The sequence below is a fragment of the Streptomyces sp. GLSS-08 genome, from assembly GCF_056387915.1.
Map to the genome: position 1 here is coordinate 171496 of NZ_JBWJAQ010000001.1, position 230686 is coordinate 402181.

Consider the following 230686-nt stretch of genomic DNA (forward strand, 5'->3'; position numbering starts at 1 on the left):
CGCGTCGCCGGCCCGGCCCGCCGTGCCGCCTTCCGGCCCGTCACCATCAGGACGGCCCGGGACGCCGTCACCGCCGCCGCCCTCTATCTGCGCTGGCTCGGGTACCGGGATGTCAGGCGGGCGGACCAGCGGCCGCCGTCAGGAATCGGGCTCGCGGCCCGGGGCTTGGTGGCTCAGGTGGATCCGACCGTGCGTCCGGCCGCGCCGCGGGACGTGGAGTGCCTGTGGCTGACGGCCATGACGGAATCCGCGCAGTGCGTGTACTTCTCGCTCGCCGGCTACGAGGACGAGGCCCGCAGCCGCGCCGACGCCCTGCACGTCGCCCTGTTCGTCCTCGACCTCACGGGCACCCCGCAGCCGGTCAACGGCAGCGCCGACGAACTTCTCGCGCCGCGGGCCTGACCGCGACGGCGGCCCCTTTCACTGCGGCGCGGGCCGGGCCGCGCGCGGGACGGTCCACTCCCCGTGTGCGGGCCGGCCCGCGCACACGGCACGGCCTACTCCCCGTACCCCTGCCGCAGTTCGATCTTCCGCACCTTGCCCGACACCGTCATCGGGAAGGACTCCAGGATCCGCAGCCGGCTGGGGATCTTGTAGTGCGCGAGCTGCCCCTCGCAGAAGGACCGCAACTCCTCCAGCGTGAGCGGGTCCCCGGGGTCGCGGGGGATGACGCAGGCGAGCACCTCCTCGCCGTAGCGCTCGTGCGGCACGCCGACCACCTGGACGTCGGCGATCTTCGGGTGCGCGTAGAGGAACTCCTCGATCTCGCGCGGGTACACGTTCTCGCCGCCCCGGATGATCATGTCCTTGATGCGGCCGACGATCTCGACGTAGCCGTCGTCGCGCATCACGGCCAGGTCGCCGGTGTGCATCCAGCGCCCCGGGTCCACGGCCTCCGCGGTCTTCTCGGGCTCGTCCCAGTAGCCGAGCATGACGCCGTAGCCGCGGGTGCACAGCTCGCCCGCCGAGCCGCGCGGCAGCGTCACTCCGTCCACCGGGTCCACGATCTTCACCTCGATGTGTGGCAGGACCCGGCCGACCGTGCCCGTGCGGTGTTCCAGATCGTCGTCGTGGCGGGTCTGGAGCGACACCGGCGAGGTCTCCGTCATGCCGTAGCAGATCGACACCTCCGCCATGTGCATCTCGGCGACCACCCGCTTCATCACCTCGACCGGACAGGGTGAGCCCGCCATGATCCCGGTGCGCAGCGACGACAGGTCGTACGCCGCGAAGTCGGGGAGGTTCAGCTCCGCGATGAACATGGTCGGTACGCCGTACAGCGAGGTGCAGCGCTCCTGCTGCACCGCCCGCAGTGTCGCCGCCGGGTCGAAGGAGGGGGCCGGGATCACGATGCAGGCGCCGTGCGAGGTGGCGCCCAGGTTTCCCATGACCATGCCGAAGCAGTGGTAGAAGGGCACCGGCAGGCAGACCCGGTCCTGCTCGGTGTAGCCGACCGTACGGCCCACCCAGTAGCCGTTGTTGAGGATGTTGTGGTGGGACAGCGTGGCCCCCTTGGGGAAGCCCGTGGTGCCCGAGGTGTACTGGATGTTGACCGGGTCGTCGCAGCTCAATCCAGCTTCCTGCGCGATGAGTTGTTCCTCCGTCACCGAGGCGGCCGCCGCCGTCAGCGCGTCCCAGGTCGGGTCGCCGATGTAGACGGTCTCGCGCAGTCCGGGGCACTTCCCGCGGACCTGGTCGACCAGGGCGCGGTAGTCGCTGCCCCTGTGCCGCTGCGAGGCGATCAGGACCGAGATCCCCGCCTGCCTCAGCACGTACTCCACCTCGTGGGCACGGTAGGCCGGGTTGATGTTCACCATGATCGCGCCGATGCGGGCGGTCGCGTACTGGACGAGCACCCACTCGGGGCAGTTCACCGCCCAGATGCCGACCCGGTCGCCCTTGAGCACACCCTTGGCGAGCAGGCCGCGCGCCACCTCGCCGACCGCGGCGCCGAACTCGGCGTACGTCCAGCGCCGCCCCGACTCCACGTCCACCAGGGCGTCGCGTGCGGGGTGCGCGGCGACCGCCCGGTCCAGGTTGGCGCCGATGGTGTCGCCGAGCAGCGGTGTCGTACTGGTGCCGTGGGCGTAACTCGCTTCGACGGCCGCCGAGTTCGTCATCGAAAGTCCTCCTCGCGGTACTCCGCTGCGGAACCCGCGGCGGTGGCCTCGCGCAGCTCGATCCGGCGGATCTTGCCGGAGACGGTCTTGGGCAGCGCGCCGAACTCCAGCCGGCGGATGCGTTTGTACGGGGCGAGGACGCGGCGCGAGTGCTCGAAGAGCACCTTCGCGGTGTCCGGGCCGGGCTCCCAGCCCGCCGCCGGCACCACGTACGCCTTCGGGACCGCGAGCCTCAGCTCGTCGGGGGCGGGGACGACGGCCGCCTCCGCCACCGCCTCGTGCTCCAGCAGGGCGCTCTCCAGCTCGAAGGGAGAGATCTTGTAGTCGCTCGCCTTGAACACGTCGTCCGCGCGGCCCACGTACGTGATGTATCCGTCGGCGTCGCGGGAGCCGATGTCACCGGTGCGGTAGTAGCCGCCGGCCATGACCTCGGCGGTGCGGTCGGCGTCGCCGTGGTAGCCGGTCATCAGGCCCACGGGACGGGCCGAGAGGTCCAGCGCGATCTCGCCCTCCGACGCCCCCGGCGCACCCGACACCGGGTCGAGCAGTTCGACGCGGAAGCCCGGGCTCGGCCGGCCCATCGAGCCCGGCTTCAGGGGCTGACCGGGACTGTTGGAGACCTGGACCGCCGTCTCGGTCTGCCCGAAACCGTCCCGGACGCTCACGCCCCACGCCCGGCGCACCTGCTCGATGACCTCGGGGTTCAGCGGCTCCCCCGCGGCGAGGGCCTCGCGCGGCGGGGTGCGCAGCGCGGTCAGATCGGCCTGGATGAGCATGCGCCACACGGTGGGCGGAGCACAGAAGGTGGTGACACCGGCGCGGTCCATCTCAGCCATCAGGCGGGCCGCGTCGAAGCGCGTGTAGGTGTGGATGAAGACGGTCGCCTCCGCGTTCCAGGGCGCGAAGAGGTTCGACCAGGCGTGCTTGGCCCAGCCGGGCGAGGAGATGTTCAGGTGCACGTCGCCGGGCTCGAGCCCGATCCAGTACATGGTCGCGAGGTGGCCGATCGGATACGAGGTGTGCGTGTGCTCGACCAGTTTGGGCCGGGCGGTGGTGCCCGAGGTGAAGTACAGCATCAGCGGGTCGTCCGACCGGGTCGGCCCGTCCGGCTCGAACGCGGCGGAGGCGTCGTACGCGTCCTCGTACGGGCGCCAGCCCCCGCGCTCGTACGACTGCCGCTGCCCGGGCGGGCAGCCGACCGCGATCCTGGTGTAGTCGCCCGGCACCTCGGCGAACTTGCCGGTGTCCTCGGCCCGGACGACGACCTGCCGGACCCGGCCGCGCTCGACGCGGTCCCGCAGGTCCGCGGGGCCGAGCAGCGGGGTCGCCGGGATGACGACGGCGCGCAGCTTCATCGCGGCGAGCGCGGTCTCCCACAGCTCGACCTGGTTGCCGAGCATGACCAGGATGCGGTCCTCGGCACGGACGCCCTGGGCGCGCAGCCAGTTCGCTGCCCGGTCGGAGCGCTCGGACATCTCGGCGAAGGAGACGAGGGTGCGCCGGCCGTCCTCCTCGACGAGGTGCAGGGCCGTCCGGTCGTTGCCCTCCGCGATGACGTCGAACCAGTCGAGGGCCCAGTTGAAGTACTCCGGGCGGGGCCAGTCGAATCCCTCGTAGGCGCCCGCGTAGTCCTCGCGGTGTGCCAGCAGGAAGTCCCGTGCGCTCCGGAAGTCGTCCGTCGCGCTCGTCTTCGCCGTCATGTGTCCTCCTCGTTGCCGGACAGCCACCTAACATCGTGTAATCCGTGATGCAGGTCTCACCACCCCCGAACGGGGGTGCGCCGCGATGAAGGGGCGAGCACGTGGCAGCTGATCCGGCCGAGGCGGCCGAGATGCGGGGTGCGCTGATCCGGCTGCGGCGGACGACGGGGCTGCCGGTCGCCTTCGGCGGCCTGGTCGAGCCGGGGCGCCGGCAGGTGCGCATCAGCGTCCTCAGCGGTACGGCGACGGCCGCGCTCAGCGCGCTCGCGGTGTCGTCGGGCAACGGCCTGGGCGGCAAGGCGGTCGCCCTCGCCCGGCCGTGCGCGGTGACGGACTACTCGTCGTCGCGCCACATCAGCCACGAGTACGACGCCGCGGTCGCCACGGAGGGGCTCTGCTCCGTCCTCGCGGTGCCCGTCGTCGTCCGGCGCCGGGTGCGCGGTGTCCTGTACGGCGCCCTGCGGACGGCCCGGCCGCTGGGCGACCGGACGCTGGCCGCGGCGGTGGAGGCGGCGCGGGACGTGGAGCAGGCGCTGTTGTTGCGAGAGGAGGCGCAGGGTCTGCTGGCCGCCACGCGTGCGGCCGGTACGGCCTCCGGGGCGGTGTGGGAGGAGGTGCGGGAGGCGCACGGTGCCCTGCGGGCCCTGGCGCCCCGCGTCGAGGACCCGGCGCTGCGCGCCGAGCTGCTGCGGGCCTGCGGCCGCCTGGCCCACGCGGCCTCGCGCGAGTCCGCCGGGCCCGGCGGCGCCCCGGGCCCCGGGCTGGCCCCCCGGGAGGTCGACGTGCTGGCGTGTGTCGCGGCGGGGTCGACCAACGCGGCGGTCGCCGAACGTCTCGGGCTCCGCCCGGAGACCGTGAAGGCCTATCTCCGCTCGGCGATGCGCAAGCTGGGCGCCCATTCCCGCACGGAAGCGGTGGTCGCTGCACGGCGGGCGGGGCTGCTGCCGTAGAGGCACCGCGGGGCGCGGGCCGGGGTAGGCGGCGGGACGGCCGACGTGGCGCCACGTTGTCATTCGGGTCCTGGCTGCTGACGGGACGCGCGTCCGCTCTCGGCGACGCGGGAACTTCCCGCGCCGGGCCGGGCCGGGACCGACAGGGGCTGCGGCTGCCGGGCCCGGGAACGGTAGGCGTTCAGGGCCCGGGGCCCGGTCGGGTGCGCGCTCCGGGTGCGGGTGCGGGTGCGGTGGTGCGGACGCGGGTGCGGTGGTGCGGGACCGGGCTGTTGCTGGGACGCGCGTCCGCGTTCGGCGCGGGCCCCTCACCGAGGCGGGCCAGGATCGGCAGCGGCTGCCGGGCCCGGGAACGGTGTGCGCCCCGGGCCCGGGGCCCGGTCGGGTGCGCGCCGATGCGGGTGCCGTGGGGGCCGGCGCGGGTGCCGTAGGGGTCGGCGCGGGTGCCGTGGGGGCCTGCGTGGTTTCCGGAATGCCCCTTGTTCAGCCGGTGCGGCACCGAAAGGCGTTATGCCGAGCTCTTGTTATTTCCCTCACCTCCGCGACCGTCCGAAATCAAGCGGTCCGTTGCCTAATATTGGCCGGACGCGACGCACGAGGGGAGCGGTGACCCGTGACAGGGGACTTCAAGGAGCCTGTGAGACCCCGCCCCGACCTGGTCATCGGCCGGAAGGACCTGTTCGCGGGCGCCCGCGAACAGCTCTCCCGCGGGGGCAGCGTGCTCGTCCACGGACCGGCGGGAATAGGAAAGTCGACCGTGCTGCGGGCCCTGGCGGCGGAATACGCCGACGCGGCCCGGACCGTCCTGCGCTGCTCGGCCACCGAATCCGAATCCCATCTGCCCTTCCTCGCCCTGGCCGACCTCCTCGGCCTCGTCCTCGACGAGGTGTCGGACACCCTGCCCGCCCCGCAGCGCACCGCCCTGGAGTCCGCGCTCACCGGCCGCGGCGAGTCGACCCTTCAGCGCGGCGGTCTCGCCCTGCGCCTCGCGGTGCTGTCCGCGCTCCGCGCCCTGGCCGCCCGCGGCCCGCTGCTGATCGTCGCCGACGACCTCCAGTGGCTGGATCCCGCCAGCACCGAACTCCTCGGCTTCGCCGCCCGGCGCCTCGGCGAGATGCCGGTGCGGATGCTGTGCGCGGTCCGCACGGAGGCCGAGCCCGAGACCCACCGGCACGACCCGCATCTGCGCGTGCTGCCGCCGGACACCCTCGCCGTACGCGTCGACGCGCTCTCCCACCCGCAGGTCGCCGAACTGCTCGGTCACCGCGGTTACACCGGCCTGCCCCGGTCGGCCGTGCGGGACATCCACCGCACCAGCGGGGGCAATCCCCTCTTCGCACTGGAACTCGGCCGGGCCCTGGCCGAGAATCCGGCCGCCCCGCGACCGGGCGAGCCGCTTCCCGTGCCGACCTCGCTGCGCGCACTGGTGCTGCACCGTATCGGGATGCTGTCGGCCGAGGCCCGCCGCACCCTGCTCGTGGCGAGCGCGGGCGCCCGTCCCACCCAGGCCCTGCTCGCCGCCGCGGGGCGCGAGAACGCCGAGACGGAGACCGCGTCGGCCGCCGCGCTCGGACTGCTGGCTCCGGAGCGGGAGGGTCCGGGAATCCGGTTCGCGCATCCCCTCATCTCGGCCGCCGTCTACGCGGAGGCCACCCCCCAGGAGCGGCGCGCCGCCCACGCCGCGCTGTCCACCGCGGCCTCCGACCCCATCGAGCGGGCCCGGCACCTCGCCCTGGCCACCACCGGCACCGACTCCGAGGTCGCCGCCCGGCTGGGCGAGGCCGCCGCCGCGGCCCGGGACCGCGGCGCGCCGTCGGTCGCCGCGGACCTCGGGCTGCTGGCCGCCCGGCACACCCCGGCGGACACCGTCCCGGGCCCGGACGAACGGCGGCTGCAGGCGGCGGAGGACGCGCTGACCGCCGGCGAGACGGATCTCGCCCGGGACATCGCCCGGGAGGTCCTCGGCCGTGCCACCGGGGCCGCCGATCGCGTACGGGCCTGGATGGTCGTCATCGACGCGGCCGGGCAGGCCATGGCCGAGGTGGACGCGGTCTTCCCGCAGGCCCTCGCCGACGCGGGCGAGGACCCCGGTCTGCTCGCGCTCGTGCGCTACCAACTGGCGTGGCGGGCACTGCTCCTGGAGGGCGAGACGGCGAAGGGCCGCGAGGAGGCGGCCCGCGCCGCGGAGCTGGCCGAACGGGCCGGGGACCGGCGCACCGAGCTGCTCGCGCTGGCGTTCCAGGCCCAGATGGAGACCATGATGGGCCACCCCGACGCGCCCGAGACCATCAAGCGGGCCATGCGGGAGCCGCAGGACCCGCGGGTGGCCTGCGACCACAACGGCGCCGGCGCGGCCCGCTTCCGCTGGCTGATCATGGGCGACCGGCTCGCCGAGGCGCGGACGACGATCACCGCGCTGCTGCGCGAGGTGCGCCGGCGCGGGATGGTCGAGAGCGAGGTGCACTTCCTGCGCGGGCTCGCGGAGACGGAACTGCGGGCCGGGCACTGCGGCCGGGCCCTCGACCTCGCCCGGGAGAGCCTGCGCCTGGCCCGGGACACCGGGATCGGGGAGGCGGCCACCGCCATGTTCACCTCACTCGCGGAGGCCGCGGGCGGCGACCTGGACCGGGCGCTCGCGCTGGCCCGGGAGGCGGTGGAGCGCGCCGAGGAGGACGGCGACGTGATCTACCTGTCGCGTGCGCTGGGCGCCCTCGGGCACGCCCACCTGGTGGCGGGGGACGCGCCGGCGGCCGTAGGGGCACTGCGGCGGGTCAGAGAGCTGGAGGAGAGTCTCGGGGTCACCGATCCGGCGCGCGGCCGCTGGCACGGGGACCTCGCGGAGGCGCTGGTCCTGATCGGCGAGCCGGCGGAGGCGCAGGACGTCATCGACACCACGCGGGTCCGTGCGCTGCGGCTGGGGCGGGCGAGCGTGCTGGCCCTGCTCGACCGGGCCGAGGCCCTGGCGCGCGCGGCCCGCGGTGAAGGCGGCGCCGCCGTACGGCAGTTGGCGTCGGCGCAGGACCGGCTCGCCAAGCTGGGCTACGGACTCGAGGAGGCGCGGGCCGCGTACGCACTGGCCGGGCTGCGCCCGCAGCGGCCGGGTCCGGCGTCGTACGACGAGGCGGTGCGGCTGTTCCGGCGCTGCCGGGCCCTGCCGTGGCTGCGCCGGGCCGAGGCGGCCGCCACCGCGCCTGCGGCCCCGGCCGCGCCGGTGACCGCCCCCGTGGCGCTGGACACGCTGGCCGCGACGGAACGCCAGGTCGCCGCCCTCGTCATGGAGGGCGCCACCAACCGTGAGATAGCGGGGCGCCTGTTCATCAGCGTCAAGACGGTCGAGGCCACCCTCACCCGGGTCTACCGGAAGCTGGGGATCCGGTCGCGGGTGGACATCGTCCGGCTGGCGGCCGGGGGCCGCACCGGGTGAGGGCCGGGCGTACGGGACGTGCGAACCCGGCCGGCGGGAGAACCCTCTCGCCCCGGGGCGCGGCCGTGCGGAGGTTTGCCCGGCACGACCGAGGGTTTTCCCTTCAACACCCGGCTAGGGGCGCTCCCCCCTTGGAACGGCCGGGCCCTGCCTTCTAGCGTGAGGGCGTGCCGCTCGGGCACGGGGAGCCGACCACTTCCGTCAACTCATGGCGCCCACAGACATCCTGAGTACCGCTCAGGTATGAACCGGGGGGCGTCGCGGGCCTCCACGAGCGGCCCGCGACGCTCCCCTTCCACCTCCCCGGCCGTCCCGCGAGCGCGGACCCGGACGGCCCTACGACGTCACGGCGCCGAAGCGGATGGCGTGGGGCCCCTCGCCGGACATCACCCCGAGCATCCGCTCGGCCTCCGCCACGACCTCGTCCCGCTGGGCCCCGCTCAGCGTGCCGAAGGGCTCGATGGTCAGCGCGTCGCCCTGCTGCCGCCACACGCCCGCGAGGAAGCCGTCGACGAGCAGGGTGCAGTAGGCCTGGTTGCCCTGCCAGGTGCGCCCCTTGAGGTCGCCGGGCACCACCCGGGACCGGTCGGCGTGCGAGAGGAGCAGGTTGTCGAACTCGGGCAGGAAACGCGGCGGGGCCGGGGTGTCCGCTTCCGGGCGGGGCGCGTCGGGGAGGTCGAAGAGCTCGACGCCGTTCTCGTCCCGGAAGGTGACCAGCTCGGGGCGCAGCCGGTCGAAGACCTCGCGCAGCCGCGTCAGACCGGCCCAGGTCTGCATGTCCTTGACCGAGGCGGGCCCGAAGGCGGCCAGGTAGCGCCGTACGGTCGCGTCCGGCGCGGGCACCGGTTCCGAGGCGCGGCCGAACCAGCGTTCGGCGGTGGTCAGCGCGACCTGACCGCTGCGGCCCCACAGCCCGCGCGGGGTGACCTGGACGAGCGGCAGCCGGCAGCGGGCGGCCACCGACAGCGCGAACGGGTCGGCGTCCGGCCACTCGACGAGCAGCGCCTCCCGCAGCTGCTTCATGGTGCGGGGTTCGGCCTCGACCAGCTCGCGGCCGACGGCGGCCAGCCGGTCCAGGTCGACGCCCGCGAGCCCCTTGCGGAAGCCGTTCAGCTCCCGGTCGCGGGCGGCCTGCACGAGCGGCCGCAGGGTGAGGCAGTCGTCCGCGGTGTGGGTGTGGATGGTGGAGCGCATGGTGACGATCCGTGCGACCTCGCGGTCGGCCATGAGACGGGACAGATCCTGCGGCGTGAAGTCGGCAAGGCGGGCGGCGAGGGCGTAGTACGGCGGTTTCACGTTCTGCGCCTGGAGCCCCAGGAGGTGCCCGACGGCGTCCTTGGCGCCGAGTCCGGAGCGGCGCAGCAGAAGCTGCCGGTCGAGGGTGGCACGGTTCAGCGCGCGGACGCCGAGCACGGGCGCGGACCTGCCCGCCCCGCGGGCGGTGGCCCTGCCCGCCCCGCCGGGAGTCGCCCTGCCGGTCCCCCCTGCGGGCCTCCCCGCCCCTCCGCACTCCGACCTGCCCGCCCCGGCGCGCGCGTTCACGTCCGTCCCGCCGGGCGCGGAGCTGCCTGTCCCCCCTGACGCGGCCGTCCTGGCCGCCGCACCAGTCGCCCCCGGCGTCTTCGGCGTCCCCGGTCCGCTCGGCGTGCCCGGCTTGCTCGGCGTGCCTGTCGTGCTGGGCGTCTTCGTCATGCTCCGCACGCTAACGCTCCTCGCGGACACCTTCTGTCCGCAACGGGCGGGTGTCCCGTCCCGAAGGCCGCCCGTACGCCTTCCGTACGGCCCCCGGCCCTCGCACCGACGCCATATACCCCGTATATCCTGCTCCGTGATCATACCTACGCACGGCGAGGGCGGGAGGCAGCACGATGTCGGAACGCCGCGTACGCCCGGACGCGCCGAGTGCCGGGAAGTCCGGCTGGCGCCGGGCGCTGACGCCGACGTCCTCGCCTCCCGCGAAACGGCGGCCCCCGGAGCCCGCCCCGCAGGCGGCGGAGACCGCCGAGGTCGCCAGTGTCGTCCAGGCGGCGCTGTACCGGGACGGGGTGCGCGTCTCGACGCCGGCTTCACTCGCGGACACGTTCCGCGAACTGCGGGACGCGCCCGACGGCATGGCGTGGATCGGTCTCGCCCGCCCCACGGAGACCGAACTCCTCTCCCTGGCCGCCGAGTTCGATCTGCACCCGCTCGCCGTCGAGGACGCGATGGAGGCGCACCAGCGGCCGAAACTGGAGCGTTACGGCGAGACGCTCTTCGTCGTGCTGCGGGCCGCCCGCTACCTGGACGCGGCGGAGGAGGTCGACTTCGGCGAGCTGCACGTGTTCGTGGGCCCCGACTTCCTGATCACGGTCAGGCACGGCGCCGCGCCGGACCTCTCCGCGGTGCGCCGCCGCATGGAGGACACCCCGGAGCTGCTGAGGCTCGGCCCGGAGGCCGTGCTGTACGCCATCCTCGACTCCGTCGTCGACGGCTACCTCCCGGTCGTCACCGGCGTCCAGAACGACATCGACGAGATCGAGACGGAGGTCTTCCGCGGCGACCCGGAGGTCTCCCGCCGCATCTACGAACTGTCCCGCGAGATGGTCGAGTTCCAGCGGGCCACGCGTCCCCTGGTGGGCATGCTGCACAGCCTGATGGCCGGTTTCGCCAAGTACGGCACCGACGAGGAACTCCAGCGCTACCTGCGGGACGTCGCCGACCACGTCACCCACACCAGCGAGCGCGTGGACGGCTTCCGGCAGGCCCTCGCGGACATCCTCACGGTCAACGCGACTCTGGTCACCCAGCAGCAGAACGCGGAGATGCGTGCGCTGGCGGAGGCGGGCTTCGAGCAGAACGAGGAGATCAAGAAGATCTCCTCGTGGGCCGCCATCCTGTTCGCCCCGACCCTGGTCGGCACGATCTACGGCATGAACTTCGACCACATGCCGGAACTCCACTGGCTGCTCGGCTACCCGTTCGCGATCGTCCTGATGGCCGTGGTGTGCACGAGCCTGTACGTCATCTTCAAGCGCCGCGACTGGCTCTGAGCAGGCACCGCGGGAGCCACGACGGGGTCGGGCCGTCGGTCAGGCGGTGATGTCGGTAGCGGTTCCCAGAGGCAGCCAGCGGAAGCTGTCGCGGATGTCGGCGGGTGCGGCGGCCAGGTGTCGCTCGACGGCGGCGCGGCCTTCGCGGAAGTGCTGCCAGCCCTCGTAATGGACGGGGATGGCCGTGCGGGGCCGCAGCAGACGGCAGAGGTCCAGGGCCTCTGCGGCGGTCATCGTGTACCGGACGGGGCCCGTGACCGGGAAGCGCACGCCTCCCAGGTGCAGCAACGCGGTGCCCACCGTCAGCCGCCGGGCCACCTCCCGCAGACCGTCGTACAGCACGGTGTCCCCGGAGATCCACAGTGCGCCGTGCTGCTGGCCCTCCCAGGTGAGGGCGAAGCCGGTGACATGCCCGGTGATGGGGCGGGACAGCGGCAGACCATGCCGTGCGGGAGTGGCCGTGACGTGGATCGTGGGGCGGTCCGGCGCGTGCAGGCTGGTGCCCGACCAGGAGGCCAGGCCGCGGGCGTTGCCGCCCAGGCGCCGCGCACCGGCCGGCGTGGTGAGGACGACGTCCGCCCTGCCGAGCAGCGCACGGCCGGCGATGTCGAGGTTGTCGCCGTGCTGGTCGTGGCTGAGCAGAACGGCGTCGATGGGCGGCAGTTCGGAGGCGGCGACGGCAGGACCGGTCTGTTTGCGGGAGAACGCGCCCCAGCCGAAGCTGTAGCGCCGGCCTGCTTCGTCGAAGGTCGGGTCGGTCAGCAGCCGCCAGCCGCCGACCTCGATCAGAGTGGTCGGGCCGCCGACGTGGGTGATGCGCAGATCGCTCATGAAGATGCTTCCTTCCGGGGCCGGGGCGGGAGCACACGCCCCGGGGGGTGACTGTGCGGCTCGGACGGGGTGAGCCCCCGGCCGTGGGCCCGGGTCCACGGCCGGGGGCCGGACGTTCCGGGCGGGCAGCCGGGGCGGGCGTCCCGGAGCGCGAACTCCTCGCCCGGCCGGGGCCGTTGCTTGCGTACCGTCCCGGGCGGCAGCGGTCGGGCCGCCCGGGACGGAACCGGGTTGCCGCGCGGAGGCGTCGCGGTCGTCAGGGTGCGTCCTCGGACTGTCGGGGCGGAGCCGGCGAGCGCCCGCCCGGATGAAGGCTGAGGCAGGGGCATCGTAGCGGCGGCGGACGGCACGGGCCGGGCCTTCGGTAAAGGTGGCGTCGGGGCCAGGGCGGCCGGTCGCAAGGGACTCCTCCGCGCCCGGCAGCCCGGCCTGCGGGGCCGCTCCCCGTGTTCCGCGGAGCCCGCCCGCTTCCTCGCGTCGGCGGCGGCCCGGTTCAGATCTGCCGGGAGCGGCCGGTCCAGTACCGCTCGCGGACGGCCCGTTTGAGGACCTTTCCGTTGGCGCTGCGGGGCAGCGAGTCGACGAACTCCACGAGCTTGGGGGCCCGGACGCTGCCCAGCCGCTCCCTGCACAGGGCGATCAGTTCGTCGCCGCCCACGGCGGCGCCGGGGTTGAGCTCGACGACCGCGGTGACCATCTCGCCCCAGTCGTCGTGGGGTATGCCGATGACGGCGCAGTCCTGGACGGCCGGGTGGCCCCAGATCACCTGCTCGACCTCACTCGGGAAGATGTTCAGCCCACCGGAGATGATCATGTCCTTCTTGCGGTCGGTGATGAAGAGGTAGCCCTCCTCGTCGAAGTGGCCGACGTCGCCGGTGTGCAGCCACCCGTCGACGATGGCCTCAGCCGTCTTGTCGGGTGCCTTGTAGTAGCCCTTCATCACGAGGTCGCCGCGGACACAGATCTCCCCGGACACCCCTGTGGGGACCGGACGCCCGTCGCCGTCCCGGATCTCGACGTTGATCAGGGGGTTCGGGCGGCCGCACGACGCCAGCCGGGAATCGGGAGCCACCCTGCCGTCGACGAGGTGTTCCTCGGGGCGGATGAAGGAGATCGCGGCGAACGCCTCCACCAGGCCGTAGCCCTCCGCCATGACCGGACCGAACAGATCGATGGCGCGGCGGAGCTTCTCCGTCGACATGGGCGCCGCGCCGCAGGTCAGGAAGCGCAGGGAGGAGAAGTCGCGGTCCGCGACGCCGGGTGCCTCCATGAGCCGGTAGATGACGGTGGGCGCCAGGAACAGTTCCGTGACGCGGTGGCGCTCGATGGCGTCGAGGACGGCGCCCGGTTCCCCCTTGGGCAGGATGACGACCGTGCCGCCGCGTGCCGTGGCGGCGAGGCTGAACACGCCTGCGGCGTGCGTCATCGGCAGTGCGGCCAGGTTGACGATGGGTTCGTCGGCCCGGTACTGCATGGCGATCATGAAGTGTGCCACCGACACCCCGAAGGACCGGTGGGTGTTCATCACGCCCTTCGACGCCCCGGTCGTGCCGCCGGTGGAGAAGATGGCCACCACGTCGTCCATGTCGTGGCGCACGTCGGGCGGCGTGTCGGGCAGACCCGCCGTCCAGTCGGCCAGCGCCGGGTGGTCCGGCGACTCGTCGAGGCACACGTAGTGCTTGACCGTCGGCAGCGACGGTGCCAGCTCGGCGACCGTCGGCGCCATCGACGGGTGGTAGAACAGCACCTCGCAGTCGAACTCCTCTATCACGCGGTGCAGTTCGGGGGCGGCGGCGGTCGGGTTGAGCGGCACCCAGGACAGACCGGCGCGCCAGATGCCGAGCACGCAGATCCAGGCCCGGGGGTCGTTCGGAGACAGCACGCCGGCCTTGGTCTCCTTCGGGAGTCCGGCCGACAGCAGCGCGTTGGCTATCCGGCACGACAGCTTCCGCGCCTCGTCGAAGGTCCAGCTCCGCTCACCCCCGACGTACGCGGGCGCCTGCGGGGCGTTGCGCCAGCCCCGGTCGAAGAAATCGATGATCGCCATGTCAGACCCCCAGTACCGTGATGGCGGCGACCGCTTCCTCGCCGCCGTAGAATCCGCCGCCGTTCTCCGCCATCGCGATCCGCGCCCCGGACACCTGCCGGGCTCCGCTCTCGCCGCGGAGCTGCTGGACCAGCTCGTACACCTGCGCCAGCCCGGTCGCGCCGAGCGGATGTCCCTTCGACTCCAGGCCGCCGGACGGATTGACCGGCAGGCGGCCGCCCAGCGACGTCACGCCGGTCTCCGCGGCCCGCGCACCTGCGCCGGGCTCGAACAGGCCGAGCGTCTCGGTCAGCTGGATCTCGGAGAACGCCGTCGCGTCGTGCACCTCGGCCACGTCGATGTCCGCGGGCCCCACGCCCGCCTCCTCGTACGCCCGCCCGGCCAGGAGCCGGGTGATGTGCCGGTCCGTGGCGTCCAGTTCGCGCTGCTCACCGGTGCCGATCGCGCAGGCCAGGACACGTACGCTCCGGTCGGCACCGGTCAGCCGCCGCAGCCCGCGCTGCCCGCACACCACGACCGCCGCCGCTCCGTCCGTGAGCGGTGCGCACATCGGCACCGTGAGCGGAAACGTCACGGGCCGGGCGGCGAGGATGTCCTCGACGGTGAGCGGCGTCCGGTGGTACGCCCGGTCGTTGTGCAGGGCGTGCCGGTGGTTCTTCTCCGCGACGGCCGCGATCTGCCGCTGCGTGGTGCCGAACGTTTTCATGTGCGCCCGTGCCATGGCCGCGTAGACGTCCATGAAGATGCTGCGCCTGCCGGTGTCGGCGTCGGCGACCTCTCCGCCCAACGCGGTCAGCGTCGCCGTCAGCCCGGCCGGATCCGACACGTCGTAGGCCCCGTCGAAGACCGCGAACGCCTTGTCGCGGTCGGCCACGTTCATCTTCTCCGCGCCGACGGCCAGCGCGATGTCGACCGCTCCGGCGCGGACCTGGTTGACCGCCAGATGCAGCGCGGTGGCGCCGGTGGCGCAGGCGTTCTCGACGTTGAAGACCGGGATCCGCTCGAACCCCATCCTGCGCAGCGCGATCTGGCCGCCGACCATCAGCTGGCCCTCGAGCGCGGCCTGGGTCGTGTTGCCGAAGAACGCCGCCTCGACCTGGTGCCGCTCCAGCCCCGCGTCGGTCAGCGCCTCGTGGACCGCCTCAGCCGTCAGGTCCGGCACGCCGCGGTCGCTGTGGCGGCCGAACCGTGTCATCCCCACCCCGAGAATCCAGACCGACTCCCCCACGACCCACTCCTTCTGCGTGAACGCAACAGCCGACGGTGCAACGATGTCCCAGGTGCCGAGCGGGGTCGATGTCCGGACGCCCAACGCACACCCGTCCGTCGTTGTGCGGGAGGACAAGCGTCGTCACCGGTGCGGTGCCTCCAGTTCGAGCGCCCACACCAGCTCCACGAGCACATGGGTGGACGACAGGGACGCCCCGGTGATCTCACCGAACCGGCGCAGCCGGTACCTGAGGGTGTTGACGTGGATCACCAGTGCCTCGGCGGTCTCCCTGATGCTCAGTCCGTTGTCGACATACGCCCGGACGGTGTCCTCCAGCAGCAGCCCGAACTCCCCCTCGGCGCGCAGGGGCTCGAGATAGCGGGTGACCAGATGTCTCCCGACGTCGGGGTGCGAAGCCGCCGCCAGCCGCCAGGTGAGTTCCTCCACTCCGAACACACCGGTGCGGCCCATGTGCGCCGCCACGTCCAGCGCGCGGGTCGCGGTACGGAACGAGCTCGCGATCTCGGTGAGGGGTACCTCGGCACCGATGCCGGCCACCCAGTCCTCTCCCCCCTCGGGCCGCCGCACCACCACGCCGACGCAGTCGCCGCCGAGCACGCCGGCCAGGGCCGGCCTGCCCGGGGCGCTGCCGCTGCGCTCCAGCATGCGGCGCAGTTCCTCGGCGCCTCGGCCGCCGCGGACCCGGACCGCGCGGTAGGACGCGCCGGGATCCAGCCCGTACAGGGTGCAGCCACGGTCGAGTTCGGCGTGGTCCAGCGTGCCGGCGAGCAGGGACCGCACGAACGCGGACCGGCGCTGCGCGTCGTGCAGCGCACTCTCGAAGTTCAGTTCCTGGTAGGCGAGCGCCAGCCGTACGGTGAAGGCGTCGCTCACCGACCACAGCAGCCGCGCGCCGTCGAGCGCCGTCTCGGCCGGGACGCTGTTCAGCGCGGCCAGATCGAGGAAGCGCCGCTGCACATTCCCGATGTTCAGCCGGTACGCCCGCATCATGTCCTCGATCGGCACGCCCTGCCGGGCCCGTTCGCGCCCGGTGATCTCCGCCGCCAACAGTTCGCCCGGTGCCGGCGCGACACCCGTTCTCAGGGCGCACAGCGCGATGTCGAGGTTGCGTTCGATCGACGCGCGCAGCGCGGACGTGGGCACCCCGGCATAGGTGGGCAGCTCCCGCAGGCCCTGCGCGATCGTCTGCTCGGTCAGCGTTTCGAGATCACCCGCGAGCTGGCCGATGGTGCGCACGAGCCGCGCGGGTACGGCGGTGCCGTCGTCCCCGCCCGTTCCTTCCGTTCCCCGGCGCGGCTGCCGGTCGGTGCCGAGGGACATCAGCTCTCCTGCGCGCCGACGAGGAGTTCGCGCAGGATGGCGGTGCCGTTGCGCGTCAGGGCGGACGCCGGATGGAACTGGACGGAGGCATAGCCCGGACCGCGCAGTGCGTGCACCTCACCACTGCCCGGGTCGTGGCAGACCCGGATCTCGCCGTCCCGGAACGGGCAGGTCAGGGTGGCGGCGGCCGAGTGCGCGGCGAACGTGTTGTAGAAGCCGACGAGTTCCGGCCGCCCGAAGAAGTCGATCTTCTGCTGGGATCCCTGGTTGGGCTCCGGTCTGCGCACGATGTCGAGCCCCAGCAGGGAACTGAGCACCTGATGGCCGAGGCACACGGCGAGGAACGGGATGCGGGAACGCAGCAGCCCCCGGGTGAGGTCGCGCAGGTGCGTGATCTTGGCGTCGCTGTGCAGCCCCGGATCTCCGGGGCCGGGCCCCACGATCACGAAGTCCTGGTCGTCGAGCGTGTACGGCTCGTCGAAACGGCGCACCGTCACGTCCAGGCCCAGAGCGGCGAGGCAGTGCCGGGCCATCGAGGTGAAGGTGTCCTCCGCGTCGACGACGAGCAGTCGCCGGCCGGTCAGCAGGCGGTCCGGACGGTCGCGCTCCGCCGGGTCCGTCAGCCAGAAGGGGGCCAGGGTGGCATTGCGGGTCGCGAGCGCGGCCACCACGTCGGGATGGTTTCGCAGCCCCGGTCCGCGCGTCGGCGCCGCGGCGCCGGGCGACGCCGGGTGGCCGGTGTCGGGATCGCTGCGCAGGGCGGACAGCAGCCCCGCGGCCTTCGCCCGGGTCTCGGCCACCTCGGCCTGCGGGGAGGAGTGCCTGACCAGGGTGGCGCCGACTCCGATGCCGAGTCCTCCGCTGCGGTCGATGTCCGCGGTGCGGATGAGGATGGACGAGTCCAGGGAGGTGCCACCGGCGCCGTCCCGGCTGATCAGGGCGGCCACCCCGCTGTAGTAACCCCGGCCCTCGGGTTCGTACTTGTCGATGACCCGGCAGGCGCTCTCCAGCGGGCTGCCGGTCACCGTCGGCGCGAACAGGGTGTCGAGCAGGATGTCGCGCACGTCGCGGCTGCTGGAGCCCTCGATGAGGTACTCGGTGTGGGCGAGGCGCTGCATCTCCTTGAGGTAGGGGCCGCGCACCCGTCCTCCGCGGTCGCAGACCCGGCCCATCATCTTCAGTTCCTCGTCGAGGACCATGAACAGTTCGTCGGACTCCTTGGTGTCCCGCAGGAAGGCCATCACTCCGTCGGGATCGGCGCCGCCTTCGGGATAGCGGTAGGTGCCGCTGATCGGGTTCATCGACACCGCGCCGTCGACCAGGCTCACGTGCTGTTCCGGGGTCGCGCCGACGAGGCACCGGTCGCCCGTGTGGATCAGGAACGTCCAGTAGGCGCCGGGTTCACGCTGCAGCAGCCGGCGGAAGAACGCCAGGGCGGTGGCCGCGCTCCAGTTCTCCAGCTGCGCCCGGTAGGTGCGCTTGAAGACGAAGTTGGCGCCCGTGCCGCGGCCTATCTCGTCCCGGATGATCCGGCGCACCGTGCCGGCGTACGCCTCGTCGTCGATGTCGAAGCCGTGCTCGTCCATCCTGATCGGCATGTCCGGGGCCTGCTCCAGCAACTCCCGCAGCGAGAGGCCGCACCGTTCCTCGACCGTCAGGGCGAGCAGCGGGGTGCCGTCGTCCGGGCAGGAGTAGCCGCGCTCGGCCAGCAGCCGGTAGGGCAGTACGGCGAGGACGTCGTGCCCCGGCGCACCGGGGTCCTGCGGGAGGGGGAGTTCGGCGAGCGAGTCCGGATGGGTGACGGTTCCCGTCAGCAGCTCCAGTTGGTCCGCTCCGGTGGTCTGCGGCCGGTGCAGCAGGGCGAACGGCGGCGGGTCGTCGGCGAGGATCCGCCGCAGCAGGGGGTGTTGTCCGCCGGGGAGTGCCTCCTCGGCACCGGGGTTCATGAGCGGCCCGCCTCCTTCAGCTGCCGCAGCAGGGTCTCGGTGGGCAGCGTCATGCCGCAACGCGTCGCGACGTACTGGAGCGTCATGCGGTGGTCGTCCAGGTTGAAGTCGGCGACGGCGTCCCCCACGACGAACGTCTGGATGTCGTGTGCGTAGGCCTCACCGGCGGTCATGAGGATCCCGACGTGGGCGTACACGCCGCACACGATCAGCTGGTCCCGGCCCGTGTCGCGGAGCAGTTCCAGCAGGCTCGTGTTGAAGAAGGCGCTCGGCCGCCACTTGGTGAGCACGGTGTCGCCGGGGCCCGGCGTCAGTTCCTCGACGACGGCGCGGTCCCGCGGCCCGGCGGTCATGCCCGGCCCCCAGAAGTCCTTGAGCAGTCCGCGCTGCCGCTCGGTCATGTCGCCCGGCTGGGCGGTGTAGGCGACCGGCACGTTCAGCCGGGCGCACGCCTGCTTGAGCCGGACCGCGTTGCGGACCAGGGGGCCGACGGGTGACCGGCCGGCCGGAAACGGCCGCAGGAAGTAGTTCTGCATGTCGTGCACGAGCAGGACGGCACGGGACGGGCTCACGGACCACGAGGCCGTGTTCGCGGGAAGGTCGTCCTCGGTGGGCATCGGGTAGGGCTCGATCGCGGGTATGGCCACAACCGACTCCTTTCCAGGTCAGGGGTCACGCGCCGAGCGCGGCCCCGCCGTCGACGGTGAGGTGGTGCATGGTGATGTGCGCCGCCTCGTCGGACAGCAGGAACAGCACGGCGTCGGCGACGTCCCGGGGGCGGGCCAGCTTCGCCAGCGGGATGCCGACGCGGAAGGCTTCCTGGACACCGTCGATCGAGGCGCGGGCCGCGGACTCGTCGTCCCACAGCGAGGTCAGCATGGGGGTGTCGGTCGAGCCCGGGGCGACCACGTTGCAGCGGATGCCGTACGGGGCGCTCTCCAGGCCGAGGCACTTGGTGAAGGTGGACGCCGCGGCCTTGGACGCCGCGTACGCGGCCATCTCCATGCGCGCGACGCCCGCGGCGTTGGAGGCGATGGTGACCAGGGCACCGCGCCGGCGCGGCATCATCGCGCGCACGACGGCACGCGACACGTGGAACACGCCCGTCGTGTTGACGGCGAAGGTCGCCTGCCAGTCCTCGTCCGTGAAGCCGTCGACCCGGCCGTGGTGCAGCACTCCGGCGGCGTTGACGAGCCGGTCGACCGGGCCGAGCCGCTCCTCGACGGCCTCGATCACCGCGTCGACGTCCGCGCTGGAGGTGACGTCGACCGGGAAGGCCGTCGCCCGGTGTCCGGCTCCCCGCAGCTCCTTGGCGAGAACGTCCAGCCGGCCGGGGTCCCGGTCCAGCAGGGCGACGGAGGCGCCGCGTTCGGCGAGTGCCTCGGCCACCGCGCTTCCGATGCCGCCTGCGGCACCGGTCACCACCGCGATCGTGTCCCTCATCGCGGAACTCCTCTCCCTCGGGGTCCTGGTGTGTCGTGGTGCGTCATCGGTCCCGGCCGTGCCACGCGGAGATCACCTCGAACGCCTGCCAGGGGTTCAGGCGCGGGTCGCACAGCGTCGTGTAGGCGGTGTCCAGCCCGGCCAGTCCGGAGGGGTCGGCGACGCACTCGGTGACGGCGTACGGTGTCGTCTCCAGGTGCAGGCCCCCCGCGGTCCCGCCCGCGGCGGCGACGGCGTCCTGGAAGCCGACGACCTCGCGCACGATGGTGTCGACGTAGCGCGTCTTGAGTCCTTTGGGCGCGGTCACGGTGTTGCCGTGCATCGGGTCGGACAGCCAGCTGACGGGATGTCCCGCGGCCCGTACGGCGGACACCAGCGCGGGCAGCCTGTCGGTCACGGCGTCGGCGCCCATCCGGGCGATCAGCGTGAGCCTGCCGGGTGTCCTTTCGGGGTCGAGCAGTTGGCACAGGCGCACCACGTCGTCGGTGTCGGCGGACGGTCCGACCTTGCAGGCGACCGGGTTGTCCACGGAGGCGAGCAGCCGCACATGTGCCCCGTCGGGCTGCCGGGTGCGCTCGCCGATCCACGGCCAGTGCGTGGAGGTCAGCAGCAGCCGGCCGTCGCGGGTGCGGCGCAGCAGGGGCAGTTCGTAGTCGAGGACGAGTGCCTCGTGGCTGGTCCACACGCCGGCGTACGGCTCTCCCAGGCCGCCGCTGCCGCGCAGGCGCAGTGTGTCCGCGGCCTCGGCCGCGGCGTCGTAGCACATCACCATCTGCGAGGGCGCCGGTCGCCGCGCCAGCGCGTCGGGTTCGGGACGGTTGACCATGTGCCCGCGAAAGACGGGAAGTTCGCGACCGTCGACCTGTTCCACGGGCCGGGAGCGGGGCTTGGCGAACTGGCCGGCGATGCGGCCGACCCGCAGGACGGGCCTGCCGGAGCGGGCGCCCATCGCCTCGGCGAGCTGGTCGAGCAGGTCCGCCTTGCGGGACACGGGCCCGGCCGCGCACTCCGCCGGGTCCTCCGCGCAGTCGCCGGCCTGGATCACCTGGAGCCGGCCCCGGGCGACCTCGGCCAGCAGGTCGTGCAGCGTCGCCACTTCGTCCCGGGTGACCAGTGCGGGCCGGTCGGCGAGGAGCCGGCGTACCGGTTCCAGTTGCGGATCGTCGAGCCAGTCGGGCTGCTGCCTGTTGGGCAGCGCCCGCCATCGGCGCATCTCGTCGCAGGAGAGAGCGGCGCCCTCGTCCTCCGCGAGCAGCAGAGCGGTGTTGTCGGACATCGTTGCGCTACCTCCGTACAGGGCGCGAGCGGGACAGGCGAGAGCGCGGGATGCGGCGTGGCGCCTCAGACCCGGAGGGCGGCCCGGGCGGTCCTTGCCGTACGCAGCCGGGGATTGTCGTCGAACAGTGCGGTCAGCTCCTTCTCGGCGACGCCGAGGGCCCGGGCGGAGAAGGAACGCAGGGCGTGCAGGTAGGCGTCCTGCAGACCGGCCTCGTCGACGTGCGGTGCACGGCCGTGCTCCAGCAGGATCCGGCCCGCCACCAGCACCGTGTGCACGTCCGCGGTGCCGCCGAGGGTCAGATAGCCCTCCAGCGGACGGGGGTTGAGCAGGTAGCGCCAGTCGTCGACGGGCACGAGCACCAGGTCGGCCTGCTTGCCCACCTCCAGGCTGCCCACCTCCTGCTCCCAGGCGAGGCCGCGCGCGGCGATCCGGGTGGCCATGGCGAGCGCCTCACTGGCGGGCAGGGTGGTGTGGTCCGCCGCGAGCTCGTTGTACATCTGCCAGGCGGCCCGCATCTCCTCGGCCATGCCCATGACGGGGAACACGCCCCCGTCGGTCGACAGGGACACGTCGAGGCCGGAGCGCCTGAGGCCGGGGATGAGACCGGTCTCGGTCAGGGTGGATTCCCCGGTGGGGCCGTACTTCGCGGGCGAGTGGCTGATGTGGACCCCGGCGTCGAGCAGCATCTGCCGCTCCTCGGGGTCGGCGAAGGCGCAGTGCACGGCCATGAGCCGGTCGTTCAGCAGTCCCAGCCGGTCCAGCCTGCGCACGGGGGTGGTGCCGAAGTGCGCGCGCACCGCTTCCGCCTCGTGGCGCAGGGCGCCGACGTGCGTGGCGAAGGGAACGTCGTACTCGGCGGAGAGGCGGGCCAGGCCGCGGCCGAGCTCGTCGCTCATGTTGGTGAGGTAGGGGGCCGTGGGCCAGGCGCGCAGGCGGCCCGTCCGGTCGGCCGCGCCGCGGTCCAGGACCTGCCGCATCCGGGCCAGTTCGGTGTCGGCGTCGCGGGTCCGCTCGGGTGCCCCGCTGCCCGTCCCGCACACCGTGTCCGCCACCCAGGCGCTCACCGAGCAGCGGATGCCCAGGCCCAGTGCCGCGTCCGCCAGTGCTTCGGGACGGTTGACGGAGCCGAGGTCGCCGAGCGTGGTGGTGCCGGAGCGCAGCTGGGTCCAGAGCGCGTACCGGGCGACGGCCTGTGCCTCGTCGGGCTCCAGGGCGTCCACCAGGCGGCGGAATCCCTCGAACCCGGCGGAGACCTTGGCGATGTCCCCGCCCAGGGCCATGAAGCCGGGCTCGTCGGCCCGGTCGGACGGTGGGCGCAGGGCTCCCTTGAAGGGGAGACGGAGCGCGAACAGATCGTGCCAGTGGTTGTTCACGAAGCCCGGCATGACGAGCATGGACCGGGCGTCGAGGGTGCGCAGCCCCGCCCGTTGCCCGGGGGTGAGCCCGGCGACGGCCTGCGCCACGTCCTCGACCGGGCCCACGGCGGCGATCAGGTCGCCGACGACGAGCACCGACCCCGTGGGGTGCACCCGGGCCTCGGCGTCCGCCGTACAGACGTGTCCGCCGTGGATCAGGAGCGCCGGCGGGCGGTCGGGAAGCCCCTCGTCGTCCAGCTGCGGGGCCGCGCTCATGCCGGGGCCTCCCCGGTCCCGGCCGCGACGGAGTCGAAGTGCCGCTGCCAGGCGTCGAGCGTGGGCACGGCGGCCAGTTCACGGAACTGCACCGGCACGCCTTCCCGCCGCCACCGGTTGACCAGCCGCATCATCTCCAGGGAACCGAGCCCCAGATGAATGAGGTTGGCCTCCGGCTCGATCGCGTCGGGTTCGGTACCGATCATGGCCGCGACGGCTTCGCGCAGCGCGGCGGACACCTCCGTCGGTGTCCCTCCCGAGCTGTCCCCTGTGGTTTCCATCGTTGTCCTGGGTCCTTCGGCTTCGGTGGGATGAGGGTGGGCGGGGCCGGCGCCGTCGTCCCGTCGCGGGGTGGCGTACGACGTCATCGGCCGGCCGCCTGTCCGGACGGGGCGGTGTCCGCAGCGCTGAGCCTGGCCGCCACGTCGGCCGCCAGGGTCTTCTTGTCGACCTTGCCGAGCCCGGTCAGCGGGAGGTTCTCGACGATCGCCAGCCAGTCGGGGAGCTTGTAGTCGGCCAGACCGGCCGCGTGCAGGGCCTCCTTCAGCTCCCGCAGGCCGGGCGGCGGACCGTCCGGGACCACATAGGCGCCGACCCGCTCGCCCAGGAACTGATCGGGTACGGGGACGACGGCGACCTCGGCCACCGACGGATGCGCCAGCAGGTGTTCCTCCACCTCCCCGGCGGACACCTTGTCGCCGCCCCGGATGATGACGTCCTTGATGCGGCCCTCGATGACGAGGGCTCCGTCCCCGGTCAGCCGTGCCAGGTCCCCGGTGCGGTAGAAGCCGTCCTCGGTGAAGGCGCGGGCGTTGTGCTCCGGTGCCCGGTAGTAGCCCTGCAGGGTGTACGGGCCCCGGGCCAGCAGTTCACCCGTGCTGCCCGGCGGCAGGTCCGCGCCGTCGGGGCCGACGATCCGTACCTCGTCGTCGGGCGAGAGCGGCCGGCCCTGGGTGGTGACGACGGCCTCCTCGTCGTCGGCCGGGCGGGTGAGGGTGAGCAGTCCCTCCGCCATTCCGAAGACCTGCTGCAGTCTGCACCCGAGCCCGGGGGTGACGCGTTCGGCGACGGAGCGGGGCAGCCTGGCCCCGCCGATCTGCACGAGCTTCAGGCTCGACAGGTCGGCCGTCTTCCACTCGGCGGCCTCCAGCCACAGCTGGGCCAGGGTCGGCACCAGTGAGGTGAAGGTGACGCGTTCGCGCTCGATGGCCTCGAAGCACTCGTCGGCGATGGGCGTGTCGATGAGGACGACGGTGCCGCCGGAGCGCAGGGTTCCCACCACGCCGGGGCAGCCCCAGGTGAAGTTGAACTCCGCCGGGAGCACCGCCAAGTAGACGTCGTCAGGCCCCAGTTCGAGCAGGTCCGCGGCGGCCCTGGTCTGGTACGTGTAGTCGTCGTGGGTCCGTGGGATCAGCTTGGGCAGCGCCGTCGTGCCTCCGGACAGCAGGAAGAACGCAACGTCGGACGGGTCGGGCCGGGGCAGCGGCGCGGGCTCGGCGTCGACCTCGTCCAGCGCGACGAGTGCGCCGTCGGGGGCGTCGGCCGCGTCCAGTGCCGCCCTGTCCAGGACGAAGACCTTCCGCAGGGTGTCGTACTCGCTCACGAGACCGAGGCCGAGCCGCACGTGATCGAAGCCCTGGTACGTGCCCGGCACCACGTAGGCCACGGCTCCGGAGAGCTCGACGAGGTGGGAGATCTCGCTGGCCCGGTGCGAGACCAGCGAGAACACCGGTTTGGCTCCCATGCGGAACAGGGCGAAGCAGACGATGACGAACTCGGGCACGTTCGGGAGCTGTACGACGACCCGGTCGCCGGCGGCGATGCCCTGCTCGACGAAGCCCGCGGCCGTCCGGGCCACCCGGCGGTCGAGTTCGGTGTAGGTCAGACGGTGCCTGCCCTGCACGAGCGCGGTGCGTTCACCGTGTGCCGCCGCGGCGGCCGACAGCAGGTCCGCGAGGTTCTCCCCCCGCCAGTGGCCCGCCGCCCGGTAGTGCCGTGCCCTTTCCTCCGGCCACGGCGTGCATCCCTCAAGCACGGTCGCCCTCCCCGTCGGCGTCACGGGAGGCGGTGATCTCGACGATGGCGCAGCCCGCCTCCATGCCGGGCGAGGCGCCGATGACCATCACGAGGTCACCGGTGTCGACCTGTCCGGTCGTCCAGAGGTGTTCGAGACCGGCCACGGGGTCGGCGGCGCCCAGGTGGCCGGTGGTGCGGGTGAACTCCCAGATCCCCCGCTTCTCGTCGATCTCCAGCGGGTCCAGGAAGGACGCCTGCAGGGGCAGTTGGGAGAAGCCGATGTGGCAGACCCGGGAGATCTCCGCCATGGTGACGCCGGCCTCCGTCAGCGACTGCCGGGCGGCGGCGGCGACCGTGTCACCGAAGTTCCCCATGGGCGGCGGGACTCCGCGGGCCCACTCCCGGCGCCAGAACTCCCGGCGCTCCTCCAGGTTGAGGGTGCGTCCCACGGTGGGGCCGGGCGGGAACATGGGCTCCCCGCCGCGGTGCAGCTCCTCCATCGCCGGTGCGGACACCGAGCCGACGGACAGCACCCGGGCGAAGCCGCCCCGGCGGGACACCACGGCCGCCGCGCCGGCGTCGCCCAGCAGGAAGAGCTTCGAGGCCCGCCAGCGGTCCACCAGGGGGGTGGAGAAGTTGTCGCCGGAGGTCAGCAGCACCGCCGGCGGCTCGGACGCGGTCATGAGACGGGCGGCGGCCATCTCCAGAGCGGAGAGCATGCCGAGGCAGCCCTGCCGTACCTCCACGGCGGTCACCGGGCGGTCGATCGTGTGCCGCAGGACGTAGTGCTGGGCGGACCAGCCGTCGGGGCCCTGGAAGTGGACGCTGCTGTGGAGCAGCGCGCCGAAGTCCCCGGGTCCGTGACCGGAGCGGGCCAGCGCGGCCTGCGCGGCGCGCACCGCCAGGTCGGGTGCGAGGGTCTCGCCCGCGACGGGCACGGACTCGATCCCCGCCTCCTCCCGGCTCTCCTCGTCGAACAGCCCTTCCTCGACGGCGCGTCGGGTCAAGAACCGCTCCGGCAGGTGGGTCGCGATGCCCGCGAGGTGGATGCCGCTGACCTTCACGAGCGGGCCCCTCCCGCCAGCGCGCCGGAGCCCGCGCCGACCGGCTCGGCGGCAGGCACGAGGAAGCGTCCGACGCTGCCCAGCTTCTCGCAGGTCTCCTCCAGCTCCCGTTCGGGACGGGACTGGCCGACGATGCCCGCGCCGGCCCGCAGCCAGGTGCGGCCGTTCTGCCGGTAGACACTGCGCAGCACCAGGGCCGCGTCCATGCCGCCCGTGTGATCCACGGTCAGGACGGCCCCGCTGTAGAGACCCCGTGCCTCGGACTCGTTGGTGCGGATGCTGTCGTACGCGGCGTCCTTTGGTACGCCGGAGGCGGTGACCGCGGGGAACACCGCCTTGAAGGCGTCCCAGGCCCGCCGGCCCTCGGCGAGCTGTCCGCCCACCCGGGAGGCCAGGTGCTGCACGGTGCCGCGTTCCTTGACGACCATGAACTCCTCGACGTCTATGGTGCCCGGGACGCACACCTCGAGCAGTTCGTCGCAGGCGATCTTCACGGAGATCGCGTGTTCGTAGATCTCCTTGGGGTCGGAGAGGAGTTCGGCGCGCAGCCGGTCGTCCTCGGCCCGCTCGCCGGTCAGGGCCCGGGTTCCGGCCAGGGGCTGGCTGACCACCCTTCCGTCCGGGTCGACCTGCACGACGATCTCCGGGCTGAAGCCCGTCGCCTCGATGCCGCCGAGGCTGAGGAGGAACGAGCGTGCGGGGTTGTTCCCGCGCCGGCCCGCCAGGTACGTGCCGACGAAGTCGACTTCCTGGTCGACCGGGACCACCCGGGAGAAGATCACCTTCTGGAGCTGGCGGTCGTTGATGGCGTCGACCGCGGCCCCGACTGCCCGGCGGTAGTCGTCCGCTCCGGCCTGCCGTACGTCGACGGGGTTCGGCGCGGTCCGCGTTTCGGTGTCATCTGCCGCCAGCACGTCCAGCACGGCCGTGAGGGCGGCCTGGTCGACGGAGCGCAGATACGCCTCGCCGCTCTCGATCCTGACCTCGGTGTGCGGCACGACGAGGTGGAGCAGTCGCTGGTCACCTACATGCCGAAGGTCTCCGCCCTTGGCGTAGGACAGCTCGAACGCCGCCCAGCCGTAGGCCCGCCAGTCCTTGACCTGAACGGCGTCGAGCAGGTTCTGCACCTGCTGGAGGGGGCGGCCGTCCCACGGCAGGTGCACCTCCTCCGGTTGCCGCAGCCGGGCGCCGGTACGGTCCAGCGTGATCTCGGCGAGCGCACCGCCGGCGTAGGACCAGGTGCCGGCGTTCTCGTAGACGACGTAGTCCGGGTGCAGCCCGGACGAAGCCAGGCGGGCGGCCGCGGTCATGGGGTCCGAGGCGAGCCGCAGCCTGGTCTCGAAGTAGTGCCTGGGGGACTGATACATCGCGAGCGTCCTCTTTCTCAACAACCGAAAGGAAAATGCGTGGCGAGGGGTTCACCGCGGCTGCGGGCCGGCTCGCGACCCTGCGGACAGCCGTGCGATCAGTGAGACCGCGGGGGTCGTGAGCACGGTGGAGATCAGCGCCATGACGACGAACATCGTGAACACCGTGGGCGTGATGACACCGAGGTCCAGACCGATGTTGAGCACGACCAGCTCGGTCAGGCCGCGGCAGTTCATCAGGGCGCCGATGGACAGCGAGTCCGTCCAGCTCATGCCGCAGCCGCGGGCGGCGAGCGTGGTGCTGCCCCACTTCGCGGCCGTCGCCGTCAGGACGACGGCCAGGCACCAGCACCACGCCTGCCAGTCGCCGAGCAGTCCGATCGAGGTACGCAGCCCGGAGAACACGAAGAACAGCGGCAGCAGCAGCATCTCGGTCACCGACCGCAGGCGCCCCACGGCCCACTCGACCGGGGCGGAGCCGCGGGGCGTGACGGCGCCGAGCAGGAAGGGCCCGAAAATCGCGTGGATGCCGATCCGGTCCGTGGTCAGGGCACAGAGGAGAATGCCCGAGAAGAGCACCGGCAGCATCGGTCCGCGCGGCCAGGTGCGTCCGTTGAGCGTGCGCTCCAGCAGGGGCCGTACGACGAAGTGCAGCAGGGCGCAGAACAGGGCGGTGAGGCAGGCGATCCGCACCGCCCCGAACGGGGAGGAGTGTCCGGCCACGGCGACGACCACGGCGAGAAGACACCAGGCCGTGACGTCTCCCACGGCCGCGCAGGAGAGCGCGACGGGCCCGACGGTCACGGTCTCGGAGCGTCGCTCCGCGAGGATGCGGGCCAGCACCGGAAAGGCCGTGATGCTCATGGCGACGGCGATGAACAGCCCGAAGGCCGTGAAGTCCAGGCCGTCGGGGGCATAGGGCCGGTACAGGCCGAGCGCCAGCAGCGCCCCCGCGAGCAGGGGCAGGGCCACGCCGACATGGCTGATGGTCAGGACGGTCTTCCCCCGCCCGCGCACGGCCCCCAGGTCCAGCTCATGGCCGACCATGAACATGAAGCACACCAGCCCGAGCTGGGCGAGCGTGTTGATCGGTGATGTCAGTTCCTCCGGGAACAGCCAGTGGTACCCGGACGGCCACAGCAGGCCGAGGAGCGAGGGGCCGAGGAGCGCGCCGGCGACGATCTCGCCGATGACGGCGGGCTGGGACAGTCGCTTGAAGAGACTCGCCGTCAGGTGGCAGACGAGCAGGATCACCGGCAGGGCGAGCAGCAGCGCGCCGAAGGTTCCCGGCGCCGCGGGCGCCTTGTCCGGGCCGGCCGCCGCCTCGTCCGCGCCGGTGATCGTGCCGCCGAGGCGCAGCACGGCCGCCACCAGGACCACCGGGACGAGTACCAGGAGTGCGTAGAGGTGTCGGGTGCGGGCACGCCGCGGAGGCGGCGCCAGCCTCAGATCGCCGGCCATGACGCGTACTGCCGCAGGCCGTAGAGCAGGGGGGCCGGTGTGGGGTTGAGGAGGACGTCGCGCACCTCGGCGAAGACGACGATGTGATCGCCGTGCGTCACCTGCCGGACGACCGCGCAGTCGGCGACCGCGTGGGCGTCGGTGTGCAGATGCGGTCCGGCGGCGCCCGGCTGCACGTTCCAGTCGACGCGGTCGAACCGGTCCGGCGCGCCCGAGGCGAACAGTTCCGCGGTCGACCGCGCCTCCTGGTGGAGGAGGTTCATGACGAACTCACCGCCGGTGAGTGCGGCACCCAGGGTGGGGCTGCCGCGGCGCAGGCACACCAGGAGGGTGGGCGGTTCGAGGGCCACACTCGCCAGGGAGGTGCAGGTCATCCCCCAGGGACGGGCCTCGGCGTCGAACGCGGTGACGATCGCGACGCCCGTGGGGAATCCGGCCATCAACTGCCGCAGCCCCTCGGACCCTTCGAGGCGGAGGTGGCCGCCCGCCTCCGCACGTGTTGCCGGCTTCATGGAAGGTCTCCGCGCTCTACTTGCCGTGCAGGGCATGCAGGATGTCGTACGTGGAGGGCAGCTCCTGGAGCTGTTCGGCCGCGCGGCGCGGTACGTCGGCGAAGAGTGCTTCCGCGCCCGCCACCGAGGCGGGCCTGTACTGCAGGGCGGGCAGCACGTTCTCGGGCAGGAAGCCGAGGCCGGCGAACATGCACCAGTAGTTGGTGTTGTTCCAGAAGTTCTTGTTGCCGAGTTCGGACCTGCCGTGCAGCACCTGCTCACCCGAGGAGTACGGGTTGACCGGCAGACCGGCCCGGTAGAGCTCGACCTTCTCGCGCAGGTCGTCCCCGAGCGGGATCTTCTTGTTCGCCCGCCAGAACTCCGTGTCCGTGCGGGGCGAGAAGGCGAAGTGGGTCTGGATGAAGTCCACCGTGAAGTCGAACATGCTCTCGATCTCGCGGTTGAACCGGTCGATCAGCGTCGGGTCGAACCGCTTGTCCGGGAAGTGCTTGGCGAGCTGCTCGATGGCCGTGTAGATGAAGTAGATGCCCGTCGACTCCAGCGGTTCCACGAAGCAGGAGGACAGACCGATGGCGACGCAGTTGCGCACCCAGGCCCGGCGGTTGCGGCCCACCCTGAAGGACACCTGGTTCAGCGGCGTGTCCTTCGGGTCGAGCCCCCACAGCGCGCAGAACTCCTCGGTCGCGTCCTCGCGCGTGGTGAACTTGCTGGAGAAGACGTATCCGGTGCCGAACCGCGTCAGCATCGGGATCTTCCAGGTCCAGCCGTTCGACATGGCGATCGACGAGGTGTACGGCTCGACGCCGTTGGCCTCGTCGTCGTGCGGGACCGCGGTGGCCACCGCACTGTCGCACAGCAGCTTGTCCCCCATGTCGAGGAACGGCTCGCTCATCGCCTTGTTGATCAGCAGGCCGCGGAAGCCCGAGCAGTCGACGAACAGGTCGCCTTCCAGGAGCTGGTCGTCCTTCGTCCGCAGCGCGGTGATGAACCCGCGCTCGTCCTGGATCACCTCCGCCATCTCTCCCTGGACATGACGCACGCCCTGCTTCTGGGTGGCGAAGCGGCGCAGGAAGTCGGCGACCAGCGCGGCGTCGAAATGCCAGGCGTAGTCCATGGCCGGCGTTCCGTCCGCCTTCCAGGGGCCCTTGTTGGCGTCGAGGACCGCGGTCTCCGGGAAACAGGCGCGGTCGAACGGCCCCGGGTCGTCACCGCGCTGCTGCTTGAGGTACCAGTACTGCGGCAGCGGGACCCCGTCGTGCTGCTGGAGGTGCGCGAAGTGGTGGTAGAAGTAGTCCGTCTCGGCGCCCAGCGGGCGGGGCTCAGGCACCCCGCGTCCCGGTGTGCGCCAGTTCACGAACTTGATGCCCGCCTTGAAGCTGGCGTTGACTTCCCGCATCCATTCGTGCTCAGGAATCCCCAGGAAGTCGAAAAAGGCGGAGTGCAGGTTCGGGACCGTCGCTTCCCCCACGCCGATACGCGGAATGGCCGGTGCTTCGAGCAGGGTGATGTCCACCTCTCCCTGCAAGGCCTTCCCGAGATACGACGCCGTCATCCAGCCGGCCGTTCCCCCGCCGAGGATGACCAGACTCCTGATTCGCCCGTCACTCATGGCACTCCCCCATCGGCATTCGAGTCAGCGGGATCTCCACCCGGCTGTTCACTCAGGTCCACATCTTGCGGACGGTTTCTATATCGAGGCGGAGGGGAGCTATAGCCCTCCTATACCGCGCAGGTCAGCGAGGCCTCCGAGACCTCGGGTGGAGCGTCCGGAACACGCGACGACCACGCACGGGTGCATATCTCATGTGCCGGGATGAAGAACACAGGCATGCGAAACACACGGGCTTTCATGCGGAAATCACGTTCTGCGGGCGGATCTCCGGCTGGTACCCTCGGGGTCGCTCCGCACCATTCCCCTCGACCTCATGGGACCGAACCCTTTCGGTCGATCCGGACCGTGAACACACAAGGGGGGTACGCGTGGAATTCCGGGTTCTGGGGCCTGTCGGAATACATCGAGCGGGGCGCGGTCCCACGCCGATGGCGGAGAAACCGATGACGGTGCTCGCCGCGCTGCTCCTCGCGGGCGACCGCGTGGTCTCCGACGCGCAACTGCGCGAGGTCACCTGGGGGCCGACGCCTCCCGCCACGGTCGACCAGCAGCTCTACACCTACGTCTCACGGCTGCGCAAACTGCTGTCCCCCGGAGCGGCGATCCTGCGTCACCGGCCGGGCTACCGGCTCGTCCTGACCGACGCCACACTCGACTACGCCGAGTTCGAGCGACTGGCCGGCCTCGGCTACGACGCCCTGCAGGCCCGCCGCCACGCCGTTGCCGCCGAACATCTGGCCGCGGCACTCGCGCTGTGGCGCGGCCCCGCGCTCAGCGGTGTGACCGAGCACCTGGCCAGGGTCGAACTCCCCCGGCTGCAGGAGACCCGCATGGCCGCGCTCGAGGGCCGGATCGCCGCGGATCTCGCGCTCGGCCGCCACGACGCGCTGGTCTCCGAACTCGTCGACCTGGTCCAGGACCACCCGCTGCGCGAACGGCTGCGCGCCCAGCTGATGACGGCGCTCTACCGGGTGGGCCGGCAGGCCGACGCCCTGGCCGAGTACCAGCGCGGCCGGGTGATCCTCGCCGAGGAACTGGGCATCGATCCCAGCTCGATGCTCACCGACGTCTTCCAGTCCATCCTGTCCGGGGACCCCGGGCTCGCCGCCCTCCCCCAGGAGATCCGCGTCCATGCCCGGCCCCGGGTGCGGCCGGGCATGCTGCCTCCGGCCGTCGCCGACTTCACGGGCCGCGAGCCCCAGCTGCGTGAACTGTCCGGACTGCTGCGCGGCGACCGCATCGGGCCGGCACCGGTCATCGTGACCGGCACCGCGGGAGTGGGCAAGAGCGCCCTCGCCGTCCAGGCCGGGCACCGGTGCCTGGACGCCTTCCCCGACGGCCAGTTGTACGCGGACCTGGGCGGGCCGCAGGATCGTCCACGAGATCCCTACGACGTCCTCGAGTGGTTCCTCCAGGCACTGTGCGAGCCCGGCACCCCGATGCCCGTGACCCTGGAGGCGCGCACCCAGCTCTACCGCAGCGTGCTCGCCGAACGCCGCTGCCTGGTCGTCCTGGACAATGCCGACTACGAACAGCAGGTGCGGCCACTGCTCCCGGGGGCCACCGGCAGCCGGGTGGTCGTGACGACCCGGTCACGCTTCACGGCCCTGGAGGGCGCGCGGTCGCTGGAACTCGATGTCTTCACCCGCTTCGAGGCACTCGCGCTGCTGCGCCGCGTGATCGGTCCCGACCGCATCGCGGCGGAGCACGACGTGGCCGACTCCCTGATGGTCCGATGCGGTCGGCTGCCGATCGCCGTCCGGGTGGTGGCCGTACGGCTGGCCGCCAAACCCCACTGGCCGCTGGCCGAGATGGCGCGCAGGCTGGCCGGCGGCGACCGGCGTCCGCTGGACGAACTGCGCCTCGCCGACATCGACGTCCGGTCCTCGCTGCGCCCGAGTTACCTGCGGTTGCCGGTCAGGGCGCGGACCGCGCTGGGCCGGCTGTCGCTGCTGCCCACCGCGGAGATACCGGCCTGGCTTGCGGCCTCCGTACTGGAGACCGACGAGTCCCGGGCCGAGGACCTCCTGGAGACGCTGGTCGACGCCCGGCTGCTGGAGGTGCGCGAGACGCACCGGCACGGGCAGCTGCGCTGCCGGATGCCCCCCGTGGTCCGCATGTTCGCCCGCGAGTGCGCGGAGTCCGAGACCGACGCGGCCGACCGCAGGTCGACGGTCGACCGGGCGCTCACCGCATGGCTGATGCGGGCCCGCGCCGCCGTCAGCGCCCTGGCCGACGGACGCCAGGTGGCCGCGGCCGGCGCTCTGCGGTGGTTCGACACCGAGAGGCACGGCCTCGTCGCGGCGTTCCGTCAGGCCGACACCGAGGGGCACGGCACCGCGGCCCGCTCACTCGCCCGTACCGTCACGGAGCTGACCAGACTCAGCGCTGCCGCGGACGGCCGCCTCACCGCCCCGCACCGGCCGGCCCCGCCGCCCCCCGCCCTGACCGGGGCCGACCCCGCGGGCACCGCCTCGCCCCGCCCCTGAAGGACTGTCCCGCCATTCCCGGTGGGCGAACGGCGACAGCTACCGCACCTCCCCGTGTTGCCGGATCGCCCGAATACGCCCGGTATGAGGACGACCCTCGGCCTTGCGATGCACGCATCTGACGCCGCGCGCTGCTCCACCGGGAATTGCGGGGCAGGCCTCAGACGAAAATGCCCCGGTGCTGCGGCCGTACGAGGCCCGCAGCACCGGGGAGACGCGGCCGCCGGTGCTGAGCGACGGGGGATGAAACCCAGCACCTGACAGCGACCGCGCGTCCTGGGGGCCGCCGCTACGTCCTGGCGTCGGCCCGGGTCTCCTGCGCCGGCGCCTTCCCGCCGGCCTGCGGCGCCCGCTGCTGCGCACCTCCCGCCGGGAGGCGGACCGTCGCGAAGGCGAGGACCGCCGCCACGGCCGCGAGCGCGGCCGCCACCCACAGCATGACGTTCAGACCGGATGTGAACGCCTCGCGCACCAGATGCTCCACACCGGCGCGCTCACCCGCCGGTGCACCGGAGATGACCGACTGTGCCTGTCCGCCGCTCAGCGCGACGGCCGTGTCGTGCGGGCCCTCGAGGTCGCTCCTGTCCCTGAGAACACTCTCGATCCGCGACTGGAAGATCACCCCGAACACCGCGATGCCCAGCGCGAATCCCAGCTGCCGGAACGTGTTGAGCGCACCCCCCGCCATGCCTCCGCGCTCGGGCGGCACCGAGGCCAGCGCCGCGGCCGCCAGGCTCGGCGTCACGAGGCCCACGCCCATACCCGACACGATCAGCCCGGCGACGAGGGTGTTGGCCGAGGACCCCGCGTCGAGCATGGCCTGGAACGCGGAACCGACGGCGACGAGAGCGAGCCCCGCGCCCATGGCCGTCCGGGGCGGCAGGGGACCGAACTTTCCGGCCAGCGTCGAGACGACGAAGGCGGCACCGCACATGGGCAGGATGTAGAGGCCCGCCTTGACGGGCCCGTAGCCGAGCACGGTCTGCATCCACAGCGACTCGAACAGCAGGTAGGCGAACGCGGCGCCCTGAAGGATGAGCCCGCTGATCATGATGCCGGTGAACGACGCCCGGCGGAACAGGGACAGATCGAGGATGGGGTGCTCGTGCCTCAGCTCGACGACGACGAAGAGCGCGAGAGCCACCACGGCGACCGCGAACATGCCGAGCGTGAGGGCGGAGCTCCAGCCGTCCGAATGGGCGTGGATCAGCGCGAAGGTGAGGGCTCCGCTCGCCACGGTGAAGCTGAGCGTGCCGAGGACGTCCGCGCGCTGCCCGCCCGTGGACTTCTCCTCGCGCACGACCCGCCTGGTCAGCACGACGGCGGCCAGGCAGACCGGCAGGTTGACGAAGAAGATCCACCGCCAGTCCAGGTACTCGGTGAGCAGTCCGCCGATCACCGGACCGGCCGCCGCCGCGATGGCGTTGGTGGCACCCCACACCGCGAACGCCACTCCGCGTTCCCGGCCGGCGTAGTGCATGCCCAGCAGAGCGATCGTCGTACCGAACATCCCCGCGGCGCCGAGTCCCTGGACTGCCCTGGCCGCGATCAGCACGCCCGTGTTCGGGGCGATGGCGCACAGCAGTGAGGCTGCCGTGAAGATGATCAGTCCGCCGAGGTAGACCTTCTTGCGGCCGATCCGGTCGGCGGAGGAACCCACCCCGAGCAGCAGCGCCGCCAGTGCCAGGGCGTAGATGTCGACGACCCATTCGAGGTCGGCGAGTGTGGTGTCGAAATCCGCCGCCATGTCGGGGAGCGCCACGGTGACGATCGTCACGTCCACCAGCAGCATGAAGGTGCCCAGGCTGATCGCCGCCAACGGCCACCACTTACTCGTACGCATACGAACCCCTTCCCAAGTACGAGAGCCCCGGGGGCCCGTCGACCTGCCCAGCTTCCGGGCCGGGGGCGTCGCGGCCTACGCAGGGCGGGACAGGTGACGGATATCGACGCCCAGGCGGCTACCGTGGAGGAAAGAGGGGGTTTCTCGTCGGAACGAGACGGCCTGCCCGCTTGATCGACTGCAGCACCGGCGCGGTCTCCACATGCTTCACGCTGCTCAGTGCGCCGATCCGCGTGCTCAGGTAGTCGTAGAACTCGTCGATGTCCCGGAACACGGCGATCGCGGCCAGGTTCGACTGGCCGGACGTGGCTGCCGTGAAGCCCACTTCGGGATGCCGGGACAGCTCCTCGGCCACGCTCACCAGGTCCGCCGGCGGCACGGTGAGCCAGAGCATGATCTCCGTCTCGTACCCGAGAAGTCCCGAGTCGATCTCGACGTCGAAGAAGAGTGCCCGCATCTCCCGCAGTTGCTCCAGCCGGCGCCGGACGGTCGACTCCGACCATCCCGTGGCGGCGGCCAGCTCGGCGTAACCGGCCCGGCCGTCCGAGGCGAGCATGGCGAACAGGCTGCTGTCGCCGTCACGCATCTGCACGCGCACTCCTCGCGGCGGTGGCTCGGGCAGCCGGGGCCGGAGCAGCTCGGCCTCCTTGTCCGTCAGGGCGTGAGTCTTTCCATGCCAGCCCGTGGGGCCTCCGAAGAAGGTGTGCAGCAGGTAGTGCGCGGAGATGTCGACCACCCGGGGGGTGCGGGGGAGTTTCTGCAGCAGCAGGGACGCGCCCTCCGCACGGTGCGGGGCCCGGGTGAGACAGACGATTTCGGTGCCGCCGGCGGTGAGACTCACCCAGGACGTGTCGTCACGCCGTGCCAGGGCGCCGGCGACGCTGCTCGCGGTGTCCGGCGTGCACCGGACCCGCACCAGCCATTCGATGTGGCCGAAGCGGGCGGCGTCGGGCAGCCCCAGCACGCGCATCGCCCCGGACCCGCGCAGCCGGCGGTAGCGCCGCGCCACGGTCTGGTCGGACACGCCGAGGACCTCGGCGATGTACTTCAGCGGAGCCCGCCCGTCGAGTTGCAGGGCGTGCACGAGGCGGAGATCCAGCTCATCCAGACCATGAGATTCCATCTGCAGCACGCTAGTTGACGTCGTCATCCGGCAGGAGGGGCCTTCCGAGTCGCGTTTTCCGACAGAAGGGACACGCTGGATGGCGTGCCCCGGCAGAACTGCCGAACAATGCGGAACACGTGGCACCGACGGGGGCACGGTGCCCGTCGGACACCCGCCGCGGCGGCCGACGACATGCGAAGGGGCATGCTTGTGGACACGGCGTACTCGCAGTGCGGCCGGAGGGTTTCCGTGCCGGGCCTCCCCCGGGGCGTCGGTCTGACGGCACTGTGCACGGCGGGCGAACGGGAGGCGGAGAGCCGGCGCCCCGACCGGTTCTTCGAGGACCCTCTCGCCCGGGTGCTGACCGAGGTCATGGGCGTGTCTCCTCGCACGAGGGGCCCGTGGGACGGGCATGTCGTGAGGGACCCGGCACCGGTACGGGACTTCGTCGCCCTGCGCACCCGGTTCTTCGACGACGCCCTGCGTGCCGCGCCCGCGCGGTGCCGCCAAGTGGTGATGCTGGGTTCGGGGCTGGACTCCCGGGCCTTCCGCCTCGACTGGTCGCGGGGCACCGTGGTGTACGAACTCGACCGGAGCGACGTCCTGCGTCTGAAGCACGACATGGTGACCATGGCGGGCCAGGCTCCCCGCTGCACGCGGGTGGAGGTGGTCGCCGACCTGCGAGGTGACTGGCCGGGGGCGCTGCGGGCCGCGGGCTTCAATCCGTGGCGGCCAACGGTGTGGGTCGTCGAGGAGTTGCTCCCCTATCTGAGTCGCGCCGAGAACGACCGGGTGCTGACCGGGATCACGGCGATGTCCGCCGCGGGCAGCCACCTGGTGGCCGATCACTTCGACCGGGCCCTGCAGCGTTCCGTGAACTTCTCCGCCATGACCGAGGCCCGGTGCGCGGTGGGTGCGGTCTGGCGCTCCACGCTCGAAGCCCCGGACGGATGGCTCGCCCCCTACGGCTGGTCCTGCGGTCTCACCGACCCCGGTGAACTCGCCCTTCGCAACGGACGCAGACCCCCCGGCCTGTTCGCTCCGCACACCGGGGGCAGCGGACATCTGTGGCTCATGAGCGCGGTCCGCTGACCGCCGCCTCCATAAGCACGGAGACGGCGGGGACATCGGCCGGGAACCGAGGGACACGAGTGAAAAGCACGCACCCGGTTACCGGGGTCGCATTCGGCTCGGATCAGCCACGGATTGCTGGCGGAGCGCATTCCACAGGTGGCCCCGCAGGTGATTGAACTCGTTATTGCATTACCGGAATGCCGGTGGTACACCTTGGCTCGGTGCTTTTCCAGAGAATGCGGCAGCAACTGCGGAAGGCCTCGTTGCTGATACCGTCCTCCTGCCTCCGCGTTCTTCGTGGAAGCCCTGCCTCATTGGGCGGCATCGGGGCGGAATGCGACCTTCAGATCCATTGCGCTTCGCGCGCGATCCGCAACGCGTCGATGCGGTTGCGGGCCCCGAGCTTGGTCACCATGGAGGAGAGGTAGTTGCGCACGGTCCCTCCGGAGAGGTGCAACTGCGCCGCGATCTCTCCCACCGTGTCACCCCGGGAGACATGCTCCAGCACGGAGAACTCCCGCGGGGTCAGCGGGCAGTCCTCGTTACCCAGCGCGGCGATCGTCAGTTCCGCGTCGAAGACCCGCTCGCCGCGGTGGACCCGGTGGATGACCTCGAAGAACTGGTGAGGTGGCATGCTCCGTTCCGCCAGGCCGCCGATCCCGGTCGCGAAGGTCCTGCGGACGATCGACCGGCTGAACGTCGTGGCGAGCAGCATGCTCCGGCACCCCGGGAGCCCCGCTATCTTGTCGGCGATGGCTATCGCGTCGCCGTCCCCGCCCTCCAGGCTGATGATCACCACGTCCGGCTTGTGCGACTCGGCGAGCTCCAGCGCTTCCAGATGGCTGTCCGCCGACCCGATCACACGGATCTCCTCGTGTCGCTCAAGCAGCGCAGTGAGCGCGAAACGGGACAGATACAGGTCGTCGGAGACCAGCACATCGATTCCCACTCGATCCCCCATTTGTTCCTCGAGAGGCCCGGAGGCCACAACACCCGATCCACGCCAAACAATAGCACCGGTGTGCGAGTTATTGAAGCGTGATCCTAAATTGCGCAGACGCCGAGTGTAAATGCAGAGTAAAGTCGGAGCCGCTTGGTGAAGTCCCCGCGCACGGTGGTCGTCCGGCGCGTGTATGGCCATTATCGGACAGCTCGACTGGGTAAATTATGTAGGCCGTCTATATGAATCACCGCCGCCGTCCACACCGGCACGGGCAGCGGCCGGGGGACGAACTGCGCCGTCCCGTTCCCCGGGCGCCTGCCCTCCCGCCGGCATCGCGGCGGGGCCTCAGACCTGGTTGAGGCCGCCGTCGACGAAGAGCTCCGCCCCGGTGGTGAAGGAGCTCTGGTCCGAGGCCAGGAAGACCGCAGCGGCGGCTACCTCCTCCGCTTCGGCCAGCCGGCCGAACGGCACCATGGCGGCGAGGGCGTCCGCCACCTGCCGCCCGCCCGGCGCCGAGAGGCTGCGGATGCCGGGGGTCTCGGTCGGGCCGGGGCTGAGGGCGTTGACCCGGATGCCGCGGCGTGCGAGCTCGGCGGCCCAGGTCCGGGCGAAGTTGCGGACGACGGCCTTGGTGGCGCTGTACGTGGTCATGCCTGCGACGCCCCTGGAGGCGTTGGTGGAGGAGAGCACGATCACCGAGGCGCCCTTCCGCAGCAGGGGCAGCGCCTTCTGAACGGTGAAGAGTGTCCCCTTGACGTTGGTGTCGAACGTCTTGTCGTAATGCTCTTCGGTGATCTCCCCCAGCCGGGCCAGTTCACCGAATCCGGCGTTGGCCACGACGACGTCCAGCCGTCTGCTGCGCTGCTCGATCGTGGCGAACAGGCGGTCGAGGTCGGCCAGGTTCGACACATCGCCGTGAACGCCGTAAGCCCGTTCCCCGACGGCCTTCACAGCCACGTCCAGCTCCTCCCGCCGCCGGCAGGTGAGGTAGACGGTGGCCCCCTCGGCGGCGAACCGCCTGGCAGTGGCCAGTCCGATCCCGGTCGACCCACCGGTCACCAGGGCGACTTTCTCATCCAGCTGTCCCATGATCTCCACTTCCTGAAGGGCAGGTCCGGTACCTACGCGGTGACTGATCCCATTTGCAGCAGCCGGTTGCGGGCCTCCTGGCGGTGGGCCGGCGGTTCCCGCTCCGCGCACTCGGCGGCATAGACGCCGATGAGGCTGTGGAAGCGGTACTGCTCACCCGGCTCCTCCTCCAGCAGGTGATGGGCGACCAGGACCGAGAGCAGTCTGCGGGCCGAGTCCCGGTCCGTTCCCGAAAGCGCCTGGGCGATCGGAACCGTGAACGGGCCGCTGCACAGGCCCAGATGACGGAACATGCGCGCCGCGTCCACGGGCAGCGCCTGGTACGACGCCTCGAACACACTGCGCATGCTGGCCGCCGCGTCGCCCTTCACCGTGAGCCGGTCGAGCCGCCCCTGTTCCGCCACGTACTGCTCGACGAGCGCGGCCACCGGCACGCCGGGGTTGGCCGCCAGCCCGTCGGCCACGATGCGCAGCGCCAGCGGCAGTCCCCCGCACAACGTCACCAGGCGCTCGGTGGCCACGTCCCGCGCCCTGAGCCGCCCTCCGCTGAGACCGGCGAGCAGGTACGCGGACTCCTGTCCGGACAGCGGCCCGAGCGTGACCAGATGGGCACCGTCGCGCACCGCGAGCCCCCGGAAGCGCTGCCGGCTGGTCGCGAGGACACCGGACGAGCCCCCGGGGATGAGGGGCCTGAGCTGATCGGCACCGGACGCGTCGTCGAGCACCACCAGCATCCGCCGGCCGTGCAGCACGCTCCGGTAGAGGGCGGCGCGGGCGCCCACACCCGGGGGTATCCGCGAACTCTCGACCCCCAGGCTTCCCAGGAGCTGCCCGAGCGCGTCCGCGGCGTCCACCGGCGGGCCCTGGAGTCCGGTGCCACGCAGGTCCACATACAACTGGCCGTCGGGAAAACGGTCGGCGAGCCGGTGCGCCAGCTCCAGGACGAACGCCGACTTGCCGACCCCGGCCGGCCCGTCGACGACCGTCACCGAGGCCGTCCCGCCGTGCCGCAGGCTGTCGTCGACCAATGTCCGCGCCAGGTGGGCCAGTTCCTGGAAACGCCCGATGAACCCGCGTACCAGGGGCGGTAGTTGGAGCGGTTTGAAAGCTCCGCGGAAGGGGGTCTCGCGGGGGACCGCGAGGAGCACCGGGGTGCTCTCCCCGGCGGGAGACCCGAGCCCCGGGTGGCCGGACAGGATCTGCTGGTACAGGTCGCGCAGATCGGCGCCGGGCTCTATGCCCAGCTCACTGCTCAGCAACTGCCGGGTCTCCTCGTACATGTGCAGGGCGTGCGCCTGCCGTCCGCTGCGGTACAGCGCCAGGATCAGCAGCCAGCGCAGCTTCTCCCGCAGCGGTTCCTCAGCCACCGCGCACGTCAGCTCGGTGACCATCTCGGCGTGCCGTCCGGCCACCAGCATGTCGGCGGCCCTCTCCTCCACGGCCGTGAGCCGCAGGTCCCGCAGCCGGGCGCGCTCCATCCCGGCGAACGGCCCGGGGACTCCGAGGTACGCCTCGCCGTGCCAGAGCGACAGTGCCTGTTCGTACAGCTGCAGCGACGCGTCGCAGTCGCCCTCCCCCCGTGACCGGCGCGCGTCAGCAAGACCGCGGGTGAAGAGGGTGACGTCCACGCTCTCGGGGTCCAGCCGCAGGCAGTACCCGCCGGATTCGGAGGTGAGCACCGCGCCGGCCGCCCGCCTGCCGCGCCCGGGCTCCAACACCCTGCGCAGCCCGCCTATGTAGGTGTGCACGCCGTTGGCGGCCGTCTGCGGCACACCGCCTCCCCATACGGCGTCCACGATGGTCTCGACGGCGACGACGTCGTTGGCGCGGCTCGCGAGCAGGCCCAGCACGGCCCGCTGCTTGGGCGGGCCCAGCGGCACCTCCGACCCGTCCCTCCACGCACGCACCGGTCCCAGGAGCTGTATGCGCAGGGGTCTCTCCATGGCCATGGGCCGTTCGCCTCCTGAAGTCGTGTCCCGTCCGTTCGCCCAGCCCTGGCCCGCGCGGTCTCCGTCCGGCAAGTCCGAGTACACCGGGATATGCGCAGGACTTCAGTTCCGTATCCGCCGCGCAGGAGAAATCCACAGGGTTCCTCGTGAACCCGTTACCTGGTAAAATTCTCCGGAAGCCGCGGGGCCGACTGCGCTATCGCGGGGACCCGCGCGGCATTCCCGCCGCGACCGTGGGGTCACGGAATCTCATATCTCTCCTCCGAATCGGGCAAGCGCGTCGAGGATCTTGCCCCGGCGGGGGCCTGTCCAGCATGGAAAGACGTGCCTCATAAGCGGACCGGAGCGCGTGGTTCGCCTATGCGAAAAGAGACGCATCGCCGCAGCTCACCGTTGAGACAACAGCGCAGAAATGAGCGGAGAGTCGGTGCACGGGGCCGGTCGGGGCCAGGCGCCGGGCGCCGGGCCCCCGGCCCCGCTCACGGGCGCCACGGGTCACCGGAAACCCCGCACGACCCGTCCGGGATGAATTCAGGCCGACAGTCCTGTTCGAGCCGGAGTCAGATTAGCCACGGGGCGTCCGCGGGCTCAACACCGATATGGCGTCGCCATTGCGCGTTCACGGCGGGCGGCGGTGCGGTCGAATACCACCCCGGCTGCCGGTCCCCTGCGGGTCGACCCGGGCAGAAAGAAGTCCACGACTAAACCACTGGTCGAAGATTGACTGAGCATGGTTCCCCCGTCTTTCTGCCCGTCTGATGCACGCGTAAAGTCCAGAAAGTGCACGCGGTGGGTCACGATAGCTGCGGTATGGCCGGTTGTCACCCCACCCTCGCGCCGCCCCTCGGGCAGGCGTGGCACCACTCCGGCGCCACGGATGCACACCTCGCCACTCGATCTTGAAACACGCGGGCACGTGGGCCCCCGGCTGCGGTACAGTCAATATTCGAACGCGTTTCAAAACCGATGGGAGACCGATGAGCGCGATCGACTCTGCCGAGCCGAAGGAGCGGTCCGCACCACCTCCGGACGTCGGCCCCGCAGCTGACCAGAGCACGGGACGACTCCTTCGCCCCTACGCAAGGAGCTTCGCGGCCGTCGTGGTCCTCCAGGTCCTGGGCGCTGTCGCGGGCCTGGTCCCGCTGCTCGCGGTCGTCGAGCTGGGCCGGAGCCTGCTCGCGCCCGGCCCGACCGATCACGATCACGTCTGGAACGTCGTGATCGCGGGGGCCGCGGGTCTCCTCGTCCGGCTGCTGTTCACCGCCGCGTCCGCAGCGATCGGCCACATCCTCGACGGTCAGGTGCAACTGACCTTCCGCAGGCGGCTGGCCGAGCGGCTCGGACGCGTGCCGATCGGCTGGTTCTCACGACGCCGGACCGGTGAGCTGGCCAAGGTGGTCGGTGAGGACGTCAGCGCGGTGCACCCGTTCATCGCCCACGCCCCCGCCGAGCTCACCGCGGCCTTCGTGGTGCCCCTCGTGTCACTGGTCTACCTGTTCACCATCGACTGGCGGCTCACGCTGATCACCCTGGCACCCGTGGTGGCCGCCGTCGCACTGGTCCCGCTGATGGAGACCGAGGCCCGCAAGCGCGAACAGCAGGAGTTCGACGGGGGCATGGGCCGGATCTCGAGTTCCGTCGTGGAGTTCGTGCAGGGCATCGCGGTGGTCAAGGCGTTCGGCGCGTCCGGACGTGCCCATCGTGAATTCCTCGCCGCCGCCGACGACTTCGGGGCCGTCTTCTACCGGTGGGTGCGTGGTATCGCCAGGATCGGCGCCGCGATGCAGACGGTGCTGTCGCCGCCGTTCGTCCTGCTCGTCGTACTCCTCGGCGGTACGCCCCTGATCACCGGCGGCGACATGCCCCCGGCCGACCTGCTGCCCTTCCTGCTGCTCGGACTCGGTCTCACCGCCCCCATCGCGGCCCTCAGCCACGGCTTCGACGACCTGCAGGCCGCCGGCCGCGCGGTCGGCCGGATCAAGGAGGTGCTCCAGGAGCAGCCGCTGGCGGAGCCCGCACACCCGGTCGCACCCCAGGGTCACCGGGTCGAGCTGCGTGACGTCCGGTTCGGGTACGAGGACGGTCACGAGGTGCTGCGCGGGATCGACCTGGTCCTCGAACCGGGCACGGTCACCGCGCTCGTCGGGCCGTCGGGAAGCGGTAAGTCCACCCTGGTCCAGCTGTTGCCGCGGTTCTTCGACCCGACCCACGGTTCCGTCGTCCTGGGCGGTGCCGATCTGCGGGAGATCGGCAGCCACAACCTGTACCGGACCGTCTCCTTCGTCTTCCAGGACGTTCGCCTGCTGCGCGCCTCGATCGCGGAGAACATCGCGCTCGCCGTACCGCACGCCGACCTCGACGACGTGGTCCGCGCCGCCAGGCTGGCGAACATCCACGACCGGATCCTCGAACTGCCCCGCGGCTACGAGTCGGTGGTCGGCGAGGACGCCGGACTGTCGGGAGGCGAGGCGCAGCGGATCTCGATCGCACGCGCGCTGCTCGCCGACACACCGGTCCTCGTGCTCGACGAGGCCACCGCCTTCGCCGACCCGCAGACCGAGCAGGCGCTGCGCCAGGCCCTGGCGACGCTTCAGGGCGACCGGACGCTGCTGGTCATCGCCCATCGACTGGAGACGGTCGCCGACGCCGACACCGTCGTGATGCTGGACGACGGACAGATCGTCGAACGCGGCAATCCCGCCGAACTGCTCGCGCGGGGCGGCAGGTTCGCAGAGTTCTGGCAGACCCACCGATCCGCGGTCGGTGACGAGGCCGAAACCCACGGTGGCGTACTCCAAGGAGACGAACGTCGATGATCCGCCTGCTGTTGCGCGTGCTGGGACGCGAGTACGCCCGGCCGTTGCGTCGCACCGTGGCCCTGATGGCGACGACCGCCGTCGTCGAGGGTCTGTCCTACGCCCTGCTCGTGCCCGTGCTGCGGGAGTTGTTCGGCAGCACGCCCGACGACGCCTGGCCCTGGCTGATCGGGTTCGCGGGTTCGGTCGCCCTCTACGCGGTGCTGCGCTATCTCAGCGACCTGTCCGGGTTCCTCGTCGCCGCCGGGATGCTGCGCGGCCTGTACCACCGGTTCGGCGATCACCTCGCCAAGCTCCCCATCGGCTGGTACAGCACCGGGCGGCTCGGTGAACTGTCCGTCCTGGCCAGTCGCGGTGTCCTTCAGGCGATGGGTGTGATCGCGCATCTGCTGGCGCCGTTCGTCGCCGCCAGTGTGACCCCCCTGACGATCGTCGCCGTGATCTTCGCCCTGAACTGGCAGATGGGTCTGGCCGCACTGGCCGCCGCGCCGGTCGTGGCGGCGATCCAGGTCTGGACGGGACGCTCGATGGCCGCCAGCGACGCGGAACGCGCCGAGCGCGACCACGAGGCCACGGGGCGGGTCATCGAGTTCCTCCAGGCCCAGCCGGTGCTGCGGGCCGGCGGCCGGACCAGCGAGCGCTTCGAGCTGCTGGACGACTCGTTGCAGGGAGTGCAGCGGGCGTCCCGCCGGTCCACGCTGTCGTCGCTGCCCGGCACCCTGGGCCTGACGCTCACCGTGCAGGCCATGTTCACCGGACTGCTGGTCCTCGGCGCCTACCTGGCGCTCGGCGGTGACATCGGCGTGGCAGAGGTGCTGACGATCCTGGTACTGGTGGCCCGCTGCGCGGATCCCCTGCTGTCGCTGTCCGAGACCGGCGGCAAACTCCGCGGGGCGCGCTCCGTGCTGGCGGGACTCGACGCGGTGTTGCGCGCCGAGCCGCTGCCGGAAGCCACCGACCCGGTCCGGCCGTTGCGCCATGACCTGGAGTTCGAGTCCGTCGTGTTCCGGCACGGCGACCGGACGGTGATCGACGGGATGTCGCTGTCCGTACCGCAGGGCCAGCGGCTGGCCGTCGTCGGACCGTCCGGCACGGGCAAGAGCACCCTGCTCCAGCTGCTCGCGCGGTTCTACGACGTCGACGCGGGCGTGGTGCGCGTGGGCGGGGTGGACGTGCGTTCCATCGACACGGAGGTGCTGATGGAACAGATCGCCATCGTCTTCCAGAACGTCTACCTCTTCGACGGCACGATCGAGGAGAACGTGCGTCTGGGCCGGCCCGACGCCACCGAGGCCGAGGTGCGGGCGGCGGCGAGCGCGGCGCGGCTGGACGAGGTGATCGAGCGGCTGCCCGACGGCTGGGAGGCGAAGGTCGGTGAGGGCGGCGCCCTGCTGTCGGGCGGTGAGCGCCAGCGTGTCTCGATCGCGCGGGCCCTCCTGAAGAACGCGCCCGTCGTGCTGCTGGACGAGGTGACCTCCGCGCTGGACCCGGTGAACGAGGCGGCCGTCCACGAGGGCATCGAGCGCCTGATGGCGGGCCGGACCGTGGTGATGGTGGCGCACCGGATGCGGACCGTCCAGCGCGCCGATCGCGTCGTCTTCCTGGAAGACGGCCGGATCGCGGAGCAGGGCGGCCACGACGAGCTGCTGCGCCGCGGTGGCCGCTACGCCGATTTCTGGAACATCTCCATGGCACCGGTGGCCACGGACTGAGCCGGCGTCCTTCGGTTCCCGCCGTGCGCGGCAGACGAATGGGGCGGGCCGTACGTGAGTCGCGTACGGCCCGCCCGCGGATGCGGGTGCGGCCGGCTTCCGCGGTGGCCGGGCGAGCGCCGTGCGCCCCCGGCGAGGGGCGCACGGACGAAGGCGAGGCCGGGCGCGGGAGTGCGCACTGGCGCACGAAAGCTCCGGTCCGCCGGGTCGTGGCCCGGCGGTCCGGAGCTTTCGTGCGCCTCAGCCGTGAGGTTCCGCCGTCCGGTCACGGCCGGGGCCGCGGCGTCCACCCTTCGACGAACTTCTCCCGCGCCTTCGACCGCTGCAGCTTCCCGCTGGTCGTCTTCGGGATGCTCCGCTTCGGTACGAGGTGGATCGCGGCGGGCCGGACACCGGTACGCGAGCTGACGGCTGCCAGCACGGACCGGCGCAGCTCGTCGTGCCGGTCGCTGCCCAGCTCCGTCTCCACGATCAGGTGGAGTTCCTCCGAGTCGCTGTCGTCGTGGCAGTATCCGACGGCGATCACGGCGCCGAGGCGGACCCCGGGCACGGTCTCCGCGGCCTGCTCGAAGTCGGAAGGGAAGTAGTTGGCGCCCCGGATGACCACCAAATCCTTGGCCCGGCCGGTGATCCGCAGGCCGCCGTCCCGCAGATAGCCGATGTCACCGGTCTTCCACCAGTCCGGCTCGTCGATCGCCGCGGCGGTCTCCTGCGGCAGATCGAAGTACCCGACCGTGCGCGAGGGGCTGCGGAACTGGACGTGGCCGATCTGGTTCTCCTCCAGGCGGTGACCGGCCCCGTCCACGATGCGCACCTGCGTGCCGGCGACCGGCTCACCGCAGTCGACGACGTGGAGCGCGTCCTCGCAGGCCGGGTCGACATCGATCACTCGCGCGTCGGCGACGGCGGCCTGCCGGTCGATGGTGTCGGACCCGAACCGGCCCTCCGGCCGGGTGCTGGTGATGACCAGCGTGGCCTCGGCCATGCCGTAGGCCGGGGTGAACGCCGTGGAGGGCAGGCCCCACCGGGTGAAGCGGTCGGCGAAGCGCCGCACGGTGCCGGGCTGGATGGGTTCCGCTCCGCAGAGCGCCACCCGCCAGGACGACAGGTCCACTCCCTCGAGTTCCTCGTCGCGTGCCCGGGCGGTCACATAGCCGTAGGCGAAGTTCGGCGCGGCCGAAACCGTGCCGCGGTGGTTGCTGATGTGCCGCAACCACTCGGCGGGGGCGCGCAGGAAGCGCGTGGGCGGCATGAGCACCGCGCTCCCGCCGGAGTAGACCGGGCACAGGATTCCCGTGATCAGGCCCATGTCGTGGTAGAGCGGCGCCCAGTTGACGGTCGTGTCCGTGCTCGTCCAGCCCAGCGCGGCGACGAACTGCTCGCAGTTCGCGGCGAGATTGGCGTGCGAGATCATGACGCCCTTGGGCCGGCCCGTCGAACCGGAGGTGCACTGGATCAGCGACAGATCGTCGCCACCGGGCAGGCGGATCGGGTGCATCGGCGCTCCACTCGCGGTGGCGCGTGCGTAGAGCACCTCGCTGTCGATCAGGTGGGTGTCGTCGACGAGATTGGGCAGCACCTCGATCACCGCCGGGGTGGTGATGATCGCCGCCGGCCGCAGATAGCCCACGAGATCCTTCAGCTGGCCCTCGAACCCCGCCGCTCCCCCGAAGGAGATGGGCAGCGAGATCGCCGTCGGCATGGCTCCGAGCAGCTGGGTGCCGAAGAAGGCGGTGAGGAACTGCGGTCCCGTCGGCAGGCAGAGGACCACTCGGTCGCCGCGGCCGACACCCTGGTCGGCCAGCGCCGCCGCGCACCGTGCGGCGCTCTCGACGAGGGCGTCGTAGCGCAGGGTCACCTCTTGGCCCGGTTCCGGGATCAGCGTCACGTGCGATCCGTCCGAGCCGCGTTCCGCGTGTCCCACCAAGGCGTGCAGGATGCTCGGGAAACGCGGGCGAAGTCCGGTCATCCGATGTGCTCCTTGAGAGTGCTGGACGGATCGACGATCCACGGTTGTACGGAGACGTCGTCGGAGACGATGCGAGCGGGGTGGAACCCGTGCCGAACGGCGAGATCCCGGGCGGCCAGCACACCGGCCGAGGTGAGACCGCCGTAGGACGGGCTCGTGGTCCCCGCCTCGATGCCGAGCAGCATCGTTTCGGCCATGCAGGAGTACACGATGCCGGGTGGCAGCGTGATGCCCGGGAAATGGGGGGTCTGCATACCGGGAAGCTGAATGCGGCCGCCGGACACCAGCGTCACGTTCGCCATGCCGGCCACCGCCGGGTGCACGTCGCCGGGGACGGCGAGGTCGCAGACGAGCACCTTCCCGTCACCGGAGAGGTGGTGGGGCAGGATCACCGGGTCCGCCGAGTTGGTGGCGCTGACCACGATCGGGCAGTCCCGCAGGGCGTCCATGTCCTCGGCCACCGAGACGTCGACCCGGTGAGCGGCGAGCCGTTCGGCGACGGTCCTGAGCCGCCGGGCCGAGCCGGGCCGACCGACCAGCACCATCGACTCGCAGTGCGGGGCGATGAGTTCGGCCATCACGGCGCCGATGTTGCCTATCGCTCCGACGAGGCCGACGCGGCGTTCACCGGCGGCGGACTCGGCGAGTTGCAGCCGCAGCAGGTCGTAGGCGCAGGCGGCGGTCAGCGAGTTGCCCGACGTCACCCGGATGTCACTCTCGACCACGTCCCGGGCCGCGTTGGTGACGATCGAGGTGTGCCCTCCGAGACCGATGACTCCGGCACCGAGCGAGACACCCAGTTCCACCGCGTCGAGCACCGTGCGGCGCAGCCACGCCCCCTGACCCGACCGCAGGGCGGCGTTGGCCTGGGCGGCGGTGAAGGGTGCCGCCACCATGACGACCTCGACCTCGCCCCGTCCCTCGGAGGTGATGCGGTGCCGGGCGACCTCGAAGGGGTCCAGTTCACCCCACATCCGGTCGAGTGCGGCCTCACACTGTTCGTCCGACCAGTCGGCCAGCTCCGGCGCCATGTGCCACAGCTTGCCCGGGACATCCAGGTTGGCCAGGAACGCGACGCGCGGCACCTCGGCCCGGCGCCCGCCCTGCTGTGCGGGCCGGTCGCGGCGGGGCAGCGGGACATGGTGCGGCGGCTGCCACGCACCGGCCGGCGGGACGGTCAGATGTTCCAGCAGTGTCGTGTACTCGCCGCGGGAGAGCAGTGCGGCGACGTCGTCGAACGCGGCGGCGACCCGGTCCACGTCCGTCGTCTCCAGCAGCGCCGACGGCTGGACGCGCACCGTCGTGGGGGCGGACAGGGTGGGGATGACCCTGATCCGGTGTGTGTGCAGCAGACGGCCGGCGATCAGGTAGCCGAGCGACTCGGAGTCGAACACCTCGCGCAGCAGGCCCGATTCGGGCTGCGGCAGCGCGAATTCGACGCCCAGGAGCAGCCCGCGGCCGCGCACCTCGACGATGGCGTCCGGCCACCGGGCCGCCACCTCCGTCAGCCGGTCCCGCAGGAGCGTGCCGATCTCGGTGATGCGGTCGCAGTAGGCGAGGGAGAGGTCCAGCGTGGCCGTCGCGATGCGCGACGAGAAGTCGTCGTCGGCGAAGGTGGAGGTGTGGTGGCGGCCGAATTCCGGTACGTAGCGGTTCTCGGCGACCAGCATGGCGGAGATCTTGGCCAGACCGCCCCCGAGGGACTTCGAGAACAGGTAGTAGTCGGCGACCACCCCTGAGCCCTCGGACGCGAGGAAGGTGCCCGTCCGCCCCATGCCGCACTGGATCTCGTCGAACACCAGCGCCGCCTCGTGCCGGTCGGCCAGCTCACGCAGGGCGGCGAGTGTCCCGGCCGGGACCTCGTGCACTCCGGACTCGCCCTGGATGGGTTCGACGAAGCAGGCGGCCACCGGCGACAGCCGGCGGACGGCGGAGTGCGGCACCTTGGCGGAGTCGACAGTGACCGAGTGGACCGGGACGTGTTCGGAGTCGAGCGCGGTCACCACCGCCTCGGGTGTCCAGTCGCTCAGCCGGCGGTGCCGCGGACCGGGTACGTGGAGATCCGCCGGCACGTTGCCACCGTGCGTCAGCGTGCCCGCTCCCGCCGTCTTCCCGTGGAAGGCGTTGCGCAGCGAGACGAACACCGGGTCCGTCCGCCGCAGGTCGGCGATCCGGTCGAGAGCCTCGCTCAGCACCTCCGCGCAGGGGCGGCCGGCCGCGGGTCCGTCCGCGCAGGGGACGTCCGCGAGGCCGTCGCGCCGCACGCGCCGCAGGGACAGTTCGACCTCCTCCTGCAGTGCGCCGAGCCGCCGTCGGTGCTCGACGGTGGCGTGTTTCACCGCGGCTTCCACGGCCTCCGCACCGGTGTTCCCGAGGGTGACCACGTAGCTGGCGCCGGTCGTGGCTCCGACCGTCGCCGACAGCCGTTCCGCCAGCTCCGCCGCACCCGGGCGGATACTGGCCTGTGCGTTGAACGGGATCCGCGCGTCGAGGCAGCGCCGCGCCACGTCGAGCAGCGCCGGGTGGTTGTGCCCGAAGAGGGAGGAGCCCGCGCCGCCGACGAGGTCGAGCACCTGCCCCTCGGTGTCGGAGTGGTGCTGCGAGCCCCGCAGTTCCCGGGTCAGGTGATCGCCCTGCCCGGCGAGGTAGGTCACATCCAGATGCAACGCCCGCAAGAGCCGGGCGAACTCCGGCCGGGCGTACCGCGCGAAACCAGAATCGGCGTTCATGCCTCGCTGTCTCCTTGCCTGACCCGCACTGCCAGTGATGCGGTGACCTGGTCCACGACCTCGCGCAGCGTCTGCATCGAGGCCGCCTGTTCGTCCGAGATGCGGCAGTCGAACCTGGCTTCCATCTCGACGATCAGACTGACCGAGCGAATGGAATCCAGGCCGTAGTCCACCAGCGGGACATCGGGGTTGATTTCAGGTACCTGAAGTTCGTGACAGAACAGTTCATTGACGACTTCGAGAATCTCGCGATTCATTGCGCTTCTTTCCCCCATTCGCTGCACTCTCCCTCCGACAGGTATGGGCCCGAAAGGACAGGGCGAATCGTAGAGTTCAACGCCGTATCGCCACGGCGAACGAAAAATCTGCCTCCGAGCGAACCCACACCGGAACCGGGTCGCCGCGGTACGACGCGGTCAACGCGCCGTCGGACTGCGTGAGTTCGATCCTCCAGAACAGGAACTCGTTCTGTGGGCCGGTGCCGTTCAGGGCCTTGAAGGCCGCTTCCTTGGCGGCGAACAGCTCTCGCGCTGTGTACTCTCCGATCGGGGGGAGCAGCAGGCGCCGTTCCCTTTCACGCAGGACGAACCGGGCCACGCGAGGACCGACGGCCGCGTCCTCGATGTCGGCCCCCACCGCCCGGGCGCCGGGGACCACCACCGCGACCGCCAGGTGCTCGGTGTGGGAGATGGAGCCGGCGAATCCTTCCGGGAAGCGCGGCCTGCCGTCGGGCTGACGGAGCACGGTCCGGTCGGCCGACCCGGCCGAGGCCAGAGCCGCGGCGGCCGCACGACGGCCCGCGGCGAACTGCTGAGCCACTCCGTGCGGCCACGGCACCGGATGACATCCGATCACTGTCTCCGGTGCCGCACCCGCGGGAACGCTCAGCTCAACAGCCACCGTGTGTCCTTCAGTTGTGCAGCGACGCGACGTGGGCCGCCAGTGAGTCGATCGAGCGCAGCACTTCCGGCTGGACGTCGTCCTCCCACTCGAAGCCGAACGCGTCCTCCATGGCCACCAGCAGGCTGACCAGCGCGTTGGAGGACAGTCCCGCCTCGCGCAGCGAGGCGGTGTCCGCGACCCGGGCGGTGAACTGGCCGCTGCCCAGGAGGTCGTCCAGCAGCTCCCGAATGCGCTGCCTGGCCTTGGATGCCTCGTCAGGCATGCGATTCCGCTTCCTCGATGAACTTGCGGACGATCGCCTGGAAGCCCTCGGGGTCGTCGAGGAACGGAACATGGCCGGCGTTCGGCATGATCTCGCAGCGGCCGTCGGCGAACAGGGCGGCCACCTCGTGACCGCGCGTCGGGCTCAGCAGGATGTCGTCGTCGCCGAGGACGATCACCGTCGGCGCCTGGACGCGGGACAGCAGCTCGGGGCTGGTGTCACCCGACTGGACGAGGGTCAGGCCGTTGGTGAGTTCCTCGGGGGTGGACATCGCCATGAAGCTCTCGCGCAGTCCCAGGAAGCCCGGCGTGCCGGACTCCTCGTTCATCTCCCCGCTGATCACCTCGGGATACATCTGGGCGTACAGCGCGGCCGTGCCGTGGCTCTTCAGCGTCAGCAGCCACGACCGGTTCAGCTGCCGGTGCCGCCGCATGCCCTTCGTGCCGAAGACCGGGCCGGCCAGGACGAGGCCCTTGACCCGGTCCGGGTACTCCAGCGCCACGTCCCTGGCGAGCTGCGTGGAGGCCGAGGTGCCGATGAGGTACGTGGACTCGATCTCCAGCGCGTCGAGGAGTCCGATCACGTCCGCGGCGTGTTCCTCCCAGGTCGGCTCCTGCGGAAGACGCGAGGAGGCGCCGTGGTTGCACAGGTCGTAGGTCACGACGCGGTGGTGCTGGACGAGTTCCTCGGTGTACTCGCGCCAGAACGGGCTGGTGATGAAGAAGTTGTTGAGGCACGTGATGGCGGTCCCTTCACCGCTGGCCTCGTAATAGAGTTCGACGCCCTCGCGGGTGATGATGCGCGGGGTGTCGCGGTACGACAGATCGTGGTGGTCCTGCTCTTCACCGGCTGACATGGCTTTCCGTCCTTTTCGTCTCTTCAGCGATTTGGGGGCCCGGCAGGACGCGCGCGAACGCGGCGACGACGTCCGCCGCCGAGGTCTCGTCGGAGAGGGCACTGCAGGACTGGCCGCAGTACATCGCCATCTCCTCGATCCGGCCGCTGGTGGCACGGGTCGGTACCGCCGAACTGAAGCGCGGAACCAGGTACGTCTCGCCCTCGACCACCGTCCTGCCGATGAACTTCTTGGGCTGCGCCGGGTCGGCGGTCACGGCGGTCGCCAGCACACGGTGCCGGCGACCCGGCCACCCGATCTCGTAGACGTCCGTGATCACGGTGGCGCTCGCGTCGGCGGCGGTCACCGCCGCCTTGAACCGGTCGTGGGCCCGCGATTCGTGCGCGACGACGAACGCGGTGCCGAGCAGCACGCCGTCGGCTCCGGCAGCGAGTGCCGGGATGGCATCGGTGGGCGAGCCGATCCCGCCCGCCGCGACGAGGCAGGCGTCCGGGCACCGCTCGCGCAGCGCGGCGAGAAGCTCGTCACGCGTCGACGTGCCGAGGAGATGACCGCCGGCCTCGGTGCCCTGGACCACGACCACGGCACCCCGCTCGGCCGCGTGCACACCGTCCGCGACGGTCCCGACCTGGACCACCGGCTGCCGGCCCGCCGCGGCGACGCGGTCGAACACCGCGTCGCCCGGCATGCCGAAGAAGGACAGATGCACGCGCTCCGGCGTCTCGTCCAGGACCTGTGCCACCTGACGATCGAGCTCGTCCGGTCCGACGACCTCCGGGATCAGATTCACGCCGACAGGCCGGTCGGTACCCGTGGTCAGCCGGTCGAGCATGGCGGAGAGGGCTCCGCCGACCAGCTTGTAGCCACCCGCGCAGCCAGCGGCGCCTGCGTTGGACACGGCGCACGCCAACTCCGACCCCGCGACACCGCCCATGCCCGACTGCAGCAGGCTCACGTCCAGGCCGAGCACTCCCGCCGCCGTCGAACGCATCAGCTCAGGCTCTCGACCGCGGCCGCCGCGGCGTCGGCGCTGCCGAACCGCTCGGTCAGGGTGTGCACCCAGCGCTCCAGGCCGAAGGCGAGGCAGCTGGTGTGCGCCGGCTCCTCACCGGCCTGGATGGCGCAGCGCTCCCCGAAGAAGTTCCGGTGGTAGTTGACGGAGCCGATCGCCAGGCCGTTGACGACGAACTCCTCCTTCACCGGGAACAGCCGCTGCATCTTCGCCTTGCCGCTGTCCTTGTCGAAGAAGGGGTCGGTGGCGACTTCGAGCTTGTGGTCCAGCCCGAGCTCGGCGAACAGTGTCGTCACGGCGTCCTTGGCGCGGAGCAGGTGGTTCTTGGCCACCTCTTCCGGTCCGACGCAGACGATCTCCCGCATGGAGAAGCCGAGGAGCCGTTGCAGGCCCTGGTAGTGGTCCTCGTTGCGGAAACAGGTGCCGACCGTGGTCCGCATCGTGCCGCCGGCCGGCAGCGTCGAACCCGCCAGGTCGAGGTAGATCGAGTAGCACGCCGCGGAGGGCAGTGCGAACGCGGTGGGCTCCATCACCTCGGTCGGCATCCGGTCGACCGGGCGGGGTGACTCCGCCAGCAGGGCACCCAGACGCTGAGGGTCGAGCCGGGTCGCGGCGAGGCCCAGGTGCGGGAAGTTGTCGTAGTAGTCGAAGGTGTCGAGGTCCTTGCACCGCATCAGGAACGGGAACCGGAACTCCGCCGCGTCCCAGCCTTCGGCCAGGCGGAGAAAGACCGCGTCGATCGCCCGCAGCAACCGCAGCTGGCTGCCGTCGAGCACTCCCAGGCCGTTGTCGGTCGCTGTGGTCATCGGGCTGCTTCCTTCTTGAAGAATCGGGCTTCCAGCGCGGTGAGGGTGCGGAAGTCGTCCAGATCCACGTCCTCCGGGTCGATCGGGTCGCCCGTCAGCTCCTCCAGCAGGAACATGAACTCGACGAAGGCCAGCGAGTTGATGGCCCTGCTGTCGATCAGATCCAGGTCCTCGGGCAGCTGGTCGAGCTTGGGGTTGCGGCCCAGGATGAACTCCCGGACCGCCTGCATGGGTTCGCCCGTCACTTGATGTCCTCCCTGCCCACACCGGACTTCGAAAGGAACTTCCTCGTCCGCTTCAGTACCTGCTCGTGCGCCTCCACCCGGGCCGGGTGCTCCAGCGCGCGCCGCCGCAGCGCGAGCGCGTCCGGGATGCCCGCGTCGCGGTAGGCGGCCGGGTTGTAGAGGGTGCCGATGCTGTACTGCAGGTAGCTCTCGAGGTACTCGGCGATCACCGGTATCTCGTCCTTGTCGCGTTCGGCCACCTGCTTCAGCAGCTCGGTGAAGATCATGCGCCCGAAGGCGACATGCCTGCTCTCGTCCACGTGGTGCACCCGGTTGATCTCCCGGGCGATGTGCGGCAGCGACTGGTCGGTCGCCATGTGCGCGTTGTAGTAGTCGACGATCTCCTCGAAGATCAGGATGCGCGCGAACACGATCACCTCGCGGGCCACCCGCGACAGGTGGTCGACGGAGCCGGCCTTCAGCGTCGGCTGCGCGGGATACAGCTTGCCGCCGTACCGCAGGCAGAACTTCGCGAAGAACCACATGTGCTCGTTTTCCTCACCGATGAAGTGGTGCAGGAACTCCGAGACGTTCGCGTAGGCCGGCTCGTGGATGCGCATCACGACTTCGCTCATCAGCTCACGGATGCCGTGGATGTTGAGGCTGAAGAAGTTGATCGACTCGTACCTGGTCAGCGCGATCTGCTGCTCACGCGTCAGCTCGTCCCACATGGGCGTGCCGGCCAGCGTGGTCAGGCTCTCGCTCATCCACGGCAGGTCGGGCTCGATGGAACCGGGCCAGTCGAACATCGTGTAGGGGTTGTAGTAGCCGGATTCGGCCAGCTGCTCCAACCGGTTCGTGTCGAGGCGAACCGGTTGGACCTCACGTACCGCCATTTCGCTCGTCCTTCCCAACGGAGTGGTTCAAGAGTTCAGCTTCAACGCGCCGCACGAATATCCGCGCGCACCTGGACCGGCAGCGGTGAACCACATTCGTGATGGCCGAAGGACGCATTACCGGATGCGGTGGACGGGATCACCTTGTTGTAGATGGACCCGACGCACAGCTCCTGGAAGTCGCCGGTGTCCGGCGACAGTCGCGCGGCCAGCTGCGCCTTGGCGATGTCGACGGTCTTGCACAGGCCGTCCTCGTCCTCGACCTCCACGCACGCGTGCGGCAGGTCGAGGGCACCGCCGAGCACGCCGCAGAACCAGCCTCGTTTCGCCTCGGCCCGGTAACCGGCCGCACGGAAGCGCTCGGCCAGCAGCAGGCTCGCCGCGATACAGCTCGTCGCACCCAGCGCGTGCACCGACTCGTAGTCGGCCTGCATGGCGACGGGGATCATCTGCCAGCGGTATCCGGCGCCGAGGTAATCGCGGGTCAGGCGCCGCAGTTCGGAGGAGACGAGGGGGGTCCGGGCGCCCGTCGTGGTGATCGTCGCCGCGTACTCGGCCGATCCCCTGCTCGGTTCCGGCGCCGCCCCGCCGACGACCCGGCCGCCGAAGCGTTCGACGTCCGGGGCTTCGAAACTCCACGGTGCGGTTCCGTCGCAGGCGACGCAGTCCAGCCGGACCCGGAAGTCCCATGACTTCTCGCGCAGCAGGTCGTCGACCGGCCGGCCGGCGAAGCGGAAGAGCATGCGGAAGGCGAGCTCCGGCTGGGTGTTCCCCCTGCCGGAATACATGCCGAGGTTGTACAGGTCGTTCACGTCGAAATGGCGCACGCCCGACCGGTGCTCGAAGGGCAGGCCCGCGTCCACCAGCCTGTCGATCTCCGGCGCGTCACAGCGCAGCATCTCCTGCGCCACGGATTCCGGATGGACTCTACTGGAATACTCCGCGGGAATGAATTCGATGGACTCTGCCACTTTTTCCCAGGGAGTATTTTCCGTTGCAGCACGGGGTGGCACAGTCCATCCTCCAGGTAAAATGACCGCACCGACGACTCGGTACCCGATGATTGCGGATGTCCCGCCCAATACCGGCCCTATTCTGCGGAACGATCTCGACGGTACCAGCCGGAGATTGCGCTGCAACAGATTATTTCCGCATATGCGTCCATGCGTTTCGCATATGCGGAATGGAGAAATCAATACCGGGCCGGTGCCCGGTGGCCGCGGCACCGCGGGGCGGCCGGCCCGGCGGACTGGGCACGGCGGGCGGGCCGCCGGGGCGTCGTGCCCGTTCACGCCCTCCCGCAGAGGCCCTGGAGAACCCCGGCCGGAAGGACGGCACCGGATGCACGGCGCCCGGACACGACTGTGCCGCACCAGCGGTCAGGCCACCCGGGTCGGCGGCCTTCGCTGGTGCGGCGCAGTGGGTCAGGCCTGGTCGGCGAGCACGTCCTGGCTGCCCTGCCCTGCCGCCGGCACCGCCGCGCGGGGCAGGACGGCGACAGCAAGGAGGACGGCGACGAGCACGACCACGGCGCCGAGGGTCATACCGAGCGCGTATCCGTCGTTCAGGGAGTCGGGCGTGAGTGTGTCACCGGTGCGGTTGTTGGCGGCGGTGCCGAGGGCGGCCAGTCCGAGCGAGGCGCCGATCTGGCGCGTGCTGTTGAGCAGGCCGGAGGCGGCACCCGTCTCGTCGGCCGCGACACCGGCGGTCGCGATGGAGACGGCCGGTGCGAGGCAGAGCCCGATGCCGACGCTGGTGACGATCGACGGGCCGAGGACGTCGACGGCGAAGGAGCCGTCCGCGCTGATCAGACCGAACCAGGCGAAGCCGACGGCGGTCAGCACCCCGCCGCCGATCAGGAGGTTCCGGGGAGCGAACTTGTAGCCGAGCTTGACGGCGAGGACGGAGCCGATGACCACACCGAACGCGAACGGCAGGAACTGGACGCCCGTCCTGGCCGGCCCGCTGCCCAGGACGCGCTGGAGGTACAGAGAGACGAAGTAGAAGGCCGAGGCCATGGCACCGCCGAGGAACAGCGTGTACAGGTTGGCGCCGGCGACCGAGCGGTTCGTGAACAGTCCGAGCCGGATCAGCGGGTCGCGGGAGGTGGTCTTCTCGACGAAGACGAACGCGGCCAGCAGGAGGACGGCGACCGCCAGGGTCGTCAGGGTTTCGGACGAGCCCCAGGGATGCCGGTCGGTGCGGATGACACCGAACACCAGCAGGGTCATGCCCGCCGTGGCCAGCACGGCGCCCAGCACGTCCGGGCTGCCGCGGTGGGCCGCGACCCGGTCGGCGGCGACGCCGCGTGCCGCCAGGTACATCGCGACGGCGACCAGGGGGACGTTGACGAACATCACCCATTCCCAGCCCGCGTACTCGGTGAGCAGGCCGCCGATCAGAACGCCGAGGGCGCCGCCGGCGGCGTTCATCGCGCTCCATACGCCGAAGGCCTTCACTCGGGGCTTGCCCTCGGGGAAGGTCGAGGCCAGCAGCGCCAGCGCGGCCGGGGCGAGCGCGGCGGCCCCGACACCCTGCGCGGCGCGGGCCGCCACCAGCTGGCCGGGTTCCTGCGCGAAGCCGCCGATGAGGGATCCCAGGCCGAACAGGGGGAGTCCGATCATCAGGATCCGCTTGCGGCCGTACCGGTCGGCGACCTTGCCGCCGAGCAACAGCAGCCCGCCGAAGGTGAGGGCGTACGCGTGAATCACCCAGGTCAGGCCCACCTCGCTGAAGCCGAGGTCGGAGCCGATGTCCGGGAGCGCCACGTTCACGACCGACAGATCCAGCGACACCATGAACTGCACGACCGCCACCGCGGCAAGGATCAAGCCTGCCCGGGCGGCACCCTCTACGACCACCGGCTTCTCGCCGGTCGATTCCGTCTCAGTCACCGTAACCCAGTCCCTCTACTACGTCCGGCAGATTTTTCGAACACGTTCTGAAATTATCACCGGGTGCGGCCCGCTGTCGAGCGCGCCCGGCCCGGAACGATCCGGTTTCACGGAAAGGCATGATGGAACGGTGTCCCGAACCAATGCACCGCACGGCCGCGTCGGCCGCCCGCCCGTGACCTCCCGTACGCAGATCCTGGCCGCGACCCGCCGGCTCATCGAGCAGGACGGCTGGGAGAAACTGACCATCCGCCGGCTCGCCGCCGAGATCGGTATCGGGGCGACGACCCTCTACCACCACGTACGGGACAAGGAGGACCTGCTCTTCCTGCTGATCCACGAGTACGCGGAGCAGATCCCCCACCCCGACCTGCCCAGCGACCCGCGGGAGCGCATCGTCGCGTCCATCACCGCGGTCCACGACGGCCTCGCAGCCTGGCCGTGGGCCGCGGAGGTCCTCACCGCGGACGGATTCATCGCCCGGCTCGGCGACTCGGCCCTCTGGCTGGTCGAGACCATCGTGGCGGGGGCCGTCGACTACGGGTGCACGCCCGAACAGGCCGTGCACGTCTTCCGCAACCTCTGGTACTACACGGTCGGCGAGATCCTCGTCCGCGCGCACTCCGCCCGCCAGCGCGAGGAGTACCAGCGGTCCGCCGACCGCGCCGCCGCCGCCGGCAACCCCGCCGTGGCCCGGATGCCGCACCTGTCCGCCCTCGGCGACCAGTGGGCGGAGCTGTCCTGGCAGGACACCTATCCCCAGGCTCTGCGGGCCTTCGTCGACGGACTCCTCGCACAGGCCACGGACACCCGCGCCTGAGTTCCTCATCTCACGGCGTGAAATACGCACGCGACCCGGGCAGAGATCCCTACTCGACGGTAATCTTAAATTGAAGGTCGTAATCGTCAGGTGCCGGTCAGGGTGCCCGGGTCCCGTGCAGGATTAACTGCGACTCATGAGAAATTCATATGCGAACCTCCGGGCCGGACGCTGTAGCGTTGGCCATATTCCGATGCCCGCCCATGTATGGGGACAGCGCGGCATCGCGCGTCGTGTTCGCGATCTCGCTGCCGGATCGGTCCGGCATTTCAGTGCCCCACAGCTGTCGACTCGACGGGCATCGAACTCGGAGGAGCAGAAAATGAGCACCCCTGTCTTCATCACGTCGGCTGCGGCCTGGATTCCGCCGGCGGAATCGGCGAAAAAAGCGGTGGCGAGCGGTAAATACGCCGAGGCCGATCTCGAGGTAAACAACATCGTCTGTCTGCCCGTCGCCAAGGACGACATCACGGTTCCGGACATGGGGGTGATAGCCGGACGCCGGGCCCTCGACCGGGCCGCGGACGTGGTCGGCGACCATGTGGACCTGCTGGTGCACGCGTCGCTCTACCACCAGGGCCGCGACTGGGGCTGGACCTCCTCGGCCTACATCCAGCGCGAACTCGGGATCACCGACGCCTTCTCGGTGAACCTGGACGGGCTGTCGAACGGCGGCATGGCGGCGCTGGACTACGCGGTGGGCCAGCTCCAGGCGGGCCGGGGGACGAGCGCCATGGTCACCACCGCGGACCGGTTCGCCGAGCCCGGCGTCAACCGGTGGCGCGGGGCGTACGGCATCGTCGGCGGTGACGCCGCCACGGGCATGGTGCTCTCCACCACCGGCGGCTTCGCCCGCGTCCACGCCATCGAGTCGCTCACCGACGCCACCCTGGAACCGCTGTGGCGCGGCAGCCAGCCGTTCACCTCCGCCTACGGGGAGTTCCTCCACGATCTGCGCACACCGAAGAAGTCGTATCTGGAGGAGGTCGGCAAGGAGTCGGTCCTGCAGCGCTGCGAGGTGGCGTTGCAGACCCTCGTCGGCTCGGTGCTCGACAAGACGGGGCACAAGATCGACGACTTCGCCAAGATCCTGACGCCCCACATGGGACACGGCCTGATGCAGGTTCAGTTCCTCCAGCCGCTGGGCATCACGGCCGACCGCACGCTGATGGACTGGGGCCGTTACACCGGGCACCTGGGCTCCGGCGACCTGCTCGCGGGCGTGACCCGGCTGATCGAGACGAAGGCGGTCCAGCCGGGCGACCACGTGCTCCTGACCAGCGCCGGCGGTGGCTACTCGCTGACCGCGGCCGTGATCGAGATCGAGTCCGTGCCGGACTGGTCCGAGATCACCACGGACTTCCCCCTGCCCGCCGACGTCACGGAATGAGACCGCCGATGAGCGTGCCTGCGGCTCCCGTCGCACTCCTCGGCACCGGGTCCTGTGTGCCGGACCGTGTGGTGTCCAACGCCGAAGTCGGTGGGCCCGCCGGTGTCGACGACGCCTGGATCCTGCGGAAGACGGCCATCCGCGAACGGCGTTGGGCCGAACCGGGCCAGGCCACCTCCGATCTCGCCACCGTCGCCGCGCGCCGGGCGCTGGAATCCGCCGGGATCACCGCGGACCAGCTGACCACCATCGTCGTCGCCACCTCGACGCCCGACCAGCAGCAGCCGGCGACGGCGGCCTTCGTGCACCGGAACCTGGAAGGGGCCGGGACGAACGTCGCGGCGTTCGACGTGAACGCCGTGTGCGCCGGGTTCGTCTACGCGCTCGACGCGGTCCAGGCGATCGTCGCCCGAAGCGGCGGTCACGGGCTGGTCATAGGGGCCGACGTGTACTCACGGATCCTCAACCCCGCCGATCCGAAGTCCGTCATCCTGTTCGGCGACGGCGCCGGTGCGGCGGTCGTGGGCCCGGCCGGCTCCGGCCGGGGCATCCGGGCGTCGGCGTTCCACTTCTTCAGTGACATGACCGAGCTGATCCGGGTTCCGGCCGGCGGCAGCAGGCAGCCCTACGACCCCGCGACGCACGAAGCCGGTCTGCACTACTTCGCGATGGACGGACGGACCGCCCGGGAGTTCGGCAACGCCACCGTGCCGGGTCTGGTGAAGCAGTTCCTGCACGACAGCGCGGTACAGCCGGCCGACATCGCCCACGTGGTCCCGCACCAGCCGAACGGTGTCATGCTCGACGACCTGGTGTCGAGGCTGGACCTGCCGAACGCCACACTGCACCGCACCGTCGGTGAGTACGGCAACACCGGCTCCGCGTCGGTGCCGTTGACCCTGGACAGGGCGGCCCGCTCCGGGGCCCTGCGCCGAGGGGACCAGATCCTGATGCTCGGCATGGGCGGCGGCGTCTCGATCGGTCTCTCGCTGATCGAGTGGTGACGCAGGACTGCGCCGGACGGAGCAGGAAAGGACGGCGCCGCGCCGCGCCGCGAACCGGCCGCTGACCCGTCCGGACGCGACCGGGAGCGGTGGCCGGACGCCGGGCGGCCCGCGAGGCCGCCGCACCGCATCCGCATTCCCCGCACCGGCGTCCGGGCGGGTTGGACCGTTGATTCCCGCGCTGGTGCGATCCGAGGAGACTCTCGTGCCCATCGACCGTTTCATCCGCGCCCTGATCCAGTGGCAGGCAGCCGATCGACCGGCACCGGCACGCATGCTCACCGTGGAACAAGTACGCCGCCGCTACGCCGACGGTGCGGCCGGCTCGCGCCGCGGTGCCGCGCCGGACCCCGTGGCCGCGGTCACGGACCGGCAGATCGACGCCCGCGACGGCACGTTCGGTGTCCGGACGTATCTGCCGGTGACCGACCGGGGCCGTCTCGTGACGTATCTGCACGGCGGGGGCTGGATGGCCGGTGACGTGGACACCCACGACCCGGTGTGCCGTCGTGTCGCCGCCGCCCTCGGAGCCGTCGTCGTCTCCGTCGACTACCGGCGCGCACCGGAACACCCGCATCCCGGCCCGCTCCAGGACGGGATCGCCGCCGCGCGATGGGCGGCCCGCTCGTTCCCCGGGCGGGCGCACGTGATCGCCGGCGACAGCGCGGGGGGAAGCCTGTCCCTGGGGATCGCCCTGCACCAACGGGACCACGACGGCGTCGAGTTCGCCGCGCAGCTGCTCATGTACCCGGCAGCGGACCCGGACATGAAGTCGGAGTCCATGCAGAAGTACGGATCGGGCTACCTGGCGGAGGCCGATGACCTGCGGTGGTACTACGACCAGTACGTGCAGGATCCGGAGCACCGCTCGGACCCGGCGATCGACCTGCTCAACGCCGACCACCGCGGGCTGCCTCCCACCGTGCTGGGCACCGCCGAGTTCGACGCGCTGCATGACGAAGGCGTCGAGCTGGCGGCCCGGCTGGCCGCCGCCGGTGTCGCGGTGCAACACGTCCCCGCGCCGGGCTTGGTGCACGGCTATCTCCTGATGGCCGACGTGGTCCCCGCGGCCGCGGCGGCGACGAGCGACGTACTGGCGGCCGTGGAGCGGTTGCTGGCCTCCGCACCGACGGCGAACTAGACGGAGCGCACAGGGCTCGCGGACATCAGAGCGGACGCATTGGTCCATATTCCGAGAATGTGAGGGATGTCAGCATGAAGGAACTGTACGGCCTCGGTGAGATGCCGCCCACCGGCGCAATGCCGGAGAAAATGTACGCATCGGTCATCAGGCCCGAGCGATTCGGTCTTCCCGAGCAGGCCTTCCAGACCGAGGTCGTCGACGTTCCCCCCGTCGGGCGGGGACAGGTCCTGCTGTACGTGATGGCCGCGGGAATCAACTACAACAACGTGTGGGCCGCGCTCGGCAAGCCGGTCGACGTCATCGGGGCCCGACGGCGCAAGGGCGAGGCCGAGAACTTCCACATAGGCGGATCCGAGTGCTCGGGAATCGTCTGGGCCGTCGGCGAGGGCGTGCGCAACGTCAAGGTCGGCGACCACGCGGTCATCTCCGGCGGCGTGTGGGACGAGACGGCACAGGACATCAGGCTGGGAGCGGATCCCATGACCTCGGCCTCCAATCTGGCCTGGGGCTATGAGACGAACTTCGGCGCTTTCGCCCAGTTCGCGCTGGTGAACGACTACATGTGTGTCCCGAAGCCGGACCGGCTGTCGTGGACGGAGGCAGCGGCGTACGTCCTGTCGGGTGCCACCGCGTACCGGCAGCTGACCGGCTGGCAGCCGAATGTCGTCAGGCCCGGTGACCCGGTCCTGATCTGGGGTGGCTCGGGCGGGCTCGGCTGCATGGCCATCCAGATCACCCGGGCGCTCGGCGGTGTCCCGATCGCCGTCGTCTCGAGCGACGAACGCGCCGACTACTGCATGAAGCTGGGCGCCCACGGTGTGCTCAATCGCAACGACTTCCACCACTGGGGCCGGCTTCCGGACATCCAGGACGCGAACGCCTACGGGGAATGGCTGAAGGAAGTCAGGCGATTCGGGAGCGCCTTCTGGGACAAGCTCGGTGAACGCCGGGCCCCCAGGATCGTTTTCGAGCACGTCGGACAGAACACCATTCCCACCTCGATGTATCTGTGCGACAGCGCGGGAATGGTCGTCATCTGCGGTGCCACGACCGGCTATCACAGCGACGTCGACCTCAGGTTCCTGTGGATGCGGCAGAAGCGACTGCAGGGTTCGCACGGCTTCAACCTCCGCCAGTGCCATGAACTCACCCAGCTCGTCGACAAGGGATATGTCGATCCCTGTCTCAGCCAGGTCGGCGACTTCGCGGACATCGGGAAGTTCCACCAGCTCATGCACGACAACCAGCACCCGGCCGGAAACATGGCCGTGCGCGTCAATGCTCCTGCCGACGACGAGTAGCGCCACGCCCGCCACCGGCCACCTCGCGCTGGGCACGACCGGCTGACAAGGAGATCTGACCGTGAGCACCACCGGCACGCAAACGACCGCGGACGTGCGCACCCTTCCCGACGCCCTGCGGCTGCGCAGCGAGAAGCAACCCGACGAAACCGCCTACGTCTTCCTGCGCAACGGCGAGGAGCCGAGCGACGCGCTCACCTACGGGGGGCTCGACGACGCCGCGGGCGCGCGCGCCGCCGCGTTCGCGGCCGAGGGACTGTCCGGCCGCAGCGCCGTGCTGCTGTACCCCTCGGGCCTGGAGTTCGTACGGACCCTCCTCGGGTGCATGTACGGGGGCGTCGCCAGCGCTCCCGTGCAGGTGCCCCGGCGCCGCGAAGAGGTCCAGCGGCTGCGCCGTATCGCCGACGACGCCGGCACCACGACCGTGCTGACCACCACCGAGGTCGTCCGGGACCTGCGGGAGCGTTTCGGCGACATGCCGGCCCTCGCCGGGCTCACCCTGCTCGCCACCGACGCCCTTTCGTACGCCCCGGACGCCGCCGTGCCGGCGCTCCCGGGCCCCGAGGACACCGCGCTGCTGCAGTACACGTCCGGCTCCACGGGTGACCCCAAGGGGGTGGTGGTCAGCCACGCGAACTTCCTGGCCAACGTGATCGAGACCGACGAGCTGTGGCCGTGCGAGCCGGACGGCACCGTGGTGAGCTGGCTGCCCCTCTTCCACGACATGGGCATGCTGTTCGGGGTCGTCATGCCCCTGTGGGCGGGAATCCCCTCGTATCTGATGGCCCCCGAGGCGTTCATCCGGCGTCCCGCCCGCTGGCTGGAGGCCATCGCCCGGTTCGGCGGAACCCACGCGGCGGCGCCCAGCTTCGCCTATGAGTTGTGCGCGCGCGCCGCCGCGGAGGGCAGGACGGCCGCCGTGGGCGACCTGTCCCGCTGGCGGGTGGCGGCCAACGGCGCCGAACCGGTGCGCATCTCCGCCATCCGCTCCTTCACCGACGCGTTCGTGCCGTACGGCTTCGACCCCCGTGCCATGTGCCCCGGTTACGGGCTGGCGGAGAACACCCTCAAGGCCACCGGCAGCCGCCAGGACCAGGAGCCCTCCGTCCTGTGGGTGTCCACGCGGGCGCTGGGGGAAGGCACCGCGCAGCCCGTCGACGAGCCCGCCGCCGACGCCGTCCCCCTGGTCAGCAGCGGTGCCACGGTCGGCCGTACCCGGGTACGGATCGTGGACCCCGCCACGCGGCAGCCCCTCACCGACGGCCGGGTCGGTGAGATCTGGGTCAACGGCCCCTGCGTGGCGGGTGGTTACCTGGGGCGCCCGTCGGTCAGTGAGGAGACCTTCCGGGCACGCGTCGCGGGCGCGGAGGGACCCGCCGACGACACCTACCTGCGCACCGGCGACCTGGGCTTCCTGCACGACGGCGAGCTGTACGTCACCGGACGCCTGAAGGACGTCATCATCCGCAAGGGCCTCAACCACTACCCGCAGGACATCGAGCTGTCCGCCGAGCGCGCCGTACCGGGTCTGCACCCGAACTGCGCGGCCGCCTTCTCCTGCGACGACGGTGAGCGCGAACGGCTGGTGGTGGTCGTGGAGACCGACGGCCGGCTCCTCAACTCCCCGGGGGCCGAAGCCGTACGCCGGCACGTGTACGACGCCGTACGGGAACAGCAGCGGATCACCCCGGACGACATCCTCATCGTGCGGCGCGGTTCGCTGCCGAAGACCTCCAGCGGCAAGGTGCAGCGCCGGGCGTGCAAGCGGAGCTACGAGAGCGGCGACCTGACCGCCGTGGCCGTAGCGGTCGCCACGGTCGGGAAGGAGCCATGATGAGCCGGCTCCGTACGCCCGGAAGCCGGCCCGGGGCCCGCATCCTCAGCGTCGGCGTGTACCGGCCGGCCCGGCTGGTGAGCAACTAGGAGATCTGCCGTTCCCGCGACTCCGACGAGTGGATCCGCCGCCGGTCGGGCATCGCCGGCCGGCGCTTCGCCGGCCCCGACGACACGGTCGTCACCATGGCGGCGTGGTGGTGGTCGGCTCGGAGAAGATGAGCGACATCATCGATCCCACGGACCGGGGCACCGCGTTCCTCATCGGCGACGGCGCCGGGGCGGTGGTGGTCGGCCCGTCCAGGACGCCCGGCATCGGCCCGGTGGTGTGGGGGTCCGACGGCGAGAAGCACCGCATGATCGCCCACGACCGCGGCTGGCTCGACACCCGGGAGCCGGGGAACCCGTGGCCGACGCTGCCGATGACCGGCCCCGAGGTGTTCCGCTGGGCGACCCGGAGTGTGCCGGAGATCTCCCGTGAGGCCCTGCGGCGGGCGGGTGTGGAGGCCGGCGATCTGGCCGCTTTCGTCCCCCACCAGGCCAACGCCCGCGTCGTCGACATCGCCGCCGACGCCCTGGGCCTGGCCCCGCACACCGCGGTGGCCAAGGACATCGTCACCACCGGCAACACCTCGGCCGCGTCGATCCCGCTGGCGATCGACCGGCTCCTGTCCGAGGGGAGCGTCCCCAGCGGGGGCCTCGCCCTCCTCGTCGGCTTCGGAGCGGGCCTGACCCACGCCGCGCAGGTGGTCACGCTGCCCTGACCCGCCGACCCCCCCGCCCCTCATGGCCTTGGTGTTCACGAATCCCCGGGCCTACCCACTATGAACCGTGCGTATACACCGCATGTATAGTCCCGGCATGCCTTCTCTGACCAAGAAGATGAAGAAAACGGGGACCGGGTTCCGTGCCGCCGCAACGCTGGCGGCGGGCCTCGCCCTGGCGCTGCCGCTGACGGGCTGTTCGTCACTCGACACCACGGCGCCCAGCACGGTTCGCGCGCACCCGTCCGCCGACACCCGGGTGCGGTTCGGGACGGTGGACTGCCGCCGGGCCAAGTGCATCGCGCTGACCTTCGACGCCGGGCCGAGCGAGAACTCGGCACGGCTGCTCGACATCCTGAAGGAGGAGCGCATACCCGCGACCTTCTTCCTGCTGGGCAAGCGGCACATCGAGAAGCACCCCGAGCTGGTCACCCGCATGGCAGACGAGGGGCACGAGGTGGCCAGCCACACCTGGGACCACAGGATCCTCACCCGGCTCCGGCCCGACGAGATACGCGAGGAACTGCGAAGACCCAACGACGCCATCGAGAGGCTCACCGGGCACAGGCCGACACTGATGCGCCCGCCGCAGGGGCGTACGGACGACACGGTGCATCGCATCAGCCGCGAACTCGGGCTCGCCGAGGTCCTGTGGAGCGTGACCGCCAAGGACTACACGACGAACGACTCCGCGCTCATAGAAAGGCGCGTCCTGCGCCAGTCGTCCCGGGACGGGATCATCCTGCTCCACGACATCTATCCCGGCACCGTGCCCGCGGTCCCAGGGATCATCCACGCGCTGAAGGAGCGGGGGTACGTCTTCGTGACGGTGCCGCAGCTGCTGGCGCCCGGCACGGCCGAGCCCGGGAAGGTGTACCGGCCCTGACCTCCCCGTCACGGCCGAGCGGGGCCGTCACCACACCAGGTGCAGGGACTCCGGGGAACGGTGGATCAGGGTCGGCCGCATCGTGACGGCACCCTTCTCGGCCAGCCGCAGGCCGGGCAGACGTGCGGTCAACTGCTCCAGCGTCAGGCGGACCTGCTCGCGGGCCAGTTGCGATCCGGGGCAGCTGTGCACACCGAGCCCGAACGCGAGATGACGGTCCGGGTCACGGGTGATGTCGAACTCGTCCGGCCGCGCGTGCCGGGCGCCGTCGCGGTTGGCCGCACCGAAGGCGACGAACACGGCCGCCCCGGCGGGGAGTTCGGCGCCCGCGAGGGTGACAGGCCGGGTGGTGACCCGCCGGAAGCCCTGGAGCACGCTGTCGTAGCGGGCGGCCTCCTCGACGGCGGCCGGTGCCCGGTGGGGTTCCGCGCACAGCAGGTCCCACTGCCGCGGGTGCCGCAGGAGGTGCAGGATCGTGTTGCCGATCAGCGCGGTCGTCGTCAGATGCCCGGCGATCAGCAGGTTCTGGAGGTGGCCGACGATGTCGTGCCGCTGGTCGGGCGTCAGCTCGCCGGTCCCGGGTGCCAGCGAGGCGACCAGTTCGGTGGCCAGGTCGTCGCGCGGCCGGGCCCGCCGGTCGCGCGCGCACGCGTCGAGGACGTGCTGCCCGGCCACCACGTCCCGGGCGGCGGCCACCTGTTCGTCCTCCGCCAGCGGGCGGAAGAGGAGTTCCTCGGCGCGGTGGCCGCCCCGCACCACGGCCGGTACGTCCCGGGGATCCAGACCGATGATCCGGCAGACGACCTCGCCGGGCAGCCGCCGCGCGTACGCGCTCATCAGCTCGACCCGGCCGTCCTTGGCGAACCCGTCCACGAGCGCGGCGGCCCGCTCGGCGGCGTACGGCAGGACGGCCATGACGCGGGCGGACGACAGGCCGCGGACGAGCGGGGCACGCAGCTCCCGGTGGCGGGCGCCGTCGGAGGTGACGACGACGGGCCGGCCGCCGAATCCGCCGCCGAGGACCGCGAGCGCGGCCGGAGACGGCACGACGTCCGGGCGCAGCGCGTTCGCCGACGAGAAGTCCTCGGGGCGCCGCAGCACCTCGCGCACGTCCTCGTCCCGCGCCACCAGCCAGGCGTCCAGCTCGGAAACGTACAGCAGCCTCTCGGCGCGCCGGGCCCGGTCGTAGAGCGGGTAGGGGTCGCGCTGGAACCCGTCGAGCCTGCCGTGCGCTTCACGGTCCACGGGAGCAGCCTCTCGGGCGTCGGGCGTCGGGCGCGGGTCGCGCCCATGGTCCCGTACCGCCGGGCCGGGGCGGTAGGACGCTTTCGGCCCGAGTGGCCCGGTCGGGCCGGAGTGGCCCGGTCCGGGAGGGTGACCTGGCCCGACCGGGTGGACTGGTCCCACGGGGGTGGCCGGGGCGTCCCGGAGAGACCGTCGCGCACCCGTTCCGCATACGATCGGCTCGTGGTCCTTTTCGTCCTGGAACGCGTCGCCCCGCTGTCCGCCGCCGAGGCCTGGCGCCGGCTCACGCGGTGGGAGCGTCACGCCGACGTGGTCCCGCTGACCCGCGTCACCGTGCTCACTCCCCCGCCGGCCGGCGAGGGCACCGCTTTCGTGGCCCGGACGGGGGTGGGCCCGCTGGCCTTCGACGACCCGATGGAGGTCGTCGCCTGGCAGGTCCCGGCCGAGGGACGGCCGGGCAGGTGCCGGCTGGCCAAGCGGGGCGCGCTCGTCACGGGCTGGGCCGAGATCGAGGTCCATCCGTGCGGCACCGGGAGCGCTCGGGTGGTCTGGCGGGAGGAGCTGCGGGTGCGGTGGCTGCCCCGCCTGTTCGACGGTCCGCTGGCGTGGGCGGGGCGCGCGATGTTCGGGCGGGCGATGACCGGGCTGCTGAAGCACGCCTGACATCGAACTCGGAGGTCTTACGCGCAGGGTCGCTCGAACCGAGCCGCGCCGCGGGCACCCCCGGTCCTGCGCCGCGGCGGGCTCAGGAGGTGGCCGAGTCGGTCTGCTCGTCCTGCGCGGTGGCCAGCTTGTCCTGGCGGTCGCGGTCGCCGTCGCGGCCGGTGCTGAGGACCGTGTCGCAGATCTCGCGCAGCTTGTCCGCGGCCTGCTTGGAGAACAGGCCGCACAGGCCGGCGATGCCGGAGAAGCCGTACGGGTTGGTCGCGCCGGCGCCCGAGCTGCCGGCGAACAGGCCGCCGCGCAGCAGGAAGTGGACCAGCAGGGCGAGCGCCACGCCGATACCGGCCCTCAGCAGGTACCACCACAGCCAGCTCGCGTACAGGCGCCGGTTGCCCACGTAGGTGGCGAACGAGGTGGCCGCGTGGACGAAGCTGCCCAGCGCGCTGCAGAGGATCACCGCGAACAGCATCGCGACGTCGGCGGTGAGCGACCAGTGCCCCACTCCGAAGGGGGACCAACGGTCGACGGAGCCGTCCTGCGTCTCGGGCTGGACCAGTTCCAGGACCACCGGCCAGAGGCTGACCAGGGCCCCGCAGACGAGGACGACCTCGGCCAGCAGGAAGACGCCCAGCGCCGTCGTGGCGGCCGGGGAGAGACACCGGGTGGCCTCCGCGTCGTCCTCCGCCGGGCTCCGCCCGGTCCCCGTCCCGCTCAACGGCTCCGCCCCCCGCACACTCGCCCGCGACGGCGCCCCCTGCACCCCCGGGCCCTCACCTTGCCGCCCCCGCGTCCGACGTACAAGTAGCGTGCCGGACGGGGCCGTTGGCGGGTCGGCCGGTGTCAGCGGACCGCGCCGGCGGGCCCGCCTTCGATGGGTTCCGCGTCGGCGGGCTCGCCCGCGATGGGCCCGCCTTCGGTGGGCTCCCTGTCGGCGGGCTCGCCTGCGGCGGGCTCCGCGTCCGCTTCGGCGGTCAGGCCACCGAACCGATCCGGCCGGTCCTCGACGGCGTCCCGTCGTGGTGGATCGGGGTGTGCGCGCCGGTCAGCGGGACCCCGCTGCCGCCGCGCCGGTTCGCCACGATCTCCGCGGCGATCGACAGCGCCGTCTCCTCGGGCGTGCGGGCTCCGAGGTCGAGGCCGATGGGTGAGCGCAGTCGGGCCAACTCCATGTCGGAGAGGCCGACTTCACGCAGCCGCTCGTTGCGGTCCAGGTGGGTGCGGCGGGACCCCATCGCGCCGACGTACGCCACCGGGAGCCGCAGGGCGAGCTTCAGCAGCGGGACGTCGAACTTGGCGTCGTGGGTGAGGACGCACAGGACTGTGCGGGAGTCCACCTCCGTGCGCTCCAGGTACCGGTGGGGCCACTCGACGACGATCTCGTCGGCCTCCGGGAAGCGCGCGGGGGTCGCGAACACCGGGCGCGCGTCTGCCACCGTCACGTGGTAGCCGAGGAACTTGCCGATGCGGACCAGCGCCGAGGCGAAGTCGATCGCACCGAAGACGATCATCCGCGGCGGCGGGACCGACGACTCGACGAGAACCGTGAGCGGTGCTCCGCAGCGCGAGCCCCGCTCGCCGATCCCGATCGTGCCGGTGCGGCCCGCGTCGAGGAGGGCGCCGGCCTCGGCGACGACGGTGCGGTCCAGTTCGGGACGGGCGCCGAAACCGCCCTCCCAGGAGCCGTCGGGCCGGACGAGCAGTGCGCGTCCCAGCAGCTCGCCCGGGCCCTCGACGATCCGCGCGACCGCAGCCGCCTCCCCACGGGCGGCGGCTGCCAGCGCGGTCGCGAGGACCGGCCGGGCGGGGTCCGCCGCCCGGACCGGAGTCACCAGGATGTCGATGACGCCGCCGCAGGTCAGTCCGACGGCGAACGCGTCCTCGTCGCTGTAGCCGAACCGCTCCAGGACGGTCTCGCCGTCCTGGAGCGCCTGCCGGCACAGCTCGTAGACCGCTCCTTCCACGCAGCCGCCGGAGACCGAGCCGATCGCCGTGCCGTCGGTGTCCACCGCGAGTGCGGCGCCGGGCCGGCGGGGCGCGCTGCCGCCGACGGCCACCACGGTGGCCACGGCGAAGTCGCGTCCCTGCTCGACCCACCGGTGGAGCTCCTCGGCGATGTCCAGCATGTCTCGGTCTCCTCAGCGGTTACGGGGAGGGCGTCAGCGGACGCCCATCCAGTTCTCGATCGGGTTGAGGGCGAAGAAGACGAGGAAGACCGCCGCCAGCCCCCACATGAATGCCCCGATCTCCCGGGCCCTGCCCTGGGCGGTCTTGATGGCGGTGTAGCTGATGACTCCGGCCGCGACGCCCGCGGTGATGGAGTACGTGAACGGCATGACCACCACGGTCAGGAAGACCGGGATGGCCGTGGCCCGGTCGGACCAGTCGACGTGCCGGGCGTTCATCATCATCATGGCGCCGATGACGACGAGCGCGGCGGCGGCCACCTCGCCGGGGACGATCGCGGTGAGCGGGGTGAAGAACAGGCAGGCCGCGAAGAACAGGCCGGTGACGACGGAGGACAGGCCGGTCCTGGCGCCCTCGCCGACCCCGGTCGCGGACTCGACGAACACCGTCTGTCCGGAGGCGCCGGCGAGACCGCCGACCGCGCCGCCGGCACCGTCGATGAACAGTGCCCTGGACAGGCCCGGCATCCGGCCCTGCGCGTCGGCGAGCTTGGCCTCCGTGCCGACGCCGATGATGGTGGCCATCGCGTCGAAGAACCCGGCGAGCACGAGCGTGAAGACGATCATGCCGACCGTCATCGCGCCGACCTCGCCCCAGCCGCCGAACTCGACGTCGCCGAAGAGCGAGAAGTCCGGCATCGAGACGGCGCTGCCGTGCAGTTCGGGGGCACCGCTCGCCCACTGCTTCGGGTCGATGACGTCGAAGGCGTTGAGGACGACGGCGAGCACGGTGCCGCTGACGATGCCGATCAGGATCGCGCCGGGCACCCCCCGGGCCTGCAGCATGAAGATCATCAGCAGGGTGACCGCGAAGAGCAGCACCGGCCAGCCGGCGAGTTCGCCGGCCGGGCCGAGGCTGACGGGCGTGGCCTTGCCCTGCTGCACGAATCCGGCCTTGTAGAAGCCGATCAGCGCGATGAACAGGCCGATGCCCATGGTGATCGCGTGCTTGAGCGCCAGCGGGATCGCGTTCATGATCATCTGGCGCAGCCCGGTGACGACCAGGAGCATGATGACCACGCCGTACATCACGCACATGCCCATGGCCTGCGGCCAGGTCATCTCCGGGGCGACCTGCGAGGAGAGCACGCCCGAGACCGAGAGGCCCGCGGCGAGGGCCAGCGGCACCTTGCCGAAGAAGCCCATCAGCAGCGTGGTGAGGGCCGCCGCGAACGCCGTCGCGGTGATCAGCGGCTGCTGGCCGAGCATGTTCCCCGCGGCGTCCTTGCCGGACAGGATGAGCGGGTTGAGCAGCAGGATGTACGCCATCGCCATGAAGGTGGTGACTCCGCCGCGCACTTCGCGCGCGACCGACGATCCCCGCTGGGATATGTGGAAGTACCGGTCGAGCCAGGACCGGCCGGCCGGGACACGGGTACCCGTGCCCGCGTCCTCCGCGGCGGTCTTCGGCTCCAGGGACTGCTGGGTCATGATGCCTGACTCCCAAGGTTCACAGGGGCACCCGCGAAAGCCCTGACTGGCTGCGGGATTTGGGAAGGTGCTTCGGCTGCACGACCCGGGGGACGGCCCGAGGCGAACGGAGGGAACACGACTGCTGGACCTGCTGGGGTGCTGCTTCAAGTTCCGCGAGCGGTGCGGTGCTTGAGTGCTCCGGGCGGCGCGGAGCTGTGACGTTCCGTGCGCCGCCCGGAGGGTTCTAGGCGGTGCCGGTGAGGTGCTCGGGACGTACCGGCGTCCGGTTGAGCTCCAGGCCCGTGGCGTTCCGGATCGCCGCGAGGACGGCCGGGGTGGACGACAGGGTCGGGGCCTCGCCGATGCCACGGAGCCCGTAGGGGGCGTGGTCGTCGGCGAGTTCGAGCACGTCGACCGGGATGGTCGGCGTGTCGAGGATGGTGGGGATCAGGTAGTCCGTGAAGGACGGGTTCCTGACCTTGGCGGTCTTGGGGTCGACGATGATCTCCTCCATGACCGCCATGCCCAGGCCCTGGATGGTGCCGCCCTGGATCTGGCCGATGACGGACAGCGGGTTGAGCGCCTTGCCGACGTCCTGGGCGCAGGCCAGCTCGATGACCTTCACAAGGCCGAGTTCGGTGTCCACCTCGACCACGGCGCGGTGCGCGGCGAAGGAGTACTGGACGTGGCCGTTGCCCTGTCCTGTGCGCAGGTCGAAGGCCTCGGTCGGACGGTGCCGCCACTCGGCCTCGACCTCCACGGACTCGCCCTCCAGGACGTCCGCCAGGCCGGCGAGGACCTCGCCGCCGTCGGTGACGACCTTGCCGCCCTCCAGGAGCAGTTCGGCCGTCGCCCAGGCGGGGTGGTAGGAGCCGAACTTGCGCCGGCCGAGCTCCAGGACCTTCTCGCGGACGAGCTCGCAGGAGTTCTTGACGGCGCCGCCGGTGACGTAGGTCTGGCGGGACGCGGACGTCGAGCCGGCGCTGCCGACCTGCGTGTCGGCCGGCGCGATGGTCACCTGGGTGACGCCGAGTTCGGTGCGGGCGATCTGCGCGTGGACCGTGACACCGCCCTGGCCGACCTCGGCCATCGCGGTGTGCACGGTCGCGACGGGTTCGCCGCCGACGACCTCCATGCGCACCTTGGCGGTCGAGTAGTCGTCGAACCCCTCGGAGAAGCCGACGTTCTTGATGCCGACCGCGTAGCCGACGCCGCGGACGACGCCCTCGCCGTGCGTGGTGTTGGACAGGCCGCCGGGCAGCTGGCGCACGTCGGCGCCCTCGGAGCTCTCCCACTGGCGCTCGGGCGGCAGCGGCATCGCCTTGACGCGGCGCAGGAGTTCGGCGACCGGGGCGGGTGAGTCCACGGGCTGTCCGGTCGGCAGGAGGGTGCCCTGTTCCATCGCGTTGAGCTGCCGGAAGGCGACCCGGTCCATGCCCACCTCGTCGGCGAGCTTGTCCATCTGGGCCTCGTACGCGAAGCACGCCTGGACCGCACCGAAGCCGCGCATGGCGCCGCACGGCGGGTTGTTGGTGTACAGCGCGACGGCCTCGATGTCGACGTCCTCAACGACGTACGGCCCGACGCTCAGCGAGGACGCGTTGCCGACGACCGCCGGGGAGGCCGACGCGTACGCGCCGCCGTCCAGCACGATCCGGCACTTCATGTGCGTGAGCTTGCCGTCCTTGGTCGCCCCGTGCTCGTAGGAGAGCTTGGCGGGGTGGCGGTGGACGTGCCCGAAGAAGGACTCGAACCGGTTGTAGACGATCTTGACCGGCTTGCCGGTGCGCAGTGCGAGCAGGCAGGCGTGGATCTGCATGGACAGGTCCTCGCGGCCGCCGAAGGCGCCGCCGACACCGGAGAGCGTCATGCGGACCTTGTCCTCGGGCAGGCCGAGGACCGGCGCGATCTGGCGCAGGTCGGAGTGCAGCCACTGGGTGGCGATGTAGAGGTCGACGCCGCCGTCCTCGGCGGGCACGGCGAGGCCGGACTCCGGGCCGAGGAAGGCCTGGTCCTGCATGCCGAAGGTGTACTCGCCCCTGACGACGAAGTCGGCCTTCTTGGCGGCCTCGTCGGCGTTGCCGCGCACGATCGGCTGGCGGTGCACGATGTTGGGGTGCGGGACGTGGCCGATGTGGTGGTCGTCGCGACCCTCGTGGAGGAGGATCGCGTCGGGCGCGGTGGCGGACGCCTCGTCCGTGATGACCGGCAGTTCCCGGTACTCCACCTTGATCTTGGCGGCGGCGCGGCGCGCGGTCTCGGGGTGGTCGGCGGCGACGATCGCGACCGGCTCGCCGTGGTGGCGGACCCTGCCGTGGGCGAGGACCGGGGTGTCCTGGATCTCCAGGCCGTAGTTCCTCACGTCGGTCGGCAGGTCGTCGTACGTCATGACGGCGTGGACGCCGGGTGTCGCGAGGGCCTCACCGGTGTCGATGGAGACGATCTCGGCGTGGGCGACCGTGGAGCGCAGGATCTGGCCCCAGAGCATGTCCTCGTGCCACATGTCGGACGAGTACGCGAACTCGCCGGTGACCTTGAGGGTGCCGTCGGGGCGGAGCGTGGACTCGCCGATGCCGCCCTTGGTCCCGGAGCGCTGGGTGAGGTTGGTGGGTGTACCCGTGGTTCCCATGGTCAGACCGCCTCGGACTGCCGGGCGGCCGCAAGGCGGACCGCGTCCATGATCTTCTCGTAGCCGGTGCAGCGGCACAGGTTGCCCGAGAGCGCCTCGCGGATGTCCGCGTCGGTCGGCGTCGGGTTGTGCTCCAGCATCTCGTCGGCCGCGACCAGCAGCCCCGGGGTGCAGAAGCCGCACTGGACGGCGCCGGCGTCGATGAACGCCTGCTGGATCGGGGCGAGTTCGGTGCCCTCGCCGGTGTGCGAGTCCTGGCCCTGGGCGTCCCATCCCTTCGCCGCGTCGAGCGAGGTCCCGCGCCCCTCCGCGGTGCCGCAGGCGCCGGAGGCGCAACCGCCGTGCTCCGCGCGCTGCCTGGCGAAGTCCGCGAGCCCTTCGACGGTGACGACCTCGCGGCCCTCGACCTGGCCGGCGGCGACCAGACAGGAACACACCGGTACGCCGTCGAGGCGCACCGTGCAGGAGCCGCACTCGCCCTGCTCGCAGGCGTTCTTGGAGCCGGGCAGTCCGAGGCGCTCGCGCAGGACGTACAGCAGGCTCTCGCCCTCCCATACGTCGTCGGCCTCCTGCGGACGGCCGTTGACCGTGAAATTGACGCGCATTACGCGACTCCCTCCGTGCCGGCGGCGGTGCCGCGGTACGACTGCCAGGTCCAGGTCAGCGTGCGGCGGGCCATGACGCCCACCGCGTGACGGCGGTAGCTCGCCGTGCCCCGGACGTCGTCGATCGGGTTGCAGGCGGCGGAGCACAGGTCCGCGAACTGCTTGGCGACCGAGGGGGTGATGATCTTTCCGTTGTCCCAGAATCCGCCCTCGTCGAGCGCCGCGTTCAGGAAGTCCTCGGCGGCCCTGGCGCGGACCGGGGTGGGAGCGGCGGAGCCGATGCCGGTGCGGACCGTGCGGGTCTCGGGGTGCAGCGCGAGGCCGAAGGCGCAGACCGCGATGACCATCGCGTTGCGGGTGCCGACCTTGGAGTACTGCTGTGGTCCGTCGGCCTTCCTGACGCGGACGGCCCTGATCAGCTCGTCGGGGGCGAGGGCGTTGCGCTTCACGCCGGTGTAGAAGTCGTCGATCGGGATCAGTCGGGAGCCTCGGACCGACTCGGCCTCGACCTCGGCGCCGGCCGCGAGGAGAGCGGGGTGCGCGTCGCCGGCCGGGGAGGCGGTGCCGAGGTTGCCACCGACTCCGCCGCGGTTGCGTATCTGCGGGGAGGCCACCGTGTGGGAGGCGAGGGCCAGGCCCGGCAGTTCGCCGCGCAGGTGCTCCATGATCCTGGTGTAGGGGACGGAGGCGCCCAGGCGCACGCTGTCCGCGCCGACCTCCCACTCGCTCAGCTCGCCGATGCGGTTCAGGTCAAGGAGGTACTCGGGCCGCCGGTGGTCGAAGTTGATCTCGACCATCACATCGGTGCCACCCGCAATCGGCACAGCCGTGGGGTGCTCGGCCTTTGCGGCGAGCGCCTCCTCCCAACTGGCGGGGCGAAGGAAGTCCATGAGTGGCTCTCTTCTTCGTATCGTGGGCGTTCTGATCAAGCCAGATCGTGTGCGGCGGGCCCGGCTCGTTCATCCGCTGTCAACGCGGATCGAGGCCAGTACACCGCTCCGTGCTCCACCGGGGTCAGTCACTGAAACCATGAAGGAGTTGGCTGGCCAGCGCGCACATCTTGTAGATTCGTATGAACAAAGGTCATCAGTAACCTCTTCGCTTTTCCCGGGAAACATCCGGCACGGCCCGGGGAAGAGGGAGCTCGGCTCGCGAAAGCCCAGCCCAGGGCCTCGGAGAGCCCGGGGCGACCGGCCCCGGGGCCGCCGGGCCGCCCCTCACGAGCCGGAAACCCGCGTCCGGGGGTCCCCATCCCGGATCCATCGTAGATTTCTAGACAAAGAACGGCGGCGACGAGACATGCGGCTGCGCGCACTGCTGGACACCGACGCGCTGGGCCTGCGGCTGCTCGGCGGCGAGGACGAACTGGACCGCACCGTGCGCGGTGTGATGACCACGGACCTGAAGGACCCCAGCCGCTACCTCTCCGGTGGCGAGCTGGTCCTCACGGGTCTCGCCTGGCGGCACGACGCCGAGGACTCCGAGCCCTTCGTGCGCATCCTCGCGGGCGCCGGTGTCGCGGCGCTGGCCGCGGGCGAGGCGGAGCTCGGCGACGTCCCCGACGACCTGGTCCTGGCCTGCGCCCGCCACCGCCTGCCGCTCTTCGCCGTCAACGAGTCGGTGGCCTTCGCGACGATCACCGAGCACGTCGTGCGGCAGGTGTCGGGCGAGCGCGCCGGTGACCTGGCCGCCGTCGTGGACCGGCACCGGCGGATGATGACGTCCGGTCCCGCGGGCGGCGGCCCCGACGTGGTCCTCGACCTGCTCGGCTCCGACCTGGACCTGCGGGCCTGGGTGCTCTCCCCCACGGGCCGGCCCGTCGCGGGCGCCGAACGCAACGGCCCCGGGCTGTCCGCCGAGGTGTGCGCCCGGCTGGCCGCCGAGCACCTGGCGGCGGTCCGTACCGGCCGCCGGGGGCCGCACCGGGTGGCGGTGGGCCCCGCGACGTACTCGCTGTTCGCGGTCCGCTCGTCCGGCCGCTCCGCGTCCGCCTCCCGGGACGTGCGCGAGACGGTGCTGTCCGACTGGCTGCTCGCGGTCGAGGCGGACGCCGGGGACTGGCCCGCGGAACGGCTCGACCTGCTCCAGGGCGTCACCCAGCTGATCGCCGTCGAGCGCGACCGGCGCGACGCGGCGCGCACCGTGCGCAGGCGGCTCGCCCAGGAGGTCCTGGAGCTGGTCCAGACGGGTGCCGCGCCCGCCGAGATCGCGGCGCGGCTGCGGGTCGCCGCGCCGGTGCTGCTGCCGGGGCTCGGCGCCGCCCCGCACTGGCAGGTCGTGGTGGCCCGGGTCGAGTGGGACGGCGGCGCCGTCGACGGGGGCCCGGTCGCCCAGTCGCTGCTGGAGGAGATCCTCGTCGACCCGCTCTCGACGGGCCCCGAGCACTCCGACCGCATCGCGGTCGCCCATACGGGTGACGAGGCCATCGCGCTCGTCCCCCTTCCGGCGGTGTCGGCCGAGCACGACGGCTCCGAGTCGGGGCTGCTCGCCGACTCCCTCCTGGAAGCCGTACGGAGCCCGCTGTCGGCCGGGCTGAACGACGACGGGCGGCTCACCCTCGGAGTGAGTGCCGCCGTGCACTCCGCGGAGGGGCTGCGCGGGGCGCTGGAGGAGGCCCGGCACGCGCGGCGGGTGGCTGCGGCGCGCCCGGGGCGGGTCTGCGCGGCCGGACACCAGGAGCTGGCGTCCCACGTGCTGCTGCTGCCGTTCGTGCCGGACGACGTGCGCCGCGCGTTCACGGCCCGGCTCCTGGACCCGCTGCGCGACTACGACCGGCGGCACCGCGCCGAACTCATCCCCACCCTGGAGGCCTTCCTCGACTGCGACGGTTCCTGGACCCGCTGCGCCAACCGGCTGCACCTGCACGTCAACACGCTGCGCTACCGGGTGGGCCGTATCGAGCAGTTGACGGGCCGGGACCTGTCGCGCCTGGAGGACAAGCTCGATTTCTTCCTGGCGCTGCGCATGAGCTGAGGTCGCGGGCCCGCGCCACGGGCGGCATCGGGTACCGCCGCCGTCCCACGACTTTGTGAAATCCTTCACCCGCCCCCTTGGCCGGGCCCCGGAATCCGTGCTGAGATGCCCCCACTCAACAGCTCAACGGTGTGCTCGGGGAGGGCAACGTGGCGCATCCCGCCATGTCCGGTTCCGGAACGACTGCGGGGGACGATCCGCTCCAGAGGGCGGTGTGGCGGCTGCGCTCGCGCGCCTGCTGGGCCGACGCGGCCGCGCTCGTGGAGCCGCACTCCGCGGCGGCGTCGCTGCAGAGAGCCTCCCTGCTGGTCGAGCGGTGCCTTTACACCGAGCACGGCTGGGCCGAGGCGGAGGACGCGCTGCGCACGGCGGAGGCGCAGGCGCGGAGCGACGACGAGCGGGGCGCGGCGGCCTGCGAGCGCGGCCAGCTGGCGTACGCGTCCACCCTGCTCGGGGTCCGCGACCGGGCCGACGAGGCGCGGGCCGCGCTCGGCCGGGCGGCGGCGCTGATCGCGCCGGGCGCCCCGGGGCGGGCGCTGCTCGACTTCCGGCGCGGGCTGCTCGCCGAGAACCTCGCCCACTCCCCGCAGTCGGCGCGCGCCGCCTACCGGCGCGCCCACGCCGGGGCCACCGCCCAGGACGACCCGCTGCTGCTCTCCTTCACCTGGCGCCACCTCGCGGGACTCGCCCTGCGCGACGGCGAGTTGGCGGAGGCCCGGCACGGCTTCGCGGAATCCCTGCGCATCCGCGAGGAGTTGGGCTACCTCGTCGGTACGGCTCCGGCGCTGGCGTCCCTCGCGGCCGCCGAGTCCGAACCGGAGGCGTCCCGGCTGCGGGCGGAGGCCGCCCGGCTGTTCCGGCTCCTGGGCGGCGTACCCACGTGGCTGGCCCAGCAGCTGTCCCCGCCGGCGGCGACGGCCTGACCCCGCGGGACCCTGCCCTGGCGCCGGGCGGGGAACTACGCGCCGGTGAAGTGCTCGCGCACCAGTGACTGGACCACGGTCAGGTCCTGCGCGGTCAGCGCGTCCAGCAGGGCCGTGTGCTCGGCCGCGTCGGCCACGAGGTCGGCGCGGCCGCGGGAGACGGGACCGCCGACCAGGGGCCACTGGGCGCGGCGGTGGAGGTCGTCGGCGATCCGCAGCAGCTGCTCGTTGCCCGCGAGGGCGAGGACGGCGCGGTGGAAGGCGCGGTCGTACTCGGCGTAGCTCGCGCGGTCTCCGGTGGACGCGGCGCGCGCCGTCGCCTCGGCCAGCGGACGCAGCTCGGCCCAGCGGGCCGCGGGCACCGTGCGGGCGAGGCGCAGCATCACCGGGACCTCGATCAGGGCCCGCACCTCGGCGAGTTCGGCCAGTTCGCGGGCGCACCGCTCGACGACCCGGAAGCCACGGTTCGGCACGACCTCGACGGCGCCCTCGACGGCGAGCTGCTGCATCGCCTCGCGGACGGGCGTCGCCGAGACCCCGAACCGCTCGCCCAGGACGGGCGCCGAGTAGACCCCGCCGGGCTCGAGTTCGCCCGCGACCAGCGCCGTGCGCAGCGCGTCGAGGACCTGCCCGCGCACGGAGGAGCGCTGGACGAGCCGCCGCCCGTCGGTGCGGGGCCGTGGGAGCGGGGGCTCGCCGTGTGTGTGCTCCCCGCGGGCCGCGCCCGCGCGGCCCGGGTGGTGGCCCGCGGCGTCCCGCCGGTCCCGGCCGGCCGGCCGCGGCTGCGGCGGCACGCGCACGGCCGCGGCGGGGGCCTTCGGGGTCTTCGGACCCGTGGGGCGGGGCACGTCGCGCGGGCCGGCCTGCTCCACGGGTCCTCCTTGCGGGCTTGGTGTCACTTGGGGGTCATTGCGGTGGTTGTCACCTGTCCGTCAAGCACCATAGGCGCACGGGCCCCCGGTTCACACCTCGGCAAATCCGAGTAAGGTAAGCCTTACCTTCGAACGATCCTGAAGTGGTGGTCCTCGATGCCCCTCTCCGCCCCGGCCGCAGACACCTCGTGCGGCGTCGCGGCACCCCCGGCCCTCTCGGCCGTCACGGACGCGTACGCCCGGCTGACCGAGGTGTTCCCCGGGCTGGCGGTCGACGAACTCGGGCCCGCGGAAGCGGCTCCCCGGGGCGGCGGCTGGGTTTGCGCCGCCCGGCTAGCCGAGGGCGGGGCCGACCTGGACGCCTTCCTCGTGTGGGACGAGGAGCAGGTGCTCCGGGACTACGGGCGGCGGGCCCGCCCCGACGTCGTGGCGAGCTTCGGACTCCACCGCTACGCCTGGCCCGCCTGCCTGCTGATCACCGTGCCGTGGTTCCTGCTGCGCCGGGTCCCGCGCCTGCCCGTGGAGCACGTCACATACCAGCGCACCCTCGGCCGCATGGCGGTGCGGGTCGGGGAGTTCGCCTGCCTGCCGGACGACCCCGCGGCCACTCTGCCCGGCGCCCGCGTCGTACCGGACGAGGCGGCGCTTGAGGCCGAGGTGCGGGCCGCCGTCGCCGAGCACCTGGAACCGGTCCTCGGCGGTTTCGGGCCGCGGATGCGGCGGCGCGGGCGCGCCCTGTGGGGCATGGCGACCGACGAGATCGTCGAGGGGCTCTGGTACGTCGCCCACCTCCTCGGCGAGGAGCGGCGGGCGATGCGCGAGCTGGAGCGGCTGCTGCCGGGGACGACGAAGCCGTACGCCGGATCCGCGGCGTTCCGGGAGCTGACCGGACCGGACGGGGAGCCCCTGCCCACCCGGGACCGGGCGAGCTGCTGCCTCTTCTACACGCTGCGCCCCGAGGACACCTGCCTCACCTGCCCGCGCACCTGTGACACGGACCGCGTCGCCAAGTTGACCGCGACGGCGACGGGTTAGCGCCCCGGGGCACCATGCCGGGAGTGCGTCCCCTAAGATCGACTCGCACCGGGAGCATCCGACCGACGCGTGCCGGGGCCCCCGCGGATCACGAGCAGTTCACAACTTCCTCACCAGCCGCGGGAACTTTCCGTGGAACCACCCGTACGGGTAGTCTTGTTCGTACTCAACTCCCGTTCCTCGCGCGGCAGTTCGAGCAAAATGCCGCCCTGCGCAAGCCCTTGCACCCCCTTGGCGGCCTCTTGCCCCGAAACCCCCTGAGGGCCGACGGGATTGGGCCACTATGGCGGGCGATACGCCCTATCCCAATGCAAGGGACCCTGATGAGACTGACCGACATATCGCTGAACTGGCTGCTTCCGGGCGCCGTCCTGCTCCTGGGCATGCTGGCGGCGGTGGCGGTGCTCGCGCGCGGCAAGCGGGCGGGGGAGAAGGCGACGCGCGCGGACGACTCGTGGGAGCGCACCGAGGAGCGCCGCAGGCGCAAGGAGGCCATATACGGCTCCGCCTCCTACGTGCTGCTGTTCTGCTGCGCCGCGGTCGCCGCGGCTCTCTCCTTCCACGGACTCGTGGGCTTCGGCGAGCAGAACCTCGGCCTCTCCGGCGGCTGGGAGTACCTGGTCCCGTTCGGCCTGGACGGTGCGGCCATGTTCTGTTCCGTGCTCGCGGTGCGCGAGGCCAGCCACGGTGACGCGGCACTCGGCTCGCGCATACTCGTGTGGACGTTCGCGGGCGCGGCGGCCTGGTTCAACTGGGTCCACGCACCCCGTGGCATCGACCACGCGGGCGCACCGCACTTCTTCGCCGGCATGTCCCTGTCGGCGGCGGTGCTGTTCGACCGTGCGCTGAAGCAGACGCGTCGCGCCGCACTGCGGGAGCAGGGCCTGGTGCCTCGTCCGCTGCCGCAGATCCGCATGGTCCGCTGGCTGCGCGCCCCCCGCGAGACCTACAGCGCCTGGTCGCTGATGCTGCTGGAGAACGTCCGGACGCTGGACGAGGCCGTGGACGAGGTGCGCGAGGACCGGCGCCAGAAGGAGCAGAACCGGCTGCGCCGTCGGGAGCAGGAGCGGGTCGAGCGGGCGCACCTCAAGGCGCTCAGCCGCGGCCACCGGGGCCTGGTCGGCCGGGGCAGCCGGCAGCTGGAGGCGACCGTGGAGAGGGCTCCCGCCCCGTCCTCATCGGAGCCTGCCATATCGGCGTCGGAGCAACTGCCCGCGCGCTCCCGCGCCTCCCTGGAGCCGGTCCGCGGCGCCACCGACCCGGTCATCGACCTCACCGCGGAGGACGACACCATGGGCCTGCCGCGGCTCGACTCCCTGGAGCGCAAGCTGAAGGACCTGGAGCAGCAGTTCGGTTAGGACGTGTCCGGCCCCCCGGGCCGGACACGTCGGTGGAGGGGGGCGCGGCATGATGTCATGCCGCGCCCCCCTCCAGTTCGAACCACACCACCTTGCCCACGCCGTGCACCCGGACGCCCCAGGCGTCGGCCAGGGACTGCACGAGCACGAGGCCCCGGCCGTGCGTACCGTCGTCGGCGATCGGTACCCCCAGCCGTGGCCTGCGTCCCACGAAGTCCCGTACCTCCACGCGCAGGGCGTGCGGTGAGACGGTGGCGGTCAGCAGCGCGTCATGGTCGGTGTGGATCAGGGCGTTGGTCACGAGCTCGCTGGTCAGCAGCTCCGCCGTCTCCGAGTGTCCCGGTCTCCCCCAGTGCCGTAACAGCTCCCTCAGTGCTCTGCGGACCTCCGGCACCGCCCGGAGGTCCCCCCGTCCCAGCCTGCGCCGGAGCTGCGTCGCTCCCGGCTTCTGCGGACCGTCGTCGACCGTCTCCTCCACTGTCCTCGCCGCGGATGTCCCCCGTGTCACCGGACCACCCGCACGTGCCTGCCTCTTCATGACCCCCGCCCGCACTCCGATGTCGGTTTCCTTCCTGCTCGAACACGTTCACGGGGATCCATGCCCTCCCCCGGACGGCGACAGTCATCCCGGACCGGCAATCACCTGCCGGACACCGGCGGGTTCCCGGCGCGTCACCGGGCAAGTGCCTCCCCGGGGCGGAGCCGTCCGGAGCGGCGAGGCCGGCGGGTCCCGCCGCTGGTCTGCGCGGACGAGGCAACTGACGTGCTTTGCACACCATTTGCGCGGTCCTGTGCACCGGCCCCCGGGACGGACCGGCCGCCGACGGCCGGTGAACCGGCGCGTCCGCGGAGGCGACGCGCCGGACGAACAGGCGGTTCGGCACCCCCTCGCGCCGGGCTCCGCGTTGGCGCACGGATGACCGGGCATCGCCCCAACTGCCGACGCGCGTCTGCCGATCGAGTCGTAGACGACGTGGAGGCGTTCAGGGCCTCGGAACGTTGCGCAGGTTGGAGCGGGCCATCTGCACCATGCGGCCCACGCCGCCGTCGAGGACGATCTTCGAGGCGGACAGGGCGAAGCCCGTGACCATCTCGGCACTGATCCTCGGTGGAATCGACAGGGCGTTGGGATCGGTGACGACGTCGACGAGCGCGGGCCCCTTGTGCCGGAAGGCGTCCTTGAGCGCGCCCGCGAGCTGCTTGGGCTTCTCGACGCGGACCCCGTAGGCCCCGCAGGCCCGGGCGACGGCGGCGAAGTCCGGGTTCTTGTTCGCCGTGCCGTGCGCGGGCAGTCCGGCGACCAGCATCTCCAACTCCACCATGCCCAGCGAGGAGTTGTCGAAGAGGACGACCTTCACCGGCAGGTCGTACTGGACGAGGGTGAGGAAGTCGCCCATCAGCATGGCGAATCCGCCGTCGCCGGACATCGAGACGACCTGGCGGCCGCGGTCGGTGAACTGGGCGCCGATCGCCATCGGCAGGGCGTTCGCCATCGAGCCGTGCGAGAAGGAGCCGATGACCCGGCGGCGGCCGTTGGGCGAGATGTAGCGCGCCGCCCACACGTTGCACATGCCGGTGTCGACGGTGAACACCGCGTCGTCGTCGGCGATCTCGTCGAGGACCGAGGCGACGTACTCGGGATGGATCGGGACGTGCTTGTCGACCTTCCTGGTGTACGCCTTGACGACCCCTTCCAGCGCCTCGGCGTGCTTCTTCAGCATCTTGTCCAGGAAGCGCCGGTTCTTCTTGGTCCTCACCCGGGGCGTCAGGCACCGCAGGGTCTCGCGCACATCGCCCCAGACCGCGAGGTCGAGTCTGGAGCGGCGGCCCAGGTGTTCGGGACGCACGTCGACCTGGACGATCTTGACGTCGTCGGGCAGGAAGGCGTTGTACGGGAAGTCGGTGCCGAGCAGGATGAGGAGGTCGCACTCGTGGGTGGCCTCGTAGGCGGCGCCGTAGCCGAGCAGGCCGCTCATGCCGACGTCGAAGGGGTTGTCGTACTGGATCCATTCCTTGCCGCGCAGCGCGTGCCCCACCGGCGACTTGATCTTCTCGGCGAACTCCATGACCTCGGCGTGCGCACCCGCGGTGCCGCTGCCGCAGAACAGGGTGACCTTGTCGGCCGCGTCGATCATCGCGACGAGCCGGTCGATCTCCGCGTCGCCCGGGCGCACGCTCGGCCGGGAGGTGACGAGCGCGGTCCCGGCGGCCTTCTCCGGTGCGGGCAGGTCCGCGATGTCACCCGGCAGCGTCACGACGCTCACGCCGCTGCGCCCGACGGCGTTCTGGATCGCCGTGTGCAGCAGCCGGGGCATCTGCTGCGGATGGGAGATCATCTCGCTGTAGTGGCTGCACTCCTGGAACAGCTGCTGCGGGTGGGTCTCCTGGAAGTACCCGAGCCCGACCTCGCTGGACGGGATGTGCGAGGCGAGGGCGAGGACGGGCGCCATGGAGCGGTGGGCGTCGTACAGGCCGTTGATGAGGTGCAGGTTGCCGGGGCCGGAGGAACCGGCGCACGCCGTGAGGCTCCCGGTGATCTGTGCCTCCGCGCCCGCGGCGAACGCGGCGGTCTCCTCGTGCCGGACGTGGATCCAGTCGATGGCCGGGGAGCGCCGGACGGCGTCCACGACCGGGTTGAGGCTGTCGCCGACGACCCCGTAGAGCCGCTTGACGCCCGCCCGGACGAGGATGTCGACGAACTGCTCGGCGACGTTCTGCTTGGCCATGACTTCACGTGCCCTTCGGTCTCCGGAGATCCCTTCGGGTTCCATGAATCCACAGGCGTGGGTGTTACGCCTCCCAAACGGCCGCGGCGGTCCGGTCGTCGGCGTACCCCTTGACCCTGACCTGGGTGTCCGCGAAGAACGCCGCGAGACCGGGCGCCTCGCTCCTGGACCAGCGCCGGGTCAGATGGGCGGCCAGCTCGGGTTCGCCGCGCAGGGGCTCCGCCAGGCCGCTCGTGCACAGCAGCAGCGTGTCACCCGGGCGGGCGACGGAGGCACGGAAGCGGAAGGGGGCGCGGGGCGGCCGGGGCGCCGGCTCGTACGGGCCAGGGGGCGTCGCGATCCCGAGATCCATGGTGAGCCGGTCGCCCTCCGGGGTCTCGTGGGGCGGCGAACCGAACCCCACGACGGCCTCCCCCGCGGTTTCGGTGACCCGCGGCTCGATGTCCTGCCACTCGCCGTCCCGCAGCCGGAACAGTCCGCCGGTGCCGACGCCGAAGAAGACGCGCGTACGGCAGTCCGGGTCCGCGGGCAGCAGGAGGCAGCGCAGGCCGGCGGTGTACTCCTCCGGCTCGACGCCCTGGTCGGCCGCGGCGGCCCGCAGCTTGCCGAGACTGCGGTCGGTGAGCCGTTGCAGCCCCGACTTCAGGTCACCGCGCCGGCCCGCCCGGATGTCCTCGGCCAGCCGCGCGTGGCTGCGCCCCACGGCCCGGCCGATCCACCGGCACGCCTCCGCCGCGGCCCGGTGCGCGCCGGGCGCGGCCCGGGCGCCGGTCGCCATCGCCACCAGGACGAGCGCGTTCTCGCCCGTCCCGAAGCGGGCGGTGAGCAGCGAGTCCCGGCGCGGCTCGCCCCGGTACCGCGCGGAGTCCCCGCGCACGGAGACCGCGCGCAGGGTGCACGAGCCGTACCGGGCGCCGTCCAGCACCGTGTCGGCGACGAGGTCCGCCAGCTCGTCCGGATCGGCGGGCGGCAGCGCGGTGGGCTCGGCCTCGTAGGTGGGCGGCCCGGACCCCACGTGGCCGACGGGGGCCGGTGCGGCGGGGGCGCCGGGGCCGGGGGCGGACTCGGGCGGTCCGGCGTCCGCGAGGGACGGCCATGCCTGGCCCCCGACCGGCCCGAAGGACGCCGACGGGACTGGTACGCCCCGCTCCGGCGCCCCGGGACGCGCGGGAACCTGCGCCCCCTCGACGGGCAGGAAGCCGGCGGGCGGTGGCCCGGCGGGGGGCCGCGGGCCGGCGGGGGCCGGAGCGTGACCGGGGGCCTGTGGACCGCCGGTGGACGTCGAACCGACGGGAGCGGGGGCCGCGTCAGGGGGCACGGCGGGGGGCATGGCGGGGGGTGACGGTACCTGGCCCGGCTCGGAAGCGACTTGGGGTCGCGGACCGTCGGTGGGCGGACGCGGACCGTCGAGGGGCGGACGACCGTCGGCAGACGGACGCGGGAGGTCGACCGGCGAATGCACGCCCTCGGTGGGCGAACGGCCGTCGACCGGCGGGCGTGGGCCGTCGACCGGCGGACACGCGCCCTCGGTGAGCGGACGGCCGTCGGCAGGCGGACGCGGACTGTAAGCAGGCGGACGCGGACCTTCGACCGGCAGACGCGGACCGTCGGTGTGCGGGAAGCGGCCCGGGGCCCGGGGACCGTCCGTGAGGGGCGAACCGGCGGCGGCTCGGGGGTCTTCGGCGGGCGGGCGCGGGGCCACGGCGGGGGGCGGGGGGCTGTCGTGAGGGGGCTGAGCCCCGGCAGGGGTGGCAGAGGGCGTCGGCGCGGCTGCGGGGCGGGGCGGGACTTCGGCAAAGGCGCCGCCGGATGCACCGGTCGCCGGCCCGCGCTCGCCCTGGAGCGCGTCACCGCGCGACCCGGGGTCGAGCGCGTCACCGCGCGACCCGGGGCCGGCGGACGGGCGTCCGGAGCCGCCGGTCCGCTGCTCGGGTACTCCGCGCGTCTCCGCCGGCCGGGGCGGCACCTCGTCGGCCGCCGCACCCGGCGCCCGACCACCCCCCACCGTGCCCGCCGCCGACGCGAACCGGTCGTCGAGGGAGTCGGCGGCGGCCGCGGGCCCCGTGTCTCCGGTGGCGTCGTCGTACAGCTGGCCCCACCAGTCGTCCTCGTGCCCGGCGGGCCTCTCCCCCTGCTGGCTCATGCCGGTAATTGTCCACCGCGGGGGCCGGAAGGAAACGGTGCATCACGAAAAACCGGCCGACGGAGATCGTCGAACGGCGTGTCGGACGGCGGACGGGCGAGTGGCTCGAACACCTCTGCGCGAAACCGCCGGGCGGTCCCACCCCCCACGGGAGAACCGCCCGGCGGCGCCGGAGTGACCCGGGCCCACGCGCGTCGTGGGCCCGGGTCACGGTCTGGAGGACCGGGTCGTCGCCCCGTGCACAGGTCGTCCCGGCCCTGAGTGCTGACCTGGTTCCCTGAACGCCCCGCCGTGATGCACGGTCACGATCACGAGAACGCGACACCCGCGTCCGCGCAGGCCGGGCGGAGCCGGGCCGGGCATGACGGCCGGTGATCGGTACCCCCGGTGGCGTCACCTTGTCAGAAAGACGGGTGGTAGCGCGATGATGTGCCGAGGCGGTTTTACGCCGTGGCTGTTTTCCGCCACGGGCGGGCCGCCACTGATCCTCGGGGAGGGATGCCCGCGCATGCTGGGAGCGATAGGTCTGGACGAGACGCACGAGTCGGCGTACCGGGCGCTGGTGTCGGTGGGCGCCGCCGACGTGCCCGATCTCGCGCGCCGGCTCACGCTCGGCGAGTACGACACGGAGCGCGCCCTGCGCCGCCTGGAGCGGCACGGTCTGGCGGCGCAGTCGACGGCCCGGCCCGGACGGTGGGTCGCGGCGCCGCCCGGGGTGGCGCTGGGCGCGCTGCTCACCCAGCAACGGCACGAGCTGGAGAAGGCCGAGCTGGCGGCGGCGCTGCTCGCCGAGGAGTACCGGGCGCAGGCAGCCGAGCCGGCCGTGCACGACCTGGTCGAGGTGGTGATCGGCGCGGCGGCGGTCGCGCAGCGGTTCCTCCAGCTTCAGCTGGGCGCGAGCGAGGAGGTGTGCGCGCTGGTCACCGGGAACCCGGTGGTCGTGTCGGGGACGGACAACGACGCCGAGAAGCAGGCCGCCGACCGGGGTGTCGCGTATCGCGTGGTGGTGGAGCGGGCGGTGCTCGACCTGCCCACCGGGATCACCGAGCTGACCGCCGCGCTGGGCCGGGACGAGCAGGTGCGGGTGGTGGACACCGTGCCGACCAAGCTGGTGATCGCCGACCGGACGCTCGCCATGGTGCCGCTGACCTCGCACACCGCCGAGCCCGCCGCCCTGGTGGTGCACGCGAGCGGACTCCTGGAACTGCTGTCGGGGCTGTTCGAGTCGGTGTGGCGGGAGGCGCTGCCGCTGCGGCTCGGCAGCCGGGGCGTGGCCGAGCAGCAACCGGACGGCCCGGACGGCACCGACCTGGAGATCCTCTCGCTGCTGCTCGCCGGGCTGACCGACGCGAGCGTCGCCAAGCAGCTCGATCTGGGGCTGCGGACCGTGCAGCGCCGGGTGAAGCGGCTGATGGAGCTGACGGGCGTGACGACCCGGCTCCAGCTCGGCTGGCATGCGTACGAGAGGGCCTGGGTGGCCCGGGAGCGACAGGACTGACCTGCGGTTTCGCCGGTTCTCCCGCACCCTGGACAGATGGGAGTGTGGGAGCTCCTGCTGGTCGGCGTGGTGATCCTGCTCGGCCTGGCCGGAGTACTGGTGCCCGGCGTCCCGGGTTCGTGGCTCGTCTGGGCCGCGGTCCTGTGGTGGGCGCTGGAGGATCCGCGCAGGCTCTCCTGGACGGTGCTCGTGGGCGCGACGGTGGTCCTGCTGCTGTCGCTGGCGAGCCGGTGGGCGATGCCCCCGCGCCGGCTGCGCGCGGGCGGCGCCACGGTCCGCATGGCGGTGTACGCGGGTTCCGGCGCGCTGCTCGGCTTCGTCGTCCTGCCGGTGCTCGGCGCCGTGCCGGGTTTCGTGGGCGGGGTCTATCTCTCGGAGCGGCTGCGGCTCGGGCGGCACGGAGAGGCGGTGGCCGCGTTGCGTACGGCGATGCGGTCGGGCGGCTGGAGCGTGCTGACGGAGCTGTTCGCCTGCCTGCTGATCGCGGGCGCGTGGGTGGCGGCGGTGATCTGGGGCTGAGCGGTCGGCCGGGACTCAGGGCAGGACGCTGCGCGGGGTGAGGGTGGCGAGGTCGACGGTGTCGGCCAGGGCCCGCATCCCGGCGTCGTTGAAGTGGAGGTGGTCGCCGGGGTCGTAGGCCGGGCGGATGCGGGACGGCCGGCCGGGGTCACGGACGGCGGCGTCGAAGTCGGCGACAGCGTCGAAGAGGCCGCCCGCGCGGATGACGGCGTTGACCGCCTGCCGCGCGGTCTCCCGGGTCCGCGTGTGGGCGCCGTGCCCGCCGTACGGGGTGATCGTGGCGCCGATGACGCGGATGCCGCGGGCGTGGGCACGGCTCACGATGCGCCGGTACGCGTCCTCGAAGGCGCCGGGGTCGAGTTGTTCCGGCGTGCCCTTGAGGTCGTTGACGCCCTCCAGCACGATCAGGGCGCGCACCCCGCTGCGGGAGAGGACGTCCGCGTCGAGCCGGGAGAGCGCGTCGGGTCCGACGCCCGCGCGCAGCAGGCGGTTTCCCGCGATCCCGGCGTTGAGGACGCCGAGGCGGCGGCCGGGCGGCAGGCCGCGCAGCCGCTCGGCGAGCCGGTCGGGCCAGCGGTGGTGGGCACCGAACGTCGACCCGGTACCGTCGGTGATGGAGTCCCCGAGGGCGACCACGCTCCCCACGGCGGGCGCGTCGGACACGTCGACGCCGGTCAGGTAGTACCAGTTGCCGAGCGTGGCGGTGTACGCGCGGCCGTTCTCGTCGCGGGTGTGATCGCCGTGCCGGGCGAGGAAGTTGGTCTGGAGGGCGGCGCGGTGGTAGGTCGCCGGGCCCGAGTCGGCCGGGGTGTGCACCGAGATCAGCAGGTCGGCGCCGGCCGGCACGCGCAGCCGTACGGGGTCGCTGACCAGGTCCCGGCCCGCCGGGACGAGAGCCGACTCCGCGCCCGCGAAGGTGGCGGTGCGCAACGAGCCCGCGACGGCGTCCGCGCTCACGGTCGCGCCGGGCTTTCGCAACGCGACGCTGAGGGCGCCGAGTCGCAGGGGCGCCGTGCCGAGCCGGTTGGAGATCCGGACCCGGACCGCGCTGCCGCCGACGCTCGTGTGCACCACGTTGCGCACGGAGGCGCCGGGCAGCCCCGGCACGGTACCGGAGGGCGCGGCCTCCCAGGTGCCGGTCCAGTCCCGGGCGGCGGGCCGCAGGACCCCGGACGTCAGGGCCTCGGTGACGGAGGGCGTGGGCGGCAACGGATCGGTGCCGGGGGCACCGTGGGGCACGCCGGGCGCGCCGAGGGCCGGGAGCACGGCCGCAGGCGCCCGACGGCGGGCCGCGCGACCGGCGGGGGAGGCACCGACTCGGGCCGCGCGACCGGCGAGCGGAGCCGCGGGACCGGCGCCGAGGGCCGTGCCGCGGACGGCAGACGGGGCGGCGGGGGCCGCGCCACGGGTCGGTGCGCCGGCGAGGAGGGCGTGGCGGAGCCGGTAGTCGTGCAGCCGGGCGTCGTGCTCGGGGGCATCGCCGTCGGCCGGTTGGTCCGGCGCACCGCCGCGCCGGGCCACGAGGTCGTCGCCCAGGGCGGCGTGACGGGGGCCGTCGACGGCACGGGCGGGTCCGGGACCGGCGGCGGCCGCCGTAGGTGGGGCGGGCGCCACGGCTGTCACCAGGGCGGCCAGCAGGTACCGGACCTTGATCGCTCGAGTCATGGGGCCATGGGTTCCCAGCCGCCGTCCGCCCCAACACGCCGTCACACCCTCGGGCGCACCCGGCTCCTTCTCCGGACCCGGGACCAGAACCCGATGCGCGCTTGGCGCGGGAGTGTTTGGCTGCTGCCATGACCGAATTCAGCGAGCGGGAACGCGCCTACCTGACGTCGCAGCGGCTGGGACGGCTGGCCACCGTCGACGCCCATGGGCAGCCGCAGGCGAACCCGGTCGGGTTCTTCCCGCAGGACGACGGGACGATCCTGATCGGCGGCTACGCGATGGGGGCGACCAAGAAGTGGCGCAACCTCCGGCAGAACCCGAAGGTGGCCCTCGTCGTCGACGACATCGTCAGCCTCGACCCGTGGCAGGTGCGCGGCATCGACATCCGCGGGGAGGCCGAACTGCTCAACGGCCCACACGCGTTGGGGCCGCACTTCAGCGAGGAGCTGATCCGGATCCACCCGAGGCGGATCCACAGCTGGGGACTGGAGCACTAGGGCCTGCCGTTTGGATCATGCCGGCATCGCGGGGTCTGGCACGCACATCTGCGGCGTTGTCGTCGGTCACAGCCGGCCTGATCCACAGGCCCTAGCCGGCAGACCTGGAGTCCGCCGCCCCGAAAGGGGTCTTCTCCGGCGCCACGGCTGTGTGGTCTGCCTCCGTGTCCAGGACGGAGAGTCGGTCCCGGACCTCCTGGGCGCTGTGCGACAGCGCCTGCCGTTCGGCGAGGGCGAGGGCGCGGATCCATTCCGCCCGGGCGGCCTTCCGGTTGCCCATGGCCAGGCGGGTGTCACCGAGTCGCATCAGCACGCCGATCGCGTTCCTGTGGTCCCCCAGTTCCTCGAACACGTCCAGTGCCCTGTGGTAGGTGGCCGCCGCTTCCTCGTACCGGCCGAGCAGATGGAGGGTGTAGGCCAGACTGTCCAGGCAGATCGCCTCCCGCCATGGCGCGTTCAGGCCCTGGAACAGGGCAATGGCCTCCTCGGCGTGCACGAGACCCTGTTCGGGCCGGCCCAGGCTGGAGTGCAGCCAGGCGAGGCCGTTGAGGCACTCGGCCGTCCATACGTCGTCCCCCGCCTCCCGGGCCAGCACGAGCGCCCGCTCGGCGGGCACCAGCGCTTCCCGGAGTCGGCCGAACTGGTGCAGCACGACCCCCATGCCATGCTGCGTCCGGGCCTGTTCACCGACCGCGCCGATCTCCTCGAAGAGCTCGGCGGCGCGTTCCATATGACCCAAGGCCTGTTCCTGGTGGCCCAGGTAGGCGTGGATTCCGCTGAGGCTGCGGTGGCAGCGTCCCTCCTCCAGGCGGTCGCCCCGGCGTTGCGCCACCTCCAGGGCAGGGTTCAGTGCGGTGATCGCCTCCGGCCAGTACTCCTGCCGGTTCAGATGTTCCTTCAGTGACCAGGCCAGCCCGGTGATTTGGCGATCAAGTCGCTTGCTGACGGCGGTGTGCAGCAGGGCCTGCAGTACCCGGTGTTCGGCGGTGAGCCATCGGTTCGCCTGTTCCGGGGTCGTGAGGACTTCGGGGGTGACGCCCGCGCTCGGGGAGCCGAGGTCGAGTTCGGGCAGGGAGTCCTGTTTGAGCAGCCGGTTGCCTGCGTGTGCCGTGAACAGGTAGTGGTCCAGGACCCTCAGGGTGGCCGTGTGGCGTTCGTCGGCGTGGTCGTGGGTGTGGGTGAGTTCGGTGGCGTGGTCCCGCAGCAGGTCGTGGAGGGTGAACCGGCCGGGCAGGGGCTGTTCGAGGAGGCAGGAGCGGGTGAGTGCGGCCAGCAGGCGCCGCGTTACCGGGAGAGGGAGCCCGGCGAGGCCCGCGGCGGCCGGGGCGCTGATGTGAGGTCCGGGGTGGAGGGCGAGGAGACGGAAGAGGCGGGCGGCGGATGCGTCCAGGGACCGGTAGGACCAGGAGAACGCGGCCCGCACATCGGTGGTGGTGTCGAAGCCGGTGAACGCGTCCAGGCCACCGCGGGCCTGCCTCAAATCCTCGGCGACAGCGTGGAGGGGGAAGGCGGGTTCGAGTTCGGCGCGGGCGGCGACCACGGCCAGTGCCAGGGGCAGCCGCCCGCACAGCCGGACGATGTCACCCGCGGCGTCCGGCTCGGCGGCCAGACGCTCGGCACCCAGCCGCCGCGCCAGCGTCTGATGGGCCTCACTCTGCGAGGGCAGCGCCAGGGTCAGGGGCTTGGCTCCGTCGGCCGCGATCAGGCCCGGGAGCTGGTTGCGGCTGGTGACCAGGGTGAAACAACCCTCCCCCGCGGGCAGCAGGGGACGGACCTGCTGTTCGTCGCGGGCGTTGTCCAGCACGAGCAGGACCCGCCGGCCGGCCAGCAGACTGCGGAAAAGCGCACTGCGGGCGGGAGTGTCCTCGGGAATCCGCTGGGCGGGAACCCCGAGAGCGGTCAGGAAGCCGTGCAGGACGTCACCGGGTTCCACGGCCGGCGCATGCGGATGGAACCCGCACAGATTGACGAAGAGCTGCCCGTCGGGGAACAACGAGGCGATCCGGTGCGCGTGATGAACGGCGAACGTGGTCTTGCCGACACCCGGAGCACCCCCGATGACGACGGCCCGGGCACCGGCCGGTCCCGGACGGCCGAACGCACCACTCACCCCGGACAACCACGCACCCTCGGTCGTCCGGCCCGCGAACACCGCCAGATCACCCGGCAACTGCGCCGGACGCACCACCGGCAGCGGTTCACTTGCACTGCCGCTGGCGGTCGGGGCGCCGCTCGCACCTGGCGGGTCCACGGCGGCCGCGGCGGAGGGCGCGCGGGCGCCGGGTCCGGGCCGCTCCCTCTCTTGTGGCCCTCCGGACGCGGCCGACGTGTGGGGATCGCCGCCCCCGGAGCCCGCACCGGATGCGGGTGCCTGGCCTGGCCCCTTCAGCGCCTCGGTCGGGCACAGGGGTGGCAGGTCGTGGCGGAGGATGCCGTCATGCAGGGCGCGCAGTGCGGGGCCGGGTTCGAGGCCGAGTTCGTCGGCGAGATGCCCGCGCAGGTCCGCGTAACATTGCAGGGCCTCGGGGTGCCGGCCCGCCAGGTACAGAGCCCGCAGCAGCAGAGCCCAGCCGGTCTCCCGCAACGGGTGCTCCACTGTCAGTTCCCGTGCCGCCTGCACGGCCTGCGTGATCCGTCCGCTCAGCAGCAGGGCGGTGGTGTGGACCTCCCGTGCGGTCTGCCGCAGGTCCTCCAGACGGGCGGCTTCCTGGGCGGCGAACAGGTGATGCGCGGCGTCAGCGAGCGGGGCACCTCGCCACATGCCCAGGGCTCGCTCGGCCTCCTCCAGGGCGCGCTCGGGCTGGTCCTGGTCCAGCAGTCGGCGTGCCTGGGCTACGGCCCGTCCGAAGCGCACGGTGTCCCGGCTCTCGGGCGGGGTGCGCAGGGCGTAGCCTGCGGGCTCGGTGACCAGTACCTCGAACGTCCCCTCGCGCAGGTGCGGGGGTTCCAGGACGGCGCGGAGCTTGCTGACGTGGGCGTGCAGGGAGGCCGTCGCCATGCCCGGTGCCCGTCCTGGCTGCTTTGCCCAGAGCTCTTCGCACAGTGTCTCGGAAGCGACCGCACAGCCGTCGGCGATCAGCAGCCGCACCAGCAGCAGCCGCTGCTTGCGCGGCCCCGCATTCAACAGGGCGCCCGCGCGCCGCACCAGCAGCGGGCCCAGCAACCCGAAGTCGAGTTCATACCCCACAGCCGCCACCGTTCCCCGGTATCCCGCTCAACGGTGTTACTCCCCTCACCTGTGCACGCGACATGCGGACGGGCACGCGCGGTTCCCTCGCGCCGGACACGTGCGTGACCGCCACGACCCCCGCACGGTGACCCGCCCGCCCGGGGCGGGTGGTGGCGTGGACGACCGGAGCGGTGAGTACTCCGTCGTCCCTTCCCGCCATACCGAAAAGGGACATTAGCAGGGCACTGACCCCAGGACTCCTTCGGCGGCCCGGTCCGCTGCCGCGATCAGCAGGCCGATGACCCTCTGCTTAGCCGGGTGGGACCCCGTACGGGGCACTGGAACCGCGTCTACGCGGGCAACCGTTCCCTCGGGCGAGGCGTCCGCATCGCGGGGGCACCCACCGGGGGATCCGTCCGCCCACGCCCTCTCCCGCCTGAACCACCCTGGCCTGGCGCCCGTTGCACAGGACGAGACGACGTGCTGCGAAGCGAGGACGACCATGGGCGAAGAATTCATCCTGCGAGTGACCATCGGAGTGGTCCTGGGACTGCTGGTGGGCGCGGCTCTGCTCGCCCTCGTAGGCGCCGGTCACCGGCTGGTGGGTGGTCGGCGGTTCGGCAGACACCCGTCAGCAGGGAACCGGGCGGAAGGGCGGCCGGCCGGTGGCCGGCGGTCCGGACCCGGGGTGAGCCGCGACCGGCACCGGCGAGGTCAGACCGGGTGACCGAGGGCCGCGAGGTGTTCGACGAACGGGACGACCTTCCCGTGTAGTGCCGACGGCGTTTGCGGGGATGTCCTCCGCCGAGCGCCGTCGGCAGCCTGGCCGGGCATGAGGCGAACCAGTTCGCGCGCGACCCTCATCCAGGTCGGCAGGTGGGCGAAAGTCGCCCGCCCCGCTCCTGCCGGCGCGCTACTTCCTGAGGTCCCCCAAGTGGCGAGGGTTGGTGACCACAGGTCAGTAGGGCTCGCGGAGAGCTGACGTCTGTTCCGAGGAAGTGCCGGATGTGATCGCGTCATGGGTTGCCCCGCGATCGGGACGGGGGCTGATGCGGGTGATGGTGTAGGTGCTCGGCCCGCCTGATGGTCGTCCCTGGCAGGATGGCGGTATGGAACGTGTACTTGGAATTGGCGGCTACTTCATGCGGGCTGCCGACCCGGCGGTCCTGAACGCGTGGTACCGCGACTGTCTGGGCCTGGACGCCGACGAGAACGGCCTATGGCGTCAGGGAGACGGGCCGACGGTGTTCGCGACGTTCGAGTCCGAGACCGACTATTTCGGCTCCCGCGCTCAGCACACGATGCTCAACTTCCGGGTCGGTGATCTGGAGGCGATGCTCGCGCAATTGCGCGCCAAGGGAGCAGACGTGGCGGAGGAGATCCAGGACATGGAGGGGATCGGTCGATTCGGCTGGGTCACCGATCCCGAGGGCAACCGAGTCGAGCTGTGGCAGCCCGCCTGACCGCGCCTTCCCTCATGCCGTGACGTGCCGGCGGGCCATCAGGTCGTCGAGGTGTGAACTTGGTCAGGCCCGCGCGGCCATGTCCTCTTCTGCGTCATGCGGTCTGTCAGCGGGGCGCCTGGGTGACCTCGTGGCCGAGCCTGCCTCGCGCTGGAAGACGCCGTGGGAGTCCGGGCGTCACGACCGGCGGGGCGGCCGAGCCGCCCGCAGCTCCCCCCAGGGCCCGCCGAGGTGTTGGAAGGACCACCAGAATCGACGAACGGCCTGAATCAATGGGTGTGGGTGGTGACCAGAGGCTTGGTCTCGTCGACGACGTAGGTGGACAGCATCATCGTTGTCACCGTCCCGATGTTGCGGGCGTTGTGGATGGTGCCGGAAGGGATGAAGAAGGGGTCGCCCGTGCGAAGTCGCAGGGTAGTCCCGTCGTCGAACTCCATCGACACGTCACCGCGGACGATGTATCCAACCTCCACTCCCGGGTGGCTGTGGCGGCCCGATTCCCTCCGCCGGGGGATTTCGACGAGTGTCTGCACGGTCTTCCAGCCCTTGGCGGGCGAGGGGTTCTCCTGGAGCAGGGTGCGCGTCACGCCCCCGGCGGTCGGATCGGGAACAGGCGGGCGACGACCATCGAGTGCCGTGGAAGATGCCTCGGCAGCCGACGCAAAGGCGGCGGCGCCGAGCGCTCCGGCTGCGGCCACGCCACTGGACCGTAGAAGAGAACGACGATCCAACATAGTGCACTCCTTTTCGTGATTCGGCACCCGGGAGGAATGCCGGGCCATTGCGGATTCGGGCAGCGCTTCTTCGGAAGACGCGGCGGAGGAGTCGTGTGCCATGGTCTTCGAATCTGCGATCCCCTCATGTGAACGCCCGGAACAGCGGGACGGTTCACCCCGGAACAGCGGGACGGTTCACCCAGCACCATTGCGTCTCGTACACCGGGCTGCCGACGCTCTTCCGGGCAGGCAGGGGTGCTGCCTCGTTCTTCCTCGGGCTCGGCCCATGTCGTGCCGGCAGCTTTCCACCGAAACGACAGGGCACTCAGGGCGGCCGCTGCGCGTCAACAGGCTCTACGGGAGACCTCATGGGGTGTCCTTCACGGTGGCCTCCTACCTGCAGGTCGTCCGCGGATACGACGCGGTCCAGACCGGCGTGATCTTCAGCGCGGCCACCCTCGGAATCCTCGTTTCCTCCGTCGCAGCCGCACCCCTCGCCAAGCGCCGCCCCCAGCGCACCCTCATCCTGACCGGATTCGGCACCACCATCGCCGGCATCATCGTCCTGACCGTCGTGGTCGGCGGTTCCCCCAGCCCCTGGGCCTTCGCGCCCGGACTGCTCCTCATCGGCCTCGGACTCGGCGTGATGCTCACTCCCTCGGTCCACATCGTCCAGTCGAGCTTCACCGAGGACCAGCAGGGCGAGATCTCCGGGCTCTCCCGCAGCGTCTCCAACCTCGGTTCCTCCCTCGGCACAGCGGTCGCCGGCACCATCCTCGTCGCCGGGCTCACCAGCCATGCGCGGACCCGGCGTTCGCTGACGAAGCCCGCCACCGGGGACCCATGCGGGCATGGCGCCGCCGCCCGCACCGCTCTACCAGGCGACAAGCTCGGCGATGCTCCGAACTATCAGCCACAGGCCGAGGAGTAGAGACAGGGTGACGACCAGCTCCTCCTGGTGCTGCGCGAGCCAGTTCCGCAGGGCGTTCAACCGGGCGTTCGCGACCGCAGGCGCCCAGACCACGTACATCTCCATGACGATGAGGCTCAGTGTGGCCAGGAGGCAGTAGCCGGTCAGGGCGAGCCAGGCGGCGGGGGTGGAGAGGTTCGCGCCGACGGCGGTCGCGGCTCCGACGCCGACCAGGGCCCAGGGCTGCAGCAACCATGCCAGACCGGCTGCCGCGGCCAGGGACGCGCTGTCGATGCGAGCGGTCCAGCGTGGCGGCCGGTGCGGGCGAGGCGGTCGGCGGTGCCGGTGCGCGCTGTACAGCACCAGTGCCAGGCCGATGGCGAGTTTCGCCGCGATCGCGGCGGTCGAGGGCACGCTGTGACGGGCCGGGGGCTGTCCGCCGGTCAGCAGCATCACGCAGGCGATCACCACCAGCAGGTTGGCCAGCCATGACAACAGGAACGCCAGGCCGTTGCGAACGCCACGCCGGGAGGAGAGCAACAGGATGAACGCGCTGTTGTGCAAGGGCCCCAGGGTGACAGCCGTACCGATCACAACCAGGTCGAGGACCATGGCAAAAGCTGCTCCTGGACGTCAGGGCCGTCTGCCACCTGTGAAGGGGCGGACCGGTCGACAGAGCGAGGCGGCGCTGTTGCGGTGCCGCATCCCGACTTTGCAGGCGGCGGCCCCGCTGGTCAAGCAGGCCAGACCCGCATGTCGCCGGCGGCTGCCCGACGGCCCTGCGGACGAGCGGGGGGTACGGCCGCGCGCACACGGAGCCACCGGCCGACCGAGCTGTCGGCGAGGTGGGGACGATCAGAGCGGCAGCGTCGTTGCCCGGCTCGACGACGGTCTGCTCGTCCAGGGCGGTGCCCCGTCGGCTGCACCCCGCTCCGCCGTGCCGACGAACTCGGCCTGCTTGAGGTAGGCCGCCGTCTCCAGCAGGAGGTTCAACCGGTTCGTGGCCTGGTTCAGCCAGGTGATGTCACCCTTGGCCAGCGGTACGGAGGAACCGCAGATGCTCCCGTCGGCGGGGAACAGATTCGGGTACCCGACCACGACGACACGCGCCTCGGGGCTGCGCCGCTGATGTCGGTGAGCATGTCGGGCACACGGGTGCTCAGCCGTGCGAAGTCAGCCGCGCCGCAGGTCGATGCTCACGAAGGACACCGACCTGGTGACCGTCACGGGAGATCTGCAGTCGGCCAGCCTGTTGTCGGGTGCACGACGTGCAGGCATGCCTGTTGCCTCAACGGCATCGGCGCAGCTCCGGTTCACCCCGGCCGGGCGAAATGATCCGCATCGACGTCAGGCTACGGTTCGACGATGTGCCGCAGATAGGTGTGCGGGTCGGCGAGATAGCGGCGCCAGTGATCCACCACACCGAGCTGCTGCCAGGTGACCCTGCGCATACCGTGCTCACCGACCTCGATGATGTCCGCGCCCGGCAGTGCGGTCAGCAACGGGCTGTGTGTGGCGCAGATGACCTGTCCGCCTTCCTTGGCCAGCCGGTCGATGTGCCCGATCAGCTCGAGGCACGAAGAGAAGGAGAGCGCTGCCTCGGGCTCGTCGAGAACATAGAGCCCGGCGTGCAGGAACTTCCCACGGAACGCCGCGAGAAAGCCCTCACCGTGGCTGACGTGGCCCGGCGAGAACCCCTCCCTGTCCAGGGCGTCCAGCGCGGTCTCCGCACGCAGGAAGAAGCCCTTGCGGGCCGACCAGCTGGTGGCCATACGGCGCCCACGCCCCGAGGCGGCGTCGAATTTCATACGCTCACCGAGGGTCGACTTCCCGCGCGAGGAAGCGTAACGCCAGTCGTGGGAACCGCCGTAGGAGTCGAGACCGAACCCCTCCGCCAGCGCCTCGACCAGGGTCGACTTCCCCGAGCCGTTCTCACCGACCAGGAACGTCACCGGCGCGGTGAACCGCAGCCCTTCATCGAGCAACTGTCGGACGCAGGGCACCGACCACGGCCAGGCCTCCTCGTCGTACGAGGAGAGATGGGCATACGCGCGTTCGATGATCACAGGACCAGTGTCGCCCGAACTCCGGAATCCCGTATGCCTCTTGCCGTCGGCGTCAGTACCTCCCGCTCGTCGTCCGGCGGTCTCCGCCTCTGGTTAGACACGGCAATCATCCGACCGCCGGAGGACCGCGCCCTGCTCCGGGCCATAGTCTCGAACACATCGGAAAGCGACCGGCCAACGGCTCGGCCACCGGTTCTGACGCTCCGCCCAGGCCGCGCTTCGCCCGCCCACTCCAGTCTGCAGGCGCACCACGCCCGCTCCCACAAGAACCCGAGGGATCTCCCATGCCCAAGCACGCTCTCGTCTCCTCGCTCATCGGCTTCGCCATCGTCGGCGCCGTGACCGCCGGCGGTATCGCCATGGCCTCCAACTCCACGGAACTGACCCTGGCCAACGGCTCGGCCCGCTACACCGCTCCGTCCGGCGACAGCCCCGGCTCGGCAACCTTCACCGCGGACGTGCGCGACGACTCCGGCGTCCGCAGCCTCAAGGTCCTCGTGTGGCCCGGCAGTTCGAAGCTCGACCCGACCGCGGCGGAGCTTCGGCACACGAACGACGCCACATGCCGCAGCACCTCGGACGACACCTCCCGCTGCACCTACACCCTGAAGGTCACCAAGAAGGAGGCGGCCGAGCTGGACCGAGGCACTTGGTACGTCTCCGCACTGGCAACGGCCAAGGACGGAGACACCGTGTTCGTTCCTCACGCCGCCACCCTCCACATCAACGATTAGGCAGTTTCGTTTGGATCACCGGGCGGACCAGAGGAAGACGCCTGCGATGTGGAGTCCGGCCAGGTAGATGGTGGCGGTCTTCGCGTAGCGGGTGGCGATGCCTCGCCACCGCAGCCGGTTGTAGACGCCTCGCCAGTTGCCATACTTCTCCGGCAGGTGAACCCACTGCGTTCCGGTCTGGAACTTGTAGGCAATCGCGTCGATCACCTCGCGGTGGTCCCGCCAGCGGCCACCTCGCTTCGGCGTTCGGTCCGGGAACAACGGCTCAATCCGCGCCCACTGCAGGTCAGTCAACGGCGCCCCCGGACTAACGACCGACTGATCCAAACGAAACCGCCTAGTGGTTCTCGGGGCCCAAGGCGTCGCGGACGGCGGCCAGGATGGCTTCGGTATCGGCGCCCAGCGCGCGGGCGGAGGAGGTGAAGTCGCGGGCCAGGGTGGCCAATTGAGAGGCGTACGTGTGGGTCGGGCGGGCGGGGACCGCCGCGACCCGGGACCCCGCTCCGCGGCGGGTGCGGATAAGCTCGGCGGCTTCCAGCTCGCGGTAGGCGCGGGCCACCGTGCCCGGTGCGAGACCGAGGTCCGTGGCCAGTTGGCGCACGGTGGGCAAGCGGTCGCCCTCGGCCAGCTGTCCGGTGACGATCAGCGCGCCGAGCTGGGCTCGGATCTGCGCGTACGGCGGTACCTGGCTGTTCGTGTCGACGCGGACGGCAGGCTCGTTCATGGCCGGGGGGCCTCCTCCGCCGCGTTGTCGCCGACGGCCCTGGGGGCCACCACGGTGACCAGAGACCACGCGACTGTGAACAAGTTCAGCAGGGCCAGAGGGTAGAACACCCAGAAGGTGAGCGCGCCCATCACACCGGCGCAGCCCGTGTCCGTCACCGAGATGGAGACCATCAGTACGGCGTACAACTGCTGACTCGAAACCAACAGGCCCCAGGCTCCGGTCACTGCCCACGCCCGGTCGCGGCGCTGCTGCTCCGGGCCCGGTCCGTGGGCGATGCGGCGCAGGGCCCAGACGCAGGTGGGAGTGGCTATGGCGAGCGCGCCGAACATCGGGAGGCTGTAGTACAGGCCGGGCCAGGGGCCCAGAGTGGTCCGCATTCCGTTGCAAGTGACGGCGACGACCTTTCCCGCATGGAAGACATGGCCGGGGTCCCAGGAGGCCGTCGCGGCCGTGATCGTCAGGAGCGCGGTGAGCGTGATTCCCTGAAGGGCGATCAGAGGGCCCATGCGCGGCGGGATGTGGTCTCTTACCAGGCGCGGCTTGAGACTCGCGGTCCGGACCACGTCCTGGGGTACCAGGGTCAGCGCGTCGGCGAGAAGGACGCCTGCCACCGCGCACAGCCCGAAGGCGGTGATGGAGAACACGACACGCTGCTCGAACTCGACGTTTCCCAGCGTGGACAGCGCCTGCGCGGCATTGACGCCGACGGCCAGGCCGGACCAGCGGGCGTAGTGATCGGCGTGATCGAGGAAGCGGTGCTGGAGCAGGGCGCTGTCGCGCATAGGGGTCCCCTCAAATCATCTTGTATCAAGTCGCGAGTACAAGATGTCGCGGACCTCACCTTGTGTCAAACATCAGGTACAAGACGGGGGTGCACGGGGTGCATCTGCCGCACGCGGTATGGATTCACCTCGGCGGGAAGCGGGGGCCGACGCCGAGCGGCCCGGGTTGGCGGTGATCCTCGCGCCCCCGTGCCAGACCCTCCCCCCGGCGGACCCCTAGGGCCTGCGGGTGGACCCCTGGGGCCCGCGGGTGGGCTCCAGGGGCCTACGGGTGGGCCCCAGCACTCCTTCGAGGGTGAGCAGGCGTTGTTTGCGGTCGAGGCCGCCCGCGTACCCGGTCAGCGAGCCGTCCGCGCCGATCACCCGGTGGCAGGGGCGGACGATCAGCAGCGGGTTGGCGCCGATCGCGCCGCCGATGGCGCGGACGGCGGCCCGCGGGGCGCCGATGCTCGCGGCGATGGCGCCGTACGTGGTGGTCGCGCCGTACGGCACGGAGTCCACGGCGGCCCATACCCGCTCCCGGAACTCGGTCCCGTCACCCCTGAACTCCAGCTTGAAAGCGTCGAGTTCGCCGGCGAAGTAGGCGGCCAGCTGTTCCTCGGCTGCGCGGAAGAGCTCGGGCGTGTGCCGCCACTCCGGCAGGCGGGTGCGACCGCCCTTCTGGCCCGGTACGGACAGGGAGGTGAGGGTGCCGGAGTCGTCGGCGGTGAGGAGCAGCGGGCCGACCGGGCTGTCCAGGGTCGTGCAGTGCGTGGTGGCGTGCGTGGGCATGATCAGTGGGTTTCCCGTTCCGAGTCGTGGGCGGCCGCCGTGCCGTCCGCAGTGGTGCCGGTGCTCGCTTCGGCTGCGCCGGCGGCGTGCAGGTGGTTCAGGGCGTAGGCGCGCCAGGGGCGCCAGGTGTCGGGGACGTCCTCGTCCGGGGGTGCGGAGTCCGGGTCGCCGAGGGCCCGGGCGCGGATGACCGCGACGGTGCGCGGGTCCATGCCCGGCAGTGCGAGCAGCGCCCGCTCAGCGTCGTCCCGGTCGGCGCCCGCGTCGAGCCGCAGAGCCCCGTCGGCGAGGGCGGCGGTCAGCGCGCCGAGCGGGCCGTCCGGCTCCGCCTGTGCGAGGACGCCGGCCTCGGGAAACAGGTGGGTGAGCGTCCCGCAGGGGGCGTCCAGCACCTTCCCGTACCGCCGCACCAGCCGCTCGGCCCCGGTCCGGCCGACGAGCGCGCGCACGGCCAGTTCGTCCGGGTCGGCGGTGCCGGGCGACCGCAGTCCCGGGCGGGCGGCGACCAGCGGTGCCAGCCGGGGATCGGCGGCGAGCCGCTCGTCCACCGCGTACGGGTCGGCGTCCAGGTCGAACAGCAGCCGCAGCCGTTGTACGGCGGTGGTGAGATCACGCAGGTCGGTGAGGTGCAGCCGGGCGTCGAGCCATCCGCCGGCGTGGGCGCAGGACTGGCGTCCGGGTGTGCGCGGGCGTTCGTCGACCGCGACGATCCCGGTGCCGTACGGGAGGCGGAGGGTGCGCCGGTACGTACGGCGTCCGCGGGTGCCGTGGACCTCCTCGACGCCCGGCACCGCCTCGCGGGCCAGGACGTCGAAGACGGCGCCGGACTGGTAGGGCCCACGGTGGGCGAGCCGCAGCGGGATGCCCGCGGTGGGGGCCGCCGCGCGCGGGCCGGCGGGGCCGCGCCGTGCCGCGGCGGCGCGCAGCTCGCTGGGCGTGGACGCGTACACCGCCCGGACGGTGTCGTTGAACTGGCGCACGCTGGCGAACCCGGCAGCGAACGCGATCTCGGTGACCGGCAGGCCGGTGGTCTGCAGCAGCACCCGCGCGGTGTGGGCACGCTGGGCGCGGGCCAGCGCGACGGGACCCGCGCCGAGTTCGGCGGTGAGCTGCCGCTGCACCTGGCGGGCGCTGTACCCGAGGCGTGCGGCGAGCCCGGCGACGCCCTCCCGGTCGACCACTCCGTCGCCGATCATGCGCATGGCACGGCCCACGACGTCGGCGCGTACGTCCCACCCGGCCGACCCGGGGACCGCGTCCGGGCGGCACCGGCGGCAGGCACGGAAGCCGGAACCCTGCGCCGCGGCCGCCGTCGCGTAGTACCGCACGTTCCTGCGCTTCGGCGTCACCGCCGGGCAGCTCGGCCGACAGTAGATCCCGGTCGTCTCGACGGCGAAGAAGAACTCCCCGTCGAAACGGGCGTCGCGGCTGCGCACCGCCTCGTACCTGGTCTCTTCATCGATCACGTCATCCAGTCTCCGCCCCCGCACCGTGCGGCGCTGGCGGAAATCGGACACGGCGCTGCCGCCCGGCGGCCGGACGGACGCGGACCATCACGCCGCACCCGGCGCCACAGCCCACAGCCCACGGCCCACGACCCACGGCCCAGGGCCCACAGCCCAGGGCCGCTGCCGAGCCGGGGCCCGAGCCGACGTCCACGCCCCCGAGCCTCGTGCCGCCGCCTCACAGGGTGCGGCGCCGACAGGGGTTTCCCCGCGAGGAGACACCGGCACCGGGTCCTCCCCGCGGAGGGAGCGGGTGCCGGTGTTGCAGGCCGACGCCGGTGTTGCGGGCCGACGCCGGTGTTGCGGGCGGCGTCGGCCCCGTACGACGGAGGTCTACGACCAGGGGCCCCGTTTGGCGCGCATCGCGGCGCGTCCCTCCGCCCCCTTCCGCTTCCAGTCGCGGCGGATCTCCGCGCGCACCCGGGCGTCCGTCTTGGCGACGATGCGCTGGTTCTCCCGCAGGAGCTTGCGGTAGCTGTCGAGGCGGCGTTCGGGCAGGGTGCCGGACTCGACGGCGGCGAGGACCGCGCAGCCGGGCTCCGCGACGTGCGCGCAGTCGTGGAAGCGGCAGTCGCGGCCGAGTGCCTCGATCTCGGCGAAGACCTGGCCGACCCCGGTCGCGGCGTCCCACAGGCCGACACCCCGCAGACCGGGGGTGTCGATGAGGACGCCCCCGCCGGGCAGCGCGAGGAGGTTGCGGGTCGTCGTGGTGTGGCGGCCCTTGCCGTCCGCGTCACGCGTGGCCCGCACGTCCATCACGTCCTCGCCGGTCAGCGCGTTGGCGAGGGTGGACTTGCCCGCGCCGGACTGCCCGAGCAGGACCGACGTACCGCCCGACAGGACGGCCGCGAGGACGTCGAGGCCGTGCCCGGCGCTGGAGCTGACGGGCAGCACCGGCACTCCGGGGGCCGTCGTCTCCACGTCCTGCACGAGGTGCGCGAGCGTCGCCGGGTCGGGCACCAGGTCGGCCTTGGTCAGGACGACCACGGGCTGGGCCCCCGATTCCCAGGCGAGCGCGAGGAAGCGTTCGACGCGGCCGAGGTCGAGTTCCAGGGCGAGCGACACGGCCACGACCGCGTGGTCGACGTTTGCGGCGAGGATCTGCCCCTCGGAACGCTTGGAGGAGGTGGAGCGCACGAAGGCGGTCCGGCGCGGCAGATACGCGCGTACGTAGCGCGGGTTGCCGGAGGGTTCGACGGCGACCCAGTCGCCGGTGCACACCACCCGCAGCGGGTCGTGCGGCGTCACGAACGCGGTGTCCGCGCGCAGGACCCCGTCGGCGGTGACCACGTCGCACTGGCCGCGGTCGACCCGGATCACGCGCCCGGCGAGCAGCCCCTCGACGGCGTACGGGGCGAACGCGTCCGCCCATGCCTCGTCCCAGCCGTAGGGAGCGAGAGGGTGTGCGAGAGGAGAAGCGAAAGCGGAGGAGGACAAGGGAGACCCTTCACAAGGGCGGCCCCGGCACGCGCGCTCAGGCGCGGAAAATGAAGGTGGAGGTCAGCCGGCGGCCACGGAGGTGGACTTGATGAACGTCTGGATGCGGGCAGCGCCCGTCGCAGTGACAGTCATCGGTCAACACCTCCTGGTTTCCGCTCGGTCGGGCCCCGCGACTCACGCCGCAGGGGTACGAGGTACACCCTAGGCGCACCCCGCGGGCGGACGCCACCGAATATTCACGGCGGCGCGCCCGCGCGTGGCGGCGGCTCACGAACGTGTCGTGCAGGGGCGTCCGTTGAGGGTGAAGTCGTGCGCGGGCGCGTTCGTGTCCTGCCAGGAGGCGATGAAGCCGACGCCGAAGGTGCCGCCCGCGGGGACGGACTTGTTGTAGTCGGCGGCGGTGGCGGTGACCCGGGAGCCGTTCTGGGTGTAGTCGCCGTCCCACATCTGGCTGACCCGCTGACCGTCGCGGAAGGTCCAGCCGACGCGCCAGGTGTCGAGGGCTCTGGTGGAGGTGAGGGTGACGGCGGCCTGGAAACCGTCGGGCCACTCGCCGACGATCTCGTACTCCACGCGGCAGGTCGCGGGCGCCCGCTTCGTGGGCTCGGTGGGCCGGTGCGAGGTGGAGGCGGGCGAGGAGGACCCGCCCTGGATGTTCGGGCCGGTTCTCGTCTCGGAACGGGTCCTGGAGCCCGACGGCCGGGGCGACGCCGTCGAGCTCGCCGTGCCGGTGCCGGTGCCGGTGCCCGTGCCGGTGCCGAGGGAGGGGAAGGACGGGCCGGGGTCCGCCACCGGCTGGCGGTCCCCGGCGTCGCGCGCCGAGGTGCTGCCCTCGGAGCCGTCGAAGGGCATCAGCGAGACCGCGAGCGCCAGCGCGGAGACGAGGACGGCGGTGACCAGCGTGCCGGTGCGGCCGATCCTCGGCGCGGGCAGCTCGCCCATGGCGATACCGGTGTCCGTGGTGGGGTCGGCGCGCCGGCCGGCCAGACCCGCCTCCGCCGCCCGGCGGCGGCGCTCCAGATAGGCGAGGCCGCCCCAGCCGACGACCCCGCCGGCCAGCGCGCCCGGCAGTCCGCCGCCGTGCAGGCGCAGACAGGCGGCGGCCTCGGCGCACGCCACGCACCGCGCGAGGTGGTGCGAGAGGTCTTCGGGTGTCTCGGTCCCGGGTGAACGGGTGACCGCGTCGAGGAGCCGTGCGAAGCTGCGGCAGCGCGCGTCCATGGGCGTGTCGAGGTGGTTGCGGTGGCAGCGGTCCCGGAACAGCGCCCGTACCTGGGCGAGTTCGGTGGCCGCGGTCGCCGGGTCGAGACCCAGTCGGCGGGCCACCGCGGACAGCGGCAGCGCCTCGACCTCGGCCAGCCACAGCAGCGCGGCGTCCGGTTCCTGGAGGTCCCTGAGACCGCGCAGCGCGAGCGGGCGGTGCAGCGGCGGTCCGGTGTAGCGGGCCGCCTTCTCGGAGTTGAGCCACAGCCGCAGGTCGGGATCGAGGCGGTGTCCGCTCCCCTGTGCCTCCCAGGCGGCGGCGGTGGTCCGGACGGAGCTCAGCAGCAGGGGGATCCGGGGCAGCCGCAGCGTCCGGCGTCCGGCGCCCCCGGCGTCCTCGTCCCGTGCCTCGCGTATGCCGTGCGTGAACGCCTCGGTGGCGAGCCGCGTGGCCGCGGCGGAGCCGGAGGTGCACAGATCGGCGTACGACAGGACCGCGTCCCAGCACTCCGAGAACCACGCGGCCTCGGTGGTGTCCTGGGGGGTCGGCAGGTCGGGCATGGGGGGCTCCCGCGTCAAGTGCGTCCTCAAGATACGTCAACTCGCTGCCGCTACAAGGGAGTTGGCGATCGGCTCGCGACAGACCCCGACCTTTTCACGGTTCCCGCACAACTGACAAGCAGCATATTCAATTGCGCGCGGAAGCGCGGCGGCCGGGGCGGGACGGCCGCCGCGCGGACGGCGGCAGCCGTCCCGGGGTGTTGTACGGAAGAACGCCCGGGACGGCTCGATGTTCTGTGGGTTTTTTTCGCGCGGGCGCGGCCCCGAGGGGCGCCGGACTACCCTCCGGCGTGCCCGGCCACCGGTTCGTGCGCCGGCAGGCTGTCCATGAACGAACTCACCGAGAAGACCGCCTGGCCGGGGCCGGGCGGCCCGTAGCCGGGGGGTGAGGAGAGGCCGAAGTCCTCCATCGTGGAGCGGTAGGCCTCCAGCAGGCGGATGTGGTACTCCAGCGGGGCGCCCTGCGGGTTGGCCTTGCCGAGCGGGGTGGTCGGCTCCGGGCACCAGGTGGTGAAGCGGGGCGTGATGCCGTGCGACATGAAGAAGCGCAGTCCCTCGGTGGTGGAGGCGATGGCCTCGTCGACCGTGGTGAAGCCGAAGGGCTCGGCCATCTCGACGCCCGCCACGAAGTTGGGGATCACGTTGCGCGCGCCGAAGATCTCCGCCGAGTCCAGGATCCGCCGGTGCCACTCGTCGCGGCCTACGTAGCGCTCCTTGCCGGGGCAGTACAGCTCGAACAGGCGGCGGTCCCACACCTCGTAGTTGGGGTGGTAGATCTGCACGCCGTAGTCCTTGAAGCGCTGCACGTCGTCGCGCGGGAGGGCCTGGGCGACGACCTTGCCGATCCAGCGGCCCGGGAAGCGTTCCTCGATGGCCTTGGCGTAGTGGCCGTAGAAGTCGGCCTCGTCCCGTCCGGCGACCGTCTTGGTGATCGCGCCGCCGGTGAGGGTGTAGGCGGTGGAGGTCTTCGTGGTGTCGTACCGGTCGATGATCTCCAGGGCCTCCAGGACCTCCTCGACGTCCTTCACCCCGGTGTAGGGGCGGCCGGCCGCCTTGTGCTGGCGCCAGTTGTGGTTGATGTCGCAGTACTGGCACTCCTCCTTGGCGCCGAAGTACTGGCACACCCGGAAGACGGTGAGGTAGATCAGGTAGCCCCACTGGATGGTGGGCGCCACCTCCATCACGGACTTCCCGCTGGAGAGCTTGTGCCGGTAGTAGTCCGGCATGGGCGGGACGCCGACGTCGGAGATCCGCTTCCCGTCCAGGTAGAGGCCGAGCACGCCCTCGTCGTCGGCCGCGACGCGGTAGGGGGACGCGGGGTTCACGCGGACGGAGACGACCGTGCGGCGCAGGTCGTAGGGGCCGCCGGTGAGGATGATCTCCTCGGGCGGGCGGCGCAGCGCGGCCTCGCCCAGCTCGGGCAGGGTGCCGTGGTCGAAGGAGAAGATGAAGTACGACTTCGGCTTGACGTCCCCGTCCTCGTTGTCCGAGAGGGCCGAGTCGTCGAAGGCGACGCCCCCGCGGAGCAGGTCCTCCTTGAAGACGGCTTCCCGCGGCACGTGCGGGAACCGTTCCATCAGATCCTCGACCAGCGCGGTGCGGCTGCCCATCCCGTTCTCCTCGCTCCCGGCGTTCGTGCTCGACTCCTCACGGTATGCCCCTGCCTGCGGCACGGCCGTGCCGGGTCCCCCGGGAGGGGTCCGTCCGCGCCCGCGGAGCGCCGTGGGCCGGGGCGCCCCGCCTTGACCACCGGCTCGTACGGTCTTGATCGCGAGGCGTCCTTCGGCTGGGATGCCTCGTACGCACCACGACATCACAGCCGGTGCACGGCCGGCCGGGACTTCCAGGGGAGGGACGCCACGCATGACCGGGACGCTGACCAACTGGGCGGGCAACATCACGTACTCCGCCGGGGAGCTGCACCGTCCGCAGTCGCCCGACGCGCTCGCGGCGCTGGTCGCCGCCGCCACGAAGGTGCGGGTGCTGGGGAGCGGGCACTCGTTCAACACGATCGCCGAGCCGGGTGACGACGGCGTGCTCCTGTCGCTGACCGCGCTGCCGCCGGCGGTGGACGTCGACTCCGGCGCACGTACGGTCCGGGTCGCGGGCGGTGTCCGGTACGCCGAGCTCGCGCGCCGGGTGCACCGGGCGGGGTTCGCGCTGCCGAACATGGCGTCCCTCCCGCACATCTCGGTGGCGGGCTCGGTGGCGACCGGTACGCACGGCTCCGGGGTCACGAACGGTTCCCTCGCCTCGGTCGTGCGCAAGGTCGAGCTGGTGACGGCCGACGGCTCCACCGTGACGGTCGGGCGGGGCGACGAGCGCTTCGACGGAGCGGTGACCTCCCTTGGCGCGCTCGGTGTGGTCACCGCCCTCACGCTCGACCTGGAGCCGGCCTTCGAGGTGAGCCAGCACGTCTTCACGGAACTCCCGCTGGCGGAGCTCGACTTCGAGACGGTCGCGGCGGCGGCGTACAGCGTCAGCCTCTTCACCGACTGGGTGCGGCCGGGCTTCCGGCAGGTGTGGCTCAAGCGGCGAACCGACCAGCCGCCGGCCGACTTCCCGTGGGCCGTGCCCGCCACCGTGGCGATGCATCCGGTGCCGGGCATGCCCGCGGTCAACTGCACGGAGCAGTTCGGCGTACCCGGCCCCTGGCACGAGCGGCTGCCCCACTTCCGCGCCGAGTTCACCCCGAGCAGCGGGGCGGAGCTGCAGTCCGAGTACCTGCTGCCGCGCGCCCGCGCGCTGGAGGCGCTGCGCGCCCTCGACGCGGTCCGGGACACGGTCTCGCCGGTCCTCCAGGTCTGCGAGGTGCGGACCGTCGCCGCGGACCGGCAGTGGCTGAGCCCCGCGTACGGGCGGGACACCGTGGCGCTGCACTTCACCTGGGTCGCGGACACGGCGGCCGTCCTGCCCGTGGTGCGGCGGGTGGAGGAGGCGCTCGACGCGTTCGGTCCAAGGCCGCACTGGGGCAAGGTGTACACGATGCCGTCCTCGGTGGTGCGGGGGCGTTATCCGCGGCTGGCCGACTTCGCGTCGCTCGCCGCCGCGCTGGACCCGGCGGGCAAGTTCCGCAACGCGTTCGTCCGGGAGGCCCTCGGCGTCTGACCCGGGAGAAGGGCGCCCGGTGTCCCCGCGGTACCGGCCTCGGTTCCCTCACCGGCGACTCCACGGCCTCCCGGCCGGGCCGCCCCGCCCTCCCCTTCCTACAGCCCCTTTCCTAACCCCTTGTCGAAAGGCTCCGCGGGTCCTAGCCTTGCATGTGGGCCCAGTGCCCCGGCATGGATCGCACGGGTCGAGGGGGCCAGTCCGGTGAAGCGCACGTCCCGCGACATCCGCACCGCCAACCGCTACGAGGTGCTGCGCCAGATCATCGCCGCCTCCCCCACGTCCCGGCAGGAGCTGGCCGCGGTGACCGGGCTGAGCCTGGCCACGGTCGCCACGCTGGTCGGGGAGCTGCTCGACCTGGGGATGCTGACCGAGGTCGGCTTCGAGGACTCCGCGGGCGGCCGGCCGCGCGGCCTGGTGGCGGTGAACGCCCCGGGCGGCGCGCTGATCGGCGTCGACATCGCCGAGACCTACGTACGCGTCGAGCTGTTCGACCTCTCCCTGGACGTCCTCGCCCGTGCCGGGGCGGATCTGCTCCCCGGCGAGAACCGCCCGGAGCAGGTGGTCGCGCAGGTCGCGGCGGCCGTCGGCTCGGTGGTGGCGCAGGCCGGGGTGGCGGACGCCCGCGTCCTGGGGGTGGGAGTCAGCGTCCCCGGGCAGGTCGACCGCGAGCGCGGGGTCTGCCAGTACGCGGCGAACTGGGACTGGCACGACGTGCCGCTCCTGGACCTGCTCGCCGAGCACGTCCCGTACCCGCTGCACCTGGACAACCCGCTGCGCGCCTGTGCGGTGGCCGAGCTCTGGTTCGGCGCGGCGCGCGGCCGCGGGGACGCGGTGGTCGTCAACCTCGGCACCGGTGTCGGCGCCGGTCTCGTGCTGGGCGGAGGGGTGCACCGCGGGGTCAGCAACAGCGCGGGCGAGTGGGGTCATACGACGCTCGTGCTGGACGGACGCCTGTGTCACTGCGGCGGCCAGGGCTGCGTGGAGACGTACGTCGGGGCGCCCGGCATCATGCTGAACCTGCGGGAGCTGAGCCCCGGCAGCGCCCTGCTCCACCCCGGGGACCAGACCGCCACGATCGACGCGCTGGCCCGCGGCGTGGCGGCGCAGGACCCGGTGGCCCTGAAGGTGGTGGGCGACACCGCCCGCTACCTGGGCGCCGCGGTCTCCGACCTGGTGAACCTCCTCAATCCGGAGGTGGTCGTGCTGAGCAGCTGGGTCGCGGCCGCGCTCGGCGAGCCGCTGCTGCGTGAGGTGCGCGCGGCCGTCGCCCGGCACGCGCTGAGGCGGCCGCTGGCGGCGACCGAGATCGTCCTGTCCCCCATCCCCACCGACCCGGTGTGCCTGGGCGCCGCCACCTTCGCGCTGGAGGGCGCCCTGTCCGCGGTGGCCCCGAGGTCCGCCGCCGGACCCGCCCCGCGGGGCACCGCGTCCGCCCCTGCCAGGAGCCGTACCGCACCACCCGCGTGAACGGACGGGCGTCCTCGTCGTACGGACGCGTCCGGCACCCGCACAGCGAATCGCATCACGGGCCCAGCTAGGAGACCGATGTCGTTCCGCACCTCCCCCTTCGGGAAGTCCCAGTCCGCCACCGACTACGTCGAGGACGTCTCCCCCGGCAGCGGGGTTCTCCCCCCGCGCGCCCGGTACGCGTCCTCCGACGCCGACTCCCTCTCTCTGAACGGCAGGTGGCGCCTGCGTCTCTCCCCGGCCGCCGACACCGAGGACGACTCCTTCGCCGAGGAGGGCTACGACTGCGGGGACTGGGCGGAGGTGTCCGTCCCCGGCCACTGGGTCCTCCAGGGCGACGGGGCCTTCGGGGCTCCGATCTACACCAACCATCTCTACCCCTTCCCGGTCGACCCGCCGCGGGTGCCGGACGAGAACCCGACCGGCGACCATCTGCGCTCCTTCGACCTGCCCGCGCGGTGGCCCGCGGACGGCGGCAGCGTGCTGCGGTTCGACGGGGTGGAGTCCTGCGCCCGGGTGTGGCTGAACGGTACGGAGCTGGGCGGGTTCAAGGGCTCGCGGCTGCCGCACGAGTTCGAGGTGGGGCGGCTGCTCCGGCCGGCCGGCAACCGGCTCGCGGTCCGGGTCCACCAGTGGTCGGCCGGTTCGTACCTGGAGGACCAGGACCAGTGGTGGCTGCCCGGCATCTTCCGGGACGTCACCCTGCTGCACCGCCCGGCGGGCAGCGTACGGGACTTCTTCGTGCACGCCTCGTTCGACCACGTGACAGGCGAGGGCACCCTGCGGGTGGACTCCGACGTCGATGGCCGGGTCGCCGTGCCCGAGCTGGGCGTCGACGTCGCCACCGGCGAGTCCGTGACGCTGCCGGTCGCGGCGTGGACCGCCGAGACACCCCGCCTGTACGACGGCGTACTGGCGACGGAGGGTGAGCGCGTCCCCCTTCGGATCGGCTTCCGGACGGTCGCTCTCCAGGACGGACTGATCAAGGTCAACGGCCGTGCGGTCCTCTTCCGGGGCGTCAACCGGCACGAGTGGCACCCGGAGCGGGGCCGCGCCCTGGACCTGGCGACCATGCGCGAGGACGTGCTGCTCATGAAGCGGCACAACGTCAACGCCGTCCGCACCTCGCACTACCCGCCGCACCCCGCCTTCCTCGATCTGTGCGACGAGTACGGCCTGTGGGTGATCGACGAGTGCGACCTGGAGACCCACGGCTTCACCGAGCAGGACTGGCGCGACAACCCGGTGGACGACGACCGCTGGACCCCGGCCCTGCTGGACCGCGCGGCCCGGATGGTCGAGCGCGACAAGAACCACCCGTCGGTGGTCGTCTGGTCGCTCGGCAACGAGGCGGGCACCGGGCGCGGCCTGACCGCCATGGCCGAGTGGATCCGCGGCCGGGACGGCTCACGGCTCCTGCACTACGAGGGCGACCCCGACTGCCGTGACACGGACGTGTACGCGCGGATGTACGCCTCCCATGCCGAGGTCGAGCGGATCGGCCGGGGTCTGGACGGCGGCGGCCACCGGCGGCGGACCCTGCCCTTCGTCCTGTGCGAGTACGCGCACGCCATGGGCAACGGCCCCGGCGGACTCGCCGACTACCAGCGGCTGTTCGAGTCCCACGACCGCCTCCAGGGAGGTTTCGTCTGGGAGTGGATCGACCACGGCGTCAAGGACGGGCGGTACGGGATCGCGTACGGCGGCGACTTCGGGGAGGAGCTGCACGACGGGAACTTCGTCTGCGACGGGCTGCTCTTCCCCGACCGGACGCCCTCGCCCGGACTCGTCGAGTACAAGAAGGTGATCGAGCCGGTCCACCTCGCCGGCGACGGGCGGCGCGGAACGCTCCGCATCACCAACCGGTACGACTTCGCCGACCTGTCCGCGCTGGCCTTCACGTGGTCGCACGAGGTGGACGGCGAGACCGTCGAGGCGGGCACGCTGTCGGTGCCCGCGCTCGCTCCCGGCGAGAGCGCCGAGGTGAAGCTGCCGCCGCCGCCCGACGGACGCGGGGCCGAGACCGGGTGGACGGTCCGCGCGGTGCTGGCCGGGGAGACCGCGTGGGCGCCGCGGGGCCACGAGGTCGCCTGGGCCCAGATCCCGGCCGCCGGCCGGCGCGCGCCGCGCGTGGTGCCTTCGGCGGGGCCGGTGCCGGGCGAGCGCACGATCACGCTGGGACCCGCCGTCCTGGACGCCCGCACCGGTGCGCTGCGTGCGATCGGCGGGACGGCGGTGACCGGACTGCGCCTGGACGTGTGGCGCGCGCCGACCGACAACGACGACGGCGCGTCCTGGCAGCCAGACCTGCGCCACGGCCCGCTGTGGCGCAGGCTCGGCCTGCACCGGATGCGGCACCGCACGGACGGGGTGGACGTGTCCGGCGACGCGCTGACCGTACGGACTCGGGTGGCGCCCGCGGGACGGGACATCGGCCTGCGCACGGTGTACCGGTGGACCTCCGACGGGACGCGGCTGCGGCTGACGGTGTCCGTGGCGCCCGAGGGTGCGTGGACGGTGCCGCTGCCGCGGCTCGGGATACGGTTCGGGCTGGCGTCGTCCGCGGACCGGGTGACGTGGTTCGGCGGCGGTCCCGGCGAGGGCTATCCGGACACCAGGTCCGCCTCGCGGCTGGGCCGTTGGGAGGCGTCGGTCGACGCGCTCCAGACGCCGTACGTCCGTCCGCAGGAGAACGGCGCGCGGGCCGACGTGCGCTGGGCGCAGCTCGGCGGGCTGCGCGTCGAGGGCGACCCGGAGTTCTGGTTCACGGCGCGGCGCTGGACGACCGAGCAGCTCGACGCGGCGGACCACCTCACGGACCTGGAGCCCGGCGACACGGTCTGGGTGAACCTGGACCACGGCCAGCAGGGCATCGGCTCCCAGTCGTGCGGTCCCGGCGCGCTCCCGCAGTACCAACTGCGTCCCGAACCGGCCGAGTTCTCGTTCGTCTTCGCGGAGCTAGACGGCTGACACGGTCACCGGGACGGCGTCCGGCCTTCTCCCGCGTCCGTCAGTGGTCCGCGCAGCAGGGCGTCGGTTCCGGGACCTCGAAGGGGACGAGGGTGCCGCCGGCGGCGGGCATCGCGGTCAGGACGAGCACGCCGTCCCGCCACTCCGGGCGTACGTGGTCCCGCGTCACCAGCCGCTGCTCCGGCGGGGGTTGGCCGGACGCGCCCAGTACGGCGACGCGGGCGATCGCGGAGGCCGACAGGGCCTCCGCGACCGTCACGGTGCCCGTGAGGCGCGTGACGCCCGGGTACAGCACCGCGCGGCCCACCGCGTCGGGTACTCCCGGGGACACCTCGTACCCCTGGGCGGTGAGACGCTGCCGGACGGTGCTCAGCAGCGCCCGTGAAGGGGCGGCGAGGGAGAGGGCGACCCGCGGGCGGTCGCCGCGCACCAGATGGGTGCAGCCGAACCAGTCCTCGGTGAGGGCCAGTTCGGCGGCGAGGGCGCGCAGCAGGTGGTCCGCCGCGCGCAGGTCACCGCTTCCCCCGTCCACCGTGAGGGTGTGGGGTGCGCTCACGACGGCAGGATCCACACGGGGTTGGAGTAGAACCACAGGTCGCGCCACGGGTCGGCGTCGCCGACGACGTCCACGGCCGGGCCCGCGGGGTCGACCGCGGCACCCATCAGGCCGGTCGCCGAGCGGTTGCCGTCCGTGCCGCGGAGCCGGACGTAGAGCGGGCGGTCGACCTCGCCCAGGGAGTACGTCAGCCGGACCGTGCCGGTGGACTTGCCGACCTCGTACGAGCGGACGACCCCGGCCGTCGGCGCGGTGAAGGTGTCCTTGTCCTGCGCGGCGCCCGTGACGTCTCCCCGGATGACGTCCACCCGGGCCAACCGCGGGACGAACCCCGCCCAGTTGGGGCCGCCGGCCAGGGCGACGTCGGCCGTCAGGGTCACCTTCGTGCCCTTCTTGACGTGCAGCGCCCCGCCGAGCGTGGCCCAACGGCCGCCGCCCGCCGCCCTGACGTCGAGACCGCTGACCAACTGGCCGTGGTCCACCCAGATCCGGCCGGCGCGGATGCCGTCCATGACGGCGGCGTACGAGAAGCCGTCGGCGCCCACGTGGGTGCGGCTGTACTGGCCGGGCCAGTAGTCGCCCTGGGTGAGGTCGACCCTGCCGCCGTAGACGGGGTCCGTGTGCCTGCCGTTGGCGGTGAAGTCGCTGTCGGGGCCGCCGCGGACGGCCGTGTCCGTGTACACCTGGTGCGCGTCGGAGTTGGCGGTGATCCACCACGGCTTGCCCTCGGCGAGCAGGCTGTCCCAGAGGCCGCCGACGGTGGCGGTCATCCAGTCGAATCCGCCCCAGGTGCGGTAGCTCTCCAGCGGGTAGCCGGCGAAGGAGTTCGCGCTCGGGCTGTTGTCGTAGATGCCGCGCGCGCGGCCCATGCCGGTGGGCGCGGCGATGCCGGCGGCCTGGTGGCCGGGCGCGCCCTCGAAACCGACCGCGATCTGGTGGCCCGCGGGGGTGGCGTCGCGCCAGCCGCGGATCTCGTGCGGGGAGTCGACACCGCGCCGCGCCGGGTGGTTGGCGAGCATCAGGGCGTCTCTGACCTTGCGCCGCCGCACCTGCTCGGCGAGGAAGTCGAGGCCCGCGACGGCCAGCGCCTCGTTGGCGGGCGTGGAGTCCGAGGCGCCCCGCACGCTGCCGTCGTACGAGGTCTCGAACTGCTTGAGGACGGCGACCTCGTTCCTGCCGGGGTGGACGAAGACCGTGCCGTGCTCGGCGGCCGGGATGTTCCACTCCAGCCCCTGGAAGACGAGCGTGTCCTCGTGCGCGGCCCGGGCCTCCCGGATGTCCGGATTGACCTTCTCGACGCCGATCCTGGCGTGCGTCTCGCTGCCGTGGTCGGTGATGACCATCCAGTCGAGCCCGTGCCGGGCCCCTTGGCGCACCTGGTCGCCGACGCGGTACTTGCCGTCGCTGCTGTACTGGGTGTGGATGTGGTGGTCGCCGGAGAGCCAGAGGAAGCCGCCCTTTCCGCCCCGGCCCTCGGCGGCGTACGCGGGTGCCGTCGCCCCCTCGGCGAGGACGCTGCCCGCCGCCAGCCCGGCGCCCAGCAGACCGGCGCGCCGCAGCAGCGAGCGGCGCGACCGCTGCTCGGGGGTCAGTGCCTCGTCCGGCACCGAGGTGTCGAAGGCGGCCGGGAGCGGCTCGGCCACGTGGTCGTGTGTGTGGTGGTGATGCCCGTGCCCGTGTCCGTGCCCCATGTCGGCCTCCTGAGTCCGGCGGCGCCGGACGGCCGCGCGACAAGGAGGATCGACGGAACACATGAACGCCGAACGGCCGCGACGTGATCTCCGGACGGCCCCGGAGAGGCGGCTCCGCCCCGCCCCCCTCAGCCTGTTCGGTACATTGGGCTGCTCCCCAGGGACCCTAGGGTTCCGAACACGCAGAGGTGGGTGGTGAGGGGATGGCCCGTGCCGGGCTCACGGTCGACCGGCTCGTGAGAGCCGCCGCCGATCTCGCGGACGAGGTCGGCTTCGACCAGGTCACCGTCTCCGCCCTGGCACGCCGCTTCGGCGTGAAGGACGCGAGCCTGTACTCGCACGTCAAGAGCCTCCAGGAGCTGCGCACCAGGGTCGCCCTGCTGGCCGGCGAGGAGATGATCGAGCAGATCGCCGACGCCGTCGCAGGACGGGCCGGCAAGGACGCGCTGGCCGCGTTCGCCGGCGCCTACCGGGACTTCGCCCTCCGACGGCCGGGACGGTACGCGGCCACCCAGATCCGCGTCGACCAGGATCTCGTCGCCGGCTCCCGCGCCCTGCTGCGGACCGCCGAGATCACCTACGGCATGCTCCGCGCCTACGGGCTCGACGAGCCGGACCTGACCGACGCCGTACGGCTGCTGCGCAGTTCGTTCCACGGCTTCTGCGGCATCGAGGCCGCCGGCGGCTTCGGCGCGCCCCGTGACGTGCAGACGTCCTGGGACCGCGCCGTCGAGGCCCTGCACGTCCTGCTGGAGCACTGGCCCAGGGAGGAGCCCGGCAGGGATGAAGTCCCGGCGCACGATGCAGGTCTCCGGGCCCTGACATGCTTTCGAGCGAGAACGGATTTTGACCGCGGCAAGGTCGAGGCGGGCGTCCAGGCCGAGGTTGACCTCCTCGTACGGCCGCACGTGGGAGCGGAACAGCGGGGTTCTCAGAGCTTCACCTGGATTCGATCCGCCCCATGGGGGCGACGCTCGCCGACAAAGCCTTCCGCGCTGCCGTCCAGCTTGACGACGCCGCGCGGCGGCCCCCGACGCCAGGAGGAGTCGGGGGCCGCCGCGTGCTCGATGCAGGCGTTGAGGCAGCAAGGCGAGCGTCAGATCCGTGCGATCAGGGCGTAGCGTTCGTCGGTCACCGGGCCGCCCCACAGGGCGGCATCGGCGCTGAGGGGCTCGGTGCGCACGTCACTGACGAGCGGGCGTACCGCGTCGGCCAGTTCGGCGGCGGCGATGCCCCCGTACCAGGGCAGTGTGTCGGCGCCGACGACGTACGGCACGTCCTTCTGTCCGGCTTCGCGCCAGCGGCCCTCGACGAGGATCAGGAGGCCGCCGGGGCGGATGCGGCCGGCCCACTCGCGCAGGGCGGCGTGCGGGTCGGGCAGGGTCCACACCAGGTGGCGGGAGAGCAGGACGTCAAACTTCTCCTGGCCCGTGGGTGGTGCGGCGGCGTCCCCGACCAGGAACCGGCCCGGGAGTTGGGCGGCGGTCAGTTTGGCGCGGGCGGCCTCGACCATCCGCGGCGCCAGGTCCACCCCGGTGACCCGGTGCCCGGCCTGGGCGATCAGCTCGGAGAGTGATCCGGTGCCGCAGCCGACGTCCAGGACGTCGGCCGGGTCGGTGGGCAGCCACGCGGTCAGCAGGTCCGCCCACGCGGCGCGGGTGTGAGTGGCCTTGAGGCCGTGGTCCGGCTCGTCGTCGAAGCCCGGGGCGGCGGCGTCCCAGTAGGCGGTGATGGCAGCAGCGGGGCTTGTCATCCAGTGATCCTCTCAGCCGCCACTGACAACGCTCGCGGGGCGATTGCCGTGGTGGGCCAGAGCCTGGTGCGGGTCGTGGCCGGGGGCGGGGGCAGGGTCGGTGTGGACGGTCGCGGCCGTCAGCCGGGGAACCGCGTGGATCAGGGCGTGTTCGGCGGCGACGGCCAGCTCGTGGGCCCGAGCGACGCTCAGGTGTGCGTCGACGATGATGTCGGCCTCGGCACGCAGGGCGTGGCCGATCCACCGCATCCGCACCTGCCCGATGCCGCGTACGCCCTTCACCGCGTGCAGCGCCTGCTCTGCGGCGGCGATCAGGGCGGGATCGACGGAGTCCATCAGGCGCCGGCAGACCTCGCGGGCGGCGTCCTTGAGGACCAACAGGATCGCGGCGGTGATCAGCAGACCGACGACCGGGTCGGCCGCCTGCCAGCCCAGGGCCGCACCGCCGGCGCCCAGCAGGACGGCCAGGGAGGTGAAGCCGTCGGTACGGGCGTGCAGCCCGTCCGCGACCAGCGCGGCAGATCCGATCTTCCTCCCGGTGCGGATGCGGTGGCGGGCCACCCACTCGTTGCCCACGAACCCCGCCAGCGCGGCAGCGGAGACGGCCCACAGATGGGTGATGTCGCGGGGGTTGAACAGCCGGTCGAGGGCCACCCAGGCGGCCAGGGCCGCGGAGGCGGCGATGGTCGCCACGATCAGGATGCCCGCCAGGTCCTCGGCCCGGCCATAGCCGTAGGTGTAGCGGCGGTTGGCCGCCCGCCTCCCGAGGACGAACGCGATGCCCAGCGGAACGGCTGTCAGGGCGTCGGCCGCGTTGTGGATGGTGTCGCCGAGCAGCGCTACCGACCCCGACAGGGCGACGATCACCGCTTGAACGACAGTGGTGACCCCCAGGACGGTCAGGGAGATCCACAGCGTCCGCATCCCCTCCCGTGAGGTCTCCATCGCCGCGTCGACCTTGTCGGCGGCCTCGTGACTGTGCGGCCGGGCCAGGTGGGCGACGCGGTGGCGCACCCGGGCCAGCCGCGAGATCTCTTGCCCGTGCCCCTCCTCCGCATGGTCGTGGTCGTGGTGGTGGTCGTGTGTGTGGGTGTGCTGATTCCCCTCCATGAGCCTCACCGTGGCACACGGATTCGATTGCAGCTACAGCCGTCATACCTGGCCTGACCAGGTGCGACACCCTCGCAACAGCGCGCGCGGGGCAGTTGGTTGACAGCCCCAGCTCACACGTCTCCTGCCGCCCCGGCACCCGCCGGGCAGCGGGGCCTCCGGCGGCAAGCGGCGTGAAATCCGCGCGCTCACGCCCCCGGACCGCGGCCACCGGCGCGCGTCCGCCGAAGTGCCCTGCGGCTGCTCGTTCATGGGGGAACGCTAGAGCCCCGACGCTTCGGCGCCGGCCGAACCGTGCCGGTCCTCCCGCCGGCTCCTGGGGCGTCCCGGTTCCGGTCGGGACGCCCCAGGAGTCACCTCACCTCACCAGTCCCCTCGGGACCAGCCGCTGCGCCACCAGTTCGTCGCGGACCAGGCCGGCGTACACCGTGGCACCGTGGACGGAGGTGTGCGTGTTGTCGCGCTTCTCGTTGTAGAGGTAGAGCGCCTTGGAGCCCTCGACGCCCAGTGACTCGACGACGGACTTCGTCCTGGCCGTCAGGTCGATCAGCGGCACGCCCTCGGCGGCCGCGACCGAGCGGACGACGGCCGGGTGGTCGACGCCCAGGCCGTTCACGAGGAGGGCGGTGTTGTTGTTCAGCGTGCCGTCCGCGTTGAACCAGCGACGGACGACGGGTGTCACCAGGACGGGCCTGCCGCCGCGAGAGCGGACGCCCGCCACGAGGGTTTCCAGATTCGCCCGGTAGGTCGCCTCGTCGGTCGTCTTGTCGTTGTGCGCGAGCTGGACGAGGACCAGGTCGCCGTCGCGGACCAGCGGCCGGACGGTCGCGAAGAGCGCCGGATTCTCGAGGTAGGTGACCGTGCTCTCGCCGGAGTCGGCGTAGTTGGCGACGGAGAGCCCCCTGCGCAGGTACTGGGGCAGCTGCTGCCCCCAGCCCGAGTACGGGTCACCCGGCTGGTCGCAGACCGTGGAGTCGCCCACCAGGAAGATCTGGCGGACGTGCCGGGCCGGGGTCACCCGGATGTCCGCCAGTGCGGGCGCCGGCCCGCCGAGCGCGAGGTCCAGGCCCGCGCCGCCCTCGGGACCGGTCGGCTCGCCCTCGGGGGTGCGGACGTTCACGGTGAAGCTGCGGGCCACGCGCTCACCGGCCGCGGTGGCCGTCTCGGGAAGGAGCGAGCGCCGGGTCTCGCCGCGGACGCTCGTGCTCGCGGGGGCTTCGCCGCCGAGCAGTACCTTCACCTCGTACGTGCCCGGCGCCACGTCGAAGTGGCAGGCGGTCGCCGTGCAGTTCTCCCGGCCGAGGACGCCACTCCCCCGGCCGGTCCCCGCCTGCGCGGGGGTGACCGACAGGGCGGTGGCGGCGACGACCGCCCCGAGCACAGCGGTCTTGACACGTCTCATCGCGGCTCCTCCGGCAGGACGACTCACCCGGCGGCTGGACGGTACCGTTCTCAGCAAGCGCTTTCTAGAAGTGCGCGTGAAAATTGCTGGAGCCGCGACTTCATTGACGTGAAAGCGCTTCCCGTGATGAGGACGACACCCCCGCCAGGGGAACGCCGGATCTCATGTCCCGCGTGTCCACTGCTGGTTGGTTCCTCCGGTGCAGGTGTACGTGATGAGGGCGGCCCCGTCGGAAGTGGACGCACCGGACACGTCGAGGCACTCCCCGCTCGCCCGCGACTTGAGCAGGACGTAACCGCCGGAGGCGGTGACCGACCACTGCTGCGCCGTCGCGCCGGTGCAGTCCTCCTGGGTGACGCTCGTGGCGCCCTCGGTCAGGCACAGGGAGCTGTGCCGGGTCATCAGCGTGTAGTGGCCGCCGCCGGAACTCCTGAACCAGAACCTCTGGTTGGTGCCGCCGTTGCACGTGTACTGGCTGAACGCGACGCCTTCGAGGAGCGACCGGCTCGGCAGGTCGGCGCACTTGCCGCTGTGCCGGGCGGTGAGCGTCTCGTAGCGGGCGCTCGTGCCGCCGACCGTCCCCGTGGCCGTGTCGACGGTGATCTCGGGGTACCAGCTCATGCTCAGGCTCGTCGAGGTCGGGAAGGAGAGCGGCAGCCACACGTACCGCGAGTCGTTGACCGTCCCGCCGAACGCGTTGCCCCAGCGGTCCCCCAGATAGAGGTAGGAGGTGCCCGAAGTGCCCTGCACGGGGAGGACGTACGCGGTCTGCGAGCCGTAAGCGGTGGAGTCGCCGACGTTCGTCATCGCGCTCCACGGACCCGTGAGGGAGGTCGCCGTCGCGTACTGCTGCTGGTTGGGATTCCAGCCCGTGGCGCCCGAGGTCAGCATGAAGTAGACGCCGCCGCGCCTGAAGAGGGCGGGGGCCTCGCGGTGGCCGCCCGGCCACGGGTTGGCGGTCAGCGCGGCGATGCCCGTGTAGTCGGCGGTGAGCCGGTACAGGTGCAGGTCGTAGTTCTCGCGAGCGGCCGAGACCAGGTAGCCCGTACCGTCCGTGTCGACGAAGACCGTGAGGTCACGGGACATGTGCTGGCCGAGGGGCCGGAAGCTGCCGCGATAGGTGTAGTCGCCGTCGACGGTGCCGGACACGGCGACGGCCGCGCGCGCCTCGCTGTAGTCGGTGCCGTTCTCCTTGTGCATCCACATCACGAACGTGCCGGTGGCCGCGTTGTACATCACCTTCGGCCGCTCGATGTTGGCGTTCGCCAGCTCGCCCGCGCTGGACCGGGTCAGGACGTGGTTGCGGAACTCCCAGTTCTTGAGGTCGGTGGAGCGGTAGGCGTCCACGTATTGGAAGGTGTTGTCGGCGTTGCGGTGCTCACCGAACCAGTAGTAGTAGGCACCGACCTTGATGACGCCGCCGCCGTGCGCGTGGACGGCGTTGCCCGAGGTGTCGGTGAACTGCGTGCCGTTGACGACGGTCTGCGGTGCCGCCGCGGCCGGTCCCGCGGTCGTGAGCGCCGCGGCGAGCGCGAGGCACAGGGCGACGACGACGGCGTACGCGCGGCGGGTGGTGCTCGGCGTGCTGGTCGTTCCGGTCACGTCACACACTCTCCCTCAGCACCGTGAAGTGCCGGGCGAAGCCCGAGAGTCCGGGCAGGGTGCGGATCGGGGTCCAGGTGCGCAGGCCGTCGAGGCTGTCGCTGTAGTAGTACTTCTGCTCCGCGTAGCCGTCGAAGTAGATCCGCCAGGCGCCGTTGTCCAGGTGCACCAGGGCCGGGCCCTCGCGCCAGCTGCCCCAGCCCGCCCAGTCGCCCCTGCCGACGAAGGTGTAGGGGCCGGCGAGCCGGTCGGCGACCGCGTGCTCCAGGTACTTGGTGGTCTCCTGCTTGGTGATGGCGTGGTACTTGCCGGCGTAGCGCACGATGAACGTGTCGATGTAGTTGGCGGTGTCGAGCCCCGACAGCGGCCTGGGCACGGACCAGTTGCGCAGGGACGTGTCGGACGCGGTGAGCAGATGCGGGCGGAACACGGACGTGTTGGTGGTGTCGAGCGCGACGACGATGTTGACGCTGCCGTCCGCGGGGTCGACGAACCACTCGGGCGCCCAGGTGCGGGCCAGGCCGGCGGTGGGCAGGGTGTGGTTGGCGACGAACTGCCAGCTCGTACGGTCCTTGCTGCGGGCGAACCCTATGGTGTTGCCGGTCCAGTTGGTGGTGTGGACGATCCAGTAGTAGCCGTCGGAGTGCTTGATGACCGACGGGTCGCGGATCAGTCCGGTGGGCGGGGTGTAGGCCGGGCCCTTCAGCAGCCGGTACGACAGGGCGTCCGCGGAGTCGTAGATGTACAGGTTCGACTCGCTGCTGTTGGTGAAGGCGGTCATCGTGTAGCGGGTCGCGGCCCGGACGGCCGGGGCCGGGGTGTCGGCGACGGGGACGCCGAAGTCCGGGGTGCCGTCCGCGTGCCAGCGGAGCCGCTGGATCCGGGTGTGCCGGTTGGGGTCGTTCAGCGGGTCGCCGGTGATCTCCTTGTACGGGCGGGCGTGGTACACGAGGACGTCGGTGCGGCCGTCCTCGGCGACGGTGAAGCAGTTGTGGCCCGGCCCGTACTGCCGGGTGGTGTCGTTGCCGGTGAAGACCGGGGCGGGCGACTTGGACCAGGAGCGGGCGTCCAGGAGGTCGCTGCCGGCTTCGGCGGTGAGCAGGCCGAGGCAGTAGTGGTGGTCGGTCGCGCTGGCCGAGTACGACAGGAAGACGCGTCCGTCGCGCTGGATGACCGAGGGGCCCTCGTTCACCTGGTAGCCGACGGTCTCCCAGTCGTACTCCGGTGTGGTGAGGCGGACCTGGGGGCCCTTGAGCGTCCAGGGGTTGGCCATCGCGGAGAGGAAGACGCCCGTGTTGTTGTCCATGCCGGGCTCGTGCTGCGCCCAGGCGAGGTAACGGGTGCCCTGGTGGGTGAACGTGGTGGCGTCGAGCGAGAAGGTCTCCCACGCCGTCCTGAGTCGGCCCTTCTCCGTCCAGGTTCCCTTGAAGGGATCGGGGTTGGCGTTCTCCAGCACCCAGATGCGGATCGCCCACACGTCGTTCGCGGGAGCCGCGGCGAAGTAGATGTACCACTTGCCGTCGATGTGGTGGATCTCCGGGGCCCAGATGTGCGCGCCCATGTCGCCGCTCGCGTGCTTGCGCCAGATCACCGACTCGTCGGCCGTGGCGAGTCCGTTCAGGGTGCGGGAGCGGCGCAGGATGATCCGGTCGTACTCGGGGGCGGTGGCCGTGAAGTAGTAACGGCCGTCGGTGTGCCGGTGGATGTGGGGATCGGCGCGGTTGCGGACGAGCGGATTGACGTACGGGGCGGTCGCCGCCACGGCTGTCGGGGCGGCGGTCGGTGCGGCCGCCGCGGCGACGCCGGGCGTGGCGGTGAGCGCGCCCGCGGCCAGGGCGCCCTTCAACAGCAGTCTGCGGCTCGGGGTGTCGGGCAGGTCGTCGGCGCGGCTCATGCGGACCGCCTCTCCGTGGTGGGGGACACAGGGGGTCGCTCGGACCATGCCGTTCGGCATACCGAACGGCATCTGTCATCACGAACGCCGAAAAGGTAAGGGCGTGTCACGAGGAGGTCAACGGGTCCGACGGGACGAAGATGGCCCGGCCTTCCGGCCGGGTTGCCCGAACTCCGGCACGGACTCACCGACGACGGCCTGCGCGCCCGGCACCCGACCGCCGGGAAGCACCCGGGCCGGACATGAAGGCGGCCCTCGCGGTACCGATCCTCGCGAGGGCCCTTGGACGTTCGGCGTCAGTCGATCAGACGACCGCTCTTCACGGCAGCCACGAAGGAGGACCAACCGCCCGCCGGGAACACGAGCACCGGCCCGTGCGGATCTTTGCTGTCTCGCATCGGCACGACGCCGGCGAAGTCGTCAGAGATTTCGACGCAAGCGCCACCGTCCTGGTTGCTGTGGCTGCTCTTGCGCCAAGATGCGGCGCTCAGGTCGATGGATCGCACGTCGCTTCCTCCAACATCCGCAGGATGAACTTGCGCGACTCCACCGGGGTGAGCGCCAGGTCGCGCACCGCATCGTACGTGTTCTGCAAACGTACAACCGGACCGGCTTCCTCGATGAGTTCACCCCGGTACCCGTTCTCGGTATACGCCACAGTCCTGCCGTCCGGAAGGAGCAGATACCAGACGTCCACCCCCAGGAGACCGTGCAACCCGGCGCTCTGCAGCAGCACTTGGACCGTGACGTCGGGGCGCTCCGCAACCTCTCCCAGGTACTCCAACTGTTCCCGCCACTCCCGCACATCCCGCAACGGCGTCCGCAGCACCGCCTCCGACAGGATCGTCCGGAACCTGGGAGCATCCTCCCCCTCCAGTAACTCCCGCCGACCCATCCGCGCCTCGACCTGCTGCTCCAGCTCCTTCCCCTTCAGCCCACCGGCCGCCAGCACCTCCCGCGCGTACCCCGGCGTCTGCAACAGCCCCGGCAGGACGCTCACCGCGAAGTGCCACAGGCTCACCGCCTGGGCCTCCAGCGCCATGTACCGCCGGTACCGCTCACGGAACTGCGTATGGTCCCCCGCGGCCAGCTCCCAGAGCGCGAGCAGCAGTCCGGGCGTGCCGTAGTGCGTGTCGAGGGCCTGGACGACCTCCGGGCTGCCCAGCGTCTCGCCCTTCTCCATCTTGCCGAACAGGGACCAGTCCCAGCCCAGCCGCTCGCCGAGCTGCCGCAGGCTCGTCCCGCTGCCCGCCCGCAGGATCCGCAGCTCCTCGGCGAACCGCTGACGTGGTTCCTGACTGCGGCCGGTGATGACGCGACGCTGCGGCATACGGCTGACTCCCCTCCGAGAGGCTCGCGTGGACGGTGTGGAAGGTGTGGAACGGCCCTCGGGGCACGGGGAAGCACGAACCCGTCCACAGCCCGGCCGCCCCGATCCGGACGCATTCTCGTAACGCTTGGACTACGCAGCGTAATTCACCCAGCGCAGCCGGGTCATGGAATCCGCCGTACTGACCGACAAGGACAGGTATGACCGCCTCATCGCACCCCCCGCAGAGCACGACGAGCACGAGCACCACCGGGGCCACGGCCTCGCCGACGGCCAGGGCCGTACCCGGCCACCCCACCGCCGTGCCCGCCTCGGCGCCCCCCGCGTCCAGGGCCCAGGAGGCCCTCGCCGCCCGCGACACCCTCGCTCACGCCCTGAGCCAGGCGGGCATCCAGCTTCCCGCGCTGGACGTCCGTAGCCCCTGGGCGGACGACCGCGAGGGCGAGATCCGGTACGCGCTCGTCCACCTGGGGGTGTGCTCCGCGCCGGTGGCCCTGATGCTCGCGGACGTGATCTCGAAGGGAAGCGGCAGGTGACCGAGGGCGGGGGCGAAGTCCCTGGTGTCGGAGAGGCCGTCCGCGACACGGCGCGCGACCGGGTCGGGCGGGTCATGGGCCACGAGGGCCCCTACCTCCAGATCCGCCCGCTCGGCGGTGGCCTCGAATGGGACGCGGACCCGCGCCACGTCCGAGCACTGAGCCAGGCCGAGCTGCTGAGCGCTCTGGTGGCCGAGGTCAACGCCCGCAGCAGGCAGGGAAACCCGTGACGGAGCCACCCCGGCACCACGGCATGGTCCGGCACCCGTCCGTCGCGGGGCAGGAACTTCCGTCACCTGTACGGCCGGGACGCCGCGCGGGCGAAATACCTCTCCGGGAACCGGGAACCCAGGCGCCCCGCTCGGCACGGCGGCGGCGGCCGGCGTGCCGCGGCACGCCGAGGTCCGGCCGTCGCGACGGCGGGAGCCCGCGACCGCGAGCAGTGCGCCCTCAGCCGAGCAGCGGACCGTGGACACCCCGGGGCGGCGTCCCACGCATCGGCTAGCTTCGGGGCATGACCAGCGACACCTCCCGCACCCTCACCGACGCACTCGCCACCGGCACGATCGTCCTGGACGGCGGGCTCTCCAACCAGCTCGCGTCGGCCGGCCACGACCTGAGCGACGAGCTGTGGTCGGCGCGGCTGCTCGCCGACCGGCCCGAGGCGCTCGTCGAGGCGCACCTGGCCTATTTCGAGGCGGGCGCCGACGTGGCGATCACCGCCAGCTACCAGGCCACCTTCGAAGGCTTCGCCAAGCGCGGGGTCGGCCCCGCACGCGCCGCCGAACTCCTGTGCTCCAGCGTCGAGTCGGCGCGCGAGGCGGCCCGGCTGGCACACGCCGGGGGGATCGGCCGGCCGCTGTGGGTGGCCGCGTCGGCAGGCCCGTACGGGGCGATGCTGGCGGACGGCTCCGAGTACCGGGGCCGCTACGGCCTGAGCGTGGGCGAGCTGGAGCGCTTCCACCGCCCGCGCCTCGAGGTGCTGGCCGCCGCCGCTCCCGACGTGCTGGCCCTGGAGACGGTGCCGGACACCGACGAGGCGGCGGCCCTGCTGCGGGCGGTCCGCGGCCTGGGCGTACCGGCCTGGCTGTCGTACTCCGTGGACGGTGACCGCACCCGCGCCGGGCAGCCCCTGGAGGAGGCCTTCGCGCTCGCGGCCGACGCCGACGAGATCGTCGCGGTGGGCGTGAACTGCTGTTCCCCTGCGGACGTGGACCGCGCCGTCGGGACGGCCTCGCGGGTCACCGGCAAGCCGGTGGTGGTCTACCCGAACAGCGGCGAGACCTGGGACGCCGGCCAGCACGCCTGGGACGGCCGGGCCACGTTCACTCCCGAGGAGGTCACCGGCTGGCGCGCCTCGGGTGCCAGGCTGATCGGAGGGTGCTGCCGGGTGGGGCCGGACGCCGTCGCCGGAATCGCGGCGGCCCTGCGGGCCGGGTGATCGCCAACGCCGGGCTCCGGCCCGCCCGCTGAGATGAGGGGCGCGCCCACACCGTCCCGCCCCGTCGGCCTCGCTGTCGGCGCCCTGTGTCATCATGCGGACGCGTCCCAGGGGAGTGGGCCGCGAGCTGCGGATGACCAGGGGGTTGGGGATGGGCGCGGGTACGGAGCCGGACGGCTCGTCCAGGTCCGACGAGGAGTGGGAGCGGTTTCTGCGCGAGTCGGTGGCGGGTGCCGCCGACTCGCCCAAGGAGCCGTCGGCGCGGGCCCGCGCGGTGGCGAAGCGGCTGCGCGCGGAGCCCGGCCAGGGCCCGGAGGGCCGGCGCAGCTACTCGCCCGCGCGCCCCGAGCGGCGTACGGGCTGGTACGCGTTCGGACTGCTGGCCTCGCTGGTGCTGCTCGTGGTGGCGCTCGCGCCGGGGCGGATGGTGGAACTGTTCGCCGGTGCCGACTCCGACTCCCCGCCGTCGGCGGCCGAGACCGCCCGCCCGACTCGGGCACCCGCGACGGAGGCGGCCCGACGCCCCACCACGAACGCGCCGTTCCGCGGTTCGCCGGCGGCGGGCTGGGCGGCCGGAGCGGCGGGGATCACCGTGCCGAAGGCCCGGGCGGCCGGCTGGATGAGCCCGGCCGAGGTCGAGCGGGCCCTCGCCCGCAGCCGGGACTTCCTCGTCGCGTCCGGCCTGGACCGCGGGGTGCTGCGGGGCGAGCGCCCCGAGAAGGCGATCGCACTGATCAACCCGCACCAGAAGGACGTCCAGGACCTTCTGGAATCCGCTTTTCAAACCCCGAGCGAGAAGAACGACCCCCTGCTCCTCTTCAGCCGCTTCCAGCCCTCCCGCACCCGCCTGGTCGGCGAAGTCGTGAAGACCCGGGGCCGGCTCACCTACCGGGAGGGCGAGCGCGGCGCGCTCCAGGTGACCGCCGACGTCACCTTCGTCTACCCGGTCACCCGCGCCGACGAGGGCGGCGATGACGAGATCGTGCGCACGATCGTCCGCCGCGAGCTGGTCCTGAGCTGGGACGACCCCGCCGAGGTGATCACCGAGCCGGGTACGTTCTCGATCGTCTCGTACAAGTACGACATGACCAACGGCGGCTGCGACGCCCCCACCGGCTACTTCACCCCGCCCTTCGGAGCGGACCGCCATGCGGACGGGGCGGGCACGGAGGTCGACCCGTACGACCGCACCGTGCCGGTCGGGCGGGGCGGATCCTCCGCGGACGAATGCCGGAGGGCGACGCGGTCCTGAGTCCTGTCTGGCGTGCGGATCACGAGTGTGGTGCGATGCAAAACGGAGCCAGAGCACCGCACCGCACAGGTGCAGTCCGACCACGATCTCCTGGGCGGACGCGGGCCTTGTTGTCTGCTATGCGTACGACCATTTCTGGTCCTTGTGTCCGTTGCAGCTCCACTGGATTGCGGCAGCGCCCACGCCGAAGCTTCCGGAACCGGCAAGGCACATTTTTGTCTTCCTGTTAATGATCTCGGTTCCGCTGCGGTACCACTTCTGGTCGGCGTGTCCGTTGCAATCCCACACCGAGGCCCTTTGGCCCTGATATGTGTCACCGTTCAGGATGCCCAGGCATTGGCCGTTGCGGTTGACTATCTGGTAGAAGTTCCCGAGGACGTCTTCGGCGTCGTATTTGAAGGTCCAGAGCTGATCAGGGTTGCCGTTGCAGTTCCACGTGAGTGCCGATGTGCGATTGTCTCCGTTGAGGCTTCCCAGACAGTAGCCGTAACCGTTTCTGAGGCCGAGACTGGCCGCCGATGCCGTCGGCGCGAGCCCGACAACCGTCAAGAATGCGGCTGATATGGCACCCGTGACGACCGATGCGCGTGCAAACTTATTCACAGTCAAAGACTCCTTCAGAAAGTACCCGTGAAACGATTCTCGCGATTAGGGCATAGGGGGCAGCCCCGGAATCGCCATTGGACCGCCGGGCTTCAACAGTCGAACACGTCGGCCACACCCCCTGATCGCGGGCGAATCTCATCAGTGGCTACGTGGTCGAGGAATCACCGGCCGGCGCGTGATCGAGTATGCCAACGGCCAACACGGCTGTGTTGGCAATCCCTCCACCTTTCCTATGCGTTGCGTCTACACCTGAAGGGCTTGGTGAGGGTAGGTGGTGGTGCCGTGGGTGGTGCGACAGGCACCCCGGCGATCACTCGGGGGTGCCCCGGGACATGTTCCCGGGCAGGGACTGCGACCGGTACTCCTTGGGCGAAAGCCCGTACGCCGCGCGGAAGGCACGAGTGAAGTCGGAAGCGCGGGGAAAACACCATCGAGCTGCGACAACGTGGATCGGCCTGTCGCGTAGAGAGGGATCGGCCAACTCCCGGCGCGCACCGTCAAGCCGCCGGCTGCGGATCCATGCCGCGACCGTCTTCCCGTGCGGCTGTCGCTGAAAGATCCGGTACAGATAACTCACAGATATGTGATGAGCGGCAGCGATCGCCGACGGCGTCAGGTCCGGATCGTGCAGGTTCCGCAGGATGAACGCCTGAACGCGTTCCGTCATGACCCGTTGACGGGTCTCGGGTGTCAGGGCGGCCTCCGCGTCGACCCCGGAGGCGAACCAGGCGGACACCAGATCGAGCAGGACCGTGCCGAGGCGGGACGCTTCGGACGCCTGAAGAGCGTGGGCCTGTCGGTCCAGGCCGACGAGGAAGTCCGTCAGTAGTGCCCCCACTCCCTCCTGCCCCGGCAGCCTCCGGCCCAGCAACTTGCCGATCAGGTGCGGCGGAACGGGCAGCGACGCCCTGGGGATGTCCACTCCGATCCCCTTGACGACACGGCACTGCCGGTCGTCCGCCGCTCGCAGGTCGTACGGCCGCGAGCTGTCGACGACGTGCAGGTCTCGTGAGGCGAACGCCTCGCTCCGGCCTCCATGTTCGAGAGCCAACCCTCCGTGCAGCAGCAGTGAGAGGTGATACGTCTCGGGGTCGGACTGACGGACCATCTTCGGACTCCGCCGAAAGCGCGTCGGCAGGAAGGACGTCGGCAACAGCGTCACCGGCCCCAGCTCCATCAGATGGCACTCGGCCCAGAAGTCGGAGGCGTGGACGCTGACGGCCTCGCTCGGGCGGGTCCGGGCGAGCAGTTCACGCCAGGCCTCGAATCGGTCCTCCGCCGGCACGTCCTCGCTCCGGAACACGGTCCCGATCATGCTGCCCCATCCCGACGGCCCCCGACGAGTTTCCCGCACATCCTTGCACGCGGAGATCATCGCGTTCGCCGCACCGTCCTGGCGCCCCCGCTGCCCCACACACGCCCGAGCAACTCCTCGCGGCGGAGGACCCCCCGCGTCGATCTTCTCGGCCTGCGGGTCAGGACGCCGGGCTCCGTCCGCGCCGGCGCATCGGAGGGGTCCGGTGCCGGGATTCTGTGGGCAGACTGGGCGTATGACAGCGACATCGATGAGCAAGGGCGGCAACCTTCCCGTCGCCGCCAACGCGGTGCGGGTCGAGATCGGCTGGTCCGGGGGCCCCGGTGCGCCGGACGCCGACGCCTCGGCGCTGCTGCTCCGCGCCGACGGGCGGGTGAGGGACGACGGGGACTTCGTCTTCTACAACCAGCCCCAGCACGCCTCGGGTGCCGTGCGTCATCTGGGGAAGCGGCGGGACGGTGGCGGTACGACGGACACCGTCGGCGTGGATCTGGGGGCCCTGGAGCCGGAGATCGAGCGGGTCGTGCTCGGCGCCTCCGCGGACGGGGGCACCTTCGGCCGGCTGTCCGGTCTGCGGTTGCGGCTGCTCGACGCCGGCACGGGTGGGCAGCTGGCGCTGTTCGAGATGGAGGCGACGACGGAGACGGCGTTCATCGGCGGTGAGCTGTACCGGCGGGCCGGGCAGTGGAAGTTCCGCGCGGTGGGACAGGGGTACGCGTCCGGACTCGCGGGCCTGGCCACCGACTTCGGGATCAGCGTGGACGAAGAACCGGGCGCCACCGCGTCGACGGCTTCCCCCGCCGCCGCGACCGCACCCACGTTCCCGCCCGCGCCCGCCGCCCCGACGCCCACGCCTGCCGTCCCGGCCTGGCCCGCACCACCGGCGCCGCCCGCTCCCGCTCCGCCCGCCGCCTCGCCCTACGCGAGCGCTCCGCCCGCCGCCTCGCCTTACGCGAGCGCTGCGGCCCAGCCCGGCCCCGCCACCCCGGCCTCCCCCTCCCCGGCCTCCTCCTCCCCGCGTCTCGTCAAGGGCGAGGAGCACTTGCCGGTGGACATGCGCAAGCGGCTCTCCCTGCGCAAGGAGCAGGTGGCCGTCAGTCTGCGCAAGCACGGGGCGGAGGGGGTGAGTGCGCGCGTCATCCTGGTCCTGGACGCCTCCGGGTCCATGGCGTTCCTGTACTCGAAGGGTGTCGTGGCCGACGTCGTGGAGCGGATGGCCGCGGTGGCCGCGCAGCTCGACGACGACGGTGAGATGCAGGCGTGGACGTTCGCGTCGAACCCGGCCCGGCTGCCGGACCTCGCCGTGGGCGACCTGCCGCAGTGGCTTCAGCTTCATGTGCGGGTCGGTGAACTGACGTTGTTCCGGCGCAGGAAGCCGCGCAGGGGGATGCTGCCGGGCCAGGTGGACATGCGGGCGGTCGGGGTCCAGAACGAGGAGCAGAAGGTGATCGCCGAGGTGCGGGCGTACGTCCGTGAGCACCCGGCGGCGGCCCCCACCCTGGTGCTCTTCTTCTCCGACGGCGGCGTCCACCGCAACAGGGAGATCGAGGCCGAGCTGCGGCAGGCGGCGGACGAACCGGTCTTCTGGCAGTTCGTCGGACTGGGGCGGTCCGACTACGGCGTCCTGGAACGGTTCGACACCCTGCCGGGCCGACGCGTCGACAACGTCGGGTTCTTCGCCGTCGACGACATCGGCGACCTACCGGACACGGAGCTCTACGACAGGCTGCTGTCCGAGTTCCCGTCGTGGGTCCGGGAGGCCCGGCGGCTGGGGATCATCTGAACGGTCGGCCCCCCGCATCGGCGAGGTGGCAGGATCAGCAGGGGAACGTGCCGCTGTAGAGGACGTGTCCGTAGGAGGAGCTTCCGGAGCCGAAGCCGTAGGTGCCGTCGTCGCTCCAGACCGCTTCGCGGGAGCCGTTGACGCAGGCCGTGGTCGGTGCGATCGCGAAGCCCTCCAGGTTGCCGGCGGGCATGACGGCCGGGTTCGTGTAGGTCACGTCCGGCACGATCGCGCCGGAGGCGTCGACCTTCATGAAGGTGTGGGTCTCACCGCAGGTGTTGTCGCAGGTCGCGACGAGGCGCTGGGTGCCGGCGTCAAACGTCACGTCCATCACGGAAGCCTTGCCGGTCGCGATCGTGCCGAACGTGGTGAACGTGCCGTCGGAGTTCAGACCGTAGACGTGCAGCGAGCCGTCCCACTCCAGACCGGCGAAGAACAGGCCCGACCCGTGCAGCGGATAGCTCGCCGGGTCGTAGGCGGCGCCGGTGCGCGGGTCGACCCAGCCGTTCGCGGTCAGCCAGCTGTCCGGCACGTACCCGACGCCCTCGAAGCCGAGGTTGGCGTCGTCCTTGTCGCCGGTGTCGAGCTGCGGGAACTGCGCGGTCATGTCCCACTGGTGGACCGGCGTCAGCGTCGATCCGGTCGCGGCCGGGTCGAACTCCAGGATCGTGTCCCTGGGCCGCGTGTTGTCGGTGTTGTCGCGCTCGGAGGTCACGTAGATGTGGCCGTTGCCGCCGACCGTCAGGCCCTCGGAGTCCGGCTCGCCGGAGCCGCCCGCGAAGCGGATCTGCTTGCCGGTCGCGCTCCAGGTCGCGTCCGGGATCCACTTGCCGTTGCTCTTCACCAGCTTGTACAGCCAGTTCTTGTTCTTGGCGGCCCACAGCACCGACGGGTTCGCCGGGTCGAACGCCAGGCCGCTCAGGTCCCGGCCTTCCGGGCCGGTGGACGTGGTGAACGCGCAGACGTTGTCCGCGATCGTGACGTTCGGGCCGCCCGGCCAGGCCAGGGTGCCCGTCGGGGCGGAACCCGTGCCGGAAGGCGCCTCGGGCGCGCAGCCGCTGGTGAGCGAGCCGCCGCCACCCAGCAGTTGCCCGTTCTGCGGGTCGCCGCCGCCGGTGCCGCCCGAGCAGGAGTTCGCGGTGCCGAGCGTCGCGGTCGTGGCGGTCCGGAACCAGCCGGTGCCATTCGCGCAACGCTCGTCCGACGGCTGGGCACCGCCGGTCGTCCAGGTCACCGAGTCGATGGTGTTGCCGCTGCTGTCGGTGAGGAAGACCGAGTCGTTGTCGCCGAGGCCGATGGTCGAGTCGAACGTGATGTAGCCGCCCGCGGGGATGCTGCTCGCGCTCGGCGAGGAGGACGAGACCGACGCGGCGGAGTGCGAGGTGTCGTTGTCGGCGTACTTCCACGACCCGACGCTGACCGCGCTCGTTCCGCCGTTGTACAGCTCCACCGTGTCGGAGCCGTTCGAGGTGACCTCGTTGATCCGCACCCGGCTCGCCGCCGGGATCGACGACGGGCAGCCCGGGGCGTTCGCGGCGCCGAACGTGGCCGACGGGGCCGCGGTCACCCACGCCCCGGTGCCGCCGCCGCAACGCGCCATCGCCGGCTTCGCCCTGCCGGTCGCCCACTCGACGCGGTCGACCACCGTGCCGCCGGACGTGTAGAGCACCAGCTTGTCCGCATCGCCCAGTCCCTTGGGCGAGTTGAAGGTGACGAAGCCACCGGCCGGAATCGTGCCGGAGGACGGGGTGAACGACTGAGGCGAGAAGCTGTCGTCGGCCATCTTCCAGCCGCTGACGCTCACTGCGGTCGAGCCGGCGTTGTACAGCTCCACCGTGTCGTTGTTCGACGAGGTGACTTCGTTGATCCGAACGTTCTGATAGCCGACGGGGTCCGCGGCAGCCGCGGGCGGAGCAGCCAGCAGCCCGGTGGCGAGCAGTCCGGAAAGGGCCAGAGCCACGGCGCACCCGGGGGCGGCGCCGGCACGTGAGTATGAGGTAGGCACGAGGCGGAACTCTGGTGAGACGATCTTGAAACGGCGTGTACTCCGGCTGAACTCCACCCACTGGCCACCGGAACGTCAGGCGGACGAAGCCGCCGTTGCCCGCGTACGCGCGCACCGCGTCGGCGTCGGCGTCCGCGGGCCCCGGCCACCCGCCGTTGTCGGTCGGGGCCGGTTGCTCCCTCATCGCGCCGCATCAGCCCGGCGTCCGGCCCCGCGGCCGCGTGCTGTCCGTCGGTGCCCACCAGACCGCGGCCCGCCGGGCGGGGCCGCTCGGCGGGGTCGGCGTGGTCACGGCCGACGGACACCCGCGGAGCGACGCAGGCGCCGTCCGGCTGACAGCGGCGCCGTACCCCGCATGGGCGGACCGGGCCGGGGAGCCGCCACGGGTGCGGCCGGCGCGCGGGTGGACTCCGCCTGCCACAGCTCCATCTCGTGGTCCCGCGGCCCGTACAGCAGCTCGGGCTCCGCGCCGAACATCCGCACCGGGTGCGACGCGTCCCAGGCGGGCCAGCCAGGGTCGCCGTCCACCGCGAAGCGCACCCACGCCGCGTGCATCACGTCGGCCAGCTCCTGCGGGGCTCCGGGGCCCGCGAGCTTGGCCGACTCCGGCACATGGGCGGTGTCGAAGACGAAGCCCAGTTCCAGCGCGTGGCACGCGCCGAGCCCCGGCACGTTGGAGGGCCAGGCGAACTCGTAGACGTGGGACGGGGCGTGGCCGACGCGGGCGTCGGCGAGCCGCTGCAGGGGGCGCCGCAGCAGATGGTCGGTGACCAGTTGGCCGACCAGCTCGGCGGTGCCCGCGTCCGGATGGGCGGCGCGGTAGCCGCGCGGGACCTCGGGGCCGCAGTGGCAGCGGGCCATCGCGCCGGCCACGGCCACCGGACCGAGCCGGTCGATGCGTTCGAGCAGTCCGGTCGGCGCGAGCCACAGCCGGTACTCCTCGCTGGTCCAGCCCAGCAGCAGACCGACGTCCCGGGCGGCGCCGTCGAGCAGGGCGGCCAGCGGATCGCGCGGCACCAGGTCACCGTCGACGACGATGCCGAACGCCGGTCCGCCGAGCACCGGGCTGGCACGGCGGCCGGCCTCGGCCTGGACCTCGGCGAGGACGGTCCGGTCGACGCCGGCGAAGGCGGCGGCGGTCGCCGGGATCCTCAGCCGTGCCGCCATCCGCCGCACCAGGCGCCGCACCTTCTCCCGCTCCGTGGCCTCCGGCGGGCCGCTCTGCAGGACCGCCCTGCGGAAGAGGCCCTCGGCACGCGGGCTCGCCAGCAGCGCGCCGATGCTGATCGCGCCGGCGGACTCGCCGAAGACCGTGACGCGGTCCGGATCGCCTCCGAAGGCGGCGATGGCGTCGCGCACCCATTCCAGGGCGGCGAGCTGGTCACGCAGGCCCAGGTTCGGCAGCGCGTCCGGGAAGAGGCCGTAACCCTCCACCCCGAGCCGGTAGTTGAGCGAGACGAAGACGACGCCGTCACGGGCGAAGGAGCCCCCGTCGTACACGGGGACGGCGGACGAGCCCCGGGTGAGGGCGCCGCCGTGGATCCACACCATGACCGGGAGCCGGGCCGCCGGATCGGGGTCGGGGGGCCACACGTTGAGGTTGAGGCACTCGTCGCCGGGCACCACGGGGTCGGACAACAGTCGCGCGAACGCCTCGGAGTACGGCGGCTTCGGCGGGGTCGGCCCGAACGAACCCGCGTCGCGGACGCCGTCCCAGGGCTCCGGCGGGACGGGCGGACGGAAGCGGTGCGGACCGAACGGCGGGGCGGCGTAGGGGATGCCGCGGAAGACGGCGGCACCCTTCTCGCGCCGCCCGCGCACGGCTCCGTACGGGGTGGTGACCACAGGATCCTCGGACACGCCGACCATACGTCCCTCTCCTTACCGCGCTGCGGGGCTGCAGCAGTCACCGCATCACATCACCCGGCGCCCCCGCGGCCCGGACGGCACGGAACCGGTCTTCAGCGTGTCCCGCCCGGGTTGCGTGCCGCTGTCGCGCCGGTCGGGTCCGGGTCGCGAGGGTGCGGCGGACGGCCCGCCGCGGCTCCTGTTCGACGGGGCGGAACGCTCGCCGGGCCGCGCGTGCCGTTGATTTCCCGGGTCTTCCGGGGCGAGTTGCCGCACGCTTACTGTAGGAAGCGCTTTCTATCCGGTCTTCGCCTCCGGGGCGCGACCGTGGCTGTTCGAAGGTTCGTCGGCCCTCGGGACGGGGCGGAGAGGCGGTTGTGGATGGTCCGGAGCCGGAGCGGGACGGCCGGGCCGACCCTGGCGGTCGTCGCGCGCGAGGCGGGCGTGTCCGTGCCGACGGCCTCGAAGGTCGTCAACGGCCGGGAGGACGTGGCACCCGGGACCCGCAAGAGGGTCACCGAGGCCCTGGACCGGCTCGGCTATGTGCGCAGGCCCCGGTTCGACCCGGCGCGGGCACCCCGCCTGGTCGATCTGGTCGTGCACACGCTCGACAGTTCCCGCTCGGGAGCGGTGCTGCACGGGGCGGAGCAGGCCGCGCACGACGCGGGCCTGGACGTCGTGGTGACGACGGGGCCGGGCCGGGACGGGCGGCCGGGGCGCGGCTGGCAGGACAGGATCACCGCCAGGGGCTCCGCGGGGGTGCTGTTCAGCCTGGCCGAGCTGTCCCCCTCCCAGTACGCCTGGCTGGAGCAGCACCGCATCCCCTTCGTGATGGTCGACCCGGCGCGCGAACCCCCGCCCGGCGTGGTCTCGGTCGGCGCGGCCGACTGGCGGGGCGGACTGCTGGCGACCGAGCACCTGCTCGCCCTCGGCCATGAGCGCGTCGCCGTCATCGGAGGCCGCCGGCACGAGGCGGCCGGCGGTGCGCGGGTCGCCGGGTACCGCTCCGCGCTCGCGGCGGCCGGTGTCCGGTGCCGGCCGGAGTACCTCCGCCACGCCGGGCTCGACGAGGGCGGGGCCCACCGGCGCATGGGCCGGCTGCTCGACCTGCCCGAACCGCCCACCGCGGTCTTCGCCTGCTCCGACACGATGGTGCTGGGCGTCTACCGGGCCCTGGCCGAGCGGCGGTTGCGCGTGCCGGACGACGTCAGCGTGGTCGGTTTCGGCGACCTGCCCGAGGCGCGCTGGGCGGCACCCGCGCTGACCACCGTGCGCCAGCCGCTCTCCGAGATGGCCGCGACGGCGCTGCGGCTGCTCGTGCGCATGATGGCCGGCGACCGGCCCGAGGGGACCCGCACCGAGCTCTCCACGCGTCTGGTGGAGCGGGCCAGCACGGCGCCTCCCCGCGGCGGCCCGGGGCGGTCCTTCCTGCACGGCGGTCCGGGCCACGTGCTCCGCGGAGTGACCCCGGGGTGACGCCCCGGCGATTGAACGGAACCCGGCGAACGGCCGTACGAAGGAGCGGCGGACCACGAGGCCGGGCCCGCCGACGGGTCCGCGGTGCCGTCACCGGGCTTCGCACGGAAGGAAATCCGGGTTGTCCCTCTTCACACGCTCACAGCGCCCTCGGCACACGGACGGGACACCCCGACGGAAGGAGACGCCGGAGAACGGGTCACCCGGGCAGGAGGCAGCCCCGGACACCGCCTCCGCCGAGCCGGGCGACACCTCCGCCGGTCCTGGGGAGGGTCCGGCGGACTCCGGTGACGCGTCCGCCGATCCGCGCGAGATCTCCGCCGGATCCCCTGACGCCGCCGCCGGTCCCGGCGAGGCGTCAGCCGTCCCCGGCGAGGTGCCCACCGACCCCGGCGGTGGTTCCGGCGCCCCGCGCGACACCCCTGCCGCCCCCGACCGCCGCACCCGGCGCCCGAGTGGCACGCCGCGCGGCCTGCGGGCACGGCACCCCGCGCTCGCGCGCGGCTTCGCCCGGGGCACCGACGTGCTGGCTTTCGCGGTCGTCGTCACCGCGCTGCTGCTACCGAACAGGCTCGGCGACCTCCGGGCCGCCGGGTTCGCGCGACTCCCCGTGGAGGCGATCCTCGGCGCCGCCGTCCTGATCGTCCTGCCGCGCAGACCGCGTGTCGTCGTGGCCGCGACCGCAGGGCTGGGCCTCGGCGCGCTGACGGTCCTGAACCTCCTCGACCTGGGTTTCGACGAGTTCCTCGGACGGGGCTTCAACCTCGTCCTCGACTGGAGTCTGTTCGGCGACGCCCGGGCGTATCTGAAGGACTCGGTCGGTCCGGCGGGCGCGGCCGCCGCCGTCGTCGCGGTGATCGTCCTCGTCCTCGCCGTGCTGGTCCTCATGGCGCTCGCGGTCGTACGGCTCGCCCGCCTGCTGGCCCGGCACCGCCCTCTCGCGACCCGTTCGACGCTGGCGCTGGGGACCGTCTGGGTCCTGTGCACGGCGACCGGGGTGCAGCTCGGGGGCGTGCCCGTCGCCGCCGGCCACGCGGCGGCGGGCGTCCAGGACCGGGCACAGCGGGTGCGGGCCACCCTGCGGGACGAGGCGGCGTTCGCAAAGGCGGCGCAGAAGGACACCTTCGGCGGCACCCCGCCCGGCCGGCTGCTGACCGGGCTGCGCGGCAAGGACGTGATGTTCACCTTCATCGAGAGCTACGGCCGCAGCGCGGTCGAGGACCCGGTCACCGCACCGGGGGTGGACGCGACACTCGCCTCCGCGACCGAACGGCTCGGCAGGGCCGGGTACGCCGCGAAGAGCGGCTGGCTCACCTCGGCGACGTACGGCGGCAGCAGCTGGCTCGGCCACTCCACCTTCCTGTCCGGCCTGTGGATCGACAACCAGCAGCGCTACCGCACCGTCACCGCCGGGGACCACCTCACCCTGACCAGCGCCTTCAGGAAGACGGGCGCCTGGCGGACGGTCGGCATCATGCCCGGCGTCCAGAAGGCCTGGCCGGAGGCCGACTTCTACGGCCTGGACCACCTCTACGACTCACGGAACCTCGGCTACAAGGGCCCGAAGTTCAGCTGGTCGACCATGCCCGACCAGTACGCCCTCACGGCCTTCGAGCGCCTGGAGCACGGCAGGAAGCACGACAAGCCGCTGATGTCGGAGATCATCCTGACCTCCAGCCACCAGCCCTGGGCCCCGATCCCGAAGACGGTCCCCCAGGACCGGGTCGGGGACGGCTCGGTCTACGAGGGCATCCAGCGGGCCGGCAAGAAGCCCGCGGACGTCTTCTACGACTCGGCGAAGGTGAAGCAGGAGTACGGCAAGTCCATCCAGTACTCGGTCAGGAGCCTCATCGACTACGTGATCAGGTACGGCGGCAGGAACACCGTCCTGGTCTTTCTGGGCGACCACCAGCCCATGGCCCGGGTCAGCGGCAGCCACGCGAGCCGTGACGTGCCCTGCGCGATCGTCGCCCACGACCCCGAGGTGCTGGAGAAGATCGCCGACTGGGGCTGGACGGACGGTCTCCAGCCCGAACACGACGCCCCCGTGTGGAAGATGGACTCCTTCCGCGACCGCTTCCTCACGGCGTACGGGTCGACGCCGTCACCGTGAGGCGCCGGCCGCCCAGGCGATCCCGCCGAGCAGATGCGCGCGGAAGGCGGGGTCCGCGTAGGCCTTCGAGGCGTGCCCGAGCGCGGTGTAGAAGACCCGGCCCGCGCCCTGCTCCCGGCACCACGCCAGCGGGTGGTCCGCGCCCATCCCGCCGCCCTCGTACGAGGACTCGTCGGCGCGGACGAGGACGCGCACCCGACTCCGGGGGTTCTCGCGGAAGTCGTACCACTCGTCCGTGAACTCCCAGACCGCAGGCAGGTGGCGGGTCGCCGGGTGGTCGCGGTCCTCCACCACGGCCCTGCCCGGCTGGTGGGCGGGGTGCCGGGCGAACCACGTCCCGAGCAGCTCGCCGAAGTAGGGCCAGTCGTACTCGGTGCAGGCCGCCGCGTGCACCCCGGCGAACCCGCCGCCCGATTCCACATACGCGCGCAGCCGGGTACGCCCCTCGGGGGTCAGCACCTCCCCGCTCGTGGACAGGAAGACGACCGCCGCGTACGCGTCGAGGGGCGCCTCGAAGGCGGCGGGGTCCTCGGTCGCGTCGACGCCGAAGCCGTGCGTGCCGCCGAGTTCGCGCACGGCGGCGACGGCGTCCGGGACGGAATCGTGCCGGTAGTCGGTGGTGCGGGTGTACACGAGTACGCGAAAGGCCATGCCGCGGAGCCTATTCCCCGGCGGGTCCGGGATCCCGGGCGTCCGGACCGCGCCGGGACTCTTCCACCGCGACGGTTCTCGGTCCCCACGATGTCGTCGGGGGCTCCGTCGCCTGCGGCATTGCCCCCACGCTCGACCGGTTCCGTGGCCGGGCCGGCCGGGGCGAGGTGAACACCTGCCTGGCCGGGCGTCCGCGTCCGATTCCTTCAAGACCGGCCGCCGCCGGCCTGCCTACCGTGATCACATGACTCCACGCTTCGCCGTGATCGGCATCGCCGTCTCCGACCTGTCCGCCTCGCTCGTCTTCTACCGCCGGCTCGGGATCGTCTTCCCCGAGGGTGCGGAGACTCTGCCGCACGTCGAGGCCGAGCTGCCCGGCGGTCTGCGGCTGGCGCTCGACACCGAGGAGACCATCCGGTCCTTCCACGCCGACTGGCGGGCGCCGGCCTCTGGCGGCGGGCGGGTCTCGCTCGCCTTCTGCTGCGACGCTCCGGCGGAGGTCGACTCGCTCTACGCGGACCTGACCGGCGCCGGGCACCACGGGGAGCTCGAGCCCTGGGACGCCTTCTGGGGCATGCGGTACGCGGTCGTGCACGACCCGGACGGCAACGGGGTGGACCTCTTCGCACCCCTGCCCGACGCCTGATCAGACGCCCGCCAGCAACTCCCCCAGCGGCATGCCCGTCAACTCGCGTACGTCCCGGGCCAGATGGGGCTGGTCGGCGAAGCCGGTGCGGGCCGCCGTCTCGGCGTACGGCACGCCGCAGCGGGCGAGGGCGAGGGCCCGCTGCAGCCGCAGCACGCGGGCCAGCGTCTTGGGTCCGTAGCCGAAGGCTGCCAGCGAGCGGCGGTGCAACTGTCGTGCCCCGAGGCCGAGTTCGTCCGCCGTCGCGGCGACCGACCGCCCCGCGCGCAGGGCTGCCACGACCTTTCGGAGCTGCGGATCGGGTGGCCGGGCCCGGCCCGCCCGCTCCAGGGCGACCTCTTCGAGCGCGGTCACGGGGTCGGCGGCGGCGTCGATCCGGCCCGCGAGGCGCCGCACCTCAGCGGCGGGCCACAGATCCGCCAACTCCACCCGTCTGTCGCGCAGTTCCTGCGCGGGCACCCCAAGGTAGGCGGGGGCCGTGCCGGGGAAGAAGCGCACGCCGGCCCAGCGGCCGGCCGCGCCCGCGGGGACGTACGCACGGGTGTCCGGTCCGGCGACCAGCAGCCGCCCCTCGTTCCACAGCAGGTCCATGCAGCCGTCGGGCAGCACGGGCCGTGCCGTGTCGCCGGGCGCCCCGTGCGACCACACGACGGCGCCCGCCAGCCGGGACGCCCGTTCCACGTACACGTACGCCAGGCTACGCCGCCCGGTTCCGGTACTCCTGCGGACTGACGCCGTGGACCCGTTTGAATGCGGCGGACAGGGCGAACGCGCTGCCGTAGCCGACCTGCCGGGCGATCGCGCCGATGGTCTCCCCGCCGTCGCGCAGCAGGTCCGCCGCGCGGGCCAGGCGCCAGCCGGTCAGGTACGTCATCGGGGGCTCGCCGACGAGGTCGTTGAAGCGCCGGGCCAGCGCGGCCCGCGACACCCCGGCCTCGGCGGCGAGCGACGCGACCGTCCACGGGTGGGCCGGGTCGTCCTGCACCAGCCGCAGCACCCGGCCCACGACCGGGTCCGCGCGCGCCCGGTACCAGGCGGGGGCCGCGGCCTCGGGGCGGGAGAACCAGGCGCGCAGCGCGGCGATGACGAGCAGGTCGAGCAGGCGGTCGAGGACGACCTCCTGGCCGGGCTCGTCGCGCACGATCTCGGCGGCCAGGATCGGGGTGAGCGGGCACTCCCACACGTCGGAGGTGAGCGACAGCAGCGGCGGCAGGGCGTCCAGCAGCCGGCCGCTGATCTCGCCCCGCACGAGATAGGTGCCGATGAGCATCACGGTGGAGCCGTCGGGCCGGTCGCCCCAGCTGCGCACCCCGAGGTCCCAGTGCCCGCCGAGCGACCGCCCGTCGGGGTGGACGCACTCGCCGCCCGGCAGGATCACCGCCTGCGGCGCGGTGTCGGGGTGGTCGGCGCAGAGGTACGGGTCGGGCCCGCGCGCGACGGCGAGGTCGCCCGGTCGCAGCCGTACCGGTTCTCCCCCGTCCGGCACGACCCATGCCTCGCCGCGGACCACGAGCATGATCGTGAGCGGGGCGCGGTCCTCGACGCGCACGCTCCAGGGCGGGTCGAAGCACGCGCGGATCATGAATGCGCCCCGCGCGCGTGGACCTTCGAGCAGGTCTGCGAGGGGGTCCCCCCGCGTAAGCATGTTCGAGTGTGGAGGAGCGTCCATGCCGCCAGCGTAGAGGCCCGGCGGGAACGGCCGTGGACGTCCGCTCATGGGAACGAGGCCTTCGGAAGGGGTGACCGGGACGGCGGCGGCCGGAAGAGGGGATGCCGCGACGGCGGCAGCCGGAAGAGGTGACCGCGACCGGGGCCGGCTGAGAGGCGTGGCCGCCGGGGCAGGCCGCCCCTCGGCCCGCTCCGGGCCACCGGTGCGGCGAGGTCACCGCTCGGGCGGTGTCTCGTCCTCGTGCTTGGCCGGCGGGTGGTGCAGGCTCCTGGCGTGCGCCCGAAGCCGGGAGGTCACGTCCTCCGGGGGCAGGAAGCGCGACCAGCGTTCGGGGAACTCGGAGGGCATGTCCCCGTCGTCGGGGTCCGCATCGCCGTCGCCGGAGCGGGCCGCGGAGGCGCGGGCGATGTACTCGGCGGCCTGGGCCCGGCGCAGCCGCTCGTTGGCCGCGCGGGCCGCGGCGGTGGCGGCGGCCGGCCAGACCCGGTCGATGGCGGCGTTGACGGCGGCGCCGACCAGCACCGCGAAGGCGGACACGCCGATCCACAGCAGGACGGCGACGGGTGCGGCGAGCGATCCGTAGATCGTGGGGCCCTCGACGGTGCTGGTCAGGTAGATGCGGAGCAGGAGGCTGCCGAGCACCCACATGCCGAGGGCCACCAGGGCCCCCGGCACGTCCTCGATCCAGGGCGAGCGGACCGGCACGGACACGTGGTAGAGCGTCGTCAGGAAGACGACGGACAGCACGATGACGACGGGCCAGTACAGGATCTGCACGACGGTGGTCGACCAGGGCACGATCTGCACCACCGCGTCCGGGCCCGCCACCATCAGGGGCAGCGCGACCGAGCCGATCAGCAGCGCCACGATGAAGAGCAGGAAGGACATCACGCGGGTCGCGACGATGCCGCGGGTCCCGTCGAGGCCGTACATGACGGTGATGGTGTCGATGAAGACGTTCACCGCGCGGGAGCCCGACCAGAGGGCGAACAGGAAGCCGAGGGAGATGACGTCGGGCCGGCCGCCCTTCATGACGTCGTCCAGGATCGGCTGGGCGATCTGGGTGACACCCTTGTCGGACAGGACGGTGCGGGACGCCTCCAGCAGGTTGTTCTCCAGGCCGGCGATGCTGTCGGCGCCGGTCCAGTCGTCCACGTAGCCGAGCAGTCCGATCATGCTCAGCAGCAGCGGCGGCACGGACAGCAGGGTGAAGAAGGCCGCCTCCGCGGCCAGTCCCAGGATGCGGTACTCCATGCACGAGTTGACGGTGTCCTTGAGCAGCAGCCAGGCGGTCCTGCGCTTCGACACGTTCCGGTACAGCGCCTTGGCGCGGTGAAGACGGCCGGAGGGTGGCCGTTCAGGTGTTTCTTTTGCCTGGTGCACGTCCTTACCGTATCCGTATGGCAGCCAGCACCCACACCGTGACCAATCAGCCTCCGCCCCTGGTCGGATATGACGTCTTCGCCGCCGACCGGGCCCTCGTGGAGGCGGTCGAACGTCATCTCGATCCACAGCTCCTGGACGAGGCGCGCGAGGAGCTCTCGGGCCTCGGACGCTCGTCCGGTTCCGCCCAGGTCCTGGAGTGGGGGGTGCTGGCCAACGAGCATCCGCCCCGGCTGCGCACCCACGACCGCTACGGCAACCGCGTCGACGAGGTCGAGTTCCACCCGTCCTGGCACCGGCTCCTCGGCAAGGGCGTCTCGGCCGGTCTGACCGCCGCCTGGAACCGTCCCGGCGGGCACGTCCGGCGGGCGGCCGGGTTCGTGATCTGGACGCAGGTCGAGGCGGGCAACGGCTGCCCGCTGTCGATGACCCACGCGGCGGTCCCCGCGCTGCGCACGGACCCCCGACTGGCCGCCGAATGGGAACCGCGGCTGACGTCCACAATCTACGACGAGGGGCTGCGGCCCGCCCACCAGAAGGCCGGCGCCCTCTTCGGGATGGGCATGACGGAGAAACAGGGCGGCAGCGACGTCCGCGCCAACACGACGGCGGCCCGGCCGCTCGCCGAGGACGGGACGTACGAGCTGACGGGCCACAAGTGGTTCTGCTCGGCGCCGATGTCGGACGGCTTCCTGGTGCTGGCGCAGGCTCCCGGCGGTCTGACCTGCTTCCTCGTGCCGCGCGTGCTGCAGGACGGCACACGCAACGTGTTCCGCATCCAGCGACTGAAGGACAAGCTGGGCAACCGGTCGAACGCGTCGAGCGAGGTCGAGTTCGACGGCACCTGGGCGCGTCGGGTCGGGGACGAGGGGCGCGGGGTGCGCACCATCATCGAGATGGTCGCGGCGACCCGTCTGGACTGTGTGCTCGGCTCCGCCTCGCTGATGCGGCAGGCCGTGGCCCAGGCCGTCCACCACTGCACCCACCGGCAGGCATTCGGCGGCACGCTGGTCGACAAGCCGCTGATGCGCAACGTGCTGGCCGATCTGGCGCTGGAGTCGGAGGCGGCGACGACGCTCGCGATGCGGCTGGCCGCCGCCTACGACGACGGCGGCGAGCAGGAGCGGGCGTTCCTGCGGCTCGCGGTGCCGGCGGCGAAGTACTGGGTGACCAAGCGGTGTACGCCGGTTGCGGTCGAGGCACTGGAGTGTCTGGGCGGGAACGGCTACGTCGAGGAGTCGGGCATGCCCAGGCTGTTGCGCGAGTCCCCGCTGAACTCCATCTGGGAGGGCGCGGGCAACGTCCAGGCGCTGGACGTCCTGCGCGCCCTCCAGCGGGAGCCCGGGGCTCTCGACGCCTATCTGCGGGAGGTGGGCCGGGCGCGCGGCGCCGACCACCGGCTGGACGGCGCGATCAAGAATCTGCTGACCGAACTCGCCGACCTGGAGGGCGTCGAGGCCCGGGCCCGCCGCCTGGTGGAACGCATCGCGGTGGTCCTCCAGGGGTCGCTGCTGGTCCGGTACGCGCCGCCGGAGGTCGCCGACGCGTTCTGCGCCTCCCGGCTGGGCGGTGACTGGGGCTCGGCGTTCGGCACACTGCCGCACACCCTGGACCTCGCCTCGGTGGTGGAGCGGGCGCGGCCGGTGAGCTGACCGGCGGGCCGTCCGTGCCCGGGCGCCTTCCGGCGTCGTACGGAACAGGGGTGGTGCTGCGCCGACACGGCACCACCCCCGCTCCGCGGGCCCCGTTCAAGGAGCACGGACGCCGCACGGGCGGCGCTGTTCAAGTTTCGGACACCAGGGGGCGCTTCGCCAGGGTTGCAGGGGGTTGCAACTCGCCCGTTCCCTTCGGGCGGATCGTGCACCTCCGAGGCCGCCGGGCTGCACTATGAGAACGGCAGCCGGCACGGAGGGTGGAGCTCTGGCCGAAAAAGGGGCTCGGAAGCCGGTTGCCCCAAGGCTATGCAGGAGGATCCGGTGGGGCACTCGGCGATGGATGTGACGCGGCTCGCCGCCCTGGACGCCGCGCAGGCGGCACGCGTGCTCAGCGAGGTGCGCAGCGCCGCTCTCGCGGGGCAGCGCACGCGGGTGGCGCCGCGGCCGGTCATCGAGGAGTCCTGGGAGCGGATGCTGCGCAGCGGGGTCGACCCCGACCACGACTTCCGGGCCGGGCTCCTCGGCGACGAGGAGATCGAGCGCCGGCGGCACGCCTCACCGCTGCGGCACGTGCTGCCGGTGCTGCGCGAGGGGCTGCTCTCGGTCGCGGACACGGCGCAGCACATCATGGTCGTCGCGGACGAGGAGGGCCGGGTGCTGTGGCGCGAGGGCAGCCCCGCGGTGCTGCGCAAGGCCGACGGGCACGGCTTCGAGGTCGGCGCCGACTGGCGCGAGGACGTGGTCGGCACGAACGGCGTGGGCACTTCCCTGGTGACCCGGCGCCCCGTGCAGGTCTTCTCCGCCGAGCACTTCGTGCGCACCCACCACTCGTGGACGTGCACCGGCGCCCCGGTCACCGACCCGCGCGACGGCCGCCTGGTCGGGGCGGTGGACGTGAGCGGACCGCTGGAGACGATGCATCCGGCCACGCTGGCCCTGGTCGACGCGGTGGCCAAGCTCGCCCAGGCGCGGCTGCGGGAGCTGCACCAGGCCTCGCTGGAGCGGCTGCGCGCGGTCGCGGCGCCGGTCCTGGCGCGGCTCGACGGGCGTGCCCTGGTGGTGGACCGGGACGGCTGGACCGCGGCGGTGACCGGGATGCCGTACACGAGCCGGGTGGCACTGCCCGCCTCCCTCGGCCGGGACGGCCGCTGCCGGCTGCCGTCCCTCGGGCCGTGCGCGGTCGAGTCCCTGCCCGGCGGCTGGCTGCTGCGGGTCGCGGACGAACCGCCGCCGCGGGGGGCGGTCCGGATCGTGCTGGATCTGGCGGATCCGCGGCGCCGGGCGGTGACCGTGTCGGGCGGCGCGGGTTCCTGGACGCACGAGCTGAGCCCCCGGCACGCCGAACTGCTCTGTCTGCTGGCCCTGCACCCGGGCGGCCGCGGCGCCTCCGGCCTGGCCGACGACCTGTTCGGCGACCGGGGCCGTACGGTGACGGTCCGCGCCGAGATGTCCCGGGTCCGGCGCTACCTCGGGGCCTTCCTGGAACACCAGCCGTATCGTTTCTGCGACTCCGCCGACGTCGAACTCCTGCTCCCGGACGACCCGCTCGACCTGCTGCCCCACTCGACGGCCCCCGCGATCGTCCGGGCGCGGACGGCCCGGCCGCGCGCTCCCCGGCCGCGCTGATCCGGCGGGGCAAGGGGACAGCGCGGCGCGGATCGCCCCCCACATCCTCCGGGTCGGGTGTGGGTCAGGGGGGTGGCGCGGTGCGGCGGATGTTCTCGTATTCCATCGTCCTCGACCAGGTTCGGTGCTCTCTGCCGTAGCATCCCCCTCATGGGCCACCCCGCATGCTCCTCGCTCAATGTCTTGACATCGAGGGGCAGTTGGCCTTACCGGGAGGATGCATGAAGCAGCGTGGCAGGCACCGTCGCAGAAGAAGGGGGCAGGCGCTGCGCGCCACCCTGGCCGGGACCGCGCTCGCCCTGACCGCCGCGGCCACCCTGATCAGCACCTCCCAGGCCGGGGACGTGGCGGACCCGGGCAGGCTCACCCCGCTCACCTCGTCCGCCGAGATCGGCAAGCTCCAGCTGCACGAGAACCTGGTCGCCGAGAGCACCCTGGACACGCTCACCACGAACATGGGCGGCAACGTCGGGGTGCACGGCGTGCTGCAGAGCGCCAACCACCCGATGCGTACGAAAGCCCAGTGCGCGGGCACCGAGACGGCCGCCCTGCCGGTGGAGCCGACGGCCACGCGCGCGTACTGCTGGGACAACGGGGACGCCACCACCCAGAAGTGGCTGCCGCAGTCCGTCACCACCTCCGGTGACGCCGACGACGACGGCACGTGGGGCGACGACCGCGTCATCCTGGCCGGCTGGACGCACAACGACCACAAGGCGGACGAGCCCCCGGAGGACACCGGGCTGGCCCGGATCGCCTTCGTCGACGCGAACGACCCGGACGACCTCAAGTACCGCTGGGTCCTGCTGGTGGCGCCGCTGAGCGGCGGCAAGAGCTTCGGGGCGGTGCGCTCCCACGTCGGCGGCATGGTCTGGTACCAGGACAAGCTGATCGTCACCGCGAAGAACGGCGCCGACCACGACAACGCCCTGTTCGTCTTCGACATGCACCGCATCCTGCGGGCGAGCGTCGACAGCGACGCGGTCGGCAAGGTGAGCGGCGGCTACTCGGCGCACGGCTACCAGTACGTGCTGCCCGCCGTCGGCTCGTACAACCTGACCGGCGGCGCCTGTACGTCCAGCCACGACAACGCGGTCCCCTGCTTCGCGTCGGTCTCGCTGGACCGCACCTCGACGCCGGACAGCCTCGTCGCCAACGAGTGGTTCAGCTCGGGCGGCACCCAGCCTGCCCGCCTCTGGCGCTACTACTTCAGCACCGCGAGCGACCGCACCGGCCTGCTCGGCAGCAACGCGAGCGACCTGGTGAACGCCGACGAGGCCTACGAGACCAAGGCCGTCGGGGTGCAGGGCGCCCTCTCCCACAAGGCCGCGGGCGCGAGCGAGGCCGACTGGTACGTCGGTCAGGCGCCGGGGATCCGCGGCCGGCCCGGCACCCTCTGGCGGCAGAACGGGAGCGGGGCCTCGGCGGCCCGGTGCACCGCCGACCGGACACTCGCCTGCTGGGGCCGGCACACGGAGTCCTTGTCGTACTGGCACGGGACCGGCGAGCTGTGGACGCTCACCGAGTGGGCGGCGAACAAGGACGACGCGTGGGAGCCCGACGCCATCCCGGAGCGGGTGCTGTACGCCGTCCCGCTGTCGGCGGTGGACAGCGCCCTCGACTAGGGCCTGTTCGTTTGGGACCCTTTTGGATGCGAACCGCGCCCCGTGGTTCCCTGGCCGGCATGAGCAACCTCATCGTGACCACCTGGTCCCTGGAGCAGACGGACCCCTCCGACCTGCTGCCCGCCTCCGCGCCCGGCGCGGACGTCAGGATCGTCCGCGCCGAGGTGCCCTCGCCCGAGTTCAGCCGCTTCCTGTACGCGTCGGTCGGCGGGGACATCCGCTGGACCGACCGGCTCGGCTGGACGTACGCGCGGTGGCAGGCGGTGCTGGACCGGCCGGGCGTGGAGACCTGGGTCGCGTACGACCGGGGGACGCCCGCGGGATACGTGGAGCTGGACCCGCAGGACGACGGGGCCGTGGAGATCGTCTACTTCGGGCTGATACCCGCCTTCCGGGGCCGCCGGATCGGCGGGCACCTGCTCTCCCACGGTGCCGCGCGCGCCTGGGACCTGGCCGGGCGCTGGCCCGGGCGGGCCGAGACCAAGCGGGTCTGGCTGCACACGTGCAGCAAGGACGGCGAGCACGCCATGGACAACTACCTGCGGCGCGGCTTCAAGCTCTTCGACACCAGGGTCGAGGAGGAGCCCGACGTACCCGCACCCGGCCCCTGGCCCGGGGCCGAGGCCAGGTGACCGGCCCGGGGCGTGACACCCCCTCGGCATGAGGACAACCACGCCGCCATGTGATCGACAACACTCGCGTCTTGCGATTCGGGACAAGCATGTCCACATGGCGGACAATGGTGGACTCCCCCGAGATCCCCGTGACACGCTTCCGTCATGTCTGGAACTGGAATTGCCTTGGTGAGTCGGCGACACGTCGATCTCTGCCGCATGTCCAGCGCCATCTGTCCGGCGAGCTGATCAGCCCAGCGCCGCCGAGATCCCCTCTTCGTGAACCCTGCGCAATGACGCGCCCATACTTCGGTATGTGCCCATATGTGCACGCCCGAGCCGCCCTCTTGCCTGTCCCGTAGTCCCGAAGGACGTATCAGTCATGGCCGCCACCCCGCAGAATCCCGCCGCGCCCCGCCGCAAGGTGAGCCGTCACCGCGGCGAGGGTCAGTGGGCCGTGGGTCACTTCACCCCGCTCAACGGCAACGAACAGTTCAAGAAGGACGACGACGGTCTCAATGTGCGGACACGCATTGAGACGATCTACTCCAAGCGGGGCTTCGACTCGATCGACCCCAACGACCTGCGCGGGCGGATGCGCTGGTGGGGCCTCTACACCCAGCGCAAGCCCGGGATCGACGGCGGCAAGACCGCGATCCTGGAGCCCGAGGAGCTGGACGACAAGTTCTTCATGCTGCGGGTGCGTATCGACGGCGGCCGGCTGACCACCGCACAGCTGAGGGTCATCGGCGAGATCTCGCAGGAGTTCGCACGCGGCAGCGCCGACATCACCGACCGGCAGAACATCCAGCTGCACTGGATCCGCATCGAGGACGTCCCCGAGATCTGGAACCGCCTGGAGGCCGTCGGCCTCTCGACCACCGAGGCCTGCGGTGACACGCCCCGCACCATCCTCGGCTCTCCGGTCGCCGGCATCGCCGAGGACGAGATCATCGACGGCACCCCCGCCGTCGAGGAGATCCACCGCCGCTTCATCGGCGACAAGGCCTTCTCCAACCTGCCGCGCAAGTTCAAGACGGCGATCTCGGGCTCCCCGCTGCTGGACGTGGCCCACGAGATCAACGACGTCGCCTTCGTCGGCGTGCACCACCCCGAGCACGGCCCCGGCTTCGACCTTTGGGTCGGCGGCGGCCTCTCCACCAACCCCAAGATCGGCCAGCGCCTCGGCGCCTGGGTCCCGCTGGACGAGGTCGCCGACGCCTGGGAGGGCGTCATCTCGATCTTCCGCGACTACGGCTACCGGCGGCTGCGCAACCGCGCCCGGCTGAAGTTCCTGCTGGCCGACTGGGGCGTCGAGAAGTTCCGCCAGGTCCTGGAGGACGAGTACCTGAAGCGCAAGCTCGTCGACGGCCCGGCGCCCGCCGAGCCGGTCGCCCGCTGGCGCGACCACATCGGCGTGCACCGGCAGCGTGACGGCCGCTTCTACGTCGGCTTCGCGCCGCGCGTCGGCCGCGTGGACGGCGCCACCCTGACGAAGATCGCCGAACTCGCCGAGGCCCACGGCTCGGGCCGGCTGCGCACCACGGTCGAGCAGAAGATGATCGTGCTCGACGTGGAGCAGGACCGGGTCGAGTCGCTGACCGAGGCCCTGGAGGCGCTGGACCTGACCGTCCGGCCCTCGGCCTTCCGGCGCGGCACGATGGCCTGCACGGGCATCGAGTACTGCAAGCTGGCCATCGTCGAGACCAAGGCGCGGGGCGCCTCCCTGATCGACGAACTCGAGCGCCGCATCCCCGAGTTCGACGAGCCCGTCACCATCAACCTCAACGGCTGCCCGAACGCCTGCGCCCGTATCCAGGTCGCGGACATCGGTCTCAAGGGCCAGCTGGTCCTCGACGACCGGGGCGAGCAGGTCGAGGGCTACCAGGTGCACCTGGGCGGCGCGCTCGGCCTGGAGGCCGGCTTCGGCCGCAAGGTCCGCGGCCTCAAGGTCACCTCCGACGAGCTGCCCGACTACGTCGAGCGGGTTCTCAGGCGCTACCAGGCCGAGCGCGAGGACGGCGAACGCTTCGCGGCCTGGGCCGCGCGCGCCTCCGAGGAGTCCCTGTCGTGAGCCCCGCGGACGACGAGACGGAGGACAGCGCATGAGCGAGCGCGCGGCCCCCTTCTACTGCCCCTACTGCGGCGACGAGGACCTGCGGCCCAGCGAGGAGAGCCACGGCGCGTGGGAATGCGCGGCCTGCAGTCGAGCCTTCCAGCTGAAGTTCCTCGGGCTGCTGTCCCGGGGAGTTCCGCGCAACGACGGTGGAGGGGACGAGACATGACGACGCTTCAGGACGGACGGACGGCCGAGGACCTCAAGAGCCTCGCCGAGCAGGCCGGACGCGACCTCGAGGACGCGTCCGCACTGGACATCCTGCGGTGGGCCGCGGACACCTTCGGCGGCAAGTTCTGCGTGACCTCCTCCATGGAGGACGCCGTGGTCGCGCACCTCGCCTCCCGCGCCCGGCCCGGGGTCGACGTCGTGTTCCTCGACACCGGCTACCACTTCCCCGAGACCATCGGCACCCGGGACGCGGTCGAGGCCGTGATGGACGTCACCGTCATCACGCTCACCCCGCGGCAGACGGTCGCCGGGCAGGACGCCGAGTACGGCCCCCGGCTGCACGACCGCGACCCGGACCTGTGCTGCAGGCTGCGCAAGGTGCAGCCGCTGGAACAGGGCCTGACGGCGTACGACGCGTGGGCGACAGGACTGCGCCGCGACGAGTCCCCGACCCGGGCGGACACGCCGGTCGTCGGCTGGGACGACAAGCGCCGCAAGGTGAAGGTCTCGCCGATCGCCCGCTGGACGCAGGACGACGTGGACGCCTACGTCGCCGAGCACGGGGTCCTCACCAACCCGCTGCTGATGGACGGCTACCCGTCCGTGGGCTGCGCGCCCTGCACCCGCCGGGTGCTGGAGGGCGAGGACGTACGGGCCGGCCGCTGGGCGGGCCGCAACAAGACCGAGTGCGGGCTGCACGGATGACGACGACCACGCACCACTCCCAGGACTCCCAGGAGAAGCAAGTGACGACCGGAGCCACCATCTGGCTCACGGGTCTGCCGAGTGCCGGCAAGACCACCATCGCGAACGATCTGGCCGGCCGGCTGCGCGAGGAGGGCCACCGCGTCGAGGTGCTCGACGGTGACGAGATCCGCGAGTTCCTCTCGTCGGGCCTCGGTTTCTCCCGCGCGGACCGCGACACGAACGTGCAGCGCATCGGCTTCCTCGCCGACCTGCTCGCCCGTAACGGCGTCAAGGCGCTGGTGCCGGTGATCGCGCCGTTCGCGGACAGCCGTGCCGCCGTGCGCGAGCGCCACCGCGCGAGCGGTGCCGCGTATCTCGAGGTGCACGTGGCGACCCCGGTCGAGGTGTGCTCCGTACGCGATGTGAAGGGGCTGTACGCCAAGCAGGCGGCGGGCGAGATATCGGGGCTCACCGGGGTCGACGACCCGTACGAGGAGCCCGTCTCGCCCGACCTGCGCATCGAGTCCCACACCCAGACCGTGCAGGAGTCCGCGGCAGCGGTGCACTCGCTGCTCACCGAAAGGGGTCTCGCATGACGACCGCAGCTACCGTCTCCGAGGAGACGGACAGCCCGTACGCGCTCTCGCACCTGGACGCGCTGGAGTCCGAGGCCGTCCACATCTTCCGCGAGGTGGCGGGCGAGTTCGAGCGGCCGGTGATCCTCTTCTCCGGCGGCAAGGACTCCATCGTCATGCTGCACCTGGCGCTGAAGGCGTTCGCGCCCGCGCCGGTGCCGTTCACCCTGCTGCACGTGGACACCGGACACAACTTCCCCGAGGTCCTGGAGTACCGCGACCGCACGGTCGCCCGGCACGGCCTGCGGCTGCACGTCGCCTCCGTGCAGGAGTACATCGACGCGGGCAAGCTCCGGGAGCGTCCGGACGGCACCCGCAACCCGCTCCAGACCGTGCCGCTGACCGAGCGGATCCAGGCCGAGCGTTTCGACGCCGTCTTCGGCGGCGGACGCCGGGACGAGGAGAAGGCCCGCGCCAAGGAGCGCGTGTTCTCCCTGCGCGACGAGTTCTCCCAGTGGGATCCCCGCCGCCAGCGCCCCGAGCTGTGGCAGCTCTACAACGGCCGCCACGCGCCCGGCGAACACGTCCGCGTCTTCCCCCTCAGCAACTGGACCGAGCTGGACGTGTGGCAGTACATCGCCCGCGAGGGCATCGAACTGCCCCAGATCTACTTCGCCCACGAGCGCGAGGTGTTCCAGCGCGCCGGCATGTGGCTGACCGCCGGTGAGTGGGGCGGCCCCAAGGACGGCGAGACGGTCGAGAAGCGGCTCGTGCGCTACCGGACCGTCGGCGACATGTCCTGCACCGGCGCCGTCGACTCCGGCGCCACCACCCTGGACGCCGTGATCGCCGAGATCGCCGCCTCCCGGCTCACCGAACGCGGCGCCACCCGGGCCGACGACAAGATGTCCGAGGCCGCGATGGAAGACCGCAAGCGCGAGGGGTACTTCTAGCCATGACCAGCACCACCGAACCCGCCCTGCCGCTGTCGGTCGAGCAGTTGTCGGCCACCACCCTGCTGCGGTTCGCCACCGCGGGGTCCGTCGACGACGGCAAGTCCACCCTCGTCGGGCGCCTGCTGCACGACTCCAAGTCGGTCCTCACCGACCAGCTGGAGGCCGTCGCACGCGTCTCCGCCGGCCGCGGCCAGGAAGCACCCGACCTCGCACTGCTCACCGACGGCCTGCGAGCCGAACGCGAGCAGGGCATCACGATCGACGTCGCCTACCGCTACTTCGCCACCGCCCGCCGCCGGTTCATCCTCGCCGACACCCCCGGGCACGTGCAGTACACGCGGAACATGGTCACCGGCGCCTCCACCGCCGACCTCGCCGTCGTGCTCGTCGACGCCCGCAACGGCGTCATCGAGCAGACCCGCAGGCACGCCGCGGTCGCCGCCCTGCTGCGCGTCCCGCACGTCGTCCTCGCCGTCAACAAGATGGACCTCGTCGAGTACCGGGAGGCCGTCTTCTCCGCCATCGCCGAGGAGTTCACGGCGTACGCCTCGGAGCTGGGCGTCCCCGAGATCACCGCGATCCCGATCTCGGCGCTCGCCGGCGACAACGTGGTGGAACCCTCCGCGAACATGGACTGGTACGGCGGTCCGACGGTCCTGGAGCACCTGGAGAGCGTGCCGGTCAGCCACGACCTGGCCCACTGCCACGCGCGGCTGCCCGTGCAGTACGTGATCCGCCCGCAGACCGCCGAGCACCCCGACTACCGGGGCTACGCGGGCCAGATCGCGGCCGGCACCTTCCGCGTAGGCGAGAGCGTGACCGTGCTGCCGTCCGGCCGCACGACGCGGCTCGCCGGGATCGACCTGCTGGGCACGCCGGTCGACGTCGCCTGGACCCCGCAGTCGGTGACCCTGCTGCTCGAGGACGACATCGACATCTCCCGCGGCGACCTGATCGTGCCGAGCAAGGACGCGCCCCCGACCACCCAGGACGTCGAGGCGACCGTCTGCCACGTCGCCGACGAGCCGCTCAGCGTCGGCCACCGGGTGCTGCTCAAGCACGGCACGCGCACGGTCAAGGCGATCGTCAAGGACATCCCGTCCCGGCTGACCCTCGACGACCTGTCCCTGCACCCGCACCCGGGCCGGCTGGTCGCCAACGACATCGGCCGCGTCAAGATCCGCACCGCCGAGCCGCTGCCGCTCGACTCCTACGCCGACTCCCGGCGCACCGGCTCGTTCATCCTGATCGACCCCGCCGACGGCACCACCCTCACCGCGGGCATGGTCGGCGAGTCCTTCGCCGCACCGGAGCCGGTCAGGGACGCGTCGGACGACGACGGGTGGGACTTCTGACATGACGTCCACCGACTTCTACTCCACGTTCGCGAAGGAGGGCGGCCGGGTCGGCAGCGGCGCCCTCGGCAGCGGGCAGGGCGGAGTCGCGCGATGTGCGCGATGACGTACGCGCACTGCCTGCGCGCCCCGTCCCCCCACAGCACGCGAAAACGAAGACCTGCCGACTTCCCGGCCACGGCCTGAGAACACCGTGACCGCCGGGCCAACGAGAGGAACACCTCCCGTGCCTGCCAACCGCTCCACCACCTTCCGCCGCACTGTCGCGGCCGTCGCCGCACTGCCCCTCCTCACCCTGGCCGCCTGCGGCTACGGCTCGGACTCGAAGGACGACGGCGCCGCGAAGGTCGCCGCCGGCGCCGAGAAGATCGACGGTCTCGACACCGTGAAGATCGGCTACTTCGGCAACCTGACCCACGCCACCGCGCTGGTGGGCCGCCAGGAGGGCCTGTTCCAGAAGGAACTGGGCGCCACGAGGGCCGAGTACGCCACCTTCAACGCCGGCCCGTCCGAGATCGAGGCCCTGAACTCCGGATCGATCGACATCGGCTGGATCGGCCCCTCCCCCGCGATCAACGGCTACGCCAAGTCCGACGGCAAGAGCCTGCGCATCATCGGCGGTTCGGCGTCCGGCGGTGTGAAGCTCGTGGTCGACCCGAAGAAGATCAAGTCCCTGAAGGACGTCAAGGGCAAGAAGATCGCGACCCCGCAGCTCGGCAACACCCAGGACGTCGCGTTCCTCAACTGGATCGCGGAGCAGGGCTGGAAGGTCGACGCGGAGAGCGGCAAGGGTGACGTGTCCGTGATCCGCACGGACAACAAGATCACCCCGGACGCCTACAAGTCCGGCTCCATCGACGGCGCCTGGGTGCCGGAGCCGACCGCGTCCAAGCTGGTCGCCGAGGGCGGCAAGGTGCTGCTCGACGAGGCCGACCTGTGGCCCGGCAAGAAGTTCGTGATCACGAACATCATCGTGTCGCAGAAGTTCCTCAAGGCGCACCCGAAGGTCGTCGAGGCCGTCCTGAAGGGCGCGGTGAAGACCAACAAGTGGATCAGCGCCAACCCGGCCGAGGCGAAGGCGGCGGCGAACGCCCGCCTCAAGGAGGACTCGGGCAAGGAACTCCCGGCCGACGTCCTCGACCCGGCATGGAAGTCCATCCAGATCACCAATGACCCGCTGGCGTCCACCCTCGGCACCGAGGCGGACCACGCGGTCAAGGCCGGTCTGCTGGAGGCCCCCGACCTCAAGGGCATCTACGACCTCACGCTGCTGAACAAGGTTCTCAAGACCGAGGGCGAGAGCACCGTCGCCGACGCCGGTCTCGGCGTCAAGTAGCCGCATCCGCCACTGATCAGTTCCCAGGAGGTGACGACCATGGCAACCGCTCTCGTCAAGGCCGGCGACACCGGTACGTCGGTGGAGCACGCCGTGCGGATCGAGCACGTCTCGAAGTCCTTCGCCGGGCCCGCAGGACAGCAGCTCGTCCTCGACGACATCTCGCTCGATGTCGCGCCGGGCGAGTTCGTCACCCTCCTGGGGGCTTCGGGCTGCGGCAAGTCCACACTGCTCAACCTGGTGGCGGGGCTCGACGCCCCGTCCGCCGGCACCATCACCACGGCCGGCCGGCCCGCCCTGATGTTCCAGGAACACGCGCTCTTCCCGTGGCTGACGGCCGGCAAGAACATCGAACTCGCCCTGAAACTGCGGGGCGTGGCCAAGGCCGACCGCCACGGCCGGGCGGAGGAGCTGCTGGAGCTCGTCCGGCTGAAGGGCGCGTACGGCAAGCGGGTGCACGAACTGTCGGGCGGTATGCGGCAGCGCGTCGCGCTGGCCCGCGCGCTCGCCCAGGACAGCCGGCTGCTGCTGATGGACGAGCCGTTCGCCGCGCTGGACGCCATCACACGGGACGTGCTGCACGACGAACTGACCCGGATCTGGAGCGAGACGAACGTCTCCGTGCTGTTCGTGACGCACAACGTGCGCGAGGCCGTCCGGCTCGCCGAGCGGGTCGTGCTGCTCTCCTCCCGTCCCGGGCGCATCGCACACGAGTGGACGGTGGACATTCCGCAGCCGCGCCGCATCGAGGACACCGCCGTGGCGGAACTGTCCGTCGAGATCACCGAACAACTGCGTGGGGAGATCCGCCGCCATGGCCAGCACTGAGACCAAGGCCGACGCGAAGGTCGGGGACCACGACGGGCTGGCCGGGCTGGAAGCGGGCCTCGACGCGCTGGAGACGGTCCAGAGGGGGCGTACGCCGCTCCGCCAGACCCTGGTGCAGAAGGTGCTGCCCCCGGTCATCGCCATCGCGCTGGTGCTGGTGGTGTGGCAGGCGCTGATCTCGTTCAAGGTCGTCGACGACCCCACCAAGCTGCCCTCGCCCGCCGACGTGTGGGCGGAGGTCGAGGACGCCTGGCGCGAGGGCAAGCTGCTCGGCTACATCTGGACGAGCGTCTCGCGAGGTCTGCTGGGCTTCCTGATGGCGCTGGTCATCGGCACCCCGCTGGGGCTGCTGGTGGCACGGGTGCGGTTCGTGCGCGCCGCCATCGGCCCGGTCCTGTCCGGCCTGCAGTCGCTCCCGTCGGTGGCCTGGGTGCCGCCCGCCGTGATCTGGCTGGGCCTGGAGCCGTCGATGATGTACGCGGTGATCCTGCTCGGCGCGGTGCCCTCCATCGCCAACGGTCTGGTGTCGGGCGTCGACCAGGTGCCCCCGCTGTATCTGCGGGCGGGGCGGACGCTGGGCGCGAAGGGGCTGCTGCACACCTGGCACATCGTCATGCCGGCTGCCCTTCCCGGCTATCTGGCCGGCCTGAAGCAGGGCTGGGCATTCTCCTGGCGCTCGCTGATGGCCGCGGAGATCATCGCCTCCTCGCCGGAACTGGGCGTGGGCCTTGGGCAGTTGCTGGAGAACGGCCGCACGGTCAGCTCCATGTCCATGGTCTTCCTCGCCATCCTGCTCATCCTGATCGTCGGTATCGCCATCGACCTGCTGATCTTCAGCCCGCTGGAGCGGTGGGTGCTGCGCAGCCGCGGTCTCCTCGTGAAGAGCTGATTCCCGTGCCCGCAGCCGCCCGCCCCGTCCTGCTCGTCATCGCCCACGGCAGCCGCGACCCGCGTCATGCCGCGACCGTGCACGCCCTGGTGCGGCGCGTGCGGGCGCGGCGGCCCGGTCTGCGGGTGGAGACCGGCTTCCTGGACTTCAACGTCCCGTCGGTGAACGGGGTGCTGGAGTCGCTGGCGGCGGAGGGCGTACGGGACGTGGTGGCGCTGCCGCTGCTGCTGACCCGCGCCTTCCACGCGAAGGCGGACATTCCCGCGGTGCTGCGGAACGCGCCGTCGCGGCTTCGCGTCCGCCAGGCGGAGGTGCTCGGCCCGTCGCCGCTGCTGACGGCGGCGCTCGAACGCCGTCTGTACGAGGCGGGGCTCGGGCCCGCCGACAAGTCCTCGACCGGGGTCGTCCTGGCCTCGGCGGGGTCCACGGACCCGGAGGCGATCGCAGTGATCGCCGACATCGCGCGGGAGTGGCGGCGCACCGGTTGGTGCGCTGTGCGGCCTGCGTTCGCCTCCGCATCCCTTCCACGCACTCAGGACGCCGTGCGCGAACTGCGGGCACTCGGCTGTGCCCGGGTGGCGGTGGCGCCGTACGTCCTGGCGCCCGGTTTCCTGCCCGACCGCATCGCGCGGGGCGCCGCCGAGGCGGACGTCCTGGCCGAGGTCCTCGGCCCGGCGCCCGAGGTGGTGCGCGCCCTGCTGGAACGCTACGACGAGGCCAGGCACCCGGCCCTGGCGGCACTCGGCGCGTAGCGGCGCCAGGGTGACTTGCCCCGGGCGTGGGGCGTGCCACGGTGACACGCCCCTAGCGCGGGGCGACGTCGGGGTGGCGTGCCCCACGCTCGGCCGGAGCGGTGACGTGCCCAGCGCCCGGGCTGCCGTAAGGGTGCCGTGGCATGGACTCGGTGCGGTCACCGCGTAGCCGCACCACAAAGACGTGCCCCACGCCCCAGCCGGAGTCACGGAGACGGCCCCGTGCCCCGGCCGGCGTCACGGAGACGTGCCCCGTGCTCGGGCAACCCGTGCCGCCCGCCGCTCGGGCAACCGGTCATGGGCACGCCTCGTCGGCCGCACGGCGGGCGAAGGTGCCGGCCGCCCGGCGGGCGGCTCCTCGGTCCGCGCCGGACGAGGCCGCACGGGGCCCTCAGCGGCGCGTCGCGCCCCGGCGCGGATCCCGGCCGCTCGCGGCGAGCGCGCGCTCGAAGACGGGCGCGTCGTCGGGGACGGCGACCGGATCGGCGAAGCCGTCGTACCGGCGGTAGAGCTCGCCGTGCCGCTCGACCACGTCCAGGACGAGCCGGGCCGCGCCCTGCGAGACCCGGAACTCCTGGCCGGTGGAGACGGCCACGTCCCAGCCGTGGACCGCCGTCTCCTTCACGATCATCGGCGCCAGCTCGGCCGCCGGCATCGTCGCCATGCCGAGGTCGACGTCGCCCTCCCACACGGCCGGGTCGTCCCAGGCGGCGACGGCGCGGTCGAGCTGGGCGGCGTACGCCCCGGCCCAGTCCGGGTCCGCCGTGAAGTCGCGTCCGGTCAGCTCCTCGGGGAGCGGCTTGCGCAGCGCCCGGTGCTCCAGACCGTACGAGGTGTAGAGGACCCAGTGGTTCACCAGGGCACGGACGTCCCAGTCGGCGCAGTGCGTGGGGCCGGCCAGCTGCGCGGGGGTGACGCCGCGGGCCACCCGGGCGGCCTCGGCGGCGCATTCCGCCAGGTACGGGTGCACGTTCTTGTACGCGTTGGTCATACGCCCCACGCTAGAGGCGCCGCGCCCGCTCCTCTTGAACAAACGCGACAGCGCTCCGGCGAGCGGCGCCGGCCGGAGCGGGTCCCCGCGTGCCGCGTGTGTACCCTCCGTCAGTGATCCCGGAACGTCTCGTCCTGGGCGGGGAGCTGCCGGTGCGGCGGCTCGGCTACGGCACCGCGCAGCTCACCGGCCCCGGCTACTGGGGTCCGCGCGGGGACGCCCGGGACGCCGTCGCGGTACTGCGCCGGGCGGTCGAGCGCGGGGTGACCCTGATCGACACCGCCGACAACTACGGCCCCTCGGTCGCCGAGGAACTGATCGCGCGGGCCCTGCATCCCTACCCCGAGGACCTGGTGATCGCCACCAAGGGCGGGGTCGTCCGCACCGGTGCCGACGCCTGGCACGTCGCGGGACGGCCGGAGCAGCTTCGGGCGATGTGCGAGGCGAGCCTGCGACGGCTGCGGCTCGACACGATCGGCCTGTACCAGCTGCACCGCCTGGATCCGGACGTGCCGATGGTGGAACAGCTCGGCACACTCGACGCGTTGCGCGCGGAGGGCAAGATCCGGCACATCGGCCTGGACACCGTCACCGCCGAACAGCTCTCGGCCGCGCTGGAGTCGACCGCCGTCGCGTCCGTGCAGAACCGTTACCACCTGCTGGACCGGGCGTCGGAGCCGCTGCTGAGGCTGTGCCAGGCCCGCGGGATCGCCTTCCTGCCGTGGTTCCCGCTGGGTAACGGCTCGTTGACGTCCCACCCGGTGTGTGCCGGGATCGCCGCCGCGCACGGAGCGACAGCGGGACAGGTCGCCCTGGCCTGGCTGCTGCGCCGCTCCCCCGTGCTCTGCCCGACCCCGGGCACGGGTTCGCTCCCCCACCTGGAGGAGAACCTGAACGCGACCGCACTCCGCCTCACGACCGAGGACATGTCCCGCCTGGACGACCTGAGTTGACGTCGTCCCTGAGTGGACTCGCGTTCAGTCGCGGGTCAGTTCCTCCAGCTTGACGACCGTGTTCCAGTTCCTGGTGGTGGCGGTGAGGCCCTTCAGGAGCCGGGGTTTCGACAGGGTGTCCGCCAGCTTGGAGCGGCCGAGACCGTCGGGGGCGTACAGGTACAGGACGCGGTCGCCGAGACGGAACTCCTCCGGCAGGAAGGCCGCCGGGTCGACGGCGGCGAAGCGGCCGGCTGTGACGGGCTCGGAGAAGTACGTGGCGTGCAGCTGCCTGCCCGCCAGCTCGGTGGCCGGGAAGGGGCAGGCCTCGCGCACCGCCTTCAGGTAGGCGTGGTCGCGCACCAGCACACCGACGGCGAAGCCGAAGTGCTTCTCGACGGCCCGCTCCAGGTCGGCGGCGAGGGACCGCTCGTCACCGTGCTCGCAGGCGAACGCCGCGTTGCCGCTCTGCAGGTAGGTGGCCACATCCGTGTACCCGAGCCCCTGCATCAGGGTGCGCAGCTCGGCCATCGGCACCTTCTTGCTGCCGCCCACGTTGATTCCGCGCAGCAGCGCCGCATACTTCGTCATCGGCACACCATAGAGCGGCCGTCGCCCCCGGTGGCGCCGGTGGCGGCGGCCGTGTCCGGCGCCGTCACCCTGATCCGCATCCCCGACAACCCCCATTAGGTGTAAGGGGCTGTCGTCATCCCCAGTGCGGAGGAGCCGGGGGCCGAGGGGAGGACCCGGACGGCCGGCGGGTCACCGGGAAGCACGACGAGACGCGCTTATCCGGCCCATACCTTCATAAGGCGAGGTGGCGGCAGGGGGTTGTCACCGCATACGAGGGGGCTAGCCCGTCATGGGGAACGGAGACACAAGAGTGCGGGGGATCGCCGCCCGGGCGGGGGGCTGGAGCGCCCGGCACCGATGGGCGGCCGTCGGGATCTGGGTGCTGTTCGTCGTCCTGGCCATGGGCCTCGGCTCGGCCGTCGGCCGCGTCGACGTCAAGGACAGCGAGCAGCTCAAGGGCGAGACCAGTACGGCCGCCCACATCATCGAGGACGCGGGCATCGAGGAGCCGGCCGGCGAGACCGTCCTGGTGCAGGCGAAGGACGGGCACACCAAGACCACCGACGCGGCGTTCCGCAGCGCCGTCGCCGACGTCGTGGAGGCGGTCGGGGCGACCGGCGAGGTCGCGGACGTGACCTCGCCGTACGACACGAAGACGATCTCCAAGGACGGCCGCAGCGCGCTCGTGCAGTTCGACGTGCGCGGCGACTCGGACACCGCCGGGGAGCGCATCGAGCCGGTGCTGAAGGCCGTCGAGGGGGTGCAGAAGGACCACACGGAGCTGCGGATCGAGGAGATCGGCGGCGCCAGCATGATGAAGACGTTCGACGACGCGTTCGGGGACGACTTCAAGAAGGCCGAGCTGTCCGCCGTCCCCGTGGCCCTCGGCATCCTGCTCATCGCGTTCGGCGCGCTGGTGGCGGCCCTGCTGCCGGTGGCGCTCGCGGTCACCGCGATCATGGCGACGATGGGCCTCATGGGCATCGTCAGTCATGTGATGCCGATGAGCGACACCGCCAACTCCGTGATGCTGCTGGTGGGTCTCGCGGTCGGCGTCGACTACTGCCTGTTCTACCTCCGGCGTGAGCGCGAGGAGCGCGAGGCGGGCCGGGACGCGCAGACCGCGCTGCGGATCGCCGCCGCGACCAGCGGCCGGGCCATCATCGTCTCCGGTGTCACGGTGTGCGTCGCGATGGCCGGCATGCTCTTCACGGGTCTCGCCGAGTTCGAGGCGATGGGCCTGGCCTCACTGATGGTCGTGGCGGTCGCCATGGTCGGCTCCGTCACGGTGCTGCCCGCGCTGCTCTCGCTGCTCGGTGAGCGGGTGGAGAAGGGCCGTCTGCCGTTCCTGCACCGCGACAAGCGACGCAGGAAGGACCGGCAGGCCCCGGCACGTTCCGGCGGGAGCGAAAGCCGCTTCTGGGGCGCCGTGCTGCGGGTCGTGCTCGCCAAGCCGGGCATCTCCCTGGTGGTCGCGGCCGGCGCGCTGCTGGCCGTCGCCGCCCCCGCGCTCGGCATGAAGACCGAACAGCTGACGCTGGACAAGGAGTTCGGTGACTCGCTGCCCATCGTGGCGACGTACAACCGGGTCAACGAGGCCTTCCCCGGCGGCACCGAGCCGGCCGAGGTGATCGTCAAGGCCCAGGACATCAACTCCCCCGAGGTGAAGTCCGCGCTGGCCGACTTCCGTGCCCGGGCGATCAGTTCGGGCGCCACCCGCGGCCCGGTGGACATCAAGGTGCACGACGCGCAGAACGTCGCCTTCGTCTACGTCCCGCTGGTCGGCGGCTCCGACCAGGAGAAGGCCGGCAAGAGCCTGGACCTGCTGCGCGACGAGGTGCGGCCGGACACGCTCGGCAAGGTCGACGGCCTTCAGGCCCCGATCACCGGACAGGTCGCGGGGTCGCGCGACTTCAACGACCAGCTCGTCGGCTCGGTGGTCCCGGTCTTCGCGTTCGTCGTGGTCTTCGCCTTCCTGCTGATGCTCCTGTCGTTCCGCTCGCTGACCATCGCCATCACGTCGATCGTCCTCAACCTGCTGTCCGTGGGCGCCGCCTACGGCATCCTGGTCGGCGTCTTCCAGCACGGCTGGGGCGCCTCGCTGGTCGGCGCGGAGGGAGTGGGCGCCATCATCACCTGGCTGCCGCTGTTCCTCTTCGTGATCCTCTTCGGGCTCTCGATGGACTACCACGTCTTCGTGGTCTCGCGGATCCGTGAGGCACGGCTGCGCGGGCTCGGCACCAAGGACGCCATCCGGCACGGAGTGGTCACCACCGCCGGCGTCGTCACCAGCGCCGCCGTCATCATGGTCGCCGTCTTCGCGATCTTCGGCACGCTGTCCATGCAGTCGATGAAGCAGATGGGCGTCGGTCTGGCGGCCGCCGTACTGATCGACGCGACGATCATCCGCGGGGTGCTGCTCCCGGCGGTGATGGCCCTGCTCGGGGAGCACAACTGGTACTTCCCGAAGTGGCTGCACCGGCTGCCCGACCTCACCCACGACGAGGCTCCGGAGCAGCTCGCCGGGCCGCAGCAGCCGCCGGCGGTCGAGGGCGAGCGGGTCGGGGTCTGACCGTTCGAAACGCCGTACGTGGCCGGGGTGCACGCACCCCGGCCACGTCGCCGTACGGTCAGGCAGCCGCCGCCACGTCCTCACGCTCGAAGGAGTCGATGGTGCGGGTGAAGTCGCGGGTGGACAGCAACAGCTTGTAGATGATGGCGAGTTCGAAGACGAGGAGCAGCGCTCCGGAGACGATCGTCGCCTCGGTCACCGCGTCGAGGAGCGGCCCGACGATGAACACGCCCATCTGGAACTCGATGCCGCTGATCAGATGCGTACGGATGCGGTGCCGCAGCAGGAAGGAGCGGGCGCGCAGGTATGCGGGGAACCGGTGCCGGAACTCCTGGTGCAGGTCGATGACCCGGGCCGGCAAAAGCGCCGCCGGGCCGCCGGAGCCGTCCGCACCGACCGGCACGTCCCCGGCGGCGGTCCCACTGCCCGCGTCCGGTCCGTCCGTCGCGGACCCGGTGACGCCGCCCGATACGGATCCGGTGACGTCCGATACGGTCCCGGTGACGTCCGTCGCGGAGCCGGTGACGCCCGTCGCGGTCCCGGTGGCCGCCTTGCGGAGGTCCTGTTCGATGTCCGCCTCGGGGTTGTCGCGCAGCAGGTCCTCCATGAAGGTCAGCTCGGCCCGGTTCTCCGTACGCCGCGCCTCCCGCAGCCGGGCCTTGATCTGCTTGCGCATCGAGTGCCGGATCTTGAAGATCTCCAGCGAGTTGATGTAGCGCAGCGTGTCCAGGCCGACCACCGCGAGGGCGAGCCAGATGTAGAGGGTGTCGCCGCTGCGCTGGTACTGCCCCGCCATCAGCGCCACCGCGCAGACCATCACGCGGATGCGGTCGAAGACGAAGTCGAGCCACGCCCCGAACACCGAGCCCTGGCCGGTGAGCCGGGCGACCTTGCCGTCCATGCAGTCGAGGATGAAGCTCAGGTGGTAGAGGAAGGCGCCGACGATCAGCCACCGCCAGTCGCCCAGGGCGAAGAACACGGAGGACGCGAGCCCCAGCAGGAAGGCGCCCCAGGTGATCTGGTTGGGCGTGATCGAGGTGCGCAGCGCGACCTGCCGCACCAGGGGCGTGGCGACGGGGTCGACGAGGAGCACGGTCCACCACGCGTCGCGCTTCTTCTGCGTGACACGTCGGACCTCGGGCAGCGGCGGGATGTCTCGGCGTGGGGATCGCATGGTCCAACTTCCTGGCGTTCGACTGGAGTTCATCTCACGCTAGGTAGCCGTTGCGCCAAGGAACAAGATCCGGCCCGTGCAACCTTCCGAGGGGGGTAACGGTCTCACTCTCCGGACAGGTCGGTGGCTTCACCAGGCAGTGTCCGCGTTATCCGAGCGTTACCGAATGCCCCGTCCGTTATCCAACACACGCCAGGACTTCACCGTTTCCCTGCAACCGTGACGCACGGAGCGGGCGAGGTGCGCGGACGGTGACGTTCCGGCCCGTCCGGGGCGCTTGGCCGGCCCGGAGACCGGCGCGCGGACCGGGGCGCCCGCCGGAGGACGTGCTCGCCCGGGCCGCGTCCGGGACTCGACCGGTCACCGCTGGTAGCGCGCCAGCACCAGGTTCCCGTCCTTCACGAGTCGCCTGCGCAGTTCGGCCAGACCGATCGCCCCGCTGTAGTACTCCTGGAAGGCTGGGGTCGCGACCTTGTCCTTCCACTCGGGATAGCCGCGGACGGACTGGGCGGGCGCGGACCGCAGATGCGCCGCCAGCGCGGTGCCTGTCGCCCAGTCGTTCTCCGCGGTGTGCAGGGCCGGGTCCCTGAGCGCCTCGGTGCCCGTGGGCAGCATCCAGTCGCCGAGTGCGAGCCTGACCATGTTCGCCGGGCGGAGCAGGAAGCCGATGAACTCGCCGGCCTCCTTCTTGTGCGGGCTGTCCTCGGCGACGGACAGGGTCTGCGGGCTGACGCCCTGGGTGAGGCCGTCGGCGCCCGCCGGGGCGGGCAGTACCTGCCAGTCGAAGCCTTCCGGGGCCTGCTGGACGAGCTGCTGCCGGTAGGAGAAGCCGAGCGGGACCATGGCGTACTTGCCGCCGAAGAAGCCGGGCAGGGTGTCGGAGCCGCCCATCCCGAGCGTGGTGCCGGAGGCGCTGCGGTCCCTGTTCACCCCGTCGTGGACGGTCCGCGGCACCACGGAGTCGGCCGCGTCGAAGCGGACCTCCACCTTGCCGTCCCCGGCGCGGTGGAACAGCCGGCCGCCCGCCGAGAGGGAGAGGTTCAGGGTGGCCGAGACCGGCTCCTTCAGCGGCCAGGCGACCCCGTAGCGGCCCTCGCCGGTCAGCTCCTTCGCGATGGACCGGAACTCCTCCCAGCTCCAGGGGTGCTCCGGCGTCGGGATACGCACGCCCGACTCGCGCAGCAGTGTCGCGTTCGCGACGAGCACCCGCGGCTCCTGCAGGAACGGCACCCCGTAGATTCCGTCCCCGAACGTCGTCGTCTCCCAACTGCGCTGCGGAATATCCGACTTGAGCCGCTCGGGGAGCAGGTCACGCAGGTCGGCGAGGTAGCCGCCGTAGGCGAAGTCCGCGAGGTCGTCCGAGGCGTCATGGATGATGTCCGGTGCCTCGCCGCCCTCGAAGGAGGTGAGCAGCTGGTCGTGGACGCTGTCCCAACTGCCCTGCACGTACTCGACCTTGACGTCCCGGTGCGTCGCGTTCCACTCCTTCACCAGCTCCTTGTTGGCGGTGACGGACTCCTCCTGCCACGCCAGGGACTGGAAGCGGAGGGTGACGGGGCCCTCGCCGTGCCGCCCGTCGTCGGAGCAGCCCGTGAGCAGCAGGGCGAACACCGCGAGGAACAGGCTCCAGCGTGTCCGCATCATCAGCTCTTCACCGCCCCGGTGAGCATGCCGCCCGTGATCCGCTTCTGGATGACCGCGAAGACGACGAGGGAGGGCAGCGTCGCGAGGAACGCCGCCGCCGCCAGCGGACCGAGATCCGCGACGCCCTCCGCCCCGATGAAGTGCGTGAGGACGACCGGCAGCGTCTGCCTGTCCGGCGTCTTGAGCAGCACCAGCGCGAAGAAGAACTCGTTCCACGCGCTGATGAACGCGAACAGCGCCGTCGCCACGATGCCCGGCGCCAGCAGCGGGGCCGTGATCGAGACCAGCGTCCGCGCCCGGCCCGCCCCGTCCACCGCCGCGGCCTCCTCCAGCTCGGTGGGCACCGCCCGCACGTACCCCACCAGCATCCACAGCGCGAACGGCAGTGCCCACACCACGTAGACCATGACCAGTCCCGGCAGTGAGTTGATCAGCCGCAGGTTCTTCAGGACCAGGAACAGCGGGATGATCACCAGCACGAAGGGGAACGCCTGGCTGACGACCACCCACCCGGTGGCCGCCTTCGCGAGCGGCGTGCGGTGCCGCGCCATCACGTAGGCCATCGGCGTCGCGATCACCACCGCGACCAGCGCCGCCGCGAGCGCCGCGACCAACGAGTTCAGCGCGGCGTGCAGCAGCGGCTGCTCGTCGAAGGCCTGCCGGAAGTTGGCGAGGGTCGGGTCCTCGGGGATCCAGGTCGGGTGCAGGCTGGCCAGCTCGCGCGGCGGCTTGAAGGCCGTGGAGATCAGCCAGAGGAAGGGGAAGGCGAGGAAGAGGAGGTACCCGAGCAGCGCGAGGTACTGCCCGAGGCGGCCCCGCCCGCTGGTCCGCAGGCCCGAGGGCCCCCTGCTCGTACGAGGCACGGCGGTCACCGGTCGTCACCGTCCCGCAGCCGGGCCACCAGGTGGAACGCGAGCATCACCGAGATCACCGCGACCATCACGCATCCCATCGCCGCCGCATAGCCGAACTGCCCGTATCGGAACGCCTCTTCGTACGCGAACAGCATCGGCAGCCGGGTCCGGCCGCCGGGCCCGCCGTTGGTGAGCACGTAGACCAGGGCGAAGGAGTTGAAGTTCCAGATGAGGTTGAGCGCCGTGATCGCGAGGGCCACCGGCCGGAGGGCGGGCCAGGTGACCGTCAGGAAGCGGCGCCAGGCGCCCGCGCCGTCCATCGCGGCCGCCTCGTGGAGTTCGCGCGGCGTGTTCTGCAGTCCCGCGAGCAGGGCGACGGTGGTCTGCGGCAGGCCGGCCCAGACACCGACGACGATCACCGCGGGCAGCGCCGTGCCGAGGCCGGATAGCCAGTCCCGGCCGTCGCCGAGGCCGATGTCGCGCAGGGTCTCGTTGAGGATGCCCGCGTCCGGGTTGTAGACGAGCCGCCACATGATGCCGACGACCACCTCCGGCATCGCCCACGGGACGATCGCCAGCGCCCGGGCCAGCCAGCGCAGTCGCAGATCCTGGTTGAGCAGCAGCGCGAGCCCGAGTGCGAGCAGGAACTGCGGCACGGTCACGCCGACCGCCCAGACCAGGCCGATCCGGAAGGAGTCCCAGAACAGCGTGTCGTGCAGCAGGTCCTGGAAGTTGAGGGCGCCGACCCAACGCGTGGGCACCGTCCGGCCCGACTGCGCGTCGGTGAACGCCAGCGCGACCCCGTAGAGCAGAGGCCCCACGCTGAGCACCAGGATCGGGATCAGCGCGGGCAGCACCAGGAACCAGGCGCCGTGGCCGCCGGGGCGGGGAGCCCCGCCCTCCGTGCCCGCGCGCTTGCCGGACCGCTTCGTCACGGTCGCTGATGTCACGGATTCGGCTCCTCACACGCTCGTACGGATCCGGGTCTCGTCGTCGCTGCGGCGCCGCCCGTCCAAGGACAGGGCCCCGTCATGGTCCTGACAGGCTGACGCGGCGTCAAGGCGGCGCGTCATCCCTCCTGACCGCTCCGACCAGTACGAATGCGACACTGGCGGACGGATGGCCGGAACTCGGCGCCGCACGGGGACACCTGGCGGCGCAGCCGGGAACAGGGCGTGACCGGGACGCCGTGCACGCGAGACCACGGAGGCGAAGGATGGACGAGGCGCGGGCGCGGGACGTGCTGGCCGCGGCGGGGGTGCTGCCGGGAGCGGCTGCGGACGCACGGCTTCTCGCCCTCGGGGAGAACGCGGTGTTCGCCGCCGGTGACCTGGTCATCAAGGTGGGGCGCGACGCCGAACTGCTGGACCGGGCGCGCCGGGAGCTGGCCGTCGCCGCCTGGCTCGCCGAGGCGGACGTCCCCGCGGTGCGCGCGGCCGAGCCCGAGGCGCTTCTGGTGGACGGCTGCCCGGTGACGGTGTGGCATCGGCTCCCGGATTCCGTACGTCCCGCGGAGCCGGCGGATCTGGCCGGCCTGCTCCGCGTGGTGCACGCGCTGCCCGCCCCGCCGTTCACCCTGCCGCCCCGCGAGCTGCTGGGCGGGGTGGAGCGCTGGCTGCGGCTCGCCGGCGACGCGATCGACCCCGCGGACGCCGCGTATCTGCGGGAGCGCCGCGACGGTTTCGCGACGGCCGCCGCCGCCCTGACCCCGCGGCTGACGCCGGGCCCGATCCACGGTGACGCGCTCCCCCGCAACGTCCATGTGGGCCCCGACGGACCGGTCCTCGTCGACCTGGAGACCTTCTCCGCCGACCTGCGCGAGCACGACCTGGTGGTGATGGCGCTCTCCCGCGACCGCTACGGGCTGCCCGCCGGGGCCTACGACTCCTTCATCCGTGCCTACGGCTGGGACGTGCGCGCGTGGGAGGGCTGCGGTGTGCTGCGCGGCGCCCGCGAGACGGCCAGTTGCGCGTGGGTCGCCCAGCACGCGCCGGCCAGTCCGAAAGCGCTCACCGAGTTCGAGCGGCGGGTGGCGTCGCTGCGGGACGGCGACGAGACCGTGCGCTGGTATCCCTTCTGAGCTCTGGTGCGGGCCGCGGCCCGCACCAGACCGCGCGGGTCAGCCCCGGGTCCGGATCTTCGCGGCGGCCTCGTGCAGCTCGGCCAGGACCCGGCGGACGGCTCGGCGCGCCGTGCGCTCCGGGCGGTGGAGCACGTCGATGTGCCGCCGGGCGCGGACGCCGCTCAGCGGTCTGAGCACCAGCGCGGCGTGCGGGCGCGTCGTCCAGCGCGGCATCAGGGCGAGGCCGCCACCGGCGGCGACGGCCTCGGCGACGACGGCGAACTCGTTGATGCGGTGGGCGAGATGAAGGCGGCGGCCCGCCGCGGTGGCGATGGCGTCGATGGTCGCCATGAGCGGGAAGCCGTCGTGCACGGTGATCCAGGGCTGGTCGGCGACGTCGCGCGGCGCGAGCCGCCGCCTGGCGGCCAGCGGGTGATCGACGGGCAGGGCGACGTCGAGCGGCTCCCGCAGCAGTGTGGTCGCGGTCACCGTGCGCGGCCAGGCCGGGGCGTGTTCCAGGCGATGGGCTAGTACGAGGTCGTACTGCCTGGTCAGCGGCGGGAAGTCGTCCTGCGGGACGTCCTCGTCGGCGAGTGAGAGCCGCGGGCCGCCGGGTACGGCGAGCCCGCGGAGTAGCAGCGGGAAGAACGCCGACCCCGCACTGTGGAAGGCCGCCAGCGACACCTCGCCGTCCGGCCGGCCGACGAACTCGGCGACGGTGTGCCGGGCCCGCTCCAGCGCGGTCTCCACCTCGATCGCCGCTCCGGCCAGGGCCTGGCCCGCGTCCGTGAGCACCAGCCGCCGCCCCTGCCGCTCGGTGAGCGGGACGGGGATCGCCCGCTGGAGCAGCCGCAGTTGCTGGGAGATCGCCGACGGGGTCACCAGCAACGCCTCGGCCACCGCGGTCACGCTGCCCAGTTCGCCCAGCTCCCGCAGGATCCGCAGCTGCCGTTCGTCCATGCGGTCAGTGTAGGGAAACTGAAGGGTCGCTTAAGAAGGTGGCTCTGGGCTTCAGTGACGAGGTCGGGGCAGGGTGGGCGCGTGCCTGATTCCCGCCGTACCGATGCGGTACTTCTCCTGGTCGCGCTCGTCTGGGGTTCCAGCTATCTCTCGGCCCGGACGGCCACCGCCGTCCTGCCCGTCCTCGTGGTGCTCTTCGCGCGGTACGCGCTCTCCGCGCTCGCCTGCCTCGGCCTGGTCGCCGCCGACCGGAAGTCCGGGGGGTGGACCCGCGACGAGATCCGCGTCGGCGTGCCGCTGGGGATCACCCAGGCCGCCGTCCTGGTCGTCGAGACGTATGGCGTCGCGCACACGAGCGCCGCCAACGCGGGGCTGATCATCAGTCTCACCATCGTGCTCACCCCGCTCCTGGACCGCACCGGCCACCGCGGCGGACTGCCGCCGTCCTTCTACGCCGCCGCCGGGGTGTGCCTGCTCGCCGTGGGGCTGCTCATGTCGGGCAACGGCTTCCACGCTCCGCGTCCCGGTGATCTGCTGATGCTCGTCGCGGCGCTGGTGCGGGCGGTGCACGTCGCGCTCGTCGGACGGCTCATCGCCCGGCGCGCGATCCGTCCGCTGCGGCTGACCACCGTGCAGACCCTCGTGGGGACGGGGGTGTTCCTGCTGCCCGCCGCGAGCGGTCTGCCCACCCTGACCAGGGTCGGGGCCGCGGGCTGGGCCCAACTGCTGTATCTCGCGCTGTTCTGCAGTGTGTTCGCCTTCCTCGCCCAGACGTGGGCCGTCCAGCGGACCTCGGCGAGCCGGGCCAGCCTGCTGCTGGGCACCGAGCCGGTCTGGGCGGCCGCGGTCGGCATCGGTCTCGCCGGTGAGCACTTCACCCCGCTGACCGGTCTCGGCGCGGCGCTGATGGTCGCCGGGACGTACTGGGGTCAGGCGGTGGAGCGCGGCCACCGGGCGCCCGAGGCCCACCGCGCGGTGGGCGGCCGTCGCTCTCCCGAGGCGTCGGGCGAGCGGGGCACGCGGGACGGCACGCCGCTCGCCACACCGCCGGCACGACACCCCGCGGGCTCCGGCCCGGGGTGACGCACCGGCTGCGGTGGATGCCGGTCGCAGGGGGAGGGGCGGCTGCCCGTCGGCCAGGCATGCGACGGATGCCGGCGGCCCGTACGCGGGGCGGACGCCGGCGGCCGTTCGGGCCGATGGATGCCGGGCGGCGGGGTGTGCGCGGACGCCGGTCCGCCGGGGTCACGGCCGAGGCGTCTCAGACGCGTTCGTCCGCCAGGTCCCGGACCGGCCACGTGCCGTCCACCACGGCCGCCTCGTCCCCCTTGCGCCGCAGGAAGCTCTGGAAGTCCGCCGCCCACTCGGCGTACCACTCGATCTGACGGCGGTGCAGCTCCGCCGGGCCGAGGGACGCGACCTTGGGGTGGCGGCCGGCTATCGCGGAGGCGAGCCGGGCCGCGGCGAGCGCGTCCGCCAGCGCGTCGTGGGCGGAGTCGAGCGCGACCCCGTACTCCGTGCACACCGCCTCCAGATTCCGCTTGCCGCGGCGGTAGCGGTCCACGGAGCGGTCGATGGTGTACGGGTCGATGACGGGGGCGGGGTCCGTACCACCGAGTCGGTCGCGCAGCGACGGCAGCCCGTACCGCCGCAGCTCGGCGGAGAGCAGCGTCAGGTCGAACGTCGCGTTGTACGCGACGACCGGGACGCCCACCTGCCAGTAGCCGACGAGGACGGCCGCGATGGAGTCGGCGACCTGGTCGGCCGGCCGGCCCTCGGCTGCCGCGCGCTCGTTGCTGATGCCGTGGACCGCCACCGCGTCCGCGGGGATCTCGACGCCCGGATCGGCCAGCCACTCGCGGCGTCCGACCGGCTCCCCGCCCCTGACCTCGATCACGGCCCCGGTGACGATGCGCGCCTCGCGCGGGTCCGTCCCGGTCGTCTCCAGGTCGAAGCCGATCAGCAGCTCCCGGTGCCAGCCCATGGGCGGCCCCCCTTCCTCGTGGTGCTTTCCCCCAGTGGTCCCCACGATCGCACGGGCCACTGACAACGCGAGGACCGCATTCCGCTTGCCCGGGACGCCGGGGCGCGAACCACCGGATCGGGCCGCGGCACCGAAGCCTCACGGCACCTTCCCCCCACCGGACCGCGCCGCCTTCAGGACACCGGCCGGGAGTCCGCCCAGGCGACCTCGAACTCCTCACGGTACGTGGGGAAAAGACCCTCTTCGGTGGTGTCGCCCGGTTTGAGCACGCGTCCTCCGCCGCGCAGCACCAGGACCGGGGCCTCCATGCCGCGCGTCCGGCGCAGATAGGACTGCACCACGGCGACACCGTCGGAGCCGTCGCCGTCCACGAGGTACGCCGTGAAGCGCGGGGTCTCGTCGAAGACCTGGATCTCGAAGGCGCCCGGATCGCGCAGCCGGGCGCGGACCCGGCGCATGTGCAGGATGTTCGTCTCCACGGCTCGGCTCAGCTCGCCGCGCTTGATGCCGAGTTCGCGCTCCCGGCGCTTCACCGCGCTGGAGGCGGGGTTCAGGAACAGCAGCCGCACCCGGCAGCCCGTCTCGGCGAGCCGCACGAGGCGCCGCCCGGAGAAGTTCTGCACCAGCAGGTTCAGGCCGATGCCGATGGCATCGAGGCGGCGGGCGCCGCCGAAGAGGTCCTCGGCGGGGAACTGCCGCAGCAGCCTGACCCGGTCCGAGTGCACGCCGACCACGTCGGCGTACCGGTCGCCGACCAGGTTCTCCACCGCGTCGACGGGCAGCCGGCGCGCGGACGGTACGTCGCCGCCGGCGCCGAGGATCTCCAGGAGCCGGGCCGAGGCGCGCTCGGCCTGGGCCAGCACGGCCTCCGACAGCGCGCGGTTGCGCGAGACGACGTTCCGGGTGACTTCCAGCTCGTCCAGGGCGAGTTCGACGTCCCGGCGCTCGTCGAAGTAGGGCTCGAAGCAGGGCCAGTGCTGCACCATCAGTTCGCGCAGCTGCGGCAGTGTCAGGAAGCTGAGGACGTTGTCGTCGGCCGGGTCGAGCAAGTACCCCTTGCGGCGGCTCACTTCGCGTACGGCGACGGCGCGCTGCACCCATTCCTGGCCCGCCGGCCCGGCCGCCGCGACCACCCAGTCGTCACCGTGGACGGGTTCGTAGATGGGGCGCAGCACGGCGGCCACGACCGCGCGGAGCCGCTGTTCGACCAGATTCAGCCAGATGTAGGCCCGGCCGGCCCGCTGGGCGCGCGTACGCACCTCGCGCCAGGCGTCGGCGCCCCAGTCCAGTTCCGGGCCGATGGAGCCCATCTCCATCGGCCGTGCCAGGGACACCGCGCCGGGCGGGACCTCTGTGGAGTTCCCCTCGTGACTCTCGTCACCAGGAGGCAGCTCCAGCCCTCCCGAGCCCACCCGTGCACCGCCTTCCGCTCCCCCGAGCTCTCCCCTACTCAACGATCAAGGAAGGGTACTCCGGGAGCGGTCGGCGGTGCAGCCCGATGGACAGGTCGCTTCTCAACTGCCCTCTCGGGGACGCCCGTTCTGGTCGGCGAGGTCCGCGGGAGTGAGCGGATTCATAGCCGTGACGTCGCGCGGGGCGATGGAGAAGCCCTGCCAGTGGACCGGCATGGGCTGCTGGTCCTCGTCCCGGGCGACGTGGTGGAAGCCCACGTTCATCCACACGACCGGGTGGGTGAGCGTCTGTCCGTTGACCCACTTGTCGACGGACTTGCCGCCTCCGGTACCGCAGTTGCGCAGGTTGTCACTGGCGAACTGCTCGCACTTCTTGTACTCGGTGAAGTAGATGTCGCTCTTGGTGTACGGACGGCCCAGGTACTTGGTGGTGGCACCGGGGACGATCTCGTACGAACGCGCGTGGTTGTCCTTGTTCTTGCCGGAGTTGCTGACGACTCGCCACCAGCGCATGTTCTTGGCGTTGCCCGCGAGTTCCTTGGTGACCTTGGTGCGGGTCGTCCTGTTGGTCGGCCCCTCGTTGCCCCGCGCCGGCGGGGTGACGACGGAGTCGTACTGCTCGATTTTGCTCTTGGGGGAGCCGTCCAGGCCGAAGTTGAGCCGCCAGAACACGTTGTGGCTGTGGCTGGTGGCGTACGAGGTGGCGTTCTTGCCGAGCGGCCAGCCGCGGCCGTCACCGGCGTCGTAGTCACCGGGAGAGAGGCTGCCGGTGGCGCCCACGTTCATGTGGAGGGTGCCGTCGTCCTGGAAGCGCCACTCGGTGATGTACTCGTACCAGCCGACCTGGTTGACGGTGTAGACGAGCAGGTCCTTGCCCTGGGTCTGCCAGACCTTGTTCGCGGTGTCGCCCTGCATGCGGTAGGCGTGTCCCCGTGAACGGGTGGTGGTGCACAGGCCGTTGACGCTGGCGTGCTCCGGGTCCCAGGCCTCCGGGACCTTGACGGTCTTGATGGTGCCGCCGGGGCACTCGCCGGGCGCCATGTTCACCAGGCCCTGGCCGAAGCCCGCGCCGGTGAGGTCGCTGTACTCGGCCCGGCCGTCGTCGTAGGGCACGTGGATCTGGGCGAGCTTGGCGCTGGTGAGGACCTTGATCGGCTGGGCCTCGCCCTTGGGCTGGTAGGAGATGTTCTCCAGGACGAGCCCGGCCTCGCTCTCGTAGTGCCAGCACATCCGCCAGGTGGTGCCGGTGGCGAGCTGCTGCTCGATCCTGTACGCCGCGCTGCAGTCGGCGGCCGTCGGTGCGGCCTTGGGCTGGGCGACGGCCGGCCCCCCGGCCGTCGTCAGGCCCACGGCGAGCGCGGCAGCCGTGAGGCCCACCGCCGCCCGGCTGCGGGCACGGCTGATTCTGTTGACGCGCATGAAGAAGTGACTCCCTTGCAAAGAGCACGAAAGACGAGCACGGAAGACGGGCCGGGCCGCACAGGCCGGCCCGCGGCCGGACGGCGGTCGGCCGTCGGCCGGTGCGAGCTGCTCGGCGGCCGTCGGCCGCCCCGCGGCTCAGCCGAGCTTGCCGACCTTGCGGGCGCTCAGATCGATGACCAGGTCACGGCTGTCGATCCAGGGCCCGTTCCGGACCTTCGGGAAGAGCCGTACGCACCGGTGGTCACCGCAGTCGGCCAGTACGGCGGGCTGGGCCCCCGGAGTCGCCCGGTAGACCATGCTGTTGAGCAGCAGCTGACCGGGCGAGGTGAGTTCCTTGCCGGTGGCGTCCTTGTAGTCGGCCTTCAGCCCCGCCCCGAGCGGGTCGGCGATCAGCAGCTCGGCGGCCTCGGTCATCTCGTCGCGGCTGATGGGCGGCTGGACACCGTGCTGCGTGCCCGTCTGCTCCACCTTGCCGGTGTCGAGGTTGACGGTCCTGGTGACGAGTGTGTCATTTTTGTAGTCGTAGAACGTCACCTCGGCGCGGCGGGGCGCGCTTGGGTCGTCCAGTTCGTCCACCTCGGGTTCGGCGAGGTTGACGCCGATGCGCTGCGGGCCGCGCTCGCCCTCGACGTTCTCACCGGAGGAGAGCAGCTGCCGGTTCAGCGCGAGCTGTTCCACCCGCTTCATCTCGTCCCCGGTGAGCGGGTCGCGCCCCTTGCCCTTGTCGCCCTCCGCCGGCGCCTGCTCGACGACGCCGGGCTGTGCCGCTCCTTGCGCCGCCCCCTGCGCCGTCGCGCCGGTCTGCTGGGAGGACCGGCCCGTCCCCTTGCCGGCGTCCGAGTCGTCGGCCCCCGCCGAGCCCGGCAGGGTCACCGCGACCATCGCCGCCGTCCCGGCCACCGCGATGGCCGCACCGGCCACCATCTTGCCGAGATGGCGGTGCACTATTTTGCGCACATTCTCCCCCTGCTCCTCCTGTGTCGCCAGGAGTCCTTCGAGCCCCACTGGCTGGGCATCACGCGTATGCCCTGGTCATTGGGTAAGAGGGAGGTAAGTCCTAGGAGGTTCCATCACTTTCGGGGAGACTCGGCCCGGAGTCGCCCCCCGGGGCACAGCACTACTGGGAGAGTCGTATCCATGCAGGTCTGGCCTGGAGAGGCGTATCCACTCGGCGCGACGTACGACGGCGCCGGCACCAATTTCGCGGTCTTCTCGGAGGCCGCCGACCGGATCGAACTGTGTCTGCTGCACGACGACGGCTCGGAGACAGCAGTGGAGCTGCGAGAGACCGACGCGTTCGTACGGCACGCGTATCTGCCCGGCGTCATGCCGGGACAGCGCTACGGATTCCGCGTGCACGGTCCGTACGCACCGGGGCGCGGTCTGCGCTGCAACTCCGCGAAGCTGCTGCTCGACCCGTACGCGAAGGCGATCAGCGGGGAGATCAAATGGGGCGAGGAGGTGTACGGCTATCACTTCGGGGCGCCCGACAAGAGAAACGATCTCGACTCGGCGCCGCACACGATGGCGTCCGTCGTGGTCAATCCCTACTTCGACTGGGGGGACGACCGGCGCCCCCGCACGGAGTACCACCACACGGTGCTCTACGAGGCCCACGTGAAGGGCCTCACGATGAAACACCCGGCGCTGCCCGACGAACTGCGCGGCACCTACGCGGCGCTGGCCCACCCGGCCATCATCGAACACCTGACCGGACTGGGGGTCACGGCCCTCGAGCTGATGCCCGTCCACCAGTTCGTGAACGACCACCGCCTCGTCGAGATGGGCCTCAACAACTACTGGGGCTACAACACCATCGGCTTCTTCGCCCCGCACAACGCGTACGCGTCCTGGGGCGACCGCGGGCAGCAGGTCCTGGAGTTCAAGTCGGCCGTCCGGGCGCTGCACGAGGCGGGGATCGAGGTCATCCTCGACGTGGTCTACAACCACACCGCCGAGGGCAACCACCTGGGTCCCACGCTGTCCTTCAAGGGGCTCGACAACCCGTCGTACTACCGGCTCACCGATGATCCGCGCTACTACATGGACACCACCGGGACCGGCAACTCCCTGCTCATGCGCTCCCCGCACGTCCTGCAACTCATCATGGACTCGCTGCGCTACTGGGTGACCGACATGCACGTCGACGGTTTCCGCTTCGACCTGGCGGCGACACTGGCCCGGCAGTTCCACGAGGTGGACCGGCTGTCGTCGTTCTTCGACCTGGTGCAGCAGGACCCGGTGGTCTCCCAGGTGAAGCTGATCGCCGAACCGTGGGACGTCGGCGAGGGCGGCTACCAGGTGGGCAACTTCCCGCCGCTGTGGACGGAGTGGAACGGCAAGTACCGGGACACGGTGCGGGACATGTGGCGGGGCGAGCCGCGCACTCTCGCGGAGTTCGCCTCCCGGCTGACGGGCTCCTCCGACCTCTACCAGGACGACGGCCGCCGTCCCCTGGCCTCGATCAACTTCGTGACCTGTCACGACGGCTTCACCCTGCACGACCTCGTCTCGTACAACGAGAAGCACAACGACGCCAACGGGGAGGAGAACCGCGACGGCGAGAGCCACAACCGGTCCTGGAACTGCGGGGCCGAGGGCGAGACCGACGACCCGGAGGTTTTGGAGCTGCGGGCCCGCCAGATGCGCAACTTCCTGGCGACCCTGATGCTCTCGCAGGGTGTTCCCATGCTCAGCCACGGGGACGAGTTCGCGCGCACCCAGAGCGGCAACAACAACGGCTACTGCCAGGACAGCGAGCTGTCCTGGGTGCCCTGGCCGGAGGACGGCAGCCCGCTGCTGGACTTCACGCGCGCGATGGTGTGGCTGCGCCGGGACCATCCGGTCTTCCGGCGCCGCCGCTTCTTCCACGGTCGGCCGGTGGAGGGCACGCACGACGACCTGTCGGACATCGCCTGGTTCACCCCGGAGGGCAAGGAGATGACCCAGCAGGACTGGGACTCGGCGCACGCGCGGGCGCTGACCGTGTTCCTCAACGGTCACGCGATCTCCGAACCGGGCCCCCGGGGGGAGCGGATCTCCGACGACTCCTTCCTGCTGATGTTCAACGCCTCGCCGAAGACGCTGGAGTTCGCGATCCCGGTCGATCACGGACGGCAATGGGAGGTGATCGTCGACACGGCACGCGCCGACGGGGTGCCCCCGGGCACCGGCCAGAAGGTCCAGGCCGGCGACCGGCTGACCCTGGTGGACCGGAGCATGACGGTGTTGCAGCGGCCCGCCTAGCGCGGAGCCGGTGACGGAGGGGCACGCACGCGTGGCGGGGCGTTCCGCGAGGACGCCCGCCATGTGCCGTGCCCTTCCGTCACAGCGGGGCGGCCGCTTCCGGCGACGGCCGCGGCGCGCGCCGCGGCGGCGGGCGGACGCGGCGGCGGGCGGACGACTCCACAGACGCGGTCGCCGCGCACCTCGGCCGCTCGAAACCGGCCACCCGCGCGCGTACGTCCGCGTGAGTCCATGACACGAAGGGCGGCCTGGCGGGTACGTAGGTCTGCATGACATCTGAGCGCCCTGACCCGGTGACGGTACCCACGGCCACCTACCGGCTGCAGTTGCAGCCGGAGTTCCCCTTCGCGGCCGCGGCGGCGGCCGTGCCGTACGTGGCCTCGCTCGGCGTCTCCCATCTGCACCTCTCCCCCGTCCTTGAGGCCGTCCCGGGCTCGCTGCACGGCTACGACGTCGTGGACCACGCGCGCGTACGGGCCGAACTCGGCGGCGAGGAGGGCCTGCGCTCCCTGTCCCGTACCGCGCGGGAGCACGGCCTGGGGCTGGTGGTCGACATCGTGCCGAACCACATGGCGATGGCCCCGCGCCACAACCGCCCCCTGTGGGAGGTGCTCCGCGAGGGCCCCGACTCGCCCTACGCGCGCTGGTTCGACATCGACTGGCGGGCCCAGGACGGCCGGCTGCTGCTCCCGGTGCTCGGAGCACCGCTCGGCGACGAGATCGGGCGGCTGAAGACCGACGGTGACGTGCTGCGCTACTACGACCACGTGTTCCCGCTGCGCGAAGGCACCGCGGACCTGCCGCTGCCACAGCTGCTCGACGCGCAGTGGTACCGCCCCGCGTGGTGGCGGCTCGCCCGGACCGAACTCAACTACCGGCGCTTCTTCAGCATCTCGGAGCTCATCGGGGTGCGCGTGGAGGATCCGGAGGTGTTCACGGCGACCCACGGGAAGATCCTGGCGCTGCTCCACGAGGGCGTGATCGACGGCCTGCGCGTCGACCACCCCGACGGCCTCGCCGACCCCGACACCTACCTGCGCCGCCTGCACGAGGCGACCGGCGGCCGCTGGACGGTGGTCGAGAAGATCCTGGCCGACGGCGAACCGCTGCCGGCGCCCTGGCCGGTGGCCGGCACCACCGGATACGACGCCCTGCGCCACGTGGACGGCCTCTTCGCGGACCCGGCGGGCGCGGCGGACCTCCTCGGCCGGTTCCGCCGGTTCGCGGCCCCCGAGGACGATCGGGGCGGCCGCTGGGAGGCCACCGTGCGGCGCGCCGCCCACGAGGTCGTCACCCACGAACTGGCCACCGAGGTCGAGCGCCTCACCCGCGCGGCGAGCCGGCTGTGCGCGGCCTCCTCCGAGCCCGGGCTGCGCGACCGCGCGCCCTGGGCGCTGCGCACCGCGCTGCGCGAGCTCCTCGTCCGTCTCGAGGTCTACCGGCCCTACGCCTCCGGGGACGCCGCCTCCGTCGTCACCGAGGAGGCCGCGGCCGAGGCGCGCCGGGCGTTCACGGTGCCCGAGGAGGCGCAGGCCGTGGACGTCGTACGGGACCTGGTGCTCGGGCGGGCCGGTGACGGGCCGGGGCACGCGGAGTTCCGCGCCAGGTTCGCGCAGACCTCGTCCGCGCTGCGCGCCAAGTCCATGGAGGACACCGCGTTCTACCGCCATGTGCCGCTCCTGTCGGCGAACGAGGTCGGCGGGAACCCGGGGAAGCCGTCGGTGCCCCCGGAGGAGTTCCACGCCTACTGCGCGCGCGTGCAGCGCGACTGGCCCGCCACGGGGACCGTGCTGTCGACGCACGACACGAAACGCAGCGCCGACGTGCGCGCGGCCGTCGCCGTGCTCACCGAGTGCCCCGGGCGCTGGGACGACGTCCTGGCCGAGGTGACCCGCCTCGGCCCGGGCGCCGGGCCCGACCCCCTGGTGGCGTGGGCCGCCTGGCAGACGGTGTTCGGGCTCGGCCCGGCGGACGAGGAGCGGGTGCAGGGGGCACTGCTGAAGCACGTCAGGGAGGCGGGGCTGCACACCACGTGGACCGAGCAGGACCCCGCGTACGAGGAGGCGGTGGCCGCGTTCGTCACGGAGGGCCCGTGCGGGGCTCCCGGACGGCTCGTGCACGACTTCCGGGCCACCGTCGAGCCGCACGTCCGGGCGAACGCCCTGGGGGCGGCCCTGGTCCACCTGACGATGCCGGGCGTGCCGGACGTCTACCAGGGCACGGAGGGTGAGTACCGGGCCCTGGTCGACCCTGACAACCGCCGTCCGTTCGCGCCGCAGGAGCACCCCTCGGCCGAGGCGGCGCTCACCACGGCCGCCCTGCGGCTGCGGCGTCGGCGCCCCGAGGTGTTCGGCGGGGCGGCGACGTACGCGCCCCTCGCCGCGGCGGGCCCGGCGGCGGCGCACTGCCTCGCCTTCGTACGTTCCGGAGAGGTGCTCGCCGCGGTCACGCGGCTGTCGCTGCGGCTGGCGGAGGCGGGCGGCTGGCAGGACACCCGGCTGGAGCTTCCGCCGGGGCGGTGGGCCGATGTGCTGGCTCCGGGACGGGAGTTCGCGGGGCACGCGCGCGTGCGGGAGCTGTTCGCGGAACTGCCGGTGGCGCTGCTCGAGCGGGTGTCAGAGGTCACCTGAGGCGGCCCGGAGGTTCGGGCAGATCCGCGGAAGCGGGGCGCAGGTCCGGCGCCCGGCGCGGCGCGCGCGTGGCCCGGCGTCGCCGTCCACGCCCCTGTCCGGGGCGGCTCGGAGCGGGGCGGCCGGCGGACGGGGCGCCGGGATACCGGTGGTGAGGGCGAGGCGGGATGGACGGCTCGTCGGCCGCCCGCGGGCGCGTTTGGAGGGGGCGGCACGCGGGCGTACGGCGCCGGTGGCGGCCCGTGTCGCTCCGGCCGCCGGTGAGTGCCCCCGGGCGCCCCGCGGAGCCGCCCGGGCGTTTGCTTGACACTTCACCCAGTCCGTGGAGTACTGCGAAGGCGACGCCGGACGGGACACGTCGGGGGTGAGTCCACTGCCGGAGCTGCGCTACCTCAGTGTGTCCGAGATCTTCTCGTCGGCCCGGGCGCTGGCGGACCGCGGGCCGGGACTGTGCACGCTCAGGCAGGTCGGTGTCTCGCGCGCGGGCCGGGCGCTGCACCTGCTGTCCGTGGGTCTCGCCTCCCGGGCGGTGCTCGTGGTCGCGGGAGCCCACGCGAACGAGCAGACCGGTGGTTCCACGCTGCTGTCCCTGGCCGAACGGGTTCTGCTGGAGCGGGAGTTGCGGGCCGACACCTCGTGGCACTTCCTGCTCTGCGCGGACCCGGACGGCGCGAGTCTGCATGTGGCGCCGGCGCCACGCACCCTGCTCGACTACCACCTCGGTTTCTTCCGTCCCGCCGGGCCCGAGCAGCCCGAGTGGTCCCCGTCGGTGCTGCCGCCCGACCGGCTGCCGCCCGAGACGCGGACCCTCCTCGGGGTCATCGACGAACTGCGGCCCTACCTCCAGGTGACCCTGCACGGGACCGATCTGGGCGGCAGCTGGGTGCAGCTGACCAAGGACGTCCCGGGTCTCGCGGAACCGTTCGCCAAGTCCGCCGCCGAGCTGCACATCCCGGTCGAGACCGGCCCCTCGGACGCGGCCGGCTGGCCGGCGTCGGGGCCGGGTGTCCACGTGATGCCGGCCCCCGGCTCGTACACGGCGTATCCGAGCATGCCCGACGACCCACGGCACAGCACCTGGTACCACGCCCACCGGTACGGCGGTCTGACTGCGGTGGTCGAGGTGCCGATGTGGGCGAGCGACCTCGTGGACGATCCCGCGCCCCATCCCGCCCCGGCGGCGGCCCTGCGGCACCTGGCACGCAGGCTGGAGCGGGACGCGTCCGAGGTGCAGCGGATCCTCGCGGAGGCGCTGCCGCGGCTGCCGGGTCCCGAAGGACCGCTGCTGCGGGCCGCCAAGTGGGCACTGGAGCTGGTGCCGGGGCTGGCCGGCGACTGGGCGGACGACCCGTTGGCGGACACCACCGTGGCGTACGTCGGCAGTGTCGACGCGTTCGGCCGGCGCCTGCCCCTGCGGGCGGCGGCGATGCTGCTGCGGGTCCTGCGGGAGTCCGACGACCGGGCGGCCCCTCGCCTCGAACGGCTCGTCACCACCTGGAGCGAGGCCTTCGCCGCCCGCTTCCGCGCCCGCTGGGTGCCGCTGGAGCACCAGGTCGAGCACCAGTCCCGCACGGTCGTCGCGGCGGCCCGCCACGCCCGCCGACGGACGGGGTGAGCAAGGCCGGCTCGCGCACCCCGTACCGCCCGCCCGTCACTGCGGGAACACGCGGAACCCAAGGGGACACCGGGAGCCGCAGATGGCACTGAGCGGGGTCATGTCTCCCCGCTCGGCACGCAGTTGGTCGTGGTCTGTATCAATCCGACGCGAGCCGGAACGCCATCCGTCCGAAGGCGACCTGATCGCCGTCCCGCACCACGGCGGCGCCGATCACGCGCCGCCCGTTCACCGTCGTGCCGTTGGTCGAGCCGAGGTCGCGCAGTACCCACAGCCCGCCCTGGCGGCTCAGTTCGGCGTGCACGCGGGAGACCGTCTCGTGGTTGAGCCGGAGGCCGCTGGCCGGGTCCCGGCCGATGCGCAGCGGGTAACCGCTTCTGGCCTGCGGCAGCTGGAGCTTCGGAAGCCGCTCGGCCTGCCAGGCCCTGCGCAGCCGCACGGAGAAGCCGGAGACCGCCTCGACGGTGCCGAACACCAGGCGCGACCAGCGGCTCTCCGTCGACAGGTCGGCGGTGAGCACGGCGAGTTCCTCGGACCGCCGGGCGGCGAGCGCCAATTCCATGCGCCGGATGAACGTGTCGTGCGAGAGACGCCCGAGGGCGACGCCGTCACGGAGCACCTTCAGCGCCCTGTCGCGCTCGGCGTCCGAGGGCCGCGCGGGGTACGTGTGGAACTCGAAGGACGACGTCACGGAGGTGATTGTCGGACAGCATGCGCGGAGTGTCCAGAAAACGGGGAAGGACCACAGCGTCCGACGGAGTCGTCCGGCGCGGCAAAAGGGTCGATTCAAAAGTGAATTGATCTCGCGTGACGCACCATGGACGGGCGACGTCACACCGAGCAGACGAGGGAGAACCGCCCGTGCAGTTCGAGGTGTGGGCACCACAGGCCGACCGGGTCACGCTCCGGTGCGGCGACTCCACGCACGCGTTGGGGCGCGATCCGGACCGGGCCGGATGGTGGACAGGAGAGGCCGACGCGCAGGACGGGACGCGGTACGGGTTCGCCGTGGACGACGGGCCCGTGCTGCCCGACCCGCGCTCGCGGCGCCAGCCGGACGGCCCCGACGGGCTGAGCGCGGTCGTCGACCAGGGGCGGTACACGTGGCGCCAGGCGTGGCCGGGACACGGCCTGCCGGGCGCGGTGCTGTACGAGCTGCACGTGGGGACGTACACGCGCGAGGGCACGCTGGACGCGGCCGCCGAACGGCTGGGGCACCTGGCCGAACTGGGCGTCACGCACGTCGAGCTGATGCCGCTGTGCCCGTTCCCCGGCCGGCACGGCTGGGGGTACGAGGGGGTCTCGCTGTGGGCCGTGCACGAGCCGTACGGCGGGCCCGAGGCACTGAAACGGTTCGTCGACCGGGCCCACGAGCTGGGTCTCGGCGTCGTCCTCGACGTGGTGCACAACCACCTGGGCCCGTCCGGCAACCACCTCCCGGCGTTCGGGCCGTACTTCACGGACACCCATCAGACGCCCTGGGGCTCCGCCGTCAACCTGGACGCGCCGGGCTCGGACGACGTACGCGCGTTCCTCGTGGGCAGCGCGCTGGCCTGGCTGCGGGACTATCGCCTCGACGGGCTGCGTCTGGACGCGGTGCACGCGCTGGCCGACACGCGGGCGCTGCACTTCCTCGAGGAGCTGTCGGCGGCCGTCGACGAACTGGCCGCCGATCTCGGCCGGCCGCTGTTCCTGATCGCGGAGTCGGACCTGAACGATCCGCGGCTCGTCCGCCCCCGCAGGGAGGGCGGTCTCGGGCTGCACGCCCAGTGGAACGACGACTTCCACCACGCCCTGCACACGACTCTGACCGGTGAGGGCCAGGGCTACTACGCGGACTTCGCGCGGGCCCCGCTCGCGGCACTCGCCAAGACGCTCACGGCGGGCTTCTTCCACGACGGTACGTACTCGAGCTTCCGGGGCCGCCGGCACGGCCGTCCGCTGGACCGCACGCGCGTGTCGGCGCACCGCCTGCTGGGCTACTCCCAGACCCACGACCAGATCGGCAACCGCGCCGTCGGAGACCGGCTCTCCGCCTCCCTCTCCCCCGGCCTGCTGGCCTGTGCCGCCACGCTGACGCTCACCGGCCCGATGACGCCGATGCTGTTCATGGGTGAGGAGTGGGCGGCCGGCACGCCCTGGCAGTTCTTCACCGACCACACGGATCCCGAGCTGGCGGACGCCGTACGCCGCGGCAGGCGCCGTGAGTTCGCGGCGCACGGCTGGGCGGAGGAGGACGTGCCGGACCCGCAGGACCCGGCGACCCGGGAGCGCTCCTGCCTCGACTGGTCCGAGCCGGCGCCGGGGCCGGCCAACGCGGTGCACACGCGCGTACTGGCCTGGTACCGCGACCTGATCGCCCTGCGCCACCGCCACGCCGACCTCTCCGACCCCGGCCTCGCGGCGGTCAAGGTCGCCTACGACGAGGAGGCCCGCTGGCTCGCCCTCGGGCGCGGCGACGTGCGGGTGGCCGTGAACCTGGGCAAGGAGCCGACGGTGATTCCGCTGGGTCTGAGGCGCGCACGGGTACTGGCCGCCTGGGAGCCGGTCGCGACCCCGGGCAGCGACGGGCTGCTGAGCCTGCCGGGCGAGTCGTGCGTGGTGCTGACACAGGCGTGACGAGGGGCGTGCCTCGTCCGGGCCGGGACGGCCTCCGCCGCCCCGGCCCGCTCAGGGCGCCTCGTCCGCCCCGCCGCCCAGGTCGGTGACGCGTTCCAGGAGGATCGGCTCCCAGGCGCGGCGAAGCCGGGTGCGCAGGAGCGGCAGGCTTCCCTCTCCGGGGCCCCGGAGCCGCCCGGCGAGGCGCACCAGGGCGTCGCAGCGGGCCAGCCACAGGCCGCGCAGACAGGGACGCGCCCCGTACCCGCCGAGTGTCGCGGCGCGCACGGCCGCGGGAGCGCCGACGGCGACGGCGAGCCCCGCGATGTCCTCGGCGGGGTCGCCGACGACCGCGCCCGTCCAGTCGAGGACACCGCGCACCCGCCCGTCGCCGCTGACCACGAGATGCTCGCCCCGGAGCCCGTGGTGGACGAGGACCGCGGGGCCGGACTGCGCCGCGAGCTGGGCCGCGGCGGGCGCGGGGAACCGGGCGAGCCGGGCCGGGTCGAACTCGTCGGCGGCGGCGAGGTGTCGGGCGGCTTCCCCGGCCGCGGCGCGCAGTGTCTCCAGGGAGCGCGGCGCCTCACGCGGAACGCCGAGTGTCTCGGCCTGCGGTACGGGGACTTCACGCAGGCCCGTCAGCAGCCCCGCTAGATCCGCCTCGCCGACCGCCGAGACGGCCTGCTCCTCGGCACTGCCGCCGGGCAGCCTGGCGTCGAGCGTGAAGGTCAGGCCGTCGTCGGTCCATTCGCCGTGCGCGACGCTCACCGGCACCGGGACCGGGATGTGCGGCCGTACGAGGTCGCGCAGCCGCAGCTCGCGGCGCTGCCGGGCGGCGGCCTCGCGGTCGGGGGCGAGCCGCAGCACCTGGCGGGTGCCGACCCACCAGGTGCGGTGTCCGCCGTCGTCGGCGACGGGCCGGACGTCCGGCCACGCGTCGGCCGCGCCGCCGTCGGCGAGCAGTGAGCGGACCAGTCGGCGGACGGTGTCCGCGGTCGGTGTCGATGCCTGGGTCATGGTCGCGCCATCGCCGTTCGGGACGTGGTGGGGGCTGCCGGTGCCGGTCAGCCGACGATCATCAGGTCGCGGTCGGTGGTGTTGAGGCGGCGTCCGCCGTCCCCGGTGACGGTCACGATGTCCTCGATGCGTACCCCGAACCGGCCGGGCAGGTAGATGCCGGGCTCCACGGAGAAGCACATCCCCGGGACGAGGGGCTGCTCCTCGCCCTCGATCATGTAGGGCGGTTCGTGGGTGGTGACGCCGATGCCGTGGCCGGTGCGGTGGATGAAGCGGTCCCCGTATCCGGCGTCGGTGATGACCGCGCGGGCCGCCCGGTCGACGTCCTGGCAGGCGGCTCCCGGCCGGACCGCCCGGACGCCGGCCTCCTGGGCCGCGCGCACGATGTCGTGCACCCTGCGCTCCTCCTCACCGGGCTCGCCGACGTGCACGGTGCGGGAGGTGTCCGAGCCGTAGCCGTGCTTGAGTCCGCCGAAGTCGAGGACGACCATGTCGCCGTGCTCGATGACCCGGTCACCGGCCTCGTGGTGCGGGTTGGCGCCGTTCGGGCCCGAGCCTACGACGGTGAAGTCGACCTGGGAGTGGCCGTGCCGGCGGAGCAGCCTCGCGAGGTCGGCGGCGACGTCCGTCTCCCTGCGCCCGGCGAAGGGGACCTTGACGATCTCCTCGTAGGTGGCGTCCGCGGCCGCGCCTGCGGCGGCCAGCCGTTCGAGCTCCGCGGCGTCCTTGACGGCGCGCAGCATAGGCAGGGACTCGGTCAGGGAGGTGTAGCGCGAGTCCGGCAGCCGTTTCTGGAGGCCGAGCAGATGCAGGGCCCACGCGTTGTCGCTGACGCCGAAGCGGCCCGCGCGGTCGAGGAGCGAGGTGGCCGCCTCGTACGGGTCGGTGCCGTCGGTCCAGTCGCGGAGCGTCAGCGCGCTCGCCGCCGCCGCGGCTGCCGCGTCGGGGGCCTCCAGGGTGGGCACGACCAGGACGGGGTCCTGGTCCGGCCTGAGCACCAGCAGGGTGAGCCGTTCGGTCTCGACGGGCCGGTACCCGGTCAGCCAGACCAGGTCGGGGCCGGGTGCGACCAGGACCGCGTCGAGTCCGGCGTCCGCGGCGGCCTGCGCCGCGCGCCGCATCCGCGCCGCGTAGTCGTCGGCGGTGAAGGGTGCGGGTGTGCCGGTCATCCATGCCTCCGTCCGGAGTTCCCCAGGGGCCTACGGGCAGCATCCTGCCCTTCCGGTGCGGCCGACGCGAGCGGGTCGCGTCCGCGGATCGGGGGTGGCGGGTCCGGCAGGCGCAGGGGTCGCGCGCCCGTACGTCCGCTCGGCGTCCGTGGAGACGCGCCCGGGGGTGGGCGTCCGTGGAGGCGTGCCCGGGGGTGGCTGACTCAGGTGACGACGCCCGGGGTCGCGGACAGTCGCTGGTGGGCGCCGTTCGCGCGTCGCACCGTCACGGTGACCGGGGAGCCGGGGCGAGCGGCCGCCACCGCCCGCGCGAGACCGTCGGCCGAGCGGACACGCGCCGTGCCGAAGGCCACGAGGACGTCACCGCGCACCAGACCCGCGGTGTAGCCGGGGCCGGGCACGTGGACGCCGACGACGAGCGCCCCGCCCCTCGGCGCGTCCACCGCCTCGACGCCGAGGGTGGCGCTCACGGGCTTCTGAGCCGGAGCGGCCGCCCCGGGCCCCGAAGCCGACGTGGACGAGGCCGACTTGGACAAAGCGGATGTGGACCCGACGGACGGGTGGTGACCGGAGGCTTTGCCGGGCCTGGCGGGTCCGTCCGGTTCGCCGGGCCGGACGGACTCGCCCGACTGCCCTGGGGAGCCCTGCCCCGGGGAGTGGGACTCCCCCGGCGTCCCCGGGCGCGCCGACGGGCCCGGCGCTCCCGGCGCGCCGCCGCCGGTCTGCTTCCGCAGGTCCGCGAGCTTGCTCATGCCGATCACCGTGGCGCCCACGGTGCCGAGGCCGACGCCCGACAGCACCAGGGCCGCTGCGACGAACAGACCGAAGAGCAGGGTCACGAGCCGCCTGCCGCGCCGCCGTGCGGCGTGCGGACGCCGGGAAGCACCCTCCGGGGTGCGGACGACACCGCCCGGTGCGCGGACCGCGCCCGGTCCACCGGCACCACCCGGCTCGCGGTGACCGCCCGACGGGCGGGGGTCGCCGGGCTCCCGGCCCGGCATCGGCTTGGGACGCAGTGCGGTCTGTTCCATGGTTCGCCTCCGGGAGGTGCTCTACCCGGCGAGCGGGCGCGCGACGATCCACGAACGAGTGAGACTGCCCGTCGTGTTCGAGAAGTCCGTCCGGCTGGGTCACCGCAGCCGCCGGGCACGCCGTCCGGGCCGCCCCGGAACCCGGCCGGGGCGACCCGGTACGCCGGCCGAGGCGGCCCGGACGGGCCTCACGCGGAGACGGGCACCGTGGTCCCCGACCACGCGAACGGCAGGGCCGGCGCCTTGTCGGGGACGAAGCCGTGGGCGCGCCTGGCCAGGTCGGCGGCCCCGTAGCGGCGGCAGTCCTGGTGCCACTTCAGGATGCCGGCTAACCAGTTCTGCAGTTCCCCGACATAGCCCCGCATGATGCCGCGGGCCTCCTCCGAGAGCTTGAAGTCCTCGTACAGGATGGGCAGTTCGTGTGCGGCGACGTGCTGGAACTGCTTCATGCGCTGGGTCATCAGGTCGTGGACGACGCCGAGGGCGGTCGGATAGTCGCAGCCGAAGAAGTTCTGCACGACGAGGATGCCGTTGTGCACCTCGCCCTCGTACTCGATCTCCTTCTGGTACGAGAAGACGTCGTTCAGGAGCATCGCGTAGTCCATCGCCGCGTTCTCCAGTGAGCGCACCGGACCGCTGCGGTACACCTCGGGGGGAACCTCCTTGCCGTGTCCCAGCCGGCACAGGCTCATGGTCAGCTCGGAGCCGAAGGTGGCGCGGCGCATCTCCAGGTAGTCGACCGGGTCCGGGATGCGGTTCTGGATCTGGTTGGCCAGTTCCCACACCCAGCTCTCCGTCATCACGTCGACGGCGGCCTTGAACGTGCGGCGGGCCTGCGGTGTCATCCCCGCCGTCGTGCGCGTCCACAGGTCGACGAGACCGCGCTCCATGCCGTTGGCGGGGGCCGGGGGCTCCTCGCCGTCGACGGGCATGCAGGCCGACAGGCGCGCGGTGCACACCTTGGCCGTCGCCAGATCGCGCCGGTGCCCGAAGACGAGCGGGTAGTAGTCGTCGCCGTAGGTGCCCCAGGCGAGCCACTGGGAGGCCAGGTCAAGGCCTTCAGGGGTGGCGTCCGGATGGATTCCGGCCGCGCACAGCGGCAGGTCGTAGGCGGCGAGTTTGTCCTCGTCCCAGACACCCTCCTCCAGGATGCCCACGGCGTGCGCCCAGCCGGTGATGCGATGCCGCGCGCCGTCCAGGTGGGGGCTGAGCGTCAGCGGGAACGGCATGTGGAAGTCGGGCAGCCGGGACGGGCCGACCTTCTGGAAGGGCACGTGGGTGAACGAACGCAGCCGCTGCGCGCCGGCGGCGGAGAGCAGGGCGCCGATGTCGGCCGCCGAGGTGCCGACCCCGGAGGCGCGGAAGGGCTCTTTGGAGAGGGCCCCCTCGTTCATGTACCGGCTGGACCGCAGGTGCCATTCGTGGCCGCCCGACTGCCAGTCCTGGAGCCCCTGCGTGTACGCCGCGACGGCCGCGACCTCGTCCGGGGCGAGCCCCTGCTCCAGGGCGAGGGCGGGCACCTCGGTGAACGCCGTGTGCTCGAACTGGTGCAGCCGCGAGGTGAGGACGTCGTTGACGATCTCGGCGGCCTCCTGCGTCGTACAGCCGAAGAAGGTCTCCAGGACGAGGACGCCGTTGCTCAGTTCGCCCTCCTCCTCGACCTCACGCTGGTAGGAGAAGAGGTCGTTGCGCAGGTGCACCCCGTCGGAGAACGTCTCCATCAGCACCCGCAGCGGCCGCGACTCGGCGACACGTGCGGGCACTTCGGCGGTCGCGTACTCGACGAGCCCCGCCGACCAGGGGGCGCCGCCCACCTTGCGGCGCATCTCGATGTACTCGACGGGGTTGGCGACCCGCCCTTCGTTGATGTTCGACAGCTCCCAGAGCGACTCGTTCAGCAGGTGCTCGGTGGAGACGGCGAAGCGCCTGCGCCAGTCCAGGGACATCGAAGGGACCGTGCGCGCCCACAGGTCGGCGAGTCCCGCCTCGACCGGGTTCCCCGGCTCCGGTACCGGGGTGGCCAGGTCGAGCGGCATGAACAGCGGCAGCCGGTCCAGGTAGGCCTTGCCGCCCTCGCGGTCCTGGCTGCGTTTGAAGGTTTCGAGGAAGTGGTCGTCGAAGAAGAACACCCACACGTACCAGTCGGTGATCAGCGAGAGCGCGGATCCGTCGCAGTCGGGGTGGGTGTAGGCGCACAGCAGTCCGTAGTCGTGCGCGTCGAGGTCCGACTGTTCCCAGATGCCGGAGCCCTCCAGCATGCCCATGCCGCGCGCCCACTCCGTGGTGTGGGTGCGGGCCTCGTCGACGTGCGGGTTGAGCCGCGCGGAATACGGCATGTAGAAGTGCGGGAGTACGAAGGGCTGCGTCATGGCCGGGCCCTACCCAGGGCCTTCCCGGGGCATCCGCGAGCCCGGACATGATCACACCATCGCGTGAATCGCTGCCATAAGCGCCCCCGGCGGGAGCCCCAGGTGTCTGCCCCGCTCGCGGGCCGGTCTCCCGGGTGACCGGTGCGGCTCCTGTCCGTCGGGGGCACGCGCCGTGGCTCCTCGTGCGCCCGCGTACGCGCCCTTGTCCGGCGGCGGTGTGCCGGTCACCGTAGGCGCATGACCTCCTTCGTGCTGCCCCATGAACTGCACGGCGACGGCACCCACAAGGTGTTCGCGGTGCACGGCTGGTTCGCCGACCGGTCGGCGTACGCGCATGTGCTGCCGGACCTCGACCGCACGGCGTTCCAGTACGCGCTGGTGGATCTGCGCGGCTACGGGGCGGCCCGGGACGCGGAGGGCGCGTACACGACCGCCGAGGCGGCCGCGGATCTGCTCGCTCTCGCCGACCGGCTCGGCTGGGAGCGGTTCTCGGTCATCGGGCACTCGATGGGCGGCGGCGTCGCGCAGCGGCTGCTGGCCCTCGCCCCGCGGCGGCTGCGGCGGATCGTCGGGGTCTCGCCGGTGCCGGCCTCCGGGCTGCCGTTGCCCCGCGACCAGTGGGAGCTGTTCGCGGAGGCGGCGCACCGGCCGGAGAACAGACGTGCCATCCTCGACTTCACCACCGGAAGCCGTCGTCCGGCCGCCTGGCTCGACCGGATGGTGGCGCGCTCCCTGGCGCGGAGCGATCCCAAGGCGTTCCGCGCCTGGCTGGACTCCTGGGCCGGCGAGGACTTCCACGCCGAGGTCGAGGGCGCGACGGTGCCGGCGCTGGCGGTGACGGGAGCGCTCGATCCCGCCCTGTCGGCCGGGCTGATGGCGGAGACCTGGATGCGCTGGTACCCGCACGCCTGCCATCACGAGTTCCCGGCGGCCGGCCACTACGCGATGGACGAGACGCCCCTGGACCTGATCGCGGTGGTCGAGGCGTTCCTGCGAGAGGACGACGCGGACGCCGACGGCGCGGAGACCCGGCCTGCCGCGCGGGGCGAGTCCCCTCGCGCGGCAGCGGGTGAGTCCGTGTGAGCGTGCGTGAGGCGCCGCCCGTCCCGGACGTCTTCGACCCGCGGCGGTACGGTGACGGTGTCCCGTACGCCGCGTACCGCGTCCTGCGCGACCACCACCCCGTCGCCTGGCAGGACGAGCCCGAGGTGCTGGGCTGGCCGGCCGGTCCGGGGTTCTGGGCGGTGACACGGCACGCGGACGTGGTCCGGGTGCTGAAGGATTCGGCGGCCTACTCCTCGCACCTGGGGGCGACCCAGATCCGCGACCCGGATCCGGCCGACCTGCCGTTCGTCCGCCGCATGATGCTCAATCAGGATCCGCCGGACCACGGCAGGCTGCGGCGGCTCGTCAGCCGTGCGTTCACGCCGCGCCGTATCGAGCGCTTCGAGGCGTCGGCACGCGAGCGGGCCCGCACGCTCCTCGCACGCGGACTCGACGGGGCCCGCGCGGGCGACGGCACCTGCGACCTCGTCGCGGACGTCACCGACGACTACGCCCTGCTGAACCTGGCCGACCTGCTGGGCGTACCGGGGAGCGACCGCGGCCTGTTGCTGCACTGGACGCGGCGGGTCATCGGCTACCAGGACCCGGAGGAGGCGGGCGAGCCGCTGCGCGACGGCGCGGGGCGGCCGGTCGACCCGCGCTCCCCCGCCGCTCTGCGGGACATGTTCGCGTACGCCCGGGACCTGGCCGCCCACAAGAGGTGCCGTCCCGCCGACGACCTCGTGTCCACCCTCGCCACCGACCCCGAACTCACCGGGCCGGAACTGGAGATGTTCTTCTTCCTGCTCACGATCGCGGGCAACGACACCGTACGCAGCGCCGCGCCCGGCGGTCTGCTGGCACTCGCCGGACACCCGGAGGTGTACGCCGGTCTGCGCACCGGCCGATTCGAAATCGCCCCGGCAGTGGAGGAGTTGCTGCGGTGGCATCCGCCGGTGCTGACCTTCCGGCGTACCGCGGTCACCGACACCACGCTCGCCGGGCGGCGCATCCGGGCGGGCGACAAGGTGGTCGTCTTCCACGCCTCGGCCAACCACGACGAGCGGGTCTTCACCGACCCGCGGCGTCTCGACCCGGCCAGGACCCCGAACCCGCACGTCTCCTTCGGGGACGGTCCGCACGTATGCCTCGGCGCGCACTTCGCACGGCTGCAACTGCGGGTTCTGTACGGGGAGATGCTGCGGGCGGTGCCCGCGCCGCGGGTCGCCGGGCCCCCTGTCCGTCTCGTCTCCAACTTCATCAACGGCATCAAGTCGCTGCGGCTGCAAGTGGCATGAGGCGCCGGGCCGGTCCCGGACGAATCGCCTTCATCGCCTGATCCCTGGATCAGGGCCTGGCCTGGATCAGCGCATGGGTGCCGCTCGTCCGCCAGCTCCGCCCCTCGGCGGCGACGAGCGAGGACTCCGTCTGCGGTGCGAGACCGACGACGACGTCGGACTTGAGGGTGCGCAGGGCGGCGACGGGGCCGGGGAAGTAGGCGGTGGCTCGGGCGAAGGGCGTGGTGGGCGGCCAGTTGCGGTCCCCGACCAGACGGCGGTAGTTGAGGTCGCCCTTCAGGAGGGTCACGTCGGCTTGGGCGAGGTCGTCGGGCATGTCGGCGTAGGGCAGCGGTGCGCAGGAGAAGGGGTGGGTGCGGACCGTGAGGCTGCCGTCGGTCAGCGCGACCCGGAGCCGGCGACCCGACTCGGCGGCGGCACCCGCCGCTCCGGTCAGCCGGCGTACGGCGTCGAGCAGGTCGGCGGTCGTGGCGTCGGAGACGTAGTAGGGGTACGGCTTCAGGTGCAGCACGACCCGGTCCGCGCGGCCGTGCAGCAGCAGGTGGTCGATGAGCAGCAGGTCGGGGATCAGTTCCCGGCCCGCGTTGTCCGCGACCACGCACACGGTGCCGCCACTGAGCAGCGACCAGAGCAATTCGCTGCCGTCGGCGACGAGTTGACTTTCACCGGACGGACTCCCGGCGGCGGAGAGCTGGAAGCCGAGGTCGGCACGGTTGCCCCACAGTGAGCCGTGCAGGAGGGCGGTCGCCCGGTCCTGGGCCGGCCGTGCGGCGAGTTCGTCGAGCGCGGCCAGTTCCGCGTCGGCCTCCGGGGTGCCGAGTTCGGCGAGCTTGAAGGGGCGGAAGGGGTCGACACCGCGCCAGGGGCCCGGGGCGAAGTACCCGACCGCTTCGAGGAGTCGGCGGTAGAAGTAGCTCTCCGCCCAGAGGAACGGCACCTCGAACCAGGAGCGGCCGGCGTACGACCGCAGGCCCCAGGCGTCCCACTGCGCTCCGTCCGCGGCGTCCTGCCCGAGCGGTTCCAGCACCCCTTCGGTGACGCTCGTCAGCAGCGCGTCGAGGGCCCGGCGCTGGTCGGGGCCGTAGGGGAGGGCGTCCCGTACTTTTTCGATGAGGGTCGGATGCCGCTCGGCCAGCACGCTGTGCGGGAAGGACTCCGGGTCACTGCTGACGATCACGGGGGCGTCGGGCATGCGGTGCGTTCCTCCGGTGCGGGGCGGGGCCTCGCAGGCACAGTAGCGTCCCCGGCCCGGCCCACCGGGGCCCATCCGGCCCACCCCGCGTCGGCGGCCGGGCGGGGGCTCGCGGACTGCCCGCGTTCGGGCGGAGCCCGCGGACCGCCCGCGTCGGCGGCCGGAGCCCGGGCATTGCTGTGCGGCCGCGGGCGGGACACGCCGGGCGCCGGATCACCGGGGGCCCTGTGTATGCGCCCGCGCCGCCGCGCCGCCGCCCCCTCCGGCCGGGCGCCTGCTTGCCCGCCGGCCCGGGACCGGCCGGCGCACACCCGCTGAACACGCGGCCCGGATTTCCCGTACTGCACGGAGAACGGCCCCCTTCGCGACAGCCCGAGGAGCCCCACCGGATGACCGCACACCGCACCGCCGCCGCGGCCGCCGTCGCCGTGGCGGCCCCGCTCCTGCTGACACCCTGGGCCGCGGGACCGGCGCAGGCCCACGGGGCGCCCACCGATCCGGTCAGCCGGGTCGTGGCGTGCTCGCCCGAGGGCGGCAGCCGGGCCGGGTCCGCGGCCTGCCGGGCGGCGATCGCGTCGAACGGCGCCCCGTTCACCGCCTGGGACAACCTGCGGGTGGCGGGCGTGAACGGCAGGGACCGCCAGGTGATCCCCGACGGGCGGCTGTGCAGTGGCGGTCTGCCCGCCTACAAGGGGCTCGACCTGGCCCGCGCCGACTGGCCCGCCACCCGCCTCTCGCCCGGCGCTCCGCTGACCCTCGCCTACAGCTCGACGATCCCGCACACGGGCACGTTCAGGCTCTACCTGACGAAGCCGGGGTACGACCCGGCGAAACCGCTGACGTGGTCCGACCTGCCGACGCGGCCGTTCGCCACGGCCACCGACCCGTCCCTGGTCAAGGGCGCCTACCGCATCGCGGCGAAGCTGCCCGCCGACCGGTCGGGCCGCCATGTGCTGTTCACCGTCTGGCAGAACTCCAGCACGGCGGACACGTACTACTCGTGCTCGGACGTGGTGTTCGCGCGGGCCGGGGGCGGTGGTACGGCGGGTTCGGCCGCGGAGGCGCCGGGCTCGGACGGCGCCGGCGCCTCCGCGAAGCCGAGCCGGCCCGCGTCCTCGAAGACGCCCGAGCCCTCGGAACCGGCGTCGACGTCCGCGGCGGCTCCGGCCGGGACCACGACGCCCGCCGAGGACGTCGCGGCCGACCGGTCCGAGCCCGTGGCGGACAGCAGTTCCCGCGGACCGGCGGCTCTGCCGTTGCTCGCGGGTGGCGCCGGGGCGCTCCTGCTCACGACGGGTGTCGCGCTCGCCCTGCGCCGCCGCCGGGGCCGGGTCGGCTGATCGCGAAGACCACCGGGCCGCCCGCCCGGCCGGAGTTCAGCGGCCGGGACGGGTGCTGGACGGCTGGAGGATGAGACCTATCGGTTCTTTCTCCAAGCCATTACCAGAGGAACTATGACGCAGGCAACAGCTATGCAAAAAAGAACAATTCCCAGCGTTCCGCCTGGAGTCACTCCGCGAGCCAAATACATCTTCTTCCTTTCTCTGAACCCCTCGGACGCGATCCGTTTCAGCGCGAATTTTTCGAACGGAAAGCCAGCCAGACCACCAGACAGAATACGTCAATGATGACGGCCACCAAAATAACTGGATACGCGGCATCCAGGCCGCCCTTGGCCGCCAGAATAGCGCCCAAGACGTACAGCACCACGGACATGAAAACCACGATGTACGCATTACGCCGGATAGCCTTGCGGGATCCGTAGGTTCTATCAAATGCACGCGCCATTACGTCCCTCTCAACTTTTCGCCGCACGCTTCACGCGGGAGGGTGATCCAGTGCGCGGGGGCGAGTGCCCAGTGCATCGCCCCCGCGCATCAAACTACTTCAGTCCGCTCTCCACCTTCCCGGAAACCCATTCTCCGGCAGCGGCACTCGCATAAGCGCAACCCACTTCGATGGCGACCGAAGCCGTGCCTGCGGTCGGTACTCCTGCGAAGCCTGCCGCGAACTGACAAGCGGATTCGATGGCGATCCCGGTGGCCAGTCCAGCTGCCTGCCCCCACAGGGCGTCAGTGTCACCCTGCAGGCCACTGCTGACCGCGTCACTGACATCCTTCACGTCCCCTGGCAGATCAGAAAGGCTGTACAGCCCTGAAGGATCGATCCGGTTGACGGGGTCGCCTTCGGCGTACAGGTAGGGGTTCTGTTCCTGGCCGGAGGGGTCGGGCTGGGTGAAGCGGCCGATGTTGGCGTCGTAGTAGCGGGCGCCGTAGTGGTACAGGCCGGTGGGGTCCTGGTAGCCGCCGGCGAAGCGGTAGGGCTGGGCGACCGGTTCACTGGACTGGGCCAGGATGCGTACGCCGCGCGGGCTGTAGGCGTACGAGTCGACCTTGTTGCCGTCCTCGTCCGCCAGGGCGACCACACTGCCGATGGCGTCGGTGAGGTAGTAGTACGCCTTGCCCCCGGTCGTCATGGAGTTCAAGGTGCCCCCGGGTTCCCGGTTGAATCCCATGTCCGTACCCGCGGTGGTCTTGGCGGACAGCCCGAGCGGGCCGTTGTGGAAGGTGGTGTCGCCGAGCTTGATGCGCTCGCTCTGGTCGGTGGAGCCGTACTGGCCCGCGTACGTCTTGGCGTTGACGGTGACCGACGACATCTGCGAGTGGTCGGTCCACTTCTCGGCGGTGCGGACGTAGTCGTCGGTGGAGGCCGCGGCGGTCTCGTTGCCGATCTTGTCGTAGGACCAGGTGCCCGTGGTGCCGGACTTGCCCGTCAGCTGCTGGGCGTCGTTGTAGGTGTAGGTGGTGCCGCGCGGGCAGCCGGGGTCCGCGCCCTGGGAGGTGAGGTTGCCCGCCAGGTCGTAGCAGTACTGCCAGGAGTCGGCGATCGCCCCCGCCTTCTCCTCCTTGGCGTAGGAGAAGCGGCCCGCCCCGTCATAGCTGTAGGTGCGCTTCGTGCTGCGGACGTTGTCCGTGGAGGTGCGGATCTTGCTGCCGTCGGTGGCCGCGCCGGTGCCGTATCCGTAGGTGTACGCCAGATCCACCAGCGTGCCCTGGGAGGAGGTCACCTTGATGGACGTGGGGCGGCTGGACTTGTCCGGCTCGACCTTCTGCACCGTGCCGCCGGGATAGGTGGTCGTGGTGCGGACGTCGTTGCTGTTGTAGCCGTACGTCGTCACCCGGCCCTGCGGGTCCTTGAACTCCTTGAGCTTGTTGACCTCGTTCCAGGTGTAGTCGACCTTGCCGGCCGGGTCCTGGTAGTAGTCGACGTTCCCGGCCGCGGTGTAGGCGAGCTGGGTCTGCGAGCCGTCCTGGAGGGTGCGCACCGTTTCCCGCTGGAGCGGGTCGAACTCGTACTTCACGGTGCCGGTGCCGTCCGAGCGCTGGGTGGGATTGCCGTCGCCGTCGTACCAGTACTCGACCCGCGCGTAGTTGGAGCTGTCGACGACCTTGATGCGGTCGCGGTTGTCGTAGGAATACGTCACCGTCACGCCGCGGGCGTCCTGGACCGACGTGGTGCGCCCCAGCTCGTCGTAGCGGTAGGTCGTCCTGCCCAGCGGCGAGGGTGCCGTGGCGTAGTCCAGATTGCCCTTGGCGTCGTAGTGGAACGAGGTCGTGACCGTCTTCGTCGACGACATCTTCGTCTTCTGACTGCAGCGCTGGCCCTCGAAGCCGCCGCAGGTCGGGGTGGCGGGGTTGTAGGTGTAGGAGACGTTGCCGCCGCCGGTACCGGTCTGCGCGACCGACATGGTGTTGCCTGCCGTGTCGTACTTGAACTCCGTCTTCTCACCGTCGGGGTTGGTGGAGTCGGAAGGCACGTCACCGCCGCCGGCGATGGTCTGCCAGTGGTTGACCGTCTGGCCGCCCGTGGGCGCCGTCACCGTCTCCAGGTTGTTGCGGGAGTTGAAGCCGTAGTCCGAGACGTTGCCGGGTGTCGTGCCCGAGCCCATCGCGTCGGTGGCGGTGTCGATGTTGTGGTTCGCGTCGAACTTTGTGGACCGCTTGTGGCCCAGGGCGTCGGTCACCTCGGTGACCTGGCCGTCAGCGTCGTGCTGGTACTTCGTCGCGTGGGACTCGGGGTCGGTGGCGGTGGTCGTACCGGCGGCCGTCGTGGAGTCACTGGTGTACGCGTACGTCCAGGTCGGGCCGGTGTGGCCGTCGCTGTTGAGGCCGGTGCCGCGCAGCATGGAGGTGACGCGGTTGGCGGCGTCGTAGGTGAAGACGGTGACGCGGCCCTCGGCGGTGGTGATCTTGTCGATGCGGCCCGAGTCGTCGTAGCGGAAGGTGACCGTCTTGCCCTCGGTGTCGGTGGTCGAGACGAGATGACCGGCCGGGTCGAGGTTGAAGACGGCGGTGCGGCCGGTGTGGTCCTTGGCCTGCCACTGCGAGGCGTCCGTCTTGAGCAGGTCCACCCACCGGCCGGAGCGGGTCTCGGTGAGCTTGAAGCCCTTGTGCTCACTGCCCTCGTCGTGCTGGGTGACGGTGATGGTGCCCTTGTTGCGGTCGGTGACCTTCGTCAGGGTCCCGTTGGCGTCGTAGGTGTCCTTGGAGTGGGACTTCCAGTTGGCCAGGGTGTAGGTGCCGTCGCTGTTCTTCTTCAGCTCCTGCGAGTACCCCTTGGGCGTGGCGAACGTGCCGTCGGTGTTCTTCTTGAACCGGACGGCCGCACCGCTGGAGTCGTAGAGGACGGCCTCGGTGCTCGAGGAGAGGGACAGGTAGCGCTCGTACTGCTGCCACCACCGCTGGGACACCTTGCCGTACGGGGCGTCGAAGGAGTTGTAGGTCCGCGCCAGCATCAGGTTCTGGCCCACGCCGCTGACCTGGAAGTCGGTCGCGGTGAGCATCAGGTTGCCGGTCGAGTAGTCGATCCGGGCGGTCAGCGCGTCCGTGATCGCGAAGTCGGTGATTCGGTGCCAGGGCACGTTGCCCTGGCCTTCCGGCACGAGGGTCAGGACGCCGGCATCCTGCGCCGCGGAGCGGGAGGACTTCCCCGCCGGCGCGGCGGGCGCCGCGGCACGCTCCTTCTGCGCCTTGCGCCAGGCCGCAAGTTCCCTGGACGGCTTGCGCTCCGGGCGGGTGGCCACCGGCTCGGTCGAGCCGACCTTCACCTTCGGCATGCTGAAACGCGGGGCGTCCTTGCCCCAGGCCGACACCGGCTTGGCGTCGTCCGCCACGGCTCCAGCCGCCGGCAGCATCGACAGCGCGAGCGCGCCGGACACCACAACCGCCGCGGCGGTCAAACGGGTTGTTCGTCCACGGGCACGCCGAACGGGCGCGCCGAAGGCACGTGAGTGCACGATTCTCCCCCACAGATGAATGAGCCCCGGCAACCCCGTAGGTCACCAGGAACGCACAACCTGTCACAAGAACCGCACGAAGGTTCGAGCCGTACCCCCGTTCCCGCACTTCACGCGGCCCGGAATCAGCCCCGCCCCTTACCGCTCCCACACCGGGACACAACTCGACGAAACGGGGAGGAAAGTCCAGGCCGACGGGAGGAACGGGCAGGACGCCGCCACTGATCTATGGCCGAGATCTTGTCGCATGACAACGGTCGTCGACGGCCACAGCGCATCGGCTGGTGTGCGTCGTCGCCCCTGCCCTCAGAGGCGGTCGCGGAGCGCGTCGAGCACCTCCTGGAGGACTTCGGGGCCGGGCGGCCGGGCGGCGGGGACGGGCGCCCTGGTGACGAGGTGGCCGCTGTCGACGAGGTCGGCGACCAGCACCTTGGTGACGCTGACCGGCAGCTCCAGGTGCCCGGCCGCCTCCGCGACCGACAGGGCTCCCGGCCCGCACAGCTCGACCAGCCGGCACTTCTCCGGGCTCAGCGGTCCCGGCGGCGGATCGTCTACGCCGACCAGCAGGGTGCCCGGGTCGAGCGTGTTGCGGGTGGGGTGCGCGCGTCCGTCCGTGACCACGTACACCCGCACCAGGCGGCCCGCCGGTGGCCGCCGGGATGTCATGACGCGCCGCCGTCGTCGTCCCGCGGTACCGCCGCGCTCGTCTCCCGAGCCCCGGCCTCGGAAGGTCCGGCGGCCCGGCCCCGGCGGAGTCCGCTCGCGAAGGCGCTCATCCGCCGGGCGTTCTCCTCGGCCATGCGGACGGTGGTCGCGTCGTGCCCGGCGGCTTCCCGGCCCGGCACACGCTCACCCGACCCGCCTCCCCCGCCCGGCACGCCCTCACTCGACCCGGCGCCCCGGCCCGGCACGCCCCCTTCGGTTCCACCGGCCGTCTCTCCCCGCCCGGCCGCAGCGACTCCCTCGGCCCCCACAGCTCCCACAACTCCCACGGCTCCCACCCCTGTCTCGGCCCCCTCTTTCCCCCCGGGTCCTCCGGCTGACGGCACGCGACCGGCTCCCGGCACCCGAGGCGTGCGTCGCCGCCGCCTCGGCAGCGCCTGTGCCGCGTCGCCCTCCGCCGCCGCGCTCCCGTCGGCACCGGCACCGCCGTCGGCCGCCGGGGACACGAGCAGCGCCGGCGGGACGCGGACGACGACGCGTACTCCTCCGCGGGGCGACCGGGTGTCCACGGAGACGGCGAGGCCGTACCGGGCGGCGAGCGCGCCGACGGTGGCGAAGCCGAAGTGCGGCGGGTCGCCGAGGCGGGTGACGTCCACCGGGTGACGGCCGGAGAGCAGTTCGGTGGCGTACTCGGCCGTCTCACGGTCCAGGCCGGCGCCCGCGTCGTCGACCCGCACGCAGGCGCCGTCGGGCACCGAAAGGACGTCGACCTCGACCGTCGTGCCGGGCGGGGAGTGGCGCGTGGCGTTGTCCAGCAGTTCGGCGAGCGCCAGGACCACGGGTTCCACCGCCCGGCCCGCCACGGTCACGTCCGCCCGCCCGCCGACCCGGATCCGCCGGTAGTCGGGGATGCGGGAGGCCGCCCCGCGCACCACGTCGGTGAGGTCGCAGGCCTCCCGTCGCCGCTCGGGCCAGGAGCCGCAGAGCACGCCGAGGGCCTGGACGCGGTGGGCGATGCGGGCGTTGAGGTGGTCGACGCCGAGCAGGTCGCCGAGGACGTCCGGGTCGTCGTGCCGGTCCTGCATCCCGGCGACGGCCGCCTGCTGTTCGTCGGCCAGGACTCCGACCGAGCGCATCGCCTCCCCGAGGGCGGCCCGCGCGGCCCGGTCGGCGTCCGCCCGCGCCTGCTCGACCGCGCCCGCGAACCGTTCCAGTACCGCGTCGAGGCAGGCGGCGAGACCGGTGCCGGCCAGGCGCGCGTCCAGCGGGCCGGTGTCCACGAAGGCGAGCGGCCGGTTGGTGACGGCGGACCGGCCCGCGGGCGCGGGTTCGTCGGCCGCGAGGGTCGGGCCGGCTCCCGGCGGGTACGCCCCGCCGTCGAGCACCGGCGGGTGCACCCGCTCCGTGGGCCCCGGCGGGCGCACCCCGTCCATGGCCCCCGGCAGCCGCACCCCGTCGTCGGGTCCCGGCAGCCGCACCGCGACCAGGTGCCGTATCTCTTCCTCCCAGGCCCGCAGGCGGGCGGCCAGCCGGGCGTGGTGAGCACGCTGGACGGCGATGACCCGGCGCTGACGCACGAGCAGGACGGTCAGGGTGAGCAGGCCGGCCGCCAGGAGCGCCCCCGCCGCATCCGGTGTCCAGGCGGGCATGGTCCCCCTCCGCGCCGCGGTGCCGTGACCGTTCTCGGTGCGGCCCCCTCAACTACGTACAGGACGCGCGGGTTGCTCACCACCGGCGCGCACGGTCTCAGGGTGCCGCGCGCGAGGTGACCGTGAAGCGCGCCCCGTCGGGGTCGCCGAGGACCGCCTCGTCCACGTCGGTCCCGCGTCTGAGGACGCTGCCGCCGTGGGCGAGGGCGGCCGTGACGCAGGCCTCCACGTCGGTGACGGCGAAGTGGATCTGCCAGTGCGGCCGAAGGGCCGGGTCGGGTGCCGCCCCGAGAGCGCCGGAGTAGATCCGGGCCACCACGAGTCCCCCGCTGGTCAGGACGACCTCGTCCCCGTCGTAGTGGACCTCGCAGCCGCCCGGACGGGTGGACGCCCACTGCAGGACCTCGCCGTAGAAGATCGCCGCGTCGAAGGCGTCGCGGGTGTGCAGCCGTACGAAGGCGGGCGCGGCCTGGCGCCAGTGCTCCCAGCCGGCCACGAGCGCGCCTTCCCAGACGCCGAAGACGGCTCCGTCCCGGTCGGCGAGCACGGCGGCCCGGCCGGGCGGGAAGGCGATCGGGCCCACCGCGGTCGTTCCGCCCCGCTCCTGGCTGCGGGACACGGCGGCGTTCGCGTCGGTGACCGCGAAGTACGGCGTCCAGGAGACGGCCGTCTGCCACGCGGTGGCCACCTCGGCGGCGCCCGCGACCGGCACGCCGCCCGCACGGGCGGTCCGGAACTGGTCCCCGAACCCGCCCGTGCTCCACTCCCAGCCGAGCACGGCGGCGTAGAAGGCCTCCGCGGCCCCGAGGTCGCGCGCGCTCAGGCTGACCCAGCACGGCGCGCCGAACACCGAGTCGCTGGAGAGCACCTCACCGTGGAGCGTTTCGTCTCTGTTCATCCGGCTCAGCATCTCCCGCCCCGGCCCGGGGCGCACCGTCGGTCACCCAGGCGGGTCGCGGCTCAGCCCTCGCCGGGCGTCAGCCGCAGCGAGATCGAGTTGATGCAGTACCGCTGGTCCGTGGGTGTCGGGTAGCCCTCGCCCTCGAAGACGTGCCCGAGGTGGGACCCGCACCGGGCGCACCTGACCTCCGTGCGGAGCATGCCGTGCGTGCGGTCCTCGATCAGTTCGACCGCGTCGGTGTCCTTGGGGTCGAAGAAGCTGGGCCAGCCGCAGTGCGACTCGAATTTCTCCCCGGAGGTGAAGAGTTCGGCGCCGCAGGCCCGGCAGGAGTACACGCCCGTGGTCCTGGTGTCGGTGTACTCGCCGGTGAACGCGGGTTCCGTGCCCGCCTTGCGCAGGACGGTGTACTCGGCAGGAGTCAGCTCCGCGCGCCACTGCTCGTCCGGCTTCTCGATGTCGTACGCCATGAAGCTCAACCCCTCACAAAACGCTGTGCCTACTTCGACAGGCGGGCCAGGATCTCGGGGCCGAGATCCGTCACGTCCCCCGCGCCCATGGTGAGAACGAGATCACCGGGCTTCGCCATTCCCGCCACCACGGAGGGCACCTCCGCCTTGTCGTGGACCGATGTCACGTCCGCGCCCGCGGCCCGCGCGGCCTCGATGATCAGCGCGCTGGTGATGCCGGGGATCGGGTCCTCGCGGGCCGGGTAGATGTCGAGGACCACCGACGCGTCCGCGAGGGACAGGGCGTCGCCCATCTCCTTGCCGAGTTCCTGCGTGCGGGAGAAGAGGTGCGGCTGGAAGACGACGAGGATGCGGGCGTCGCCGGCCGCCGCGCGCATCGCCTCCAGGTCCGCGGTCATCTCGGTCGGGTGGTGGGCGTAGGAGTCGATGACCTGGACGCCCGCCTCCTCGCCCTTCAGCTGCAGGCGGCGCTTCACGCCGGTGTAGGAGGCGAGGGCCGGGGCCAGCTCGGCGGCCGGGATGCCGAGCGCCGCGCCCGCCGCGAGCGCCGCCACCGCGTTGTGCGCGTAGTGGCGGCCGGGGACGGAGACGGTGAAGGTCAGCGGTGTGCCGTCCAGCTCGACGGTGACCTCGCTCCTGAGTCCCTGCGCGACCACCGAGAGGACACGGACGTCCGCGTCGGCGGCCTCGCCGTACGTGACCACCCGGACGTCGCGGGTCCTGACGCGGCGGGTCAGCTCGCGGGCACCCTCGTGGTCCGAGGAGATGACCAGCGTGCCGCCTTCGGTCAGGCGCTCCACGAAGGTCTCGAAGGACTCGTAGATCTCGTCCATCGAGGCGTAGTTGGCGTGGTGGTCCAGCTCCACGTTGAGGATGATCGCCACTTCGGGGGCGTACTTGTGGAAGCTGCGGTCCGACTCGTCGGCCTCGGCGACGAAGATCTCGCCCGCGCCGTGCAGCGCGTTGGAGCCGGGGGCGTCCAGGTCGCCGCCGATGGCGTAGGACGGGGCGAGGCCCAGCGTCGACAGGGACACCGCCAGCATGGACGTCGTCGTCGTCTTGCCGTGGGTGCCGGCCACCGCGATCGGGCGCAGGCCGTCCATCAGGCGGGCCAGGGCGTCCGAGCGGTGGACGACCGGGATGCCCAGCTCCGCCGCGCGGGCCAGCTCCGGGTTGTCCGCGCGGATCGCCGAGGAGACGACGACACAGGTGGCGTCGGGGGCGAGGTGCCCGGCCGCGTGCCCGATGTGCACCGTCGCGCCCAGGGCGCGCAGGGCATCGGCGGTCGCCGAGTCCTTGGCGTCGCTGCCGGCCACCCGGGCACCCCGCTGGGCGAGGATCTTCGCGATGCCCGACATCCCGGCTCCGCCGATCCCGATGAAGTGCGGTCGGTCCATGGCGGTAGGAAGGCCGGGTGCCATGTGTGTTCTCCCCAAGCGGTGCGGTGGTGACGAGCGGTAGGACGGCAGCGGACGGCAGGGTGCCCGCGGCTGCGCGGGCCCCAGCCTATGCCTTGCTGTGCGAGAACAGTTTCAGCACCGGGACGCCCACCTTGTGCCGCGCCCGGGAGGCCCAGTCGCGGTGGAAGAACTCCTCCACGTAGTGCGGGTCCGTGAGCACGATGACCTCGTCGGCGCCGATCTCGTCGACCAGGGTCTTGAGTGCGTCCAGCGGGTGGTCCTCGACGAGCCGCCCCTCGGCCGCGCTGCCGGACGTGCGCAGGGCGAGCAGGGAGACGTCGAGCGCCTGCTGTCCCTGCCCGAGCGCCTCCTCGCCCTCGGGTGTCTCGTCCTCGCGGACCGCTTCGTCCAGCTCGCCGAGGGCGACGTCGTCGATGGCCCGCAGCAGCCGGTCCGCCTGGTCGCCGCGGGGCTGGAGCAGTACGTGGAAGGTGACCGCCTCGTCGCCGTGCAGGGTCGTGACGAACTCCACGTCGGCGGACGTCAGGGCCTTCTCGATCATCAATACGCTTGTGAACACGACAGGCGCCCTTCTCCTCCGAGGGCCGTCTGGGGCCCTGTCTCCTCCGGGGGCCGCGCGGCCCCGCCTCCTGCGTCTCGCGCACGGGCCGTCCTGTGACCCTGCGGAAACCATCCTGCCCCGTAACCGCAGGGGTACCGCGCGATTCGGCGTGCCCGGCGGAAACCAACCGGAACAGCACATTCCGTCACCGTGTCAGGTCCGACGGTATCGGCTGAAGAGGAACCCGGCCTCCTCCAGCAGGGACGCCAGTTCGAAGCGCGCCGGAACGCTCACCGGGGGGCCCGAGGCGATCCGCTGGGCGCCGCCCGCCGTGAGCATCGGGGAGACGGTGAGACACAGTTCGTCGAGGACACCGGCGGCGATCAGCTGGCCCAGCAGGCGGGGGCCGCCCTCGGTCAACTGGCGGGTCAGGCCGCGGCCTGCGAGGGCGCGCACCGCACGGGCGGGGTCCACTCCCGTGCCGTCACCGGCGATCACCACCTCGGCGCCCGCCTCCTCGGCCGCGGCGATCCTGCCGGGCGCCGCCGCGGCACCGGTGAGCACGAGCGTGGGCACCAGCGGCGAGGTGAACAGCGGCAGCGAGAAGTCCAGGTCGAGACTGGCGCTGACGACGGCGACGGCGGGCGCGGGGCCCTGCCCGGCCGCCGCGCGGAGCTGCGCGAAGGCCTCACGCGCGCGTGCCGGACGGTACCCCTCCTGGCGCACCGTCTCGGCGCCCACCACGACCACGTCCGCGAGACCGCGCAGGGTGCCGAAGATCCGCATGTCCGCGGCGCAGGAGATGGGCTGCGAGCGTCCCTCGTGCTGGGCCGCGCCGTCGAGGGTGGACACCATGTTCGCGCGCAGCCACGGGTCCCGGCCGCCGGGGTGGGCGTAGGCGCGCGCCAGCTCCTCCAGGCTCCACTCCCGGTCCGTCACCTCCGTACCGGGCGCCCCGTCCGAGGCCTGGGCTGCTGTTTCTTCGGTCACAGGGAACAGGCGTCGCATGTCGTGCAGTGTGGCACGGCCCTTAGAGTGGGTGACCGTGTCGTCCACCCCGGCCGCCCATGGCCTCAGCCCGATAGCCGAAGCGGCTCCCCTGTCCCTGTGCGCCCGCGAGCCCCACGTCCCCGCGGACCGGCTCGTCGCCGAGATGGTGCCGCCGCCGCGCTTCGACTCGGTCCGCTTCGATACGTACCTCCCGGACCCGAACCAGCCCAGCCAGACCGAGGCCGTCCGCGTCCTCGGCGACTTCGCGGCCGGCCTGGGCGGTGCGCACGCCTCCGGTGCGGGCAGACGCAGGCTGTTCGGCTTCGGCAGGGCTCCCAAGGCCCCCGCCGGGCCGCGCGGCGTCTATCTGGACGGCGGGTACGGCGTCGGCAAGACCCACCTGCTGGCCTCCCTGTGGCACGCCACCCCGGCCGAGCCCGCCCTCAAGGCCTTCGGCACCTTCGTGGAGCTGACGAACCTGGTCGGCGCGCTCGGCTTCCAGAAGACCGTGCAGACGCTCTCCGGCCACCGGCTGCTGTGCATCGACGAGTTCGAGCTGGACGATCCGGGCGACACCGTGCTGGTCTCCACGCTGCTGGGCAAGCTGGTCGACGCGGGCGTGGCCCTCGCGGCCACCTCGAACACCCTGCCGGGCAAGCTCGGCGAGGGCCGGTTCGCGGCAGCCGACTTCCTGCGGGAGATCCAGGGCCTGTCCGCGCGCTTCCGTCCGCTGCGCATCGACGGCGAGGACTACCGCCACCGCGGGCTGCCCGAGGCGCCCGCGCCGTTCTCCGACGAGCGGGTCACCGAGACCGCGTACGCCACCGAGGGGGCGTCCCTCGACGACTTCCCGCACCTGCTCGACCACCTCGCACGCGTCCACCCCAGCCGGTACGGCGCGCTGACCGACGGCGTGCGGGCGGTCTGCCTGACCGGGGTGCGGCCGGTGCCGGACCAGTCGACGGCGCTGCGGCTCGTCGTGCTCGCGGACCGGCTCTACGACCGCGAGGTGCCGGTCCTCGCCTCCGGGATGCCCTTCGACCGGCTCTTCAGCGAGGAGATGCTGAACGGCGGCTACCGCAAGAAGTACTTCCGCGCGATCTCCCGGCTCACCGCGCTCGCCCGGGACGCCAAGGTCCTGGTGGAGAAGACGGAACCGGAGTCCGACCGAACGTAAAACGTCTTCTGCAGGCAGTATCCCGCCACTCCCCCTCCCTGCCGTTTCAGGCCCCCTTCAGGGTGAAACATTGAGTTCACCCAGCAAACGACTTGCCGCGCTAGCGTGCTGGTCGACGTGCGGGGACGAACGCCGGGAGGGGAGCGCGTGTTACGAGGCAGTAAGACCCGGGCGCTGTTCTCGGCCCTCGCCGCCGTCCTGCTGGTCCTCCAGTTGTTCGCGTCCTCCGAGGCGTTCGCGTCCGTACAGACGAGCGAGATCATCTCGTGCGGGGAGACCGAGGACCCGCAGAAGGTGGCCCCGCCCCCGGCGGCGCGCGCCCGGAGCCGCGGCGAGGACCGCATACCCGGGGTGCCCCTCAACAGTTCGCCGGAGCGGTCCCACCCCCGCGTGTCGCCTCTGCCCGCACTCGCCGGCCCCGACCCGCACGCGTCGAAATCCTCCACCGTCCACTCCCCAGCGGCACTTCAGGTCTTCCGCTGCTGACCGAGGCGTGACCCCCCACACCACGTTTCGTCAGCCGACGCGCCATCGAGGCGCGCCAGGAGGAACCGACATGCAGCCCCTCATCGATCACGCCCGCCCGCGCGGACAGCGCCCGGAGGAGTTCGCCCCGCCGGCCGCGGGCCAGTCTCCGCAGGTCCTGTTCATCACCTGTTCTGACTCCCGCCTGACGCGGCTGCCGCGGCTGCGCTCCTACCCGTGCGTCGCCGACCGGCTGGCGGACGGTCGACCGCGCCTGCACGCCTGGTTCTACGAGGTGCACACCAAAGCCGTACGGGAACACCGCCCGGACACCGACACCTTCGAGTCGCTGTGAGCGCCGCGACGACGCCGGCCGGGGCGCGGCCGGGGCGCCCGGCAAGGTTCCCCCACCTGCGGCAGGACTTCGCCGCGTCGGTCGTGGTCTTCCTCGTCGCCCTCCCGCTGTGCGTCGGGGTCGCCGTCGCCTCCGGCGTGCCGGCCGAACTGGGGCTGGTCACCGGCATCGTGGGCGGGATCGTCACCGGACTCATGCGTGGCAGCAGCCTCCAGGTCTCGGGGCCGGCGGCGGGGCTGACCGTGCTGGTCCTCGAGGCGGTGCGGGAGTTCGGGCTGCCGGTCCTCGGAGTGATCGTGCTGGCGACGGGCCTGCTGCAACTCCTCATGGGAGCCCTGAAGCTGGGGCGCTACTTCCGGGCCATCTCGGTGGCCGTCGTCGAGGGCATGCTCGCCGGCATCGGCCTCGTGCTGATCGCGGGCCAGCTGTACGCGGCGGCGGGGCTGACCGCGCCCGCCTCCGGCCTGGACAAGATCACCGAACTGCCGGGGGCGCTCGTCGGCGCGCTCGGCGACACCGGGTCCCTGGCGTCGCTCGCCCTCGGCGCGGGCACCGTCGCCGTCCTCGTGCTGTGGAAGCGGCTCCCGGACCGGGTGCGGACGGTGCCGGGCCCGCTCGCCGCGGTCGCCCTGGCCACCCTCGCCTCGCTGCTGTTGTCCCTGCCGGTCGCCACGGTCGAGGTGCGGGGGCTGCTGGGCTCGCTCCAGCCGCCGCCCCTCGACACCTTCGGGGAGCTCGCGAGCCCCGGCCTCCTCGGCACGGTCCTCGCCTTCGTGCTGATCGCCTCGGCGGAGAGCCTGTTCAGCGCGGCCGCCGTGGACCGGATGCACGACGGGCCGCGGACCCGGTACGACAAGGAACTGATGGCGCAGGGCGCGGGCAACACCGTCTGCGGGCTGCTCGGCGCCCTGCCGATGACCGCGGTGATCGTCCGCAGCGCCGCCAACGTGCAGGCCGGCGCACGCACCAAGGCGTCCCGGGTCCTGCACGGTGTCTGGCTGCTGCTGTTCGCCGCGCTGCTGCCCGCCGCACTCGCGGTGATCCCGCTGCCCGCCCTCGCCGGCGTCCTGGTGCACGCGGGCTTCAAGCTCATCCCACTGCGCCAGATCGCCGTGCTCTGGCGGGAGCACCGCGGGGAGGCCCTGATCCTCGTCGTCACCGCCGTGTCCATCGTCGTCGTCAGCATGTTCGAGGGCGTCCTGATCGGGCTCGCCCTGGCCGTCGTCAAGACCGCCTGGGATGCCTCGCACATACGGCTCGAGGTCATAGACAAGGGTGCGGGCCCCGTCCAGGCGTACCTCTCGGGCAACGCGACCTTCCTGCGGCTGCCGAAGATCCTCGACAGCCTGGAGGCGCTGCCGCAGGACCGGCCGGTCGAGCTGGACCTGTCCGGGCTGCACCATCTCGATCACGCGTGCCGCGTCGCGCTGGAGAACTGGGCGGCCCGGCACAGCTCGACCGGAACCGAGCCGGTCAAGGTCACACCGGTGCCCTGAGCCGCTCGGCCGCTACCCCGGCCGGGCCCGGCCCACGGCGGGCCCGGCCCACGGCGGGCCCGTGCCGTGCGCGGACTCCGGGGAGCCCGCGGCGGCGGCGTACAGTGGACTTTCCAGGCATGTCGGGCGGCTCGAAGGGGGTCGTCGTGCTCGAAGAACTTCTCGTCGCGGGTGTGGCAGCCGGTTCCGCGGCACTCGTCTACCTCGCCGCGGCCGCCCGGATCGTCAAGCAGTACGAGCGCGGGGTCGTCTTCCGGCTCGGCCGTCTGACCGGCGAGGCGCGCGGACCCGGTTTCACCGCCGTGGTCCCCCTGATCGACCGGCTGCGCAAGGTCAACATGCAGATCGTGACGATGCCGGTGCCGGCGCAGGACGGCATCACCCGGGACAACGTCACGGTGCGGGTGGACGCCGTCATCTACTTCAAGGTCGTGGACGCCGCCGACGCGGTCGTCCAGGTCGAGGACTACCGCTTCGCGGTCTCGCAGATGGCACAGACCTCGCTGCGGTCGATCATCGGCAAGAGCGATCTGGACGATCTGCTGTCCAACCGCGAGAAGCTGAACCAGGGCCTGGAGTTGATGATCGACAGTCCGGCCATCGGCTGGGGCGTGCAGATCGACCGGGTCGAGATCAAGGACGTGTCGCTGCCCGAGACCATGAAGAGGTCCATGGCCCGGCAGGCCGAGGCCGACCGTGAGCGCCGCGCCCGCATCATCAACGCCGACGCGGAGCTCCAGGCGTCCAAGAAGCTGGCGGAGGCCGCCGGTGTGATGTCCGAGCAGCCCGCCGCCCTGCAACTGCGCCTGCTGCAGACCGTGGTGGCCGTCGCCGCCGAGAAGAACTCCACCCTCGTCCTGCCCTTCCCGGTGGAGCTGCTGCGCTTCCTGGAACGGGCGCAGCAGGGGCCGCCGCCGGCCGCGCAGCCGGGCCCCCCTGCCGAGGGTCCGCCGCCGGGCGGCGAGTGACACGTGCTACGCGCGTGGTTCCGGTAGTCCACAGCGCGTGATACCACAGCGGGGTCACAGTCCTGTCCGCCAGCAGGAGGTTGCCCCATGTCCGAGCACGCCCGATCCGCGACGCGACGTCAGGTCCTCACCCGTACAGGCGCGTTGGGTGCCTCGATCGCCTTCGCAGGAAACCTCTCCGAACTCTTCGCGGGCACCGCCGCCGCGCAGGATCTCGGCCACCACGGCTACGGCCCCCTCGTCCCCGACCCGGACGGACTGCTCGATCTGCCGGAAGGTTTCCGCTACCGGGTCCTGTCCCGCGAGGGCGACCCGCTGCGCTCCGGTGAGGGCCTGGTGCCGAGCAACCACGACGGCATGTCGGCCTTCCCCGGCGACCACGGCCGGGTCCATCTGGTCCGCAACCACGAGAACCGGGTGACCGCGAAGATCCCGGTCCCGGCGGTCGAGGGCATCACGTACGACCCGACGGGCAAGGGCGGGTGCACGGCCCTGACGGTGGACCGGCACGGCAAGGTCCTCTCGGAGCGCGTCGCCATCGCCGGAACCGCCGTCAACTGCGCCGGCGGGCCCACTCCCTGGGGCACCTGGCTCACCTGCGAGGAGACCGAGGACAAGGCCGGCACCAACGGCTACACCAAGGACCACGGCTTCATCTTCGAGGTCGACCCGGTGAACCCGCGCCGCACCGGTGCCGTCCCGCTCACCGCGATGGGCCGCTTCCAGCACGAGGCGATCGCGGTCGACCCGCGGCGCGGCATCGTCTACGAGACCGAGGACGCGTTCCTCAAGCCCTTCGGCCTCTTCTACCGCTTCCTGCCCAACAGGCCCGAGGGCGGGGTGGGTTCGCTGCGCGCGGGCGGCAGGCTCCAGGCGATGCGCGTGCCCGGCGTGCCCGACCTGTCGTCCATCCAGGAGACGGGGGCCACCTTCGACGGCATCGAGTGGGTGGACGTACCGGACCCGCTGGCCGCCCGGACTCCCGTCCGGCTCCAGGACTTCGGCCCGAAGGGCATCACACACGCCCAGAAGCTGGAGGGCTGCTACTGGGGCGGGACGTCCGTGTACTTCGTCTCCTCCTTCGCCCACAGCGCGGAGGGCTCGGCCGCGGACCACTATGGGCAGATCTGGCGCTACGACCCGTCCTCGCGCCGCCTCACGCTCGTGATCGTCTTCGGCCCGGACACCGACATCCAGCTCCCGGGCGAGTCCCCGGACAACATCTGCCTCGCCCCGAGCGGCGGCCTCATGGTCTGCGAGGACGGCAACGGCGCCCAGCACGTCTTCGGGGTGACCCGGCGCGGGGAGGTCTACGCGATGGCCCGCGGCGCCCAGAACATCGGCACGCCCGAGGCCCCGGAGTGGGGCGAGTTCGCGGGCGTCACCTTCTCCCCGGACGGCCGGACGATGTACGTCAACTGCTACACGCCGGGCACGACGTTCGCGGTGACGGGGCCCTGGCGCAGGTGAGGCCGGGCGCCCCGGGGCACCCGCCCCGGGGCTCCCCGCGTTCCGCCGACCGCAAGTGGTACCACAACTAAGGCCGGTAGGGACGGGCGGCCGGGCGGGTGACGTCGCCGACCGGTCGGCACGGCACGTACCCGCGATGGGCGATTAGTCACATTTACCCGGATATCTTCATCCGGTGATCATTCTTGTACGACACATCGCCGCCGTCTGCGCGCTGAGCGCCGCCCTGGCCGCCTGCGGCTCCGCCGACGACCCGTCGCCCGCCCGGCCGTCGGCGGCGTCCGCCCGCCCCTCGGCCACCGCCCGCTCCGGCTCCCCGACGCTCGCTCCGGGGCCCGCCGGCCTGACGCCCGTCTTCACGAACGGCCCCCGGACCCGGGACCGGACGGTCGCGCTCACCTTCGACGCGGACATGACCGCGGACCAGGGGGCGCGGGCCGCTTCCGGCGAGCGCTTCGACAACCCGGGACTGATCGCCGCGCTGCGGGAGCTGAAGGTGCCCTCGACCGTGTTCATGACGGGGCGGTGGGCCGACGAGTATCCGCGGGAGGCCCGGGCCGTCGGGCGGGACCCGCTCTTCGAGGTCGCCAACCACTCGTACAGCCACCACGCCTTCACGGGCGACTGCTACGGCCTGCCGACCGTGCCGCGGGAGCGGATGAGGTCCGACGTGGAGCGGGCGTTCGCCGCGTTCCGCCGGGCCGGGGTGCCCGATCCGAAGCCGTACTTCCGGTTCCCCGGCGGATGCTACGACCAGTCGGCGCTGCGGGCGCTGAGCGCGTCCGGCGTCACCGCCGTGCAGTGGGACGTGGTGAGCGGGGACGCGTTCGCGACGGACGCCGACGCGGTGGCCCGCCAGGTGCTCGACGGGGTCCGGCCCGGTTCCGTCGTCGTCATGCACTGCACGCGCAGCGCGGCCCCGACGACCGAGCGGGCGGTGCGGACCATCGTGCCCGAGCTGCGCGGGAAGGGGTTCCGGTTCGTGAAGGTGTCGGAGCTGATCGGCGCGACGGCGGCCCGCCGCCCCTAGACCTGTCCACGGCGGGAGTCCGTCCACGACATCGCGAGGCGCCGTTCCGGCAGGACGGACCGCTGCGGGCGGGCCCGGCCTACGCTGGAGGCATGAGCGACTACTGCGACACCGGCACGGAAGGGGAGGCGGGCCCGGAGCGGGCCGTCGACCCGGTGCACGCGGCGGACGGGCCGCCGTTCGCCGAGTGCGTGCTGTGCCGGAAGCCGACCGAGTACCCGGAGTCGTACAAGGGGGCCACGCTGTGCCCCGTCTGCGAGTGGCAGGAGGCGCAGCGCACCGCCTGCTCGGGCTGACCGGCTCCGGCGGGGCCGGCCCCACGCGTGCCGCGTCCCGCCCGCGGGCGGAACCGCCCCACGGGGGCCGATCTTGCGCCTGGCAGACTGGACGGCGTGACCAGTGATCCGAGCGCAGCCGATCCCGCGCCGTCCGGCGACAGTCCCTTCCGCTCCGAGCGCACGCCGCGCGACGAGGCGCCGCAGTTCGTGCTGCCCCTGGTCGTCCGCATCGAGAAGACCGCTCCCCCGGCGCGTACGGACGCTCTGGAGACGGCGGCGCGCGCCGTGCTGACGGTCCTGAGCGACGGGCGGTCGCTCGGGGACGGGGAGTGGGCGCAGCGCGTGCGGGACTGGCAGGACGCCCGGATCCGCAAGGTGGTGCGCCGGGCGCGCGGCGCGGAGTGGCGGCGGGCCGAGGCGCTGCCCGGCATCACGGTGACCGGCAAGTCCGCCGAGGTCCGCGTGTTCCCGCCGGTCCCGCTGGACGGCTGGCCCAAGGACCTGGCCCGCCTCCAGGTCTCCGGCACGGACCTCGATGACCCGGAGCCCCCGGTGGAAGCGGACCCGACGGCGCCCGTGCTCTGGCTGAGCCCGGACCTGGACATGTCGGCCGGCAAGGCGATGGCCCAGGCGGGGCACGGGGCCCAGCTGGCCTGGTGGGAGCTGTCGGACGAGGAGCGGGCCGCCTGGCGCGACGCGGGCTTCCCGCTCGCGGTCCGTACGGCCGAGCCCGCCGCGTGGAGCGGACTGACCGCCTCCGGGCTGCCGCTGGTGCGCGACGCGGGCTTCACGGAGATCGCGCCGGGGTCGTGCACGGTGGCCGCCGACCACCCCGCGCTGCGCCGCTGACCCCCTCTTCCGCAAAGATCCGGCACTTCGCCGGGGCGATTGAACAGCACGGCCGTCCCGTACGTACCTCCTGGCGCTGGCCAAGCACAGGTCCCAACGACCAGTTGGTTTTCCCCGGGAGGCTCATTTGCGGCGTATCAACGGTACGGCCCTCGTCATCGCGGCCCTCGTCGCCACCGTGGGCGCGCTCGCGTTCCCCGTGTGGTCGTACGCCGACCGCTCGGGCACGGGTCCGTCCAATCTGGCGGCCGGGACGGTGAACACCCGCTGGGGTCCCCTCTCCGCCTCCGACCGCGACCTGATCGTACGCGTACGGCTGGCCGGGCTGTGGGAACTCCCGGCCGGGCAGCAGGCGATCGAGCGGGCCCCCACGAAGGCGGTCAAGGAGGCGGGCGATCACCTGATCGTCGGCCACACCGACCTCGACAAGCGGGTCCGGATCATCGCGGCCCAGCTCGGCGTCGAGCTGCCGAACCAGCCGAACGAGCAGCAGCAGGGCTGGCTGGACGAGCTGACGGCCGCTCAGGGAAAGGACTACGAGCGCAAGTTCGCGAACCTCCTGCGTTCCGCGCACGGCAAGATCTTTCCGGCGATCGGCGCGGTGCGCAACAGCACCCGCAACACGTTGGTGCGGCAGCTCGCCTCGGACGCCAACCAGACCGTGCTCGACCACATCACGGTGCTGGAGAAGACGGGTGACGTCGACTTCGACGCCATCGCCAACGACACGGCGGCCGGGTCGACCGCCAGCCCGACGGGACCGCCGCCGCCCAGCGTGGGGGCGTCCCCGGCCTCGGTGCCGCCCGCGGAGCCGTCCAGCCCTGTCGACGTGTCGTCGAGCCCGTCGCCCGCGGCGCCGGGGGAGGTCAACACGAACCGTCCGGAGCCCAGCGGCGATCCGGCCGGCGAGGTGGGCTGAACTGCGGTGAGCCCGCCGGAGGGGACCTTCAGAACCTCAAATGTTGCTCTGAAGGTCCCCTTCGGCGGATTGGGCCCCGGTTTCCGGGGCCATCACCCCGTCACGCCGGAACACCGGTCCGCCGCGGGGGCGTCGTGAACAGACGGCACGCAGGGTCCGGTCGGGACGTGACGTGACGCAGAAGGGGGCAGGGACATGCAGCAACTGGGGACGGGAATCGGGTGGCGTCCGGAGATCGCGGACGCCGTCGAGCGCATGCCCGGCATCGACTGGGTCGAGGCCGTCGCGGAGAACGTGTGCCCCAGGCACCTCCCCGCCTCCCTGCTGCGGCTGCGCGAGCGCGGGGTGACGGTGGTGCCGCACGGGGTCTCGCTGGGCCTCGGCGGCGCGGACCGCCCGGACCAGTCCCGGCTCACCGCGCTCGCCGAGCGGGCACAGGCGCTGGGCGCGCCCCTCGTCACGGAGCACATCGCCTTCGTGCGCGCGGGCGGCCCGCTCACCGCGTCCCCGCTGCTGGAGGCGGGCCATCTGCTGCCCGTCCCCCGCACCCGGGACGCCCTGGACGTCCTGTGCGAGAACATCCGCGCCGCTCAGGCGGCGTTGCCCGTTCCGCTCGCCGTCGAGAACATCGCGGCGCTGATCTCCTGGCCCGGCGAGGAGATGACCGAGGGGCAGTTCCTCTACGACCTCGCCGACCGCACCGGCGTACGGCTGCTGATCGACGTCGCGAACCTCCACACCAACCACGTCAACCGCGGCGAGGACCCCGCGAAGGCGCTGGACGAACTCCCGGTCGAGGCCATCGCCTACGTGCATGTCGCGGGCGGCTTCGAGCGCGACGGCGTCTGGCACGACAGCCACGCCCACCCCGTCCCGCGGCCGGTCCTCGACATCCTCGCCGACCTCGCCTCCCGGGTCTCCCCGCCCGGAGTTTTGCTGGAGCGCGACGAGAACTTCCCCGCCCCCCGGGAGCTGGAGCGGGAACTGACGGCGATCCGGGAGACGCTGCGCACGGCGGCCCCCCGGACGGCCGGCACCGGAGCCACGCGGACACCCGCCCCGGAGCCGGCGGTCCCCACCGGGCCGGCGGCGACCTCCGCCGAATCCGGCGTCACCGCCGCCGAGCCCGCCGAGCCCGCCGAGCCCGCCGAGCCCGCCGAGCCCGCCGAGCAGGGTGCCGCCTGTGGCGAGAGCGTCGGCTCCGCCGACGCCGACGCCGACGCCGACGGTGCCGCCCGGCAGCGGCTCGCGCTCGCGCAGGCCGCGCTGCTCTCCGCGCTCGTCGCGGGCACCCCGGTCCCCGAGGGATTCGACCGGGTGCGGATGGGCGTACAGGCCAGGGCGCTCGCCGCGAAGCGCGCGGACGTGGTCGCCAAGGTCGCCCCTGAGCTGCCCGGGATCCTCGGCGAGGCGTACCGGCCCGCCTTCCTCACGTACGCGCAACGCCACCCCATGACCGGCGGTTACCGGCGGGACGCCCTGGACTACGCCGAGCACCTGCTGCTCGCCGGGCGCCCCGAGGACGCGGAGGCCCGGCGCCGGCTGCGCGACTGGTGGCTGGACCGGTCCGGGCCGGCGCCGCGCTCCGAGCGCCCGGCGGCCCGCCTGGCCCGAGCCACCCGGCGCGTCCTGCTGCGCCGCTGATCCGGCGCCGCCCCGGCGGCGCGCGACGGGGACGGTCACCGGGTGTGCCCGGACCGACACCCTCGGGCCGGCTCGTCGGCGATTCGACCTCTCTTGCGGTGATGTGGGAGTGGACACATCCCCCGTATCCGGCACCCGCGCGCCGCCGCGGAACCTGTTCCTCCTGTACGGCAGTTGGCGTTCGGACGGCAGTAATATGCCAATCCGCACCCGAAGCGCACTAGCGTGCGGTGCCGCAACAGGAGGCACCTTGCGATCCATCAACCGCAAAGGACTGGTCGACGGAACAGGGCTCGTCGTCGCGGGCCTGACGGCGACCCTCGTCGCGCTGGTCTTCCCGGTCTGGTCGTACGCCGACCGCTCCGGCACCGGCCTGGACACGCTGAACGCGCAGACCGTGTCGACGCGGTTCGGCCCGCTGTCCGGGCTGGACCGGGAGTTCGTCACGAAGGTCCGGCTGGCCGGTCTCTGGGAACTGCCCGCGGGCCAGCAGGCGCAGGAGCGCGGTACCACCCAGGCCGTACGGACCGCGGGCGGGCACCTCATCGAGGGCCACACCTTCCTCGACGCCCGCGTCCGCAACGTCGCCGCGCGGCTCGGCCTCGAACTGCCCAACCAGCCCAACCCGCAGCAGCGCGAGTGGCTGGCCACGCTGGACGCCGCCCACGGCGCGCAATACGACCGGGAGTTCGCGAACATCCTCCGCAGGGCCCACGGCAAGGTCTTCTCGGTGGTCGCCCAGGTCCGCGCGAGCACCCGCAACTCCCTCGTGCGTGACCTCGCCGACGACGCGAACACCACCGTGCTCGACCACATCAAGGTCCTAGAGGCCACCGGGTACGTCGACTTCGACGCCCTCGCCGAGGACGCCGCCACCGCCGCCCCGCCCCCGCTCACCAACTCCCCCGTCCCGCCCGGCCCCACGGACTCCGCCAGGCCGCCCGTCCCGGTGAGCCCCTCCCCGGGCTACCCGCTGCCCCCGGCCGCGTCCAGCCCGAGGCCCCCGGAGGACGGCGAGGACGGCACGGCGTCCGCATCGTGAACAACGTGTGGCGCTCCCCGGCCCGTGTCGCATAGAAAATGGCCATGTTCTGGGTCCTGCTTCTGCTCCTCGCCTGGGTCGCCACCGGGTCGGCCTGCACACGGCTGTGCCTGGCCGCCGTACACGCGGCGGCCGTCGACGAGCAGGGGGGCCGCGGGCACGAACTGACGCTGTACGAGGCCGCGTTCCTGTCCGGCGGGCCGGAGCGGGTCGCCGATCTCACCCTGGTGTCGATGGCCCGCCAGCGCCGGCTGCTGCTCGCGCACACCGGCTGGGCGACCGTCGTGGACCCGGACGGACGGGACGACATGGAGCGTTCGGTGCTGGGCGCGATAGGACCGCTGGGACAGTCCCGGATAACGCCGGTGCGGCGGACCACCGCGGCGGCCGACGCGGTGCGCGCACTCGCCGACCGCCTCGTCGCGGCCGGGCTCGCCGTGCCGGACGGGGCCCGTACGAGCGTGGCCGGCGGCGTCCGCCGGGTCCGGGCGGCCTAGCGGCGGCCGTCCTCGCGCTGGGTGCCGCCGCCCTGCTGCTGCCCGGCCCGGCCGGCGAGGACCGGAGTCTGATCGCCCTCTGGTTCGCGCTCCCCCTCGTCCTGGCCCTGAGCTGCCTCGCCATCGCCCGGATCGAGATCCACCCGTACACCCGCTGGGCCTCCCCGGCCGGACAGCGGCTGCTGGGCGGGCTGTCCCGGCGTCCCTCCGGCACGGGGGACGACCGTACGTACCTGGCCGCCGTCGCAGTGCGGGGCATCCGCGCGGTCCGCGAGCCGGAGCTGCGCGCCGCCTTCGCCCACCGCTAGCAGGTCGGTCTTCATCGACCTTCCAGGACCCGCCCGCGCGCGCCTCGGAGTGCGGCTCACCGGCGCGCGGAGGGGCGCGTCGGGGGCACTGGGGCCGACACCGGCCGGCCGGTGCTTTACTTCGCCGCACGCCGACCGAAACATCCCCTTCTGTCGCTGCCGCGCGCCGAAGGGATCACGTGATGAGAGCCACCGCCCTCTGCACCGCCGCCGGGGCCGTGCTCCTGACCGCCCTCGTCGCCGCCCCGGCGGGGGGCCGGCCCGCGGACACCGCCCGGCCGGTGTTCGCGGACCCGGCGGCCGAGACGCGCGGCACCGCGGTCGCCGCCAGGCGCGCCGCCACCGCCGGCATCCGCTTCGGCTCCTGCTCCAGGGAGCAGGAGCTGCCGGGCGCGCTGCGCTGCGGCTCGGTCACGGTGCCCCTCGACTACGCGCACCCCGACGGCAAGCAGATCGAACTCACCGTGAGCCGCGTCGGGGCCACCGGCAAGGACCCCCGTGACAAGCGCCGGAAGGCGCCCCGGCAGGGTGCCCTCGTCTTCAACCCAGGCGGCCCGGGTGCCTCGGGCATGTACTTCCCGCTCGCCGGTCTGCTCCCCGAGTGGAAGCGCATCGGGGCGGCGTACGACCTCGTCGGTTACGCGCCGCGTGGCGTCGGCAGGTCGGCGCCGCTCTCCTGCCAGGACGCCGGCCGCCCCCGCCGCGGGCCCTCGCAGTCGCCGGCGATCCCCTCCGAGTCGTACAAGAGGGAGCGCGTCGCCGAGGCCAAGGCGTACGCCCGCGCCTGTGCCCGCGAGGCGGGTACCGCGCTGCGGCACTACACGTCGCTGAACAACGCCCGCGACCTGGACGTCCTGCGCGCCGCGCTCGGCGAGCGGAAGCTGACCTTCATGGGGGCGTCGTACGGCACCTACCTCGGGGCGCTCCACGCGACGCTGTTCCCCTCGCACGTGCGCCGCATGGTCTTCGACTCGGCGGTGAACCCCGACCCGGAACGGATCTGGTACCGGACCAACCTCGATCAGTCGGCGGCCTTCGAGGGACGCTGGGCGGACTTCCGCACATGGGTGGCCGGGCACGACGACGTGTACGGTCTCGGCCGCACCGCCAAGGCGGTAGGGCACGCCTACGGGAAGGCGCGCGCACGGCTCGCCGCCGAACCCGCGGGCGGCAAGGTCGGCCCCGGACAATTGCAGGGGGCGTTCCTGCAGACCGGGTACTACGACGACTACTGGCCGCGGCGCGCCCTGGCGCTGTCCGCCTATCTCAGGGGCGACCCGAAGCCGCTGATCCAGCAGGCGGGACCGCATCCAGAGGCGGCGGAGCAGGACAACGCCCGCGCGGTCTACACGGCCGTCGAGTGCAACGACGCCCCGTGGCCGACGGACTGGCGGGTCTGGGACCGCGACAACACGGACCTCGCCCGCGTGGCGCCCTTCGAGACCTGGCACAACGTGTGGACGAATCTGGCGTGCGCTTACTGGAGCGGTCCCCGGCAGCGGCCCCTCGACGTGCGGACGCTGCCGGGTGAGCTGCCGCCGACGCTGATCCTCGCGGCGGAACGCGACGCGGCCACGCCGTACGAGGGGGCCCTGGAGCTCCGGCAGCGGCTGTCCGGCTCCGCCCTGGTGACCGAGCGGGACGCGGGCACGCACGGCGTCGCCGGCGGGCCCAACAAGTGCGTCAACGGCCATCTGGAGGCGTACCTGCTGGACGGCCGGGTCCCGGAGGGGGGCGCGGACTGCGCCCCCCGTGCCGAGCCGGCGCCGGTGCCGCCGGGCGGTCGCGCGTAGGCGGCCCCCCGGCAGCCGCGGACGCGCTGATCAGGCGAGACCGGCGACCAGCTCGGCGACGTCCTTGCGGCGGCCCGTGTAGAACGGGACCTCTTCACGGACGTGCATCCGGGCCTCGGAGGCGCGCAGGTGCCGCATGAGGTCGACGATGCGGTACAGCTCGTCGGCCTCGAAGGCGAGGATCCACTCGTAGTCGCCGAGGGAGAACGACGCGACGGTGTTGGCCCGCACGTCCGGGTAGCCGCGGGCCATCTTGCCGTGGTCGGCGAGCATGCGGCGGCGGTCCTCGTCGGGCAGCAGGTACCAGTCGTAGGAGCGCACGAACGGGTAGACGCTGATGTAGTTCCGGGGCGTCTCGTCGGCGAGGAACGCCGGGATGTGCGAGCGGTTGAACTCGGCGGGGCGGTGCAGCGCCATGTTCGACCACACCGGCTCCAGGGCGCGGCCCAGCCGGGTGCGGCGGAAGAGGTTGTACGCCTCCTGGAGCTGGTCGCTGGTCTCGGCGTGCCACCAGATCATCAGGTCCGCGTCGGCGCGCAGTCCGGACACGTCGTACGTACCGCGGACGGTCACGTCCTTGGCGGCGAGCTGGTCGAACAGCTCCTGGACCTCGTCGGCGTAGCCCGCGCGGTCCTCGGGGAGGGCATCACGGAGCTTGAAGACGGACCACAGCGTGTAGCGGATGACCTCGTTGAGGTCCTTGGCCAGCTTGCCCTTGTTCGGGATCTTGGCGGGGGCGTCGTCACTCATGGGGCTATTCTCCCGCGCCGCCGTGCAGACTCTGCACCGGGTTCGCGGTCAGCGCGTCCAGTCCGGCGCTCTCGCCCCGCACCGCGTCCACCGCCGCGTACGCGCTCGCGATGCACGCCGGGATGCCGACGCCGTCGAACGCCGCGCCGCAGACGGCGAGGCCGGGCAGCCCGGCGACGTGCTCGCGGACCCGGGCCACGCGCGCGTGGTGCCCGACCGGGTACTGCGGCAGGCCGTCGTACCAGCGGGTGACGCGGCCTGCGACGGGGACGGCCGTCACGCCGGTGGCCTCCCGCAGGTCGTGCCGGGAGACGCCGACGAGGTCCTCGTCGTCCCGGTCGAGCACCTCGCTCTCCCCGTACCGGCCGACGGAGGTCCGCACGACGAGCAGGTCCGGGTTCTCCTCGTCGATCCAGCCCCACTTCTGGGAGGCGAAGGTGGACGCCTTGATGGTGCGCCCGTCGACCGGCGGCACCAGGAAACCGCTCCCCTCGGGGAGGGTGACGTCGGCGCGGCGGTAGGCGAGGGTGATGAGCGCCATGGACGCGTACTCGACGGCGGCAAGCTCGGCCGCGGCCGCGGGTGCCTCGGCGCGCAGCAGGGCCGCGGCGGCCGGCGCGGGCAGGGCGAGCACGACGGCGTCGGCGTGCAGGACCCGGTCGCCGACGGTGATCCGCCAGCCGGCGTCCGGCCGGCCCTGCGGGCCGGTGCGGCGCAGCTCGGTCACCGGTGCGCCGGTGACGATCTCACCGCCCCGGGCGCGGACCGACTCGGCGACCGCGAGGGGCAGTTGCCCGACACCGCCCCTGATGCCCATGAACACGGGCCCGGTCCGGCTGCCGGCGGCCGCCTTGTCCTGGATGTCCCGGACGGCCTCGGTGAGCGAGTCGTGCGTGCGGGCGGCCTGGAAGAGCTGCGGGACCGCGGAGCGCATCGAGATGCGGTACGCGTCGCCCGCGTAGACCCCGCCGAGCAGCGGTTCCACCAGACGGTCCACGACCTCCCGGCCGAGCCGCTCGGCGACGTGGGCGCCCACCGCGACGTCGTCGCCGATCTCCGTGCGCGGCAGGTCGGCGTCGCGCCCGATGCGGCGCAGTCCCTCGTCCGAGAGGAGTCCGGCGAGGGCGGCGGCGGTGCCGGGGACGCCCATGACGTGCCCCTTGGGCATGGGGCGCAGGGCGCCGCGGGTCCAGATCGAGGCCGTCGCGGTGGCGGGCGGCCCCAGCCGGTCCGCCAGGCCCACCTCGCGGGCGAGGGCGACGGCCTCCGGGCGGCGCGCGAGCATCGACTCGGCGCCGAGGTCGACCCGCGCCCCCGCGATCTCGCCGGGCAGCAGTTTGCCGCCCAGACGGTCCGACGCCTCCAGGACGGTCACGCGCGCACCGGTGCCCAGCAGGCGGTGCGCCGCCGCCAGTCCCGCGATCCCGCCGCCGACGACGACGGCCTGTCCCGAACCGGTACGAGTGTCCTGTGCACGCATGCCTCCACCCTCTCAGACCCGGCCGGCGGCCCCGCCGCGAGGCCGGTGTCCCGAGCGAGTCCTTTCCGTGACCGCATCGGAACCGGACCATCCCAACGTCCCGGCCGGTCCGGGCGTCGAAGGAGCGTCAGTCGTCACGACACACCCGGGGGATGCCCGCATGCAGACACGACGCTCGGTACGACCTGTACAGGCCCTGGCGGGAGTTCTCCTCGCCGCCGCTCTCGCGCTGACGGGGTGCGGCGGCGCCGACGACTCCGGGGGCAGTTCCTCGGACGGCGACTCCAAGGCGTTCGCCCCGGGTGCCCAGGAGGGCGGCAAGGGGGCACGGGACGCCGGCGGGGGCGCCGCGGACCGGAGCAAGGGCGGCACGTCGACGGGCACCGCCGCGCCCGAGCCCGCCGCCAGCCACATCATCCGCACGGCCTCGCTGACGGTCCGGGTCGAGGACGTGCCCGACGCGCTGGCCGACGCCCGCACCACGGCCGAGGACGCGGGGGGTTTCGTCGGCAACGAGACGACGACCCGGGACGGCGGTGGCCGCGAGCGGACCCGGGTGATCCTGCGGGTGCCCACCGACCGGTACGAGGAGGTGCTCGACGAACTGGAGGGCGCCGGCAAGCTCCTCGCCCGTACGGCCAGGGCGCAGGACGTCACCGAGCAGGTCGTCGACGTGGAGAGCCGCGTCAAGTCGCAGCGCGCCAGCGTGACCCGGATCCGCGAGCTGATGGACGAGGCCACCAAGCTCAGCGACGTGGTCGCCCTGGAGGGCGAGCTGAGCAGTCGTCAGGCCGACCTGGAGTCCCTGCTCGCGCAGCAGGCCTCCCTGAAGGACCGTACGAGTCTGGCCACGATCACCCTGTCCCTGTCCGAGAGGCCGGTGAAGGAGGCCGACGGGAAGGACGAGGATCCGGGCTTCCTGGACGCGCTCACGGGCGGCTGGCACGCGTTCGTCACCATGCTGCGCTGGATCGCGGTCGCGTTCGGCGCCGTCCTCCCCTTCCTGGCGGGCGCGGCGCTGCTCGTCCTTCTGTGGGTGCGCGTCGTACTGCCCCGGATGTCCCGCAGGGCCGCCCCGGCACCCTCGGCCGGGACGCTCCCGGCCGCCCCGCCCGTCCCCGAGCAGCCGGGACGGGGCGGGCGGGCCCGCGCGACGGAGGGACGCGAGCGGGACTGAAATGCCGCGTCCCCGTAGCGTGTTCGCATGAGCATGAGCCATGGGAGCGGTACCGGCCGGCGGAAAGAGCGACTGGTCGTGGTCGGTGGCGACGCGGCGGGCATGTCCGCCGCGTCGCAGGCACGCCGGCTGCGGGGTGCGGACGAGCTGGAGATCGTGGCGTTCGAGCGCGGCCACTTCACCTCCTTCTCGGCGTGCGGCATCCCGTACTGGGTGGGCGGTGACGTCGCCGACCGGGACCGGCTGATCGCCCGCACTCCGGACGAGCACCGGGAACGCGGCATCGATCTGCGGATGCGCACCGAGGTCGTGGAGATCGACGTGACGGGTGCCCGGGTCCGCTCCCGGAACCTGGACTCCGGGGCCGAGGAGTGGACCGGGTACGACAAGCTCGTGATCGCGACCGGCGCGCGGCCGGTCCGGCCCGACCTGCCCGGCGTCGACGCGCCCGGAGTGCACGGCGTGCAGACCCTCGACGACGGCCAGGCGCTGCTCGACACGCTGGCCGTCACCGAGGGGCGGCGCGCGGTGGTCGTCGGCGCGGGCTACATCGGCGTGGAGATGGCCGAGGCGCTCATCAGACGCGGCTACGAGGTGACGGTCGTCAACCGCGGCAGGGAGCCGATGTCCACCCTCGATCCCGACATGGGCCGTCTGGTGCGCACGGCCATGGAGGGCATGGGCGTCACCATGGTGAACGACGCCGAGGTCACCAAGATCCTGACCGCCGACGGAGGCCGGGTCCGGGCGGTCGCCACACAGGACGCCGAGTACCCGGCGGACGTGGTGGTGCTCGGCATCGGCGTACGCCCCGAGACCGGGCCGGCCCGGGCGGCCGGGCTGCCCGTCGGCGAACACGGCGGGCTGCTCACCGACCTGGCCATGCGGGTCCGCGGACACGAGAACATCTGGGCGGGCGGCGACTGCGTCGAGGTCCTCGACCTGGTCTCGGGACGCGAGCGGCACATCGCGCTGGGCACGCACGCCAACAAGCACGGGCAGATCATCGGCAGCAACGTGGCCGGCGGGTACGCCGTCTTCCCGGGCGTCGTGGGCACGGCGGTGAGCAAGGTGTGCGAGCTGGAGATCGCCCGCACCGGACTGCGCGAGAAGGACGCCCACCGCGTCGGGCTGCAGTTCGAGACGGTCACCGTCGAGTCGACGAGCCGCGCGGGCTACTACCCGGGCGCCGCCCCCATGACGGTGAAGATGCTCGCCGAGCGCCGCACGGGACGCCTGCTGGGCGTACAGATCGTGGGCCGCGAGGGCGCGGGCAAGCGGGTCGACGTCGCCGCGGTGGCGCTCACCGCGGGCATGACGGTGGAACAGATGACCGCCCTCGACCTGGGCTACGCCCCGCCGTTCTCCCCGGTGTGGGACCCGGTCCTGGTGGCGGCCCGCAAGGCGGTGGCGGCGGTACGCGACAACGCCGGGTGAGCGGCGCGCGTCCCGCCCGGGGTCGCCTCCCGACAGCCCCGGTCACTTCCCTCGGGGCCCGCGCGGCAGCCGTCTCGGGGCGCGGGGAAACGCGGTGACCTCCGTCGCAGCGCGGACGACGGCCCACCCGGGGGCGGGGAACCGCGCGATCCGCCGCAGCGGGACGGGGCAGCACGAGTCGGCGGACCCGCGGCCCTCCGACGGCCCACGCGCCCCCACGCCCGTACCCCGGGTACGGGCGTGCCCGGGAGCCGTCCGTGCCGAGGACCGGCCCGCCCGTGACGGCACGGGCTCACGCCGACTCGTGCTGCCCGGTCCCGTTGATCCGCTCGATGGCCTGCCGGGCCTGCTCCGCGGGCGGCCGTCCCGGCAGCGAGGACACGGACGCCGCCGACGGCATCGACGGGGCTTGCGCGGGCGCCGGTTTCGCGTGCGCCGCCGGCCGGGCCGACCGCAGCCGGTGGCTGACGGCCTCGTCGAGAGTCACCGGCCGCTGCATGCGGGCGGCGAGCCGGCCGGCCTCCTGGCCGAGCGCGGCGAGGTCCTCCCAGGGCAGGTGCAGTACGAGGGCGATCTCGGCCTCGCCGTCGGGCAGGGCGTGCATCGGAGGAGTAACTCGCTCGTTCATCGCCTGTGTCCTCACGTCTTCCTCGCGTCGCGGCTTCCCCGCGCCACGGGCGTCGAGGAGTCATACGCAGGCGCGCACGGACGCGTTCACCGGTTCGCCCCACGGATCGGGGGCAGTAATTTCCTGTGGTCATCCCCGTCCATGACGTGAATCCGGCCCGCCGTACGCCGTACGTGACGTACGCGCTGATCGCCGGCAACGTCCTCGCGTTCCTCCTCACCCCGGGCACCGCCGGATCGTCGGCGGGCCAGAGCGAACTGGCGCAGCTGTGCCATCTGCAGGCCTTCCTCGACCAGTACGCCGCGGTGCCGCAGGAGCTGATCCACCACCACCTGGCACGGACCGTGCCCACGGGCGGGGTCGGGGTCGGCCCGCAGGGACCCGGCTGCCTGGTGGGTCCGCCGGACTACGACAAGTCGCCGCCGCTCTCGGTCCTGACGGCGATGTTCCTGCACAGCGGCCGGCTGCACCTGCTCGGCAACATGCTCTTCCTGCTGATCTTCGGCAACAGCATCGAGGACCGGCTGGGGCGCGTGCGGTTCACGCTGTTCTACGTCGTCTGCGGCTACGCGGCCACGTACGGCTTCGCGCTCCTCAACGACGGCTCGGGAGACCCGCTGATCGGCGCCTCCGGAGCGATCGCCGGGGTCCTCGGCGCGTATCTGGTGCTCTATCCGAGGGTCAGGGTCTGGGTCCTGGTCCCGTTCCTGGTGTTCCTGCCGCTGCGGCTGCCCGCGTGGATCGTGCTGGGCTTCTGGTTCGTGCTCCAGGCGGCGTACTCGTCCGGCGGCGGGGTCTCCGACGCCCGGACGGTGGCGTACGCGGCCCATGTGGCGGGTTTCCTCGCGGGCATGCTGCTGGCCTGGCCGCTGCGCCCGGGCACCCCGCCTCCGCCGGAGCCGCGCAGCCTGCTGTGGGGCCGGCAGGCGCGGCACGCGTGAGGGGCCGTCAGCGGGCGGTGAGCGTGTGGACGTGCTCGACGAGGCGGGTCAGCGCGTCCGGGTCCGTTGTCGGCAGGACGCCGTGGCCGAGGTTGAAGACGTGGCCCTCCAGACCGGCGGCGGCGTCGAGCACCTCGCGGGTTGCCCTCTCCACGGCCTCCGTCGAGGAGAAGAGGACGGCAGGGTCCAGGTTGCCCTGGAGCGCCTTGCCGGGGCCGACGCGGCGGGCGGCCTCGTCGAGCGGGACACGCCAGTCGACGCCGACGACGTCCGCGCCGGCCTCGCCCATGAGGCCGAGGAGTTCCCCGGTGCCGACACCGAAGTGGATGCGCGGGACGCCGTACCCGGCGACGGACTCGAACACCTTCGTCGAGGCGGGCATCACCGAGCGGCGGTAGTCGGCGGGCGCCAGGGCGCCGACCCAGGAGTCGAAGAGCTGGACGGCGCTCGCGCCGGCCTCGATCTGCACCTTCAGGAAGGCGGAGGTGATCTCGGCGAGACGGTCGAGCAGGTCGGCCCACAGCTGCGGGTCGCCGTACATGAGCGCCTTGGTGTGCTCGTGGTTCTTGGACGGGCCGCCCTCCACCAGGTAGCTGGCGAGGGTGAACGGCGCACCGGCGAAGCCGATGAGGGGGGTCTCGCCCAGCTCGGCCGTCAGCAGCCCGATCGCCTCGGTGACGTACGAGACGTCCTCCGGGGTCAGGTCGCGCAACTGCGCGAGGTCGGCGCGCGTGCGGATCGGGTTCTCGACGACCGGGCCGACTCCCGGCTTGATGTCGA

Annotated in this window: 187 protein-coding genes and 4 pseudogenes (2 of these 191 running past the window's edge); 82 read left to right on the forward strand and 109 right to left on the reverse strand. The window is 72.3% G+C overall.

What is annotated here, in order from left to right; genetic code table 11:
* Positions 1-402: the 3' portion of a hypothetical protein gene (locus tag AC0ZLC_RS00645; protein ID WP_476750205.1), read on the forward strand. The gene continues 381 nt to the left of window position 1, outside the view; 402 of the gene's 783 nt are visible here — the last part of the coding sequence; the start codon falls outside the window, past its left edge; the stop codon is at positions 400-402.
* Positions 403-497: 95 nt separating this feature from the next.
* Here AC0ZLC_RS00645 and AC0ZLC_RS00650 read toward each other — a convergent pair whose 3' ends face one another.
* Both AC0ZLC_RS00650 and AC0ZLC_RS00655 read right to left on the reverse strand, forming a co-directional pair.
* Entirely contained in the window at positions 498-2120 is a 1623-nt protein-coding gene (locus tag AC0ZLC_RS00650) for an AMP-binding protein (protein WP_476749838.1), read from the reverse strand.
* Entirely contained in the window at positions 2117-3820 is a 1704-nt protein-coding gene (locus tag AC0ZLC_RS00655) for an AMP-binding protein (protein ID WP_476749839.1), read from the reverse strand. The genes AC0ZLC_RS00650 and AC0ZLC_RS00655 overlap by 4 nt, the downstream gene beginning before the upstream one ends.
* Before the next feature lie 101 nt (positions 3821-3921).
* Between AC0ZLC_RS00655 and AC0ZLC_RS00660 the strand changes: the two genes are divergently transcribed.
* Entirely contained in the window at positions 3922-4770 is an 849-nt protein-coding gene (locus tag AC0ZLC_RS00660) for a LuxR C-terminal-related transcriptional regulator (protein ID WP_476749840.1), read from the forward strand.
* A 613-nt stretch (positions 4771-5383) separates the two neighbouring features.
* The gene (locus AC0ZLC_RS00665) at positions 5384-8194 is read left to right on the forward strand and encodes a helix-turn-helix transcriptional regulator (protein WP_476749841.1); all 2811 of its coding nucleotides are present in this window, start codon (positions 5384-5386) and stop codon (positions 8192-8194) included.
* 336 nt (positions 8195-8530) lie between these two features.
* On the opposite strand, the gene AC0ZLC_RS00670 is transcribed toward AC0ZLC_RS00665, so the two are convergent.
* The gene (locus AC0ZLC_RS00670) at positions 8531-9916 is read right to left on the reverse strand and encodes a winged helix DNA-binding domain-containing protein (RefSeq protein ID WP_476749842.1); all 1386 of its coding nucleotides are present in this window, start codon (positions 9914-9916) and stop codon (positions 8531-8533) included.
* Positions 9917-10062: 146 nt separating this feature from the next.
* Between AC0ZLC_RS00670 and AC0ZLC_RS00675 the strand changes: the two genes are divergently transcribed.
* Positions 10063-11223, forward strand: a complete 1161-nt coding sequence (locus AC0ZLC_RS00675) for a magnesium and cobalt transport protein CorA (RefSeq protein ID WP_476749843.1) — start codon at positions 10063-10065, stop codon at positions 11221-11223.
* A gap of 39 nt (positions 11224-11262) precedes the next feature.
* Here the strand turns inward: AC0ZLC_RS00675 and AC0ZLC_RS00680 are convergent, their stop codons facing one another.
* The 16 genes from AC0ZLC_RS00680 to AC0ZLC_RS00755 all read right to left on the reverse strand — a co-directional run bounded on the left by AC0ZLC_RS00680 (position 11263) and on the right by AC0ZLC_RS00755 (position 30980).
* A complete protein-coding gene (locus AC0ZLC_RS00680; protein WP_476749844.1) occupies positions 11263-12054 on the reverse strand; it encodes an MBL fold metallo-hydrolase in 792 nt (263 codons plus the stop codon).
* Between the two features lie 493 nt (positions 12055-12547).
* On the reverse strand, positions 12548-14101 hold the full coding sequence (locus AC0ZLC_RS00685) for a class I adenylate-forming enzyme family protein (RefSeq protein WP_476749845.1): 1554 nt from the start codon (positions 14099-14101) through the stop codon (positions 12548-12550).
* Between the two features lies 1 nt (position 14102).
* Positions 14103-15329: a thiolase family protein gene (locus AC0ZLC_RS00690; protein WP_476749846.1), complete on the reverse strand. Its 1227-nt coding sequence runs from the start codon at positions 15327-15329 to the stop codon at positions 14103-14105.
* Between the two features lie 123 nt (positions 15330-15452).
* The gene (locus AC0ZLC_RS00695) at positions 15453-16652 is read right to left on the reverse strand and encodes a PucR family transcriptional regulator (RefSeq protein WP_476749847.1); all 1200 of its coding nucleotides are present in this window, start codon (positions 16650-16652) and stop codon (positions 15453-15455) included.
* Entirely contained in the window at positions 16652-18598 is a 1947-nt protein-coding gene (locus AC0ZLC_RS00700) for an anthranilate synthase family protein (protein ID WP_476749848.1), read from the reverse strand. The genes AC0ZLC_RS00695 and AC0ZLC_RS00700 overlap by 1 nt, the downstream gene beginning before the upstream one ends.
* Positions 18595-19245: an isochorismatase family protein gene (locus AC0ZLC_RS00705; protein ID WP_476749849.1), complete on the reverse strand. Its 651-nt coding sequence runs from the start codon at positions 19243-19245 to the stop codon at positions 18595-18597. The genes AC0ZLC_RS00700 and AC0ZLC_RS00705 overlap by 4 nt, the downstream gene beginning before the upstream one ends.
* A gap of 25 nt (positions 19246-19270) precedes the next feature.
* Positions 19271-20041, reverse strand: a complete 771-nt coding sequence (locus AC0ZLC_RS00710; RefSeq protein WP_476749850.1) for a 2,3-dihydro-2,3-dihydroxybenzoate dehydrogenase — start codon at positions 20039-20041, stop codon at positions 19271-19273.
* 43 nt (positions 20042-20084) lie between these two features.
* Positions 20085-21254 carry a 3-deoxy-7-phosphoheptulonate synthase gene (locus AC0ZLC_RS00715; protein WP_476750206.1) on the reverse strand — a complete coding sequence of 390 codons (1170 nt, stop codon included), beginning with the start codon at positions 21252-21254 and terminating at the stop codon, positions 20085-20087.
* Between the two features lie 128 nt (positions 21255-21382).
* Entirely contained in the window at positions 21383-22951 is a 1569-nt protein-coding gene (locus tag AC0ZLC_RS00720) for an amidohydrolase family protein (protein ID WP_476749851.1), read from the reverse strand.
* Entirely contained in the window at positions 22948-23232 is a 285-nt protein-coding gene (locus tag AC0ZLC_RS00725) for a phosphopantetheine-binding protein (RefSeq protein ID WP_476749852.1), read from the reverse strand. Before AC0ZLC_RS00725 ends, AC0ZLC_RS00720 begins: the two co-directional genes overlap by 4 nt.
* Before the next feature lie 83 nt (positions 23233-23315).
* Positions 23316-24986 carry a (2,3-dihydroxybenzoyl)adenylate synthase gene (locus AC0ZLC_RS00730; RefSeq protein WP_476749853.1) on the reverse strand — a complete coding sequence of 557 codons (1671 nt, stop codon included), beginning with the start codon at positions 24984-24986 and terminating at the stop codon, positions 23316-23318.
* Entirely contained in the window at positions 24979-26031 is a 1053-nt protein-coding gene (locus AC0ZLC_RS00735; protein ID WP_476749854.1) for a ketoacyl-ACP synthase III family protein, read from the reverse strand. Before AC0ZLC_RS00735 ends, AC0ZLC_RS00730 begins: the two co-directional genes overlap by 8 nt.
* Positions 26028-27398, reverse strand: coding sequence for a salicylate synthase (locus AC0ZLC_RS00740; protein WP_476749855.1), 1371 nt, complete (start codon positions 27396-27398; stop codon positions 26028-26030). The genes AC0ZLC_RS00735 and AC0ZLC_RS00740 overlap by 4 nt, the downstream gene beginning before the upstream one ends.
* A 51-nt stretch (positions 27399-27449) precedes the next feature.
* Entirely contained in the window at positions 27450-28859 is a 1410-nt protein-coding gene (locus tag AC0ZLC_RS00745; RefSeq protein ID WP_476749856.1) for a cation:proton antiporter domain-containing protein, read from the reverse strand.
* Positions 28844-29371, reverse strand: a complete 528-nt coding sequence (locus tag AC0ZLC_RS00750) for a flavin reductase family protein (protein ID WP_476749857.1) — start codon at positions 29369-29371, stop codon at positions 28844-28846. The genes AC0ZLC_RS00745 and AC0ZLC_RS00750 overlap by 16 nt, the downstream gene beginning before the upstream one ends.
* A gap of 16 nt (positions 29372-29387) precedes the next feature.
* Entirely contained in the window at positions 29388-30980 is a 1593-nt protein-coding gene (locus AC0ZLC_RS00755; protein ID WP_476749858.1) for a tryptophan halogenase family protein, read from the reverse strand.
* Between the two features lie 431 nt (positions 30981-31411).
* Between AC0ZLC_RS00755 and AC0ZLC_RS00760 the strand changes: the two genes are divergently transcribed.
* Positions 31412-33472, forward strand: a complete 2061-nt coding sequence (locus tag AC0ZLC_RS00760; RefSeq protein WP_476749859.1) for an AfsR/SARP family transcriptional regulator — start codon at positions 31412-31414, stop codon at positions 33470-33472.
* Positions 33473-33761: 289 nt separating this feature from the next.
* Here AC0ZLC_RS00760 and AC0ZLC_RS00765 read toward each other — a convergent pair whose 3' ends face one another.
* Together AC0ZLC_RS00765 and AC0ZLC_RS00770 are read right to left on the reverse strand one after the other, a co-directional pair.
* Entirely contained in the window at positions 33762-35315 is a 1554-nt protein-coding gene (locus AC0ZLC_RS00765; protein ID WP_476749860.1) for an MFS transporter, read from the reverse strand.
* A 118-nt stretch (positions 35316-35433) separates the two neighbouring features.
* Complete coding sequence (locus AC0ZLC_RS00770; protein WP_476749861.1) at positions 35434-36438, reverse strand: Lrp/AsnC family transcriptional regulator; 1005 nt, start codon at positions 36436-36438, stop codon at positions 35434-35436.
* Positions 36439-36669: 231 nt separating this feature from the next.
* Between AC0ZLC_RS00770 and AC0ZLC_RS00775 the strand changes: the two genes are divergently transcribed.
* Positions 36670-37512 carry an SAM-dependent methyltransferase gene (locus AC0ZLC_RS00775; RefSeq protein WP_476749862.1) on the forward strand — a complete coding sequence of 281 codons (843 nt, stop codon included), beginning with the start codon at positions 36670-36672 and terminating at the stop codon, positions 37510-37512.
* A 325-nt stretch (positions 37513-37837) separates the two neighbouring features.
* Here the strand turns inward: AC0ZLC_RS00775 and AC0ZLC_RS00780 are convergent, their stop codons facing one another.
* From AC0ZLC_RS00780 to AC0ZLC_RS00790, 3 genes are all read right to left on the reverse strand, one after another.
* Positions 37838-38455: a response regulator transcription factor gene (locus tag AC0ZLC_RS00780; protein WP_476749863.1), complete on the reverse strand. Its 618-nt coding sequence runs from the start codon at positions 38453-38455 to the stop codon at positions 37838-37840.
* Between the two features lie 327 nt (positions 38456-38782).
* On the reverse strand, positions 38783-39526 hold the full coding sequence (locus AC0ZLC_RS00785) for an SDR family NAD(P)-dependent oxidoreductase (RefSeq protein ID WP_476749864.1): 744 nt from the start codon (positions 39524-39526) through the stop codon (positions 38783-38785).
* Positions 39527-39558: 32 nt separating this feature from the next.
* A complete protein-coding gene (locus AC0ZLC_RS00790; protein WP_476749865.1) occupies positions 39559-41475 on the reverse strand; it encodes an AfsR/SARP family transcriptional regulator in 1917 nt (638 codons plus the stop codon).
* A gap of 977 nt (positions 41476-42452) precedes the next feature.
* Between AC0ZLC_RS00790 and AC0ZLC_RS00795 the strand changes: the two genes are divergently transcribed.
* Positions 42453-44291 (forward strand): ABC transporter ATP-binding protein, encoded by a 1839-nt coding sequence (locus AC0ZLC_RS00795; protein ID WP_476749866.1) that lies wholly within the window; start codon positions 42453-42455, stop codon positions 44289-44291.
* On the forward strand, positions 44288-46003 hold the full coding sequence (locus AC0ZLC_RS00800; protein ID WP_476749867.1) for an ABC transporter ATP-binding protein: 1716 nt from the start codon (positions 44288-44290) through the stop codon (positions 46001-46003). The genes AC0ZLC_RS00795 and AC0ZLC_RS00800 overlap by 4 nt, the downstream gene beginning before the upstream one ends.
* A 265-nt stretch (positions 46004-46268) precedes the next feature.
* Here AC0ZLC_RS00800 and AC0ZLC_RS00805 read toward each other — a convergent pair whose 3' ends face one another.
* The 12 genes from AC0ZLC_RS00805 to AC0ZLC_RS00860 all read right to left on the reverse strand — a co-directional run bounded on the left by AC0ZLC_RS00805 (position 46269) and on the right by AC0ZLC_RS00860 (position 58554).
* Positions 46269-47972, reverse strand: coding sequence for a fatty acyl-AMP ligase (locus AC0ZLC_RS00805; protein WP_476749868.1), 1704 nt, complete (start codon positions 47970-47972; stop codon positions 46269-46271).
* Positions 47969-50701: an aminotransferase class III-fold pyridoxal phosphate-dependent enzyme gene (locus tag AC0ZLC_RS00810; protein WP_476749869.1), complete on the reverse strand. Its 2733-nt coding sequence runs from the start codon at positions 50699-50701 to the stop codon at positions 47969-47971. The genes AC0ZLC_RS00805 and AC0ZLC_RS00810 overlap by 4 nt, the downstream gene beginning before the upstream one ends.
* Positions 50698-50958 carry an acyl carrier protein gene (locus AC0ZLC_RS00815; RefSeq protein ID WP_476749870.1) on the reverse strand — a complete coding sequence of 87 codons (261 nt, stop codon included), beginning with the start codon at positions 50956-50958 and terminating at the stop codon, positions 50698-50700. Before AC0ZLC_RS00815 ends, AC0ZLC_RS00810 begins: the two co-directional genes overlap by 4 nt.
* Before the next feature lie 76 nt (positions 50959-51034).
* Positions 51035-51601, reverse strand: coding sequence for a 4'-phosphopantetheinyl transferase superfamily protein (locus tag AC0ZLC_RS00820; RefSeq protein ID WP_476749871.1), 567 nt, complete (start codon positions 51599-51601; stop codon positions 51035-51037).
* Positions 51602-51611: 10 nt separating this feature from the next.
* On the reverse strand, positions 51612-51866 hold the full coding sequence (locus AC0ZLC_RS00825; protein WP_476749872.1) for a phosphopantetheine-binding protein: 255 nt from the start codon (positions 51864-51866) through the stop codon (positions 51612-51614).
* Positions 51859-52722: an alpha/beta fold hydrolase gene (locus AC0ZLC_RS00830; RefSeq protein WP_476749873.1), complete on the reverse strand. Its 864-nt coding sequence runs from the start codon at positions 52720-52722 to the stop codon at positions 51859-51861. The genes AC0ZLC_RS00825 and AC0ZLC_RS00830 overlap by 8 nt, the downstream gene beginning before the upstream one ends.
* Positions 52709-53713, reverse strand: coding sequence for an NAD(P)H-dependent flavin oxidoreductase (locus tag AC0ZLC_RS00835; RefSeq protein ID WP_476749874.1), 1005 nt, complete (start codon positions 53711-53713; stop codon positions 52709-52711). The genes AC0ZLC_RS00830 and AC0ZLC_RS00835 overlap by 14 nt, the downstream gene beginning before the upstream one ends.
* Positions 53713-54540 carry an aminoacyl--tRNA ligase-related protein gene (locus AC0ZLC_RS00840; RefSeq protein WP_476749875.1) on the reverse strand — a complete coding sequence of 276 codons (828 nt, stop codon included), beginning with the start codon at positions 54538-54540 and terminating at the stop codon, positions 53713-53715. The genes AC0ZLC_RS00835 and AC0ZLC_RS00840 overlap by 1 nt, the downstream gene beginning before the upstream one ends.
* Complete coding sequence (locus tag AC0ZLC_RS00845) at positions 54537-54785, reverse strand: acyl carrier protein (protein WP_476749876.1); 249 nt, start codon at positions 54783-54785, stop codon at positions 54537-54539. The genes AC0ZLC_RS00840 and AC0ZLC_RS00845 overlap by 4 nt, the downstream gene beginning before the upstream one ends.
* Entirely contained in the window at positions 54782-55660 is an 879-nt protein-coding gene (locus AC0ZLC_RS00850; protein ID WP_476749877.1) for a diiron oxygenase, read from the reverse strand. Before AC0ZLC_RS00850 ends, AC0ZLC_RS00845 begins: the two co-directional genes overlap by 4 nt.
* A 41-nt stretch (positions 55661-55701) precedes the next feature.
* Positions 55702-56631: a hypothetical protein gene (locus AC0ZLC_RS00855; protein WP_476749878.1), complete on the reverse strand. Its 930-nt coding sequence runs from the start codon at positions 56629-56631 to the stop codon at positions 55702-55704.
* A 453-nt stretch (positions 56632-57084) separates the two neighbouring features.
* A complete protein-coding gene (locus AC0ZLC_RS00860) occupies positions 57085-58554 on the reverse strand; it encodes an MFS transporter (protein ID WP_476749879.1) in 1470 nt (489 codons plus the stop codon).
* 130 nt (positions 58555-58684) lie between these two features.
* Between AC0ZLC_RS00860 and AC0ZLC_RS00865 the strand changes: the two genes are divergently transcribed.
* The 8 genes and pseudogenes from AC0ZLC_RS00865 (at position 58685) to AC0ZLC_RS00900 (ending at position 67696) form a co-directional block, all read left to right on the forward strand.
* Positions 58685-59374: a TetR/AcrR family transcriptional regulator gene (locus AC0ZLC_RS00865; protein WP_476749880.1), complete on the forward strand. Its 690-nt coding sequence runs from the start codon at positions 58685-58687 to the stop codon at positions 59372-59374.
* A gap of 322 nt (positions 59375-59696) precedes the next feature.
* The gene (locus AC0ZLC_RS00870; RefSeq protein WP_476749881.1) at positions 59697-60764 is read left to right on the forward strand and encodes a ketoacyl-ACP synthase III family protein; all 1068 of its coding nucleotides are present in this window, start codon (positions 59697-59699) and stop codon (positions 60762-60764) included.
* 8 nt (positions 60765-60772) lie between these two features.
* On the forward strand, positions 60773-61768 hold the full coding sequence (locus AC0ZLC_RS00875; RefSeq protein ID WP_476749882.1) for a 3-oxoacyl-ACP synthase III family protein: 996 nt from the start codon (positions 60773-60775) through the stop codon (positions 61766-61768).
* Between the two features lie 205 nt (positions 61769-61973).
* Complete coding sequence (locus AC0ZLC_RS00880; RefSeq protein WP_476749883.1) at positions 61974-62909, forward strand: alpha/beta hydrolase; 936 nt, start codon at positions 61974-61976, stop codon at positions 62907-62909.
* Positions 62910-62983: 74 nt separating this feature from the next.
* Entirely contained in the window at positions 62984-64213 is a 1230-nt protein-coding gene (gene ccrA / locus AC0ZLC_RS00885; protein ID WP_476749884.1) for a crotonyl-CoA carboxylase/reductase, read from the forward strand.
* 61 nt (positions 64214-64274) lie between these two features.
* Positions 64275-66047: a fatty acyl-AMP ligase gene (locus AC0ZLC_RS00890; RefSeq protein WP_476749885.1), complete on the forward strand. Its 1773-nt coding sequence runs from the start codon at positions 64275-64277 to the stop codon at positions 66045-66047.
* Positions 66047-66810 (forward strand): annotated as a pseudogene (locus AC0ZLC_RS00895) (3-oxoacyl-[acyl-carrier-protein] synthase III C-terminal domain-containing protein). Before AC0ZLC_RS00890 ends, AC0ZLC_RS00895 begins: the two are co-directional and overlap by 1 nt.
* 118 nt (positions 66811-66928) lie before the next feature.
* A complete protein-coding gene (locus AC0ZLC_RS00900) occupies positions 66929-67696 on the forward strand; it encodes a polysaccharide deacetylase family protein (protein ID WP_476750207.1) in 768 nt (255 codons plus the stop codon).
* Positions 67697-67723: 27 nt separating this feature from the next.
* Here AC0ZLC_RS00900 and AC0ZLC_RS00905 read toward each other — a convergent pair whose 3' ends face one another.
* On the reverse strand, positions 67724-68941 hold the full coding sequence (locus AC0ZLC_RS00905) for a cytochrome P450 (protein WP_476749886.1): 1218 nt from the start codon (positions 68939-68941) through the stop codon (positions 67724-67726).
* A 222-nt stretch (positions 68942-69163) separates the two neighbouring features.
* Here AC0ZLC_RS00905 and AC0ZLC_RS00910 point away from each other — a divergent pair, with 222 nt between their 5' ends.
* Positions 69164-69604, forward strand: coding sequence for an SRPBCC family protein (locus AC0ZLC_RS00910; RefSeq protein ID WP_476749887.1), 441 nt, complete (start codon positions 69164-69166; stop codon positions 69602-69604).
* Between the two features lie 82 nt (positions 69605-69686).
* On the opposite strand, the gene AC0ZLC_RS00915 is transcribed toward AC0ZLC_RS00910, so the two are convergent.
* From AC0ZLC_RS00915 to AC0ZLC_RS00940, 6 genes are all read right to left on the reverse strand, one after another.
* Positions 69687-70319: a hypothetical protein gene (locus AC0ZLC_RS00915; RefSeq protein ID WP_476749888.1), complete on the reverse strand. Its 633-nt coding sequence runs from the start codon at positions 70317-70319 to the stop codon at positions 69687-69689.
* Between the two features lie 256 nt (positions 70320-70575).
* Positions 70576-71727: an XdhC family protein gene (locus AC0ZLC_RS00920; RefSeq protein ID WP_476749889.1), complete on the reverse strand. Its 1152-nt coding sequence runs from the start codon at positions 71725-71727 to the stop codon at positions 70576-70578.
* Between the two features lie 33 nt (positions 71728-71760).
* Entirely contained in the window at positions 71761-73218 is a 1458-nt protein-coding gene (locus AC0ZLC_RS00925; protein ID WP_476749890.1) for an NCS2 family permease, read from the reverse strand.
* Between the two features lie 226 nt (positions 73219-73444).
* Positions 73445-75829 carry a xanthine dehydrogenase family protein molybdopterin-binding subunit gene (locus AC0ZLC_RS00930; RefSeq protein ID WP_476749891.1) on the reverse strand — a complete coding sequence of 795 codons (2385 nt, stop codon included), beginning with the start codon at positions 75827-75829 and terminating at the stop codon, positions 73445-73447.
* A 2-nt stretch (positions 75830-75831) separates the two neighbouring features.
* The gene (locus AC0ZLC_RS00935; RefSeq protein WP_476749892.1) at positions 75832-76434 is read right to left on the reverse strand and encodes a (2Fe-2S)-binding protein; all 603 of its coding nucleotides are present in this window, start codon (positions 76432-76434) and stop codon (positions 75832-75834) included.
* Positions 76434-77324, reverse strand: a complete 891-nt coding sequence (locus AC0ZLC_RS00940; protein WP_476749893.1) for an FAD binding domain-containing protein — start codon at positions 77322-77324, stop codon at positions 76434-76436. The genes AC0ZLC_RS00935 and AC0ZLC_RS00940 overlap by 1 nt, the downstream gene beginning before the upstream one ends.
* A gap of 409 nt (positions 77325-77733) precedes the next feature.
* Here AC0ZLC_RS00940 and AC0ZLC_RS00945 point away from each other — a divergent pair, with 409 nt between their 5' ends.
* Together AC0ZLC_RS00945 and AC0ZLC_RS00950 are read left to right on the forward strand one after the other, a co-directional pair.
* Entirely contained in the window at positions 77734-79407 is a 1674-nt protein-coding gene (locus AC0ZLC_RS00945; RefSeq protein WP_476749894.1) for a PucR family transcriptional regulator, read from the forward strand.
* A 149-nt stretch (positions 79408-79556) separates the two neighbouring features.
* Positions 79557-80330, forward strand: a complete 774-nt coding sequence (locus AC0ZLC_RS00950) for a hypothetical protein (protein ID WP_476749895.1) — start codon at positions 79557-79559, stop codon at positions 80328-80330.
* Between the two features lie 35 nt (positions 80331-80365).
* On the opposite strand, the gene AC0ZLC_RS00955 is transcribed toward AC0ZLC_RS00950, so the two are convergent.
* A complete protein-coding gene (locus AC0ZLC_RS00955; protein WP_476749896.1) occupies positions 80366-81202 on the reverse strand; it encodes a GntR family transcriptional regulator in 837 nt (278 codons plus the stop codon).
* A 156-nt stretch (positions 81203-81358) separates the two neighbouring features.
* Here AC0ZLC_RS00955 and AC0ZLC_RS00960 point away from each other — a divergent pair, with 156 nt between their 5' ends.
* Positions 81359-82237 (forward strand): (2Fe-2S)-binding protein, encoded by an 879-nt coding sequence (locus tag AC0ZLC_RS00960; protein ID WP_476749897.1) that lies wholly within the window; start codon positions 81359-81361, stop codon positions 82235-82237.
* 323 nt (positions 82238-82560) lie between these two features.
* The gene (locus AC0ZLC_RS00965) at positions 82561-83595 is read left to right on the forward strand and encodes a DUF2637 domain-containing protein (protein WP_476749898.1); all 1035 of its coding nucleotides are present in this window, start codon (positions 82561-82563) and stop codon (positions 83593-83595) included.
* 55 nt (positions 83596-83650) lie between these two features.
* On the opposite strand, the gene AC0ZLC_RS00970 is transcribed toward AC0ZLC_RS00965, so the two are convergent.
* The 3 genes from AC0ZLC_RS00970 to AC0ZLC_RS00980 all read right to left on the reverse strand — a co-directional run bounded on the left by AC0ZLC_RS00970 (position 83651) and on the right by AC0ZLC_RS00980 (position 88023).
* The gene (locus tag AC0ZLC_RS00970) at positions 83651-84133 is read right to left on the reverse strand and encodes an ATP-binding protein (RefSeq protein ID WP_476749899.1); all 483 of its coding nucleotides are present in this window, start codon (positions 84131-84133) and stop codon (positions 83651-83653) included.
* Between the two features lie 445 nt (positions 84134-84578).
* Entirely contained in the window at positions 84579-86321 is a 1743-nt protein-coding gene (locus tag AC0ZLC_RS00975; RefSeq protein WP_476749900.1) for a pyruvate dehydrogenase, read from the reverse strand.
* A gap of 64 nt (positions 86322-86385) precedes the next feature.
* Positions 86386-88023, reverse strand: coding sequence for a protein phosphatase 2C domain-containing protein (locus AC0ZLC_RS00980; RefSeq protein WP_476750208.1), 1638 nt, complete (start codon positions 88021-88023; stop codon positions 86386-86388).
* Between the two features lie 949 nt (positions 88024-88972).
* Here AC0ZLC_RS00980 and AC0ZLC_RS00985 point away from each other — a divergent pair.
* Entirely contained in the window at positions 88973-89962 is a 990-nt protein-coding gene (locus AC0ZLC_RS00985; protein ID WP_476749901.1) for a helix-turn-helix domain-containing protein, read from the forward strand.
* Between the two features lie 36 nt (positions 89963-89998).
* Positions 89999-90481, forward strand: coding sequence for a DUF456 domain-containing protein (locus AC0ZLC_RS00990; RefSeq protein WP_476749902.1), 483 nt, complete (start codon positions 89999-90001; stop codon positions 90479-90481).
* A gap of 15 nt (positions 90482-90496) precedes the next feature.
* Here the strand turns inward: AC0ZLC_RS00990 and AC0ZLC_RS00995 are convergent, their stop codons facing one another.
* A complete protein-coding gene (locus AC0ZLC_RS00995) occupies positions 90497-91660 on the reverse strand; it encodes an SGNH/GDSL hydrolase family protein (protein ID WP_476750209.1) in 1164 nt (387 codons plus the stop codon).
* Between the two features lie 614 nt (positions 91661-92274).
* Here AC0ZLC_RS00995 and AC0ZLC_RS01000 point away from each other — a divergent pair.
* Entirely contained in the window at positions 92275-92643 is a 369-nt protein-coding gene (locus AC0ZLC_RS01000; RefSeq protein ID WP_476749903.1) for a PPOX class F420-dependent oxidoreductase, read from the forward strand.
* Between the two features lie 91 nt (positions 92644-92734).
* On the opposite strand, the gene AC0ZLC_RS01005 is transcribed toward AC0ZLC_RS01000, so the two are convergent.
* Positions 92735-95830 (reverse strand): AfsR/SARP family transcriptional regulator, encoded by a 3096-nt coding sequence (locus AC0ZLC_RS01005; protein WP_476749904.1) that lies wholly within the window; start codon positions 95828-95830, stop codon positions 92735-92737.
* 1091 nt (positions 95831-96921) lie between these two features.
* Between AC0ZLC_RS01005 and AC0ZLC_RS01010 the strand changes: the two genes are divergently transcribed.
* Complete coding sequence (locus AC0ZLC_RS01010) at positions 96922-97275, forward strand: VOC family protein (protein ID WP_476749905.1); 354 nt, start codon at positions 96922-96924, stop codon at positions 97273-97275.
* Between the two features lie 269 nt (positions 97276-97544).
* On the opposite strand, the gene AC0ZLC_RS01015 is transcribed toward AC0ZLC_RS01010, so the two are convergent.
* Positions 97545-97862, reverse strand: a complete 318-nt coding sequence (locus AC0ZLC_RS01015) for a cupin domain-containing protein (RefSeq protein ID WP_476749906.1) — start codon at positions 97860-97862, stop codon at positions 97545-97547.
* A 502-nt stretch (positions 97863-98364) separates the two neighbouring features.
* Here AC0ZLC_RS01015 and AC0ZLC_RS01020 point away from each other — a divergent pair.
* Entirely contained in the window at positions 98365-98922 is a 558-nt protein-coding gene (locus AC0ZLC_RS01020; protein WP_476749907.1) for an MFS transporter, read from the forward strand.
* On the opposite strand, the gene AC0ZLC_RS01025 is transcribed toward AC0ZLC_RS01020, so the two are convergent.
* From AC0ZLC_RS01025 to AC0ZLC_RS01035, 3 genes are all read right to left on the reverse strand, one after another.
* Positions 98866-99513: a GAP family protein gene (locus AC0ZLC_RS01025; protein WP_476749908.1), complete on the reverse strand. Its 648-nt coding sequence runs from the start codon at positions 99511-99513 to the stop codon at positions 98866-98868. The genes AC0ZLC_RS01020 and AC0ZLC_RS01025 overlap by 57 nt on opposite strands.
* A 243-nt stretch (positions 99514-99756) precedes the next feature.
* Positions 99757-99999 carry a hypothetical protein gene (locus AC0ZLC_RS01030; RefSeq protein WP_476749909.1) on the reverse strand — a complete coding sequence of 81 codons (243 nt, stop codon included), beginning with the start codon at positions 99997-99999 and terminating at the stop codon, positions 99757-99759.
* Between the two features lie 254 nt (positions 100000-100253).
* Positions 100254-100967, reverse strand: a complete 714-nt coding sequence (locus tag AC0ZLC_RS01035) for an AAA family ATPase (protein ID WP_476749910.1) — start codon at positions 100965-100967, stop codon at positions 100254-100256.
* 284 nt (positions 100968-101251) lie between these two features.
* Here AC0ZLC_RS01035 and AC0ZLC_RS01040 point away from each other — a divergent pair, with 284 nt between their 5' ends.
* Positions 101252-101701, forward strand: coding sequence for a DUF5707 domain-containing protein (locus AC0ZLC_RS01040; protein WP_476749911.1), 450 nt, complete (start codon positions 101252-101254; stop codon positions 101699-101701).
* Positions 101702-101716: 15 nt separating this feature from the next.
* Here AC0ZLC_RS01040 and AC0ZLC_RS01045 read toward each other — a convergent pair whose 3' ends face one another.
* The 8 genes from AC0ZLC_RS01045 to AC0ZLC_RS01080 form a co-directional block, all read right to left on the reverse strand.
* A complete protein-coding gene (locus AC0ZLC_RS01045) occupies positions 101717-102028 on the reverse strand; it encodes a transposase (RefSeq protein WP_476749912.1) in 312 nt (103 codons plus the stop codon).
* 10 nt (positions 102029-102038) lie between these two features.
* Positions 102039-102425, reverse strand: a complete 387-nt coding sequence (locus tag AC0ZLC_RS01050) for a GntR family transcriptional regulator (RefSeq protein ID WP_476749913.1) — start codon at positions 102423-102425, stop codon at positions 102039-102041.
* Positions 102422-103210, reverse strand: coding sequence for a hypothetical protein (locus AC0ZLC_RS01055; RefSeq protein WP_476749914.1), 789 nt, complete (start codon positions 103208-103210; stop codon positions 102422-102424). Before AC0ZLC_RS01055 ends, AC0ZLC_RS01050 begins: the two co-directional genes overlap by 4 nt.
* 216 nt (positions 103211-103426) lie before the next feature.
* Complete coding sequence (locus AC0ZLC_RS01060; RefSeq protein ID WP_476749915.1) at positions 103427-103981, reverse strand: methylated-DNA--[protein]-cysteine S-methyltransferase; 555 nt, start codon at positions 103979-103981, stop codon at positions 103427-103429.
* 2 nt (positions 103982-103983) lie between these two features.
* Positions 103984-105444, reverse strand: a complete 1461-nt coding sequence (locus AC0ZLC_RS01065) for a DNA-3-methyladenine glycosylase 2 family protein (protein ID WP_476750210.1) — start codon at positions 105442-105444, stop codon at positions 103984-103986.
* Positions 105445-105819: 375 nt separating this feature from the next.
* Entirely contained in the window at positions 105820-106923 is a 1104-nt protein-coding gene (rsgA, locus tag AC0ZLC_RS01070) for a ribosome small subunit-dependent GTPase A (RefSeq protein ID WP_476749916.1), read from the reverse strand.
* Positions 106924-107193: 270 nt separating this feature from the next.
* Positions 107194-108690 carry a cellulose binding domain-containing protein gene (locus AC0ZLC_RS01075; RefSeq protein ID WP_476749917.1) on the reverse strand — a complete coding sequence of 499 codons (1497 nt, stop codon included), beginning with the start codon at positions 108688-108690 and terminating at the stop codon, positions 107194-107196.
* A gap of 278 nt (positions 108691-108968) precedes the next feature.
* Positions 108969-110300: a radical SAM protein gene (locus AC0ZLC_RS01080; protein ID WP_476749918.1), complete on the reverse strand. Its 1332-nt coding sequence runs from the start codon at positions 110298-110300 to the stop codon at positions 108969-108971.
* 253 nt (positions 110301-110553) lie between these two features.
* Here AC0ZLC_RS01080 and AC0ZLC_RS01085 point away from each other — a divergent pair, with 253 nt between their 5' ends.
* The 3 genes from AC0ZLC_RS01085 (at position 110554) to AC0ZLC_RS01095 (ending at position 116238) form a co-directional block, all read left to right on the forward strand.
* Positions 110554-111798 (forward strand): FAD-binding protein, encoded by a 1245-nt coding sequence (locus AC0ZLC_RS01085; RefSeq protein ID WP_476749919.1) that lies wholly within the window; start codon positions 110554-110556, stop codon positions 111796-111798.
* Positions 111799-112002: 204 nt separating this feature from the next.
* Positions 112003-113268: an ROK family transcriptional regulator gene (locus tag AC0ZLC_RS01090; RefSeq protein WP_476749920.1), complete on the forward strand. Its 1266-nt coding sequence runs from the start codon at positions 112003-112005 to the stop codon at positions 113266-113268.
* A 78-nt stretch (positions 113269-113346) separates the two neighbouring features.
* Positions 113347-116238 carry a glycoside hydrolase family 2 TIM barrel-domain containing protein gene (locus AC0ZLC_RS01095; RefSeq protein WP_476749921.1) on the forward strand — a complete coding sequence of 964 codons (2892 nt, stop codon included), beginning with the start codon at positions 113347-113349 and terminating at the stop codon, positions 116236-116238.
* Between the two features lie 40 nt (positions 116239-116278).
* Here the strand turns inward: AC0ZLC_RS01095 and AC0ZLC_RS01100 are convergent, their stop codons facing one another.
* Both AC0ZLC_RS01100 and AC0ZLC_RS01105 read right to left on the reverse strand, forming a co-directional pair.
* Positions 116279-116794: a hypothetical protein gene (locus AC0ZLC_RS01100; protein WP_476749922.1), complete on the reverse strand. Its 516-nt coding sequence runs from the start codon at positions 116792-116794 to the stop codon at positions 116279-116281.
* Positions 116791-118485 (reverse strand): PHP domain-containing protein, encoded by a 1695-nt coding sequence (locus tag AC0ZLC_RS01105; RefSeq protein WP_476749923.1) that lies wholly within the window; start codon positions 118483-118485, stop codon positions 116791-116793. The genes AC0ZLC_RS01100 and AC0ZLC_RS01105 overlap by 4 nt, the downstream gene beginning before the upstream one ends.
* A gap of 203 nt (positions 118486-118688) precedes the next feature.
* Here AC0ZLC_RS01105 and AC0ZLC_RS01110 point away from each other — a divergent pair.
* A pseudogene (locus AC0ZLC_RS01110) lies at positions 118689-119261 on the forward strand (TetR/AcrR family transcriptional regulator); the annotation flags it as partial.
* 320 nt (positions 119262-119581) lie between these two features.
* Here AC0ZLC_RS01110 and AC0ZLC_RS01115 read toward each other — a convergent pair.
* From AC0ZLC_RS01115 to AC0ZLC_RS01150, 8 genes and pseudogenes are all read right to left on the reverse strand, one after another.
* Positions 119582-120238, reverse strand: a complete 657-nt coding sequence (locus AC0ZLC_RS01115) for a class I SAM-dependent methyltransferase (RefSeq protein WP_476749924.1) — start codon at positions 120236-120238, stop codon at positions 119582-119584.
* Positions 120239-120250: 12 nt separating this feature from the next.
* A complete protein-coding gene (locus AC0ZLC_RS01120; protein WP_476749925.1) occupies positions 120251-121348 on the reverse strand; it encodes a cation diffusion facilitator family transporter in 1098 nt (365 codons plus the stop codon).
* Between the two features lie 358 nt (positions 121349-121706).
* Complete coding sequence (locus AC0ZLC_RS01125; RefSeq protein WP_476749926.1) at positions 121707-122750, reverse strand: rhamnogalacturonan acetylesterase; 1044 nt, start codon at positions 122748-122750, stop codon at positions 121707-121709.
* Positions 122751-122912: 162 nt separating this feature from the next.
* The gene (locus AC0ZLC_RS01130) at positions 122913-124352 is read right to left on the reverse strand and encodes an RICIN domain-containing protein (RefSeq protein ID WP_476749927.1); all 1440 of its coding nucleotides are present in this window, start codon (positions 124350-124352) and stop codon (positions 122913-122915) included.
* A 1-nt stretch (position 124353) separates the two neighbouring features.
* Positions 124354-125133: a glycoside hydrolase family 43 protein gene (locus AC0ZLC_RS01135; protein WP_476750211.1), complete on the reverse strand. Its 780-nt coding sequence runs from the start codon at positions 125131-125133 to the stop codon at positions 124354-124356.
* A gap of 36 nt (positions 125134-125169) precedes the next feature.
* Positions 125170-126246 (reverse strand): annotated as a pseudogene (locus AC0ZLC_RS01140) (glycoside hydrolase family 43 protein); the annotation flags it as partial.
* Positions 126247-126542: 296 nt separating this feature from the next.
* Positions 126543-126752, reverse strand: a complete 210-nt coding sequence (locus tag AC0ZLC_RS01145; protein ID WP_476749928.1) for a DUF397 domain-containing protein — start codon at positions 126750-126752, stop codon at positions 126543-126545.
* Positions 126734-127576, reverse strand: a complete 843-nt coding sequence (locus AC0ZLC_RS01150) for a helix-turn-helix domain-containing protein (protein ID WP_476749929.1) — start codon at positions 127574-127576, stop codon at positions 126734-126736. The genes AC0ZLC_RS01145 and AC0ZLC_RS01150 overlap by 19 nt, the downstream gene beginning before the upstream one ends.
* A 200-nt stretch (positions 127577-127776) precedes the next feature.
* On the opposite strand from AC0ZLC_RS01150, the gene AC0ZLC_RS01155 reads away from it, so the two are divergent.
* The 4 genes from AC0ZLC_RS01155 (at position 127777) to AC0ZLC_RS01170 (ending at position 130805) form a co-directional block, all read left to right on the forward strand.
* Positions 127777-128112, forward strand: coding sequence for a hypothetical protein (locus AC0ZLC_RS01155; protein ID WP_476749930.1), 336 nt, complete (start codon positions 127777-127779; stop codon positions 128110-128112).
* Positions 128109-128342 (forward strand): hypothetical protein, encoded by a 234-nt coding sequence (locus AC0ZLC_RS01160; protein WP_476749931.1) that lies wholly within the window; start codon positions 128109-128111, stop codon positions 128340-128342. Before AC0ZLC_RS01155 ends, AC0ZLC_RS01160 begins: the two co-directional genes overlap by 4 nt.
* A 284-nt stretch (positions 128343-128626) precedes the next feature.
* On the forward strand, positions 128627-129553 hold the full coding sequence (gene mmuM / locus AC0ZLC_RS01165; RefSeq protein ID WP_476749932.1) for a homocysteine S-methyltransferase: 927 nt from the start codon (positions 128627-128629) through the stop codon (positions 129551-129553).
* Positions 129554-129704: 151 nt separating this feature from the next.
* Positions 129705-130805, forward strand: a complete 1101-nt coding sequence (locus AC0ZLC_RS01170; protein WP_476749933.1) for a hypothetical protein — start codon at positions 129705-129707, stop codon at positions 130803-130805.
* Positions 130806-130922: 117 nt separating this feature from the next.
* Here the strand turns inward: AC0ZLC_RS01170 and AC0ZLC_RS01175 are convergent, their stop codons facing one another.
* Together AC0ZLC_RS01175 and AC0ZLC_RS01180 are read right to left on the reverse strand one after the other, a co-directional pair.
* Positions 130923-131408 (reverse strand): RICIN domain-containing protein, encoded by a 486-nt coding sequence (locus AC0ZLC_RS01175; protein ID WP_476749934.1) that lies wholly within the window; start codon positions 131406-131408, stop codon positions 130923-130925.
* Between the two features lie 313 nt (positions 131409-131721).
* Positions 131722-132726, reverse strand: coding sequence for a helix-turn-helix domain-containing protein (locus tag AC0ZLC_RS01180; protein WP_476749935.1), 1005 nt, complete (start codon positions 132724-132726; stop codon positions 131722-131724).
* 235 nt (positions 132727-132961) lie between these two features.
* Between AC0ZLC_RS01180 and AC0ZLC_RS01185 the strand changes: the two genes are divergently transcribed.
* Positions 132962-134509: a VWA domain-containing protein gene (locus AC0ZLC_RS01185; RefSeq protein ID WP_476749936.1), complete on the forward strand. Its 1548-nt coding sequence runs from the start codon at positions 132962-132964 to the stop codon at positions 134507-134509.
* A 34-nt stretch (positions 134510-134543) separates the two neighbouring features.
* Here the strand turns inward: AC0ZLC_RS01185 and AC0ZLC_RS01190 are convergent, their stop codons facing one another.
* A complete protein-coding gene (locus tag AC0ZLC_RS01190) occupies positions 134544-136469 on the reverse strand; it encodes a lamin tail domain-containing protein (protein WP_476749937.1) in 1926 nt (641 codons plus the stop codon).
* A gap of 333 nt (positions 136470-136802) precedes the next feature.
* Positions 136803-138383 carry a carboxylesterase/lipase family protein gene (locus AC0ZLC_RS01195; RefSeq protein ID WP_476749938.1) on the reverse strand — a complete coding sequence of 527 codons (1581 nt, stop codon included), beginning with the start codon at positions 138381-138383 and terminating at the stop codon, positions 136803-136805.
* Positions 138384-138743: 360 nt separating this feature from the next.
* Between AC0ZLC_RS01195 and AC0ZLC_RS01200 the strand changes: the two genes are divergently transcribed.
* Both AC0ZLC_RS01200 and AC0ZLC_RS01205 read left to right on the forward strand, forming a co-directional pair.
* Positions 138744-139838, forward strand: a complete 1095-nt coding sequence (locus AC0ZLC_RS01200; RefSeq protein WP_476749939.1) for a LacI family DNA-binding transcriptional regulator — start codon at positions 138744-138746, stop codon at positions 139836-139838.
* A 121-nt stretch (positions 139839-139959) separates the two neighbouring features.
* On the forward strand, positions 139960-141951 hold the full coding sequence (locus AC0ZLC_RS01205) for an alkaline phosphatase family protein (RefSeq protein ID WP_476749940.1): 1992 nt from the start codon (positions 139960-139962) through the stop codon (positions 141949-141951).
* On the opposite strand, the gene AC0ZLC_RS01210 is transcribed toward AC0ZLC_RS01205, so the two are convergent.
* Positions 141943-142602, reverse strand: coding sequence for a ThuA domain-containing protein (locus AC0ZLC_RS01210; protein ID WP_476749941.1), 660 nt, complete (start codon positions 142600-142602; stop codon positions 141943-141945). The genes AC0ZLC_RS01205 and AC0ZLC_RS01210 overlap by 9 nt on opposite strands.
* A gap of 244 nt (positions 142603-142846) precedes the next feature.
* On the opposite strand from AC0ZLC_RS01210, the gene AC0ZLC_RS01215 reads away from it, so the two are divergent.
* Positions 142847-143248 (forward strand): VOC family protein, encoded by a 402-nt coding sequence (locus AC0ZLC_RS01215; RefSeq protein ID WP_476749942.1) that lies wholly within the window; start codon positions 142847-142849, stop codon positions 143246-143248.
* Here AC0ZLC_RS01215 and AC0ZLC_RS01220 read toward each other — a convergent pair whose 3' ends face one another.
* The 3 genes from AC0ZLC_RS01220 to AC0ZLC_RS01230 form a co-directional block, all read right to left on the reverse strand.
* Entirely contained in the window at positions 143249-143935 is a 687-nt protein-coding gene (locus AC0ZLC_RS01220) for a helix-turn-helix domain-containing protein (protein ID WP_476749943.1), read from the reverse strand.
* A 10-nt stretch (positions 143936-143945) separates the two neighbouring features.
* On the reverse strand, positions 143946-144893 hold the full coding sequence (locus tag AC0ZLC_RS01225) for an AraC family transcriptional regulator (protein WP_476750212.1): 948 nt from the start codon (positions 144891-144893) through the stop codon (positions 143946-143948).
* A 237-nt stretch (positions 144894-145130) separates the two neighbouring features.
* On the reverse strand, positions 145131-146300 hold the full coding sequence (locus AC0ZLC_RS01230; protein WP_476749944.1) for a YihY/virulence factor BrkB family protein: 1170 nt from the start codon (positions 146298-146300) through the stop codon (positions 145131-145133).
* Between the two features lie 17 nt (positions 146301-146317).
* Here AC0ZLC_RS01230 and AC0ZLC_RS01235 point away from each other — a divergent pair, with 17 nt between their 5' ends.
* The 15 genes from AC0ZLC_RS01235 (at position 146318) to AC0ZLC_RS01305 (ending at position 161485) form a co-directional block, all read left to right on the forward strand.
* On the forward strand, positions 146318-147952 hold the full coding sequence (locus tag AC0ZLC_RS01235; RefSeq protein ID WP_476749945.1) for an acyl-CoA dehydrogenase family protein: 1635 nt from the start codon (positions 146318-146320) through the stop codon (positions 147950-147952).
* 324 nt (positions 147953-148276) lie between these two features.
* Positions 148277-149581, forward strand: a complete 1305-nt coding sequence (locus AC0ZLC_RS01240) for a GAF domain-containing protein (RefSeq protein ID WP_476749946.1) — start codon at positions 148277-148279, stop codon at positions 149579-149581.
* A gap of 221 nt (positions 149582-149802) precedes the next feature.
* The gene (locus AC0ZLC_RS01245) at positions 149803-151206 is read left to right on the forward strand and encodes a hypothetical protein (RefSeq protein WP_476749947.1); all 1404 of its coding nucleotides are present in this window, start codon (positions 149803-149805) and stop codon (positions 151204-151206) included.
* Positions 151207-151265: 59 nt separating this feature from the next.
* A complete protein-coding gene (locus tag AC0ZLC_RS01250; protein WP_476749948.1) occupies positions 151266-151838 on the forward strand; it encodes a GNAT family N-acetyltransferase in 573 nt (190 codons plus the stop codon).
* A gap of 147 nt (positions 151839-151985) precedes the next feature.
* Positions 151986-152069, forward strand: a complete 84-nt coding sequence (locus tag AC0ZLC_RS01255; RefSeq protein WP_316944184.1) for a putative leader peptide — start codon at positions 151986-151988, stop codon at positions 152067-152069.
* Between the two features lie 133 nt (positions 152070-152202).
* Positions 152203-153894: a nitrite/sulfite reductase gene (locus tag AC0ZLC_RS01260; RefSeq protein WP_476749949.1), complete on the forward strand. Its 1692-nt coding sequence runs from the start codon at positions 152203-152205 to the stop codon at positions 153892-153894.
* A 31-nt stretch (positions 153895-153925) separates the two neighbouring features.
* Complete coding sequence (locus AC0ZLC_RS01265; protein WP_476749950.1) at positions 153926-154105, forward strand: hypothetical protein; 180 nt, start codon at positions 153926-153928, stop codon at positions 154103-154105.
* Positions 154102-154812, forward strand: a complete 711-nt coding sequence (locus AC0ZLC_RS01270) for a phosphoadenylyl-sulfate reductase (protein ID WP_476749951.1) — start codon at positions 154102-154104, stop codon at positions 154810-154812. Before AC0ZLC_RS01265 ends, AC0ZLC_RS01270 begins: the two co-directional genes overlap by 4 nt.
* Positions 154809-155390, forward strand: coding sequence for an adenylyl-sulfate kinase (gene cysC / locus AC0ZLC_RS01275; protein WP_476749952.1), 582 nt, complete (start codon positions 154809-154811; stop codon positions 155388-155390). The genes AC0ZLC_RS01270 and cysC overlap by 4 nt, the downstream gene beginning before the upstream one ends.
* On the forward strand, positions 155387-156322 hold the full coding sequence (cysD, locus tag AC0ZLC_RS01280; RefSeq protein WP_476749953.1) for a sulfate adenylyltransferase subunit CysD: 936 nt from the start codon (positions 155387-155389) through the stop codon (positions 156320-156322). The genes cysC and cysD overlap by 4 nt, the downstream gene beginning before the upstream one ends.
* Positions 156323-156324: 2 nt before the next feature.
* Positions 156325-157680, forward strand: a complete 1356-nt coding sequence (locus tag AC0ZLC_RS01285; RefSeq protein ID WP_476749954.1) for a sulfate adenylyltransferase subunit 1 — start codon at positions 156325-156327, stop codon at positions 157678-157680.
* 226 nt (positions 157681-157906) lie between these two features.
* Positions 157907-159016: an aliphatic sulfonate ABC transporter substrate-binding protein gene (locus AC0ZLC_RS01290; protein ID WP_476749955.1), complete on the forward strand. Its 1110-nt coding sequence runs from the start codon at positions 157907-157909 to the stop codon at positions 159014-159016.
* A 39-nt stretch (positions 159017-159055) separates the two neighbouring features.
* Positions 159056-159844 carry an ABC transporter ATP-binding protein gene (locus tag AC0ZLC_RS01295; protein WP_476749956.1) on the forward strand — a complete coding sequence of 263 codons (789 nt, stop codon included), beginning with the start codon at positions 159056-159058 and terminating at the stop codon, positions 159842-159844.
* On the forward strand, positions 159831-160733 hold the full coding sequence (locus AC0ZLC_RS01300; RefSeq protein WP_476749957.1) for an ABC transporter permease: 903 nt from the start codon (positions 159831-159833) through the stop codon (positions 160731-160733). Before AC0ZLC_RS01295 ends, AC0ZLC_RS01300 begins: the two co-directional genes overlap by 14 nt.
* A gap of 5 nt (positions 160734-160738) precedes the next feature.
* On the forward strand, positions 160739-161485 hold the full coding sequence (locus AC0ZLC_RS01305) for a sirohydrochlorin chelatase (RefSeq protein ID WP_476749958.1): 747 nt from the start codon (positions 160739-160741) through the stop codon (positions 161483-161485).
* Positions 161486-161876: 391 nt separating this feature from the next.
* On the opposite strand, the gene AC0ZLC_RS01310 is transcribed toward AC0ZLC_RS01305, so the two are convergent.
* Positions 161877-162476: a TIGR03086 family metal-binding protein gene (locus AC0ZLC_RS01310; protein WP_476749959.1), complete on the reverse strand. Its 600-nt coding sequence runs from the start codon at positions 162474-162476 to the stop codon at positions 161877-161879.
* A 113-nt stretch (positions 162477-162589) separates the two neighbouring features.
* Between AC0ZLC_RS01310 and AC0ZLC_RS01315 the strand changes: the two genes are divergently transcribed.
* A complete protein-coding gene (locus AC0ZLC_RS01315) occupies positions 162590-163429 on the forward strand; it encodes an aldo/keto reductase (protein ID WP_476749960.1) in 840 nt (279 codons plus the stop codon).
* Between the two features lie 24 nt (positions 163430-163453).
* On the opposite strand, the gene AC0ZLC_RS01320 is transcribed toward AC0ZLC_RS01315, so the two are convergent.
* Positions 163454-163999 (reverse strand): DUF1697 domain-containing protein, encoded by a 546-nt coding sequence (locus AC0ZLC_RS01320; protein WP_476749961.1) that lies wholly within the window; start codon positions 163997-163999, stop codon positions 163454-163456.
* Positions 164000-164270: 271 nt separating this feature from the next.
* On the opposite strand from AC0ZLC_RS01320, the gene AC0ZLC_RS01325 reads away from it, so the two are divergent.
* Complete coding sequence (locus AC0ZLC_RS01325) at positions 164271-166553, forward strand: MMPL family transporter (protein ID WP_476749962.1); 2283 nt, start codon at positions 164271-164273, stop codon at positions 166551-166553.
* Positions 166554-166611: 58 nt separating this feature from the next.
* Here the strand turns inward: AC0ZLC_RS01325 and AC0ZLC_RS01330 are convergent, their stop codons facing one another.
* The 4 genes from AC0ZLC_RS01330 to AC0ZLC_RS01345 form a co-directional block, all read right to left on the reverse strand.
* Positions 166612-167727, reverse strand: coding sequence for a CDP-alcohol phosphatidyltransferase family protein (locus tag AC0ZLC_RS01330; protein ID WP_476749963.1), 1116 nt, complete (start codon positions 167725-167727; stop codon positions 166612-166614).
* A gap of 360 nt (positions 167728-168087) precedes the next feature.
* Positions 168088-169368, reverse strand: a complete 1281-nt coding sequence (locus AC0ZLC_RS01335) for an ABC transporter substrate-binding protein (RefSeq protein ID WP_476750213.1) — start codon at positions 169366-169368, stop codon at positions 168088-168090.
* A 2-nt stretch (positions 169369-169370) separates the two neighbouring features.
* The gene (locus tag AC0ZLC_RS01340) at positions 169371-170204 is read right to left on the reverse strand and encodes a carbohydrate ABC transporter permease (RefSeq protein WP_476750214.1); all 834 of its coding nucleotides are present in this window, start codon (positions 170202-170204) and stop codon (positions 169371-169373) included.
* Positions 170205-170239: 35 nt separating this feature from the next.
* Positions 170240-171175: a carbohydrate ABC transporter permease gene (locus tag AC0ZLC_RS01345; RefSeq protein ID WP_476749964.1), complete on the reverse strand. Its 936-nt coding sequence runs from the start codon at positions 171173-171175 to the stop codon at positions 170240-170242.
* Between the two features lie 266 nt (positions 171176-171441).
* On the opposite strand from AC0ZLC_RS01345, the gene AC0ZLC_RS01350 reads away from it, so the two are divergent.
* Positions 171442-172305 (forward strand): phosphotransferase enzyme family protein, encoded by an 864-nt coding sequence (locus tag AC0ZLC_RS01350; RefSeq protein WP_476749965.1) that lies wholly within the window; start codon positions 171442-171444, stop codon positions 172303-172305.
* 39 nt (positions 172306-172344) lie between these two features.
* On the opposite strand, the gene AC0ZLC_RS01355 is transcribed toward AC0ZLC_RS01350, so the two are convergent.
* Entirely contained in the window at positions 172345-173247 is a 903-nt protein-coding gene (locus AC0ZLC_RS01355; protein ID WP_476749966.1) for a LysR family transcriptional regulator, read from the reverse strand.
* A gap of 81 nt (positions 173248-173328) precedes the next feature.
* On the opposite strand from AC0ZLC_RS01355, the gene AC0ZLC_RS01360 reads away from it, so the two are divergent.
* Entirely contained in the window at positions 173329-174330 is a 1002-nt protein-coding gene (locus tag AC0ZLC_RS01360) for a DMT family transporter (RefSeq protein ID WP_476749967.1), read from the forward strand.
* 178 nt (positions 174331-174508) lie between these two features.
* Here AC0ZLC_RS01360 and AC0ZLC_RS01365 read toward each other — a convergent pair whose 3' ends face one another.
* The 4 genes from AC0ZLC_RS01365 to AC0ZLC_RS01380 all read right to left on the reverse strand — a co-directional run bounded on the left by AC0ZLC_RS01365 (position 174509) and on the right by AC0ZLC_RS01380 (position 179022).
* Positions 174509-175231 carry an exonuclease domain-containing protein gene (locus AC0ZLC_RS01365; protein ID WP_476749968.1) on the reverse strand — a complete coding sequence of 241 codons (723 nt, stop codon included), beginning with the start codon at positions 175229-175231 and terminating at the stop codon, positions 174509-174511.
* A 173-nt stretch (positions 175232-175404) separates the two neighbouring features.
* Positions 175405-176643 (reverse strand): SAV2148 family HEPN domain-containing protein, encoded by a 1239-nt coding sequence (locus tag AC0ZLC_RS01370; protein WP_358853824.1) that lies wholly within the window; start codon positions 176641-176643, stop codon positions 175405-175407.
* Positions 176644-176745: 102 nt separating this feature from the next.
* Positions 176746-178062, reverse strand: a complete 1317-nt coding sequence (locus AC0ZLC_RS01375) for a copper amine oxidase (protein ID WP_476749969.1) — start codon at positions 178060-178062, stop codon at positions 176746-176748.
* A 138-nt stretch (positions 178063-178200) separates the two neighbouring features.
* Positions 178201-179022, reverse strand: a complete 822-nt coding sequence (locus tag AC0ZLC_RS01380) for a Tat pathway signal sequence domain protein (protein WP_476749970.1) — start codon at positions 179020-179022, stop codon at positions 178201-178203.
* Positions 179023-179202: 180 nt separating this feature from the next.
* Here AC0ZLC_RS01380 and glgX point away from each other — a divergent pair, with 180 nt between their 5' ends.
* From glgX to AC0ZLC_RS01395, 3 genes are all read left to right on the forward strand, one after another.
* Positions 179203-181311 carry a glycogen debranching protein GlgX gene (glgX, locus tag AC0ZLC_RS01385; protein ID WP_476749971.1) on the forward strand — a complete coding sequence of 703 codons (2109 nt, stop codon included), beginning with the start codon at positions 179203-179205 and terminating at the stop codon, positions 181309-181311.
* Between the two features lie 269 nt (positions 181312-181580).
* Positions 181581-183941 carry a malto-oligosyltrehalose synthase gene (treY, locus tag AC0ZLC_RS01390; RefSeq protein ID WP_476749972.1) on the forward strand — a complete coding sequence of 787 codons (2361 nt, stop codon included), beginning with the start codon at positions 181581-181583 and terminating at the stop codon, positions 183939-183941.
* A gap of 364 nt (positions 183942-184305) precedes the next feature.
* Complete coding sequence (locus AC0ZLC_RS01395) at positions 184306-185556, forward strand: M14 family zinc carboxypeptidase (protein ID WP_476749973.1); 1251 nt, start codon at positions 184306-184308, stop codon at positions 185554-185556.
* Between the two features lie 139 nt (positions 185557-185695).
* Here AC0ZLC_RS01395 and AC0ZLC_RS01400 read toward each other — a convergent pair whose 3' ends face one another.
* The gene (locus AC0ZLC_RS01400; protein ID WP_476749974.1) at positions 185696-186247 is read right to left on the reverse strand and encodes an FHA domain-containing protein; all 552 of its coding nucleotides are present in this window, start codon (positions 186245-186247) and stop codon (positions 185696-185698) included.
* Positions 186248-186417: 170 nt separating this feature from the next.
* On the opposite strand from AC0ZLC_RS01400, the gene treZ reads away from it, so the two are divergent.
* Complete coding sequence (treZ, locus tag AC0ZLC_RS01405) at positions 186418-188175, forward strand: malto-oligosyltrehalose trehalohydrolase (protein ID WP_476749975.1); 1758 nt, start codon at positions 186418-186420, stop codon at positions 188173-188175.
* A gap of 51 nt (positions 188176-188226) precedes the next feature.
* Here treZ and AC0ZLC_RS01410 read toward each other — a convergent pair whose 3' ends face one another.
* The 4 genes from AC0ZLC_RS01410 to cyc2 form a co-directional block, all read right to left on the reverse strand.
* Complete coding sequence (locus tag AC0ZLC_RS01410; RefSeq protein ID WP_476749976.1) at positions 188227-189171, reverse strand: aminoglycoside phosphotransferase family protein; 945 nt, start codon at positions 189169-189171, stop codon at positions 188227-188229.
* Between the two features lie 47 nt (positions 189172-189218).
* Complete coding sequence (locus AC0ZLC_RS01415; protein WP_476749977.1) at positions 189219-190340, reverse strand: M24 family metallopeptidase; 1122 nt, start codon at positions 190338-190340, stop codon at positions 189219-189221.
* A gap of 203 nt (positions 190341-190543) precedes the next feature.
* A complete protein-coding gene (locus AC0ZLC_RS01420) occupies positions 190544-191371 on the reverse strand; it encodes a PDZ domain-containing protein (RefSeq protein ID WP_476749978.1) in 828 nt (275 codons plus the stop codon).
* Positions 191372-191559: 188 nt separating this feature from the next.
* Positions 191560-193740 (reverse strand): germacradienol/geosmin synthase Cyc2, encoded by a 2181-nt coding sequence (gene cyc2 / locus AC0ZLC_RS01425; RefSeq protein ID WP_476749979.1) that lies wholly within the window; start codon positions 193738-193740, stop codon positions 191560-191562.
* A gap of 237 nt (positions 193741-193977) precedes the next feature.
* Here cyc2 and AC0ZLC_RS01430 point away from each other — a divergent pair, with 237 nt between their 5' ends.
* On the forward strand, positions 193978-194823 hold the full coding sequence (locus AC0ZLC_RS01430; RefSeq protein WP_476749980.1) for an alpha/beta fold hydrolase: 846 nt from the start codon (positions 193978-193980) through the stop codon (positions 194821-194823).
* Positions 194820-196082, forward strand: a complete 1263-nt coding sequence (locus tag AC0ZLC_RS01435; RefSeq protein ID WP_476749981.1) for a cytochrome P450 — start codon at positions 194820-194822, stop codon at positions 196080-196082. Before AC0ZLC_RS01430 ends, AC0ZLC_RS01435 begins: the two co-directional genes overlap by 4 nt.
* A gap of 49 nt (positions 196083-196131) precedes the next feature.
* On the opposite strand, the gene AC0ZLC_RS01440 is transcribed toward AC0ZLC_RS01435, so the two are convergent.
* A complete protein-coding gene (locus tag AC0ZLC_RS01440; protein WP_476749982.1) occupies positions 196132-197274 on the reverse strand; it encodes a damage-control phosphatase ARMT1 family protein in 1143 nt (380 codons plus the stop codon).
* Between the two features lie 389 nt (positions 197275-197663).
* On the opposite strand from AC0ZLC_RS01440, the gene AC0ZLC_RS01445 reads away from it, so the two are divergent.
* Complete coding sequence (locus AC0ZLC_RS01445) at positions 197664-198614, forward strand: lytic polysaccharide monooxygenase auxiliary activity family 9 protein (protein WP_476749983.1); 951 nt, start codon at positions 197664-197666, stop codon at positions 198612-198614.
* A gap of 229 nt (positions 198615-198843) precedes the next feature.
* On the opposite strand, the gene AC0ZLC_RS01450 is transcribed toward AC0ZLC_RS01445, so the two are convergent.
* The 9 genes from AC0ZLC_RS01450 to AC0ZLC_RS01490 form a co-directional block, all read right to left on the reverse strand.
* Positions 198844-198990: a hypothetical protein gene (locus tag AC0ZLC_RS01450; protein WP_476749984.1), complete on the reverse strand. Its 147-nt coding sequence runs from the start codon at positions 198988-198990 to the stop codon at positions 198844-198846.
* Between the two features lie 166 nt (positions 198991-199156).
* Complete coding sequence (locus AC0ZLC_RS01455) at positions 199157-202468, reverse strand: RHS repeat-associated core domain-containing protein (protein WP_476750215.1); 3312 nt, start codon at positions 202466-202468, stop codon at positions 199157-199159.
* A 408-nt stretch (positions 202469-202876) separates the two neighbouring features.
* The gene (locus AC0ZLC_RS01460) at positions 202877-203236 is read right to left on the reverse strand and encodes a DUF742 domain-containing protein (protein ID WP_476749985.1); all 360 of its coding nucleotides are present in this window, start codon (positions 203234-203236) and stop codon (positions 202877-202879) included.
* Positions 203233-204882 carry an ATP-binding protein gene (locus AC0ZLC_RS01465; RefSeq protein ID WP_476749986.1) on the reverse strand — a complete coding sequence of 550 codons (1650 nt, stop codon included), beginning with the start codon at positions 204880-204882 and terminating at the stop codon, positions 203233-203235. Before AC0ZLC_RS01465 ends, AC0ZLC_RS01460 begins: the two co-directional genes overlap by 4 nt.
* Positions 204883-204979: 97 nt before the next feature.
* The gene (locus AC0ZLC_RS01470; protein ID WP_476749987.1) at positions 204980-205780 is read right to left on the reverse strand and encodes a VOC family protein; all 801 of its coding nucleotides are present in this window, start codon (positions 205778-205780) and stop codon (positions 204980-204982) included.
* A gap of 62 nt (positions 205781-205842) precedes the next feature.
* Positions 205843-206250 (reverse strand): peptide-methionine (R)-S-oxide reductase MsrB, encoded by a 408-nt coding sequence (gene msrB / locus AC0ZLC_RS01475; RefSeq protein WP_476749988.1) that lies wholly within the window; start codon positions 206248-206250, stop codon positions 205843-205845.
* A gap of 29 nt (positions 206251-206279) precedes the next feature.
* Positions 206280-207671, reverse strand: a complete 1392-nt coding sequence (murC, locus tag AC0ZLC_RS01480) for a UDP-N-acetylmuramate--L-alanine ligase (RefSeq protein WP_476749989.1) — start codon at positions 207669-207671, stop codon at positions 206280-206282.
* Positions 207672-207756: 85 nt separating this feature from the next.
* Entirely contained in the window at positions 207757-208230 is a 474-nt protein-coding gene (locus AC0ZLC_RS01485) for an indole-3-glycerol phosphate synthase (protein ID WP_476749990.1), read from the reverse strand.
* A gap of 195 nt (positions 208231-208425) precedes the next feature.
* Complete coding sequence (locus AC0ZLC_RS01490; protein ID WP_476749991.1) at positions 208426-209220, reverse strand: pyrimidine reductase family protein; 795 nt, start codon at positions 209218-209220, stop codon at positions 208426-208428.
* A 37-nt stretch (positions 209221-209257) separates the two neighbouring features.
* On the opposite strand from AC0ZLC_RS01490, the gene zapE reads away from it, so the two are divergent.
* The 14 genes and pseudogenes from zapE to AC0ZLC_RS01560 all read left to right on the forward strand — a co-directional run bounded on the left by zapE (position 209258) and on the right by AC0ZLC_RS01560 (position 223493).
* A complete protein-coding gene (gene zapE / locus AC0ZLC_RS01495; RefSeq protein ID WP_476749992.1) occupies positions 209258-210379 on the forward strand; it encodes a cell division protein ZapE in 1122 nt (373 codons plus the stop codon).
* Between the two features lie 147 nt (positions 210380-210526).
* The gene (locus AC0ZLC_RS01500) at positions 210527-210865 is read left to right on the forward strand and encodes a hypothetical protein (protein WP_476749993.1); all 339 of its coding nucleotides are present in this window, start codon (positions 210527-210529) and stop codon (positions 210863-210865) included.
* Between the two features lie 70 nt (positions 210866-210935).
* Positions 210936-211199, forward strand: coding sequence for a hypothetical protein (locus AC0ZLC_RS01505; protein WP_476749994.1), 264 nt, complete (start codon positions 210936-210938; stop codon positions 211197-211199).
* Positions 211196-212695: a SulP family inorganic anion transporter gene (locus tag AC0ZLC_RS01510; protein WP_476749995.1), complete on the forward strand. Its 1500-nt coding sequence runs from the start codon at positions 211196-211198 to the stop codon at positions 212693-212695. Before AC0ZLC_RS01505 ends, AC0ZLC_RS01510 begins: the two co-directional genes overlap by 4 nt.
* 146 nt (positions 212696-212841) lie before the next feature.
* A complete protein-coding gene (locus AC0ZLC_RS01515) occupies positions 212842-213663 on the forward strand; it encodes a slipin family protein (RefSeq protein ID WP_476749996.1) in 822 nt (273 codons plus the stop codon).
* 87 nt (positions 213664-213750) lie between these two features.
* A complete protein-coding gene (locus AC0ZLC_RS01520; RefSeq protein WP_476749997.1) occupies positions 213751-215133 on the forward strand; it encodes a PhoX family protein in 1383 nt (460 codons plus the stop codon).
* A gap of 175 nt (positions 215134-215308) precedes the next feature.
* Complete coding sequence (locus AC0ZLC_RS01525; protein ID WP_476749998.1) at positions 215309-216163, forward strand: polysaccharide deacetylase family protein; 855 nt, start codon at positions 215309-215311, stop codon at positions 216161-216163.
* A gap of 92 nt (positions 216164-216255) precedes the next feature.
* Entirely contained in the window at positions 216256-216459 is a 204-nt protein-coding gene (locus AC0ZLC_RS01530; protein ID WP_476749999.1) for a hypothetical protein, read from the forward strand.
* A gap of 96 nt (positions 216460-216555) precedes the next feature.
* The gene (locus AC0ZLC_RS01535) at positions 216556-217290 is read left to right on the forward strand and encodes a peptidyl-tRNA hydrolase (protein WP_476750000.1); all 735 of its coding nucleotides are present in this window, start codon (positions 216556-216558) and stop codon (positions 217288-217290) included.
* A gap of 127 nt (positions 217291-217417) precedes the next feature.
* Positions 217418-218209, forward strand: coding sequence for a DUF4142 domain-containing protein (locus AC0ZLC_RS01540; protein WP_476750001.1), 792 nt, complete (start codon positions 217418-217420; stop codon positions 218207-218209).
* A gap of 195 nt (positions 218210-218404) precedes the next feature.
* Complete coding sequence (locus AC0ZLC_RS01545) at positions 218405-219853, forward strand: MbnB/TglH/ChrH family RiPP precursor modification enzyme (RefSeq protein ID WP_476750002.1); 1449 nt, start codon at positions 218405-218407, stop codon at positions 219851-219853.
* A gap of 250 nt (positions 219854-220103) precedes the next feature.
* Positions 220104-220895, forward strand: a complete 792-nt coding sequence (locus AC0ZLC_RS01550) for a DUF4142 domain-containing protein (protein ID WP_476750003.1) — start codon at positions 220104-220106, stop codon at positions 220893-220895.
* Between the two features lie 44 nt (positions 220896-220939).
* Positions 220940-221700 (forward strand): annotated as a pseudogene (locus tag AC0ZLC_RS01555) (TIGR04222 domain-containing membrane protein).
* A gap of 182 nt (positions 221701-221882) precedes the next feature.
* On the forward strand, positions 221883-223493 hold the full coding sequence (locus tag AC0ZLC_RS01560; protein ID WP_476750004.1) for an alpha/beta hydrolase: 1611 nt from the start codon (positions 221883-221885) through the stop codon (positions 223491-223493).
* Positions 223494-223523: 30 nt separating this feature from the next.
* Here AC0ZLC_RS01560 and hemQ read toward each other — a convergent pair whose 3' ends face one another.
* Positions 223524-224243 (reverse strand): hydrogen peroxide-dependent heme synthase, encoded by a 720-nt coding sequence (gene hemQ / locus AC0ZLC_RS01565; protein WP_358853119.1) that lies wholly within the window; start codon positions 224241-224243, stop codon positions 223524-223526.
* Between the two features lie 4 nt (positions 224244-224247).
* On the reverse strand, positions 224248-225723 hold the full coding sequence (gene hemG / locus AC0ZLC_RS01570) for a protoporphyrinogen oxidase (protein WP_476750005.1): 1476 nt from the start codon (positions 225721-225723) through the stop codon (positions 224248-224250).
* Between the two features lie 160 nt (positions 225724-225883).
* On the opposite strand from hemG, the gene AC0ZLC_RS01575 reads away from it, so the two are divergent.
* Both AC0ZLC_RS01575 and AC0ZLC_RS01580 read left to right on the forward strand, forming a co-directional pair.
* The gene (locus AC0ZLC_RS01575; protein WP_476750006.1) at positions 225884-226900 is read left to right on the forward strand and encodes a DUF4349 domain-containing protein; all 1017 of its coding nucleotides are present in this window, start codon (positions 225884-225886) and stop codon (positions 226898-226900) included.
* 27 nt (positions 226901-226927) lie between these two features.
* Positions 226928-228337 carry an FAD-dependent oxidoreductase gene (locus tag AC0ZLC_RS01580; protein ID WP_476750007.1) on the forward strand — a complete coding sequence of 470 codons (1410 nt, stop codon included), beginning with the start codon at positions 226928-226930 and terminating at the stop codon, positions 228335-228337.
* A 292-nt stretch (positions 228338-228629) separates the two neighbouring features.
* On the opposite strand, the gene AC0ZLC_RS01585 is transcribed toward AC0ZLC_RS01580, so the two are convergent.
* The gene (locus tag AC0ZLC_RS01585) at positions 228630-228965 is read right to left on the reverse strand and encodes a hypothetical protein (RefSeq protein WP_476750008.1); all 336 of its coding nucleotides are present in this window, start codon (positions 228963-228965) and stop codon (positions 228630-228632) included.
* A 125-nt stretch (positions 228966-229090) separates the two neighbouring features.
* Between AC0ZLC_RS01585 and AC0ZLC_RS01590 the strand changes: the two genes are divergently transcribed.
* Entirely contained in the window at positions 229091-229906 is an 816-nt protein-coding gene (locus tag AC0ZLC_RS01590; RefSeq protein ID WP_476750009.1) for a rhomboid family intramembrane serine protease, read from the forward strand.
* A gap of 7 nt (positions 229907-229913) precedes the next feature.
* Here AC0ZLC_RS01590 and hemE read toward each other — a convergent pair whose 3' ends face one another.
* Positions 229914-230686: the 3' portion of a uroporphyrinogen decarboxylase gene (hemE, locus tag AC0ZLC_RS01595; protein ID WP_388781649.1), read on the reverse strand. Its footprint extends 298 nt past the window's final position; 773 of the gene's 1071 nt are visible here — the last part of the coding sequence; the start codon falls outside the window, past its right edge; the stop codon is at positions 229914-229916.

Coding starts and splice junctions, on each gene's coding strand:
- AC0ZLC_RS00960 (WP_476749897.1), top strand. CDS start 81,359: ATGCCCCTCTCCGCCCCGGCCGCAGACACCTCGTGCGGCGTCGCGGCA.
- hemG (WP_476750005.1), bottom strand. CDS start 225,723: ATGCGTGCACAGGACACTCGTACCGGTTCGGGACAGGCCGTCGTCGTC.
- AC0ZLC_RS01575 (WP_476750006.1), top strand. CDS start 225,884: ATGCAGACACGACGCTCGGTACGACCTGTACAGGCCCTGGCGGGAGTT.
- AC0ZLC_RS01350 (WP_476749965.1), top strand. CDS start 171,442: ATGGACGAGGCGCGGGCGCGGGACGTGCTGGCCGCGGCGGGGGTGCTG.
- AC0ZLC_RS01120 (WP_476749925.1), bottom strand. CDS start 121,348: ATGGAGGGGAATCAGCACACCCACACACACGACCACCACCACGACCAC.
- AC0ZLC_RS01530 (WP_476749999.1), top strand. CDS start 216,256: ATGAGCGACTACTGCGACACCGGCACGGAAGGGGAGGCGGGCCCGGAG.
- AC0ZLC_RS01470 (WP_476749987.1), bottom strand. CDS start 205,780: ATGAACAGAGACGAAACGCTCCACGGTGAGGTGCTCTCCAGCGACTCG.
- ccrA (WP_476749884.1), top strand. CDS start 62,984: ATGAAGGAACTGTACGGCCTCGGTGAGATGCCGCCCACCGGCGCAATG.
- mmuM (WP_476749932.1), top strand. CDS start 128,627: ATGACCAGCGACACCTCCCGCACCCTCACCGACGCACTCGCCACCGGC.
- AC0ZLC_RS00920 (WP_476749889.1), bottom strand. CDS start 71,727: ATGCTGGACATCGCCGAGGAGCTCCACCGGTGGGTCGAGCAGGGACGC.
- AC0ZLC_RS01585 (WP_476750008.1), bottom strand. CDS start 228,965: ATGAACGAGCGAGTTACTCCTCCGATGCACGCCCTGCCCGACGGCGAG.
- AC0ZLC_RS01105 (WP_476749923.1), bottom strand. CDS start 118,485: ATGGGGCACGGACACGGGCACGGGCATCACCACCACACACACGACCAC.
- AC0ZLC_RS01295 (WP_476749956.1), top strand. CDS start 159,056: ATGGCAACCGCTCTCGTCAAGGCCGGCGACACCGGTACGTCGGTGGAG.
- AC0ZLC_RS00740 (WP_476749855.1), bottom strand. CDS start 27,398: ATGTATCAGTCCCCCAGGCACTACTTCGAGACCAGGCTGCGGCTCGCC.
- AC0ZLC_RS00795 (WP_476749866.1), top strand. CDS start 42,453: ATGAGCGCGATCGACTCTGCCGAGCCGAAGGAGCGGTCCGCACCACCT.
- AC0ZLC_RS01250 (WP_476749948.1), top strand. CDS start 151,266: ATGAGCAACCTCATCGTGACCACCTGGTCCCTGGAGCAGACGGACCCC.
- AC0ZLC_RS01310 (WP_476749959.1), bottom strand. CDS start 162,476: ATGACCAACGCGTACAAGAACGTGCACCCGTACCTGGCGGAATGCGCC.
- AC0ZLC_RS01235 (WP_476749945.1), top strand. CDS start 146,318: ATGGCAGCCAGCACCCACACCGTGACCAATCAGCCTCCGCCCCTGGTC.
- AC0ZLC_RS01210 (WP_476749941.1), bottom strand. CDS start 142,602: ATGGCCTTTCGCGTACTCGTGTACACCCGCACCACCGACTACCGGCAC.
- AC0ZLC_RS01150 (WP_476749929.1), bottom strand. CDS start 127,576: ATGCCGCAGCGTCGCGTCATCACCGGCCGCAGTCAGGAACCACGTCAG.
- AC0ZLC_RS00765 (WP_476749860.1), bottom strand. CDS start 35,315: ATGCGTACGAGTAAGTGGTGGCCGTTGGCGGCGATCAGCCTGGGCACC.
- AC0ZLC_RS00835 (WP_476749874.1), bottom strand. CDS start 53,713: ATGCGTTCGACGGCGGCGGGAGTGCTCGGCCTGGACGTGAGCCTGCTG.
- AC0ZLC_RS01365 (WP_476749968.1), bottom strand. CDS start 175,231: ATGGGCTGGCACCGGGAGCTGCTGATCGGCTTCGACCTGGAGACGACC.
- AC0ZLC_RS01135 (WP_476750211.1), bottom strand. CDS start 125,133: ATGACCGCCTTCACCAACAGCAGCGAGTCGAACCTGTACATCTACGAC.
- AC0ZLC_RS01255 (WP_316944184.1), top strand. CDS start 151,986: ATGTCTGGAACTGGAATTGCCTTGGTGAGTCGGCGACACGTCGATCTC.
- AC0ZLC_RS00720 (WP_476749851.1), bottom strand. CDS start 22,951: ATGAGCGCGGCCCCGCAGCTGGACGACGAGGGGCTTCCCGACCGCCCG.
- AC0ZLC_RS00760 (WP_476749859.1), top strand. CDS start 31,412: ATGGCGGAGAAACCGATGACGGTGCTCGCCGCGCTGCTCCTCGCGGGC.
- AC0ZLC_RS01410 (WP_476749976.1), bottom strand. CDS start 189,171: ATGACCCAGGCATCGACACCGACCGCGGACACCGTCCGCCGACTGGTC.
- AC0ZLC_RS00710 (WP_476749850.1), bottom strand. CDS start 20,041: ATGAGGGACACGATCGCGGTGGTGACCGGTGCCGCAGGCGGCATCGGA.
- AC0ZLC_RS00840 (WP_476749875.1), bottom strand. CDS start 54,540: ATGACCACAGCGACCGACAACGGCCTGGGAGTGCTCGACGGCAGCCAG.
- AC0ZLC_RS01520 (WP_476749997.1), top strand. CDS start 213,751: ATGTCCGAGCACGCCCGATCCGCGACGCGACGTCAGGTCCTCACCCGT.
- AC0ZLC_RS01125 (WP_476749926.1), bottom strand. CDS start 122,750: ATGAGACGTGTCAAGACCGCTGTGCTCGGGGCGGTCGTCGCCGCCACC.
- AC0ZLC_RS00945 (WP_476749894.1), top strand. CDS start 77,734: ATGCGGCTGCGCGCACTGCTGGACACCGACGCGCTGGGCCTGCGGCTG.
- AC0ZLC_RS01260 (WP_476749949.1), top strand. CDS start 152,203: ATGGCCGCCACCCCGCAGAATCCCGCCGCGCCCCGCCGCAAGGTGAGC.
- AC0ZLC_RS01460 (WP_476749985.1), bottom strand. CDS start 203,236: ATGACATCCCGGCGGCCACCGGCGGGCCGCCTGGTGCGGGTGTACGTG.
- AC0ZLC_RS00790 (WP_476749865.1), bottom strand. CDS start 41,475: ATGGCCATGGAGAGACCCCTGCGCATACAGCTCCTGGGACCGGTGCGT.
- AC0ZLC_RS00990 (WP_476749902.1), top strand. CDS start 89,999: ATGGGAGTGTGGGAGCTCCTGCTGGTCGGCGTGGTGATCCTGCTCGGC.
- AC0ZLC_RS01450 (WP_476749984.1), bottom strand. CDS start 198,990: ATGTCCGTGGTGCTGTACGTCTTGGGCGCTATTCTGGCGGCCAAGGGC.
- AC0ZLC_RS01445 (WP_476749983.1), top strand. CDS start 197,664: ATGACCGCACACCGCACCGCCGCCGCGGCCGCCGTCGCCGTGGCGGCC.
- cysC (WP_476749952.1), top strand. CDS start 154,809: ATGACGACGACCACGCACCACTCCCAGGACTCCCAGGAGAAGCAAGTG.
- AC0ZLC_RS01185 (WP_476749936.1), top strand. CDS start 132,962: ATGACAGCGACATCGATGAGCAAGGGCGGCAACCTTCCCGTCGCCGCC.
- AC0ZLC_RS01325 (WP_476749962.1), top strand. CDS start 164,271: ATGGGGAACGGAGACACAAGAGTGCGGGGGATCGCCGCCCGGGCGGGG.
- AC0ZLC_RS00780 (WP_476749863.1), bottom strand. CDS start 38,455: ATGGGGGATCGAGTGGGAATCGATGTGCTGGTCTCCGACGACCTGTAT.
- AC0ZLC_RS00755 (WP_476749858.1), bottom strand. CDS start 30,980: ATGAGTGACGGGCGAATCAGGAGTCTGGTCATCCTCGGCGGGGGAACG.
- AC0ZLC_RS01375 (WP_476749969.1), bottom strand. CDS start 178,062: ATGCGCGTCAACAGAATCAGCCGTGCCCGCAGCCGGGCGGCGGTGGGC.
- AC0ZLC_RS00675 (WP_476749843.1), top strand. CDS start 10,063: ATGTCGGAACGCCGCGTACGCCCGGACGCGCCGAGTGCCGGGAAGTCC.
- AC0ZLC_RS01060 (WP_476749915.1), bottom strand. CDS start 103,981: ATGCCCACGCACGCCACCACGCACTGCACGACCCTGGACAGCCCGGTC.
- AC0ZLC_RS00940 (WP_476749893.1), bottom strand. CDS start 77,324: ATGGACTTCCTTCGCCCCGCCAGTTGGGAGGAGGCGCTCGCCGCAAAG.
- AC0ZLC_RS00925 (WP_476749890.1), bottom strand. CDS start 73,218: ATGACCCAGCAGTCCCTGGAGCCGAAGACCGCCGCGGAGGACGCGGGC.
- AC0ZLC_RS01025 (WP_476749908.1), bottom strand. CDS start 99,513: ATGGTCCTCGACCTGGTTGTGATCGGTACGGCTGTCACCCTGGGGCCC.
- AC0ZLC_RS01300 (WP_476749957.1), top strand. CDS start 159,831: ATGGCCAGCACTGAGACCAAGGCCGACGCGAAGGTCGGGGACCACGAC.
- hemQ (WP_358853119.1), bottom strand. CDS start 224,243: ATGAGTGACGACGCCCCCGCCAAGATCCCGAACAAGGGCAAGCTGGCC.
- AC0ZLC_RS00695 (WP_476749847.1), bottom strand. CDS start 16,652: ATGTCCCTCGGCACCGACCGGCAGCCGCGCCGGGGAACGGAAGGAACG.
- AC0ZLC_RS01115 (WP_476749924.1), bottom strand. CDS start 120,238: ATGACAAGCCCCGCTGCTGCCATCACCGCCTACTGGGACGCCGCCGCC.
- AC0ZLC_RS01055 (WP_476749914.1), bottom strand. CDS start 103,210: ATGCGCGACAGCGCCCTGCTCCAGCACCGCTTCCTCGATCACGCCGAT.
- AC0ZLC_RS00745 (WP_476749856.1), bottom strand. CDS start 28,859: ATGGCCGGCGATCTGAGGCTGGCGCCGCCTCCGCGGCGTGCCCGCACC.
- AC0ZLC_RS01335 (WP_476750213.1), bottom strand. CDS start 169,368: ATGCGGACACGCTGGAGCCTGTTCCTCGCGGTGTTCGCCCTGCTGCTC.
- AC0ZLC_RS01560 (WP_476750004.1), top strand. CDS start 221,883: ATGAGAGCCACCGCCCTCTGCACCGCCGCCGGGGCCGTGCTCCTGACC.
- cysD (WP_476749953.1), top strand. CDS start 155,387: ATGACGACCGCAGCTACCGTCTCCGAGGAGACGGACAGCCCGTACGCG.
- AC0ZLC_RS01075 (WP_476749917.1), bottom strand. CDS start 108,690: ATGCCCGACCTGCCGACCCCCCAGGACACCACCGAGGCCGCGTGGTTC.
- AC0ZLC_RS01195 (WP_476749938.1), bottom strand. CDS start 138,383: ATGGTCGGCGTGTCCGAGGATCCTGTGGTCACCACCCCGTACGGAGCC.
- AC0ZLC_RS01330 (WP_476749963.1), bottom strand. CDS start 167,727: ATGCGATCCCCACGCCGAGACATCCCGCCGCTGCCCGAGGTCCGACGT.
- AC0ZLC_RS00770 (WP_476749861.1), bottom strand. CDS start 36,438: ATGGAATCTCATGGTCTGGATGAGCTGGATCTCCGCCTCGTGCACGCC.
- AC0ZLC_RS01200 (WP_476749939.1), top strand. CDS start 138,744: ATGGTCCGGAGCCGGAGCGGGACGGCCGGGCCGACCCTGGCGGTCGTC.
- AC0ZLC_RS01040 (WP_476749911.1), top strand. CDS start 101,252: ATGCCCAAGCACGCTCTCGTCTCCTCGCTCATCGGCTTCGCCATCGTC.
- AC0ZLC_RS00810 (WP_476749869.1), bottom strand. CDS start 50,701: ATGAACGCCGATTCTGGTTTCGCGCGGTACGCCCGGCCGGAGTTCGCC.
- msrB (WP_476749988.1), bottom strand. CDS start 206,250: ATGGCGTACGACATCGAGAAGCCGGACGAGCAGTGGCGCGCGGAGCTG.
- AC0ZLC_RS00655 (WP_476749839.1), bottom strand. CDS start 3,820: ATGACGGCGAAGACGAGCGCGACGGACGACTTCCGGAGCGCACGGGAC.
- AC0ZLC_RS00875 (WP_476749882.1), top strand. CDS start 60,773: ATGAGCGTGCCTGCGGCTCCCGTCGCACTCCTCGGCACCGGGTCCTGT.
- AC0ZLC_RS01050 (WP_476749913.1), bottom strand. CDS start 102,425: ATGAACGAGCCTGCCGTCCGCGTCGACACGAACAGCCAGGTACCGCCG.
- AC0ZLC_RS01415 (WP_476749977.1), bottom strand. CDS start 190,340: ATGACCGGCACACCCGCACCCTTCACCGCCGACGACTACGCGGCGCGG.
- AC0ZLC_RS00870 (WP_476749881.1), top strand. CDS start 59,697: ATGAGCACCCCTGTCTTCATCACGTCGGCTGCGGCCTGGATTCCGCCG.
- AC0ZLC_RS00965 (WP_476749898.1), top strand. CDS start 82,561: ATGAGACTGACCGACATATCGCTGAACTGGCTGCTTCCGGGCGCCGTC.
- AC0ZLC_RS00750 (WP_476749857.1), bottom strand. CDS start 29,371: ATGAAGCCGGCAACACGTGCGGAGGCGGGCGGCCACCTCCGCCTCGAA.
- AC0ZLC_RS01270 (WP_476749951.1), top strand. CDS start 154,102: ATGACGACGCTTCAGGACGGACGGACGGCCGAGGACCTCAAGAGCCTC.
- AC0ZLC_RS01170 (WP_476749933.1), top strand. CDS start 129,705: ATGGGCGCGGGTACGGAGCCGGACGGCTCGTCCAGGTCCGACGAGGAG.
- AC0ZLC_RS01155 (WP_476749930.1), top strand. CDS start 127,777: ATGACCGCCTCATCGCACCCCCCGCAGAGCACGACGAGCACGAGCACC.
- AC0ZLC_RS01465 (WP_476749986.1), bottom strand. CDS start 204,882: ATGCCCGCCTGGACACCGGATGCGGCGGGGGCGCTCCTGGCGGCCGGC.
- AC0ZLC_RS00970 (WP_476749899.1), bottom strand. CDS start 84,133: ATGAAGAGGCAGGCACGTGCGGGTGGTCCGGTGACACGGGGGACATCC.
- AC0ZLC_RS00850 (WP_476749877.1), bottom strand. CDS start 55,660: ATGGCGGTACGTGAGGTCCAACCGGTTCGCCTCGACACGAACCGGTTG.
- AC0ZLC_RS00700 (WP_476749848.1), bottom strand. CDS start 18,598: ATGAACCCCGGTGCCGAGGAGGCACTCCCCGGCGGACAACACCCCCTG.
- AC0ZLC_RS00680 (WP_476749844.1), bottom strand. CDS start 12,054: ATGAGCGATCTGCGCATCACCCACGTCGGCGGCCCGACCACTCTGATC.
- AC0ZLC_RS00975 (WP_476749900.1), bottom strand. CDS start 86,321: ATGGCCAAGCAGAACGTCGCCGAGCAGTTCGTCGACATCCTCGTCCGG.
- AC0ZLC_RS01225 (WP_476750212.1), bottom strand. CDS start 144,893: ATGCTTACGCGGGGGGACCCCCTCGCAGACCTGCTCGAAGGTCCACGC.
- AC0ZLC_RS01080 (WP_476749918.1), bottom strand. CDS start 110,300: ATGGGCAGCCGCACCGCGCTGGTCGAGGATCTGATGGAACGGTTCCCG.
- AC0ZLC_RS01180 (WP_476749935.1), bottom strand. CDS start 132,726: ATGATCGGGACCGTGTTCCGGAGCGAGGACGTGCCGGCGGAGGACCGA.
- cyc2 (WP_476749979.1), bottom strand. CDS start 193,740: ATGACGCAGCCCTTCGTACTCCCGCACTTCTACATGCCGTATTCCGCG.
- AC0ZLC_RS00900 (WP_476750207.1), top strand. CDS start 66,929: ATGAAGAAAACGGGGACCGGGTTCCGTGCCGCCGCAACGCTGGCGGCG.
- AC0ZLC_RS00800 (WP_476749867.1), top strand. CDS start 44,288: ATGATCCGCCTGCTGTTGCGCGTGCTGGGACGCGAGTACGCCCGGCCG.
- AC0ZLC_RS01440 (WP_476749982.1), bottom strand. CDS start 197,274: ATGCCCGACGCCCCCGTGATCGTCAGCAGTGACCCGGAGTCCTTCCCG.
- AC0ZLC_RS00650 (WP_476749838.1), bottom strand. CDS start 2,120: ATGACGAACTCGGCGGCCGTCGAAGCGAGTTACGCCCACGGCACCAGT.
- AC0ZLC_RS00785 (WP_476749864.1), bottom strand. CDS start 39,526: ATGGGACAGCTGGATGAGAAAGTCGCCCTGGTGACCGGTGGGTCGACC.
- AC0ZLC_RS01265 (WP_476749950.1), top strand. CDS start 153,926: ATGAGCGAGCGCGCGGCCCCCTTCTACTGCCCCTACTGCGGCGACGAG.
- AC0ZLC_RS01430 (WP_476749980.1), top strand. CDS start 193,978: ATGACCTCCTTCGTGCTGCCCCATGAACTGCACGGCGACGGCACCCAC.
- murC (WP_476749989.1), bottom strand. CDS start 207,671: ATGGCACCCGGCCTTCCTACCGCCATGGACCGACCGCACTTCATCGGG.
- AC0ZLC_RS00725 (WP_476749852.1), bottom strand. CDS start 23,232: ATGGAAACCACAGGGGACAGCTCGGGAGGGACACCGACGGAGGTGTCC.
- AC0ZLC_RS00715 (WP_476750206.1), bottom strand. CDS start 21,254: ATGCGCCGATGGCGGGCGCTGCCCAACAGGCAGCAGCCCGACTGGCTC.
- AC0ZLC_RS01505 (WP_476749994.1), top strand. CDS start 210,936: ATGCAGCCCCTCATCGATCACGCCCGCCCGCGCGGACAGCGCCCGGAG.
- AC0ZLC_RS01095 (WP_476749921.1), top strand. CDS start 113,347: ATGTCGTTCCGCACCTCCCCCTTCGGGAAGTCCCAGTCCGCCACCGAC.
- AC0ZLC_RS00815 (WP_476749870.1), bottom strand. CDS start 50,958: ATGAATCGCGAGATTCTCGAAGTCGTCAATGAACTGTTCTGTCACGAA.
- AC0ZLC_RS00825 (WP_476749872.1), bottom strand. CDS start 51,866: ATGCCTGACGAGGCATCCAAGGCCAGGCAGCGCATTCGGGAGCTGCTG.
- glgX (WP_476749971.1), top strand. CDS start 179,203: ATGCAGGTCTGGCCTGGAGAGGCGTATCCACTCGGCGCGACGTACGAC.
- AC0ZLC_RS01085 (WP_476749919.1), top strand. CDS start 110,554: ATGACCGGGACGCTGACCAACTGGGCGGGCAACATCACGTACTCCGCC.
- AC0ZLC_RS01000 (WP_476749903.1), top strand. CDS start 92,275: ATGACCGAATTCAGCGAGCGGGAACGCGCCTACCTGACGTCGCAGCGG.
- AC0ZLC_RS00935 (WP_476749892.1), bottom strand. CDS start 76,434: ATGCGCGTCAATTTCACGGTCAACGGCCGTCCGCAGGAGGCCGACGAC.
- AC0ZLC_RS01490 (WP_476749991.1), bottom strand. CDS start 209,220: ATGCGACGCCTGTTCCCTGTGACCGAAGAAACAGCAGCCCAGGCCTCG.
- AC0ZLC_RS01455 (WP_476750215.1), bottom strand. CDS start 202,468: ATGCTGCCGGCGGCTGGAGCCGTGGCGGACGACGCCAAGCCGGTGTCG.
- AC0ZLC_RS01010 (WP_476749905.1), top strand. CDS start 96,922: ATGGAACGTGTACTTGGAATTGGCGGCTACTTCATGCGGGCTGCCGAC.
- AC0ZLC_RS01355 (WP_476749966.1), bottom strand. CDS start 173,247: ATGGACGAACGGCAGCTGCGGATCCTGCGGGAGCTGGGCGAACTGGGC.
- AC0ZLC_RS00685 (WP_476749845.1), bottom strand. CDS start 14,101: ATGGCGATCATCGATTTCTTCGACCGGGGCTGGCGCAACGCCCCGCAG.
- AC0ZLC_RS00930 (WP_476749891.1), bottom strand. CDS start 75,829: ATGGGAACCACGGGTACACCCACCAACCTCACCCAGCGCTCCGGGACC.
- AC0ZLC_RS01320 (WP_476749961.1), bottom strand. CDS start 163,999: ATGACGAAGTATGCGGCGCTGCTGCGCGGAATCAACGTGGGCGGCAGC.
- AC0ZLC_RS01580 (WP_476750007.1), top strand. CDS start 226,928: ATGAGCATGAGCCATGGGAGCGGTACCGGCCGGCGGAAAGAGCGACTG.
- AC0ZLC_RS00985 (WP_476749901.1), top strand. CDS start 88,973: ATGCTGGGAGCGATAGGTCTGGACGAGACGCACGAGTCGGCGTACCGG.
- AC0ZLC_RS00805 (WP_476749868.1), bottom strand. CDS start 47,972: ATGACCGGACTTCGCCCGCGTTTCCCGAGCATCCTGCACGCCTTGGTG.
- AC0ZLC_RS00830 (WP_476749873.1), bottom strand. CDS start 52,722: ATGTCAGCCGGTGAAGAGCAGGACCACCACGATCTGTCGTACCGCGAC.
- AC0ZLC_RS01420 (WP_476749978.1), bottom strand. CDS start 191,371: ATGGAACAGACCGCACTGCGTCCCAAGCCGATGCCGGGCCGGGAGCCC.
- AC0ZLC_RS01215 (WP_476749942.1), top strand. CDS start 142,847: ATGACTCCACGCTTCGCCGTGATCGGCATCGCCGTCTCCGACCTGTCC.
- AC0ZLC_RS01545 (WP_476750002.1), top strand. CDS start 218,405: ATGCAGCAACTGGGGACGGGAATCGGGTGGCGTCCGGAGATCGCGGAC.
- treY (WP_476749972.1), top strand. CDS start 181,581: ATGACATCTGAGCGCCCTGACCCGGTGACGGTACCCACGGCCACCTAC.
- AC0ZLC_RS01245 (WP_476749947.1), top strand. CDS start 149,803: ATGAAGCAGCGTGGCAGGCACCGTCGCAGAAGAAGGGGGCAGGCGCTG.
- AC0ZLC_RS01285 (WP_476749954.1), top strand. CDS start 156,325: ATGACCAGCACCACCGAACCCGCCCTGCCGCTGTCGGTCGAGCAGTTG.